This window comes from Butyrivibrio sp. AE2032 (genome assembly GCF_000702965.1).
Map to the genome: position 1 here is coordinate 461,371 of NZ_JNLF01000003.1, position 230,686 is coordinate 692,056.

Genomic DNA, 230,686 nt, shown 5'->3' on the forward strand with positions numbered 1-230,686 from the left:
ATTACAATAGAAGAGTTGTTGCTGGTCTTTTCAGAGTACTTTTTTCTGGCAGGTGGATATATGGTAAAAGAAATATCTCCTACATGAAAGGATGTAACCTCAGACACTTCTGTTTCCTGAAGGCCTGCATTTTTCAAAGCAATCAGGTAGTTAGTGATATCGTCTGATACCTTGCTGTGATAGGTGGTGTATACAGTTCCTACTTCAAAATTATCCAGGATGTGATCTGCTCCGCCTACATGATCCTTGTCGAAATGAGTTATGATCATCTCGTCAATTCGTGTGACGCCCTGTTCATTCAGAAAATTCAGAAGCCTGTCAGACTTACTGTCAAGACCAGTATCTATGATGGTCACGTGATCCTCAGTCATCAGAATAAAAGCATCCGCCGCTCCTGCTTTAAGGCAAGTGATGGTGAGCGTTGTTTCTGCATCATTGTTCTGGCCGCATCCGCTACATAAAGTTGAAATTAGCAGCAGCATAGCAAAGAAAAGCGCCTGTATTTTATGATGTTTACTTGTCTTTTTTGTAATAAGCATTCGTGATCCTCTTTTGACATATCCACAAAGGAAGCCTATAATCTTTTAAGTTATAAGAATACTATATATCAAAAACTTAAAAGCAACATTAAAGAAATGTGAAAGGATAATAACATGAAAGCCGCTAAGTCATTTGCCATAACACTCGCAGTCATTCTTGCCATAGGTGGAATCTTCCTTGTAGGCAAGAATTCAATAAAGAAGGATGTTGAAACAACAGTTGAAGCTACCGAAACTGCAAAGGTCACCAGGAAGTCTACTGCTAACCCTATCAAGAAGGCCATTGTCAGTGAAGCCCTTGATACATATGTTGAGCAGAAAGGCGGCGTAGTAAAAGAGGTTGTTGATTCCATGTCAGAAGAGGACAAGGATACAGTAACCGAGATCATCGCAGACAACGTCAGCATAGATTCTATATCAGATGTTCAGTCCTACATCTCTAGCGGAGACTCAGCAGGCCTTATGAAATATGCTCAGGAGAACCTCTCCGAGGAAGAGCAGGCGGAACTTCTGGAGATCATGGCCAAGTACGTAACTCCATAAGATAGCAAACCATAGTTTAAGGTTGAGTGAAGAGGCCCAATGCGAACAACGCAAGGGCCTCTTTTTTATGCGTTCTTAACTATGTTTCTTACCCAGACTCCGCTTCGTACAAGGCAGAAGCCGATGATGCATTTCAGCAGTTCGGAATAGGCCACGATCATAAAGATGTTCAGGGCCGGAAGATTCGTAAATCTGCTGAGGATATATGCTGTAGGAACTGAAATTGCCCAGGCAAAGCAGCTGTCAAATATGAAGGTGATAGCTGTCTTTCCGCCGGACCTCATGGTGAAGTAGGAAACATTCGCGTAAGAATTTATGGGCATTGCTGTTGCCACAACCAAAATGCAACTGGTTGCGAGATGCCTGATTTCAGGGGTTGTGTTGTAGATCTGCGGAATTATTGGTGCTGCCAAAGCCAAAAGAGATCCCATTACAAAGGTGCTCATGATGCTTAATGATGCCATTCTCCAGGCACATCTTCTGGCTGAAACCAGCCTGTCTGCCCCAAGTTCCTGCCCTACTATGATTCCCGTAGAGTTTCCAATGGACAAAAATACCTCGTTGAATATCTGGGATATAGTACCACTGATATTCATGGCTGCTATAACGTGAACGCCTCTTACTGAGTAGGCCTGAAGAAGGCTAGCCTGGGCAAGGCTCCACAAAAACTCGTTGCAAAGAAGGGGCAGACACTTGGACAGTATGGGCCATATCAGCGTTACAGGAATCTTAAAGTTGTGGTACAGCCCCTTAAAGAATCCATACTGTGAACCCGGCCTGTGGGCTCCGATAAGCACAATGGCGAATTCCACAAATCTTGAAATAACAGTTGCTATCGCAGCACCTCTGACCTCCAGTCGTGGGAAGAACCCTACACCGAAGATAAGAAGTACATTGAACACAAAGTTCACCACCATGGCGATCATACTGGCCACCATGGGAAGCGTTGTCTTTCCCGATTCTCTCATGGCGCTGGCATAAACCTGGGTCAGACTGAAAGGAATCAGTCCGATCATCATGATCCTGAGGTATGCTACAGCCAGTCCCATAATCTCCAGCCGGTCAGCCTGGGGCGTATCAGCAGTGATATACAAGGATATAAGGTTCGATCCGAAGTTAAAAAAGATAACTCCCGCGATCACCATGATCACAATGGCATCCAGCAGTTTAAACCTTATGGCGTAGCGCACTCCGTCCATGTCACCTTTTCCAAAGAACTGGGTGCTGAAGATTCCAGCTCCTGCCAGTGATCCCCAAATGCAAAGGTAAAAGACAAACAGAAGCTGATTCACTACTGCCACCGAGGACATGGAATTGGTTCCAAGCTGCCCCACCATGACATTATCTAATAGTCCCACCACGTTACTTAAGGTGTTCTGAATGATCATGGGAACAGCCACCATGGCTACTCTTCTGTAAAATGCTGCATCTCCAAAGACACACTCTTTTAACGTAAACTTATATTTAATTGCTTCTTCTCTGTTGCCCGTCTCAAATCTAGTCATATTTATTCCATACTTATCCTATATCTTAATTGAAATATTATCATTTATTATAAGCTCGTCAGCTGAAACGGCGCAAGGAAGGTGAAGGATCTCCACTCCTGCATTCTTTGCCTCGTGAAACGCTTTAGCGAACTCAGGGTCTGTTTCTTCGTTAGGCCTGACTTCATAGATGCCCTCTCCCTGGATCACGAAGGCAACTATGGTCTTATAGCCTTCCTTAAGAGCTCCCGTCAGTTCTCTCAGATGCTTTGCTCCACGCTCCGTTGGCGCATCAGGGAAGTATCCCACTCCGTCTCTGAACAAAGTACAGCCCTTGACCTCCATGAGAAACCTTTCATCGCCTTTCTCCATATAGAAATCAATCCGTGAATTTCCATACTTGTACTCTGGCTGAACCTTGTCATAGGTACCAAGCCCCAGAAGCCACTCCTTTACCACCGCATTTGGTGCCTGGGAATCTATGTTGATTATCCTTCCGTCCTTTTCTACTGCAATAAGATCGTAAGGTGTCTTCCTCTCCAGGTTTGCAGCTTTTTCCAGATACACTGTGCAGCCGGGGATCAAAAGTTCCCTGCATCTTCCGGTGTTCTTAACGTGGACCGTCAGTTCTTTTCCCTCGAGAAGCACCCTTGCAATGAATCTGTTGGGTCTTTCTATGAACTTTGCGTCGCAAACCTCGCTATACTTCAAATCATTTCCCTCATTCAAGAATATCTCTGGTCTTCTTTGTCAGCATGTTGAGAACTCTCTTTTTATCAAGGCTCCAAAGAGGCGCAACAAGTAGCCTCCGGGGCCCATCTCCTGTCATCCTGTGCACTACAGTCTCTTTTGGTAAAAGAGCTATCGCCTTCGCCACAAGATCGGTATACTCCTCCATTGTCATAACGTGGAAAGCTTCTTCGCCCCGCTCTTCGTAGTCCCTGCATATATCAGTACCTTTGATCACCTGGAGGTTCTGGATCTTGATGCCATCAAGAACAGGTGAAATATCCGACAAATAACAAATAGTATTTAGCATATCTTCAGGTGTCTCACCCGGAAGTCCAAAGATCACATGAATAACAACCGTTATTCCAATTTCTTTGAGTTTACGGTAACTTTCCTCGAAGGTCTGCAGCTTATATCCACGCCTGATCTGCCTGGCAGTAGCCTCATGGATCGTCTGAAGCCCCAGTTCCACCCAAACCGGTTTTATGGCCTGCAGCTCTTTTAACATTGAAAGGACTTCGGGGCCAAGACAGTCAGGCCTTGTTCCGATGGAAAGCGCCACTATGTCATCACGGCTTATAGCCCTTAGATACAGCTTTCGAAGCCTGTCCACGTCGCCATAGGTGTTTGTGTAGGACTGGAAGTAAGCTATGAATTTACGGGCATCCGTCTTCCTGCATACAAGCTCCTTTGCAGCATTAATCTGGGCATCTATGTCTGTGCCTATTGAAGCAAACTCCCCGGAGCCGCCCTCTGAGCAGAAGCTGCAACCACCGGTTATGACCTGGGTTCCAGGGACTTTCTCCCCAATGTAGTAATCATCTCTTTTGCTGTCATAACAAATACTCCCGTCTCTATTGGGGCATCCGCACCCGGAAGAGAGGGAGAGTCTGTAAACCTTTTCGCCGTATGTTTTCTTAAGATAGGTTGATAATTTAACCGGCATCTATGAAACCTTCAAATCTTCCAATGTCACGCTGGTCTAAAAGAGCTATGACCTTTATTCCCTCAGGCAGATACTCCGTGCTCTGAACCAGTCCGCGCTTTTGCAGTTCGCTTAAAGCTGCTGCCTCAGAATAAGGAAGGAGCATTTCGCACTCTGTGTGCCTTTCAGATATCTTTTCCTCAATGAGATCCACCAGTGCTTCCAGGCTGTCGTCCTCCTTGGCGCAGATGTAGATCCTGTCACCGGAAGCCCTTGGAACTTCTATGGCAAGACGCCCGCTTTCAAGCTGCTCGTTCCGCACCACGTCTGCCTTATTGAAGACGTATACGATTGGAATGTCCTCAACGCCTATCTCCGCGAAAGTGTCACGGGTCACGTCCATGTGCCAGCGGTACTCCTCATCAGAAAAGTCCACTACTTCAAGGATCAAATCCGCATACTTCACCTCTTCAATGGTGGACCTGAAGGCTTTTACCAGAGAATGGGGGAGCTGGCTTATGAAGCCGACGGTATCAGTTAAAAGAAATGGTCGCTTTCCTTTAGGTTCTATACTGCGGACAGAGGTATCCAGTGTTGCAAAGAGCATGTCCTTTTCCAGAACCTGCTTCTCCTCGTTGTCATCACCGTAGAGGCGCAGAAGGTTGTTCATAATGGTGGACTTTCCGGCATTGGTATAGCCTACTAGGGACACCTTGGGAACCCCTGAATTTAAGCGCCTTCCTCTCTGGGTACTGCGCTCCTTTTCAACGCCCTCCAGCTCTCTTCGAAGCTCCGCCATGCGATGCTCGATACGCCTTCTGTCCAGCTCAAGTTTCTTTTCACCGGCACCCTTGTTGGAGAGCCTTCCGCTGCCGCCGCCCTGCCTGGAAAGAGAAGTCTTCATATGGGCAAGACGAGGCAGCATGTACTGAAGCTGTGCATATTCCACCTGAAGCCTTGCCTCCCTGGTCTTAGCTCTTTTGGCAAAGATCTGCAGGATAAGACCGGTCCTGTCCATAACTTCTGTATCCAGGGCCTTTTCCAGGTTCCTGGCCTGCATTGGAGCCAGGGAATCGTTAAAGATGATCACGTTTGCATCTACCATATCAAGGGCTGATGCGATTTCCTCCACCTTTCCGCTGCCGATGTAGGTGCTCCTGTCTGGAGCCGGCAGGTTCTGAGTTGTGGTAAGCGCAACTTCAATATCAAGGGCCTGGGCCAGTTCCTTCAGCTCCACCATGGATCTGTCAAAATCAGACTGGGAGCTGCCTGTGTTAAGCCCCACCAGCACAGCCCTTGTAATGTAGTCTTCATTTTCGTTAGTTAAGTACATTAAATATCTCCGGTTATTTCTTTTAATTTACTTTGCGATTTCCTGCAAGGACCTCGCGATAGTCCTCCAGATTCTTCCGAAGAAGTGTGGGTATCTGCAGCTCGTATGGGCACTTGGAGAGGCAGGCTCCGCAGCCGATGCAGTCCTCAATTCTGTTCATCTCTGTCTGCCAGTATTCCCCTAACCAGCCCTCGCTTGGAGCACGTCTTAGCATCAGTGACATGCGGTTGCAATTGTTGATCTGAATGCCAACGGTACAGGGCATGCAATATCCGCAGCCACGGCAAAAATCGCCCATTAGCTCTTTTCTCTCAGCCTCAACAAATGCCTTAATCTCCTCATCGTAGGTCGGGGTCTCATCCATGAAAGCAAGCCATTCTTCAAGCTCAGACTCTCTTTGGATTCCCCAGATGGGAACTGCGCCGTCAAACTGGCTTACGTAAGCCATTGCCGCCTTAGCATTTGTGATAAGGCCGCCCGCAAGGCCCTTCATGCAGATAAAGCCAACGTTATTGGCATTTGCAAGCTTCACCAGCTCTGCCTCCTGATCAGAAGCCAGATAACTGAAGGGATACTGAACCGTCTCGTAAAGCCCTGACTCTATCAGCTCCCTGGCGATTCCCAGTTTATGCGCTGTTCCGCCGATGTGACGGATCTTGCCCTGTTCCTTTGCCTTAAGCATGCACTCGTACATGCCTGTGCCATCTCCCGGCTTCCAGCACTGTCCCATAAGGTGGAACTGGTAAATATCGATATAATCGGTCTTTAAGTTGTTCAGCGAAGTTTCCAGATGCTGCCAGAATTCCTCGGGAGTCTTGGCTCCAGTCTTAGTTGCGATTATTATCTCATCTCTTTTAACATAGCCATCCCCGAAAGCCGCACCAACCTTGACTTCGCTGTCAGTATAAGCCCTGGCGGTGTCAAAAAAGCGCATTCCGCCTTCGTAGGCCCTTCTTAGTATCTTAACTGCCTCATCCTGAGACACTCTCTGGATGGGCAGCGCGCCAAAGCCGTTCTGAGGGACGGTTATGCCCGTACGTCCAAGTGTAACATTCTTCATAAGCAATCTCCTTTTTTAGTTTCCCAGGTACTTCATGATATCTTCTATCGATAGCTCTTTTCCTGTCCTGGCCTTGTAGATCTCCTCGAATGACTTGCCCTGGTCTTCGGGATTCAGGTCAACGTCTCTTGCCTTTGTCTTAAAAGAGCTGTCGTCTGAAAGAAAAACATAGGCGATATTGTGCTGAATCCACTCGTATGCCATGTCCTCCGGAGTCCTGTAGGAAACCAGGTCACTGCCATGGATTGGGTGCTCCTCAATAAGAGCCTGACAGATAATGGTTATATCTGCCTCATTGGTTATCCTGTAGGAATTATAAATCTTCCAGTTATCAGAGGTGTAGAGCGCCTTAAAGGTCTCGCCATCGTACATGAAGGTATAGTTCTTGCCATTGCCGTCAACGTCAGTAAGGGCGATGTCTTCAGGGGAAGTCAGTAACCCAGCTTCGTCCGAAGTTTCTTTTGCCGAATCATCTGTAGTTGATTGGCCCATCAGCGCACTCCCCGCCTCTGCTGCGCTTATAGCCTCGCTAGCTGCGTTCTTGACGTCTTCATTCTTTTCTTTAAAATAATCTTCAGCTCCTAAAGTGTGCTCGCTGATGGTCTCTACAGACTTCGACAGCTCTTCCACCGCAGCAGACACATTTTCCTTCAGCTCGTCCTTGGTTTCTGTGATGGCCTCTTTCTGATCTTCAGACAGATTCAGCCGCCCACAGCCTGATAGCTGAGCTGTAAGGGTTAATATGCAAATTGATAGGATTGTAATTGTAGTCTTTTTCATAAATACTAATTCCGGTCATTTCTTCAGATATCTGCGTAGTCCGGTGCGCAGCCCTTCACATCTACCTTGCAGGAAAAGACATATCCATCGCACTCACCTGATAGTCCGTCACCGCTGCTTGTGATAAGAAGCGTATCCAGATTATCACCGTAAAAGCAGCAGGAGGTTGTGTGCTGTGCAGGCACGTTCACAACTGCTAACAGTTCTCCTGTCACGATGCTTCTTTTCTCAATCCTGCTGCCGCCCCAGACAGCCACCCACAGATTATCCTCGCTGTCGATGCACATTCCGTCCGGAACTCCGTCTTTTACCTCAAAGAGTACCTTCCTGCCTGAAATATCTCCCGTGCTCTCGTCAAAGTCATAGGCAAATATGGCATTATAGGGCGAATCAGAAAAGAAAAATCGACTCCTGTCGGCGCTCCAGGCCAATCCGTTGGATATCCTTGTGTTCTCCTGTATTACTTTAATGCCGTTCTTGTCCAGGCAAAACAAGTTTCCTGAAGGTTCGTGTCCATCCTGCCACACTGATGAGCCAAGGAAAAGGCGCCCTTTGGGATCCGCTTTTGCGTCATTGGAGCGCTGATGAGGCTCATAACAGTCAGTCATGTCGCGGATCTTCGATATTTCTTTTCCCTTATAAATAAAAAGCCCGTCGGTTCCGCAAACCACATATTCACCGGGATTCTTCCCAGGAACAGCTGCTCCGATCTGCTGTCCGAAGTCTGTACATTCAAGATCATCCGTCTGGGAAAAGACATATAGCTTACCGGCAATGATATCCACAAATGAGCACTTCCCGGTCCTTGGGTCATAAAATGGCGACTCCCCAAGAAGGTATTTGGTCTTAATAAGGGGTTCTGCAGTAAAGGTCTTCATAGCGCCTCCATTCTGTTTTTATGACAGTTCTGCGATGGGAGGACACAGAGCCGGAACATAGTGGCCGCCCTGTGGCTCGTCGCTCTCCTGGGTGTGATCATCGATGTACACGCCCTTTTCAAGGTTCCAGGTGCGATGGTATTTATTTCTTCAAAAATTCCACCAGGGCCTTGTTATACTCCGGGATATCCGGTGGACGCCTTGCGGATATGATGTTACCGTCCACAACCACAGCCTCGTCAAGCCAGGTAGCACCTGCGTTAGTCATGTCATCCTTTATTCCCGGAGTGCTGGTAACCTTTCTGCCCTTTAGGACGTCAGCAGATATCAGCACCCATCCAGCATGGCAGATCTCGCCAATTAGCTTGCCATCTTCGTTCATGCTCTTTACGATTTCAAGAACCTTTGGGAAACGCCTTAGCTTGTCCGGCGCCCAGCCACCCGGCACAAGAACGCCATCGTAGTCTTTTGGGTTCACCTCATCAAAGGTTTTGGTGGCCTCACAGTGAACGCCGTATTTGCCTCTGTAATCGCCCTTTTTCTCTGCTACCAGGTCAACCTGTATGCCCTCTTCCCGTAGGCGCATAACCGGACACCACAGCTCTAAATCTTCAAAATCATCGCTGACTAACTGAATTATCTTCATCGAAGTCCTCCTATATTAAATGAAGCAGCTCAACCGAGCTGCTCCATGTTCTTAAGCTTCTGCTGAAAACTGATCTTTACCTACGCTGCAGAGCGGACAAGCGAAATCCTCCGGAAGATCTTCCCACTTGGTTCCGGGAGCAATGCCGTTATCCGGATCCCCTGCTGCCTCATCATAAACATATCCACAAACATTACATACATACTTCATAGCCAGTTCTCCTTTCCTGGTGATTCTGGTTAATGGTTCCGCTGCCAATTAGTTGCTTCAATGGTACATGTATTACGAAGTCGAAGACTTCGGTGTACATACATAGATTGTATCAATTTATGGTGGTTTAATGCAAGACACGACGGCATAATTATGCGAAAAAGAAATTATGGCACTGGCATCGTTCTGCGTGACTCTGGTCGGTGATATTCGCCCGGGTTAACCAAGGCTGCATTTAATCGCCTGATTGCATCTGACGGATTACTCCGCGATGTCGGCGAATTCGAGTCTTACCACGCTCTGAAGATCAGCGGGTGATAGCTCCACCTGAAAGCCCACTTTCCCGGCACTTACAAATATCTTTTCCATCCCCTTAGCTGTCTCGTGCACAAAAGTTGGAAACTGCTTCTTCATCCCAACCGGTGAGCATCCCCCATGAACGTACCCCGTCAGCGGCAAAAGATCTTTCTGCTTTATCATCGCAATCGACTTCTCCCCTGCTGCCTTAGCTGCCTTCTTAAGATCCAGCTCCGCCTTCACAGGAATCACAAACACATAGTAGCCTCCGCTCTTCCCCTGCGTCACCAGGGTCTTGAACACCTTATCAGCATCCTCCCCCAGCACCTTTGCAATCTCCTCGCCGGTCATAGTGGCATCCGGCTCATAGGAATGACTTATATACGCTATTTTCTTGCTGTCTAAAACACGCATTACGTTGGTCTTGTCGTTGTTTTTCATGAATTAATTCCCTTCAACTTTTACGCCTTCAATAATACACTTGAAATTCGATTCATAACAGCGTGATATAATCTGGCACAAAACTCATTTCCAAAAAGGAGGCACACAATCGCTGAGAAAAGCGCTGCAAGTCCCACGCACACGCGACCATTGCTGATACTATCTGGGAAAGCTTTAATAAGCGCTCGAAATATACCTGAGTGGATAAGAAAGATAATAATACTGTTTTTTCCAATCGTTGAAATAATACATTTTTTGTCTGTTATGACCATAACCAGTCCTGCTATGCATACAAATCCTGTGACCAAGATAAGCAACCGTTCTCCGGCTGGCGCTATATCTGATGTTTTGTCGTATGGCAAAGACATATGCAACGCAGATATCTCAACTCCAAGTATTTGAATCAGTATCAAAGCTCCACACGCAAAAGCAAGAGCCAAAACAGCATATCCCTTATTAAGGCTCCTTACTTTTTCTATATATTGCTCAGGGATAAGAAAGCCTGCCAAGAAAAAAGGAAAGAAGCAGAACGTTCTTGAAAGGGACATAAACACTTCCATTCCTGTAAATCCTACATACAAAGAAATCAACACAGATAACCAGAATGCTCCCTTAAACATTGAAAATGGTTTTACCATTATCTTCCACATGAACAGGCTAAGTAAAAACCAAAGGGTCCACCTTGGATACAGGATTCCCGCAATACTACCACCAACACTCCCTCCAAAGTCAATCAGACCATATATGAAATTAAACAATAAATAGGGTATGAGGTAATTGCTTATGGTTTTCTTATAATAATTCTCAGAATCACACTTTTTTGAAAAGTATCCCGAAATAAAAACAAAAACAGGCATATGGAAAAGATATATAAAAAAATCCAAGTATCTAGTAACCAGGTCATCTTGCCATGAAGCGTACATTGCTTCAATGAAATGACAGAACAGTACCAGAAAGATCATTATGCCCTTTAAATTATCGAATCTATAATCTCTCAAAGAAAAAACCTCGTTTTCCTTTTACATTTAGGTACCATAAATACTCAGAAAGGATTTTTAATGCAAACAAATAATTTAATATCAGTTTCCCACATCACAGAAGATGCGGCAAGGAAAAAAGCTAACGGAAATGCTAAAATATATCTTATCAGGAGAAAAGCCGTCAACTTTGAATAACGACATTGAAGCCATTGTTACACAGGTAAAGAAAAAACCGGAGGTAACCATTAACTATATGAAACAGTGGGATAGAGAAGATCATATTCGTACTGATGTCAAACTTGAAGCTGGATTAGGATTTATTCTTTTCAGTCGTAGTCATAATATTCCTGATGAAGACATTCGCTCTCACCTCAAGGCTCAGATGCAATTATTGCCTTATGAAATCGATGATCTCTTCAAGCAGGCTGATGCTGAAAAAGAAGCTGTTCTGGCAGAACAATAACGTAATATAATACTGGCCACAAGCACATGCTTGTGGCCTTTAACTATCCCTTACTCCAGACAACCTTTGATCTTCTCGATAATTTCTTCATACTCTTCGTCGCTCAAAAACACCTTCTGAGGATTCATCTCAAAAACCCCGCCCCACTCGTACTGGTCCTTGTACTTGGGCACCAGATGCATATGCAGGTGACATCCGGTATCTCCATATGCTCCATAATTTACCTTATCCGGATTAAATGCCTTATGAATAGCCTTAGCAGCCCTGTTCACATCACCAAAGAACGCATTTCTCTCCTCATCGGAAATATCCACAATCTCGCTGACATGGTCCTTATACGCCACAATACATCTGCCCGGATGGCTCTGCTCCTTAAAAAGAATGAGCTGACTCACCTCAAGGTCACATATCTTGATTCCAAATTTTGCAAGAGGCTCTCCTCCTACACAGTATCCACAATTATTGTCCTTCATTTTAATCCTGTCTCCTATATTCCCTTTTATTTTTATGGTAAAAGAGCTATCTCTTTCCCGTTTATGTTTATCCTCTTCCACTAGCTCAAACCGCTCATCCGGCTGCTTGCACCTCGGGCAAACGTCAATATCTCTGATGCTCTTGCCCTCTTTTTCTTCATCAAATATGTACCCACAAACTCTGCATTTGTATACTGCCATTGCATCCTCCTTGATGTGCTTTTTTTGTATAAATTTCTATCGCCACTCACAAGGTCACTAAACAATATATCTCTTTGTATTAGCTTCATTACACATAAGATTCACTTGGTATAAAAAGTAATCTCTTGGCTTAATAAAACCACCCACCTTTGGTAACTGTCACCAATATCGCTACTTAGCCACACTGCCAACCTTAAACAATTTAAGCAATCTCTCCACAAGAATTATTCCCCCAAGAACTATTAAATACACAACTCCACTAATTATGATTTTAATTATCAAAGCCATAATATCATTATCAAAAGGTACTACATAATCATGTAGCATGATGAACATAATTACTCCCGATATAACATATGGAATAGAATTTTTAAAACAAATTCCAATTCTTGCCTCTTTATAAACACAACCAGCTTGAATAAGACAAACCACCATCTCTGCCACCAGTGTTCCAATAGCTGCACCAACAGATGCCAACCGCGGAATTAGTAATAGGTTTAAAATCAAGTTTATACCTGCTCCTGTAAACAAAGAAACAACATAAATCATGTCATATTTGCGAGGCAATAGATACTGTGTCCTTATAACATTTGCAAAAGCCAAAAAAATACAGCTTGGAAGAATAATATAAAATAATTCAATACACCTTTCAAATCCAGCCCCATAAAAGATTGGAACAAACTCTTTAGCTACAGTCATTATTCCAATGCACATTGATGATGAGGTAAACATTGCAAATGTAACAGACTTGGTAAAAATATTATCCATTTCCGTTTGCACAGTATCAGATGCTAGCATATTTGACATTCTTGGTAGCATTGTGGTTCCTAGCGCAGTAATAAGAGCAAGCGGAACAAGTATTATATTTTCGCAACAGTGATAATATCCCAATTCAACACTTGAAGCTAAAATTCCAAGCATAATCTTGTCCATAACTTTATAGATACTTATTGCAATGGTTGGCAAGAAAAGAATAATGTTTGGTTTAATATGACTTTTTATTTCATATATTGTTGGCTTAATGTAATTAACTCTTTTTATGACTAGTGGTATAACAACAATCTGACTGATTATGAATCCCATACTATAGATCAATGCATAAATCCATACATCAGTGATATCATTAACAAATGTAAATAAACATACCGTAGTAAAAAGCTTTACAACTACGTCACGAATGGCGGTTGTACGAAACTCTTCAAGCCCATACAAAAACCATGTAAGATCAATGGTCCCAGCTATAACAACCAACCAAAAGATCATCGCCAGCTTCCTTTCTGGCGCATAAAGCAATGCATAAAAAAAATAAGTAATGGAAACTATAATGCCAAGGAACAACTGAAACGCATAAATTGAACAAAAAATCCTCGATAGCTGGATCCTATCATCCTTTACATAAGCTATGGATCTATTTCCATAAGAATGCAGTCCAAGTCTAATAAAGACATAGAAATAATAAGCCACAGAGTATGCAAATGAATACTCTCCAAGGCCTTCAGCTTTTAATACACGCGAAAGATATGGAGTTGTTATAAGTGGAACAAATATGTTGATAAGTTGATAAAAAGCATTAAAAAAGAAATTTGATTTAATGCTTACTTTTTTTTCCATCCTATTCCCTTCTTAAATTAACTTTTTCATTTTTTTTGTCAAAACCATAACATCTTGCACCAACATAATTATTCCATATTGATTTACATCATTTCGGTAAAAAACTCATTATTTCCATTTTTATACTATTCTTGCACGTAAACCAAGTAATCTGGGGATAATATAATCTGATATAAGATTATCTCCTATATGCACTATATCTTTTGCATTACTTCTTTCATTCTTAATCACTGTTTTAAAGAGCTTTCCAGAACGTTTTGTCAATCCATATTCTGAAGATACATATATGTTAACACCCTCTATATCATAGCCAGCTTTACATAGCATTAACTCAATAACAGTCCTAGGCAAATACATATCTGAAATAATTATTACTTTTTTGCCACTTTCTCTACACCAATCAAATATCTTCTTAACAGATGAATTTGCTTCAACATTGTTGATTTCAGCATTTATCTCTTCATCGCTATTATAACCTGGTAAAAACTCGTAAATCTGATCAATCGTCACCTCTTCACATTGTTTTCTTTTCCGAGCTTTTCGTTCTGCTTCAATTCTACGCTGTCTAAAAGCAGGATCTTTGCTAACCAGATCATATACATCTTCTGGTTGAGAAACACCTCTCAATAGTAGCGTTCCAAAAACATCGAAGCTTACAATCCCAACATTATGAAAACTGACTAAATCTATATTTCTAGCAAACAATTTAGTCGTTCTTCTGATAATTATCCTTTTAAAAGAGCGTAAATCATCATTAGCCCTGGCACTTTTCAGTTTCTTAAAAATGTACATCAAAAATTTTATCAATCCCCTCTTCAAACATTTCAGGTTGCATATTTACCTTGCCCCTTAATCTATCAAAGTCATGAACGTGTTCTTCATACTCATTCAACATTTGTATAGCCTTCTCAACAATATTCCTAGTGTTTTTTAAAGTAGCATTCACTTTATACTCTTCATATATAGGATAATCAATAGAATTAGATGCAGCTCCTTTGTTGGATATTAGAATATTGCACCAAAGCGCAACTGCTTCTCTTGGCATACGCTCTGGACCAGGGAACATTCCCAAATCGATATACACTTTAGCAAATCTTAACGCATCTGCCACCTGCGTACTACTCATTTTGTTAAGCAAAACTATAATAATATCTTTTCTTTTTTTCTGTATAGCAGTTTTAACAGCCTTCACCAAAATAGGACTGCATTTTGCCCGATTAGCAGCTATTACAATACTGTTATTTTTCTCCAGAATCCTATCCTGCTGGATGTATGCATCATCTAAAGGGCCGCAAAGATAATACATATCTTCATCTGATACCCCAACCTTTCGAAGATACTCAGCAATATATTCACAATTGTACAAATGAAAAGCATCCAAAAAAAAACTATCATCTTCAACAATTTTGTCTTTATTTTTCAAGAATAAATATATGTATATTATGGGATATAATATTGTGGGAAGTTCCCATATTCTCATTTTTATCTTTGCACAATTAGATATATTCTTTTGAAGATAAAAATCCAACGAAAGCCAATACACCACCTTTCTTATTCGCTTATAGTCTTTAAGTATATTAGTCAGCACCTCTGGTACAATCATTATATTCTTATAATCGTCATCTATTTCATTGGCGATATCCAATGCTGACAAGGCATAAAGTGGTTCAGCTCCTTTCAAAATAGATGCTTCACTCATATATACCATGGAAACATTCGCTTTTCTTTTTTTTAATCCACATAATAACTGATGAAGCGTTTGTGGCCCTCCCGTTCTCACATGCAATGACAATATATATACATGGCACGATTCATCTATTGTTATCATCGCAAAAGTCCTTCCCAAGCATTAGTAACATATACTATTCATTCTGAATTACAGACAATTCATCTTGTTTATTTAGCAGAAAAAGCATGCTCATAAAAATGAAGCAGCACACTTTCCATTGCATACCTTCAAAAAAGAAAATCTCAACATAAAAAACCATCAATGATAGTGATGCCATACCTTTATACTTATCACATTTCCTAAAAATATAACCAATAGAAATTATCAGATTATATAAAAAAAGCAACACACCAATTATACCTGTTCCAAGCCAATAGGTAATAAACTGATTGTCAATAATTGCCCACGAATCGTTAAGTGAATGCTCTCTTGCAAATTGAAGTCCATAATAAGAACCTCTACCAAAAATCAAGCAAACATAATCCTTACTTAAATAATAGAGCGCTCTGACAATCATCAATAAACGATGTTTTCTTGACAGATCCTTACTATTTGAAACGATTACTGCACTCATTTTTCTATACACTTTAAAATACAGCTCACTAAATGGTTCTTTAAGTAAAAAAAACAATAATACTATAAAAACTAATGCCATAAAAAAGCCCAAAAATCTGCTAATATTTATTTTTTGAGTTAGCTGTTTTATGAATATTATGGCCAAAACTCCACTTAAAGTAAGCCAACCACTCTTTGCTCCTGCACCTATGATAGCGTATAGTGCAATAAACCAAACACATAAATTAAATATCTTGTTCTTTAATGGATAGTAATATAGCAATGAAAGAAAAAACAACAAAAAGAAACTATTTACAATTGGATGTGTAAAAACTGTATAACTACGAAATGCTTCTGTCCCATTTAGTGCCAAAGTTGATTTGGTCCAATGTTTCATTGTCGGAAAAAAAGCGTGTTTTGTATACGATTCCAAAGCTCCAATAATAGCTAACATCACACCAAAATTTCGTAGTAAAAGAATGAGAGTATCCCATGTAATATATGGTGCAAAGTAAAGCATCATAAAGAATACAATTATCTGATTAAGTAAGATGTAAACTGCTTCTGTTGCGTACACCGATCTAGATGAAATTGCAAAAAAAACAGTGTTTGCTACTTCATAAGCCAAAAACAATGCATATACGCGTATTCCCTTTTTCATTCTCAGAGGATTAACTAGTATGAACTCTTTCTTATGCACAAACATTGAATCAAGAAGAATAATACTCAAAGAAAGAAGGGGATATAGGATAGAAAGATCAAACATACCATCAATCACTATTAATATGAAGTAAGCAAAAAACAAGTAGTCGCATACTGCACTATGTTTTAATTCTACTAATTCACTAGTTTTCATTTGATACCCGATAAGTTAATCCATCAACTATTCCTGTAACAGCCTTCAAGATATGTGATAAACTATTTTTTTCATACAACGATTTTATTACAATCCCCAACTCATTAACGACAACCTCTTTTGAAGAAATAAGTCTAGGATGCTTTTTATATAATATTATTCTATTTCTTGCCATGTAGTACTTACGCCATGCAGGATGCTCCGTTACTACTATTTCACGATTTATAAATCGCTTCTTCTTTCCATTTAAACCATATTCATGAAGAAGGCCTTCATATGGAATTCTAACAATCCTATATTTATTTTCTATTAGAGAATAACAAATATCAGTATCCACATAATCAATAAAAAGGCTAGCATCATATCCTTCTGATTCTCCATAAGCCTCAACGTTCATAAAGCATCCCGATGTGATACAGTCTTTTACATCAACAATCTCATCCCGCCTATCATATTCTGTAGACCCATAACCTCTATCCCTAATCAGACAAGTCATCGCCCCTATTCCCGGAGCAATGTATTTCTTATATTCATATATCAGCCTTTCATCTGCAATAGAATCTTGGTCTAGAGTAATAACCCATTCATAGTCATTTGCTTGTGCATATTTCATTATTTCTGAAAGTGCAAATGCTATCCCCATATTACTATCCCCAAATATAATATGCAGTTTAATCTTTAGCTCATTGATGCGATTTTGCATCTCAATAGCATTTACTGAATTATTATCAAATATTATAATTCCATCCGTCGAATCCGACAGACTCATTATTCCTTCACAGATTCTTTCTACATTCGGATTATATGTAACTATTGCACCAAGCACTTTTATTTCACTTTCCATAGCAATCATCCTGGTATACATTATTTGAACTCATTAAGCTGTTTATTATATTTGTTTATAACCATGATCACGTGCTAGTCAACTTTCTTTCTATAATCACTTCTATAATCTATAACATCAACAACTATTCTTAAGATGTGATAATATGGAAGTCTTACCCGAAATATTTTTTTCAAAAAGAATATTTTATTGTAAAACGTAAGATCATGAAAAAAAGCATGTGGATGAAACAAATAGAAGGAAAAACCATTCTTGGGAACCATTGGTAAAATTTTTTCTTCATATACTCCAAAATCTCTATACCTATTAACAGTTGCCATAGTTGGTTTAACTGCATATTCCACGTACCCTTTTGTCACAACATCTGGAGATAGTAGTTTTCCACTCATAGCAGAATCATTATAGTATGCCGACACAAACATCAATGCTCCAGTTTGAATATTCTCAATAAATTCGATGTCACATTCTCTATATTCTAATGGAGAAAAAACTGGAAGCACCTCACCATTAGTGCTTTTAGTATATGATAGAAGACTCCCCTCTCCTCCCATAAACATCATTTCAAATAATTCATTTGTAAATCTAAACATGTAATCTAAGTTTCTATTGTTGTGTAAATCAAATAGATAACCTTCTTTTTTTATTCCAGGATACTTCTCTTTTTGGTTTACAACCCTAAGCCCCAAATAAAAACCATGTATGTCTGTATTCTTTTTGCATAGAGACAAAAAACTTTGAAGATAATATTGAATGGTTCCTTGCCATCCAACATCACAAACTGCAACTGAGCTGTCAAAAGATATCTGCTCTAAGTAACTTGATAGAAGCACATTCTGTTCATAGAAATAATGTCCACCTAACCTCATAATTATCCCATAGAGACGATTCTGCTTTTCTTTTTCATCAATATATACATTATCTGAAAGCCTGAGGTTACACTCCGCCAATTCTTTCTCGAATTGCTTTTTGTCAAGGCAACATACATTACATAGAGTTTCAAATGTTGGTGTCCTCAAAAACACAGAAATAATCGTTATTATTTCCGAATATGACATTGAGAAAGAAAGCAATGCGTTAGAAATAGCCCTTCTTGAAACATACATGTAGGTTGCATGGTCATCAATTCCATATGCCGTATTATATGCTTTTTGTATAAATCTTCCCTCTCTGGAAAAGAAAAAAATCTTTTTGTAATCAAAGCTCTTCAATCTGTAATTAAGCCATTTTAAAAAACCAACCAATATTGGACCTAGAATCTCATATCCTACTTCCTTGGCATAATAGCACAATTCATTAGTATCATTTATTCTGCTTTTATTATTTCTAAGAATCTCTTCTAACTCGCTGCACTCACCCTGAAAATAGTTTTTTTTCCAGTATTTAAGGTTCTTCGAAAAATCATTATGTTCCTTCATATTGGCTTACTCACATTCTCACTTCAATCCCCAATTTTTTTGAAACAAAAGAATAAAACATTACAAAAAGAGAAAAAACGTGTAATTTGTACAGATATGCACAACTCACCAATGCTGCTCCCTTTAAGCCGCCAATAATCACACCTCTTAGAGTAAGATACTTACACCTTCTCCAATTATTTACTTTTTTTTCCAAATAATCATATTCTTTTTTTTCTAAGCGTATTGCACTCTTAATATCATCCAAAGAAAGTCTGTACACACCACCAATGGAGCTTCTTATAAAAATCTGCGAAACAAATTGCTCTAATATTTTACTGTGACACTCTGCAAATTCTGACAACAGTAAAGCAAATTCTTTATGCATAGTATGATACTTTTCATAATTCATATTTCCGGTCAAAGAATCTTTTCTGACACAATAGTGATAATACGCATGGTTCGTGAATTTTAACGTATTGTACCTATTCAGAGCCTCAAAAAGATAACAGGTATCCTCTGATCTTCTCATTTTCTTAAATCTCACGGTGCTTATAGGTTCATATCTGAACAATTTTGAATAAAGACATGTGTTAATATAAGCCAGTTCGTCACAATCCTCTACGTTCGTAACTTTATCAGACTTCATTTTTACCATCTCAGTACATACATCTTTTGAAAGTTCCTCATTATATCTCACAAGGCCACTAATGCATATATCCAAATTATCATTTTCTGCATTACTATATAAATCTTCCAAATATTCATCATCCATCCAATCATCAGGATCCAAAAATGTAACATATTTTGTTCTATGGGTTTCCAAATAATCCAACCCAACATTTCGAGAAACTCCTGGGCCCAAATTACTGTTGTTCATAATTATAACAATTCTATCATTAAAAAAAGGTAAATATTGATTTACTATTCTTATCGAATCATCTGAAGAATTATCATCAATAAAAATAGCAATGAAATTTTGAATCGTCTGTTTACTTAAGCTAACCATGAACTTATCAATATATTTTTCAACGTTATATACAGGTATTATTATGCTGATATCATTATTATCAATTCCTAACATTTTAACCTTTCCGCTAAATCATATGGCATATAAAACTGTTTCCGAAGCACCTCTTGAATAATGCCTAACATACAATTTATACTGAGGATTTAATTTTTTTATATATATTGGAATATCTAACATGTCTTCATTACTATGGTAGATACATATTGCCAATTTGGGTTTATTTTTCTGAATTATCGTTTTGGCTCCCTCTAATGCACTTAACTCCTGTCCTTCAATATCCATCTTAATATAAGTAGCCTTTTGGCATTCTTCAATCGAATCCAGAGGAACGACCTCAATATGTTCACGTTCAAATTCTGAATTAAAGTCCACTTTAGATTTTAATCCATCTTGAATGAACGGAACCGCTTTTTTACAATTAGAGACTCCTTTTTTTACTAACCGAACTTTAGCATTCTTCTTGAAATACTTTTCAATAATGGCTGCATTACGACTTGAAGGCTCAAAAGCTACAATTGAATAATCCTTTATCCTTGCTTTTTTTGCTCTCATAATGAAAATCTGTATAGTATCCCCAATAAACGCTCCGCAGTCAATAAATAATTCCTGATTTTTTAAAACAATTAACTGCTCATCAAAGTACTGATTTTTCTCAGAATACAATCCAGAAGGAATCTTAGTATGATACGATCTATAATCAATACATGCTTTAAAGACTTTTTTGGATTTCTCATCCTCTAATAGTTTTAACACCCTTTTAACATCATCTTGTCTTTCCACAAAAAAAGCTCTATTTAATTCCAATGCTTTATGATTCACATTTCTTTCTGTATCTGAAAAAGATACCATTAGCCACTCTGTAACACCCATAGCTTCTAGCCACACGAGCGCCCTAAACAAAATCCAATGTTCCTGCATAAAACGGTATCCCCACTGCAATATTTTTTTCACTATACTTTTGCATGTCCTTCTATTTTGCTTCATAATTTTCACCTTTTGTACAGTATATTCATAAATTAATTATATTCTATATCTTGTTATTTGTCATAGAAAAAAGCGTAGATTTTGTGCTCAATCTACGCTTTCTTGTACTCATCTTTATGGTATTATCTAATCAACTTATACTTCAGCAAGTAATTCTTCCTGCACCTTTTTCACCTGCTCCAAAGGATACTTGCAGAAATCAGCTATCGCCTCAGGTGTTTTCCCATCCTTCAACATCTCAGTTATTTTTTCTTTGTCACGAGACTCTTTTCCCTTTTTGAAATTAGCTTTAGCAATAAGGTCTTTTGCATTTTTCTCTTGATATTCCATTGATAACATACTATTCACCTCCGCCAAATGTAATTTCAAAAAAGACTTGATTTCATAGGAATCAGGCATTCCCTGTATAGCCTGGGTAACAGAATCTTCCAGAGACATTGTTTTTTTGTGTTGCCTAATTGTTTCCACGAACCAGGAGTATTCCGAGAGTGGTTTGCATGCCTCCATTAGGTCTTTATTATGTCCAGCATTAATGTTGAGCATCCTGACTTTTACTTCTATGTCAGCCTTTTCGCAAAGTCTTTTATCAAAAGAATCGCTGAGGTTAAGAAGCACTTCATCCCGAATATCTTCTTCACCATTATAAAACACCACAAGCCTGGGCACCGGAAGTTCTATTAGTGTCTCACCATATTTATCCAGCTTATTATCAACAATATATCCTTCATAAAGCTGTGCAATATATTGCATCAGCCTAACTGGTATATTTGGATTATATGTGGACTGATGTTCAAACAGGTTCATGCATCCAGCAAATATAAAAGATGTATCATTTTTCATGCTGACATACAAAAAATTATCAAGGGTATTGAATTTGATTTCATCAGGTTTTCTATAATTTGAATGGTTAACCGCATTATATAATTGCAGTGTCCATTTCTGGTTTTCTTTTCTTCCAAAAATGAAGTTAAAAAGCCGGTCTTTGTTTTCTCGATTGATTGTTACTTTCCTTGTAGCCAATAGTTCTTTTCTCCTTTAATTATAGATTTTTCCAGCTAGGCAAGCAAGAAATACTCTATCAGGAAAATCTTAAGAACTACTATCGAAATTTCTTAAGAATAGCGTCGATATTTCTTAAGATATTATAAAGATAAAAACCGTGGTGACTCAACAAGCCACCACGGTAATCAATCGATTAAATCAATATGCTCCATCCTTACCAAATACTGCAGGGATGGTTTTTAATATAAGCTCAAGATCCTTGAGAATACTCATATCTTCAATGTACTGAAGATCCAGCTCAACCCATCTGTCCCATTTGATCTTAGCTCTGCCACAAACCTGCCAGTAGCAGGTAAGACCTGGCTTTACAATGGTACGCTGCCTCTCGTAGGCGTTGCACTCTTCCATCTGGGAAGTGAGGATTGGCCTTGGGCCAACAATGCTCATGTCGCCTTTGATGATGTTGAGAAGCTGAGGAAGCTCATCGATGGAATATCTTCTGATGAATCGTCCTACATGAGTGATTCTGGGGTCATTCTTGATCTTGAAGGCATGTCCAGTCTGCTCGTTTTGAGCCTGCATCCGCTCAAACTGAGCCTCCGCATTCTTGTACATGCTCCTGAACTTGTAGATCTTGAAGCTTTTCATGTCCTTACCCATTCTCTGCTGAGTAAAGAACACTGGTCCCCCATCTTCAAGCTCTATAGCGATAGCTGCTAAAAGAAATACCGGCGACAGAACTATAAGGGCGATGCTTGCTGCAACTACGTCGAAAGCTCTTTTCACCCATTTGTAAATGTTAGGCTTATGATCATAGATTTCCTGATAGTTCAGCTCAATGATCTTCTTGCCTGTTGTAACGTTGCTCAATGATTCCTGACGCAACACTGCGGTTTTTGCCATGTTATCATAACCCCCTCATAGGTTCTGACGTTAGGAGTACAATTCGATAAAGACACTCCTAGTATATACATCGGCATTTTCTGCAGTTATCTTAGAGAAATTATCAGATTTTCGTAAATTAATTCCAATAAATAACTGCTATTATTTATTATACCCTATATTTGGTGTTTTGTCATAGGAAAAAGCGCAGATTTTGTGTTAAAATCTACGCTTTTTTATAATAAATTTATAATTTAGCCCTTACAGTGTCCCAACACACACCTCCAGCTTCCCGTCATAGATATACACCGGGATTTCGTCCTCAAAGCTATAGATGTATACCATCATGGGTTCGCCCTCTATGTAGGTTGTGACTTTTTCTTTTTCCAGGTCGATGATCCAGTATTCACGGACTCCAGCGTCCATGTACTTGTGCATCTTCTTGCCATAGTCGCGGATTCGGGTGCTGGGGGATGTTACCTCTATTCCCCAGTCTGGAGGCCCCACAATTCCGTTGTCGTTTAGTCTTGAGTCATCGCAAAGAACCACAATGTCAGGTACCACTAGGGTATAATCATCTTCATCGAGATAGACATTGACGCCAACACTGAACACTTTACAATCTCCGCTGTTGCTTCGAATGAAATCGTCTATGATCCTTCCCAAATTCTGGACCACCATCTGATGTCTCATCTTAGGATATTCATTGATGATCAAATGACCGTCAATAAGTTCAATACGCCTATCTTCGCCAATCTCGTCAAGCATCTGTACAGTGACATTTCCCATGTGACTAAGGGCAAGGCTGCCATCGGTTTTCCCCATCTCCCCGGCAGCCCTAGCATCAGACTGTGCATAAGGCAACGGCGCATTGTCCAGCCCATGCTCCTTGCGATAGTTCTTTTCAAACTGAATCTGATCCACACTCTCGTTAGGATGCTCCTGTATATATTTCAGGATTGCATCGGCGTATGCCCTGACCCTTGAAAGCATCTCCTCATGGGACAGAACCTTATCTATCTTCTCAATTGTCATATATGAAGGCTTCTTGGTCTCGCCAGTCATGATCTTGCTGACAGTGCTCACAGGAAGTTCCGCAAGATAAGCCAGTTCTGCCGTGGTGAGTTTCAGAGCCTTCTTCCGTTCCTTCAATTCCTTAATGTCCATTCACGCCTCCAATCCCTCCCAATTCCATTGTAGGAGCATTAGAACCTGACGTCAATGATTTTTACCCGTATGCGGGTATTTTGCTTTCACTGCTCCAGCCTATTAAAGATCTTATAAAGCCCTGCCTTGTAGCAAAGAACCAGTGATCCAACAACACCGAGCAGTGCCTGGGCTATCTCGTAAGGGAGCTTGATCATTGCATACTCGAAGGTACTGTACACATAGATTTTGCCAAGGGTGTAGCCAACAACCATTATCACGCCGCCGATGAGAGTTGCCACAAGGGACACCCAGAAGCGCTGCTTAGAGTTCCTGACAATGCCCGAGTGAACGATTCCAGAGATTACAAGAGCCTGAAGGCCATGAGTCACCAGGGAAACGAACATTGGTGCCGGGTAAAAGAGCATGTCTCCAAGGAAAGAACCTACGCCGCCCACGATAAAGGCTGAGAGCGGATCCATCAAAAGAGCTGCTGTACAAATGATGGTATCGCACAGATACAGATGCCCTCCGGGAACCGGAATTCCGAAACTGGAAACAGCTATATTGATAGCCATGAAAAGAGCTGTCAGCGTTATCCACTTCACGTACCCCTTTGATTTAATAGACTCCGCTGTACTTCTGGTCAAAACTGATGTACTCATAACTTTACTCCTCCTACTTATCATTTGAATAATTATACAGATGATAGCTCTTTATTCCAGTATGGTCAACATATTTCACGATATATATTTCTTATCAGCGCCGATAAGTAGCGCATATTATCCCAAAAGAAAAAGACCCTCTCCCTAAGGAAAAAGTCTTTATAATCTTGCACATTCATACATTTCTATTTCATGTCCAAGAAGCTCCATTATCTTCAGCTCATCTACCGCGTCAAGTACTGCGTTGTGAACCTCGAAATATCTGGAGTTTCCTGTAAGCATCCGCATGATTGGCTCTACGCCGTAATCTCTTTTCAGGCGACCTGTCTTGCAGCACTCTGCGGAAGCAGGTATTGCGCTGTTGAACTGTTTGTAGGCCGCAAGGCGCATGATATCATACCATTCATAATCTGCAAGTTCCGGAAGGTGCCCCACGTCAAATTTGCCATTATACGCAAAAATTCTGGTCACCCCATAGCCATCAAGATATCTTCTGACTTCCTCCAAGACTCTGTCCCTCTCAGATTCAAAGGGTTTGTCCTGGCACTTATACATCACGCCGGAAAAGAAACCTCCCACGCGGCATTCAGGCTCGATAATATAGTAGCGCCTGTCAACGCACTTAAAGCTCTTTTCATCCGCAATCGCAACTCCTACCGACATGACCTCATCGTGCCAGTTGGTCTCAGTATCTATGACTGCAATCTTGCCGGAACTCTTTTCTGCCCCATTCTTTATCATATTCAAAAAATCAAGTGATCCATTCATACTCATAACTCATTCATTATAGCACAGCATCTCTTTTATGCATTCTCTTATTTCCCTGGAATTCAGGAAAAAGACAATCCACCAAACACGCAGAGAACAAAGACCCACGAAGGGAAAAAGAGTGCGCGAGAACCTTGCCGGATTCCCTGACCGGCAAAAAGGGCGCAAAAATACACCGAAAGGATATTCTCTGCATGTTTTAGTGTTTGGAAGACTCGCCGTTGCAAGAAAAGGTTTTGAGGAATTCCCGAACCTCAAATTACCTACAGCACATTGGAAGCGCTGCATGCATAAGCGATTGCCCGTAAGGGCAGAAGATTTAATTTCATTTCATATCTAACGAAAACAAAAATAGCACAAATAAAAACACCTGTAAATAGGGCAAGACCAATCTTAAGAATTTCTGCTGCTAATCTTAAGAAAGTCTTAAGAATTTAATGTTTTCTCGTAAGCGAAAAGACTGTGCAACGCACAAAGCGTCACACAGTCCTCATTTTTTAATTTGATCAGCTCATCATCCAGGATTACCTGGACGAATAAATCAGTTATCAAAATGTCCGTTAAGATCATCCATGTCATCCACATCGTGGATATCTCCGGCACCAAAACCGATATCCTGCATGTTTACAGTTCTGCGGCGAAGGCGCGCAGACTCAGAGGCCTGAAGGATGAAATCCTTTATCTCCTTACCGTGCTTAACGTTCTTCATAACGATAGTTCTGTCGGTAACATCAGAGGTGTAAAGAATTATCGTAGACAAACCAGCCAGTCTCTGCATGAAAGTACTTGTGACCTCAACATCACTGATCTTATACATGTAGCAGTCATTCTCTCTGACTGTAAAGAATCCTTTGATGATGGTAAAGTCATTGTCCCTTATCTCATACTTTGTAAAAGTCCAAGGCAGGCCGAAAAGGAGCCATCTGCTGCGCTCGCTGTATTTAAGGCCGCCCTTTGACTTTAAAGACTCTTCGTACTGTTCTTTATTTGCTACCCTTGACATATAAAAGCCTCCATTCCTGATTATTCGTTCTCGCAGGTTCTCTTACTTAAGGAATCCGATTGAACCAACAATTGGAAGATCCTTAGCCTTGCCCTGGAACACCTGAACAATGGCAATGATCTCAATAACTAAAATAATCGCAATAAGGATGCCTGAAACAACCCATCCAAGGAAAGGAATGATTGCCGGGATAAGTGCAAGAAGAGTAGCAATCTCCAGTCTGAGTGCGTTCTTAAAGTGGAACTTATAGAACGCTGAATCCTTAATATAGATACCTGCTACAAGACCAGCAAGCAAGCCAATGAGATAAGGAATAACAGCAAAAAGCTTGTTGTCTGCTATATCTCTTGGGTCAAACTCTGCTGTGTGATCTGATGGATCATACTTAGGATATGGCTGATACTGTGATGGAGCCTGTCCAAACTGCTGCTGTCCACCCTGGAATCCAGGCGCAGGCTGTGGAGCCGGCTGTGGTGTTGGCTGAGGAGCCTGAGCATTTGTATCCCCTGCAGGAGCTGCTGAAGGAGCGCCTGTCTCAACTTCTTTGTTTACAAGTGGGCTTCCACAATTATTGCAGAAAGCTGCATCATCCGAAACCTGAGTTCCGCAACTAGCACAAATTTTCATATAATTTACCTCCAACTCATCTAATTTTCATACTTTTACCATTTTACAATCATATATGTGCCATGTCAAAGAAGTATTTGTTGCAGACATTGCAAAAATTGTTATAGAATTATTTCCATGAAAAACAAACTAAGATCATCCTTCAACACAAGACAATACATGGTTTCTTCGGACTTTGAGGTCTTCTACTACTCCGACAGGAACTTCACAACTCTCCCGCCCCATTCCCATGATTACTACGAATGCTACCTGTTTCTTGAGGGCGACATTACCATGGAGATCCTTCCGGGAAAAGAAAAATCGGAGAAACATAAGATGTCTCCGGGAGACCTGATGCTGGTTCCCCCGGGGATTAAACACCACGCCATCATGGATAATCCAGACCTTAGCTACAGAAGGTTTGTGTTCTGGATAAGTCGTGAGTGTTGTGCATCACTCATGAGTGAATCTGTCGATTACATGTACCTGATACAGAAGGCAGAAGCATTTCACAAGTACATCTATCACCTGGCTCCAGCTCAGTTTCATTTGGTGGAGTCAAGGTTTTTGCGACTTCTTGAGGAAATATCCAGCGACCGGTACGGTTCTGCTGCCGCAAGACATCTGTGCCTTTGTGACCTGATCCTGACTATCAATCGAACCATATACGATGAAGAGCACAAGCACACCGGAAATGATGAGATATCTCTTTTCCAGAATATCTTATCCTACGTTGAGAACAATTTGGAAGAGCCACTGTCTCTGGAAGATATAGCCGGTAAGTTCTTTGTCAGCAAGTACTACGTATCCCACCTTTTCAAGGACACCCTGGGTATTTCGCTCCATCAGTACATAATAAAAAAGCGCCTTGCCGAATGCCGTGACTCCATAACAAATGGAGACAGCATCAGCAAGACGTTTGAAAGATTCGGTTTTAGAGATTACTCCAGCTTCTTCAAGGCTTTCCGAAAAGAGTACGGAATGTCGCCGAAGGAGTACCAGAGCCTGTATGGGAAGAGCAATTAAAGATTCTTTACCATCTCATCCCTGATCTCGTCATAGTGAGGACCAACGATTCCGAAGTCCTTCTCCTTGTATACCCAAAGAGCTCTTCCGATACCGTATTTCTCGAAAGCAGCGTGGATATCCTTGAGCCAGTTGATGGTTGAAGGATTTACAGGAGCCTGGTCGATAACACCGTACTCACCGCAGTACAAAGGAGCGTTGTTCTTTGTAGCAGCTTCTACTGCAGGCTCGAAAAGCTCTGCGAAGTACTCAGCGTTTGTCTCCTTAGCCTTCATCTTAAGAATAGCGCCTGCCCAGTCAGGATCAAGATCCTTGGACTTTTCAGAGTATTCTGCGGTAGTTGCAGGATATTCAACTGTAATGTCTTTTGGCATATTCTCCATCCACCATGCCCTCTGATGAGTAAAGATCATAGGCTCATAGCAGTGGAAGTTGTATACCACATGATCATCCTTAGGAGGATTAAGGAAAGGTACGCTTCTTACGTTGTTGTACCAAACACCGCCAACAACAACATATGAATCAGGAGCGTTCTTTCTGATTGTATCTATAGCCTTGTCAGCAATAGCATTCCACTCGTCCTTGATATCAGGAGAGATAACCTCGTTGAGAAGCTCGAAGGCAACGTCCTTCTGCCCTGCATATCTCTTGGAGATGCGATCCCACATGATGTAGAATCTCTCCTGAAGAGCCTCATTGTGGAAGAAGATCTCCTTATCTCCGTTAACCTCCAATGGATCAAAGGTATATCCAAATGTGTTATGCATATCTATCAGTATGTTGAGGCCAAACTCTCTGCACCAGCTGATGCAGTTGTCCACGTAGGTATAGCCCTCTTCAAGCATTGAGCCATCCTCGCCCTCAATAACGATGTAGTCGATTGGGAGACGAACATGGTCGCAGCCCCAGCCGGCAATTCTCTTGATATCTTCCTTGCCAATAAATGTATCGTAATGTTCCTTAGTCTTCTCGTCAGCCTGGGAAAGCCATCCTCCCAGATTCACGCCTTTCTGGTAACCTTCAAATTTCCTCATCGCTACACCCCTTTTTTATCAACTATATGATTGAGATACGGATTGTTCCGCTTCGCTGTTGCAATCCTCCAGACATAATCATACAACGAAAACGTTTAAGTTGCACTAACTTTTTTCATTACTCGTATATTATTTCGTTCCCATGATCCTTAAGCCATTTCCTGCGCTCCTTGTAATCGGGGAACACCTTTTCAACCTCTGCCCAGAACCTGTCGGAGTGGTTTAGCTCTTTTAAATGGCACAGCTCGTGAACCACCACGTAATCAATGATCTCATCGGGAGTCCTCATCAAAAGGCAGTTAAAATTCAGGTTTCCCTTAGCTGAACAGCTCCCCCACCGGCTCTTTTGCATCCTGATGGTGATGCGTCCATACTCCACACCCATGATACCTGCGTAATAACGAACCCTCTGGGGAATGATCCTCTTGGCCCTTGTGGTCAGAAGCCTTATTTCCTGCGGGGTCAACTCATTCTGTGGATGCTCCGCCCTCTCTTTTTGTAGCTTTTCCATCTTCTGAAGATGCTTGTGGATCCAATCGGACTTCTCGCCGATAACGCGGTTGATCTCGCTTACAGAAGCATAATATGGTGCCCTTACTATAACCTGGGCATCAGTTGTAATTTCAATTGATATGGTCCTCCGCTTGCTGCGGATAAGTTTAATGTCATTACTCATCTCAAAATCTCATCTATCGTGGACACAGTACTGAAACTGCCTGAGTGCGTGGAGATAATCTCTTTCATCATGGGCAGCTCGAAATAACTGATGTAGCAGATAAGAGTGTTGTTCTCTCCTGCAATGGCACCGCGTGAATCCATGATAGTACAGGTCTTGTTCAGCTTGTCCTTGATATCCTTGATGATTCCCTCAGGATCTTGGGTGATGATCGTAACCTGCTTGATTGCTTCAAAGTGATCGGTAAAGTGATCAACCACAGCCGTAGCAACTACATACACCAGAAGGCTTAAAAGAGCTGCTGTCTCATCGATGACCACAAATACAGTTATATACACACATGCATTAAAAGCCAGAAGAATCGGAGTCAGACTGTAGTTACGTCCCGTCTTGTCGGAGAGTCTTTTTACAACTATGTTGGCCAGAATTTCAGAACCGTCAATACATCCGCCATATCGAAGGATCAGCGCCAAGCCTGCGCCGAGGATAGCTCCGCCAAATGCCACAGCCAAAAAGTGCTCGGTACTCAGTTCAAAAGGAATCTCCTCAAAGAAATCCAGTCCAACCATGTAAACCACTGATCCAACAGCAGCTTTGACAGTGAATTGCTTTCCAAGGAAAATATGCCCTGCAATAATGAACGGCAGAAAAACAAGCAATACACAAAGCGGCAGATGAAAGCCCGTGAGTTTGCTTATGATGATAGCAACACCAGCCGTTCCATAGTCTATGGCATCATTTGGAAGCAATATGAGCGCAACAGAAAAACTCGCCATAATTGCTCCAAGTATTATCATTAAGTATGAAAACACCCCAGTTTTTTTCTTCATTTGTCCTTCTCCAAAGCCTGCTCTTTTATGTACTCCTCCAGTATCTCGGCTGCGTCTCCGATGATCTCTGCACAGGGACGCTTCTTATAGTATTCCCTGGTCCTCGCTTCCGGAACAGGAACATCATGGCGCACACTAAGTCCCAGCATTTCCCTGCAGACTATTGTCCCATGTTTTTCCTCAAATCTTCTGGCCAGCTCCTGGATCCGGGCATAGTGTTCAGCCTTAACGTCTCCTGTTTCAGGCCCATCATATCCATAAAGTAGTCCTGTTATCATGAACATCCCACTTACAGAGCCACATACTTCCCTCAGCCTTCCCATTCCACCACCAAAGGATGATGCCATCCTGGAAAGAGTCTTTTCATCAAGGTCCACCAGGTCCGCAAAAGCCAGTGTCAGGGCCTGCGAACAGTTATACCCTTTATAGAAATTATCCATTGCTGCTTCTCTTCTGGTCACGTCAATCTCCAATCATTTCTTTATCTTTTCAGCTCAGCCGCCAGATACAATGCTCCCTTAATTCCCTGTTCTCCCTTTAGGCCTGCAGGAACAATATAATTCTCTATGTCATCCAGCTCTTTCGCTGTGATATATCCGTTCATGTACTTAAGTGTCTTTTCTCTAATCATGGGAAAGAGTTTTTCCACATGCATTACTCCTCCGCCCAGTATGACCTTTCTCGGCGAATAACAGCATATATACATCATTATTGCCTTTGCAATATAGTCTGCTTCCAGCTCCCAGACATCTTCATTTTCAGTTAAAAGAGCTGCCGGCTTTCCGTAACGTGCTTCCAGAGCGGGTCCTGAAGCCAGTCCTTCGAAGCAGTCCTTGTGATATGGGCATGCACCTTCAAAGTGATCATCAGCTCTTTTCCCAATAATAACGTGCCCGGCTTCCGGATGCATCATTCCGTGAAGGAGCTTTCCGCCAAGGTAAACACCAACGCCGATTCCTGTTCCTACGGTGATGTAGATCATGTCAGAAAGGCCCTTGGCGCTTCCGTATACCACTTCTCCCAGGGCTGCCACGTTCACGTCAGTATCTACTGCAACAGGGATTCCGATTTCTTCAAAGGCTTCCTTCCAGGAAAAGTTGACCCAGGGAAGCTTTGGTGTCTTTCCGATCCTTCCATAATCAGGTGATGTTATATCTACGCACACAGGTCCGAATGCTCCGATACCTATGGCCTCAACGTTATCTCTTTTGAAAAACTCAACCACATGTGACATAGTCTCCTGGGGCGTGGTAGTAGGTATCTCCTTCTGTTCAAGGATATTACCCTTCTCATCCCCGATTGCCACAACCATCTTGGTTCCGCCAGCTTCAATTGCGCCAAACATTTTGCTGTCCACCCACCTTTCCTAATAAATGATACCATAAAAAAGAACCCCGGATAAGTTCCGGGGTCCAGGTAAGTGCTTACGCTTCTGAAGTTTTTGTGGCCAGGCTGACGATCACGTTGACAATAAGCGCGATCAGGAATGCCGGAAGAAGCTCGTAAATTGCAAATCCGCCGCCAAGCTTTGCAATACCAAATTTCCAGATGAATACTGCAGCTCCGCCTGCAATCATACCTGCAAGAGCTCCGTAAAGGTTTGAACGCTTCCAGAACAAAGACAGAAGGACAACCGGTCCAAAGGCCGCACCAAAGCCTGCCCATGCAAAGGATACAATCTGGAAAACAGATGAATCAGGATCCCTTGCAATGAAGATAGCAATTACTGAAATAATCAGAACTGTGATCTTTGCAACCTTTACCTGGTTCTCGTCATCAAGTTTCTTTTTGCCAAAGGCCTGGATAAGATCTGATGAAATGGCAGAAGCTGATGCAAGAAGCTGGGAATCAGCAGTAGACATGGTAGCTGCCAGGATTCCGGAAAGGATTACTCCGGCAATTATTGCAGGAATAATTCCGTATGTACTCATAAGATTAGTGATGTAAATGATGACTCTTTCTGCATTACCGCTTCCTTCAAGAACAGGGATAGCTCCGATATTGCTCATGGCAAGACCTATTACGCCGATAGTAAGAGCAACAAACATAGCAATAACAACCCATACACTGGCTACTCTTCTTGAGATCTTGATCTTCTCTTCATCTTCGATAGCCATGAAACGGACCAGGATATGTGGCATTCCGAAATATCCAAGTCCCCAGGCCAGCATGGAACAAGCAGTTAACGCTCCATAAGGGCTGGCAGTTTTTGTTACAGGATCGTGGATCTGGGTAATGCTGAAATAACCCGGAAGAGACTTTGCATTTTCAACCACGGCATCCCAGCCGCCTGCCTGAGTTATTCCAAAGAAAATTACGATTACCAGGGACAATGTCATGGCAATACTCTGAATCAGGTCTGTCATACATACTGCCTTAAAGCCTCCCATTGAGCAGTACAGCGCAATAATGAGGGCACTTACTATCATGGCAAAATGATAGTCAACTCCAAACAGTGTATTAAAAAGTTTTCCGCAAGCAGCAAAGCCTGATGCAACATAGGGGATAAAGAATATTACGATAATTACTGCAGAAATCAGTGTTATGATCTTTTTCTCATCCTTATATCTGGCTGAGAAGTATTCCGGTATTGTGATAGCTCCGAGCTGCTCAGTGCTCTTTCTGAGCCTCTTAGCCACAAACAACCAGTTAAGATATGTTCCGATTGCAAGACCGATGATGGTCCAGGTGGCATCTGCCATACCGGAAAGATAAGCAAGTCCCGGTATACCAAGAAGCAGCCAGCTGCTCATATCAGAAGCTTCTGCACTCATGGCGGCCACAAAGGGACCAAGCTTTCTTCCACCAAGGTAGAAATCACCGGCATCATCATTACCCTTGGAAAAGATAACGCCGATGAGGATCATCATGGCCAGATACAATACAATTACGACTCCAATAACAATCTGTGTTCCCATACTTTCCTCCCAACAAATATGAATATGTTTTTACTACGTTAACACAGCATAGCGATGAAGTCAACAAAAGATAAAAAAATCCCGGAAGCCTTTGGGGCCTCCGGAAACAGGCTTATCAAGATCTGTCACCCCAGCCCTACATCCAGCGCCATCATGAGTATGAATCCCAGGGCAAAAGAGATTGTTCCGATATTTGAGTGCTCACCCTCCGACATCTCAGGAATGAGTTCCTCTACTACCACATATATCATAGCTCCTGCAGCAAAACTCAAAAGATATGGCATCATCGGAATAAAAAAACCTGATGCAGCAATGACTAAAAGTGCACCTATAGGCTCAACAATTCCGGACAGGACACCATAAAGGAATGTCTTTCCTTTGGGAACGCCCTCACTCAGAAGCGGCATAGAAACGATTGCACCCTCAGGGAAGTTCTGTATTGCGATACCGATTGCCAGGGCAAGTGCTCCTGTAAAAGAGATTGCGCTGTTCCCGTAAAGCCAGCCTGCGCATACTATTCCTACCGCCATTCCTTCAGGAAGATTATGGAGAGTTACCGCCAGGACAAGCTTGGTTGTTCTCTTAAGCCCGCTCCTTGGACCTTCCTCATTTTTATCGAGATGCATGTGTGGTGTCACCATATCCATTACCAACAGAAAAAGCATACCTATTCCAAAACCGACCGATACAGGAAGAAATCCAAGTTTTCCCATATCTGCTGTCTGATCAAGCGCAGGAAGCAGAAGGCTGAAAAAAGATGCAGATACCATCACTCCTGATGCAAACCCTGTCAGGGCACGCTGCATTTTCTGGCTCATCTCTTGTTTAAACAAAAATACACTGGCCGCTCCCAGCGCTGTACCCAGGAACGGGATGATAATTATATTCCACATAGCCGACTTCTCCTTTCCTTTAGTCAAACAAGCCTCTTCTTAGGCAAATAACGTCCTAAGAAAACTCTCGTTGTCCATTATCATAATATACAATAAAAAGGAAGTTCATGTAAAACTGAACTCCCTAAGTCATGATAATATTAAAGATTTGCATTGACCAGTTTTAAAAACTTCTTATCATTCATTTGCTCATTAGTTACATAATCCCCATCACAGAACAGTGCATATGTGGTAATTGGTGTTGGAGCATTTTGAGCCTGATCTCTGGTCTCTATTCTGATTGCTCTAAACGGTATTCCAATGTCCTTTGCAGTCTCTTCCAAAACAGGCACATACTTGGCATTAAATGGGCACTGATTCGTGTAATAAAGCACGTATCCTTTTTCATCGATACGAGGATGCTTTGCACATTCCTTGAAGCATGGTGTTTCAACACTTTTTTCAAAGGACAGATACCACAGCTGGATTCCATTATCGGCTTCATCACAAACTTGAAAGCCTTTGAATGCTAGAAACTTTGGATCAGAAAGGAATGGCTTTTTCTTAGCAGCAGATAATATGCAAATTCCCTTCTTTCCCTTTTCCTTACTGTCCTTTATGCACTCATTAAGAAGATCACTTGAATATCCATGTCCCTTTAAGGAACCTGAAACCCACAGACAATCGATATACATATATTCCGGTGCATTTATTGGATTCCACGCATACTCTGCCGGGATATATTCAATAAAGCATTTACCGCGTTCGACACTCTTTAAGAAAACAAGCCCTTCATCAAATCTGTCAGCAAGCCAGGCTTTCTTGGATGATACCTGTATATCTTTATTGTTGGATATGGCACAGCAGATATGCTCCTCTTCCAGATTCTCTTTTGTAACCCTGATATACTCCATAGTCAGCTCTCCTTTCTAATAGGATGTCTTATAACCGTCTTAAGCTTCTCTGGCACCACTTTCCTTGCATCGCTAAGGTAAATCTCGTAGAATTCTTTGTACTCCTTCTTGTAATCGAATGCCATGTCTTTATTCCTCCGAAATGTCTTTTGACTCGTAAGGCTTATTCCATGAACCAATCTCAATCAGGTTGCCTTCAGGATCTGCTATATAACAGGTTCTCTGCCCCCAGGGTTCTAGTTCAGGTGCAAGGACTGATGTTGCACCGTTTTGTACAGCCTTATTATAAGCTTCATCCACTTCTTTAAATGTATCAACATACAGCGCTATTTCAAAATGTCCGTTGAGCCCTTTTATATACTCATACCGCCGGCTTGTCATCTTCTCAAAATCCTTCCTGCCGTAAAGCAGAAAAAGTGTTCCATCCTTTACAAGATAAACATTAGAAGTATTCTCTTCTTCCTTGATCTCAAATCCGAGAACATCCCTGTAAAAGCGAATCATCTTCCCCATGTCTTCTACAAGTAACCCAAAACCATCTAATCTCATGCTCTTTCCCCCATATAAAATCATCTCCGTAACCCCATGCATAGTAAGATGTTCATGTTTGTTCAGGACAACTCTTTCTCATAGCACAAAAATTCCTGATCATACATATAGCATTCACCTACAACATTGAAGCCAAATTTTGCATATGACCGGATTGCCGGTATATTATACTTGTTTACAAGAAAATGTATGCTCTGTTTCTGTAGAAGGATAGTCCTCATCCCATGCGCAAAACTCTCTTCCAACCTGCTCTTTGTATAAAGTCATTAACTGCTCTCTGTCACTGTCTGTAGCTAATACTATGTTATTGGACATTTTCTCAATCCCCTTGTTTTTGATAAAAACTGTAGTGGTATTTATTTCTGAAACCGAGTCTGGAATAAAAATCCATGTCTGATATTACAAAAGCTCTCTTAGCACCTAACCTCTTTGCCCTACTCAGCGCTTCATGAATTACAGCCTTAGCTATTCCTCTTCCCCTATAGCTTGGGATAGTACAGACAGGCTCTACATACACGTAGTCCGTCTTGGGGTTATAATCCTATATTCCCCTCAAAAAGGACTGCTCCGAATCCCATTTCTGTTGCTTTCTCAAGGCAGTGATCAAGCAGCTTCTTACCATAACCCTTGCGCTTAAGCTCCGGCGTGATTCCTATTGGTCCCATGGTAAGTACCGGGATCTCCCTGCCATCATCAGCTTCAATAACAGTTTTCATAAACATATTCTGACCGATAAGCATTCCGTCCTGTTCTGCGACAGAATGATCCCCCGGATCATTCTCCTGCACGCTTAGGTGCATGACAAAATCAAGCTCCGGAACAAATGCCGGATCGTCCCTCAGCACATGAATCACATAGTGCTCACTGCATCCGGGACGATACACGTTCCAAAATGACTCTCTTACAAGATTTTCAACATCTCTATAATCTTTCTGTTCTTCTAAGCGAATTATATAATTACTCATTGTTTTCATTCTCCTTTATAATGAAGTTCTGCCCGAACTACGTTCGTCAGAACTAGCTTACTCACTAGGCTCGTCAGTACCTCGCCAAGTGATTAACCTAACCAGATATATGCAATACGCCAGAAGCACTGCAAACTGGATAGTTCCAACTATTATGTTCAGTTTCATATCACCTTCATTCGTGATAAAACCGCAGAAATCATGAAATGCATGTAGCAAAATGCATAGCCAGATACTCTTTGTCCTGAGGATCACAAAAGCCATTACAACTCCGTAGGTAAATGCAAATGCCATCTGCAAAAGTGTTTCTGCAAGACCAGCCCCACCCATTACATTCAGCAGATGACTCATTCCAAAAAGAACTGATGAAATAATGACGGCCTTTGTCTCCTTTTCTTTCCACATATTGCAAATGATGCCCCTGAAGTATAGTTCCTCTGTCAGCCCTATCCCCAGTGTAAATATAAGATTAGGGATAAATAGTCCGCTGTCATCAGACATGATTCCACCGGCAAAAGCAGCCAGGGCCACAATTATAAGTGGAACGTAATACAAAAACCTTGTAGCCATACCACTCACGGGCTTCTGAAAGCCAAGCCCTCTAAGACTGTGATCCTTGACAAGAAAAAATGCAATTGCTACTAATGCACAGCTCCATATAATAGCCGCCTGTGCTGTAATAGCCTTAAGGCCCTCAAGCTGTCCCATGACCACCGCAGCCCCCTGGGCAAAGTAGAACAAAAGAACCGTAACTGTTGCTAAAACTGTATTCCTTACTAAATGCTTTGACATAATCCCTCCTGAAACACATGATTTATCTCATTTTGTAGATCACAATTCCCTTTCATCTACACGGATAAAGATTCTTCTCCCTCATCACTCACATTTCTTAATATAATAAATGAATTCATTATCCCGACTCACTTCCACATATCCCAGCTTGGTATAAAAGGCGTTTGTTCTGACATTCCAAATGGGTGTATCTAATGCAAATTCCTTTACATTTGAAAACATTGTCTCAATTTCCTGCATCATGTAGACTCCATAGCCTTTGCGATAATGCTCTGGGCTTACAAAGATCCTTCCGATGTTCAACTTGTCTTTTTCCAAAAATAGAATCGCACCGCCAACAATTAGTCCATCGTCCGTGAGCTTATACAAGTGATTTGATCTGGCCATCTTTGTGTGATAAGAAACAGACATATATCCAGGTGGCCCACCAGCTGACGGTGCTCCAACCTGAACATCGCTATCAAAGGCTCTTTTAGATATTCCATTAAGTGTCAAAGCATCAGAAGTGCTTGCTTTTACAAATTGTAGGCTCATATCTTTACCCTCTTCTTTTCATCATCAGATAGCAGTTAATCCCATTTTTATAAAAATCAGTTAGTTCTCCAACAGACTTATATCCCAGATTTTCATATAATTTCTTTGCCCTCGGGTTAAAATCATCTACAGTCAAAAAATATTTTGCTGAAGGAGAATCAGAAGCATTATCTTCAAAATACTTCATCAGCTGTCTACCGATACCATAACTCCTGTATTCTTCCTTTACAGCAACAATATGAAGATAAGGGCAGCATCCAAAAACACCATTTGTCATGTAGTAAATAAATCCTAAACATTTCTCATTTTCATCCAGTGCTACATATACGTTTTTTTGTTCCACTGCATATGTAAGCATATTAGTTGCCTTTTCATGATCGCTGAAATACGCTCTTCCTAAATCAGAGTTTTGCAAAATGTCTATGCAGCTATCAAGATATTTCATATCTGCAAGTTGAATATGTATATCCTTTTTCCACTTACGCTCTTCACACATGAAACTTTACCTCCGGCACCTTCGTCAAAATCGAAAACTATCTCTTATTTCTATACCCATCCATCCCGGATATCATCACATTCAGTGATATCTCAAAGCTCTCTTTCAATGATATTGGATTTCCAAAGGAATTATGAATCTGAAGCATAATAAAACCTTCAAGAAAAGCCCTGTATGTTCGAAGCAAGTGATTAGCGATCTCACGATCTATCCCTAAGCCATCTGTCTGCTTGAAGAAAAAAGAATATAATCCTTCTGTGGCAGAAAGCAGCGTGTCATCTGAGTATTTGTTATACCAGAGCATCGCTTCAAATACGCCAGGATTCTCCATTGCAAACTTATAGAACTTTTTTCCGTACTCAAATAGATTTGTTTTTTCATCTGAAGAATCAATTCCTCTGACAACATCTTCCGATACAGTTTGCCACCCATATATCATAAGACTTCTGTGCATATCTTCTATGGTCTTCATGTGGTTGTACAATGACGGCTTCTTGATTCCTAAATATTCTGACAGTGTAGTAACCGACAAGTAAGACAGCCCCTTTTCGTTGGCCAGTTCTGCAGCTTTTTCTACTATTTCTTCTTTAGACAATCCTGTTCTTGGCATAACATCTCCTAATCAAAAATAACTAACATTGTTAGTTAATATTATACTAACAATATTAGTTATTTCAAGTATAAAGTGCAATATAAATTATCTTGTCAAATTTGAAGTTGTCGAGCTCTTTCTCTTATAAAAGAGCCCTGCAAAGGGCTTTATTATTTATTGCGCCATTGATATTTATGTAAATCAACAACTCCATCTTTGACTTCGACGCCTTCAGAGAGCAGGATTTCTCCCTGCTTCCAGGCTCCGCCAAATGCATAGTTGCCGGCAAGTTCGCCTTTTGAGTTTACTACACGATGACAGGGAATTGTGCTGGGGTCAGGGTTTTTGTGAAGAGCATTTCCTACAGCTCTTGCCATCTTTCTATCCCCGGCTTCTTCTGCAACCTGCGCATAAGTTGCAACACATCCCTTTGGGATTCTGGCTACAGCATCATAAATCCTCTTAGTCGGAGAGTCTGCTATCAGGTCGTAGCTCTCGGCAATCATGAGCTTTATGTCTTTATCCGGGATACTTCCATCGAGGATGATTGTATTCCAATGCTCCTTATTCTGATGGTATCCGGGAATAACTGAGCTATAAGCCTTTCTCCAGAAAAAAGCCGTCTCGGGATCAACCTTCACATTGAGATTTATAAAGCCCTCTCGTTCATAAGTCCACAGGAATGCTTTTTTATTATACTTATATCGCACCAGCTGCCAGTTTGGGTCATGGAAAGGCGCTTCCTGATAAGTATCCGGAAAAGATAATCCGTATTTTAATGCTTCTTCTCTTGTTTTCATGAAATAATTCTAACACATTCAAATAGAATTACTCATAATTCACTGTTATTTTTCCCAACGTTATTTTATCCAGAACCTTATCATTAGTCTTTACTGTATGTTCCGGTAGAATCTTTTCTTGATAATACACGCCGTCCCAGTTTAGAAGCTTTTCTGGGTCTTCGGAATATCCTGTTAAATCACAGGTATTTACAAGAAATTTGGCATATTTTACTGCAAGAGCATGTTTTATCCGCATATTAGTGAGGATGCTTTCATCCAACCCTGTTCTTGCAAGCTGATTCCCGGTCATGCTGCTTAAGATCATCTTTGCTTCGACCATTGCTTGTTTTTCTTCCGCGCTACTTAATACAACTCCTTCAGAAAGAGCTCTTTTATAATAAATCTCATCTGATATACAAGTGTTAACCGCCACCTTCTTGGCGTAATCACAGACAAACTGAGAATCCATGCCGGCTGAAAAGTGGGTATTCCACCAGTGCTTTGGATTCTCAGGATCATACAAAAGAGCCTGGTTCTGCACAAACTCTTCTACTTCATATATGTAATATCCAAATTCTCTTAAGGTAATCTCGGTATCATCAACTGTGATCAAAGGCTCATCAAGATGATCTTCATAAACGAATCTGCTCAGTATTCTCCCGCAAATAGCAGCAACTATCAGGATGACGTTTGCAATTAAAATTATTATGATAGCTCTTTTAACTGATCTCTTCATAATCACTATCCATCCTGTGTAAACAGCTCTTGGAATTCCTTTCTTCCGGGAACCCACGCCTTTTCATAAATGTGAGTGAAATGATTTTTTACCGTCTGCTGAGAAATTCCGAGCATATAAGCAATTCTATGATTTGAAAACCCCGACACTTTAAGGTATCCGAGTTCAAGCTCTCTTTTCGTAAATCCGAATTTACGAGCTATATTAAGATACTGCTCCTTTGTAATTCCGGGATCATTCATCTTCCATGTCCATCTCTTCATTCATCTTACGCTCGGCATTTAACTTAAGCGGCAAAAGAAAAAACTCGATTATTACTGCATAAAAACCTGAAAGGAAGCAGACAGCAAGGCTTGGTCCAAACGTTTCCGGCTCAGATAAATGTCCCATAAGAATTATTGCTGAAGTTATGATGGCAAAAAGAGCTCCAAATACAGTAAGCTTCTGGGCAGCGCCTACGGCTTCTATAATATTTTTTAGTTCAAGAAGTCTGTAATCTTTTATCCCTACTGAGAATGAATTCAAAAAATCTTTCCACTCACCCATGATAATGAGCCCGGGAATCAGAATAAGTAAAACAAGAATCAGCGAAGGCACATCAAGAAACCATGCGACAGCAGAAAAACCAAAGCTGGTTCCGAGGGTACTGATAAGAAATACAACGATGAAAAGTACAAGCTCTCCAAATAAAACGGTACGGATATTCTTTTTCATAAGCATACTCCTTTTAAGCTTTATTTATTCGTTATAGGTGTTCCTATTATGACGTTATCATATGCACGAAAAGAAATATATAGTACCTTTTTGAATTTATTTAGTCCATCTCTTCCCTTGTAATATTCCTTGCTGATCAGAAGGTATGTTCCAGCCTTTCAACCTTTAAATGTGTTAAACCAAGCTCTTTCTTCAAACCCTTTTTTCTTGGGTATCAATTCTAATGTCTGCAGTAGTATTTGGCGGAACTACAATGTCATACTTGTACTTGCCATCTTCCTGAAGACTCCATGTGCATGACACAGTTCCATATATACTGTCATAACTAAATGATGCCCTTGTAAAATGTCCTCCGGGCTTTGGTGCTATACTAAAGTGATTATCTCCATCCACCTTAATGCCGCACATCTCAGAGAATATCCACTCGCATACAGCTCCCTTTGAATAATGGTTAAGGGACGCAATTCCGCCACCCAGTCCGTTGTCGGAAGTCGGTCCGTTCCAGTCTTCCCAGATAGTAGTTGCACCGATTTTAGGCATATAGAGCCATCCGGGAAGTTCTTCATTCTCAAGCAGCTTATATGCATAGCTGACATCAATCTGCTGAAGAACATACAGAATAAGAGGCGTTGATAAAAAGCCTGTTCCGACTCTCCAGCCATATTCATCAAGAGCTTTTATGAGCCTTTTTCTGGCATACTCTTTTTGAGTATCATTCAAAAGGTCAAAGTACAGGGGACGGACAAGGCGCGCCTGTCTGTTTGTATCAAGAGAAAAATCTTTGTTCTCTACAAGCTCCTGATAAGCCCTTTTGCAGCCTTCAGAATACTCCTGGTATTCCTTTGCATCCTGATCTTTTCCAAGAGCTGCGGCAATCTCGCTCATAAGCCCTAAAACATAACTTGTGTATGCTGTAGCTTCTTCAGGCTTGGATTTTGAAAAGTCTTTAAAAGACATCTTGTGAACATCTTCAGGTTCGGCCCATTCACCGTAATGCTGTCCGACATTGTAGAGATATCTGCTGTTTTCCTTTGATATCTTAACATTTTCAGACATAAGAGCTGAGCGTTTGCCCAGACGCCCTATGGCAAACCTTGCATACTTTTGCATGTTGTCATAGTACTTTTCTATAAAAGAAATATCACCATATTTCTTCCACAGTCTGTAAGGGATCATTATGCCTGCATCAGCCCAGCCTACAGAACCATCCATGGATTTCATGTAAAAGTCAGTTCCGCCCTCCGGTGCTATCTGTGTAAATGCACCATTCTTTCGCTGAAGGTCACAAAGATCATTTTCATACTTGTCAGCAAAGGGTGCATAGTTCACCATATAGCTTGCAGTATTCACAAAAATCTGCGCATCTCCTGACCATCCATGGCGCTCTCTTGTGGGACAGTCTGTAGGAAGATCGGCAGAATTGTTCTTAAGGGACCAAAGTGTATTCTCGACGAACTTATTAAGAAGTTCATTTGAGCTTTCAAAAGAAAAAGTGGTTTCAAAATCAGAATAGACAGCAATGGCTGTAATATCCTGTGGACGTATCTCCACATCACTTTCAACAAGGACATATTGGAATCCGAAAATCGCAAATCTGGTCTTATAGTAGTTATCTTTGTCCTTGCAGAAATACTCTATCTGCTGAAGTGGAGTTACAGAGTCCTTCTTAACGCACTGGATATTTGTCTGAGTAAATTCCCCGTTCTCATCAAGCTTTTCTCCGAATCTCATAAAGATTTTCTGCCCGGATTTAGCATTTACTTTAAACTCGATATATCCTGCTATATTCTGCCCAAAGTCAAAGACCTTTTTGCCGCTTGGTGTAATGATCAGTTTTGGATTTGTAAACCTCTCATGTTCTGTAAGCGCAAAGTTATCTGATGCAGTAGGTATCACGTTATGCTTTGTTATCTTTGTCTTTCCCCAGACTGCTTTACTGAAATCTTCTTTTGATGCATCATAGATTTCGCCATCCTTGTTGTCAGCAAATCTTATTGGCCCGTCATTAGTCCATTCGAAGTTTTCACCTGAGCAGATGACCTTTTTGCTGCCATCAGAAAAATACACCTCTATCTGAACCAGGAGTCTGGTCTCATTTCCATAAAAGTTCTTTATTCCCCAGGCTCCCACAGACCCTCTGTACCATCCGTCTGCCAGCATAAAGAAAAGGTCATTGTTCCCCTCTTTTACCTGGTCGGTGATATCTACTGTCTGATACTGAACTCTTTTTCTGTAATCTGTGTGTCCCGGAGCAAGGCAGAAGCTTCCAATCTTTTTTCCGTTCAGCTTTCCTTCGTAAAGACCGCAGGCAGACATGTAGGCTCTTGCCTTAATAACCTCTTTATCCGTTCCAACCGTAAAGCTTGTTCTGAAGCAGTCTACAGGGAATCTCATTTTTCTTTTTACAGAGTAGTTACCCGTTATCCATGAAGCCTTCCAGTCGCTTTCATCTATAAGCCCCAGCTCAAAAGTAGCTACATCGCTTGCTTCTCCCTTATTGCCATTTTCATCCCAAAGCTCAACGCTCCAGGTTACTCTCTGTCTGCTCTTTAAGGCTTTTCCGCCCCAGGGGATAAGATGCATCTTGGAGGAAGCTGTTTTCCCCGAGTCCCAGATGGCATTTCCATCATCATCTTTTGCTATGACCCTGTATGCTGTCTGCTTTTTGCCACCTTCGCAGACCCAGCTGAGTCTTGGCCTTGTGTAATCTATTCCGATAGGATTTGTTAAGTACTCTGTCTTTAGTCTGATTGCTTTCATAGCTTACCTTCGATCTGCGTAAAATTCATCGATAGTTCTGATCAGCCTACTTGCGTTGATCTCAAGCTGTTTCCTTGAAAGTGTTCCATCCTTAAGTGCCTTAAGGACTCTCTCATAGTCCTTTTTGGTTCCCGGCATGAACAGTTCTCCGCCTGCCTTTGCAACTTCATCTGAAAGAGCATTGCGGTATTTCGACTTAGAGCTGGTCATAATTGTCATTACCCAGTCTGTCATCACTATTCCCTTAAAGCCGAATTCACCCCTAAGAACATCCTCAATAAGTCCTTTGTGCTCGGAAGTATGTATGCCATTTAGCAAGTTGTAGCTGGTCATGACTGCCTTAGGCTGGGACTTCCTGATGCAGATATCAAAGCCCCGAAGGTATATCTCTCTCATAGCTCTTTCACTTACCTGAGAGTTATTGCAGTAGCGGTTAGTCTCTGCATTATTGGCAGCGTAGTGTTTTATTGTAGTACCGCATCCCTTGTGCTTTTGCACGCCTCTGGTGATGGCTGCTGCCACTTCACCTGACACTAGCGGATCTTCCGAATAGTATTCAAAGTTTCTTCCGCAGAGAATGCTTCTGTGAATGTTAAGAGCAGGTGCAAGCCAGAGATGTACTCCAAACTTCTCCATCTCTTCTCCCACAATATCTCCAAGTGCCTCTGCAAGTTCTGTATTAAAGCTCTGAGCGATAGCTGTGCCGATAGGAATCATAGTTGCCGAATGCTCTTTGATCACAGCATTCCTTGGGATCTTCTTTCCGCCAACGATCAGTTTAGCTATAAAAGCTGTTACGGGTCCCATCATCTCAAGCATGCTCTCCGGCATCATGCCTTTATTTCCAGCATCATACTGCTTTTCGCCCTCTTCGTAATACTTTAGTGAAATCCTGATTCCCGCAGGGCCATCAGCCATGATAAGAGGTCTGATACCTTTATTTACAAGCTGTGAAGTTGTTTCTCCCGCAGCGCCTGCAAGATGTGTCGCGGCATTACCGATAATGCTGAGCCCTTTTGCATTGGGATCAAAGTTTCCGATCTGCATGTAAGAAAGCTCTTCATCAGTCAGGTTCTTTATCCTGGAATCTACTGAAACCTCGTTGTCAAAAAAGACTTCTCTTTTCTCAAAGTCATCTGCAGTAAGTGTGAAGGTTACAATACCTTCAGGAATTGGCAAAGGCTCTGAATGCTCAGACTTTATGTCTGTAAAGTCAGGTTTTCCGAGACAGTTTCTGGTCTTTAAAGTTGTAACTGTTTCTTCCAAAATAGCAACTGCAGCAATTTTTGTATCCACCGAGCTGTTGCCTACACGGATTACATATCTGCCCTTCTCAAGAACATAACTTTCAGATTCCTCGTCATAGGAAGCAAAATCTGAAAGCCTGAAAGACATCTCCAGCCTGCATTCTGCGTTTCTTTCAAGAAGCGGCGTCTTGGCATAGCAAACCAACTGCTGGTATGGCTGATCCAGCTTATCTTCAGGGACTGAGAGATAGACCTGCACAACCTCTTTTCCTGAACAGCTTCCTGTATTCTTAACAAGCACCTCGCATGTTAAGGTATCCTTATTAGCCTTTACATCTGATACCTTAGTCTCAAATGTTGTATAAGACAGTCCAAATCCAAAGGGGAACAGAGCTGTCTTCTTAAAGGTATCAAAGTAGCGATAACCTACATAAATACCCTCTTTGTAGCGGTTATCGTTCCAGTCGCCAAAGGTTCCTTCCGCTGAATATTCTTTAATCTCCGCCCAGGTGGTTGAGAGCTTCCCTGAAGGATTCTGTTTTCCCAGAAGAATATCCGCAAGTACTGCCCCGCAATCAGTTCCAAGCTGGGATAAAAGAAGAATATCTTTTACCTCCATCACAGGTGAAAGATCTACTACACCTCCGACATTTAAAACAAGCATAAATCTATCGTATATTTTATTGAGAAGAAGAATGTCACGGATCTCAGACTTTGACAGCTTTACATCGCCCTCTAAAACCTCTCTGTCGCTTCCCTCTCCGGAATTTCTGCTGACAACATATATGGCTGTATCGCATACCTTAGTGATCTCAAGATTGTGGTCAGGCTCTTTCATGGTCTTTCCCATGGAATACATTATTGCGTTCTCATGCTTTGCCTTTGCCTGCGCCTTAAGATCCTTAATAAACTGCTTTTTGGCTTTCCTTCTTACCTCATCATAGGCATCAAGCCAGCTCTTTGAAGCGATAATGAATCCTGCCCGTTCAAGTCCCTGCTCTATTGTGAAAGTTTCTTTTGAATTAACCTCTCCCGAACCTGTACCGCCCTTTATCGTATAGCGAAGTCCGGCTCCGTAAGCAGCAATCTTACCGGGTTTATCTAAAGGGAACTGTCCGCTCTTTTTAAGAAGAACTGTGCACTCTGCTGCATTGCTAAGAACAAATGATAATTTGTCTGTATCTTTTCTCTCCATATTGGTCTCCTTGTAAATAAGGGGAACAGAAGCTGCTCCCCTCTTTTGACTTTATTACTTTCTCTTTGCTATCTCTTTCTGGATTTCCGGAAGTCTTTTTTCCAGGTCAAACCGCATGGCAAAAGCAAACAATATGATAAACAGAATAAGAGGAATATAGATGCTGAATGTATATATTGCCTGAATAACAGCAGGTGATACAGTAGTTGCAAGCCCGTCATAAGCTGCAAGTCCAAGGCACCATCCAATTATTGAAGCTCCGATACCTGAGCCGACTTTATTACCAAAACTGCATGCACTCTGAGCTGTAGCGACCATTCTTCTGCCATACTTAAATTCATTATAATCTATCGCCATGGCGGACATAACTCCCATAAGGCACATCATTGGAATGTTTGCGAAAGTTCCAAAGCATGAAAGAGTGGTGTTATAAACAAAATGAGTTGGGTTAAAGAGTCTTAATGCTGTGCCTATTGCTCCGATCAGGAATGAAACTCTGAGTGTCTTTGTAACTCCGAGTTTTTTAGACATCGGACCAACAGCTACAAAACCAAGGATAGTAGGTATCATGCCGATTGCACCCTGAATAGCAACCAGGTTATCGTCACCGTATATCCACTTGCAGTAATATGTCCCTGATGCGCCGCCAATACCATAAGAGATATTAGCGCAGAAATTCATGATCAGGATCATTACCCAGTACTTGTTTCCAAAAAGAGATTTCAGTGCTTCTCTGAAAGGTACCGGAGTCTCATCATCATGTATATCTTCAGCCTGGACTCCCTCACCGATCGCTGTTTCTTTTGCCTTCAGGTAACAGATGAACAGAGCAAGTGCAATAAACAGTCCGAAGATAGCTCCCATCTTGATCCATGCACTCTGATTACCGCCAAGGGCATTGGTAATAGGAATTACAGCTACTGCAATTATCATACCTGATACATATCCGGATGCAGCTCTCCAGATTCCCATATTTCCACGCTCTTCCTGGCTGTTGGTTCTGACAACAAGTATCGAAGAATACGGTATGCATATGGCTGCATAAATAACTGCTGACAGCAAAACATTAGTTATAAGAAGATATCCAAGCTGCATTGTCTCTCCCCAGCCCTTTGGAACAGTGAAAAGAGAAATAATAACAATCGCTGCAGGTATAGCCATCCTCAGTATCCATGGTCTGTACTTCTCTTTTCCGGGAGCTGTATGATCAACAATGTGCCCCATAAAAATATCTGTGAAAGCATCGATCATCTTACATATAAGAAGCATTGTTGCTATAGCGCCAGCAGCAATTCCCACTTTATCTGTGTAGAAGTAAGTAAGCTGGCCAACAAGTCCGGAAATAATGTTAAGTGAAAACTGTCCCAGACTATCCGCAAAATAATCACCGGTACGCATAACTTTCTGTACACCATATTTGTCTAACCCTAATGGTTTCTTTGACATAGTTTTTCCCTCCGTTTAACTTAAGTAGCTCTTATGTTGACATTATAAGATTGGAGGCAATATAATTATTGTAGTTATGTGAATATTATTGTAATTATGTTGCGATTATAATCGTGCGGTAAATAATATGAAGAATAATACTAAAGACGTTATAAGCACATTGCAGATTATCTATAATTCCACATTTATGCCGATCCACTTATTTGAGAATGGTAAGTGTATCTGCTCAATACCGGCTTCTGAGCTTCCTGAGGATTTTATAATTGCATACAGGAACAATCTCATCTCCAGCAACAGATCTTTGTATTATTATTCTACAAAAGAATTCTTACTTGTGGGAATGATAAAAAGAGATACAAATGATCTGGATATCATAATAGGGCCTGTATCTACTACAGCCCTGTCTGAAGCAGACATTGACTCGCTGATAGCAAGCTACTGCCTGCCTGTGGATTGCAAGAATCAGATATGGGATTTTTACGACAGGACTCCACGTTTTACCATGTCGCAGTTTCTGAATATAATGACCCTTCTCAATAAAGAATTAAATGGAACTATAATAGATCCTTTCATGTATTTTGGTCTTACTGATACGACAAAAAAACAGAGCGTTGGAAAACATCATTCCCACGCCCTGATTGAAAACAAAGAACACTCTCAGTTCCACGACACCTACTTTTTTGAACAACAGTATTATGGCTACATAGAAAGAGGAGACCTTGACGGTCTTCAGCAGTTCATTAAGCAAGTGCCCTCATTTACAGAGGGACGTACCTCAAACGATTCGCTGCGTCAGGCAAAAAACATTTTCATTTCGTCCACTGCAATAATAACCCGTCGTGCAATAGCCGGCGGCCTTGATATAGAAACAGCTTATCAGCTCTCTGACTCCTATATCCAGGAGGCTGAAAAAATGTCTGATCAGGCATCAATCCTGGCTCTCAACGCAACTGCTGCAATTGACTTTACAAGCCGCGTGGCGGAAGCCAGGATACCAAAAGGAATGCCCGAGGACATCTATCTGGCAATCCAGTTCATTGCAAATCATGTAAACCAGAATATCTCCGTAAAAGAGATAGCAAAACTCCTGAACATGGACAGAACTACACTGTCCAAGAAGTTTAAGAGAGCTCTTGGTTTTAATATCAGCTCTTACATCATGCGCCGAAAACTTGAAGAAGCTAAGAGTCTTCTCACCTACACGGATAAGACTATCAGTGAGATAAGCGAGTATCTGTGTTTCTCAACCCAGAGCTACTTTCAGAATGTTTTTAAGGCAAAATACAAAATGACACCGAAGGAATATCGGCAAAATCAGAAGAAGTGACTGCGCTCATAGCAGCTTATCTCTATCATCTCCATTGGTTGTTCATACCCGGGAACATCTACGACGAATCCTCCGCAATCCTTAGTTTTCCGTATCCATTCTTGCGATGTTCAGTGTCAATAAAAAGGAGTCCTTGGATAAAAAATCCAGGTAGTCTTTTTATTGCTACTTTATGCTATTGCTTTAGTTCTTTTGCCAATTAAACAATAGTATGTCACCATGAGCATCAGAAAAGCGCCTATCCATGCAGATACTTCAGAAATGGCAATTCCCTTAAATCCGTTCCTTCCTACCAAAAAGCCAAAGATCAGTCTCATAAAGACTTCGAGCCCGCCTGAGAGCATTGGTATAAAGGTATTGCCCAACCCCTGAACAGAGTATCTGTATACAAAAAGCCAGCCCAGGGCAAAAAAGCTTATTCCCATGATCGGCATGAAATCGGTACAATAACCGATTATCATGTTGTCAGTCAGCAGCATCCTTGCCAGGCTTCCGGGCACAAATATCATAAGGAGCGATATAGGCACATTCACAAGTGTAGAGAGCATCAGGCCCTGTCTTACTCCTGTGCATATCCTGTCATATTTGCCAGCGCCCTTATTTTGCCCCACAAAGGTCATCATGGAAAGACCTACGGACATTCCGAACTGCTCAAAGAGTGATGCAAATTTCATGCAGGCTGAATAGGCTGCCACATATGCGCTTCCCATAAGATTTACGAAGTACTGCAATACCATGGCCCCTGCAGCTGTGACCGAATTCATAAGTGCCACAGGAAGTCCTATTTTCATCAGTTCAACCAATATATTCTTTTCATCTGCTATTTCTGACGTGTCTTTTCCCAGACTCATAAAATCGATGGTTCTAAGCTTTTTAAGGCACAAAAGGTATGATACAAACTGAGAGACCACTGTTGCCACTGCTGCTCCGACAACTCCTGTGCCAAAGGCCATTATGAAAATAATATCAAGCATGATGTTCACGAGTGATGAACAGATCATAGCAGTGAGGGGCGTTCTGGAATCTCCCATTGACTGGAGAATTGTAATCTCAAGGTTATTCATAACCGTCACTACAATTCCCAATAAGATCACAGCAAAATATCTATACGAATCGTCAAAGATATCTTCAGGAGTGTTCAAGAACGTCAGCATCTTATTGAGCAAAGAAACGCATACAACAGTAAAGGCTATTCCAAACGTGATACTGAGCTTCTTGGCTGCTCTGATGTATGCATTCAGCATAGCCATATCGTTTTTTCCAAAGCTCTGGGCAAAGGTTATGCCAAATCCTCTGGTCATCCCCACAACAAATCCAAGTATAAGGAAGTTAAGTGTCCCGGTTGCCCCAACAGCAGCCAGCGCCTGATCCGAGATTCCCTTGCCAACTATAATGCTATCCACAAGACTATATAGTTGTTGGAAAAGATTTCCCCATAATAAGGGCAAAAAGAACAGTATGATCTGTTTCATACTGTTTCCTGAGGTCATATTTTGTGTGGTCTGTTCTGTATTTGTCATGGCCGCTCTCTTTAGTCTTTCTCTTGTAGTTTCTATGCCCTTATTCTTGTATTGATCATAAACTTTTCCGGTCTTATCTTCAACTGTGCTTCCACATCCGCCAAGACCTATCACCATAAGTGCTGTAAGAAGCAGACTTAGAATTCTCATTTTTTCTTCACTATCATTTCCTACGTCAAAAACCGCCTAACATTCTCGTCTTCACTGATTTTCACCTCAACCCTTTTCAAAATCAGGTTTCCAGCCTGCGAACTGTTTAAGCTGCTCTTCTGTCCTGTGATAATATCTCTCATTCTTATCAAGCTCCGCAATCTTAGCCATCTCTTCGTCCGTCAGCTTAAAATCGAGAATGTTGAGATTATCTTTGATATGATCTTTCGTTTTACTGCCGGGGATCACCACAAATCCCATCTGTGTATGCCAGCGAAGAATGATCTGTGCCGGAGTCTTTCCGTACTTCTTTCCAAGTTTGGCAAATACCGGTTCATTTATAAGGCTCTTATCCCCGTGACCCAAGGGATACCAGCTCATAAGCTTGATGTCATACTTATCGAGATTTTTTCTTAGTTCCTTCTGGGTAAAATATGGATGAGCCTCTACCTGGATAAACTGGGGTGCAATCTTCCACTTCGTTTCAAGCTCCTCGATATACTTTCCTTCAAAATTTGAGATACCGATGCTCTTTGCCTTGCCTTCCTTATAAGCCTTCTCAAGCTGTCTGTATCCTTCAAGCCAGTTGCCTGCTGGCTGATGGATATAAAGAAGGTCTACGTAGTCAACCCCAAGGCGCTCCAAAGTTTCATCCACAGCATTCGGATTCTCATATTCACTGGGCCAGAGCTTTGTGGAGAGAAAGATTTCTTCCCTCTTTACTCCGCTGTCCTTCATACCTCTTCCTACTGCCCGTTCGTTTACATATGCATTGGCAGTATCAATGAGACGATATCCCATCTTAAGCGCTTCGGATTTATCGTTCTATCAATTGCTCTGCAAGTTTCTTTCATTGTGCTTCTCCTGTTATCTCTTTGGCAAGTTCCAGAATTTCAAAGGCATATTTTTCCTTACCCTTTTTAAGGAGCTTCTTGTATAAAGGATAGTTGATGCCGCTGATTGCAGCACCTACTATTCCAAGAAGCACCCCAATGACCATGAAAATTTCTCCTGTTCCAAAGACGCTAAGTCCAAAGCACATCCCTGCGCCAAAGATCAAAGTCCCAATAATTCCAAGCGTCATGGCTGATATAAATGCCGGAAGCTTTGCTCTTTCATCAAGCTTTTTAAGCTGCCTTACTTTATTGGTTTCCTTTGGCATGTAATCCTTTGCAACGCTTTCTGCATAAACCTTATCTAAATCGTTCATCGTATTTTTCTCCTTTTCTTCAATGTTTTTTATGCGATCTTTCCTGTTTCTTTTAGCCATCTGATCTCGTCACGTATAGTCTCTCTATATGACCTTGTGGTATAACCCAGATCCTTACTTGCTTTACTTGAATCAAATCGGTTGTTTCTTGCAAGGTTGTAAACGGAGAATGTTGTCATAAGAGGCTTTTCTCCAGTCTTCTTAGCCTTTTTCTCAAGTACCCCGGCAATCAGGTTTGCTACTGATATTGGTAAAAAGAACTTCATCTGCTTGCAACCGCTCTCCTCTGAAACAAGCTTTGTAAAATCCTTAAAACTAACAGGCTCATTTCCAAGGATGTAGCACTCTCCGCTTTTGCCCTTATCAGCTGCCCCAATGAGTCCGTCAGCCAGATCTCTTACATCACACAGATTAAAGCTTCCATCGATTCCTGCAGGCATCTCGCCATTGATGATGTCAACTAAAGTCTTGGTGGTCTCGCCCATTGCAAAATCCTCAGGTCCAAGGATTCCTGACGGGTGTACCACACAGGCGTTAAGGCCTTCCTTTGCAGCTTTGAGCACCACGTTTGTTGCCATAGCCTTTGACAATGAGTAGCAGCCTTTGATTCTCTCAGGATCAAGAGGAATAGATCCTTCGCACTCTCTTATGGTTCCTTTTTCTTCCTCAGGTATTGCTCCTGTTGATGAGCAATAGACAAGCTTTGATACTTTGTGCTCTTTGCACATCTCTATGATGTTTTCTGTTCCACCGACATTTACATCCATGACTTTCTGACTGTAATCAGGATTTACTGTTACGATGCTCGCTATATGAAGCACAATTACTTCCGTATCTTCAGGTGTCTCAAAGAATCTTTCCAGGTCATCTTTGTTACAGAGATCGCCGTATGCTATTTCAACTTCCTCAGGAAGATATTTTGCTGACTTGTCGCCTTCAAGGACAAACGCCCTTACTTTTTCATTTCTTTCTACAAGCTTTCTGCAGACTGTACTTCCAAGAAATCCTGCTGCTCCTGTTACCAGATACATCTTATTTGTTTTGCTCATTTATCTTTTCCTTTCTTATTCTCAATTTGTTTTTTTGCTCTTTGCTTTGAGCTTGAAGTCATTATAGGAAAATGAGCACACAAAAAGAACAACACTTTTTGCAAAATGTGTTGATTTCAGGAGTACAGGTCCCGACACGTTTTGTAAAAAGTGTTGATTTGTAAATTCGATATAGTGTTTTTACTGCGTTATGGCTTGATGATACACTTCTGTATGACGCTTATGATCTCATCTTTTGACTCGGTGCATCCACCTCGTACCCACTCAGTGACAACTCCGATAATGCCCTTAAGATAAAAGACCATGATAAGTGGCTGTTCTTTTTGGGGAACTCCAAACCTTGTAAGAATGGGGCCGAATATTGTTTTAAACCAGGTTTCATAGGTCTTTTCTGCGCCCATCATCTCGTTCTTTTCATACATCAGATAAAAGAGCTTGCGGTTCTCTTCCACAAAATCCAGATATGGCATCAGATACTTGGGTGTTACAAGGAACAACTCATCCTCATTTTTTTCGTCAATATCAAGTGCTCCAGGCCCCTCAGCACCAAAGCGTCCGAAGAAATCTTTATATACAGCTTCCACCGTTTCATGCAGAAGATCATTTACATTATCATAGTGAAGATAAAAGGTGGATCTGTTAACGCCAGCGGTTTCACATATCTCCTTAACAGAAATAAGCTCAAAATCTTTACTGTCAAGAAGTGTCAGTAACGCTGTATGCATTTTTTCCGCTGACTTAAAATACTTGCTCTCATTCTTGTTCATAGCAAAACACTCCTAACACCTGTAGGCTCATACTAAAATGATATCACAATCCTGGAAGTTAAAGGTCTGATCTTAACGCATCCCTGACTGCGTCTCAAATACTTCTCCTATATCACCATCAATGCATATACTTCTATCTGCAATTTCCTCCGGGCAATAGCTTTCGCCATAATTTAAGCAGGCATATACCGCTTTTTCATTTGCCAGCGTCATCTGCCAGAACGGATACTTTATTATTACGGGCGTATTAGCTCCAACTCCAAGTTCAAGATAAAGAACATGAAGATTCTCATGTCTGCGAATAAAATCAGAATATGCTGCAGATGCCCTATGCCATCCTTCATCTTCGACAAAAGAATCATCAGCTCTCAAATTCATAGTCATATCAGTGCCGTCATCAGGACACTTTGGAATCAGCTCAGAAGGAATTTCCATTAGTAGCTTACCATCAACCGGTACCTGGAATACTCCCTGATCATCTCTTACAAAACCTTGTGCTTCCATAGCTTTCATTACCCACTCTTCATTATCAAAGGTTTTCTGAATAGCAGGATTCACGCTCTGAAACAAACCATAATCACCCTGAGTATAGAACAGTCTTTTCTTGTCAAAACCTGCTCTTTGAAACTGGTGATCTACATTTGTTGTGATAACAAAATAATCCTTATCGAAAACCATCTTAAGAAGATCCCTATACACCGGCTTTGGAGCATCAATATATCTATTAAAATAAATATGTCTCGCCCACCAGGCCCAGCGTATTTCTTCGCTCGGAAACGGATAGAAACCACCTGAATACATATCTCTTATTCCAAATCTTTTGGCAAAGTCATAGAAGTATTTTTCAAAACGCTTGCCGCTATATGTTAAGCCAGCAGATGTTGATAGTCCCGCTCCTGCTCCAATGACAATTGCGTCTGCTTCCTTGATTTCATGCAAAAGCCTTTTTATTTGCTCTTCTTTGCTTCCCTTACCATAGGACATGCTTCTAGTAAAGTATCTCACAGCATTCATTCCTTTCTCTATAGTTTCCTGATAACCATTAGGCATATCATCATATAAGTTTTTCATAAATGGCCTTATCCTCATCTTTGAAAACATTGAATATCACTCTTTCTACCTTACCAGGATTTTCACGAAGCCATTCTGACACAGTCTTAACGGCAATCTCAGCTGCTTTTTTGTTAGGAAAATGAAATACTCCTGTTGAAATACAGCAAAAAGCAACGCTCTTCAAGCTATTTTCAGCACACATATCCAGAGTGTTTTTATAGCAATCCGCCAGATCTTTTTCCAATTCCGGAGTAAGCCCGTACTGCGACGCGAAGCTAGTCCCCTGGGAAACAATTGGTCCTACTATATGAATAACTTTCTTTGCCGGAAGATTATACGCATCAGTGAGCATTGGAACGGCAGTAGGCTGTTCATAGTCTCGTCCATATCTGATCCTAAGTTCATTCATCTGCTTGTTGCACTCGGCTCTCAACTGCACTCCAGCAAAAGTATGGATGCAGTTATCTATACAGGTGTGCATTGGAACAAAGCAGCCCAGCATCTGCGAATTTGCAGCATTCACAATAGCGTCCACCGAAAGTCTCGTAATATCACCCTGCCAGATGGATAGTCCGTCCCTGATAACCGGGATGTCAGACAAATTCACCACACCCTTTTCAGCCGCTCTTTCAGTCAGATATTCATCCTGTACTTTCATGACCTCAGAAGATAATTCTTTTGGCATTCGGATATTCATAAGTGACCTTAAGATTCGTCTTTTATCTTCCGTACTATTTGGAGTCTTTAAATCCTTATATTCAGCAGAATCTGCCTTGAATCCTTCTACGAGATAATCAAGGCGTTCTTCCTGTGTTGTATTCTTTGACATATTCCACATCTTTCTAAAAAAGACTCTGAAGTAAACACCTCAGAGTCTCATTGTTAAGCTTTACTTGTCACCTCAGCAGGAATATACACCATATTGTAATACTTCTAATCTGGTTGCTGACCATCATGCGCCTTCCATGCGCATTCAGTGATTTCCATATCTGTAAAAGCGGCCAAAAAAGATGACTCCTCGGCGCTGCATGCATAGATGCCGAAACGGATTTCCTTTGGAGCATTGAACATATGACATATCCTCATCTGTTTAAAATCTATTCCATCAAAAGAATTTTCTACACAGAAATCATCTTCCCTGCGACTTAGACGAAACCATACAGACTTTATTGCGGCGTCAACATCTGTAGATGCCCAATCAGAGTAGCCATTATTTGTGACAACACTTCCTAATCTCTGAATCTTTTCATTTTCATATTCCATAGCAGCCTTAAGCCAATTGTCACTATCCAAGTACATGATTACCCCACTCTGATCATAGCGTACCTTGGAATCAAACTCTGTCCGTACCACAAACGAGAAGAATTGGTCTATTGTTTCCATTTGCAAGACAGGGGCATTGTCATTTCTGAAGTGATAATAGGTCCTCTGCCATAGATCAGTATGAGGTTCGGTCATGATTTCAACCTTATCCTTTGTGACCCGACATGATTTCGGTTTTCTAATCCATTCCATTGAACTTGCGTCAATCTTCATCACTTTCTCCTTCTGTCCTTTCAAATACAAACTAGAATTTGTCATCGTCCATAAAACTGATATTATTTGGAAAAACTGCATTATGCGGACATTTTACGGAAATTTTCAAAAAAGCCCGTTTTATTCAGTGCTAATGGTTATAGTAACATCTCCATTGGAAAGAAGATCAGTCATATCTTCCTTATTCTTATCAGATATATGTCCAAGTCTTGTATATGACCAGCTATTAGAACCATAGAACACTACCATCTGATTTCCGGAGTATAGTACAACGTCACCTGAACTCGTTGTTGTCTGCTTATCATCTCTCGGCAGACTCTGTCCAATTGAGCCCACCTGTTCAAAACCGCCATACATTGACATCTGAATTGTAACATCACCGTCTTCAGCCATATTCCTCAGTGCCTCTACAGCCTGATTATTTTCCCAGTCTACATTTACTTCAATATCACCAATTTTCATTATCATAGTGGTTTCTCCAATGTCTGTTTCATCAAAAGAAGTATTATTCTCAGCAGCCTGATTATCAACTTCTTCTGTGCGGTATGTTTCTGAGTCTTCTGATAAAGTAGTTTCTTCTGTACTCTCTGCTTCAATGTCTTCAGATTCAGAAATGATTGCACTCGAATCATGATTTTCATCAACTGTTTCCGCATTACCTGAACAGGCACTAACACAAACCATCATGAGCACACCGAGTGCCATCTTAATCAATCTCTTTTTCATAGAAAATTCTCTTTATTTTAAAGCCTTTCCAAAATCATAAGCTTCACTTAATTCCTCGGCTTTACTTGAAGCTTCACCCATATCAGCTATTCCTCCACAGAATAAGGAACCGGAGAATTCTGCCTTTTCAAAACAGTCAACCCATCCCTGAAGTCCGCTTTCAGCTTTTTTAGGCACAAACTCTTCATCCTCAGCTGCGACTGAGAGCATATATACATTTCTAAATTTATAATCTGAAGGATATAGAGGATTAAGTCTGTCCAAAAGAGTCTTCATCTGTCCGCTCATCTCGTAGTAATAGATTGGTGTTGCAAAAACCAGGGTATCTGCATTCTTTACTTTTTCTGCAATTTCAACAGCATCATCCTTAATGACACATTTCTGAGTATTCTGGCAGGCCAGACATCCTATACAAAAGCCTATGCTCTTCCCTTTAAGACTTATATGTTCCACATCATGACCTGAAGCTTTTGCTCCCTCTATAAGCTTTTCCGTAAGTATGTCGGAATTACTCTTTGCACGAAGGCTTGTAGAAATTACTAACACTTTACTCATATCATCCCATCCTTTATTTCTTCTCTATCGGTTTAACATTCTCTATCTTCTTGATAAATTTTGCAGGAACGCCTCCTACAATAGTGTTTTCCTCAACATCCTTTGTCACAACAGCTCCGGCTGCAATTACAGCACCATCACCAATTGTCACACCTCTTGTAATTATAGCTCCTGCTCCAATCCAAACTCTGTTTCCTATATGTATAGAAGCACACAGAAGGTGCCTGTCATAAGGATTCAAATCATGATCCAGAGTAGCAAGGACGACCCTGTGCCCAATCAGGGTGTTATCACCAATGTATATGCCGCCCTGATCCTGGAAGTTACAGCCGGAATTGATGAATACATTTTTTCCAATGTGGATATTTCTTCCAAAATCGGTATAAAAAGGTGGAAACAGTCTGAAGCTCTCATCCACTTCCCCACCTGTCAGCTCTGACATAATCCGGACAATTTCTTCCGGTGTATGGTACCTGGTATTTAACTCCATGGTCTGCTTTATGGCCGCCTGGCTCTGCCTCATGGAACACTCATGCATCTCCTCTGTCATATCCTCTATTCTGTCCGAATTAAGATATTCTAATATTTCTTCAACCGTTATCATTACTTTAAATTCTCCTTAAAGAAGCTCTCCAGCTTGTCATAAGGAATAAAATCCTTATCTCCGCCATCATATAGATCGGTATGTACGGCATCGGGAATGATCATAAGCTCTTTATTTTCAGCATATTTGCTTTCCTTTGTCATTGCCTCAAAAGCGTCTTTCGAGAAGTAACAGGAATGAGCCTTCTCACCGTGAATCAGAAGAACGGCACTTCTGATCTCGTTTGAATATTTCAGGATGGGCTGGTTTATGAAAGACTCACATCCAATAACATTCCATCCACCGTTGGAATTAAGACTTCTCTTGTGATAACCTCTGTCAGTCTTGTAGTAGTCATAATAGTCTTTTACAAAGAAAGGTGCATCCGAAGGCACTGGATCTACTACTCCACCGCCAAGCTTATAATCACCCGTTTTCAGATCCTCCAGTCTCTGAGCACACATAGCTTTCTTCTTCTCATAACGTGCCTCTTCACTGTCCTCACTGTCAAAGTAACCTTTTGCGTTCACCCTGGTCATATCATACATGGTGGATGCCACGGTTGCCTTTATTCTCGTATCAAGTGCCGCCGTGTTGATCGCCATTCCGCCCCAGCCGCAGATACCTATGATTCCTATCCTGTCAGGATCAACTCTGTCATTCAGGGAAAGAAAGTCAACCGCCGCCATGAAATCTTCGGTATTGATATCCGGGGAAGCCATATATCTTACGTTCCCGCCACTTTCTCCAGTAAAAGAGGGATCAAATGCTATTGTCAAAAATCCTCTCTCTGCCATGGTCTGCGCATACAATCCACTGCACTGCTCCTTAACCGCACCAAATGGACCGCATACTGCGATTGCGGGAAGCCTGCCCTCTTTATCTTTTGGCACATACATATCTGCTGCAAGTGTGATGCCGTAGCGATTCACAAAAGTCACTTTACTGTGATCTGCCTTATCGCTCTTAGGGAATGTTTTGTCCCATTCAGTTACCAGCTTCAGTTCTTCCTTTTTGATCATGATTGCATCCTCCAATCTCTTAATTAATGTTTATCCGCTTCTTTTTGCGCCTGCCTGATCAGATAGTCTATCCGATCAACCTTCCTCTGGCTGTCGTGCATCTCCTCCACCAGATCACATCGACATTTTCGAAGATGCTTTACAAGTCCGTCCATATCTCCGGCTTCATAAAGTGCTTTTGCTCTCCTTGTTCCTTCCGAAGAGCATCCACTGTCTGTAAGATTTTCTATCAAAGCTTTTTCTTCCATCTGTCCTACCTCGTATCCTCATTATATTTACTTGACGGATTCTTCGCTAATGAATAAAATGAATATCATGATATTCCAAAATGGAATGTCATGTAGCAATGAGCAGTGCATATGAATTTATAATTAGTGCGTTGGGAGTTTGCTCGCATAAGCACTAAATTATAAATCCATATATTCGGCGAATGCCGAAGAACGAAAAAATGCGAAGCATTTTTGAGTGCACTGCGAACTGGAGGATTCTATGGAGATCAAAAGCCTGCGATACTTCCTTGCCGTCGCAAGGGAAGAGAATATGACAAAGGCTGCGGACATGCTTCATGTCACACAGCCTACGCTTTCAAAAACATTAAAATCACTTGAAGATGAATTGGGAAAGAAGTTGTTCACACGCCACAGCTTTAGCATATCCCTGACTGATGAGGGGATGCTTCTTCGCGACCGTGCGGAAGATCTCATCGCCATGGCCGACCGTATAGAACAGGAATTCATCACCCTTGACGATATCACCGGCGGGGATATCTATTTTGGACTGGCAGAAAGCTTTCAGATACGGCATCTTGCAAAAGAAATCCACAAGTTAAAGAACCGATATCCCGGTTTTACCTACCATATCACCAGTGGAGATACCGAGCAGGTGACGGAAAAACTTGATAAAGGCCTGCTTGATTTTGCGGTATTATGTGAAAAGCCAAACTCTGCAAAATACGATTACTTGAAATTTCCGGAAGCCGATGTCTGGGGAGCTGTCATGCCTGCTGATCACCCTCTCGCCAAGAAGAAGTCCGTTAGAGTAAAGGATCTTATCGGTAGGCCATTATTCTGCTCTGAACAAAGCTGGAACAACGAAATTCCTCAATGGGCAAAGGATAATTTTGACAAGCTTCATCTTGAGGGCTCTTTCCGTCTGTCCTATAACGGTTCCATGTTTGCAAAGGAAGGGCTTGGGATCCTGCTAACCTTTGAGCATCTGATCGACTGCTCCAAAGAGAGCGGGCTTGTTTTTCGTCCCCTTTCACCTAAACAGACATCCGAGTTGTATCTGATTTGGAATAAATATCCTTCTTTTACTCCCATAGCTGAAAAATTCCTTACACAGATCAAAACATCGTTCCACAAACACAGCACTTAGGACGAGTTGCTGTTTACCTGCTGCGTACGGTAGAAAGCTCAGGGCTACTGTATGCTGCTGGTGGCAACATAGAGATTAACTTAAAGTTAATCCCTTTTCGCATATTCTTTGTTCTTATCATTACTTGTTTGTTAGAAAAGCTGTTATTTCTTCTTGGGTTGGCATTACAGAAAGTGCACCTTTTCTGGTTGTTATAATAGATGCCGCAGCGTTTGCAAACGACAGGCATTCAAATAATCCGTCTTTTGTCAGATTATCAAGTCCGTTTCTGTGGATGTAATCTATGGCACAGGCACAGAAGGTATCGCCTGCTCCTGTAGTCTCTATAGTAGCAGGATTTCTGTACCCGTCTTTTTTGATCACCATATCTTTGTAAAGAGCTATACTTCCTTCAGGTCCAAGTGTGGCAAACACGATTGGAATACCAAAGTCTCTCTTTATTTTCCTTGCTCCTGCCTCTATATCCTTAAGGCCTGTAAAAAGCTCAATCTCATTATCTGAAATTTTCAGGATATCACAGTTTTCAAAGCCATATTTCATAGCATCTATTGCATCGTCTACGTTCTTCCATAAAGGTTCTCTGTAATTTGGATCAAAAGATATGACTGCTCCGCTCTCTTTAGCTATTGTAACAGCTCTGACAGTTGCCTCTTTTGCAGGTTCGTCTGTCATTGACAGTGTTCCAAGATGAAATACATCTGCATTCCTGATAAGATCAGCATTCTTCTCAACATCCTCTGCTGTCAGCATCATGTCTGCTCCGGGCTTTCTGTAAAAAGAAAAATCTCTGTCTCCATTTGGAAGCTTGTTTACAAATGCAAGGGTAGTATTTACCTCCTCGTCAAAGACAAGTCCGGTAGAGTCTATACCCTGCTTTTCAATTCTCTCTTTTAACATTCTCCCAAAAAAGTCGTTTCCAACCTTGCCGATAAAAGCTGTGCTGTTGCCTAAATTCTGAAGCATTGACAGCACATTACAGGGTGCTCCGCCTGGATTAGCCTCAAATAAAGGATTTCCCTGGTTGCTGTCTCCGCTTCCTGTAAAATCAATAAGCAACTCTCCCAGCGCAACTACATCTTTTTTCATAAGTTATTTCCTCTCAAGCTCATACATAGTAACATCCATAAGAAGTTCTCCAACTGCCTTAAAACTGATACCTTCAGCTCTGACATCTGTAAGGATTACCATAGACATTACCTGCTGTCCATTATTGATGAAGAGCTCCATGCTGTATCTGTCAAGAACAAGTCTAAATGAAATCTCACCCTTATTTCCTGTAACCTTACATCTTCTCTGATGAACAACGGCTCTTCTGCTTCCTGAATGCTTTCTGTCTATCTTAACAATATTGTCAACAGGATCATATTCAATCGTTGAATAAGCCTTGCCATTATCAGCAAAACGAATTTCAAATTTTTTATATGAAAGTTCTGCCTGTGTAGATCTGACTCTTACTGTCATATCTACGCATCTGCCCTCAATACTTGAAAGTGAAGCACTATCAGAAATAAGTACATTCTGTCTGCTGATTCTTTTGCCGTAATAATTCTCTATCTCTCTGGCAGGCCACTGAATAAGTCTGTTATCCTTAATAGTTACTTCCCTTGGAATACTCATCTGGCCAAACCATGGGAAGTCATCGCGCCTGATTCCGCATGTATCCCAGTTCTGCATCCAGCCGATCATGACTCTTCGTCCATCAGGAGTCTTGATTGTCTGTGGCGCATAAAAATCAATACCATAGTCAACAGCCTGACAATTCTCCTCACAGAAATCTCCGTTTTCATCAAGATTTCCTATCACACACAAGGTGCCGTTTCCGTTGTGGAACTCAAGCTCTTCAGGGAGCATATCCTGAGGGCTTGTGAGAAGGACCTGTTTGCCATCGTGGTTAAAGTAATCAGGGCACTCCCACATTACACCGAATCTGTGGTTGTTCTTGATAACAGTCTTATCATAGGACCAGTTAATACCGTCATCACTTACAAACTGTAATATCTGTCCATCGATATCCTCAGTTTTATTGCCAACTACTATGTAATATTTGCCATTTTCACGCCATACCTTAGGGTCTCTGAAGTCATATTTGCCGGCGCCCTCAGGTAGCATAGTGCTGTCAATTACAGGATTATTGGCATACTTCTCATAATCCCTGCCATCTCCAAAAGCTACACACTGGGTCTGAATCTCTCTGATGTTGCCATCTTCATCTTCCTTTTTTTGAACGCCTGTGTACACCAGGAGCTGTCTGCCATCTTCCATTTCAATGGCACTACCTGAAAAGCAACCGTTCTTGTCATATTCCATATCAGGAGCTATAGCAGCAGGATAATATTCCCATGTGATCAGATCCTTACTAACCGCATGTCCCCAGTGCATAGGTCCCCATACTGTCTCATATGGATAATACTGGTAAAAGAGATGGTATTCACCCTTATAAAGGCTAAAACCGTTAGGATCATTCATCCATCCACATCTTGGTGTCAGATGAAAAAGAGGCCTCATTTCAGGGGCGATCATCTTTTCCTTTTTCTCTTCATATTCACGTGCCTTGTTTAACTTATTACTCATTTCTATCCTCACTTACCGTAAATCATTACATTTTCTGCCAAAGCATCTGTAAGCTCAAATCTTTTCATTATTTAAAAAAGGGAGGAGAAAATCTCCTCCCTGCCTTTCCGGTCATATGAATTACTTATAGAACTCATCAAGATACTTCTGGTAGATAGAGAGATACTCATCAAGACCATATGCATTAACCTGCTTGAGATACTCATCCCACTCAGCATCTGTAAGACCGTTCATAACGAAGTTACTTCTGCTGGAGTTGATATAGCTGATAAGATCTGTCTGGATAGTTGTAAGAGCCTCTGTATCATCAGCTGTCATAAATACGTTAGGATATACATACTTGCAGTTCATATCGTTTGTATAGTACTCCTTGATCCAGTCAAGACGATACTGCGCATCATCAGGGCATGTAACATATACGCCGTAGTACTCATCAAGGATTGCAAGAGGACCACCAACACACTCAGCCTCACGAACTTCTACAGGAGAAGCATCGCCAAGAGGTGCATGCTTGAGCATCTTGTCGCCGTTTGCATTTGTTGAAAGCTCGAAGATATCAAACTCATCATCCTCGCCATATGTTCCCCAGTTGTTCTGTGGTGACTGGAATGGATCATACATCTTATCAAGCCAAGCGCATACGAATGCAGGGTTCTCACACTTAGAAGTTACAACGCATCTGCCACGGTCAAAACCTGATGTGAAAGAGCTATTCATAGGAGTTACATTCTTAACATCAGCCTTAAGAGCTGCAAGTGGAACGAAATCTTCAAGGTTATCAATGTTAGCAACGTCCCATGTAAAGCAAACACCATATCTGTGTGACTTACCCTTAGCTACATAAGTTGACCAGTCCTGTGTGAAGCACTCAGGATCGATAAGTCCCTCTTCATAGAGTTTATGAAGCCACTGCATACCTGACTTGAAACCTTCCTGTGTTGCTGTGCAGATAACCTTCTTGTCATCTGTAACTGCAATGTGCTGTCCGATATCATTGTCACCGTAACCTTCGCCAAAACCGTTAATAAGAAGGCTTGGATCCTGATCGTTCATGATGCATGACATAGGAATGATGTCACCCTCAATACCAAACTCAGCCTGAAGCTCTGAAGCATGCTCCTTGAATGCCTTAAGTACTTCTTCGAATTCATCAACTGTTGTAGGTGTCTGAAGTCCGAGGAAATCAAGCCATTTCTTGTTGATGTAAGTGAAGTTATTACCTACTGTCTGGATAGCTGTCTTGTTAGAACCAAGCTGCTCAATCCATGGAAGTGCCCAGATGTGTCCCTCGGAGTCCTCACACATTGTGCGGTACTCTGGATACTTATCAAATACTGCCTTAAGGTTAGGCATATTGTTGTCAATGTACTCTTCTACAGGAAGGATAACTCCCTGATCAGCATATCTGATAAGGTCTGAGTTACTAAAGCTTGCATTAAATACAAAATCTGTAAGTGTGTTCTTGTTAGCCATGTTGAGCTTGATCTTGTCGCCCCACTGATCATTTGAAATAGCTGTCCAGTCAACATGTACGTTTGTCTCTTCCTCAAGTCTCTTGAAGATTGTTCTGTTGTTAGGTTCTGACTCAGTTCCTGACGGATAGCTGATTGTACCTGTGATAGTAACCTTGTTTTCCAGCGGAAAGCTGATATCATCCGCTGAAACTGATGCTGCCCCACTGCCTGAAGCGCCTTTTCCGCAACCTGTCAGAACACTGGCTGACATTGCAAGAACAAGTGCTGCTGAAAATAACTTTGTTGTCTTCTTTTTCATTTTCCCTCTCCTTATAAAAATTCTTTATTATCTCCTGTTGCCAGGGGAAGTTCTGATTGTTTAAGCCTCTCAGCCTTTAACTGAACCAACCATGATTCCTGAATCAAAATACTTCTGGAAGAATGGATACATTACTATAAGCGGTAAGCTTGAAATAATGATGGTTGCATATTTAAGAAGTTCTGCAAGCTGTGCTCTCTGAGCTGTACTCTGCATATCTGCTATCATTCCCGGATCTGGTTCATTCTGGATAAGGATAGCCCTAAGCACCAGCTGAAGAGGCTGCTTATCTGCTGAATTCAGATAGATCATTGCATCAAAGTAGCTGTTCCACATTCCTACAAACTGCCACAATATCAGCACTGCTATAAGTGGTGTGCACACAGGAAGAAGTATTCTGAAGAAGAACACCAATTCATTAGCTCCGTCCACATCAGCAGCTTCTCTAAGTTCGCTTGGAACACCTTTGTAGTAAGTTCTTGCGATGATCATGTTCCATACGCTAAATGATCCCGGAAGAATTACAGCCCACATGGTATCAAGAAGTCCCATGTTACTGATAAGAAGGTATGTAGGAATCAGTCCGCCGCCAAAGAACATTGTGATAATAAAGATTGCGTTAAAAAACTTCTTGCCTTTAAAATCATCTCTTGACATTGGATACGCACACAAAAGTGTTATAAATACTGAAATAACCGCAAATAATACGGAATAAATAATAGCATTTCTAAAGCCAATCCATATCTGAGGATTGGTCATTACTCTCTCATAAGCTGTAAGAGTCCATTTGCTGAAATCAAATACAATTCCCTTATTCTGAAGTGTTATAGGATCCATGAAGGAGGCTACAATAATGTAAACTACAGGACCTATGATAGCCATTACAAAGGCCGCAAGCAGAATATAACCAATCAGAAGAAAGGTCTTATCTCCAATGGAAGCTCTGGCAAATTCACTTTTTTTAAGTTTGACTGTCTGTTGCATTTCGCTCCCCCTTATAGTCCCTGACCGTCGTTAAGCTTCTCAACAACCTTATTAACCACTATGAGAAGAATTACATTTACGATCGTATTAAATAATCCAACCGCTGTTGAATAACTGTAATCACCATTCAAAAGACCTTTTTTGTAAACATAAGTAGCTATGATCTCAGATGAAGCAAGGTTCATATCTGACTGAAGTGCATAGGCCTTTTCAAAGCCGATACTCATAATGTTTCCTGCCTGAAGGATGAACTGGATAACTACCATATCCTTGATAGCCGGCCACTCTACTGCCTTGATCTGTTGCCAGATATTGGCTCCATCAATCTGTGCTGCCTCTTTGAGTTCCTTGCTGGCATTTGAAAGAGCTGCTGTGTACATGATTGATGCCCAGCCGGCGCCCTGCCAGATACCACTTATGATGTAGATTGGTCTGAATGCTGCAGGGATTGTCAAAAAGTTGATGTTCGTTCCCAAAAGCATATTGAGTGGTCCTGTAACCGATAAAAGAATCCTGACCATACCACAGAGGACTATGACAGATATGAAGTTAGGCATATACAAAACAAGCTGTATCTTCTGTTTGATCTTGCTACTGGCAATCCTGTTAAGTAGAAGCGCCAGTATTATCGGCATTGGAAATCCCCATAACAGACCAAAAATACTAAGTTTAAGTGTATTTGCAAGATATTGCATAAAATCGGGTGATGATAAGAACTGTTCGAAATACTTAAGTCCTACCCATTCACTCCCCAATATTCCTTTAAATGGGTTGTATTTCTGGAAAGCAATCAGAATACCTCCCATTGGAATGTACCTGAACACTATTGTCAGTAACAGTGCTGGTCCCAGAAAGAACACATATAGTTGCCAATGCTGTTTAACATATACCAGGGTGTTATGCATCGAATTATCTTTTACCTTTGTGTTCATGTAGCCCCTCCCAAGTTTTACATTTGCATAATTCTCATTTGCATATGTAAAATATAGCACCCATATTTTCAGCTGTCAACATAATTATTTTACATTTGCACAATTAATATTTACATTTGACACTTTAATTTTTACATTTTATAATGATATAGGTGTCAAAAAGTCATAAATACCTACTATCTGGGGCACACCCATCTTTTGACACATTCATCTTTTATTTAGAAAGTGGAGACTACATTATGCCATCAAAAGTCACCTTACAGGATATAGCAGATGCTCTTGGAGTATCCAGAAATACCGTATCCAAGGCTATAAATAACACCGGAGTTTTAGCTGAAGCTACCAGACAGAAAGTTTTAGAGAAGGCTATCGAAATGGGATACAAGCAGTTTTCTTATGCCAATTCCATTTCAGACATTACAAATCCTTTCAGTTCCCAGCCCAAGGCTTCAGGAGAGATTGCTCTCTTTTCAGGCGGTTTCCTTAATAATTCTCACTTTGCTTCTACCATGCTGGATAAATTTCAATATGAAATTTCTCTGCTTGGCTATAGCCTGACAATGCACCGGGTTGATCATCAGAATATAGAGTCAAGAACTCTTCCTCTCTCATACAGACCGGATAACACCAAGGCTATTGTATGCATCGAAATGTTTGATCACTCCTATTGTGAAATGTTGTGCAGCCTAGGATTACCTGTTCTCATGATAGATGCTCCCGTTGCAAGCTACTGGAGACCACTAAACGCAGATGTTCTGCTCATGGATAATTTTTCCAATATATATACAGTCGTTAATGACATGAGCAAAAAGGGAATTGCCAAGATAGGATTTGTAGGCCAGGTCACACATTGCCGTTCTTTCTACGAGCGATTCATAGCCTTTAGGGAGGCAATGTATATCAATAATCTGAACATTGACGAAAAATATTGTCTTACAGAGGTTCATCCTCACGGATTAGAATATAGAGAATACTTATTCGAAGCTCTTACAAAGATTCAAGAAATGCCCGAACTCTTTATTTGTGCCAACGATTTTGTAGCTCTCGATCTGATATCCGGCCTCAAGAGAATGGGAATAGAATGTCCACGTGATATCAAGATATTCGGTTTTGATGATTCCCCCGAGTCCAAGATCATGTCTCCTTCTCTCTCAACCAGCCACATACACAGCCAGATAATCGGTTATTCAGCTGCCAACCTTGTAATCTCAAGGATTGAGCAGCCTGATCTCAATTACAGGATAACCTATACAGAGACTGATCTTATTTACAGAGAATCAACACAGATGTAATAAAATGTAAAATAGAATGTCGCTCGCGACATTCTCGCGCCGAGCACGGTTGACAAGGTCAACATAATTCCAATCGCTCTGCGTTTCACCGAGGCTGAATACAATTATAGATAAAAGAAAAACCCCAGAAGCGCTGAGTACAACGGGCACCTCGATTCCGCCATGCCGACAGACTCGGAACCGCTTCGCTTGTTCCTCGTTGTCGCGGCATTCGCCGTATGCTTGCAAAAAAAGACATCCCAGCTTGGATGCAAACATCCATCTGGAATGTCTTTTTTACAAGCGCATGGCTCATTGCTACGCGCATTATCTCTTTGAGAACTTTTTCAATGTCCTAAGTGCTGTGTTTGTGGCATTTCTAGGACGAGTTGCTGTTTACCTGCTGCGTACGGTAGAAAGCTCAGGGCTACTGTATGCGGCTGGTGGCAACTTTAATAACCACGATCAAAAATAATACTCTGATTTTACTTTCTGCTCATTAAATCTTTATCTGTTGTAAGATTATCTTCCGATATATCTTTCTTAGCGGAGCACACGGGACTTAAACCAAAGGTTCACAATGTACCCACAGCTCTAATTAATCCGTTATTTCTCCTCCAGCCTCTCTAAGATCAAACAATGAAACGATCTTAAACTCTTTCTTTTCAGTATCCACATCCCTAAACCAGATGCTTCCACTATTGATACATGCGCCCTGCCAGTTCGCCCATAGATCTGATATGTCCCATGATGCAAGTGCGGTCATCTCTTCCTCATTAAATGCTTTTTTAAGAATAGGTATGCTTATCGTTATTCATTTTACTAAAATGTTTATGCCACCGGTAGGATTTCCTCACATATTGCACGGATCTCTTCACTGAAAACAGTATCTTTGGGCCAGATGAAGGTAAAATCATGTTTTACCCTAAAGTCGTCAAGGGGAATTGTTTTCAGATATCCGGACTGCAGTCCTGATGCAACCGCTGCTTTATATAAAAAGGTGATGCCACAATCTTTTTCAATAAGGCTTATTATGGTATGCATGTTCTCCACCTGGGTAAAATTCCTAAAATCACTTGTGGAGTAATTGTTCAGGGCAAGAGCTCTTTCCAATATATTGCGCGTTCCTGAACCGGGTTCTCTTATAAGAATTCGCTCTGGAAAGAGATCTTTTATCACGCGTGGCTTCTGATTGAAAGAGTGCTTTGCCGAACAGACAGGAACGAACTCTTCTTTGCTAAAAAGCAGCGTTTCATAATCATTTTCAGGGAAATATCCTTCTACAAGTGCAAAATCTATAACACCGTCGGAGAGTTTTTTAAGAAGCTCCGATGTGTTGCCAAATGTAATCTTAAGATTAGTATCCGGGTGATTTTTTATGTAATCACTGATCGGATCAGCAATTATGTATTCTCCTATGGTCATGGTGACACCAAAAGAGATGTCTTTTAAGCCATGGTTATTCTTTGAAAGTATTTCTTTGAGACTTTCATCATCATTTTTTATCTGATTCATTTTTTTATACAGGAGTTTTCCGTTATCAGTTAGAAAAAGTTTTTTTCCATCCTGAGTAAACAGCTTTGTCCCGTATTCATTTTCAAGATGATGTATGTGCTGAGAAACAGCGGGCTGAGTAATATTCAGCTCCTTAGCCGCCTTGGTGAAATTGAGGTGCCTGCAAACACATAGAAAGGTATCTATCCTGAAATCCAGCATGATCAGTTCTCCATAACGATAAGAAATATTTATGGTTACATAATAATATATAATTTTATCTTTTTCAAGAGATAGAATAGAATAAGACCTGCAAAATAACAGATTAGAAAGTGAGAGAGGTCTTGAGATGGATTTTTTGAAAAAGAATTATATGGGAATATTTGTATGCTTTGTTATTGCGGTTCCTTCATGGCTCCTGGGAAAGCGATTCCCTGTCGTTGGCGGAGCGGTGATTGCGATCATTCTGGGTATGATAATAGCCCTGTTCTGGAATGATAAGGGAAAGGCATCGGATGGAATAAAGTTTACATCAAAGATGATCCTGCAGGCGGCTGTTGTCCTCCTTGGATTTGGTATGAATCTTTCGGTCGTTCTTCAGACCGGAAAACAGTCACTTCCTATAATTATCTGCACGATTTCAACATCGCTTATCCTATCATGGATTCTTCATAAGGTAATGAATATCAAAGGAAACACAGCTACTCTTATCGGAGTTGGCTCGTCAATATGCGGCGGCTCAGCGATAGCAGCTACGGCTCCTGTCATTGATGCAGATGATGATGAAGTGGCACAGGCAATTTCCGTGATATTTTTCTTTAACGTGTTGGCTGCACTTCTTTTTCCGTCCCTGGGAAAACTTATAGGTTTTGATATCTCAACTGGAGAAGCATTTGGTATATTTGCGGGAACTGCTGTTAATGATACATCTTCTGTCACCGCAGCTGCATCAACCTGGGATAGTATGTGGAACCTGGGGAGTCAGACTCTTGATAAGGCAGTTACGGTCAAGCTTACAAGAACACTGGCTATCATACCTATTACACTGGTACTTGCGTATCTGAGGGCAAGGGAAGCAAAAAAGGATGGAAGTTCGACAAATGGCTTTAGCTTTAGAAGAGCATTTCCGATGTTCATAGTCTTCTTTGTGATTGCTTCAATTATCACAACTATTTGCTTGAGAGCAGGTGTCCCTTCTTATGTTTTTAAGCCACTTAAGGAACTTAGCAAGTTCTTTATAATAATGGCCATGGCTGCTATTGGCTTGAACAGTAACATAATCAAACTAATTAAATCAGGTGGGAAGCCGATTTTGCTTGGCGGCTGTTGCTGGATCGGAATAACAGTTGTCTGCCTTTTGATGCAGCATGTAATGGGAATATGGTAAAGACCTGAGTCTGAATAAAGTTCCACATTACGGTTCTCCCTTACAGCACTTGCCGGTGGTTTCATTACAGAGAGTTTTTATAAAACCACAGAATTCCTTCATGATGTCCGTGTTTATTGAATAGTAGTGCCACTTACCTTCTTTCCTGTCTTTAACCAAGCCCGAATCCACAAGTATCTTCATGTGATGAGAGAGAGTCGGCTGTGTAATATCAAACTTTTCAAGAAGCTTACATCCGCATTTCTCCTGATCAGAAAGCATCTTAACTATTTCCATTCTGTTGGGATCTCCAAGAGCCTTACATATCAGCACTTCGTCTAATTTGGTCATAATCTCCTTATATAGATGTTTATCTATGTGTTGATAAAGCATATACATAGATATTCGTCAATGTATTATTTCAAAAAGGAGACAGAGCTTTTAAAACTCTGTCTCCTCCGTGGCAATTTATCTTCCAATATAACGCTCCACTTTCTAGGGACTTTGAGCGGAAAACTGAAAGTTAATCTATTCAGAAATACTTAAATTTTTTCTTTGTAGCAACTGTTTATAATTATACCTATATCTACCATCCTGTTCAATATTATGTGCATAAAACAAGGGCGTTTTCACGCCCCTGCCTATTGCACTATCAGTTATTCATCTCTCAGGTCTTAGATTATTCCTATTAAGATTTGGACTTTGCTGCTCCTTCCTCTGATCAACTATCGTCTGGCTTTCTCTTAGCTTTTGCAAAATGCTTGTTTTAGCCTTTTCAGCTACCTCAGGCTTCTTGGTCTTATCCCACCATTCCTTGAATGTTCTGAAGGCTTTTGAGACTAGTTTTCCCAGTGTGGTCTTAGGATTTTCGAGTGTTGCGTATCTCATGAATTCCTTTTTCATTTCTGTATTTACCACTGAGTCCACATATTGGTTAACTGTGCTTTCAATGTCCTCCTTCATTTCTTTAGCCGTTCCGTCCAGAGCTTCAATCTGTGTCTCCTTCTCCTGGCACTTATCTTCCAGCTTTTCATATTCTTGCTGCTTTAGCCTTAAGTAGAATTCTTTTGAGAAGTCGCTATTCCTTCCTTTTTCCTTTGGCTTTAAGGTTTCATCTCCAAAGATCTCCGGGTGGTCTATCATCTGATGCTCTACAAAATCGTGCATTAGATCTTGTATTTTTTCTAGTCTCTCCTGATCAAACACTTTTGTTTTTGCCACCTGTTTGCTTAGTCCTCGTTTGTATCCTGTTGCTACCGGAACTCCTACTACGTGCATATGAGGTGAATCCTCATCCAAGTGTGTTACCGCCGATGCGATCTTGAATTCCGGAACTATCTCTTTTACATATTCAAGCTGATCTCTCAAGAGTGGCTTCATTGCATTCCACTGCTCTCTCGTCTTATCTGCCCAGAATTCCTTATCCCCTACTTGGAGAATTACCTCCGTAGCCACATCATTCTTTTTACTTTCGGATACATACTCCAGATAGTCAGGAATCTGTCTGTCACTTCTTTTACCTTTGTTGTATTCCGCAAGTGCCTCAGAGAATTCCCTTTCATAAATCTCTTTTACATCATCGAGAACATTTACTTCACTCCCGACTTCCACTTCGATCATTTCTTCATTATACTCTTCGCTTTGAAATAATCGAAGATTGTGTTTGCTCACCGAAACCACATCTCGCGTTTTAGTGAGCGAATGCTTCTTACATGAAATGTGAAATGTCACTGTTATCATAAACAAACTCCTTTCGTAATATTTTTTTGCCGCCGGCAGGCCCCTCGGAGAGCCCCCGGATAATGATGTGTAATGTCATTATCCATAGGGGGTTACCCATAACGACACGTTATGGGGAAGCTCGCTCCGCTCGCCTGCCAAGCCATTCATTCCTTGGCTGATTATTACCGGAGCGTGTCACGCTCCCGTTCAATCCATCAAGGGAAATCACCATCTAAAATCCCTGTGCATTCCCACCATATCGAGGTAGTCCTGACGAGCTTTTTTCTTCTCCTCTTCTGTGGGTGCTGTCTTGAACTTTGAATAGATTTCATGCCTCACTAGTTTTTCCATCTTGTCTTCAAGTTCTTTTTTGATCAGATCAGTATCTTCATCAAACTCAAAGACCAGTAATCGTACCAGCCTTATAAATAATTCCTGTGATATCTGTACGTTTTTCATTCGTCCCTTTCTTCTAGTCCGCAACAATGCAGTGTCTTTATCTTTTTACAACCTTGCAATCTTAAGAGTGTAACTTCAGATACCTTACATTGTTGCGGTCTTGATTATCATTCGTTCTCTTTCAATATCCAGTACCAGGTATTGTTGATTCTCCTGGCTTTTATCCCAAGTTCATTTTTGGCTATCTCCAGAGTTCTTTTTGATATATCCTCTTCTTTAGCCAGTTCTACTGCCTCGTTACTTGGGATCATATTATGGTCTTCAGCCAATTCTCTCAGAAGAGCTATCGCCTTTTCCTGCTTATTCGCTTTCGGTGCAATTCCTCCGAGAACTTCGTCTGCGGTTATTTCATAATCTCCAATCCACTCGAATCCCTTTTCTGATAATCTGAAGGCCTTTGAATGTCCAAATGCTGCTAAGTTGTTCTTTATTTGGACTATTGCCCTTAGTTCCGGTTCTCCTTCTATCCTTCCTACCAGCAGGACACTTCTTGCTACTGCGTAGAAGTCAATTGATCCCATCCCTCTATAGGCTGCCTTGTTTCCGGAAGCCTTGTTCATGTGTCCGATTAGGATGATTGCACATTTGTACTTCTCCGCCAGAGCTCCCAGCTTCTTAGTCATATCTCTTGCTTCGTTAGCTCTATTCATATCCATTCCGCCTCCGAGATATGCCTGTAGTGGATCCAGAATCAAGAGTTTTGCTCCAGTCCTTATGATTGCCTGTTCAACTCTCTCATCTACCATTGATAGCGATTTATCACTCTCATCTATCACATGGATTTTGGAGCAGTCAGCCACGGCACCTTCAAGTCTTGGCTTTACTGTATCAGCCAGTCCGTCTTCTGCTGTCTGATATATGATGTTTATTGGTTCCTCACTCTGCAGACCTGTATCTAACGAAATTCCTTTTGATAACTTCGCTGCTGCATTTAGTACAAAAGTTGTTTTTCCATCTCCGGGATCTCCCTGAATGATGGTAAGCTTTCCATATGGTATAAACGGATACCATAGCCAGGAAACTTCTTCAGCTTCTACATCTGACATCTGGATAAGCTTTAATTCTGGTTTGCTTGTTTCCATTTTGATTCCTCCAATCTTACTTTTTTGTTGAACTTGGCCGGAACCCTTGCTATACTTTATTTAATCGAATTTACAAAAGCTCCGGCTTTTCATTCACTCTCTTGTTACCAGCAAGAGAGTTTTTTCATTTTAGACTGCTTCTGGACTAAAGTATCCAATCTCTTCCCATACCTTTCTGTCTGGACAATAGTAGTTGTATTCACTGGAATTCTCTTTCTTCATGGCATATCCAAATTTGAATATCCCCTGCTGGATTCCAATTCTTACGAACTGTGCATCCTTGTGCATTGCCTCGGCAACCTCAGTTATAGGAACATTTCTACCGGTAAATCTTGGTAGTTCTACATATAACTTTTTGTCTTCCATACTTTTCACCTCCCTTCTTTCAAGATACGAATTATCAGTTCGTATTTTGATAATACGTCTTAGTAATTCATTTGTCAACACAAAATATGTATTTGTAATTCGTATTACGTTCTTGCAATTCGTATTACTACATGTTACAATTCACACAAGGAGGTCAGTATGATGAATAATAGATCTGATATTGGAAATAGAATTAAGCAGGCCCGCAAAGCTCAGCACCTCAGTCAGACTGAACTGGCTAACAGGCTAGGCAAAACTATGCGTACCGTACAGAAATATGAAAGCGGTGAAATAGAACCTTCAATAGGTATACTGAATGAGATCGCAAATATTCTTAATATCTCCCCAGCAGAACTAATTGGATATCAGAAGAAGAACATCACTTTAGATACTCTCTCAGATGTCCTCTATGTTCTAAACGAATTAAATAAAAAAGCAGGTCTTCACTTCAATATAGACGTAAATCGCCCACCAAAAACTGAAGAGTGGAGCTGTAGCCTTAAATTCATGGGAAACGATGAGATAGCAGAAAACAACGCAGATCTCTGCCTTTTTCTGGAAAGATACGCAGATGAACGAGAAAGCCTTGAACAAGGCCTATCAAATGAAGATAGATTTAATCACTGGTTTGAAACAGAACTTGCATACTACGCAAATGTAGCATTGCCCGATAAGAAAGGTGATTAAGGGACTATCCCCTTTTTCATAAATTACCTGAGCATCAAAGGAGGTCGATAATACTTGAAATTACCAAACGGATATGGAAGTGTTATGAAAATGTCCGGGAAACGCAGAAAGCCCTATATGGTAAGAGTAACCACCGGATGGACCATTGATCCGGAAAAAGGTACCAAAAAGCAGACGTACAATGTCATAGGATATGCTGAAACCAAGCAGGAAGGATTGCAAATGCTATCAGATTATCATCAGAATCCATTTGATACAAAAGCAGCCAAAATGACATTCACAGACGTATATAATGCCTGGTCTGAAGCAAAGTATCCTACCATCTCTAAATCCAATGTGCATGGGTATACAGCCTCATATAACGTATGTGGCACCCTTTACAACAAAACTTTTAGAGATATAAGGCTGGCAGAGCTTCAGAATGTCATTGATACCTGCGGAAAAAATTATCCTACACTTCGTAAGATCAAAGTCCTTTTCAATCAGCTTTACGATTACGCTCTTAAGAACGATATCTGTAACAAGGACTATTCCGAATTTGTAGATATCCTCAAGTATAAGGATAAAAATCCAAACAAGGTTGAGAGAGATATCTTTTCAAAAGCTGAGATTGACAGGTTATGGGAACTCAAGGATGATCCGTTCTACCAGACAGTACTGATGCTGATTTACAACGGCTGTAGAATATCTGAACTACTGGATTTGGAAAAGAAAAATGTTCATCTTGAAGAACAGTATTTCGATGTGATACTAAGTAAGACTGAAAATGGTATCAGAAAGGTTCCTATAGCAGATAAGGTTCTACCATTCTACAAAGCCTGGTATGAATCCTCTGACTGTGAATACCTTCTTCACACAGATGACAACAAAAAATTCACCTACAGGAACTATAAAGACAGCTACTGGACACCACTAATAGAAAACCTTGGTATGGAGCACAATCCTCATGATACTAGGCACACCTGCATATCAATGCTGGCGGAAGCTCATGTGGATCCTACAATGATCAAGAAAATCGTAGGACACTCCGGAGCAATGTCTCTGACAGAGAAAGTGTACACACACCTTGATATCCAGTCTCTGGTAGAAGCAATAAATAAAATCTAAGACTTGATAATTTTGCTGTCTACCTGCTGTTTACTCGCTGTTTACGGTACAAAATTTTCTGCGTTTCACCACAACTGAATACAATTATAGATAAAAGAAAAACCCCAGAAACACTGAGTTTCTGAGGTTTGTAAATTCTTTTTGAATCTCGAAAGATTATCTCTTTGAGAACTGAGGAGCTCTACGAGCCTTCTTGAGACCGTATTTCTTTCTCTCCTTCATACGAGGATCTCTTGTAAGGTATCCAGCCTTCTTAAGTACAGGTCTGTACTCATCTGAGTCTGCCTGAAGAAGTGCTCTTGAAATGCCGTGTCTGATTGCACCAGCCTGACCTGTTGTGCCGCCACCTCTTACAGTTACAACTACGTCGAACTTGTCTGATGTCTCTGTAGCAACGAGAGGCTGACGAACGATAACCTTAAGAGTCTCAAGACCAAAATACTCATCGATAGGTCTCTTGTTGATTGTGATATTTCCATTTCCGGAAACAAGGTATACTCTAGCGATTGACTTTTTTCTTCTACCTGTTCCGTAGTAATTAGCTGACTTTGCCATTGTATGTTCTCCTTTCGATTACCCGATTAAAATGTTAACTCTTCAGGCTTCTGAGCTGCGTGTGGGTGCTCAGCACCAGCGTATACGTGAAGCTTGCCATACATCTCTCTTCCAAGAGATCCCTTAGGAAGCATTCCCTTTACAGCGTGCTCAATAACTCTCTCAGGGTGATCCTGGAGCATCTGGCGAAGTGTGAACTCCTTGTGATGTCCAACATACTCTGTGTGGTGCCAATACATCTTCTGATCAAGCTTCTTGCCAGTTACTTTGATCTTCTCTGCATTGATAACGATTACATAATCACCTGTGTCGATGTTAGGTGTGTAGATTGGCTTGTTCTTTCCTCTAAGTACGTTTGCTACGTTAGAAGCAAGACGTCCAAGTGTCATATCAGTAGCATCAACTACATACCACTTCTTCTCTACTGTAGTTGCACTAGGCATAAAAGTATTCATTGTGTTTCCTCCATAGATTAGAGCAATTACTTAATTTGTTACTTTCCATGGAACCCTTCACCTGATTCCACAGTATATGAACATACTGAAGCTTACCGGGACATCAATATGTCACTTGCATTGTCATGCGGGCATAGTTATAGAATAAACTTTGTCACGCGAAAGATATTATATGACGATTTACCAACTTTTGTCAACAGATATTTACATTTTCCAAAGGTTTTTCACCGGGTCCGGGAATCCCCTCAAGGAACTTGTATTCCATCAGGAAAAGACCCTGTGGAGGCGCTGTAGGTCCTGCTGCCGACCTGTCTTTTGCATCCAGCATCTTCACTATGTCAGAAGGCTCGCCCTTTCCCCTTCCGATCTGTAAAAGAGTTCCTGCAATGATCCTGACCATATTATATAAAAAGCCATTTCCGGTCACTGAGATAACCACCTCATCTCCACGCCTTTCGACTCTCACATTCTTAATGGTCCTGACATGAGAAAGAGCCTGGGATTCAGTGTTGCAAAAGCTGGTGAAATCGTGCTCTCCCACCAGATAATTTCCTGCCTCCTGCATTCTTTCAACATCTAACTCCATATTGAAATGGTAGGTGTAAAGGCGCTTAACCGGCACTTCCATTTTGGAATTCAGTACCCTGTATTCATAGGTCTTTTCCGTATCGCAGTGCCTTGGATGAAACCACAGCGCCACCTCTTTAGACTCTACCACCCTAATATCCTCAGGAAGTATATGATTCAGAGCGTAAGAAAACCTGTCTCCTGGAATGGTGGATCCCGTATCAAAAACAGCTATGTTTCCGTAAGCATGGACTCCGGAATCAGTCCTGCTGGCACCTATGACCTGAACTTCTTCTCCGGTAAGCCCGTGAATAGCCCTGTTAAGCATCTCTTCAATTGTATTGTGGGTGCTGGTCTGAAGCGCCCAGCCGTTATAGGCAGTTCCGTCATAGGACACCACCAACATTATCCTGCGTTTATTAGGCATCTCTTTTCCCATATTACCTGAACAGAATTCTTCCAAACACTATAACCAGAGCCACAAACAGCACAATGACCAGATATCCGATAGCATCCCTTTTCTTGTAGATAAGGGGCTTCATCTTGGTCCTGCCCTCGCCTCCGCGGTAGCATCTGGCCTCCATAGCCATGGCCAGATCGTTGGCCCTTCTGAAGGCTGAAATAAACAGTGGCACTAAAAGAGGTATAAGACTCTTTGCCCTTTGTATAAGAGAACCACTCTCGAAATCCGCTCCCCTGGCCATCTGGGCCTTCATGATCTTGTCCGTCTCTTCCATGAGGATAGGTATAAACCTCAGGGCAATGGACATCATCATTGATATCTCGTGAACCGGAACCCTTATCTTCTTAAGAGGGTTCAGAAGGTTCTCCAGTCCGTCAGTCAGGTTGTTGGGAGTGGTAGTCAAGGTCATCAGAGAGGAGCCTGTAATAAGGAACACCAGCCTGATTCCCATCATCGCAGCCAGCTTGATTCCTTCCTTAGTTATCTGAAACTTCCAAAAGCTAAATATAGCCTCTCCCGGCGTCAAAAACAGATTGAACACCATAGTTATAAGGAGCAGGAAAAAGATTGCCTTCATGCCCCTGAAAATGAATTTTGGAGGCACATTAGACAGCTTTATGCAGATAACAAGGAAAAGCCCTGCAATAGCGTATCCTATGAAGTTATTCACCAAAAACAGGGAAATAATAAAGGAGAAGGTCCCCACGATCTTAACCCTCGGGTCAAGACGATGGATCACTGACTCTGTCCTATAATATTGTCCCAGTGTAATATCTCTTAGCATTTACCAAACGCCTTCAGTATCTCTTTTTTTGCTTCCTCCAATGTGGTAATGCCTGTGTCCACATCAAAGCCTGCTTCACGCAGTTCCTGCATGCAATATGTCACCTGGGGAGCAGCAAGTCCTATCTCCTCAAGCTCTTTTACATGGGAAAAGACATCTCGAGGCTCCGCATCAAAAGCTACGCGCCCCTTGTTCATTACAATTATCCTCTCAACATAATCCGCCACGTCTTCCATGCTGTGGCTTACCAGGATTATGGTGATGTTCATCTTTTTATGAAGATCAGATATCAGATTAAGGATATCCTCTCTTCCCTTCGGATCAAGACCTGCTGTGGGCTCGTCCAGGATCAACACCCGGGGCTTCATGGCAAGAACGCCTGCTATGGCAACACGTCTCTTTTGCCCTCCCGAAAGGTCAAAGGGTGACTGATAAAAGTAGGTGGCATCAAATCCAACCTGCTCCAGAGCTTCAAAAGCTCTAAGCTCCACTTCCTTCTGGGGAAGTCCAAGGTTCTTTGGCCCAAAGCATACATCCTTAAAGCAATCTGTCTCAAAGAGCTGATGCTCCGGGTACTGGAAAACCAGTCCCACGTTGGATCTGAGCTTCTTCTTATCGTAGCCCTGCTCGTTTATGTCCTCATTATCAAAAAAGACATTTCCGCTGCTGGGTTTTATCAGACCGTTCATATGCTGTATCAGCGTTGACTTACCTGAACCTGTATGTCCGATAAGGCCGATAAACTGACCATCAGGAATCTTAAGGTTTACATCGATAAGGGCCGGATGTGCCATGGCCGTGTCTTCATCGTATATGTAATTCAAATGATTAATGATTATCGACATGCTTTCAGAGCCTCCACCAGCTCTTTTCTCGTAAGTATGGGCTCAGGAATTGGAAGTCCGCTTTTCCTAAGCTCATGGGCAAGAAGTGTCACCTGAGGAACCCCCAGCTTAAGCTCTTTGAGCTTATCCACCTGGGCAAAGATCTCCCTTGGAGTTCCCTCCATAACAACCTTTCCCTTATCCATAACAAAGACTTTATCAGCATCCACCACCTCTTCCATGTAGTGGGTGATAAGGATTATAGTGATGTTCTCAACCTGATTAAGGGCTCTGGCAGCTCTTATTACCTCTCTGCGGCCATTGGGGTCAAGCATGGCTGTAGGCTCGTCCATAATGATGCATTTGGGGTGCATAGCGATTACTCCGGCTATGGATACCCTCTGCTTCTGTCCGCCTGACAGGTGATTAGGAGATGACTTTCTGAACTGGTCCATTCTGACAGCCTTAAGGCTTTCATCTACTCTCTCCCAGATCTCTTCAGTGGGAACCCCCATATTCTCAGGGCCAAAGCCTACGTCCTCTTCAACAACCTGGCCAATGATCTGGTTGTCAGGGTTCTGGAAGATCATTCCGGCTTCCTGTCTAACATCCCAGAGATGCTCGTCATCCTCAGTGAGCATTCCATCCACATAAACTTCTCCCTCAGTAGGATAAAGAAGTGCATTGAAGTGCTTGGCAAGAGTGGACTTTCCAGAGCCGTTATGACCCAAAATAGCAATAAACTGCCCCGGCTCCACGTTGAGGTTCACGTTGTCAACAGCTCTGGTTATGCCCTCAACATTGCCCTCTTCGTCGCGCCTTATATATTCAAATACAAGTTTATCTGTACGAATCATCTTCTTCATATATTTCTCCAAAAATGCCTGTTTCAAATGCATTCCGGCACTTGCCTATTTTACTAAATCCAGGGCAATATTACAACTGTGCAGGTCTCTAAAATGTGGTAGAATTTAGATGTTGGTCAGCATTACTGGTCATCGATTTTTTGATATATCGGAGACGCATCATGAACAAAAAACTACTTAAGGACTTAGCACTGCTGGCAGGCGTGATCATCATAGCAGCTGCCGGCGCAAGATATTTAGGTGGAGGAGAGACTTTGACAGATTATGCCATTAAGAATCCGGAAAAAGCTGGGGTTGCCAGTTCCCAAGTTATAGAAAGAGAATCAGCCACAGATGTAACTTCAAATATCTCTGATGCAGTAACAAGCGGCTCTCAGGATACCAGTTCAACCTCAGAAAAAGAAACATCAGCCAAAACAGACGATTCTTTCAGTACTGCATCTGGGACAGGAACCGCTGCAAGTTCCTCAGAAACCACTTCATCATCAAGCGATTCAGCAAGTGCAGCTTCAGTCGCAAGCGCCGGCTCCTCAGCTCAAAGTGAGAGCGCAGGTAACGACATCTCCCCTGACCGCGTGACCTATAAAGAGGGCTTCTATTATGAGCCCATCTCAAATGAGATTTTCAGCCGAATCTCCGGCATTTCATATCCGGTTGACTGCACTGTCCCTATTGATGAACTTCGCTATGTTGGTCTTTTATATGTGGATTTTAATGGAAACACCCAGAACGGCGAACTTATCTGCAATAAAGATCTGGCCCAGGATATGGTAGAGGTCTTCTACGAGCTGTATATCAATGAATATCAGCTTGAAAGCGTCAAGCTGGTGGACGAATTTGGAGGAGATGACACAGCCTCAATGCTGGCAAATAACACTTCATGTTTTAACTATAGAGTTGTTGAAGGAACCACAAGGCTTTCCAACCATGCATTAGGCAGGGCAATAGATATCAATCCTTTCTACAACCCTTACATCACTTACAACAAAGATGGCTCTGTTAACATATCCCCTGAGGGAAGCGAGGCCTACGCCGACAGAACAGCCCAGTTCCCTTATAAGATAGATGAAAATGATCTGGCCTACAAGCTCTTTAAGGAGCACGGCTTTAAGTGGGGCGGCAATTGGAATTCGGTTAAAGACTATCAACACTTTGAGCGTTAGCTACAAGCCATGCGCGAGAATATAATAGGCAATGTGTTGGGAGCTTGCTCACATAAGCATTGAATATTTTATTCTCGGATACGGCGACAGCCGTACAACGAGGAATTTTGGCTCTTTAAAATTCCGAGTGGAGCGCTTGGCGGATTGAAGCGCATAAAAGGGATATGGCCCATGCCATATCCCTTTTATAGTGCGCATCAAACGAGCTCAAGTACAACCATCATAGCTGCATCGCCTTTTCTCTGACCGATCTTGACGATTCTTGTGTAACCGCCCTTACGATCTGCGTACTTAGGTCCGTACTCATCGAAAAGCTTTGCTACAAGGTCAACTTCCTTTGTGTTTCTCTTTCTTCCTGCGTTCTCTGTAGGAACCTCAGTTACAGGGTAAAGAGTCTTAAGAAGCTGTCTTCTTGCGTGCATTCTTGAAGGAAGGTCCTTCTTGATCTCCTTCTTAACAGTTGTATACTTTGTAACCTTCTTGCCATCTACAACTTCTTTTACTCTCTTGCCATCTTTGTCCTTCTCAGGAACCTTAGCCTCAACAGTAACTGTCTCGAAGTTGTCCTTCTCCTTAGCTGCAAGAGTGATCATAGGCTCTACGATCTTCTTGATTTCCTTAGCTCTTGCCTCTGTAGTAATGATCTTACCATTGTAAAGAAGTGCTGTTACCTGGTTACGAAGAAGTGCTCTCCTAGGTTTTGTTGCTTTTCCAAGCTTTCTGTACATTGCCATTTTAAATTACTTCCTTTCTCATCTGCAGGATTCCCCTGCGGTTTGACATAAGAAGATGCGCGTCGGACTTACTCTTCAAATGCAGTTGATAAATATTATGAGAATCCGCCTCAGTACTCATCGGTTTTACCTTCGGCGGATATTCATGTTAATTGATTATTCGCCATCCTGTCTAAGGGAAAGTCCAAGCTCGTCAAGCTTTGCAAGAACCTCCTCAAGGGACTTACGTCCAAGATTACGAACCTTCATCATATCGTCAGAAGTCTTGTTTGCAAGCTCCTGAACGGTATTGATACCTGCTCTCTTAAGGCAGTTGAATGAACGAACTGAAAGTTCAAGTTCATCAATTGACATCTCGAGAACCTTGCCCTTCTCATCATCTTCCTTCTCTACCATAACCTCAGCGGTCTTAGCATTCTCAGAAAGATCAATGAACAGGCTCAGGTGCTCAGAAAGAACCTTAGCTGCAAGGCTTACAGCCTCATCAGGACCAAGTGTTCCATCTGTGTGAACGTCAAGTGTCAGCTTATCAAAGTCTGTTACCTGACCTACACGAGTATTCTCTACAGTTACATTTACTCTCTCTACTGGAGTGTAGATAGAATCAATAGCGATCACACCGATAGGAAGATCACCAGATTTGTTCTTGTCAGAGCTTACATAACCTCTTCCCTTTGTGATGGTGAGCTCCATGTAGAGCTTAGCATCCTTTCCGGAAAGAGTAGCGATAACCTGATCAGGATTCATGATCTCAATATCCTGGTCAACCTGAATATCAGATGCCTTTACAACACCCTCGCCATTGAACTCGATATAAGCTGTCTTAGGCTCGTTTGTATCAGAAGAATTTCTGATTGAAAGGTTCTTGATATTCATGATGATCTCAGTTACATCTTCCTTTACTCCAGGAATAGAACTGAACTCATGAAGTACGCCTTCGATTTTGACCTGACTTACTGCTGCTCCAGGTAATGATGAGAGCATAATCCTACGAAGGGAATTGCCCAGTGTAATACCGTAACCTCTCTCAAGAGGCTCAACTACGAATTTACCATATTTCTTATCATCTGAGATTTCAGCAACTTCAATATTTGGTCTTTCAAAATCAAACACTGATATACCCTCCTTATGTGGTTAGTCAACAAGTTTCTATATAAATTTGATTATGAATCGCTTCGCAATTCACATACATTCGGAATCCGCACTATCGTGCTACTTCCTCATATATGTTTCATCTTCAAGGTCATAAATCGATATGCACAAGTGCAACGATTTATGACTTTGAATCCTATAATCACTTAGAATACAACTCGACGATAAGCATTTCGTCTACTGGAACGTCGATAACCTCTCTTGAAGGAAGCTCCTTGATTGTACCCTGGAGGTTCTCCTTGTTAACATCAAGCCACTCAGGAACGAGTCTGCCTGCTGTAATCTCTGCGATATCCTTGAATCTCTGGATATTCTTTGCAGATTCCTTAACTTCGATAACGTCACCAGCCTTGATGAGGTATGAAGGGATGTTGATTACCTTGCCATTTACAGTGATGAACTTATGAAGAACAACCTGTCTAGCCTCTCTTCTTGTTCTAGCGAATCCCATTCTGAATACTACGTTGTCAAGTCTTGTCTCAAGAATTGTCATAAGGTTTGAACCTGTCTGACCCTTCATTCTATCAGCCCTGTCATAGTAGTTTCTGAAAGGCTTCTCAAGTACACCATAGATGAACTTAGCCTTCTGCTTCTCACGAAGCTGAAGTCCGTACTCACTCATCTTCTTACCAGCTCTTGCTGATGTTCTCTTAGACTTCTTGTCATATCCAAGGAATGTTGGATCAAGATCAAGAGATCTGCATCTTTTTAAAACGGGAACTCTGTTTACTGCCATTTTTTGGCTCCTTTCTTTTACTCAGATGATTTCTTCATCTGATGTTGTTTACAATGCTGTTTGCACCTTCGTCCAACGAGTTATTTTTTTGCAAAAAATATATCGCTGCAACAGGGTTATGATTATACCCTACGACGCTTAGGTGGTCTGCATCCATTATGAGGTACAGGTGTTACGTCTGTGATAGATGTAACTGTAAGACCGCTTGCAGCAAGAGCTCTGATTGCAGCTTCTCTTCCTGATCCTGGTCCCTTTACGAATACATCAACAGTCTTAAGGCCATGAATAAGTGCAGCCTTAGTTGCTGTCTCTGCAGCTACCTGTGCAGCATAAGGAGTAGATTTCCTTGAACCCTTAAAGCCCAGACCACCGGCACTTGCCCAGCTAAGAGCGTTTCCTGCAGCATCTGTCAATGTAACGATTGTGTTATTGAAAGATGACTGGATGTGTGCCTGTCCGTGTTCAACGTTTTTCTTGACACGTTTCTTAGCAGCTGATTTCTTTGCTGCTGATGATTTCTGATTTGCCATTTTAAACTAACCTACTTTCTTCCTATAAATCTGTTTGTTTGTTACTATTATGAACCAGCCATGCCTTAGTTCATATTCAAGCGCTTTTAGAAAAATTATTTCTTCTTGTTAGCGATTGTTCTCTTTGGTCCTTTTCTTGTTCTTGCATTTGTCTTAGTTCTCTGACCACGGCAAGGAAGTCCTCTCCTGTGACGGATACCTCTGTAACATCCGATCTCTGTGAGTCTCTTGATGTTCATGGCAACTTCTCTTCTAAGGTCACCCTCTACTTCGTAGTCATTACCGATGATCTCGGCAATTCTCTTTACTTCTTCGTCTGTAAGATCACGAACACGTGTGTCCGGATTTACTTTTGCTTCTTCAAGAATCTTGTTTGAGCTTGTTCTACCGATACCGTAGATGTATGTCAAACCGATCTCGACTCTCTTATCTCTAGGTAAATCTACACCTGCAATACGAGCCATTCTAATTCCTCCATATAAATCATAAAAAATAATAATTGTGTGCTGCACTTATAGCAGCAGTTACTTATTTGATTGGGGCTTATTTCAATGCCCAACCGGACAGAAACGGGTCCGATCTTTCCAATACGTTATAGATCAGCATGTCGCATCTTTCGACGCGAAACCTATATTGGTATCAAAAAGTAATCCGAATAGCTCGAATTAACCCTGTCTCTGTTTGTGCTTAGGGTTGTCACAGATAACTCTGATAACGCCCTTTCTCTTGATAACCTTGCACTTTTCGCACATAGGCTTAACAGAAGACCTAACTTTCATTGTTACTCCTTTCTTACGCATGGATAAATGCCTGAAAAAGGGCATACTATGCCCTTTTCACAAAAAGACCGACTTATAATATAACACAAACGAAATCAACGTGCAACACTTTTTAACAAAAAATCGCACATTTTTCAAAAGAATTATTATCCATGCTCTTTTCTATGATTGGTGTAATGCACATAATCAATCATAGTCCCAGTTCCAATGGGCAGATCAGCCGTTGCTCTTATAAGCTGAGTGTGGGGCGGATCATGTACCAGCTTCTTCACAAGCCTCTCTGAATTCTTAGTCACAATGGGGCAGGCAATCTTGCAATCCTCGCCATACTTCCCCAGCGCCACATGGAAGGAGTGTTTCAAAAGAACTATTGTAGCAACAGGGTCTCTTGAATACAAAAGACTTATCACAAGCTCATCATCATCATGTTCTACCAGGATGACGCCTTCAGCATCATCACCTATCTGGTATATAAAGCTAAGCTCCTGGTCATACTTATCCCATCTTACGGGGTGCGCAATCGGAATCGCCTCGTGGGCCTCAATGGCATTTTCAATCACTTTATTCTTAAGCGTACCATCAGCTTTAGATAATGGAACACAGTTATGAACCCTCTTGTTGTCATCCTCTTCCGCAACCTTGTCCACATCCTTCAAAGAAAACCTGTATACTCCTCCGGTTTCCTCTGACAGAACAAACTCCTCCTGAGGAAAATAGCTTTCCATGGGAGAGCCCTTGCGGAACACGCCGTACACTCCCGCATATCCGCCATGTACCCTGGCCTTGTTTACTATCCTGCGGACCATGTCAGCTCCATAATCCTCCAGCTCATATTCCTTTGTGGTGGCTGCCCAGACTATCTCAATATATCCCAATGTCTCGCGATACAATACAATTCCCACCACATCTGATTCCCCAAGATTGTCATCCATCACCACTATTCCGGAAAGCTTTCCCTCCTTAAGCGGAGCCATGTAACAATCAGGTATCAGAGCCTTAAACAGATCAATATCTTTTTCTGAAAAAGAGTAGTCTCTATACATATACGTTTCTCCCTAAATCATCAAACAACTGCCATTTAGCATTCTCAAACTTACAGACTTGCAGGCTTTTCACGATACCAGTTCTCAGGATTATGCATGACATCCCATGAATATTGCATTTTTGTTACTGTTTCCACTTTTCCAGTCTTATCCGGTATTATTTTAAGGAGTTCTCTCATAATACCTTCTCTCCAATTTAAGAAATCGATAAGGCCATCTATTTTTTTAAGATCTGACATAAGTGCAGCCTTTCTTTCTTCGTATTCTTTATATGTAGGAGAAAGTTTGGTCATAGTAACTATAGCAAGAGTCGTTACCTTCCTAAGCTGCTCTGCCTTTATTCTGAGAATTGCCATTCCATCAATGTCGTCGGCATAATTATCCGGCTCCTGCGGGTCCGTAGGAAGTCTCCAGAAATTAGCATTTTTCCTTGATGCCAAGATCTTACTTCCTGGTTCTTTTCCAGTATATGATTTTAGCTGGTCATAGGTTCTGCTGATGACTGGAAGCAGCATGTCAAGGCCCCTCTTGCCTTCCGCAGGATCAGTATCAGCTTTTTTCACAGACTGTAAAATATTTGAGTAATACCCCAAAACCATATCCCTGGAAGCGTCATCAGCAAACATCACGTGATTCGGATTCTTAGTGTCTTCCATAGGTATATCCATGCTGACAAAATCTGCAATAAGCTGCTTATCATCATCCAAAGCATCTGCTCCGCGAATGTTTTTGATTGGCTCCGTAGTCTTATCTGCTATTTTTTTCTGATAGTCCTTTCGCTCTTTGTCTATAAATGATACTGCAGTGACGAGATGAGATCTTTGACGTTTTATTACAGCCAGGATCTCAGGATCAACCTCATTTTCCCTTATATCATGCTGTTCCTTGGCACTTCTTGTAACTGCATCCATCTCCTTAGCGAGAGCTTTCCTTGTCTTAAACTCTTGTCCTATATCACCTTCTACCAGCTCAACTTCATCTGAAAAACTAACTTTCTTTTTCTTATGAGCATCTGCCTTGAGATCCTGCAAATAATTATGAGCGCCTTTAGTAAGGTTCCTCACTTCAACTATAGAAGGCACCTCTATTCTAAGATTATTCTTCGTCAGCATTGACTTAAGTTCGGCCACCATTGCTGCAATTCTTTCCTCTTCCAATTTAGGATCTGCAAGCCTTTTATCCAATGCATCCATTGCTTTCAGCAAGGGTTCCCCCTCCCATTTATTCAGATATGGAGCCGTTTCTCTTAAATCATGGATTGCCTGATTTATAAACGCAAGTGCCGCCTGCTTGAACTGAGCGCTTATAGCATCAAGCATTTCATCCAGCTTCGTCTCTACATCGCTTACCGGACTAGGGCCCTGTGGATTTACCACCATCCTCATGACATTCTGTAACTTAGTCAGATAATCACTCCTTAAGATTTCATCCATGGAATGATCCGCTAGAGGTGCATTGATCTTCTGAGCCAGGGTCTGGAGGGTTCTTTCAACATCCTCTGTGCTTCCTGTCTCAGGCGTTAAGCATTGAAGGATCTTATCTGCAGTCTCAGTAACAGTATCAGAGATTATATTCAAAATCTGTACTATGGAATCCTGCTGGTCCATAAGTTCCTTATGACGATCTCTAAGAGTTTTAGAGGGATGTTCACGGAGCTGTCTCTGAACCTGGAAAAGCTCGTGATTAATGGCTGTCAGCTGGCTTACATACGCAGAATGAGCCGTTCCTTTTAAAAGATCCTTTTCAATTACTTCTCTGCGCTCTTCCGGGGTACTGAATCTTCTTGACTCATAATAATCCATCCTGACGTACTTTCTTTCCATTTTAGAAAGTCCCTCAAGTGCTGCTTCCTTACTGATATATTTCCTTGTAGCCTCCTGGCGCGCCTGATTGATGGGAGCCATCCATCTTCGCCAGGTTTTCTTTTCATCCTCTGTCCAGGACTCTTCCTCACCTTCGACCGGTATATCTAAAATGTCAACCTTCTGTTCCTTTGGTTTCTCTTCTTCCTCTCCTTCCGCATCTCCCGCGTCTCCCTGAGGCTTTTCCTCCTGAGATTTTTTTACCACGGCTTTTTCTTCATCGTCTTCTTCTACTTTTTCTTTTGCAGGCTCTTCCTTTTGGCCCTTGTCATCCAAAGGCGCGCCACCCTGACCAGCTTTGGCCTTAGTCACAAATATACTTGTATCCTGAACGCTCACTAATGGTGGATACTCATTTTTCTCAAAGAAGCCCTCCACAAAAGTAGTATCCTTGGACCACTCTTCCATGGTGGAATTATATCCCTTATCCATAAGCTGTTTTCTGTAATCCACGAAACTAAGGGCTCTGTTAAGGTACATCCACTTACGGATGAGATTCTGTCGAAGATTCTCTTCACCTGTTTCCTTTGCAACTGTGTCCAATACTTCTTTTCTTTTAAGCATTGTGCTTATAAGATTTCGAAGCTGTCTTGCCTTCCCTTCAAAGGTAGGCATTCCTGCTGTGTTGTCAAATACCTGGTAATGATTCTTGGCAGTAAATATGTTTCTTGTAGCTCCAATATTCATAAAGGCATCAATATCATCGAAAGCCTCTTTTACCATTGGAAGCATACTAACTATAGCCTCCTTCGAAGCCTCTGCATCAGCATTCTTGTCGCCGATAATAGCCATATTGTGCACATGTGCCCTAATTTCATCTGCTATCTGATCGGGTGTTTTCTGTTGTGAGTCTGAAACAAACTTCCCATCCTGATCTCTCGTTCCAACGAAGCGCAAAGAATCATACATGAATCTTGTTTGTTCATCATACACTTTTTCTATAGTAGGAAGGGGCTGTGTCAGCATCATCATGTCTCTACATATAGTTGAAAGCTTTCTTTTTGCCGCTGGACTCTTTGCATTTTCCTTCTTATACAAGGCCAGGATGACTTCATAAGAATTTGCTAAAACCGCTGACTCTTCGTAGTAGCCCTGTTTCTCATAACCAGTAGCGAGATCACTTTCCTCCCAATCCTTCCATTGTTTGTCAAAGAGGTCCAGCGCTCCCTTTTTCCTTTTCTTATCAGTGATTCCTGATGCAATGTCCATTGCTCCGGTCTGGAATCCCATGGCACTACACATGTTGCTATCACGAAGTCTTTCTCCAGGGTTATACCAGTGTTCCTCCAATACATCCACGCCAAAGTGTTCTTTTATGAATGGAGCATATGTAATAGTCTTATCATTTTTTTCTCCCTTTTCGAGGGTCCTATGCCTCAAAAAATTAATACACAAATAGCACGCTTTAGCCTGAAACGTCCACGCACTAAGTTCATTCTCCAGAGACTGGATATAAGTATATAGGCTAGCTGAAGACTTTTGCTTTTGGACCAAAAAGCCCTCTTTTTCACTTTTATTCAGCTGCATGATCGGCGCGTTTCTTCTGTCGACCTCTGCTTTCTCCACAGCCTTCAAAGCCGCAATATGCCTGCGCAGATACTCACCTTTTTCCATGCAAAGATTGTATTCGGTCATAGCCCTAAGCACTGTTTTCTTATCCGCAGGTTGACATTCAACATCTTTAAACGAGTCCTTATCATAAAGTCCGCCAATACCGTCCAATTGCGGAGTTTTGCCTTCATCCTTTTTAACCTCTGTCTTGAATTCAGCAGAGTTCATGATGATCTTGGCCTGCTCACGGCCTATGATCCGCACACTTTCACGTTTATAGAAAAGATACTTCTCCTCTGCCAGGGCAATATGACTCTTATAATTTCCAAATATCTTTCCCTTGGAAGCTCTGGTCTTAATAAGATCCTCGATGACTGCCAGATATTGCCTTTGATACTCGCGCTCTCCCAGGGCATAGCTATCAGTCATATCGATGGCTTCAGAGAGCATTTGTTTTAAATCCTCTGCCTCATCCATAAGATCAGCTGTATCAACACCAGAAAACTGCTCATTCCTCTGTATTGCAGCCTTCTCCTGATCTGATTCCTTCTCGTCGTAGCACTTTTCTTTTTCCCTGAAATTATTCTCTCTCTCTAAATCTTCTTCGGAGATTGCCCACATCCCGGTTTTTGAGGCACGCTCACGCATAGCGGAATCCATAGCAAGGTCTGGACTTAACCTGCTTAACCTGGACCTGGACTGACTCTGCTGCTTATCTAATTCCTCCGGCACAAAAAGAGACTGTGATGCAAAAAGCCTCTTCCGTTCTCTGGATTCGTTATAGCCCTCGGCCATATATCTCATCATCTGTCCCATTGGAAGCACAGAATCAGGCACTTTCCCCAACTCTTTTTTAAAGCTTTCAAATACATCATCTGCCATGGATTTTTCCTCCTTCTTTCTCACTGCCACACACAACAACATAAAAAGATCCGGAGTTTTTCTGCTAATAACCCCGGATCAGTAATATCTCTTTTCGCATGTAGTTATCACAGGAAACTATCTTTGATGAAACGTGCTTTCCCGCCCTCCTTGGCCTTATATAATGCTCCATCTGCTTTCTTATAAAGCTCTTCAAAATTGTGCCCCTGAGTATCCTCCGCAATTCCGATACTGCAGGTTATTCCCTTATCTCCATCGATGTCAGTGGTCTTAAGCTCATGGATAACGCTTCTGCACCTTCTCTCTGCAAAGCCGTCAGGCATATCTCCAAGAACCAGCACCATGAACTCATCTCCGCCAACCCTTCCGATAATGTCATCCGGATGGAAGTAACCTCTTAGTATCTCGGAAAAGAGCTTTAGGACCTTATCTCCAGTCTGATGACCGAATTTGTCATTTACGTCCTTAAAGTCATCCAGGTCAAAGATGAACATAGTGCACTTAGCCCCAATTACCCTGCTTTCCAGGTAACTGGTGCACTTTTCCTCAAAAGAAATCTTGTTTAAAAGACCTGTTAAAAGATCTGTCTGGCTCTTTTTCACCAGCTGCTCGCTGTCTTCATGCCTTGAAAGAGCCATTGAGATAACAGCTGAATAACAGAAAATAGAAGCAATTATGGACAGTACGCTTGTAACTACATCATTCACAAATATATCGGATGCCTTAACATGGTAATCATATACAAGAAATACGGCTGCCATCGCCACTTTGTAGATTACCATTATCCACATATAATCCATGTACAACGTTGATAACATTAACATTGCCACAGGGAAAAATACTGCTCTTGATTGCCTGAAGGTATTTGCGTCTGAAATGGAAAAAGTAAGAATCAATACAGAATAGAAAAATAGGGCATACAGCCTGATCTTCCAAAATTCGTATGTAAGTTTAGGTGTAAGGAAATTATTTAGAACAATAAGAAAAATAAGAATAGCTATAGCAGGAAGATAAACATAAAAAGGAGTATTTCCATTACCAAAGGCTAGTGCCACAGCTACAAAAATAATGCTCACAATAGCAAAAAAAGTCAGCAAACCACTGATAACACCGGCGTTATCGTGGGCCAACTTTTTCTTGTTAGTATCAATATAGTAGTTATTATCATCATAACTTTCGTAGAGTTTCTCTATCATAGTATCCTCAGATGTTTTTAACTACAAAACAATTGACATACTACCGCTATGATTACATTTTACCACAATTTCGACAAAAATTACTTGTCTCTCCAAATAATTCTTCCCTTTGTAAGATCATAAGGTGAAAGCTCTAAAGTAACCTTATCTCCAGGCAGAATTCTGATGAAGTTCTGTCTGAGCTTACCACTTATATGTGCAAGAACAACATGTCCGTTCTCAAGCTCAACCTGGAACATGGTGTTGGGAAGCTTCTCAATTACCTTGCCTTCAATTTCAATTACATCAGCCTTTGACATCTTTATCCTCCTTAAATCCAATCTGTCAAACTATGGTCAATATCTCAGGTTCACCATCCGTGATGGCTATTGTGTTTTCGTAATGGGCTGCCAGCGATCCATCTACAGTGACCACTGTCCATTCATCATCCAGCCAGCCTACGTAGCGCTCTCCCATGGTTATCATGGGTTCTACGCATATAGTCATGTTCTTTCTTAACTTGGGTCCCGGCAAAAACTTCTTAAAGTTTGGAACCAATGGTTCCTCATGAAGGCTTGTGCCGATCCCATGGCCAGTCAGTTCTCTGACTATGCCATAACCATGAGGCGTAATATAGTCGTCTATGGCTCTTGAGATCTCATGAAGTCTGTGCCCAGCCTTTGCTTTCTTGATTCCTTCAAAAAAACTTTCTCTGGTCACGTCAATGAGCTTTTGAGCCTCATCGGATATCTTTCCTACTCCCCAGGTCCTTGCCGCATCTGAATGATAGCCTTTATATATAAGTCCTGTGTCAAAGGTGACAATGTCACCTTCAACAAGGATCCTGTCTGCACTGGGTATTCCGTGGACAACCTCATCATTTACTGATATGCACACAGAAGCGGGAAATCCCTCGTAATTCTTACAGTTAGGTATCCCGCCAAGCTCACGGATTGTTATCTCTCCGATCTGATCAAGCTCGAGAGTAGAAATTCCAGGTCTTAGAGCAGCATGCAGTTCATCATGAACCTTTGCCAAAAGATGCCCCGACTGTCGCATAAGTTCGATTTCTTCGTCAGTCTTGATTATTATAGCCATATCTTTTCTTATGCATTTAAGATGTTTACAATATCAGTGAATACTTCCTGCATATCTTTTGTACCATCGACATTCTTAAGGATATCCTTCTTGCCGTAGTACTCGATAAGAGGCTGAGTCTGCTCATGATAAACTTTAAGTCTGTTCTGTACTGTCTCAGGCTTATCGTCATCACGCTGAACAAGCTCGCTGCCACATGTATCGCAGATTCCTTCCTTCTTAGGTGGAATATGCTCAATATGATAGGTAGCACCACACTTAAGGCATGCTCTTCTTCCTGACATTCTGCGAACGATGTTCTCATCAGGAACATCTACGTTGATTGCGAAATCAACCTTGTCGCCAAGCTTTGTAAGCTCTTTGTCAAGAACATCAGCCTGTGGAATGGTACGTGGGAATCCATCAAGAACATAACCGTTCTTGCAATCATCATTAGCTACTCTGTCAAGAAGGATCTCAACTGTGAGCTCATCTGGAACAAGCTGTCCCTTATCCATGAACTCTTTTGCCTTCTTGCCAAGCTCAGTTCCGTTCTTGATGTTTGCTCTGAAAATATCTCCTGTGGAGATGTGCGGAATGTTAAACTTCTCCGCGATCATCTTAGCCTGTGTTCCTTTTCCTGCACCAGGTGCACCTAACATAATAATTTTCATACTTTAATTCGCCCTTCTCCAAAAATAATATAAGAGGTTTCAAGATCTGCGCTATGCAGACCCTTACACCTCTTATTATTGTATCACAGCTTTAGTCTTCCAGGAAACCTTTGTAATTACGTACAAGCATCTGAGATTCAATCTGCTTGATTGTCTCAAGGATAACACTTACAACGATGATAAGACTGGTACCACCAAAGGATACGCTTGCTCCAAATACACCATTGAAGAAAATAGGCAATACACCGATTATTGTGAGACCACATGCTCCAATAAAGATGATGTAGTTAAGAATGCCTGTAAGATAATCACTTGTGGGCTTTCCAGGTCTGATACCAGGGATGAATCCACCCTGCTTCTTCATATTATCTGCAATCTCAATAGGATTGAAGGTAATTGACGTATAGAAATACGCGAAGAATATCAGTAATAAGATATAAACAACAAGTCCCAGTGAATAGTTCCAGTGATTAGGGTTACACCAGTTACTCTGGTTCAAATAAGCAATGAATTTTCCCCATGCTCCTGCTCCCTGATATCCAGCCAGCTGGCTGATGATGATAGGGAACTGGAAAAGAGACATTGCAAAGATGATAGGCATAACGCCTGCAGTATTGACCTTAAGAGGGATCTCTGAACGGTTTCCACCGTATGTCTTTCTTCCCTGGATCTTCTTTGCGTACTGTACAGGAATCCTGCGCTCAGCGCCATTAAGAAGAACAACCAATACTACCATCGCAACTATTACTGCAATAATAACAACTGCTGAAACAACTCCCCTAGCAATAGGCTTTCCGAACACAAACTGCTTGAAAAGCGAGCTGATGTCTGACGGCATTCTTGAAAGAATGTTTATAGTCAGAACTATTGATATACCGTTTCCAACCCCGTTCTCGGTGATTCTCTCACCAACCCACATCAGGAATGCACTACCAGCTGTAAGAGCTGCAACAATCTGTACTACAAGGAATATGGAATGCTCTGTGAGGAATCCTGAATTCCTGTAGAATCCGATTGCCATTGCAACGGACTCGATAAGCGCCAAAGCAACTGTTATATATCTTGTCAGTGCTGTAAGCTTCTTCCTGCCATCTTCGCCGTCTTTCTGCCACTCCTCAAACTTAGGAATAGCAATAGTAAGAAGCTGAATGATGATGGAAGATGTAATGTATGGTGTGATATTGAGTGCCAGAATTGACATGTTCTCAAATGATCCACCAGTGAATCGATCCATAAAGCCAAAGGCATCACTCTCTGTAAGTCCGCTGAACCACTGCTTGAATACTGCTGTGTTCATTCCTGGAACAGGAATAGCAGATCCAAGTCTGATAACGCAAAGCATTAAGAAAGTAAACAGAATCTTAGTTCTGATATCCTTGACTTTTAATGCATTCATAAGGGATTTAAACATTAGATTACCTCTGCTGTTCCACCAAGTGCCTCGATCTTTTCCTTAGCAACTGCACTGAAAGCATTTGCCTTAACCGTAAGCTTCTTAGTAATTTCGCCGTTTCCAAGAATCTTTACTCCATCAAGCTCTTTCTTGATAAGTCCCTGATCCTTAAGTGCCTGAACATCAACAACTGCTCCATCCTCAAATACGTCAAGGGCGCTTACGTTGATTCCTACGATATTCTTGTGATTGATATTCTTGAAGCCTCTCTTAGGAAGTCTTCTGAACAGAGGCATCTGACCACCTTCGAAACCAGGTCTTGGAGCTCCTGAACGAGCCTTCTGTCCCTTGTGTCCCTTACCAGCAGTCTTGCCATTTCCTGAACCATGACCACGGCCTCTTCTAAAATTATCGCTCTGAACAGACCCTTCAGCAGGTCTTAAGTTTGATAATTCCATGATATTCCTCCTTATTATTGCCGGAACTTGATGCGCTATACGCAGCTATTAGCCACTCGCGTCATCGTAATGCAGTTCCGGATACGTTTTAATGTTATTAGATTTCCTCAACCTTAACCAGGTGTCTGATCTGCTGGATCTGACCTCTTGTTGCAGAGTTGTCAGGCAGCTCAACACTGCTGTTAAGCTTCTTAAATCCCATTGATTTTACTGTTGCTACCTGCTTAGGTACAGCGCCAATTGTGGACTTAACCAATGTGATCTTAAGTTTCTTCTCGCTTGCCATTGATTTTTCCTCCTATTATGCGGTAACTTCTGCTACTGACTTACCGCGCTTTGCTGCTACCTCTTCAGGTGTCTTCAACTGAGCAAGTCCATTGATTGTAGCATAAACAACGTTCTGCTTGTTGTTTGAACCAAGTGACTTTGTTCTGATGTTTCTGATACCTGCAAGCTCACATACAGAACGAGCAGGACCACCAGCGATGATACCAGTTCCTTCAGGTGATCTCTTAAGAAGAACCTCGGCTGAACCGAACTTTCCTACGAAATCATGTGTGATACTGTTGTTCTCATCAAGAGGAACAGTAATAAGGTTCTTAGTAGCATCCTCTTTACCCTTACGGATAGCATCTGGGATTTCAGTTGACTTACCCAGACCAACACCAACGTGTCCATTGTTGTCACCAACAACTACAAGGGCTGTGAACTTCATGTTACGTCCACCTTTAACAACCTTTGTAACACGCTTGATGGTTACAACTTTATCTGTTAATTCCAGCTGACTTGCATCAACGATATTACGCTTCATTTGTGATAATCTCCCTTCTTAGAATTCAAGGCCAGCTTCTCTGGCAGCATCTGCGAGAGCCTTTACCTTACCGTGATAGATGTATCCGCCTCTGTCAAAAACAACGGCTTTGATACCCTTTTCTAATGCTCTCTTTGCTACAACATCACCGATCTTTGATGCTGCTTCAATGTCATCAGTATTCTTAAGCTCAGCCTTGATATCCTTCTCAAGAGTTGAAGCAGATACAAGTGTCTTGCCATTTACATCATCAATAACCTGTGCGTAAACGTGGTTATTGCTTCTGAACACTGCGAGCCTTGGTCTCTCAGCTGTACCGCTGAAACGATTACGGATTCTCATGTGCTTCTTAGCACGAACTTTTGATCTTGATTCCTTACTAACCATTTTGCACTCTCCTTATCTCAATTATTTCTTACCGGTCTTACCAACTTTACGTCTGATAACTTCATCAGCATACTTGATACCCTTGCCCTTATATGGCTCTGGAGCTCTCTTTTCTCTGATGATTGCAGCGTGCTGGCCAACCGCCTCTTTGTCAATTCCCTTAACTGTGATTGTCTGTCCCTCTACAACTGTCTCAACTCCTTCAGGATCAACAAGCTCTACAGGGTGTGAATAACCAAGTGTCAGAGAGAGTGTCTTACCATTCTTTGCAGCTCTGTAACCTACACCGTTTACCTCAAGTTTCTTCTCGAAACCATCTGTTACACCAACAACCATGTTGTTGAGAAGGCTTCTTGAAAGACCATGTAATGCTCTTGTCTTCTTCTGGTCATCAGGTCTCTTAACCTCGATCTGACCATTCTCCTGCTCAAAAGAAATCTCTGCAGGGAAAACTCTTGTAAGGGTTCCCTTAGGTCCCTTTACAGTCACCTTATTATTTTCTGCAACTTCTACTGTTACACCAGCAGGAACTGCGATTGGCATTTTTCCAATTCGTGACATGCCCGTACCTCCAATTTACCAAATGAATGCAAGAACTTCGCCGCCAACCTGGAGCTCTCTTGCCTTTTTATCAGTTACAACGCCCTGGTTTGTAGAAATGATTGCAATACCAAGACCGCCTAATACTCTAGGAAGCTCATCCTTGCCTGCGTATACACGAAGACCAGGCTTTGAGATTCTCTTAAGACCAGTGATAACCTTATCGTTTCTGTCAGCACCGTACTTAAGTGTGATGTGAAGGTTCTTGAAAGAACCATCTTCAACAACGTCAAGCTTCTTAATATAGCCCTCTTCAAGAAGGATGTTTGCGATTGCAAGCTTCATCTTTGAAGAAGGAACATCAACAGTGTCATGCTTTGCAGTGTTTGCGTTACGAATTCTTGTAAGCATATCTGCAATAGGATCATTCATTGCCATTTTATATTTGCCTCCTTAATTATTTTTGCTTCGCCTTACTACTCCCCAAATTGAGCAGAGACACGAAGCCGCAATGTGTGATTAAAACAGTTAAAAAATTTATCCTGTGACCCCCATCCCAGGGTCACAAAGAAATTACCAAGATGCCTTACGAACACCAGGGATCTCGCCCTTATATGCAAGCTCACGGAAGCAAATTCTGCAGATTCCGTACTTTCTAAGATAAGCATGAGGACGACCGCAGATCTTACAACGGTTATAAGCACGTGTAGAGAACTTTGGTTTCATCTGCTGTTTCAACTTCATGGATAATTTAGCCATTGTGTCTATTTCCCTCCTTAATTACTTTGCAAAAGGCATATTGAACAGTGTGAGAAGCTCACGAGCCTCTTCATCTGTCTTAGCTGTTGTAGTGAAAATGATGTCCATACCTCTTGTCTTATCAATCTTGTCGTACTCGATCTCAGGGAAGATAAGCTGCTCCTTGATACCAAGAGCGTAGTTTCCTCTTCCGTCGAAAGAGTTAGGATTGATTCCTCTGAAGTCACGTACACGAGGAAGAGCCAGGTTTACGAGACGATCAAGGAAATCGTACATCTTATCACCACGGAGTGTAACCTTACATCCGATAGGCATACCCTCTCTTAACTTGAAGTTAGCGATTGACTTCTTAGCCTTTGTGATAACAGGCTTCTGACCAGAAATAATAGTCATATCGTTTGCAGCGTTCTCAAGAAGCTTAGCATTCTCCTTTGCTTCTCCAACACCCATATTGATAACGATCTTGTCGAGCTTTGGAACTTCCATTACATTCTTGTAACCGAACTTCTTTGTCATAGCATCAACGATCTCATTCTTGTATAAATCCTTATATCTACTCAACGTCTTTACCTCCTTTCCTTAATCAGTCGATAACCTCGCCAGTCTTCTTAGCGACGCGGTTCTTCTTAACTACCTTACCATTCTCATCCTTCTCAACCTTGAAGCCGATCTTGGTAGGCTTTCCTTTGTGAAGATAAACAACGTTTGAGATGTCGAGAGCAGCTTCTCTCTCAACGATTCCGCCGTTAGGATTCTTTGCTGATGGCTTCTCGTGTATTGTAGCCTTGTTAAGACCCTCTACAACAACCTTACCATTCTTTGCATCAACAGAAAGAACCTTGCCTTCCTTATTGAGCTCTTTACCAGCGATAACTCTTACTGTATCGCCCTTCTTGATCTTACTTGTTGACATCTAGGCGCCTCCTTATAATACTTCAGGAGCAAGAGAAAGGATCTTCATGAATTTCTTCTCACGAAGCTCTCTAGCTACTGGTCCAAAAATACGTGTTCCCTTAGGCGTACCATCTTCATTGATAACAACAGCAGCGTTCTCATCAAATCTGATGTAGGAACCGTCCTTACGACGTGTCTCTTTTACAGTACGAACGACAACAGCCTTTACAACATCACCCTTCTTTACAACTCCACCGGGTGTTGCCTCTTTTACAGATGCAACGATTGTGTCGCCGATTCTCGCATATCTTCTTGTAGATCCACCCATAACACGGATTGTCAGGAGCTCTTTAGCGCCTGTGTTATCAGCGACCCTAAGTCTACTTTCCTGCTGAATCATGATATTTCTCCTTCTTTCGAATTACTTTGCACGTTCAATAATGGATACAAGTCTCCATCTCTTATCCTTGGAGATTGGCTTTGTCTCCATGACCTTAACTGTGTCACCAATGCGGCACTCGTTGTTCTCGTCATGAGCCTTAAGCTTATATGTTCTCTTCACGATCTTCTTGTAAAGAGGATGCTTAACATGGTCCTCAATGGAAACTGTGATGGTCTTATCCATCTTATCGCTTGTTACTTTTCCAACACGCGTTTTTCTTAAATTTCTTTCCACGATCTATTTCTCCTTTTTTAATCGAAGCTTGCTTTGGCTTAGTTAGCTGCCTTAGCATTCTGTGTGATTACAGTCTGGATTCTTGCAATATTTCTTCTTACTTCTTTGATTCTTGCTGTATTATCCAGCTGGTTTGTAGCGTTCTGGAATTTCAAGTTGAAAAGTTCCTTCTTTGCTGAAACAAGCTCTGTCTGAAGCTCTTCAGCTGATTTAGCCATAAGCTCTGTTACATACTTATTTGTCTTCATTTAGATACACCGCCTTCCAAATCAGCCTTTGAAACGATCTTGCACTTGCAAGGAAGCTTGTGTGTCGCAAGACGAAGAGCTTCTCTCGCATCGGCCTCGGCAACTCCACCGATTTCGAACATTACACGACCAGGCTTAACAACAGCTACCCATCTGTCAGTTGCACCCTTACCGGAACCCATACGTGTTCCAAGAGGCTTTAATGTGATAGGCTTGTCAGGGAAAATCTTGATCCAAACCTGACCACCACGCTTGATGAAACGTGTCATAGCTACACGGGCTGCCTCAATCTGGTTTGAATTGATCCAGCAAGGCTCAAGCGCAACAATTCCGTACTCACCATAAGTGATTGTATTACCACGAGTAATTTTATGAGCCATTGAACCGCGGAACTGCTTGCGGTGCTTAACTCTCTTTGGCATTAACATTATTTATCGCTCCCTTCCTTATCTGAATTCTCACCGGCCTTGGTTGGAAGAACCTCACCCTTGTAGATCCATACCTTTACACCAACCTTACCGTAGGTTGTATCTGCTTCAGCAAAACCATAATCGATATCTGCTCTAAGTGTCTGAAGAGGAATTGTTCCCTCGCTGTAGAACTCTGAACGAGCGATATCAGCACCGCCGAGACGGCCAGAGCAGCATGCCTTGATACCAAGTGCATCTGTCTTCATTGTTCTGCTCATGCATGACTTCATTGCTCTTCTGAATGATACACGGTTCTCAAGCTGCTGAGCGATGTTCTCTGCAACAAGCTGTGCATCCTTATCAGGCTTCTTGATCTCTTTGATATCAACAAGAACCTTCTTATCTGTGAGCTTTGAAAGCTCCTTCTTTGTTACCTCAATCTCAGCACCGCCCTTACCGATTACTACACCGGGCTTAGCTGTGTATACGATAACCTTAACTCTGTCTGATGCTCTCTCGATCTCGATCTTAGAAACACCAGCAGCATATAACTTCTTCTTCAGAAATTTTCTGATATTGTAATCTTCTACCAGATTGTTAGCGAAATCTGTTGACTCAGCATACCACTTTGAATCCCAGTCAGCGATAACACCAACTCTAAGGCCATGAGGATTAACTTTCTGTCCCATTACTTGGTTCTCCTTTCAATTATCTCTCGTCCAATACAACAGTCAGATGACTCATTCTCTTGTTGATTCTGTAAGCTCTGCCCTGTGCTCTAGGCTGAATTCTCTTCATGATAGGGCCGTTGCTTGCTGTGCACTCAGCAACATAGAGATTTGATCTGTTCATACCTTTGTTGTTCTCAGCATTTGCTACAGCGCTGTTAAGAAGCTTGTAGATTACGCTTGATGCATATCTTGGATTGTACTGAAGGATTGCAAGTGCAGTCTCAACATCCTTTCCTCTGATAGCGTCCATTACGAAGCATGCCTTCTGAACTGGTATTCTAGCGTAAGATAACTTAGCAAAAGGTCTTGTTTCTCTATTGTCACGATTTCTGTTTCTCTTTATTTGTGATCTATGCTTAATTTCCTTTTCCACGTAAGTAGACCTCCTTTCATTGAATCAATTAGTTTATGCTGCTCTTTCTCTCAACGGGAGAATTTCCAGCATGTCCTTTGAAGGTTCTTGTAGGAACAAACTCACCGAGCTTGTGTCCAACCATATCTTCAGTAACATATACAGGAATATGCTTTCTTCCGTCATGAACAGCGATTGTGTGTCCAACAAAAGACGGGAAAATTGTAGAACGACGTGACCAGGTCTTTACTATCTGCTTCTGGCCCTCTGCGTTCATAGCATCTATCTTCTTTAACAGGCTTGCGTCTGCAAAAGGTCCCTTTTTAAGTGATCTAGACATTTTATTCCTCCTTATTTGATGGCTTTACCGTTTCTTCTTCTTACAATCAGCTTGTTAGAAGCCTTCTTAGCCTTACGTGTCTTGTAACCAAGAGCAGGCTTACCCCAAGGTGTGCTAGGACCAGAACGTCCGATAGGAGCTCTTCCTTCTCCACCACCGTGTGGATGGTCGTTAGGGTTCATAACAGACCCACGAACTGTAGGACGTACACCCATGTGACGGATACGACCGGCTTTACCATAGTTGATAAGGTTGTGATCACCATTTCCTACAACACCGATTGTTGCTCTGCACTCGATAGGAACCATTCTCATCTCGCCTGAAGGAAGACGAAGTGTTGCATACTTACCTTCTTTAGCCATGAGCTGAGCTGCGTTACCAGCTGAACGAACCATCTGGCCACCCTTTCCAGGATAGAGCTCGACGTTGTGTACGTTTTCACCGACAGGGATCTGTGAAAGTGGGAGGCAGTTACCAACACGGATTTCTGCGTTAGCACCGTTCATAACTGTCATTCCATCTGTTAATCCGTTAGGTGCAAGGATGTAAGCCTTTGTGCCATCCTCGTACTGGATAAGTGCGATATTTGCTGATCTGTTAGGATCATACTCAATTCCGATAACCTTTGCAGGCATATCGTCCTTGTTTCTCTTGAAATCGATAATTCTGTACTTAACTCTTCCACCGCATCCACGATGTCTTACTGTGATCTTACCCTGATTGTTACGACCAGCTTTGCTGTTCTTAGAAACAACAAGTGACTTCTCAGGAGTTGACTTTGTGATCTCTGAAAAATCAGATCCAGTCATGTTTCTTCTGGATGGGGTATATGGGCCGTATTTCTTAATTCCCATGATTCATTTCTCCTTTTAAATTTATCACGTGACTAGTGATACTCACTTGAATCCCGGACTCTTATATTAAGGATTCGCACGTATAGTTATTAGTTATAAATTAGAGTCCCTGGAAGATCTCGATGTCCTTGCTGTCCTCTGTGAGCTGAACAATTGCCTTCTTAGTCTTTGCTGTGAAGCCGATTGTCATTCCACGTCTTTTTCTCTTACCGTCAGCGTTGAGGGTGTTTACCTTAGCAACCTTTGTTCCCTCGAACATCTTCTCTACAGCTTCCTTGATCTGTGTCTTGTTAGCCTCAGGATTAACAAGGAAAGTGTACTTCTTATCAGCCATTGCGTTCATGCTCTTCTCTGTAAGAACAGGCTTAAGGATTACGTCATAATACTGTAATGCTGCCATTAGCAATACACCTCCTCTATCTTAGCAACTGCGTCCTTTGTAAGAACCAGTGTTCTAGCGTTTACGATATCATAAACATTAAGTGTGTTTGTAAGTGTTGTGTTAGCCTCTGCAAGGTTTCTAGCTGAAAGTACTACGTTCTGATCGTTGTCAGCAAGTACTACAAGAGCCTTACGTGTAGCCTTGAGGTTGTTCATAACCTCTGCGAATCTCTTTGTCTTGATCTCATCAAACTTGAGCTCGTCAACAACGATAAGGTTGCCTGCCTGAGCCTTGTCTGTAAGTGCAGACTTAAGAGCTGCTCTCTTCTCCTTCTTGTTCATCTTGAAAGAGTAATCTCTTGGAACTGGAGCGAATACAACTCCGCCGCCCTTCCACTGAGGAGCTCTGATAGATCCCTGTCTAGCATGACCTGTTCCCTTCTGTCTCCAAGGCTTTCTTCCGCCTCCGGAAACTTCAGAACGTGTCTTTGCTTTCTGTGTACCCTGACGGTTGTCAGCAAGCTGCTGAAGAACTGCCATGTGTACGAGATGTTCATTTACTTCAACTCCGAAGATAGCATCGCTTAAGTCGAGCTTGCCAACTTCTTTGCCTTCCATATTGTAAACAGATACATTAGCCATCTGTATGGTCCTCCTTTCGCGTTCTATTAGTTCTCAACCTTTACGGTTTCCTTGATAGCAACAAGTCCCTTCTTAGGTCCAGGAATAGCGCCCTTTACAAGAATAAGATTCTTGTCTGCATCTACTCTAACAACCTCAAGATTCTGAACTGTTACTTTTACGCTGCCCATGTGACCAGGCATTCCCTTGCCCTTGAATACGCGGCTAGGATCTGAACTGGAACCATTAGAACCCTGATGACGGTGGAACTTGGAACCGTGTGCCATAGGTCCTCTGTGCTGACCATTCTTCTTAATAGCACCCTGGAAGCCTTTTCCCTTTGAAACAGCTGTTGCATCAATCTTGTCGCCTTCAGCGAAGATATCAGCCTTGATCTCAGCGCCAAGTGCATACTCTGCAGCATTCTCGAACTTGAACTCTCTTACATATCTCTTGCAAGAAACTCCAGCCTTCTTGAAATGTCCCTGCTCAGCCTTTGTAGCGCCATGACGATGGTAGATTGTCTTGTTTCCGTTCTTGTCCTTGTTAACAACCTTTTCCTTCTTGTCAACAAATCCAACCTGAACAGCGCTGTAACCATCGTTCTCAACTGTCTTGATCTGTGTTACTACGCATGGTCCTGCCTGAAGAACAGTTACAGGAACCAGTGAACCATCTTCTTTGAAGATCTGGGTCATTCCGACCTTAGTAGCTAAAATAGCTTTCTTCATGTGTTTTTTACCTCCTTATTACGTCTACAGCGGATGCTTACTTCATTCGCAATGTCGCTTTAATTGCCTTCGCAACGTTTTGGCAATTCTCCAGTTTCACGGCATCATGCGTCTCGCATCATACTAGTAGAGGTGAATTGATTGTTTCTATTTATGATCAAGCGATACGGGTTTATATCACTTCATCTTTATGTTTATAGCCACACCTGCAGGCATCTCGAGTCTCTGAAGAGCCTCAACTGTCTTTGATGTAGGTGTGATGATATCGATCAGTCTCTTGTGAGTTCTCTGCTCGAACTGCTCTCTGGAATCCTTATACTTGTGAACCGCTCTAAGAATTGTTACAACTTCCTTTTTAGTAGGAAGAGGTACTGGTCCACTAACCTGAGATCCGTTCTTCTTGACTGTCTCGATGATCTTCTTGGCAGATGCATCAACAAGCTGATGATCATAAGCCTTAAGTGTAATTCTCATTACCTGATTTGCCATAAAAAAAGTCGCCTCCTTTTCGCACTTTTTGAATTAAGTACGACAAGCGGTGACTGTACACTCTCCCGTGTGTGTCCCGACCCTCATCACAAAGTAAGGCTCTGGAACTCTTAACACGTCGTTTCTGCCTTGGGTTAGTCGGCAGACTTCAATTTACTGTACAGTGACTTGTCGTCAGTTTGGTTGGCCATTATTCCGGCCTCTAGACATTCGCTCCACGGAAAACCTGCTTAACTGGATAAAGCAGCAACCTCACGCTTCATAGCTATCATGTCACAGCGTTTGTTAGTATAAAACATATTTTGTGCATTTGCAACAACTTTTTGAAAATTAATCAGTTTTATCCCAAAATCAGCGTTTTACAACTATTTTTCTTGATGTATTTTAATCTCTTATGGTTTTCTATTACCATTTTCCCGTCAATATATTACAATACATGGTGCATTTTTACCAAAAGACCTTTTTGATATTACCACATTACTATGGTTATAACCATTTAATTACTGTAAACTATTATTAAATTACTATATATAAGAGGATTAACTATGTGGATTGCAGACAATTGGAAAGACTATGAAGTCATAGATACATCAGCCGGAGAAAAGCTTGAGCGCTGGGGAGACTACTTCCTGGTTCGCCCGGACCCTCAGGTAATATGGAACACTGATAAGAATCACTTCGGCTGGAAGAAACCCAACGGCCATTACCACCGCAGCAACAAGGGCGGCGGCGAATGGGAATTCAACAAGCTTCCTGAGGAATGGTCCATCACCTACAGGGATCTCACCTTTAATCTGAAGCCCTTTAGCTTCAAGCACACAGGTCTTTTCCCTGAACAGGCAACTAACTGGGATTGGTTTTCTTCTATAATAAAGGAAGCAGATCGTCCGGTTAAGGTCCTTAACCTTTTTGCCTACACAGGAGGAGCTACAGTATCAGCTGCAAAGGCCGGTGCCAGTGTCACACACGTTGATGCCTCCAAGGGTATGGTTACCTGGGCAAAAGAAAATGCTGCCACATCAGGACTTACGGATGCTCCTATCAGGTATCTTGTGGACGACTGTGTTAAGTTTGTAGAAAGAGAAATCCGCAGAGGAAACAAATACGACGGAATAATAATGGATCCTCCTTCCTACGGAAGAGGACCCAAAGGAGAAATCTGGAAAATAGAAGAAAGTGTATTCCCATTTATCAAGCTCACATCACAGCTCCTTTCGGATACACCTCTTTTCTTCCTTATAAATTCATATACAACAGGTCTTCAGCCTGCAGTTCTTTCATATATGCTCCACACTGTTCTTGACCCTATCCATAAAGGAAAGGTAGAGGCCGAGGAGATAGGACTTCCGGTTAAGAGCAACGGTCTTATTCTTCCCTGCGGAGCAAGCGGTCGTTGGACATCGATTAACTAATATCTTTCATTATATAAAGAAAGGATGTACCCCATATCGGGATACATCCTTTTTAGTTTCAGCATCATTCATCTGTTGCATCAATCTTTTCCCTGATCTGCTGCATTCTCATATCAATCTGATTTATGAGATCTGCACTGAACTTCAGGTCCTCACTAATAACCTCGGCATTTTCAATATCTTTTTTGTACTTCATCTTATGCTCTAAACTTGCCCAGAAGTCCATTGCGATAGTTCTGAACTGTACCTCAACCTTCATGTATTCCTTCTCTTTTGTAAGGAAAATAGGAATCTCAATGATCAGGTGAAGGCTTCTGTAACCACTGTTCTTAGGCTTTCTGATATAGTCCTTTTTCTGAAGGACCTTAATATCATCCTGCTTAGCCAGACAGTCTGCCAACATATAGATGTCATCAACAAAGGAGCAAATAACCCTGATACCTGCTATATCTGAAAGATTCTCGTTGATATTATCAACGGTAAAATCCACGCCCTTACTAAGAAGTTTGTTGTAGATACTAACAGGAGTCTTAATTCTCATCTTGATGGCTTCAATAGGATTTCTCTTATTGCTAAGAGCAAGTTCCTTATTAAGTACATCAAGCTTGGTCCGTACCTGAGATAACGCACAGTCATATTTCATCATGAGGAGTTGGAACTCCTCGCTCTGCTCTCTCTTTTTTAGGAGTCGTTCAACGTCCCCCTGGGTTAATTCTTCCGGATTGTAGCCTCCGTTTGCTCCGCCTGGTATAGAGGTAAAGTTCATGCCGCTGTAGTCCTGGTGCTCTACTGCCATAAACTCACTTCCTTTCTGTATTTCCTCGAATACATTATACCTCTTTTCTCCAAAAGTTATGTGAACAGAATATTAAGTTTTTGTAATGGAAACAAATTTTTTTCGCGTTATGATTTGACATGAAAAATCCGCATGACATCTGTGTGCCACACGGATTTTTCTCCTCATAAAAAAACCACAATCCCCTCTATTTGACAAATCAATCTTTGTCACTTTGCTTCAGCCAATCTATCAGGCAGATCAGCAAGCGAAACCACACTATATTCCAGCTCGGTTCTCGGTCCGGCAAGAAGCTTGAACTTTGTGAGAACACGTCTGTATACTGTCTTGCAGCTCTCCTTGTTGGTTCCTACCAAAAGAAGCAGGAACTGGGATGCTGAATACTTACAATAGGTATCTCCCTGTCTCAAGGTCAAAGAGATTGCCTCCTGAAGAAGCTTAGCTCTTGTCTCAAGCTTGGCAGCGTTGGTAATTCTTTTACCTTCGTAGTCCACAATGTTAAGAAGCATCATGTAAACTGACTGTCCGCTTCTTTGCATATTGCGACTTAAGATATGATACGCATCGATGAAGCTTGGGAAAGAACAATCATATGCGCCATGATCGTCTCCGGCAACTGCGTCACGGTGTTCAAGAATTCCATCTCTGATCTGAAGGATCTTGCCAGGAGTATTCGTGATCTGACGACTCATCTTGTCATAACACTCCAGCAGATCATTGCTGGGAGTAACTCCAAGTTCATCAGTATAATATCTTACTGTCTCGTCATAAACCGCGTAGGCATCCTTGTAGGATTCCATTCCGATGAGGGCATTTATCTCACCGATCTGCCATTCATCATCGGGATAAAGCTCTGCTGCTTTCTTGTACACGCGGTACATGGCATCAAAATCTTTTCTCTTTTCATAGTATGTACCAAGTGCAACTACCGCCTCGGCATACATCTTCTGGAGCTTAACGCTTTTTACTATGAGCCATTCGGATGTGGCAAGTTCCGGCAGTATCTCTGCACGATACTCATCAAAGGCAGCCTTGTAATACTTTACGCTTTCAACTTCTTCCTCTGTCTCCCTGGCCTTCTCAACATTCTCAGTAAATCTCAGAACATCTGAATCGATTATCACTTGATCATCGGTAAAGAAAACGCCATCCTTATTGACAATGTAATCAAGATCAGGAAGGCCTGACTTCTTTAACTGCTTGTGCATCTGATAGATAAGATTGTTAAAGCTGTTGCTTAAGTTAGACTGTTCTTCTCTATCATAAAGGATACTGGTAAGTTGATCCTTCTGTATTCCAGAACTTCCGCTTAACCAAACCATCTCAAGAAGCTGGATGTATTTTGCAGTCTTGTTTTTGCCGATGGATATATTTTTTCCTTCGTACGTAATGGCAAGTCCACCAAACATATTCACTTGAATAGTAGCTTTAGTACCCAGTCCCATAACGTCTACCTCAATTGTTTACTGCTTCCTTAGCATTTCCAACATAATTGCAGACACTATAGCTATCGCATGTACCACTTTTGCAATCAGCCCTGAAATTAGACCACTTACAGCACCAGCATTCCCTCATGGGAACAAGTGCACCATCGTCCGGTTCGAAATGATCGCAACAGTAGCTTTCCTGAACCACCAAAAGCCCCATTTCATCATACTTATGACTACTCATTCCAAGCCCCCTGATAATCATTGAAATTAGTTTTCTTCCTGAGTATAGTATAGCCAAAAAAGAATTTCATTTTCTATGATTGTCGAAAAGTGTCTTTTTTTTGTCGTAGAATGCATTTTATATGATTTTTAATCCATTTTTATAGACAGCTCGCAGACTAAGATCCTCTTTATTTAAAAGAACTATATCCGCAACGTTACCTTTTTTGATAACGCCATACCTGTCATCAACCCCTATACGCCTTGCAGGATTTATAGTTGCTGCCGCCACAGCATTTTCCAGAGTGATTCCCATTTCAAGAACAGCATATCGCATGCAGTCCATCAGATCAAACACCGAGCCGGCGATATTTCCTTCCTGGGCCAACGTGCATCTGTTTCCCGTCTTCACTATCTGCTTCCCTCCAAGAGTATACTCTCCGTCAGGCATTCCTGTACAGCGAAGACTGTCGCTTATGAGTATCATCCTGTCGGCGCCCATCACTTTAAAAGCAGTACGTACTGCAACCGGATGCACATGAATTCCGTCACAGATTATTTCAGCCGTGACGTGATCCGAATCAAACACAGCTCCTACAACTCCCGGATCTTTGTGACCATATCCGCTCATTGCATTATATAAGTGTACTGCGTGATCTGCACCGGAATCGATAGCTCTTTTCGCTGTGACGTAGTCTGCCCCTGTGTGAGCAAGAGATACTGTCACCTTATCTTTAACAGCTTTGATGTATCGCTCAAAGTCAGGGTTATCCTCCGGAGCAAGTCCTATTATCTTCAAAAGACCTTTCGATGCGTTGTAAAACTCATCCACCAGCTCGACTGAACATTTCTTTATATGAGTCTCGTTCTGAGCTCCTATTTTAGTTCTGCCTATAAAAGGACCTTCCATATTGAAGCCAACAACATCTGCAGCCTTAGGATGTTCTCCCTCAGCAAACCTGGCACCAAGCGAAAGGATGTCTTTCAGCGCTCCCACCGGTAAAGTCAGCGTTGCTGGACAGATTGCTGTAACGCCCTTCCCAGCCTCGTACAGCGCAATGTTTTCAAAGGCCTCCATAGTGCCATCACAAATGTCATATCCAAGAGCTCCATGAAAATGGATGTCCACAAGCCCCGGAATTGCATAACAATCAAAGGCATCCACTTCCTGCCCGAAGTCAGATGCCTCCTCTGTAAATTGTCCTTCATTAATATAGATGTCTCTCTTTATAAACTTCCTGTCTTCTCCGAAGACCAAAGCCCCTGAAATCTTCATATCTTTATTATTTCATTTGATTATTGGATATCTGTTTCCTTTGGAGTTCTTTCAAACCAATTGAATTTCTTTCCCACTACCATGAGAACTGCAAGGTATACACCATTCATGGCTACTGCCAGTATTACGTCCTTGAGTTGGCCACCGTTGGTGGATATTGTCTTAAAGCCAAATCCATTCATGATAAAGAGTGTCATGTTATTTACTATATGCGCAGCGCAGGATGCTTCAAGTCCCTTTGTATAATATACCATATAGCCCATTATAAAGCCTGATAGTAATACTTCAATTACTCCATATACTCCATAGGGATGTCCCATGGCAAAGAGTATTGTCTGAAGAACAATAGCCAGAATAGGTATTTTCACCCAGCTTCCAATTCCCTGGAGAATAACTCCTCTGAACATAAACTCCTCACCGCAGCACTGCAAGGGGCCTAGTATAATGCAGGCAATAAAGCCAAGAATTGTAAACTCAACAGGGCCTCTTTCTTTGACACTCATCAAAACATCAATAAATACCGGAATACCAACTATTATTAGCGCAGGTACCATGACTTTTCCAAAGATCTTAAAGTTGAATCCGCCGCAGGATGAAGCCACTGTATGAAAAGGTCTGACCTTTACAATTTTGGTTGCAATTGCCACACCTAGCAACAAACCGGCTACACCTCCCAGGGAAACAATCGATCCAGGCAGCGAATATACATCCATACCATCATAGGATTGTCTCAAAGTATCTAAGATCTGCACGGGATTTCCGCCGCTGATCGTAACAATAACCATAGCAAGGACTGTACAGAGTATAGTTACCAGTATCCACACAGCTCCGGCAATGATAGCCTCCAGGATTGGCTTAAACCATTTGTATCTCTCAAATTTCCGCAAGTAAGTAATATAATCCATAATATCCCCCTCTAATATTATTGTATCATTCTCTAAAAGTAATGTTACCTGTTGCAGGATCCATTCCATCCACAATAGCTAGAGATTCAAGTCTGTAACCCAAATTTCTGATTATCTGACCTCCCGGCTGAAAGCCTTTTTCAATAGCTATACCAATTCCGGATACAGTGGCATTAGCATTATTTATTATGGAGATCAGTCCCTGCAATGCACATCCGTTTGCCAGGAAATCATCAATAATAAGAACCTTATCATTCTCATTAAGGTACTTTTTTGATACGATCACATGATTCTTATTTTTGTGAGTAAAAGATTCTACTTCAGCAGTATACATTTCGCCATCAAGATTGATACTTTGTGACTTCTTGGCAAATACAACAGGAACATTAAAGTGTCTTGCTGCTACGCAGGCAATACCTATACCTGATGCTTCAATGGTCAGAATCTTGTTTATCTGAGTGCCTTCAAATCTTTTGGCCCATTCCGCTCCCATCTTATCAAAGAGCTCAACATCTAACTGATGGTTCAAAAAACTGTCCACCTTTAGTATATTACCTTCCTTAACAATACCATCCTTTATAATTTTCTCTTCAAGAAAATTCATCTTTCCACCTTCTTTGCTCTATAATCCAGATTAAAAAGTCCTTTATCTTTCTTCACGGAAATAATTTGTTCCAAGGCTCTTTGGGGGTTGATTCTCACGTTTGTTCCTCATGCTGGTAAAAACAAGAACCACAAGTGTAACAATATAAGGAATCATCTTATACAGCTCTTTGTATTCAGTGTGTGTCCCCGAAGGAAGATACAGATACAGAATGTAAAGGCCTCCAAAAAGTATTGAAGATAAAATACCAATATCAGGCTTCCATATCGTAAAGATAACAAGAGCTATAGCAAGCCATCCCCTGTCGCCAAAAGCATCATTTGACCATACACCACATGCATAATCCATTACATAGTATAATCCGCCAAGTCCTGCTATCATGCATCCAAGGCATGTTGAAATATATTTATACTTTGTTACATTGATACCTGCAGCATCTGCCGCTGCCGGATCCTCGCCCACAGCGCGAAGGTGAAGACCTACTCTTGTCTTTTTAAGTACAAACGCTGCAATTAAAGCAATTATAATTGCTACATATGCAAGAAAACCGTATGAGAGGAATACCTTGCCAAACCAACCTTCTTTCGAAGCGAAAGGCAGAGTTTTGCTAAAATAAGCAGACGTGGCTGATAGTGAAATTGATGGAACATCAGCACCTGCAAGCTTTATCAGAGATCCTCCGAAGAAATTACCAAAACCTATACCAAATGTAGTCATGGCAAGGCCTGTAACATTCTGATTGGCTCTCAAACTGACAGTCAAAAAGCAGTATAACAATCCCATCAATAAAGAACCTGTAAGCGCACAGATAAGTGGTATAAATACTGCAAGAAAACCATTGATATCTCCTGACGGTACTGACTGTTCATAGAAAAACGATCCTATAACACCGCTTATGGCGCCTACATACATAACCCCTGGAATTCCGAGATTCAGATTTCCTGATTTTTCTGTAATTGTTTCACCTGTACTTCCAAGCAATAGAGGAACGCCCTGCTGCACGGCTCTTGGTATAAATGCTACCAGACTAAACATTATGCGTCCTCCTTTCCTAAATCCTTACGTACAATGATTTTATACCTGATAAAAAACTCACATCCAATTATAAAAAACAGGATGATTCCAGTCAGAATATCCGCAAAGCTCTGATTAAGCTCAAACACAGTGGATATTTCACTGGCTCCTCTATCCATGAAGATGATCAAAAGACTGGTGAAGATCATTGCAACCGGATTAAACTTTGCAAGCCATGAAACCATAACGCCAGTAAAGCCCTGACCATCAGTTATGGTTGTGGTTATCGTGTGATTAATTCCTCCCACCAAAAGAAGACCTGCCAAACCACAAATTGCACCAGACAATAGCATAGTTCTAATTATGACCTTCTCAACATTAATTCCTACATATCTGGCAGTATTCTGACTTTCACCAACAACTTCTATTTCATATCCATGTTTGGTGTATTTCAGATAAATGTACATCCCAATAGTGACAATAAAAGCGGCAATAATGCTTAAAAGGTATTTATTGCCAACATTTGGAAGCCAACCTATATTTGAATTCTGGTTAATGATACCAATCTTGCCAGAGCCTTTAGGAACCTCCCAGACTATAGTAAAATACGCCACCAGCTGAGTAGCAATATAATTCATCATCAGCGTTGAAAGTGTTTCGTTGGTGTTCCATTTTGCTTTGAAGAGCGCTGGAATTACTCCCCAGATTGCTCCTGCAAGTATAGATGAAATTACCATAAGAATAATTATGACTGCGTTTGGAAGCTTGTCTGCTAATGTGATCATACATGTCGCAGCTGCAAGACCTCCCATCAGAACCTGTCCTTCGCCGCCAATATTCCAAAACTGCATCTTAAATGCAGGCGTAAGTGCCAGAGAAATAATAAGAAGAATAGCTACATATTGGAGTGTAATCCAGTTTTTTCTCTGGGTGCCGAATGCGCCTTTAAAAATAGTCACAAATATGGATATAGGATTGTCACCTGTGCATATCATGGTAATTATTGCGCATACTGCCAAAGCAGCCAGAATAGCAATTAACCTTATAATCCAAGCTTCTTTATTGCTTATTTCTGCTCTTTTTACAATGTGAAAACGAGGCTCTTTTACTTTCTGTTCCATTCTTAAGCCTCTCCTTTCTGTGTCATCATTGAACCCAAGGTATACTTATCGGTATTCCTGCCATCTACGATTCCCGTAACTTTACCGCCACAAAGGACAAGAATCCTGTCGCAAAGCTCAACAAGAACATCCAGATCCTCACCCACAAAAACAACCGCTGCTCCGCGTTCTTTTTGCTGATTGATAAGGTCATATATCTGATAGGAGGAATTAATATCAAGCCCTCTTACTGCATATGCGGTAAGCAAAACCTTAGGTCTTGAGGCTATTTCTCTTCCAACAAGGACCTTTTGAACATTGCCCCCTGAAAGTCTTCGTACCGGAGTGTCTACACTTGGAGTTGATACCTCCAATTTTTCAACAATCTTTTCTGCAAGTTCTCTAGGCTCTTTCTTTTCTGTGAAAAACCTTGACTTGCCGTTTCTATATGATCTAAGCATCATATTGTCCGCAAGATTCATATTTCCAACAAGTCCCATACCGAGTCTGTCTTCAGGAACAAAAGACAGCTTTACGCCAAGATCAGAGATTTCCCTGGGTGACTTTCCAAGAAGTTCCTCCGTTCTGCCATCCTGGTGGATATATGTGATTTTGCCATCTTTAACAATTTCGAGGCCAGCAATTGCTCTGAGCAGTTCCTTTTGTCCACAGCCTGATATTCCAGCAATACCTAATATTTCTCCCGTATTAGCAGTAAAAGATACATCATCAAGCTTAACTACTCCTTCTTCATCCACTACTGTAAGATTTTCTACAATAATACGTGGTTTTGGATTAACAGGTTCGGGTCTGTTGATATTAAGAAAAACTGAATGCCCCACCATCATATCAGTCATTTTCTGAGCATCGGTTTTGCTGGTCTTCATATCACTGACAAATTCACCATGGCGCAGGACCGCAACCCTGTCAGATATACTCTGTACCTCGTTTAGCTTGTGAGTAATTATAACTATGGATTTTCCATCTTTTTTCATATTTCGCACAACATTAAAAAGTTTCTCGGTTTCCTGAGGTGTCAGTACCGCTGTAGGTTCATCCAATATTAAAATATCTGCCCCCCGGTAAAGTACCTTAACAATCTCTACCGTCTGCTTTTCGGAAACTGACATGTCATATATCTTCTTGTGTATATCAATCTCGAATCCGTATTTGTCGCAGATTTTTTTGATATTTTCTTCAGCCTCTTTTATCTTAAGCTTTCCTTCAAGTCCAAGAATTATATTCTCTGTCGCATTGAATACATCTATAAGCTTAAAATGCTGATGGACCATTCCTATTCCCAGGTCAAAAGCATCCTTGGGAGAACGGATTACAGCTTCCTTGCCGTTTATGATAATCTTACCGGCATCGGGATAATAGATTCCTGCCAGCATATTCATAAGAGTTGTTTTACCGCTTCCATTCTCACCAAGAAGAGATAATATCTCCCCCTTATAAACATCGAGAGTGACATTGCTATTTGCAGTTACATTACCGAAAGACTTTGTAATGCCACGAAGTGATATGGCTATTTCTTTGTTATCCACAGTTATCACCTTTCATAATGACTTAATAGACTAAAAAATGGGAAATCTTTGATGCAGCACAGAAATCCTGTGCTCCCAAAGATTTCCCTAAATTACATGAGATTAAAGATTAGTACGCAGTATCAAGAAGTGAAATTCCATCAATCTGTAAATCAAAGTATGGAGCTGAGCGGAATTCAGGACTGGATTCTGCAAAATAGCCATCTGTAATAACTTCTGTATCAGCTGTATAATCAGCATCTGTATCAACATCAGCCATGTAAGATGTAAGTGTCTCACCGTTTACAGTAAATGTAGTTGTATCAAATACATGCAGTTTACCTGCCTTCATAGCTGCTTCAGCTTCAGCTATCGCTTCTGCTGTACCTTCTGCAGCTGCACCACCAAGATCTGTAAGAACAACAGAACCTGTCTCAAGTGTTCCAACCCAATCAGTTGAAATCTCTTTTCCATTTGCAACAGCGTCAATAATATAAGCGAAATATGGAGCCCAGTCAATTCTTGAAGAAACTATAAATGTGTTAGGGCATGCAGAAGCTGTGCTTCCGTTGTAAGATACGTCAGGTACACCTGCCTTCTCACAGGCTGTAGGAGCTCCCATTGAATCAGCATGCTGTGAAAGAAGAACACAACCATCTTCAATAAGCTTGTTAGCACCTTCCTTTTCAGCTGTTTCATCGTACCAAGAACCTGTAAAGGTTACTTCCATTGTAGCTGATGGACATACAGAACGTGCACCAAGGAAGAATGATGTGTAACCAGAAATAACTTCGGCATATGTGTATGCACCAACATAACCAATCTTAGCCTGATCTTCTGTGATTTTTCCGCTTTTGATCATTTCGTTAAGCTTCATTCCAGCAGTAATACCAGCAAGATAGCGTCCCTCATATATTGTTGCAAAAGCGTTATGATAATTTGAAAGTCCCTCTGTATGTGCCTTTGTTCCCGTAGCGTGGCAGAACTGAACATTAGGATATTCCTTAGCTGCCTCGATCATGTAATCTTCATGACCAAATGAATCAGCAAATACGATATCGCAGCCTGCATCTGCAAGTTCACATGCTGCCTCATAGCACTCCTGGCCCTCAGGAATATTTGTTTTTAACATGTATTCAACACCAGCAGCTTCACAAGCCTGTGTAGCACCATTGATAAAGTTCAGATCGTATGTTGAGTTCTCATCATGTAAAAAGATAAAACCAACCTTTACGTTTGATGAAGCTGTCTGTGAAGACTTTGCTGATTCTGCTTCAGATGAACCAGAGCAAGCTGATAATGCCATTACCATTGTGGCAGCAAGGAAAACTAACAGTACTTTTTTTAATTTTTTCATTTCATCCTCCTTTTTAAATCGAATACTGATCAAAAGAAAAGGCGTAGAAACAATGTTTCTACGCCTACAAGATTTGATATCATTAACAATTAATCACATATAAAAATTGCTAAATATACACCAAACACTCGATAGTCCGGTTATTTACGGCAACCGGGTAGAAACATCAAATCCATATCATTTGACCTATATCGATTAAATACCCGCCTATAGTAGCAAAAATACATCAAGATTACAAGTATTTTTTAATAAAAGGATTAATTTTCTTCAATTTTACTAGCACAAGCATTCGCTAAGCGAACCTCGATTCCGCTGCGCTTCATCTCGGTCACGGCATTCGCTGAATGTCTAAATGCAAAAAAACAGCCCATATCGTGCAAGCACGATGGGCTGTTTTATTTGCATTTAATCGCTTAGCTCATAGCTAACGTGAACATTACTCAACGATTGTAGCAACCTTACCTGATCCAACTGTACGTCCACCCTCACGGATAGCGAACTTAAGACCCTGCTCCATAGCGATTGGGTGAATAAGCTCGATAGACATTGTTACGTGGTCACCAGGCATGCACATCTCAACACCATCAGGGAGGTTGCAGACACCTGTAACGTCAGTTGTTCTGAAGTAGAACTGAGGTCTGTAGTTTGTGAAGAAAGGTGTATGACGGCCACCCTCATCCTTTGTAAGTACGTATACCTCAGCAGTGAACTTTGTGTGGCATGTTACTGTGCCAGGCTTTGTGATAACCTGACCTCTCTGGATACCATCACGGTCAACACCACGAAGAAGAAGTCCTACGTTGTCACCAGCCTCGCAATAGTCCATAGTCTTTCTGAACATCTCGATACCAGTACATACAGACTTAGAAGTCTCTTCCTTGATACCAACGATTTCGATTTCGTCGTTGAGGTTAAGGTGACCTCTCTCTACTCTACCAGTAGCAACTGTTCCACGACCTGTGATTGTGAATACGTCCTCAACAGGCATAAGGAAAGGCTTATCTGTCTCACGAGTAGGTTCAGGGATGTAAGAATCAACTGTGTCCATGAGCTCCATAACCTTGTCGCCCCACTCAGACTTAGGATCCTCAAGAGCCTTAAGAGCTGAACCACGAATGATAGGTGTGTCATCTCCAGGGAACTCATACTCAGTAAGAAGGTCTCTGATCTCCATCTCAACGAGGTCGAGAAGCTCAGGATCATCAACCATATCGCACTTGTTCATGAATACGATGATGTAAGGAACACCAACCTGACGAGCAAGAAGAACGTGCTCCTTAGTCTGTGCCATAACACCGTCAGTAGCAGCAACAACGAGGATAGAACCATCCATCTGAGCTGCACCTGTGATCATGTTCTTAACGTAGTCAGCGTGACCTGGGCAGTCTACGTGAGCGTAGTGTCTGTTAGCTGTCTCGTACTCGATGTGAGCAGAGTTAATTGTGATTCCACGCTCTTTCTCTTCTGGAGCCTTATCGATCTGATCGAATGCTACAGCAGGTGAAAATCCTCTGTCAGCAAGAACAGTTGTGATAGCAGCTGTAAGAGTTGTCTTACCATGGTCAACGTGTCCGATTGTACCAATGTTAACGTGTGGTTTGCTTCTGTCAAACTTAGCTTTTGCCATTTCTAAATATCCTCCTTAGTGAAATGTTAATAAACATTTTCATACATAATTTAACCGACTATATCGATTATATTAAAAGTTAGCCGTGAAATCAAGCTTAAACTTAGATTTCACGGGACTTTCTTTTAAATTAAACGCTCTAGATGATTAGTTTCCCTTGTTTGAAAGGACTTTCTCCTGAACGTTCTTAGGAACTGGAGCATACTTCTCGAAGAACATTGAGTAGTTTCCACGTCCCTGAGTTCTTGAACGAAGGTCTGTTGCGTATCCGAACATCTCCGCAAGAGGCACATGTGCTCTTACGATCTTTCCGCCGCCGAGATCATCCATACCCTCAACCTGTCCACGACGAGAGTTAACGTCACCGATAACATCTCCCATGTACTCCTCAGGCATAGTAACCTCAACCTTCATGATAGGCTCAAGAAGAACAGGTGCTCCCTTCTGCATAGCATCCTTGAATGCCATAGATCCAGCAATATGGAATGCCATCTCAGATGAGTCTACCTCGTGGTATGATCCGTCGTATACTGTAGCGTGTACACCAACAACAGGATATCCACCAAGTGTTCCGGCCTTCATAGCCTCTTCGATACCTTCGCTGATTGGCTGGATGAATTCCTTAGGAATAGCACCACCAACAACTTCGCTATCAAACTGGTAAAGGTTGTCGCCGTTTGCATCCATAGGCTCAAAACGAACCTTACAATGTCCGTACTGACCACGTCCACCGGACTGCTTAGCGTACTTAGACTCAACATCAACTGCCTTTGTAAGAGCCTCTCTGTAAGCAACCTGAGGTGCACCAACGTTAGCCTCAACCTTGTACTCTCTAAGAAGTCTGTCAACGATGATATCAAGGTGAAGCTCACCCATACCAGCGATGATTGTCTGACCTGTCTCAGGGTTTGTATGTGCTCTGAATGTAGGATCTTCTTCAGCAAGCTTCATAAGAGCCTCATCAAGCTTCTGCTGACCAGCCTTAGTCTTAGGCTCGATAGCAAGCTCGATAACAGGATCTGGGAACTCCATAGACTCAAGAATAACAGGATTCTTCTCGTCACAGAGTGTATCACCAGTTACTGTGTTCTTAAGACCAACAGCTGCTGCGATATCTCCTGAATAAACCTTATCAAGATCTGAACGCTTATTAGCGTGCATCTGAAGGATACGTCCAAGACGCTCCTTTGAATCCTTAGTACTGTTAAGTACGTAAGAACCTGAATTTGCAGTTCCACGATATACACGGAAGAATGCAAGCTTTCCAACGAATGGATCGCTGACAATCTTGAATGCAAGAGCTGCAAATGGGCCATCGTCTGTTGACTCAACCTCAAGCTCGTTACCATCCATATCTGTACCCTTACATGCAGGGATATCGATAGGTGAAGGCATGAACTCGATAACAGCATCGATGAGCTTCTGGATTCCTCTGTTCTTGTGAGCTGAACCACAGCAAACAGGGAATGCCTTACACTCGCAAGTTGCCTTACGAAGTGCTGCCTTAAGATCAGCAACTGAAGGCTCCTCACCCTCAAGGTACTGCATCATAAGGTCTTCATCGAGATCGCAGATCTTCTCAACAAGCTCTGAGTGATAAAGCTCTGCATCATCCTTAAGGTCAGCAGGGATCTCACCAATTGTAACATCCTCACCCTTATCATCGTTGTAGATGTAAGCCTGCATCTCGAAAAGATCGATAATTCCCTGGAACTGATCCTCAGCTCCGATAGGGATCTCAATCATAATAGCATTTTTCTTAAGTCTATTACGGATCTGCTCTACAGCGCCGTAATAGTTAGCGCCGATGATATCCATCTTGTTGATGAATGCCATACGAGGAACGTTAAATCCATCAGCCTGTCTCCAAACGTTCTCAGACTGAGGCTCAACGCCTTCCTTAGCACTAAATACACCAACTGCACCATCAAGTACGCGAAGTGAACGCTCAACCTCAACAGTGAAGTCTACGTGACCAGGAGTATCAATGATATTGATACGGTGCTCTAAAGCGCCTGGCTTTGTCTTACCATTTTCCTGAAGTGTCCAATGGCAAGTTGTAGCTGCAGATGTGATTGTGATACCACGCTCCTGCTCCTGTTCCATCCAGTCCATGGTAGCAGTTCCTTCGTAGGTCTCACCAATCTTATAGTTTACACCGGTATAGTAAAGAATACGCTCTGTAAGAGTAGTCTTACCAGCATCAATGTGTGCCATGATACCGATGTTCCTGGTTCTCTCCAATGGGTATTGTCTATCAGCCAAAGGTTCTTCCTCCTAAATAATTTAAACCAACGTCTATTCACAAAAGATACTAAATCAAAATTAGAATCTGTAGTGTGAGAACGCCTTGTTTGCTTCTGCCATCTTGTGCATATCTTCTTTTCTCTTTACAGCTGCACCAGTGTTATTGTATGCATCCATAATCTCTGAAGCGAGTCTGTCAACCATTGTCTTCTCGCCACGAGCTCTTGAGAAATTAACAAGCCAGCGAAGTGCAAGAGCCTGACGTCTATCTGGTCTAACCTCAATAGGAACCTGGTATGTAGCACCACCGATACGTCTAGCCTTTACCTCGAGAGCAGGCATGATGTTATTCATAGCTCCCTCGAAAACTTCAAGAGCAGGCTTTCCAGCCTTCTCCTCTACCTGTGCGAATGCACCATATACGATCTTCTGTGCAACACCCTTCTTGCCATCAAGCATAACTGTGTTGACAAGCTTTGTTACAACCTTGTTATCGTATAAAGGATCCGCTAATACGTCACGTTTTACAATATGTCCTTTACGCGGCACGGTTCTTCCCTCCTTTAGAATTGCAATGATAGTAATAAATCACTGCTTACTACAATCATCGGTACTCACTAATTTAGTGTACGTGCGGTTTTCTTACTACTTTATATATAGAATAGAACACCAACACTTTAAAAAATTAGATCAAATTGTTTCTTACTTCTGCTTAGGTCTCTTAGCGCCATACTTAGAGCGAGCCTGTTTTCTGTCAGCAACACCTGCTGTATCAAGAGTACCTCTGATGATGTGGTATCTTGTACCAGGCAGATCCTTAACTCTTCCACCACGGATGAGAACTACGCTATGCTCCTGAAGGTTGTGTCCCTCACCAGGAATGTAGCTGGTTACCTCAATACCGTTAGAAAGACGTACTCTGGCGATTTTTCTCAGAGCAGAGTTAGGCTTCTTAGGTGTAGCTGTCTTAACAGCTGTGCAGACACCACGCTTCTGAGGAGAAGCTGTTGCTGTTGCCTTCTTGTGAAGAGAGTTAAAGCCCTTCTGAAGAGCAGGAGCAGTAGACTTCTTAACAGATGTCTGACGACCCTTTCTAACTAACTGGTTAAATGTTGGCATTCTTTTTACCTCCTATTTTGATATATGCATAAGACAAAGGGGCATAGTTTCACCCCTTTGTCAATACACGCAATTATGAATTATAAATACATTCATTTTTGTTGTCAACAAAAATTTTTATATACGAAAATTATTCCTCTTCGTCTACTTCGATGTCCTCATCATCACCCGCAAAGTCATCAACATCGACAAGCTTTTCATCATCGAAGTCTCTTCTCTTCTTCTTGAGAATGAGCTTCTCAGGATCCTTGAAGTTGGCATCTGTATTAAGAGCTGTAGATCTATATCTCTTCATACCTGTACCAGCAGGGATCAGCTTACCAATGATAACGTTCTCTTTAAGTCCGATAAGAGGATCAACTTTACCCTTGATTGCTGCATCAGTAAGAACCTTTGTTGTCTCCTGGAAGGAAGCAGCTGAAAGGAATGAGTTTGTAGCAAGAGCTGCCTTGGTAATACCAAGAATAACCTGCTTTCCTTCTGCTGGCTTCTTGCCCTCAGAGATAAGAGCTTCGTTGCTGTCCTCGAAATCAAGAACATCTACAAGAGTTCCAGGAAGGTAATCTGTATCTCCACTCTCGTCAATTCTTACCTTCTTAAGCATCTGACGAACGATAACTTCGATATGCTTATCGCAGATATCAACACCCTGAAGTCGGTAAACTCTCTGAACCTCTCTTAAGAGATAATCCTGAACTGAACGGATTCCCTTGATCTTAAGAAGATCATGAGGATTTACTGAACCTTCTGTAAGTTCGTCACCGGCCTCGATGGTTGTGTCATCAAGAACCTTTATACGAGAACCGTAAGGAATGAGGTAAGCCTTTGACTCACCGGTCTCATCGTTAGTAACGATAACCTCACGCTTCTTCTTTGTATCTCTGATCTCAACGTGTCCGTCAAGCTCTGAGATAATAGCAAGTCCCTTAGGCTTTCTTGCCTCGAAAAGCTCCTCTACACGAGGAAGACCCTGTGTGATATCTCCACCGGCAACACCACCAGTATGGAAGGTTCTCATTGTAAGCTGTGTACCAGGCTCACCGATTGACTGAGCGGCGATGATACCAACTGCCTCACCTACCTGAACTGCTTCACCGGTAGCCATGTTAGCACCGTAGCACTTAGCGCAGATACCGTTGTGTGAACGGCAGGTAAGGATTGTTCTGATCTTAACAGCCTCAACTGGGCCACCCTTACTGTTAACTCCTACTGAAAGGATCTTAGCTGCACGGGATGGTGTGATCATGTGATTCTTCTTAACGATCACGTTTCCATCTTTATCTTTAATAGTATCGCAGGCATATCTTCCTGTGATTCTATCCTTAAGAGGCTCGATTGTCTCTTTTCCATCCATGAATGCCTTAACAGTCATTCCAGGAATAACTTCCTTACCCTCACAGCAGTCAACTTCTCTGATGATAAGTTCCTGTGATACGTCAACCATTCGACGTGTAAGGTATCCTGAGTCAGCAGTACGAAGCGCTGTATCGGAAAGTCCTTTACGAGCACCGTGAGCTGACATGAAGTACTCCAGAACATCAAGACCTTCACGGAAGTTAGACTTGATAGGAAGCTCGATGGTACGACCTGTTGTATCGGCCATCAGTCCACGCATACCAGCCAGCTGCTTGATCTGCTGGTTACTACCACGGGCTCCGGAGTCAGCCATCATATAGATGTTGTTGTACTTATCAAGACCTGCAAGCAGCTCCTCAGTGAGCTTTTTATCGGTCTCCATCCAGGTATCAACAACTTCGCTGTAACGCTCTTCGTCTGTGATAAGACCACGACGATAGTTAGCTGCGATAGTATCAACTGTAGCCTGTGCTTCATCAAGCATCTGCTGCTTCTGCTCAGGCACTGTCATATCAGCGATAGAAACTGTCATGGCAGCACGAGTTGAATAGTGATAACCTGTAGCCTTGATATTATCAAGTACCTCTGCTGTAGCAAAAGTACCATGTGTATTGATCATAGCTGTAACGATCTGCTTGAGCTGTTTCTTACCAACCATGAAGTCAACCTCAAGGTCTAAGAACTTCTCTGGATCGCTTCTGTCTACATATCCAAGATCCTGAGGAATAATCTCATTGAACAGGAATCTTCCAAGTGTAGACTCTACAAGACCAACTACAAGCTCGCCATCGGCGTTCTTCTTCTCCATTCTGATCTTGATTCTTGTCTGGAGAGTAATGTAGTTGTTCTCATATGCAAGAATTGCCTCATCAACGCTCTTGAAGCACTTGCCTTCACCGAGAGCACCAGGTCTCTCCTGTGTCAGATAGTAGATACCAAGAACCATATCCTGTGTAGGAACGTTAACAGGGCCACCATCTGAAGGCTTCAGCAGGTTGTTAGGTGAGAGCATAAGGAATCTGCACTCAGCCTGAGCCTCAACTGACAGAGGAAGGTGAACAGCCATCTGGTCGCCGTCAAAGTCGGCGTTGAAAGGTGTACATGCAAGAGGATGAAGCTTAATAGCCTTACCTTCAACAAGAATTGGCTCAAATGCCTGAATACCAAGTCTGTGAAGTGTGGGAGCACGGTTAAGCATTACAGGATGCTCCTTGATAACGTCCTCGAGCACATCCCATACCTGCTCATCAAGACGCTCTACCAGCTTCTTTGCATTTTTAATGTTCTGTGAGATTCCTCTGGAAACAAGCTCCTTCATAACGAAAGGCTTGAAAAGCTCGATAGCCATCTCCTTTGGAAGTCCACACTGATAAATCTTAAGTTCAGGACCAACGACGATAACTGAACGTCCGGAATAGTCTACACGCTTTCCGAGAAGGTTCTGACGGAAACGTCCTGACTTACCCTTAAGCATGTCAGAAAGAGACTTAAGTGCTCTGTTACCAGGTCCGGTAACAGGTCTTCCTCTTCTTCCGTTATCGATAAGAGCATCAACAGCCTCCTGAAGCATTCTCTTCTCGTTTCTTACGATGATGTCAGGAGCTCCAAGGTCAAGGAGTCTCTTAAGTCTGTTATTTCTGTTGATGATCCTTCTGTAAAGATCGTTAAGATCTGATGTAGCAAAACGTCCACCATCAAGCTGAACCATAGGACGAAGATCTGGTGGAATTACAGGGATGCAATCCATGATCATCCATGCAGGATCATTTCCTGACTCTCTGAAGGCTTCAACAACCTCAAGTCTCTTAATGATTCTTGCTCTCTTCTGTCCGCTTGATGTATCAAGTCCTTCCTTCAGCTCCTGATACTCAGCCTCAAGATCGATGGCCTGAAGGAGCTCCTTGATGGACTCAGCACCCATTCCTGCGCGGAATCTTGTACCAAACTCTTCCCTTGCATCCTGGTACTCTTTCTCAGAAAGAACCTGCTTGTACTCAAGTGTTGTCTCACCTGGATCAAGTACGATGTATGATGCAAAGTAAAGTACTTTCTCAAGAACACGAGGAGAAAGGTCAAGTATAAGACCCATTCTGCTAGGTATTCCCTTGAAATACCAGATATGTGATACAGGAGCTGCAAGCTCGATGTAACCCATTCTCTCACGACGTACGCTGCTCTTTGTGATCTCAACACCACATCTGTCGCAGACAACGCCCTTATATCTAATCTTCTTATACTTACCGCAGTGACATTCCCAGTCCTTTGTAGGTCCGAAGATTCTCTCACAGAACAGACCGTCCTTCTCAGGCTTAAGTGTTCTGTAGTTGATTGTCTCAGGCTTTGTTACCTCACCTCTGTTCTCCTCGTCTACCTTGTGAGCCCAGCTTCTGATCTTCTCTGGTGAAGCAAGTCCGATTTTTATTGAATCAAATGTCATTGGCTGGTAAACCTGCTGCTGAGTAGGTCTGCCGCTTGAAGCTTCATTTATTGCTTTATTCATAGTTGAATCAGACATTCGTAACCTCTTTTCTATATGTAGTCGTTAATTATCGGTTTACAAGTATCACTCGTCAAAAGACTCTTCTGCGTCTTCGAACGCTTCATCAGAATCAAAATCATCCACCTGCTCATCTACCAGCTCGCCGCTCTCGTCGAAGCTCTGCTGTGTAAATCCGTTAGCCTCAAATGACTCCTGCTTGTAATCACGTCCTGATGTATCGCCTTCAATCTCATAACGATAATCAGAATCTGTATAATCAACGCTCTCCATAATCTCTACTTCAGTGTTGTCCTCACGAAGAACCTTGATATCAAGACCAAGTGACTGGAGCTCTTTCAAAAGAACCTTGAATGACTCTGGAACACCAGGCTCAGGGATGTTATCACCCTTAATGATTGCTTCGTATGTCTTAACACGACCGATTACGTCGTCAGACTTAACTGTAAGGATTTCCTGAAGGGTATATGCTGCGCCGTAAGCCTCCAGCGCCCAAACCTCCATCTCACCGAAACGCTGTCCACCGAACTGAGCTTTACCACCCAGAGGCTGCTGTGTAACAAGTGAGTAAGGACCAGTTGAACGAGCATGGATCTTATCGTCAACCAGGTGATGGAGCTTAAGGTAATGCATGTGTCCGATTGTTGTAGGTGAGTCGAACTTCTGACCTGTTCTACCATCTCTGAGCTGAACCTTACCATCAGACTGGATTGGAACTCCCTTCCAAAGCTCTCTGTGGTCTCTGTTCTCTGACAGATATTCCATGATCTCAGGATGAACGAGGTCTTTATACTTAGCCTCAAACTCTTCCCATGTGCTGTTTACGTAATCATTTGCAAGCTCCAGTGTATCCTGGATATCAATCTCGTTTGCACCGTCGAAGATAGGTGTTGCAATATTAAATCCAAGAGCCTTAGCTGCAAGTGAAAGGTGGATCTCCAGGACCTGTCCGATATTCATACGGGAAGGAACGCCCAGAGGATTAAGCACGATATCAAGAGGTCTGCCGTTAGGAAGATATGGCATATCTTCTATAGGAAGTACTCTTGAAACGACACCCTTATTACCATGACGACCAGCCATCTTATCACCAACAGAGATCTTTCTCTTCTGAGCGATATAGATGCGAACTGCCTGGTTAACTCCAGGTGAAAGCTCATCGCCATTCTCTCTTGTAAATACTTTGGCATCAACAACGATACCATACTCACCGTGAGGAACCTTAAGAGATGTATCTCTTACTTCTCTTGCCTTCTCACCGAAGATTGCCCTCAAGAGTCTTTCCTCAGCTGTAAGCTCGGTCTCTCCCTTAGGAGTAACCTTACCAACAAGTATGTCACCGGCACGAACCTCAGCACCGATACGGATGATTCCGCGATCATCAAGGTCCTTAAGAGCATCATCACCTACACCAGGAACATCACGTGTGATCTCTTCTGGTCCAAGCTTTGTCTCACGGGCCTCAGCCTCATACTCTTCAATATGTACAGATGTAAATACATCGTCACGAACAAGTCTCTCTGAAAGAAGAACAGCATCCTCGTAGTTGTAACCTTCCCAGGTCATGAAACCGATAAGAGGGTTCTTACCAAGTCCAAGCTCTCCCTGTGATGTTGAAGGACCATCTGCGATAACCTGACCTGCCTCAACGTGGTCGCCCTTAAATACGATAGGTCTCTGGTTGTAGCAGTTACTCTGGTTAGATCTCTGGAACTTGATCAGATGGAACTCTTCCTTCTCACCATCGTCATATGTCATCTGGATAAGCTTGCTGTCTACAAAGTCAACAGTTCCGGCCTTTCTTGCAACAACACAGACACCAGAGTCAACAGCTGCCTTACGCTCCATACCTGTTCCAACCGCAGGAGCCTCAGTAGTTAAAAGAGGTACCGCCTGACGCTGCATGTTTGATCCCATCAGCGCACGGTTAGCATCGTCATTCTCAAGGAATGGGATAAGTGCTGTAGCAACTGAGAATACCATACGAGGAGATACGTCCATGTACTCGAACATTGTCTTAGGATACTCAGATGTCTCATCCTTATATCTTCCGGATACAGTCTTTCTCTTGAAGTGACCTTCCTCATCAAGAGGAGTGTTAGCCTGAGCTACGTGGTAGTTATCTTCCTCGTCAGCTGTAAGATACTCAACCTCATCTGTTACCCTTGGATTCTCAGGGTCAGTCATGTCAACCTTACGATATGGAGCCTCAATGAATCCATAATCATTAACCCTTGCATAGCTTGCAAGAGAGTTAATAAGACCGATGTTAGGACCTTCAGGTGTCTCGATAGGACACATACGGCCATAGTGTGTATAGTGAACGTCTCGAACCTCGAATCCGGCTCTGTCTCTTGAAAGACCGCCAGGACCAAGTGCTGAAAGACGTCTCTTGTGAGTCAGCTCACCAAGAGGGTTGTTCTGATCCATGAACTGAGAAAGCTGTGATGAACCAAAGAACTCCTTAACAGCTGCCTGTACAGGCTTGATGTTGATAAGAGTCTGAGGTGAAACCTCCTCTGTGTCATGAGTAGTCATTCTCTCACGAACAACTCTCTCAAGTCTTGAAAGACCGATACGATACTGATTCTGAAGGAGCTCACCTACGCAACGGATACGTCTGTTACCAAGGTGATCGATATCATCATCGTTACCGATTCCATACTCAAGATGAATATTATAGTTAATAGAAGCAATGATATCTTCCTTAGTGATGTGCTTAGGAATAAGCTCATGCACACGCTTCTTAAGAGTCTCAGCAAGACCCTCAGGATCATTCTTAGCTGTGTACTCCTCGAGGATTTCCTTAAGAACAGGATAATAAACGTTCTCGTTGATTCCCAGCTCTTCAGGATCACACTCAATAAAGTGTGTGATATCAACCATCATGTTAGAAAGAACCTTAACGTTACGCTCTTCCTCCTGAAGGATTACGTAAGGAATAGCTGCGTTCTGGATCTCTGTTGCAAGGGCACGATCTACCTTTGTACCTGCAGCTGCGATCATCTCGCCTGTTGTCTCATCAACAACATCCTCTGCAAGAACATGGCCCTTGATACGGTTCTTGAAATGAAGCTTCTTATTGAATTTATATCTACCAACCTTAGCAAGATCATATCTTCTTGGGTCGAAGAACATAGCAGTGATAAGGCTCTCTGCGCTTTCTACGCTGAGAGGCTCACCAGGACGGATCTTTCTGTACAGCTCAAGAAGACCACTCTGGTAATCAGTTGATGAATCCTTTGAAAAGCTTCCCTGGATCTTAGGCTCATCACCGAACAGTTCAAGGATCTCTTCATTAGTTCCAATACCAAGTGCTCTGATAAGAACTGTAACAGGAACCTTTCTGGTTCTGTCCACTCTTGCATAGAATACATCATTAGGATCGGTCTCGTACTCGAGCCAAGCACCTCTGTTAGGAATAACAGTACATGCCATAAGCTCCTTACCGATCTTATCGTATGTAATATCATAGTAGATACCGGGTGAACGTACCAGCTGGCTGACGATTACACGCTCAGCGCCGTTGATAACGAATGTGCCAGTTGCTGTCATAAGAGGAAGATCGCCCATGAATATCTCATGCTCGGTGATCTCATCCTTCTCCTTATTATGGAGACGAACTTTTACCTTCAGAGGAGCAGCAAATGTAGCATCTCTCTCTTTACACTTCTCAATAGTGTTCTTGTTTTTGTCAATCTCATCTTCGCAAAGCTTGAAATCAACAAATTCAAGACTGAGCTTGCCACTGTAGTCCTCAATAGGAGAGATATCGTCGAAGACTTCCTTCAAGCCTTCGTCAAGAAACCACTGATAGGAGTTCTTCTGAACTTCGATCAGGTTTGGCATCTCCAGGACTTCCTTCTGGCGCTGGAAGCTCATACGTATATTCTTACCAGTGCCGGTAGGATGTAATCTGTTTTTTTCCATTGACATTCACCCCGTTCTTTAGTGTTTTTTATAGTCGTGAAACAGGGGTCTTAAAAAAGTGCATAAAAAGACCCACTGCACCACAATAGTGCATTTTCCATTGTATCCCAAGATTTTTTGTGTGTCAAGAACAATTTAAAATAATTTTACAAACAAGCGATATACGGATTGCTCCGCAAAAAGCGCTCTCGCAATCCTACGCATATTCGGAATCTGCACTGGACAAACAGACTCGAAATTGCTTCGCAATTCCTCGTTTGACGCTTCGCGCCAAATATCAGAATAAAAAAGAGCCAGAACAGCAAGTCAACTTGCTGTCTGACCCTTTTGTTATTCTGCTGCTTGTCTTTGAAGTAACAAAATTACTTAAGAGTAACCTTAGCGCCCTCAGCCTCAACCTTAGCCTTGATATCATCAGCCTCAGCCTTTGAAGCGTTCTCCTTGATCATCTTAGGAGCTCCGTCTACGAGATCCTTTGCTTCCTTAAGTCCAAGACCTGTGATCTCACGAACAACCTTGATAACCTTAACCTTGTTAGGACCAACCTCTGTAAGCTCTACGTTGAACTCAGTCTTCTCCTCACCAGCTGCTGCTGCGCCAGCACCTGCTGCTGCAACTACAACGCCTGCTGCTGCAGATACGCCAAACTCTTCCTCGCAAGCCTTTACAAGATCGTTAAGCTCAAGAACTGTAAGCTCTTTGATAGCATCGATAAATTCTGCTGTTGTTAACTTTGCCATTTTATATTCCTCCATATAGTTTAGAATTTGTTTTCTTTTAAATAATTACTGTTAACCTACTGCCCAGAGTAAATTACTCTGCTGCAGGTGCTTCTGCTGTCTCAGCAGGAGCTTCTTCTGTAGCTGCAGGAGCTGCCTCCTCTGCTGCAGGAGCTGGTGCTGCCTCTCCGCCTTTCTCTGCGATCTGATTGATAACGCGAGCGAAGTTTGCAACAGGTGACTGCATAGAACCAAGCAGTCTGGAAAGAAGAACTTCCTTTGAAGGGATAGTTGCGATCTCTGACATAGCAGTAGCATCGTAGAACTTACCCTCGATAACACCACCCTTAATCTCAAGAGCCTTTGCCTTCTTAGCAAACTCATAAAGTACACGAGCTGGTGCTGCAGGATCTGTTGTTGAAACAGCCATTGCTGAAGGTCCGTTTAAAAGATCCTTAAGCTGCTCAAAGTCAGTTCCCTGGAATGCGAAGTTCATCATTGTGTTCTTGTACACCTTGTATGTTACGCCTTCTTCACGAAGCTTCTTACGAAGTTCTGTATCCTGCGCAACAGTAAGTCCGCGGTGATCTACAAGTACGAGTGCCTGCGCGTCTTTGATCTTCTCAGAAATCTCTTCAACTACAGGCTTCTTCAATTCAACCTTTGCCATCTTTTTACCTCCTTATAGAATTAACCGCCAAAGACAGGATTTCGCTTGCGAAATCCTCGCGCGAGACGCGGTTGCTTTAGCAACATATACATTACGCGTCGATGCGCATATGATTTTTATATCAGTCATGATATAAAAATACCCCTCGAAGACATCGAGAGGCATAAAAGTCTACTTAAAAACTTTCCTCGGCAGGCGCTTCACATTATGTCCAACCGGACACCTGCTGTCTTCGGCACAGCTGTCTTTTCGACAGCCTCATATAAATTATCACATAAATAATTATATGTCAACAGTTTTTTATCTTTATCTTGGACTAATATATCCGTTACCATCTATATTGATACCCGGAGACATAGAAGCCATGGAATTAAGAGCCCTTGTGTACTCTGCTCCGGTAGCTTCATAAACGCTGCAGCCACTCTGAATCGCCGGAACATATTGGATGTTTACTCCACCATCCTTGTGAAGGGTAGTGATTATCATGCAGGTATCCAAAGTCTTAGAATTAAAAATGTAATTCCCAAGACTATAAACAACAGGAACTCCGTCAACATAGTCAATCTTCTGAAGGACATGGGGATGTGCACCTATGATCAGATTCGCTCCCGCCTCTACGATTTCTTTTGACTGATCTCTCTGAAGATAATCAATCTCCGAAGTGCTTTCCGTTCCCCAGTGGATGAATACTATAACATATGCATTCTTCTCTCTGGCCTCACGGATCTTCTCAAGAAGAAGCGCGTCATTCATGCATCGGAATACTCCCGGGCTGTCCTCAGTAGCTGCTTTGGTATCAGGATTATCATTTCTCTCAATCTGCGTAGCGCAGATGATCGCAATCTTCATTCCATTACTTGTAATGTAATAAACCGGATGAGAAGCTTCTTCGATATTATTTCCAGCGCCCACATAATCAACACCAACATTATTAAGAGCAGAGAAAGTATCAAGCAGAGCCTGTCTTCCAAAGTCATAGGCATGGTTGTTTGCCAGTCCCACAACGTCAACTCCCATGGTGTTAAGTATGGAAGCTGTCTCAGGTCTTGCTCTGAAGGTATAGGTCTTGCCCTCTGTAGGGGATCCGCCATTGGAATAAGGGAACTCGTTGTTGACCATCATTATATCAACGCCCCTCATTTTTTCCAAAAGGCTCTGACCAATTACACCCTCTGCTGTGTTTCCTGCTCTTTTGAAAGCATCGCCAACTGCATATCCATCATCAAAAAGAATATCTCCCGCAAATCCAATGGTCACAGTCTCTTCATCTGCAGTTCCGATGATATGAGTGTAGTCCTCATCCCCTTCAAAAATAACAGCCGCCCTGTGAGCAGATTCTTCATCTGTAATGGCTGCGTTGGTAGCTCTTGAAGCCTCGGGGATAGCCTCCCATTTATTAGCGAAAAGACCTTGCTGATAACTCTCATTGCTGTGCTTGAAATTACCAAACACCAGAAGTACAGGGATTCCCACTGCAAGGACTATAAAAAAGGTCAATAAGAAAGCCACTGTCTGTGGCTTCGAGAAAAACTTCTTTATATTCACCTTATCTGTCCAGTGTTCCTGGTCATAATATCCTTTTCCCATGGCTATAGTATACCACAACATATAGTGTCATTCCAATAAACAGACACAATAAAAAGCGGATTGCCCAAAAGCAATCCGCCATTTTCACATTTCTTATGCAAGTTGCGTAAATCAATACTTGTTTGATACAACCTTTACGCCAGGGCCCATTGTTGTAGCAAGAGTGATGCTCTTGAGGTACTGACCCTTAACAGATGAAGGCTTAGCCTTCTGGATAGCTTCCATCAGAGCGTTGAAGTTCTGTGTAAGCTGCTCCTCTGTGAAAGATGCCTTTCCAACTGGAACGTGGATGATGTTAGCCTTGTCAAGTCTGTACTCAATCTTACCAGCCTTGATATCAGCGATAGCCTTAGCTACATCCATAGTAACTGTACCAGCCTTAGGGTTAGGCATGAGACCCTTAGGTCCAAGAACCTTACCAAGACGTCCTACAACGCCCATCATATCAGGTGTTGCAACTACAACGTCAAAATCAAGCCATCCTTCATTCTGGATCTTAGGAATAAGCTCCTCGCCACCAACGTGGTCTGCACCAGCTGCCTGAGCCTCGTCAAGCTTTGTTCCCTTTGCGAAAACAAGAACCTTTACTTCCTTACCTGTTCCGTTAGGAAGAACAACAGCTCCTCTGATCTGCTGATCAGCGTGACGTCCGTCACAACCAGTTCTGATGTGAGCTTCTACTGTCTCATCAAACTTTGCAGTAGCTGACTTCTTAACAAGAGAAATAGCTTCTGCAGCTTCGTACTGCTGAGTCTTATCGATAAGCTTAGCAGCTTCTACATATTTCTTTCCGTGTTTCATCTCTCATCCTCCATCAGTCTTCTACTACGATTCCCATGCTACGTGCTGTACCAGCGATCATGCTCATAGCACCCTCGATGTCAACAGCGTTAAGGTCAGGCATCTTAGTCTCTGCAATCTTTCTAACATCTTCCTTAGAAATGGTTGCAACCTTAGTCTTGTTAGGAACTCCTGAACCCTTCTGAATCTTTGCTGCCTTCTTAAGAAGAACTGCAGCTGGTGGAGTCTTTGTGATGAATGTGAAACTTCTGTCTGCATAAACTGTGATAACAACAGGGATGATAACGTCACCCTTATCTGCTGTCTGAGCGTTGAACTGCTTTGTGAATTCAACGATGTTTACACCATGCTGACCAAGTGCTGGTCCAACTGGTGGTGCTGGTGTTGCTTTACCAGCCTGGATCTGTAACTTAATGTATCCTTCGACTTTCTTTGCCATAATGGCACCTCCTGAAAATATGTGGTCGGACGCAATGACCGAAAGCGGCACTCCCAGCGGTTCGGTTCTGCAGCCTCGACAAAACCTCGGCTGGAACCTATCGCAGGGGCAATACCGACATCATGCACAAAACGCATGCTGGGTCTTGCTCCCACTCAGTGGATTGTAACTATATATTCAAACGCTCATGCGCCTAAATACCATAACCTTATGAATCAATTCTTCTGACTTCTGCGAAGCTGATCTCAACAGGAGTCTCACGGCCAAACAGGTCAACATTGATTGTAGCTGTCTGCTTACCGAAGTCCATTCTCTGAACAACGCCTGCTGTATCCTTCCAAACGCCGGCAATAACTGCAATCTCATCGCCAACACCGAAGTCAACAGAAATATTGCTCTTGGTATTGATTCCGAGATTCTTGATCTCAGCATCTGTAAGAGGAACGGGCTTTGATCCGGGTCCTACGAAGCCTGTAACACCACGTGTGTTACGAACTACGTACCATGTCTCATCGTTCATATCCATGTTCACAAGAACATATCCTGGGAACATCTTTCTCTGAACATTCTTACGAGCGCCATTCTTAACCTCTACAACATCCTGAAGAGGAACTCTTACCTCAAGGATCTGATTCTGAAGATGTCTGTTCTCAATGGCTTTCTCAAGATTAGCCTTAACCTTGTTCTCATATCCGGAATATGTATGAACAACGTACCAATGTGCGTTCTCGTTCTCGATATTACCTTCTGCAGCTACAGTCTCCTCATTTGAAGGAGCCTCAGCACCTGATAATACCTCATCAGATACTACTTCGGCAGAATTCTCAGCAACCTGCTCGAGATTCTTTTCCATTTCTTCTGACATATTATCTCCTTTTAATTAGAAAATGGATGTGAGTTTATTCATTCCAAATCCAAAAGCATAATCAAGTACGGCGATCAGTACGCAGCAGATGATTGAAACGACAACTACAGCAGTTGTCTGCTTTGTAACATCATCCTTTGTTGGCCATATGATCTTTCCGAACTCAGCCTTTACACCTGTAAAGAAACTTTTGATCTTTTCCATGTCTGTACTCCCTCTTAAGGATGAAAATTACTTTGTTTCCTTATGTAAAGTATGCTTCTTGCAGAAAGGGCAATACTTCTTCATCTCAACACGATCAGGATGTGTCTTCTTATCCTTTGTTGTGTCATAGTTACGGTTCTTGCAATCTGTGCATGCTAATGTAATTCTTGTACGCATTATTCTACCTCCGCGTTTTTTACGTAAATTCCCATAAATAAGGGCAAAAAAAATAGACATAAATCTTGTCGCTTGTCTAATATATCATAGACGTTTATCCGCGTCAACATATTTTTTCGGCTTATTTGTAGACAATTTCCCTCTGCACAAAAAAGCTCAACAGGAAAAGAGCTGCATCCACAGGAATCTTCACTGCAAACTCAGGCGCCATAGGCAAAAGAGCATGGAAAAAGCTTACCAGTCCTCCCGAAAGAAGCATGATACAAACAGCAAGAATTATGTACTTGATGGCAGCACTACCCTTGCTTCCCTTTCCTTTAAATACCACCTTGTAGTTGATTGAAAAATTATAGATCGCCGAAATGACCCGTGCCAGGATTGTAGCCAGCATAATATAACCGATCACCGGATTTGTATTCCTAAGCAATGAACAAAACAGCCCAAACAAAACTATGTCCACCACACTCGATGAAAGTGAAGAGAACAAAAACTTGAAGAATATCGCATAGATCCTGATGGAATCCTTAATGGGATTAAAATGGCTTGACCTGTTTTCTTCCAAATAAATAGTTTTAATAGGTACTTCTTTTATCCGTATTCCAAGTTCCTTGGCATCCATGAGCATGTTGGTCTCAAACTCAAACCTCTCGCCCTTTTCTGTCAAAAGAAATTTCATAAACTCGGAAGATATTCCCCGAAGCCCTGTCTGGGTATCACTGATAGCAATGCCGGTCAAAAACTTCATGACCACACTGGTGACCTTATTTCCAAAAACGGACCTGGCAGGAATTCCGGACTCATCAAAATCCCTGACACCAAGTACCAGCGCATCCCCTTCCGTAGCAAGGGCATCCATGCACTTCTTGATATCATCCACTTGGTGCTGTCCGTCAGAATCCGCTGTCACAACACCACAAAGATCTGCGTATTCGTTCAGGCAGAAATTAAAAGCAGTCTTCAGCGCTCTGCCCTTCCCCATGTTCACAGCATGGTTTAAAACTAGCGCTCCCTTCTCCTTAACAGCAGAAAAGATCCCATCGTACTCCTTTCCGGAGCCGTCATTAACCACCACAATAGGAGAAAGCGAAGCCTCTACCAGCTCATCCACAAGTGTTATTAACTTTTCATCTGGCTCATATGCCGGCACGATCACCGGTATGATCTTACTCATCAGTAAATTATTCCTTCTGTCTTATATACTTTTCCGGGTTCAAATCCGTCGTCCGAAAGAACCTCAGAGAACAGCTCTTTGGAAATCCCCTCGCCATCCTCTACATAAATATATGAAGCGTGACTATCCTTTATCTTCTGAATAATAGTGTCCTTATTATCCAGCTCAGTAAGAAATTCATTATACACCAGCGCCACCGGAGATGCACTCTTACTTATGTAAGCATTGTGTACCCAATAATAGCTGTGCCCATCCCTGAATACCAGGATGCGCTTGCCCCAGTACTGGCTGTCGTCCACAGCCTTAAGCAGCTGCCTTCCTCCATCGCCCACCATGTCATCATAGTAGGTCTGATCGTCAACCAGCGTGCCACGGTATCCATAGAGATATTTCCAGATACCGGTATAATCCGCAGTTATGAATATAAGGAAAAGACAGATCGCCAGTCCTCTAAGTATCTCCTTACGCCCCTTGGCCTGGAGTCTTCCGAAAAGAATCCCCATCAAAAGGTAAGTACTTCCGATAGAAAAAGGCGCACAGTACCTTGCAATGGATACAGCCATGGCATAGGCATCAAGATACTGCTCCTCAGTCTGAAAGATTGAGATATGGGCCAGGAACACAATTCCATAAGTAAGGATCCCTGTGAACAGGGTGAAAAGAGCTATCTTCTTAACTTCATGCTTCCCCAGAATATTTCTGTAGTACAAAAGAGCTATTGCTACAAATATCAGTACCACCACAGCCCCGGTAGAAAGATCCAGGGTCAGGTTGTGGTCACCATGCATGGACTGCTGCCAGAATCCCTCAAAGAAAAACCTCATCTTATCAAATGAATTCTCGGGAGCCCTGTATTTACCGAAGGTGGCCATCTTTATGCCCTCTCCTGTAAGCTTTGCCACTCTCCTGTTGACGAAGCAAAATAAAAACCAGCTTCCGACAGTTGCTGCGCCTCCAAGGACCGACAGCCAGATGTACTTTTCTCTCTGAGCCACCACCAGATAAAAGATAAGCGCAAAGAGAGCCCACTCAGCAGCAACATTTTTCGTCAAAAGAAGCACTGACACAAAAAGGCCAATTCTCACATAATAGAATACCTTCCCATGGGCACTCTGATCATATATGGCAAGAAGAAGCGCTCCATATATGATGGCCATCGTAATATCAGAAGGTGTTCCATAATAGATGATCCCATTAAACACTCCGGGAAGAAGCATCACTGCTCCAAAGGACAGCACACAAGCAAGCAGTCTTCCCCACTTTTCAAGACCGCTTCTATCTATGGTGCCCTGAATTTTTGCAAGGAGTGGCAAAAGAAATACTCCGTTTATCCAAAAGTACCCGGCAAACTGAAGGCCTTCCTTGTACTGTATAGGGCTTACCTGTAAAAACAGCCACTTAGCCAGGGATGTTACAGGAGGATAATCTCCAAATTCAGGGGAAGCATTTCCATACTTTCCTGGAAATCCATTAAGAAAATACAGCTGCCTGGCATCAGATGCCCAGAAATTAATGTCATCCCACCAGGTTATAATGTGGTCAGAAACAGCAAAGGTTACGCCGACAACCGTCAGTACAAACAGAACCACCATAGGGTTTAACAGTTCTTTTCCTATTGCCAAAAGCTCTTTTCCAAAAGCGGAGCCCCGGCCTGAAGAAAGCGCTGTCCGGATCAGTACTGCAGCTATTACTATAGCAGCCAAAGGCCCTGTAAGCTCAAGCCCCCTAAAAAAGGCCAGCAGATACATGGATAGCAAAAACCCAGCCGATGAAAGGGCAATAATATCAAGGATATTCTTTTTATATACATAGGCGATCCTTGCAGATAGTACAAGTAACGCCGCCATTATCACAAAAAACACTTTTTTCACCTCTCATAACATAATAATAAAAGTCACTTAAACCTGCAACAAATCTTAAATATCTATTAAAATGTATTAACAAAGTCGTTTTATGATTGACATTTGCTTATTATCTAGTATTATGTAAGTAACTAAACGTGGCTAGATATGCCCTCGTGCGATTGATACCAAAGGATTGGTAGAGCAAAGGACTCGTACGTACATCAAGGAAGAAAGGAGGGGCATTATGGCAGGCATTTCTCTAAATGGTGCTTATAACCATTTCATACAGGACTACGTGTCTAAAGATGTTACACAGGCCGACGCTCATCGTAAAGAAGAGCTTAGGGATGTGTATAAATCGATTGCAAAAATCAACAAGAAGTCCCCTCTTTATCTACTTACAGATGACGATACATCGCGAAACGATGCTATAGATATAAAAGAAAAGGCAAGACAGCTTCAGGGTTCTATCCGGAGGCTCAGTGATCATGAAGATAAATCTTCTTTGAATCACACCTCTGCTTTCACTACCGATGATGATAAGGTTGTTGCTTCTTATATCGGCAAGACTCCTGATCAGGACATCGGCAATGCACAGTTCGACATTGAAGTCACGCAGCTGGCCAGCAGTCAGGTCAACAAAGGCGCATTCCTTCCTAAGGATGCTGCCGGACTTTCCGCTGACAACTACGCCTTTGATGTAAGAATAAACGGTCAGGAATTCGAGTTCCAGTTCAGTGTCTATGGCACGGATAAGAACAAAGATGTTCAGGACAAACTTGAAAAACTAATAAACAAAGCAAATATAGGGCTACACGCCGAAGTAGTAGAAGACGGCGACAGATCTGCTCTGGAGATATCTTCCACTCACACAGGTCTTCGTCCCGGACAGGTGAGCCAGTTCGAGATATTTGAATCCTCAAGTGGATTGGCCGGAGGTGCTATCAAATACCTTGGTATCGATCATGTTGCTGCCCCCGCCACCAACGCACACTTCTCACTTAATGGAGAAGACCGCGTAGCAGTATCCAATCACTTTACAGTAGGTGGCAAGTTTGATATCACCCTTAAGGAGACCACCATAGCTGCATCACCTATACATGTTGGAGTCAAGAAGGACAACGAAGCGCTTCTTAAGCACGTCACTTCCCTTATCGACAACTACAACAACTTTATCACAGACGCAGCAGGAAAGACCGACGATAAGTTCAAAGGCTCCAAGCTAAGGTCCGAGATAATAGGAATCGCGCAGCAAAACCTTTCCGACTGTGAAGACCTGGGAATAAAACTTGAAGGAAACGGAACCTTATCAATAGATGATGAGATGCTTCGGCAGGCTGTATCCGCCGGCAACAGTATGGCGGCACTTGAACCGGTGAACAAGTTCGCAGATGCTCTTATTGATAAGACAAAAGACATATCGGTAGACCCTATGAAATACATAGACAGGCCGGTTGTTAATTACAAGAACCCTGACAGCCGCGATTACTCATCGCCTTACATCACCAGTGAGTACTCCGGCATGATGTTTAATAACTATTGTTGAGCAAAAGCGCCTCGTGCGCTTAAGTCCCTCTGCTGCAGAAGAGGTGACTTGAAATAATATAGGAAGCCCTCATGCATCATATGCATGGGGGCTTCATCCGTTTTATTCATAATTGCATTCAATTATATTTTTGCACTCATATCCAGCGCTTCTCTGATGATCTGATCCATATTGTAGTACTTGTACTGTCCCAGTCTTCCACCGAAGATGATCTCCGGGAAATCCTTCGCCAGATCTTTATAGCTCTGATAGAGCTGATTATTCTTTTCATCATTCATAGGATAGTAAGGCTCGTCGCCCTTCTTCCAGTCGGCAGGATACTCTCTTGTGATGATGGTTCCCTTGCCCTGACCAAACTCGAAGTGCTTATGCTCGATTATCCTTGTGTAAGGGATCTGTCTCTCTGTGTAGTTGACTACCGCATTGCCCTGGAAGTTATCTGTATCAGGAAGGTCCTCAGTCTCAAATCTAAGTGATCTGTATTCCAAAGTTCCAAGCTTGTAGCCAAAGAACTCATCGATCATTCCGGTAAATACCAGGTTGTCAAAGCTGTCACCCTCAACTGATTCAAATGGTCTTACAGGAAGGTTGTCCTGAAGCTTCACAAAATCGTAGTAGTTAACGCCGGTCTTCACAGTTACATTTTCAAGAAGCTTTTCCACCAGAGCTGTGTAGCCACCAACAGGAATTCCCTGGAAGCGGTCATTGAAATAGTTGTTATCAAATATGAATCTCATGGGAAGTCTCTTGATTATGAAGGCTGGAAGCTCCTTGCAATCCCTTCCCCACTGCTTCTCAGTATAGCCCTTTACCAGCTTTTCATATATATCCCTGCCGGCAAGGCTAAGAGCCTGTTCCTCAAGATTATCCGGTGAAAAGACATCTGTACCCTTTTCACTGTTTATCCTCTCGATCTCCTTATCTGCCTGCTCTTTGATAATAGCCCTGGCTTCATCAGGAGTCTTTATCCCCCACATTTTGCTGAAGGTATTCATGTTGAAAGGAAGATTGTAGAGCTCATCCCCATAAACTGCCACAGGGCTGTTGATGTAGTTATTAAACTCTGCAAATCTGTTAACGTACTCCCACACTTCCTTATCTGAGGTATGGAAGATATGTGCACCATACTTGTGAACGTTGATACCCATTCTGTTCTCGGTGTAAATGTTACCACCGATGTGATCTCTTTTATCTATTACAAGGACGCTTTTTCCTTTAGCTGCTGCCTCGTGGGCAAATACTGCTCCGAAAAGTCCTGCTCCGACTATTAAGTAATCGTACTTCATGGTTTCCCCCTTACTTTTGGCAAAATAAAAACTCTGTGGTGTATTATACCACAGAGTCTTTGCAATTTTAATAAAAAGCGGAAGTTCTGCTCTCGTGCCAAGGCACTCGCCAGAACAAAGTAGTACACCAGGCTCGAAAGGACCTCGCCAGGTGATTACTTTTAATCAGCCTGGTACTTATCAAGCTGTGAGAAGTCACCCATCATATCAAGGATCTTCTTACGACCAACCTTGTTGAGCTTTACGTACTGCTGCATTACACGATTCTCTACGATCTTCTTGCCAAGGTCTGTACCCTGCTCAAGTGTTGAGAAATCTACTGGGTTAAGATTAAGACGATCACACATTTTGATTACTGTTCCGTAAGCCATTCCCTCAATTCCCCTATCTAATGCTGTAACAAGTGTGCTGTATGGAATAGACATATCTATTGCAAACTGTCTAACACTTTTATACTGTGAAAGAATTTCTCTCTTTAAAATTTCGGCCTTTGTCATGTCCTTTACCTCCTATCTTATTATTTCTTTTTGAAATCTCTTTCCTTTTGCATTACATAGAATAACACATAGACGATTTTTCGTCATTCACTTTTTAGGGGAATTTTCGAATAAAATTTAAGGCAGATTGCCCACGGTTTTTTGGCATTTTAACGAAAATACACCTTATAACAAGAATTTGCGAAAGTGTTCACACTTTTTTCACAATTCATTGTTACAATGAAGGACTTTATTACGTCAATACTCGGAGAGCTCATTAATACTGATAAAATCGAATTTTTGGAATGTAAACGAAAAAACAAACAGCACAAAAGCGCTGTTTGTTCGCATATTTCCATATGTTTATGTGTGTTATTTAGTAATCGCACCCCGTCTAAGCTAATAACCGCCCCCAACTTCGCCGATTCTATTGGTCAAAAATGCCAAAACCTCATTGTAGATATCTTTCGGAATACTATAAACTTTATGCACATTTCCATCACAAATGATATCTATTGAGCCCATTTTCTTCTTTACAGAGACAACATCTTTATAACTTGTCACCACTTTTTTATGCCTTGTGGAAGGAGTAAATTCACAGCGTTCAGCATATATACGAAGAATGCCCTCATCCAGGCCACTGGTAACCTTAACCTCATACTCCGGATCGTCCTCTCCAAGCATGATATCAAAGGTTCTTTTGCCATCTTCAGACACCATGACAGGTGCTGTAAGGTCTCTATGAGCCAGAGTCTGAGCATCTATACCGTCCTGCGAGTCCTCAACCACATTTATGTTAGTCTCTATAAGACCCGAAAGTGTGTTGTAGTAAACCTTGATCACATAGCTTGAGGTTATCAACAGATTAATGGTCTTATTCCTGATCTTATGCTTGAACTTGATAGTATGGAATCCCGCATCAAGAGCAATGCAGATACTTTCTGAAGGTTTCACTTCATAAAACGACCTGTCGTCCACAAAGACCATCATAACATCCCGTTCGCCCTGTCTCTGACCGGCGCACTGTATCTCCATAAGATACTTTTTGCCTTCCTCAAAAAGTTTTTCTCCACAAAGAGGGCAAAAGTTCATTCTAAGGCTCAATTTTTCAGGCAATGGTTTGCCACACTTGGGACAATTCATCAATTATCCTCCTGATCAGCATTATCTATATGCACTCCGCCAGGAACCATGCATTCTGCAATCCTGCCTTTGCTGACATAGGCAGTTTCCGCAAGAACCACGTCAAAGGAATGTTTCTTCCATGGGAGTCTTACTGTATTTTGCTCGCCCCACACCACGTCATCCACAATCCGGGATGCCAACCCTGCTTCAAAAGAGCTATTGCAGACTCCCACGATATATACATCGGGGCAGATGCTCTTGATATAAGCAGCTGTTGCGCCAAATCCGCAGGTAAAATCTATGACCCGAAGGCTCTCCTTCTTTTCCTGTGAAAGAGCTATTACCCTATCAGCCGCTTCAAACCAGGGAAGGGAAAATCCCCAGATATCAAATCCCCATTTCTCCTTGAACTTCTCGCGGCTATCTTCCATGACGCTATTGCCATTCCCAAAGCCGCTTCCGCCATTGTGATATATGAGGCTGTTCCTGCAAAGATACTGATCAAATCCGGCTTTTGCAAGCCTTATTCCCAGATCATCATCCTCGAAATAGGCCGGTGAGAAAAGCTCGTCAAATACCTGGCCGTCTATAGTCACCCTGTTTAGCGCCATCCTGGAAACAAGAAGCGCAAAACCTGTGAGTCTGAAACACTTTACATAGGCATTTCTTTGTGGGATGCACTTCTTTTCTGCATATTTTCTAAAGATCTCTACTGCTTTCCGGTACCCCAGCGCCCTATGCCATGGCACTTCATCAGCTTCGTCAAAGTCCGGAAGTATCTCTTTTACATCCACCTGCTGAAGAGATGCAGAATTGGAAAGAGCGCCTGTAGCGCCAACATTCCTGTTGTCATAAAGCCCCATCCTCAAAAAGAAAAGAGAATTAGGCATAAGCACTGCGTCATTATTCAAAAAGAATATATCGTTATCCGGATCACACTGCCTTGCTCCTATATTGCAGCCTGCAGCAAATCCAAGATTTTCTTCATTTTCTATGAGTTTAAAGGGGTATTTTGCAGATTCTGCCTTTTCCCTTAGAAACTCCTTTACACCTTCCTCAGTGGAAGCATTGTCTACCACTACAACTTCTATGGAGCCCTTTGGCTGGGTGTTTTCAACGGAACCGATACAATCCTTCATGATCTCAAGATCATTGTAGGAAAGAATCATAATGCTGACATTCCTGACTTCTAACGCAGGGTCAGCCTTTACCTGCCTTAAGGTTTCCTCTATGACCTGTCCGTCCTCCCCCTCATGGCAATAGAAAAGGGCCATTTCCAGGCATAGATAAGCCTTGTTGATATTGATGTCCAGGAATTGCAAGCCCAGCAAGTAAAAGAGCTCGTAGTTGCCCGGATCATAGGAAATCCCCCGGGAGATGGCATCAAACTCTGCCACCGGATCCTCCAGAGTCTCCCACAGCGTCGCCTCAAGTACGCACAGTCTTGCAGCATCCATAGGAGGTATCTCATCAATGTGCAAAAATTCCTCCTGAAATTCGTACAGAGCCTCTTTATAATCGCCTTGGGTGATCAGATCTGTGAGTTTTTCAAACATGGTCGTCCGTTCGCTAGATTTAAGGAAGGTGTATATGATATACGGATTGCTCCACTGCGTTCTCGCAATCCTTCAAACATTCGGAATCCGCATTGACATGCTCCTTCCTCATGTTTGTTCGGTCTCCAAAGTCATATGAGATTCCACACAAGCGTGAATCTCATATGACCTTGGATCCCTATATCATTCATTTTATCACATTTAAGCACCTACATGAATGGTTGCAGCGGACTCTTCGAAAAATTCTTCGCAGTCATCGTCCTCAGCACGCTGATAAGTCACAGTGAAGGTCCTGTACCTGGACAGGAGCATATATACCGTCTGGTGCACCACTTCCTCGTCAGAAGCCTGGTAAGTTCCAACAATCTTATAGCCCGGATACCCGTCAACAGTGATGCGGTTAAAAGAGCTGACGGTGTAACCCACGTCCTCTCCATAGGCGCTGTTATAGGCTGCGGCTATGGTTTCCTGATAAATGTCTTTTGTCAGATTCTGGGTCTCATCCTGAGGAGGGATAATTCCCTGCTCCTTCTGCTCAGCCTTCTGCCTGTTAGTCAGAGCCACATCCGCGCCGTTGTCATAGCTGCTGTACATGATGGAGGAAGACTCCATAGGGTGATTCTTGTTTATGAAAAGACCTTTCTCCTCCCCTGGAATAAACTCCGGAGGAATCACAAAACTGCAAAAAGTAGCTTCCTTAAGGTCTGTGGCAGCATAGGTGGGCGTGACAAAAGAGCCCATAAAGGCCACAAATACCACTACTGCCATGGCAAGTCTTATTCCAATCCTGATCGCTGTTTTACAACGTTCCATCCCAGTTCTCCTATAAGCTCAGTTTGAACACATCAAACCAATATCTCTCCATCAGGTAACTGCCCTGATTCTCGTTCTTTATACCAAGGTTGTCTTCCCACTCCTTAACCAACACGTCTCTGCTGTTAAAACTTCCCAGGAAAAGAACCTTCTTGCCACCCTCAAGGTAATTGGCAATATCAATGGGGTCATCTATGGACAAAAGCCCCGGTACTGTCTCCTCGATCAAAGGCTCAGCCTTCTCCTGATAAAGGTAGATCTTGTAATCCCCTTCACCCTTGTTGAGGTAGTAAGACAAAAGCCCCTGAACATGATTGAAATTACTGATAATAATTGTATCAGAATCAAGTTCCTCAAACAACGCAAGGGTCTTATCCATGTTGACCTTCCTGTACTGTTCGTTGCCGATGAAGGTCTTGAAATCAACAGCTCCAACCACTGCCATCAACACCAGCAAAAGAGCTGCTGCCAGCATTCCAGCTTTTGCTTTGCCCAGCACCGCTCCTGTCTCAAGCTCCTTAGCCACCATAATTGAAACTGCAAGCCAGAAACAACCATAGGCAGGAAGCATGTACCTGTTTACGAATACAGGCCTTATAAGCCATGAAGCCAAAAGTCCTGCGAAGATGAGAAGTGGCAGAATCATGAAGGCATACAAGGTAAACACATCAAATGTTCGTGAATCAAGGTCTGCTGCCTCAGTGGAATTAGCCGCTACTGTTCTGTAGGACTTGAAGGCGCGCATAACCGTTCTTGCAAACATGAACGCTATCAGGATAAACAGCGCCACAGCGATCACAGTTGCCAGCGCTTCGTTTGTAAAGTATCCCTTAAAGAGGTACTTAGCGCAGCTTCCAAGACTGCGAAGACCCACAGGCTGAATCCAGTAATTGGCCTTAACAGCGCTTACCTGCTTAAGAACAACAGATATCCATGGCACGTAGGATGCAGCAGTAAGGTTTATCAGTCCTATAGCCAGAGCAAGTGCCTTGACGTTTACTGACTTCAAGTTTTCGCTCTTCATATTTTTTACAAAGTACACGATCATCCAGATCAGCATGATACCAAGGATGATCCCCACGGAAAAAGCTCCGTAGTAATGGGAATAAGCTGCTGCCGAAGAGTAAAGCCAGAGCGCCAATGCATCTGCCACGTCCCAGCCAGCCTCATTCCCGGCCATCTCGCTCCTTATAAGAGACATAGCATGCAAAAGAGCTGCTGTCACAAACAATATAGTCCAGCTGTACATCCTGATCTCAGTAGTGTACTCAGGAAGCTGTGGCATTGAAATTATAGCAAAGGAAAAAAGGCCTGATGCAAGAAGCCCATAGTGCTTTCTCACCGTTGTCAGGCTGTAGATCATAAGAATAAAGAACGGCAGGATTGATACCAGCTTTGCCAGGATCTCTGGAGCCAGCTGCCCGGGAGCGCCTCCCACAATGCCAAGGCCCTGTCCCATCAAAAGAAACATCCTCACTATCATGTAATAAAGGGGAGGATGAACATCTCTTGCAGTAAGAGAGATCAGCTCAGCAACAGGCCTTGCGGCAAACTCCATGGAAAAAAGCTCGTCGTACCAAATGTCTGTCGAAAAGGACAATATAACAGATTGGATTAGAAGAAAGAGGGCAGCAAAGTAAAATGCTGCCCCCACTATCTTATGCCTCATATGTATCAATGAGCTCAAGTGAGTGCTCACTGTTCATCTTTACGCACATCTTTACAAGCTCCTCTAAAGGAACGTTCTGGATCTGCTTGTTGGAGCCACGGACGTTGATGGAAACTGTTCCCTCAGCTGCCTCCTTGTCTCCGATAACAAGAATGTATGGATCCTTGTAGTTCTTGAACTTCTTGATCTTCTCCTTCATGTTGTTGTCGGAGTAATCAGCCTCTACGCGGATGCCGGCATCCATAAGGGCCTTCTCAACCTTCTTAGCATACTCGTTGTGCTCAACTCTGATAGGAACGATACCTACCTGATATGGGCTGAGCCAGAATGGGAATACGCCCTTGAAGTTCTCGATAATGATACCAATAAATCTCTCCAAGGATCCGTAGATAGCTCTGTGAATAACCACAGGCATCTGCATTGATCCGTCCTGAGCCTGGTATGTAAGTCCAAAGTTATGAGGAAGCTGGAAGTCAAGCTGTACAGTTCCGCACTGCCACTCTCTTCCAAGAGCGTCCTTGATCTGAAGGTCGATCTTAGGTCCGTAGAAAGCACCGTCTCCCTCGTTGATCTCGTATCCGCCCTCGCCGTACTTCTCATCAAGGATCTCCTTGAGAGCAGCCTCAGCTCTGTTCCAAACCTCGATGTCACCCATGAAGTCCTCAGGTCTCGTTGAGAACTCAGCTCTGTAGGTTACACCAAATGTGGAGTAGATCTCATCAGCGATTGCGATTACATCTGCGATCTCTTCCTTGATCTGTGACTCCATTACGAATGTATGGTCATCATCCTGACGGAACTCCTGTACACGGAACAGACCGTTCATCTGTCCTGACTTCTCCTTACGGTGAAGTACATCGTACTCGCTGTATCTGATAGGAAGCTCCTTGTAGGAGTGATTTGTTCTCTTATAGGTCATCATGGCGTTAGGACAGTTCATAGGCTTTGCTGCCATTGTGTCCTCAAGCTCACGATTGTAGATTACTGAACCAGCCTGGATCTTAACGTTTGTAGGCTCTTCTGTGTTGTCGTTGATGTTCTCAAGTACTCCCGGGATCTCAGCGTCAGCCTTAAGCCATCCTGAAATACCTGGAACCATGAACATGTTGTTTACATAGTGAGCCCAGTGACCACTGATAAGCCAGAGCTTCTTGTTGTTAACAAGAGGAGCTGCGATCTCAGTGTAGCCGTGTCTCTCCTGAACCTCTCTTGAGTACTTAAGGAGAGCCTGGTACATCTTCCATCCTCTTGGAAGCCAGTAAGGCATTCCTGGAGCTGTCTCATCAAACATGAAAAGATCAAGCTGTGGTCCGATCTTCTTGTGATCTCTCTCCATTGCTTCCTGGATCATCTTGATGTGCTGCTTGAGCTCATCCTTTGTCTGGAAAGCATATACATAAATTCTTGAGAGCTGGTCTCTCTTCTCGTCGCCTCTCCAGTAAGCGCCTGATACGCTCTTAAGCTGGTAGGAAACATTCATAAGTTCCTGTGAGTTCTCTACGTGAGGTCCTCTGCAAAGGTCTACAAAGTCCTCTCCTGTATAGTAAATAGTAAGAGTTTCATCCTCTGGAAGATCATTGATAAGCTCTGTCTTGAACTTCTGATCCTTGAAGATCTCTAAGGCCTCAGCCCTTGAAACTTCCTTCCTTGTCCAATCCTCTCTTCTCTTGATGATCTCACGCATCTTATCCTCGATGGTCTTGAAATCATCCTGAGTGATAGCCTTTGGAAGTACGAAATCGTAGTAGCAACCGTCGTCAATCTGAGGTCCGATAGCATACTGAACTTCTTTTCCGTACAGCTCGATCACAGCCTTTGCAAGGATGTGTGCCAGTGAATGTCTGTAAACTTCTTTAAACTCTTCTTTTGTCATTTCTTTTCCTTTCCTGCAATACCTACCGGGTAATGCTTTTTCTTTAATTTTTTTATATTTTTTCTCCCGTAAGCTTACACCAACCAAGTGCTCTGCTCACGGGTAAAGCCGCCTTTTATGCTCTGCCGTGACACTTCTTGTACTTCTTGCCGCTTCCGCATGGGCATGGATCGTTAGGATATACCTTGTTCTCTTTTCTGATGGTGTGAGAAGCCTTCTCCTCTTTGTAGAGAGCCTTTCTCTTATCCTCATCAAAGATAGCCTCCCACTCAGGAAGGTTGTAAAGCCAGTCAGCACCGGCATTTACCATGTTCTTGTAAAGAAGCTCCTTCTCGAATCCAAGGTTAACCTGTGTATCCTCTTCCATCTCTTCGATAGGGTTCTGCTCTTTCAAGCTATCATTGATTCCATCAAGGAAACCAACCATAGTCATAAGGTCTACACCATATTTCTCTGCAAGCTCTTTTACTGTTCCCTTAACTACTTCGTCAGGGTTCTTTAAAAGCTCTGCGTAAATGTCTTTTTCCTTCTGAAAATAATCAGTCCAAAGTCTCTGCAGATCGCCCTTGTTAGCAGTCTCAGAGTATGCCATATTGCGCCATTTTTCTAATAATGCCATAGTTTTTACTCCTGTTTTTCTACAAAAAAATTGAATGTATGCAGTTAATACACATACATTCAATATATTTTAATATATCCTCTTCAATATGTAAACCATTGAAAAATACGTCACAGAGCGCGGATCCTATCAAGAGCTTCGACGCTGTTTTCGTAGCTTCCAAAGGCTGTCAGACGGAAGTAGTGCTCGCCGCTTGGTCCAAAGCCTGAGCCTGGGGTTCCCACAACGTTTGCCTTTGTAAGAAGGTGATCAAAGAATTCCCAGCTGGTCATGTTATCAGGGGTGCGGAGCCATACGTATGGGGAGTTCACACCGCCGAAAGCCTGATATCCTGCGTCCTTAAGACCATTCAGGATGTAGCTGGCATTCTTCATGTAGGTGCCTACCATCTCTTTTATCTGGGCCTTGCCTGCCTCGCTGTAGCAAGCCTCTCCGGCTCTCTGAACAATGTATGGAGCGCCGTTGTACTTGGTTCCGTGTCTTCTTGCCCAAAGTCTGTGAAGCTCCACCTCTTCGCCGTCCTGCTTAACCTTAAGGTCGTGAGGAATTATGGTTGCTCCAAGGCGAAGGCCTGTGAATCCTGCATTCTTGGAAAAAGACCTAAGTTCGATAGCGCAGGTTCTTGCACCCTCGCACTCAAAAACGGAGTGAGGAACATTGTCCTCTGAAATATATGCCTCATAAGCAGCATCAAAGATGATCACTGCTCCAACCTTGTTGGCGTAATCAACCCAGACCTGAAGCTGGTCCTTTGTGATAGCTGAGCCTGTAGGGTTATTAGGGAAGCACAGATAGATGATATCCGGAGTCTCACTGGGAAGCTCAGGCGCAAAGCCGTTCTCAGCAGTGCATGGCATGTAGATCACGTTGCTCCACATTCCTGTCTCAGCATCATAATCACCGCATCTTCCGGCCATTACGTTGGAATCCACATAAACGGGGTAAACAGGGTCGCAGACAGCAAGCTTGGTGTTCTTGGTGAATATCTCCTGGATGTTGGCGGAATCGCTCTTTGCACCGTCTGAAATGAATATCTCATCATCTGCAATATCGCAGCCTCTTGCTCTGAAGTCGTTCTCAGCCATAGCGTGGCGAAGGAACTCGTATCCAAGGTCCGGGGCATATCCTCTGAAGGTTGCTGGATCAGCCTGTTCATCAACTGCCTTGTGAAGGGCCTCGATAACTGCAGGACAAAGAGGCAGTGTAACATCTCCGATTCCAAGTCTTATGATCTTCTTGTCAGGGTTTTCTGCCTGAAAAGCACTTACCTTCTTGGCAATGGTGCTGAACAGGTAGCTACCCGGTAGTTTCAGATAATCTTCATTGGCTCTGTACATAATTATTCCTCCCGTGTTTTGGAATGATTCTACACTAATTTTGTATCATTGTATACAGCTTTGCACAATTTAATAGACAATAGTATCGAAAACATTTATCATGTAATCAAATAATTATGCACACGCCCGGCAGCCCCACATAAAGGAGAAAAAAATCCATGGCACTTTCATTTAATAAGATTGACAAGCTTCCAAGAAGAATCGTAATGTCCCTGTTTGGCGTAATAATCTGTGCCATAAGCGTAGGAATATTCAAGATCGCTGCCCTTGGGGTAGATCCCTTCCAGTCCTTTATGGCAGGTCTCGACGCCCTGATCCCCATCGACTTCGGGACGCTTTACATGATCACCAATGCTGTACTTCTGCTGTTTTCCCTTATCTTTGACAGACACTATATTGGAATAGCGACTTTTATCAACCTGTTCCTTTTGGGCTATATCACTGAATTCAGTTACAAATTTTTTCAGACCATAATCGTGAATCCCTCTATCCCGGTCCGGGTTTTGTGCCTGGTTATCGGAGTTGTGATCATCTGCTTCGGCTCAGCCTTCTACATGACTGCTGACCTGGGTGTATCCACCTACGACGCCGTTGCCCTGATCATAGTGGGCACCTGGAAAAAAGGCAAGTTCCAGTATGTCAGGATCATCACTGATCTGGTCTGCGTAATCCTCGGCGTTATACTGTTTTTGACAGCCGGTGGCACCATATCACAGATCCCAACAATTGCCGGTATTGGAACCATCATAACTGCCTTTTTCATGGGGCCCCTGATTGAGTTTTACAATGTTCACATTGCAAGACCGTTCTTGAACAAATAAGTTTTTTCGGGAGGAAATAGTATGAATATCAAATTCACCAAGATGCATGGCTGTGGCAATGACTACGTTTATGTTGACGGAGGAAAAGAACTTGTTCCCCAGGAAAAGAAATCTAAGCTGTCCCAGAAGGTTTCTGACAGGCATTTCGGTATCGGCTCCGACGGGCTTATCTTCATAAATCCCGTAGATGATCCTTCCATAGATTTTGAAATGGAGATGTACAACGCAGACGGATCCAGATCCGAGATGTGCGGAAACGGCATAAGATGTGTTGCCAAGTACGTCTACGACCACAGACTTACAGATAAAAAGAAGCTGACCATCGTCAGCGCCGGAAAAAAGAAATATATTGATCTGACAGTTGGGGCTGATAACCTGGTTGAGAGCGTGAAGGTTGATATGGGAGCTCCGATTCTTAGTGCTCCGGAGATTCCTGTTACAGAATCCTCAAAAGAGCTACCGGCTTCAGCTGGAAATATTGTTGCTCTTTCAGGAATTCCTTCAGATGCCTGCGTAGATGTGCCTATCACTGCTGACGGCAGAGACTGGAAGATGACCTGCGTATCCATGGGAAATCCCCACGCAGTAGTTTTCCTGCCTGATGACATGGATCTTGCCACCTTCGATATAGAGAAGATCGGTCCACAGTTTGAGAACCACAAGTTCTTCCCAAACCGTGTTAACACAGAGTTCGTAAAGATTGACGATAAGAACAACGTCCACATGAGAGTATGGGAGCGTGGAACCGGCGAAACTCTCGCCTGCGGAACCGGCTGCTGCGCCACAACCGTAGCCTGCATCTTAAACGGTCACACAGCAGAAACGGTGAACGTCCATGTCCTTGGCGGAATCGTAACCTGCTCCTGGGACGGCGACGCCACCTCCCCCGTCATCATGGAAGGTCCCGCCACCACCGTCTTCGAAGGTTCCATCGACATCTGACCAGCCACGGACAGCCACCGTCCCCATGGCTCACTTGCCGGATTCCCGCGCGACGATGTAGATGCGCTCGCTGTCGTCGGTGGGATCTTCGTGGGTGTCGGCGTCGATGGCTGTAATGAACTCCAGGCCTGCTGCCTGAACGAAGCCTTTCATCTCTTCAAGTGTGTAGCCACGCTGGAAGTGGGTCTCCACTGACCTTCTGAAGATCTCATCCTCCTCGTCGCACCTTGCAAAGATGGTCAGGTCGTACTCGTTGATGTGGTCCTCCTCGTGGTAGTAGTTATCCCAGATGAAACTGCAATCATCTCTGTTTTCAGCAATGGTTGTATCACCGATCACATCGCGATACTTGTGAAGGGTGTTAAAGTCGAAAACGAATATCCCCTTAGGGAAAAGGAAATTATTTACCAACTTGAAGGTATCGATTACCTCCTGTTCCTCCAGCACATAGTTTATGCTGTCGCAGACACTGACAATTGTTCCTGCGGTACAGTAAAGATCCAGCTCTCTCATGTCCTGCTCCAGGTACATGATGTCCAGCCCTGCTTCATAGCTCTTTTTCCTGGCAAGATCAAGCATCTCTGGAGAAAGATCTATTCCCATTATGTCGTAGCCCTTTCTCTTCAGAACCTGGGTAAAACTTCCCGTTCCACATCCCAGCTCCACCACAAGATTACGCTCCTGTTCAAGGGCATCCTCGGAGTCTTCCGCTATCTCTTTTCCCTGATCCGAATTCGCCGGTTTTGACACGCCATATTTATCTATAATTCCAGCAACAAAATTACCCCATACATCGTATGGGGTTTCGTCCATAAAGGTGTCATATACTGCTGCAAAATCTGTATATGCTTCCATAATTCACTCCTAAAAAACGGCCAATAGAATGTGCAACGTCTCTCCAGGCTCTAAGCATTCCGACAAGCCAACCTGGGAGGCTGTCTTGTCTCCATAGAGCTTGACAATCGTTCCTTATGCACATTCCATTGGCCTTTACTTCAACTGAATAATAGTTTTTCACGTAGAATTATCAACCAAATAATCCTGCAATCAACATGATGATCTTTGTACCTGAACCCATGATGATTCCTGCAAGGACAACACCACAAATGATTGCTTTAACGCTTCTCTTGAAATCCATATCCAAAATAGAAGCTGCAAGTGTTCCTGTCCAAGCTCCTGTTCCGGGAAGTGGAATTCCTACAAAAAGGAACAATGCCCAGTAAAGACCTTTACCAGCCTTTTCCTTAAGCTTTTCTCCACCCTTATGTCCCTTTTCAAGACAAAATGTAAAAAAGCCTCCGATAACAGGCTTGTCCTTTCCCCATTCAAGAACCTTCCTGGCAAAGAAGAAAATAATAGGCACCGGAATCATGTTGCCGATGATAGCTATTATATAACTTGGCAATACAGGAAGGCCATTTGCAATCGCATATGGAACTGCACCTCTAAGCTCTATAAGTGGAACCATTGAAATCAAAAATACTATAATATATTTCTTTAACATACTAACTCCTGTCCATCAAAAATCATTAAAAGTACAATCAAGTGATAAATATACACATATTTTTCCGATTTGTCTAATGTTTTTTGAAAGATCAGTAGTTGCCACTGTAAAAAGAACTTTTGAATCAGGCCAGGATTTCTTTTAATGCTTCCAGGAGCTTATCCATCTCTTCGTCAGTTCCGATGGTGATCCTCAGGTGATCCGCAATCCTGTGGGCGTCCCAACGCCTTACGATAATGCCACGCTCCCTGAGCTTGTCAAATATCTCTTTTCCGGGAACGGTCTTGTGTCTTGCGAAAATAAAGTTAGCCTGAGAGTCAGTGAACTCGAAGCCGAGCTTAGCAAATTCGGGCTTCACACGCTCTCTTGTTGCTATGATCTTTGAACAAACCTCCTTGAAATAAGCATCGTCTTCCACCGCTGCAGCGCCTACTTCCAGAGATGGCCTGTTCATCGTGTAGGAGTTAAAAGAGAATTTGGCGTCCTGAAGGTAACCGATGAGCTTCTTGGACCCAAAGGCATAGCCGATACGCAGGCCAGCCATGGACCTTGATTTGGAGAAGGTCTGAACAACCAAAAGATTGTCGTACTTCTCGATCAAAGGCAGCGCACTCTTTCCACCAAAATCAATGTAGGCCTCATCCACGATAACTACCACATCAGGATTGTGCTTCACCACATCCTCGATCATATCCAGGTCTTCAAGAATTCCTGTAGGTGCGTTGGGATTAGGGAAGATCACTCCGCCGTTTTTCCCATAGTAGTCCTCTTTGCGGATCTTGAAATCCCCATCCAGCGGAACCCTCTTATATGGAATCCTGTAAAGGTCAGCCCAGACATCATAAAAGGAATAAGTGACATCAGGGAACAGGATCTCCTTGCGGGAATTAAAGAAGGTCATGAAGGCCATGGAAATAACGTCATCAGAGCCAACACCCACAAAGATCTGATCCTTGGGCACCCCATAGTATTTTGAAAGTGCCGTTGTAAGAGTGCTTGCCTCAGGATCAGGGTACAGCCTGAAATCATCATAGTCCATGTTCCGCAGTTTTTCCTGAACTCCTGGCGCTGGCGGATAGGGGCACTCGTTTGTATTAAGCTTTATTATATTCTTGATCTTTGGCTGCTCCCCCGGTACGTAGGGCACAACCTTCCTGACATTATCTTCCCAGCTCATATTTTCTCTCCATTATTAAACATCCGTTGTAACGCTTTACTATTATACAGTACTAAATTACAAAAGATAATTCAAGAATATTATAGCGACATTAAGTTGTCAGAATATTTAGTCTTTTGCCCGGGCCATTATGTGGCAATTTGCCTTAGCCGATATATCTTTTGACAGCTTGGATGTCACATGCGGATCTTCATGGATGAGTTACTTCACCCGGTGAAGGTCCATTTTTGTTGCACTGAATCCGCAATAGAATGGATGCTTCACCACACCCATAAGGAGGTACCATGAAAATTGCACAAAGCAACGTGAACCTGGTTTCCAGCAGCAGGTATTATGAGGAAAATACCCTGTCTGTGCAAAGCGGAACCATCACCAGGGCGTCTTTCCTTGACAGTCTTCAGAATCAGGAAAAGAAAATGGACTCCCTGGAGCTGACTGAGGCAGATACGGAAGGTACTGCCCTGGAAAGCGAAAACTACTCCTCACTGAAGCCCTCAAAGACTGATTATCTAAGTAGCTATGAGTCCACCCTAGAGGACCAGATCTCACAGATCAGGAATGTGCTCCTCGAAAGGATCCTTCGGCTCCTTCAGCTCTTTGGCGGCGACAACCAGAACAGGGGCTACAAGAACACCCTGTCAAACACAGCAAACATGCTGTCTGCAAACTCCTTCGTAAAGGTCACCACTGTGACCATGACCCACATCCAGGAGGAGGAAACCACCTTTAACGGCACAGGCACAGCTCTGACTGAAGATGGAAGGGCCATTGATTTTGGAGTGAACTTCTCCATGTCCAAGCGCCTCACCCAATATGCAGGAATGAGTATTGCCAGCGCCGTAAGTCTCATTGATCCTCTTGTGATCAACGTAAGCTCTGACGTGACCCACATCAGCGACCAGTCCTTCTCCTTTGATCTGGACTGCGACGGAAAGGAAGAAAAGGTTTCAAACCTTGGCTCCGGCTCCGGATTCCTTGCCTATGACAAAAATGGTGACGGAAAGATTAACGATGGTTCTGAACTTTTCGGAACCAGAAGTGGGAATGGATTTATGGATCTTGCTGCCTACGACAAAGACAGCAACGGTTGGATCGATGAAAATGATGAGATCTATGACCACCTGAGAATCTGGGTCAGAAATGAAGATGGAACAGACAGTCTCCTTGGCCTTAAGGAGTCCGATGTTGGTGCGATCTATCTTGGCAGCGCAGAAACCCGGATATCCCACCACAACTCCGACTTCATGATGTCAGCAATGACACGGGCCTCAGGCCTCTTCCTTCGTGAAAGCGGAGGCGTCGGCACCGTCCAACAAGTGGACCTGGCTGCATTGTAACCACAACGTAAAAAGAGGCCGGTTTGTCCGGCCTCTTTCATGCTATAAACAGGAATTCCTACGGTATAGTTATTGGCTAATGCCCGCCACCCTTGCCCGAACCTGTTGGAAACGTTTGAAGTCTATCGCCGACGGTGAAGATGATGGGAACAGCTTAAGGACATCACCGTCGCTCTACGCATTGTAACGTTTCCACCAGAACCCGGCAAAGGCAAGCCCCTAAAGGGTGGCTGGTTTATTGCCTCGGATTCAGAATCCAGGAACAGCTAGGTGCTCTGCCTCTATTACGCTTTCGGTAAGAGTAGCAGTTGATTTTGGTCGTTTTTTCTATTATTTCGAACACCTAGAATTTTGCTTACGTCTGAATTTTGTTTTTTGGAATTATGGACGTAGTGATTATCAGTTAGTTGATAAAAACCGGCCATTCCTTACGTCTGTTATTGAGTTTTTCTAATATGAGACGTAGCGATATCGATATTACGTTGATAAATAGGGAAATACTACGTCTTTATATAGGTTTTTCTGTTTTCGGACGTAGCGTTTGCGATATTGCGTGAAGTTTTTGCATGGGAGGTGCTTAGCATGGCTAGGCAGGCAATAGAACCGTCACCTGACTGGAGGGGCAAGGCAGTAGATTGAACAAAAAATAATGCCTTCCCCGGTTACAGACCTTTATGCATGGATTCTGGTGGCTGTACAAGGATGCCCCTGCTCCTCAAGGGGCACTCGCGCAAGTCCTTGACAGGCGCCTGATCCAGGCTACAATGTATTTCCCGGGGGAAGGCGTATTTCTTTTATTCTTTTATGTCACGCTCGCGGGTTCCGTCTACTTCGCCGGAAAGGAAGTGTCTTCTGCAGACAGATACGTAGGACTCGTTGCCACCCATCATGATCTGCTCGCCGTCTCTTACAATCTTGCCATTGCAGACCCTTGCATTAAAGTGGGCTCTACGTCCGCACCAGCAGACTGTTGGAACCTCTTCGATATAGTTTGCGATCTCCATAAGGCGCTTAGAACCTGTAAAGAGATGGCTTGTAAAATCTGTTCTAAGGCCATAGCAGATAACCGGAAGATCATAGCGATCCACCACCTCTGCCAAAAGATCAACCTGTTCCTCTGTAAGGAACTGTGCTTCGTCCACCAGGACACAGTCAAGCTTCTTCCATGCATCTGACTTCTTGGTAAACCATTCATTTACCACTTCATCAAGGAAATCCTCAACGAAGGTACATTCAGCCTCGAGGCCCATTCTTGATTTGACGGTCTTTTCTCCGTCCCTGTCCTCGATGCCGGGCTTAAGAAGAATACAGTTCTGTCCCTTCTCAAGATAATTGTAGCGCACCATCAGTGCATTTGCGGTCTTGGAACTCCCCATAGCTCCATACCTGAAATACAGCTTTCCCATACTTCCCCCTCTAAATTATTATATTATTTCTGCTTTGCAACAGCGTCTGCCTGTACACCAAAGATCTTTCCCTGGATAGGCTTAAGCGCTGAAATAAGGATCTGTCCGAAGATTACGCAGGTAATGATCTCGCCTGCACCTACAGTAAGAGCAAAGAAGAAAAAGCTTCCCTCAATGCCGTAAGCATATTTTAAAACAAATGGAATGATGATCGCATTTGCAAGTACCGGTGGAATAGAAACAAGGAATCTGTTCTTTCTAAGAAGATAAGAACCTACTGCTCCAACAAGTGTAGCCAGTGTTCCAAAGATAACATCAGGCATTGCTGATCCGGTAACGATGTTAGCGATAAGACATCCAAGAGTTACTCCGGGAACTGCCGCATTTGTGAAGTAGGGCAGAATTGTAAGACACTCTGAAAATCTTACCTGAATTGCGCCGCTAGCCAGGTCAAAGCCTGCTGCGATTGCTGTGAGCACAACGTAAAGTGCTGCGATGACTGCCGCGTGAACAATGTAAAGAGTTCTGTTGCTTGTTTTGTTCATAGTTGGTTGCCTCCAAAAATAATTAATTAAAAAGTTACCACTGCAACCATGCGGTAATGTCACCTCCCAGATAATCACAGTTTTTTGTTCAAGGTAGTATAAACAGATTGCTGCCCATTTGTAAAGAGTAAATTATTCCTCGCCCTTTAAAAGCACCAGCTTGTTGTATGGAATCTCGATTCCTGCTTCTTTAAATCTCTTCATGACCTCCACAAGGCACTCGGAGCATGCCTTTGGGTTGTCCTTAAAATCCTTTGTCTCCACCAGAGCCTGAAGGGTCACTCCGCTGTCATCACAGCTCTTGCATAAAACCGTAGGTCTTGGTCCATAATGTTTAGGATGAGACTCGATTGCTGTAGCCATAACCTCCATGGCCTTATCCATGTCTGTTCCATAGGCCACAGAAACCCTGATAGGATAGGAAAAAGACTCCTCCTGAGTATAGTTCACTATAGTGTTGGACCCAACGATGGAATTAGGAATATAGATGATCTCATTCTGATAGGTCTTGATCACAGTATGTCTTAAGGTGATATCTTCCACAAATCCAGGCTCATAGGCATCAATCTTTATTCTGTCGCCGATATCAAAGGGCCTTGAATGGGATGCAGAAAGAGCTATTCCGGAAAAGACATTTGCAAGAGTAGACTGGGCTGCAAGACCTAATACCACAGCTGCGATTCCTGAAGAAGCAACCGCCGTCTCCCAGGTCTTCGAAAAAGCAGGAATCCCACTTAAAGCTGTAAGGGCTGCAACCGCCCAAATAAAAGCAAGAATAAGGCCTTTAAGAAAGATGAGATGAATCTTCCCTCTTAAAAGCTCCTTACTAAGAACCTTATTAAGAACTAAATTAAGAAAATAAGCCACGATAAATGGCAGCACATACTTCAAAAATATATCAACAAATTCTTTCATAAAAATACTACCTCGTTCAAAAATCATAAACAAAGGTAGTATATCACAATTGCAGGGCTTTGGCGAAGGAGAAGTTACTCCTCCTCGTCCTCATCATCCCCCATATCCTCGAAAGCAATTATAGAATCAACTATATCCTCAAAGTCCTCCTGGAGTTCCTCAAGGCTATCACCTTCATAAGTGTAAATCCTTCCGTCAATTTCCACTTCTCCAGTGTAGTAATCGGCTTTCTTATCATAATTCACTGTTCCAACATAACCTTCATACTCTAGTTTATCTAGCATTCTAAATTCTCCTAACTTATCTTTCTTCACAACCAGGCGCTTCGAAATGTTTTTTTCCTGTAAATACATTTCGAAGCGCCCCCGTTATCCAGTAACTTAAATATTTATCAGATTTTCGCCGCCGATTCCCCTTGCACAAGCTCCCCGTGGAATACGATGTGCCTGTGATCGGACTCCTTGTCGATGATGTCGAAGAGGAGATCCGTTGCCTTTTTGGCGATCTCTCCTGCAGGCTGCTTAAGGGTTGTAAGCCTTGGTACACTGTACTGGGCAATCTCCTGTCCGTCGTAACCTGCCACGCTTACATCCTCAGGAACCCTGATCCCTGCATCTGCAAAAGCACGAAGTGCACCAACAGCCAGTACATCTGAAATGCAGTAGAGCGCCGTAAACTTCTCCCCGGACTCGATCAGAGCCTTGGCTGTGTCATAACCATTCTGCAAAGTGTAGATCTTTTTATCAACAGGTCTTATTAGCTTCTCATTGACCTTAATACCGTGCTTTTTGAGAGCCTCCAGATATCCTGTAAGTCTCAGCCTTACTACAGAAGGAGTATCGCTTCTCTCAGTCATGATGGCAATGTTCCTATGGCCAAGGCTTATAAGATGCTCAACCATCTTAAAGCTCTCCTTGGCATCATCCACAGAAACCGTGGAGTACTCGTTCCTGTTAAGGTCATCGGAAATATCCGAACCAACAGTGGTGAAAACCACCGGAACCCTCAGCTGCTTGATCTTGTCAGCAGAGTGCCTTGCACTTCCGCCAAGGAAGATGATACCGCGAAGTCTCTTTTCCTTCTCAAGCTCCAGCGCCACATCGACCTCGTCCTCGTAGGCCTCAACATGACGTATCACAAGGGCATACTTCCTCTCCTCAACCTCCTGCTCAACAACCTCGATCATTGGAGCAAAGAAGGAGTTTGTGATACCCCTCACCAGAACCGCAATGCACTTGGCATCGGTCCTCTTTAAGTTCCTGGCACTGTTATTAGGAATGTAGCCTGTCTCCTTAATAACATCCATGATTCTCTTTTTGGTCTCCGGATTGATATCCGAATGATTGTTGATAGCCCTGGATACGGTGCTGACTCCAACGCCGCATCTTCTGGCTATTTCAACTATTGTAATCTCTGACATTTATATCGCCGTCCAATCGCCAATATTCTATTAACGAAGCCTTCTGTAGATCCTTGCAAAGTCGTGCATCTTAGCGCAAAGCTCCTTGGAGAGAGCATCCTTCTTCATTCTCCAAACCCAGTTTCCGCCAAGGGTTGAAGGAGTGTTGATCCTTGCGTAGCCCGGAAGCTCCAGATAATCCTGCATAGGAATTATAACAGTATCTGAAACGCTGGCAAAGCTTGCCCTGATAGTTGCCCATACAGCATCCTTTGCGTTCTTGATACCCAGGTATTCCTTGGCAAATTTCTTATCTGCACGAGGAAGCTGATCAAACCAGCTTCTGGTAGTATCGTTGTCGTGTGTTCCTGTATAAACGATGCAGTTCTTGGTGTAGTTGTGAGGAAGGTAGTCGCTCTCCTCCCTTGAATCAAAGGCAAACTGCAAAATCTTCATGCCGGGATATCCGGTCCTCTGAACCAGCTTGATTACTGAAGGTGTCAGGAATCCAAGGTCCTCAGCAATAACCTTCATATCGCCAAGCTCTTTTTTCATGGTCTGGAAAAGATCTATTCCAGGGCCCTTACGCCACTCACCCTTCTCAGCAGTAGGATTGCCGTAAGGGATCGCATAGTACTCGTCAAAGCCTCTGAAGTGATCGATCCTGATAACATCATAAAGCTTGTAGCAGTGAGCGATTCTCTTCATCCACCACTTGTAGCCAGTCTTCTTGTGATAATCCCACTTGTAAAGAGGATTTCCCCAAAGCTGTCCTGTAGCGGAGAAAGCATCAGGAGGGCATCCAGCCACATCGATCGGAACATTCTTCTTATCCAGCTGGAAGAGCTCAGGATTAGCCCATGTATCAGCGCTGTCAAAGGCAACGTAGATCGGGATATCACCGATGATCTCGATACCCTTTTCGTTTGCATAGCCCTTAAGTGCTGCCCACTGCTTTGAAAAGAGATACTGAAGGAAGCTGTAAAAATCGATCTCCTGGGCATACTTCTCTTTTGCAGCCTTCATAGCAGGAGCCTTACGAAGACGAACGCCTTCCTCCCAGGTATTCCAGCTTCTTCCGCCATTTGCATTCTTGAGAGCCATGAAAAGAGAATAATCTGCGAGCCAGTCATTGTCCTTGCTCTTCTTAAATGCCTCAAATTCCTTCTTCAGAGTCTTGGCATCCTTAGCCTTATCAATATTTTCAAAGGCTTTCTTAAGCAGCACAAATCTAGACTTATACATCTTTTCATAGTCGATGTACTCCTCAGTGCCGCCAAAATCGCACTTATCAGCCTGAGCCTTAGTAATAAGCCCCTCATCAATAAGTGTCTTTATATCAATAAAATATGGATTTCCTGCGAAAGTAGAAAAGGACTGATATGGCGAATCGCCGTAGCTGGTAGGTCCCAAAGGAAGTATCTGCCAGTAGGACTGTCCGGCCTCCTTAAGGAAGTCCACGAAGTCATAAGCCTCCTTTGAAAAAGTTCCTATTCCGTACTCTGAAGACAGAGAAAAGATCGGAAGAAGAACTCCACATTTTCTGCTGGATTTGCTATCTTTTTTTGCCATATTTGACCTCTCCTTTTTCCAAAAGCTTTATACAAAGCATAAATAAGCTACGGAAATCATTCCGTTCCCGGTAACGTTTCCGCAGCTCTACTTTATCATAAATAAAAGTTAATTTCAATTATTTCCAAAACCGTTGTCTTTGATGCCCCAGATCAGGTTTCTCCACTGTTCAAGCTGATCTGTTGTCATGAATCCGTTTGATGTTCCCATGTATCCGATCTTGTAGGAAGCAAACAAAAGGGCATTCTTGATAGCATTTACGCTGTCGCCGGTTTCCATGTAATAGTGAAGGAAACATGCAAAAAGCGCATTACCGGCACCAATGGTATTAACAACCTCATTGGTCTTAACAGTCTTATAATGTACCCTGAGATCCTTGGACTTATCAAAGAGGATAAGACCCTCGCTGCCCTGACCAAGGATAATGATCTCTGTTCCGTAGGTTCCTGACATACGGTCTATGAATGAGTATGGATCCTCGGAAAGAGTATCATCACTAAAGTAAAGAACCTTAGCCGGCTCAAGGAAGTCGGTGTTATATTTTTCCTTTTCAGGCTTATAGCTTCTGATGTTTACAGCAATGGGCTTGTGATGCTCAGCTGCTGCCTTGGCAAAAGGTCTGCAGAAATTGGCATTTGCCAGCACCATCATATCGCAGCTCTCAGCAATAGGAGCAACCATGGACATATCATAAACATTCTCACGAAGATCCTTAAGATCCTCGAAGATCTGCTGTTTACGCTCCTTGTCGTACAGAACCACCTCAGTGGGAGTCTCTTTCATCTGAGGGATAATGTACTCTGTAGAAAGAGTGATCTTCCTATCGGGAGGATTTATCATTCCCAGATCCTGATTCCTGCCAACTATGGACATGAAGCAAACCTCATCACCCAGCCACTTAAGAGCCAGGGACTCGTTGTAGGCGTCGCCTCCCATGGCCGTGAAGATGGAATCATTCACGCTGGTGATCGGCGCATAGTTCACCGGGATCTTGTCCACTCTGACGATTGTCTCAATCTGTGTTACACCTGCTACTAAGAATCTGCTCATATCGAACCTCCTTAATGTAATCCTGTAACAGTCAAATTTCTGATAATATCCACATACTCTATTGCTTCTTCCAGGAAGAGGTCTGACCTGAAGCCTTCCGCCAAAACCTCCTTAAGAATAAGTCCATCAATGGTAAAGTCCAGGATGTGACCGATCTTCTCATAGTCTGTTCCCGGAGCAAATACAGTGATATCCGCTCTCTCCCGAAGGGCATTCATGATCCTTTTGTACTTTTCCCTTCTCTCACTTATCTCTCCAAGGGCCTCTCTTTCCGTCTCCTCATCAGCCTTACTCAGGAAAAGAAATATGTACGGGTATTGAGACATTGCATTGGCCTTGGCTGTAACGATCTGCTTGTACAGCTCAAAATAGTCATTCTCATCCTTCTCAACATACTGGGTAAGTTCCAGGGCCACAAACCTTGTGGCATAGTCATACAGGAATGAATACAGCCCTATCTTACTTTCAAAGTAGTGAAAAAGAAGGCCCTTGCTTATGCCTGCTCCCTTAACTATCTCGTCTGTGCTTGCATGACGATATCCGTACTGGGAAAAGACCTTTAGGGCGGAATTTATCATTTTGTCCTGTTTTTCTTTTTTTAGCTCAAAAAATCTCTCGTTCATTAATATTCCCCAATTCCCCACAATTGACTATAACAGTCTACAATAAGTGTACCATTTGCCTCAGGTCACATCAAACGATTTTTCGTTCTTTTATCAAATTTTAATACTCAGGACTTTTACAAATTGAGAATTTGTATTACAATCAATATGACTGTACAACATTAGGAGGGGGCTGACATGTCCAAAAAACACACTTTTGGTAAATTTGTTCTTTTCTGTACCGCAGTTGGAGCAGCTGCAGCAGGTGCGTATTACTATCTGAGCAAGAGAGAGGAAGAGATCGCTGACAGCTTTGATGACGACGATTTCGATGACTTCGACGATTTTGATGATGACGACGAGGCATCTGCAGAATCCAAATTCGGTTCACGCAAATACGTTGATATCACTTCTTCATCAAACGAAGAAGAGCCTCTTGACGAGGATGACTCCGAGGAACCTGAAGATTCAGAAGAGTTCTTCGACGACGAAGATAAATAAATAACAACTAATAAAGGCTGTCGCATCACTGCGACAGCCCTTTTTTGTTCTTATTCTTCTCCGTATTTCTCAGCCATCATCTCTTTAAGGAATCTTGCCTTATCCTTGATACGGCTGTTGGCGGTTCTGGAAACTAAAAGCTCTGAGATCATCTTAGATGCCACTTCTCTTTCATCTGTCTCAACAGCCAAAGCTGCGATCAGATAATCAAGAGTAGTTGAGTCCATTCCAGCAATAGGAAATTCCTCAGTCTGTCTTGCCATGATAAATCCATTCAGGGCATTTTTCAAAAGCTCTTTTTCCTGAGCATCGTTCTCAGCCTTCTTAGCATCATAGCCTTCAGCCTCAGGATCAAGACGCTGGGTCTCACCTCTTACAACCCAGGCTGTCTTCAGGCAAATGTAAGCCTTCTCACTGTTCTTTGCCTTTTTTACCACTGCATTGGCAAGAGCCAGCTGATAGAGCCTCTTGGCATAGTCATAGCTGTAGGTCGGATCATCACAGGGCTCGTGTTTATAGTTCATACAGATCTTGATACGTATGTCATCGATCTGGTACTTGTTAAGTGTAGTGAAGTACCTGCTCAGGGCAGCATAACCACAGGATGGACAAGCAATTACGTCATACTTGTTCTGGTCAAGCTCATCATAATCAGGGCGAAGGTCGATGTCTACATTCTTCATCCTTACCTTACCCGTTCTTACGGTCTTAGCATCAAAATCCGATTCACAGACCGGACACTTGTATTTCTTGTCAAAAAGAAAATCCTCTTCGTTGACAAGCTGAAGCTTCCTTGTGGGTTCTTCCTTCTTAGCCTGAACCTGCTTCTTTCTTGGGTCCTCAAAAAGCTGTTCTCCTCCAAGATTTCCAAGTCCTAATTTCTCAAATCCAGAAAAAATGCCCATGCCCGTACCTCTCCTTAGAATTATTTTTTAGGTAGTACAAATGAACTCTTAAGTGAAACTATTCTGTTAAATATTGGAGCTCCCGGCTGTGAGTCCTTGCTGTCAACGCTAAAGAAGCCATTTCTTACGAATTGGAACTTATCGTAAGGCTGTGCATTCTTAAGCTCGGGCTCAAGTACCGCATCCTTTATAACCTTGATGGAATTAGGGTTAAGGTTAAGTGAACCGTCCTCGTTGTATACGCCCTTCTCCTCATCAATAATGTTCTCGTAAAGACGAACTTCAGCTCTAAAAGCCTCACTGGCCTCAACCCAGTGGATTGTTCCCTTTACCTTTCTTCCATCAGGACTGTCTCCGCCCTTAGTCTCAGGATCATAGGTGCAGTGAATCTCAGTAACAACACCGTTCTCATCCTTTACGAAACTGTTGCAGGTTACAAAGTAAGCATTCATAAGTCTTACTTCGTTGCCGGGGAACAGTCTGAAGTACTTCTTAGGAGGCTCCTCCATGAAGTCCTCACGCTCGATGTAAAGCTCTTTTCCGAAGGGGATCTTTCTGGTTCCCATCTCAGGAACCTCTTTGTTGTTCTCGATCTCAAGATACTCGATCTCTCCCTCAGGATAGTTATCAATAACAAGCTTAACAGGATCAAGGATGGCAAGCATTCTCTTTGCCTTCAGCTTAAGATCCTCTCTGATGCAATACTCAAGCATTGCATACTCTGCAGTTGCCTGTGCCTTACTGATACCGCACATATCTACAAACATCTTGATGGACTCAGGTGTAAAGCCTCTTCTGCGAAGAGATGCAATGGTTACAAGTCTAGGATCATCCCATCCGTCAACGATTCCATCCTCTACAAGACGCTTGATATATCTTTTACCTGTAACCACGTTGTTGAGATACATCTTTGCAAACTCGATCTGACGTGGTGGGTTCTGGTATTCGCACTCAGTCTTAACCCAGTCATAAAGTGGTCTGTGGTCCTCAAATTCAAGGGTGCAAAGGGAATGTGTGATACCCTCGATAGCATCCTCGATAGGATGAGCAAAGTCGTACATAGGATAAATGCACCACTTGTCTCCGCATCTTGCATGGCTCATGTGCGCAACACGGTAGATGATAGGATCTCTCATGTTGATGTTAGGTGATGCCATGTCGATCTTTGCACGGAGAGTCATTGCTCCGTCCTCAATCTTACCGGACTTCATTTCTTCAAAGAGACGAAGGTTTTCCTCAACGCTTCTGTCTCTGTTAGGGTCGTTCTTACCGGGCTCTGTGAGAGTTCCTCTGTACTCTCTCATCTCATCAGCTGTCAGCTCAGATACATAAGCCTTGCCCTTCTTGATGAGCTTTACTGCATCCTCATACATCTGGTCGAAATAGTCAGATGCATAAAAGAGTCTGTCTTCATAATCAGCGCCAAGCCACTTAACATCCTCGATGATGGCGTCCATGAACTCGGACTTTTCCTTGGTAGGATTGGTATCATCGAATCTCATGTTGAACTTGCCGTTGTACTCCTTGGCCATACCATAGTTAAGAAGTATGCTCTTGGCATGACCTATATGCAGAAATCCGTTGGGCTCAGGAGGAAAACGAGTGCATACATGATCGTATACTCCCTCCTTGAGATCCTTATCGATCTCTCTCTCGATAAAGTGTCTTGAGGTAGCGCCTTCTCCCTCAGGATTTGCATTTACATTTGTTAATTCTTCTGCCATTTCTCTTTTCTTTCCTTAGCTATTAGTAATATACGGATTGCTTCGCGTATACGCTTTCGCAATCCTACAGTCATTAATGCCAAATGCTTAACAAGCAAGCTTGTACGCATTTTACATTATGCCCCTATATCACTACAGTATATCACATCGGACCTTTTACTTATAGACATATTTTTCCTCGAAGGCAGCACGCCTTACAGGCTTGTCAAAATAGTAGCCCTGGATGTACTTTACGCCCATACCCTTAAGAGCATCCAGCTGTTCCTTGGTCTCGATACCCTCTACGCAGACCTCTGCGCCGATGGTCTTTCCCATGTCCACAATTGACCTTACGAAAGCCTGTGAATATTCGTCCTCCGAAATGTCTTTTACAAAGTCCTTGTCTATCTTGATGATATCAAATGGAAGGGCACGGATACTGCTAAGAGCAGAGTAGCCTGTTCCAAAATCATCCAGTGCAAGCCTTACGCCCAGTGCCTTTATATCCAAAAGAGTCTGCTTCGTCCTTGCCAGATCGTTGATGGCAAGTCGCTCTGTAAGCTCAAGTACCAGGTTTGAAGGTTTAATGTGATTCTCTTCAATGCAGCTCTTTATTATATCCACAATGTCTGTCTGCATGATCTGTACCACCGACAGATTTACGCCTACGACAAACTCACCCTTGCCTTCTTCGTTCCAGGCTCTGCAGCACTCGCAGGCCTTACGGAGCACGTGATTGCCGATAGGATTGATAAGTCCCAGATACTCAGCAAGGGGAACAAACTCATCAGGATTAAGGAAGCCCAGAGCATTGCTGTTCCAGCGAACAAGAGCCTCTGCTCCGATGTGTCTGACCTTCTTGCCTCTTCCGCTATGGAAATCACTGACGATGGGCTGGAAGAATACTTCGAATTCATCACAATGCTTGCCTATGGCATCATACATATTCTTCTCAAGATCCAGCCTGTGGATCGAGGAAGAATCAATATTGTCAGAGTACTCAGCGATCCTGTTTTTACCGGATTTCTTCGCCTCGTACATGGCAACGTCGGACTTTCTGATAAGCTCGGATACGTTGTCACCGTGATCCGGGAATCTGACAACACCCATACTCATGGTGCAGTAATAATCGCTGTCCTTAAGGTACCAAGGCGTTGCGAAGGCGTCCTTGATCTCCTCCAATATCTTGTTCATCCTGTAATAGCTCTCAGGAGGAACTATGATAACGAACTCATCACCGCCCATACGATAGCATGAGCCCTGGATGCCCTCTATCCTTGAGATAGCTTTTGAAATATCCTGCAATAGCACGTCGCCGTACTGATGGCCAAGGCTGTCGTTGATGTGCTTGAAGTCATCCAGATCCAGGTACATCAAAGCGCCGTGTCCACCATTTTGTGTAGACTCGTCCACGTACCTTGCCAGATCCTTTTCGCAGCACATTCTGTTGAAAAGACCTGTCAGGAAATCTGTATAAGCCTGCTGCTCTATTCTCTTCTGATAGAGCTTCTTCTCAGTAACATCATATATAGCGCACAGGGAAACAGGGCGTCCGTCCACCCACTTGATCCTGGTGTAGTAAACGTCATACCACTTTTCTCTGTCCTTGTGATGGACCTCATAATTTCCGCTGTAGCTTCTAGAAGGTATATTGTTTTCGAAAAGCTCTGCCAGCTTATTCTCAGTAAGTTCCTTGGAAAAGTTCTTTTTAAAGCTCCTGTTGGCAAAAAGAAGCACTCCTGTGCCTGTATCCCTTACGTAGATTGAACTTCCCACGTTATCAAGAACTGCCTCAAGGGATGCAAAAGAGCTTGCCAGTGAGTTGGTCTGCAGTCTCTTTGTGATGATACTCTGCATGATCCTGATGGCGTCGTTTATGAACTTGATGTCGTCGATGGACCAGATCCTGGCCTCTCTGTTCTCTGTAAAGCAGGCATAAAACATGGCTGAACCATTGATAATGACCGGCATAGAAACAAGGGCTCTTATACCTAAGTTTTCAATCTGCTCCCTCTCCCCGGCATTCATCTGGGTGTCGCTGGAGATGACTACTGCCTTCTGATTTCCCATGAACCAGCATACTTCCTGGTCTGTTGTCTCTGAATAGAGCTTTCCCACGCCCGGAAGTGCCCACTGAACGACAATATCCATAAGGGTATTGTGATGGATCCTGCAGGTAAAGGCATTGCTTATCTGGAGATAGGTACAGAGCTTTGAAAGCACCTCTACCATGATCTCTTCTATTGGCTCATCGCTATCAAGCAGTGATACGATCTCTGTCATGGTCTCTGCTCTGTGGAAAGAGGTGGTCATCTCTATTTCCTGGAGCTTTGAGGCCTCACTTTTGGCAATAGCTTTAGACCTTGATGTCTCAACCTTTATGAGAACATTCAAAGTCTCCCTCAGAAGATCCAGAGTCTTATAGAATTTATCCTCTGATATCAGATATTGGAAATTGTCGATTGGTGGGAAGTGGAAAAAGCTTGAATCATACCGGGCATCAGTGAAGATTCCGCAGACGATCCATACTGCTGCTATCTGAGTGCCGTCTGAAACAGCAATGGCAGCAAGTCTTAGATTGGGGATCTCTGTTATCTCAACAGCCTGATCCTCAAGTTCGCTTTCTGAAACACGCTTATAGATATTGTGGATCCTTATAGGCGTGACATATTTCTTTATTATCTCTATTTCATGGGCATTTCCGGAGAACTCAGTGATGGGAACTCCGTTTGCGTCAAGACAAAGAGAATACACCCCGGCCATCTCACAGAATCTGTCCTGCCAGGACTGCATCTCTTCCTTGTTCTTAAGCGCAATATTACCAAGGGCTCCACTCTGTTCTGATGCAGAGCCCGTGGTCATTTGCATTTTTTCAGCATTGTTGATTATGTCAGGCAACTATATTTTCCCCCTCAAGAGGAATCTACAAAGAAGCTCAGTGGTCATCAACGCTATAGTTAGGAGCTTCCTTTGTGATCTGGATATCATGAGGATGGGACTCACGAAGGGCTGCGGGAGACATCTTGATAAATCTTCCGCTCTCCTTCAGTTCCTCTATGGATGCACATCCGCAATAGCCCATTCCTGAACGCAGACCACCCATAAGCTGGAATACAGTATCCTCTACTGTTCCCTTATAGGCAACACGTCCTTCTACACCTTCCGGAACAAGCTTCTTGGCATCCTCCTGGAAGTAACGGTCCTTAGAACCGTTCTCCATAGCGGAGATAGATCCCATTCCACGGTAAACTTTATATTTTCTGCCCTGGTAGAGTTCGAACTCACCGGGAGCTTCATCACATCCTGCGAACATGGAACCCATCATAACGATGTTAGCTCCTGCTGCGATTGCCTTTGTAATATCACCTGAGTACTTGATACCACCATCAGCGATGATAGGTACACCGTACTTCTTAGCCATCTCATAGCAGTCCATAACTGCTGTAACCTGTGGGACACCAATACCTGCAACGACACGTGTTGTGCAGATGGAACCAGGTCCGATACCAACCTTAACAGCATCAGCTCCTGCCTCAATAAGATCCTTTGTAGCAGCTGCTGTTGCGCAGTTTCCTGCGATAACCTGAAGGTCTGGGAATTTCTCTTTTATCATGCGAAGGCACTTAAGTACGTTCTCGGAATGACCATGGGCAGAGTCAAGAACAACAACGTCTACCTTTGCATCTACAAGAGCTGCTACTCTGTCCAGGCAGTTAGCTGAGATACCAACACCTGCTCCGCACAGAAGTCGTCCCTGATCATCCTTAGCTGAAAGAGGGTACTTAATGGTCTTTTCAATATCCTTGATGGTGATAAGTCCAACAAGATTGTAATCGTCATCTACTATAGGAAGCTTCTCCTTCTTGGACTTTCCAAGAATGCTCTTAGCCTCCTCTAAAGTGATCCCTTCCTTTGCAGTAATGAGGTTTTCACTGGTCATAACCTCTTTTATCTTCTTGGAGAAGTCTTTTTCAAACTTAAGGTCACGGTTGGTGATGATTCCAACCAGCTTTCTGCCCTCTGTGATAGGCACACCGGAAATCCTGAACTTAGCCATAAGTGAATCAGCATCTGCCAGTGTGTGATCTGGTGAAAGAGAAAATGGATCTGTGATAACGCCGTTCTCTGATCTCTTAACCTTATCTACCTCTTCAGCCTGGGCCTCGATAGACATGTTTTTGTGTATGATTCCGATTCCGCCCTGTCTTGCCATGGCAATTGCCATTCTGTGCTCGGTTACGGTATCCATACCGGCGCTCATAAGCGGAATGTTGAGCTTGATCTTCTTTGTCAGGTAAGTAGAAACGTCAACCTGATTAGGTATAACCTGTGAATATGCAGGCACTAAAAGCACATCGTCAAAAGTAATTCCTTCGCCAATAATCTGTCCCATGATATGACTCCCTTTTTAATCTGTGAAAACTTTTCTAGGTGCTACGCTCTTTACTGCTGCTACAAACTCAGCAGTAGGTTCGAAAATGATCCTCTCTTTTCCATCATATATAAATGTATATGTTGGATCAGGTTGTCTGCTCTTGTCCCTTGCGGAAAAATCCATAGTCTTCAGGGTCTTGTTCTTAAACTCGTCCAGATGGTGAGAGTTTGTGGGAGCCAGAGCCTCAATGTGGTCAACCTCAAACTTTCCTACATTCTTGCGCTTTGACTTGTTAAGTATCTTGTCAACTGTGATCTCCCTCTCGCAGTACTGATACTCAAATTCAATATTCGCATTTAAAGTAAGGAAATAATAAACTACTCCTGCAGCAACGCACAGGATAAGACCCGCAATCCCGAGAACTGTCAAGATTGAGGAAAGAAAGAAAATGACTGCCAGCACTAATGAAAGATAGCTAAAGAACTTAACCAGAGGTGAGCCCTTGCTGGCCACAAGGCATTCAACATAATTGTTTTCTAACGCCATTACGGTAAACTCCTCCTGTTTAATTTTATTGACTATCTTATATTGCTTCCTCTAATCTTTCAAGGTCTTTTTTATACTTTATTTAGATTTTTCGGTTGACACTAAAAATTGGCTTTTATATCATTACTTAAGTACGCAAAACGCCTATTACCATTATATATGGTTTAACGCAAAAATAATATTATATTTTTGTTAACACAATCGGGAGGCAGTAAAAGAAACATGTCTGTAAATGAAGAAATAAGAGAGCAGCGAAAGAAACTTAAGGGTCAGGGCTTCAAGGCCCACTGGGATTATTTTTGGGAATATTACAAGATACACACAATCGTGGCACTGATCGTGATGATCTTCATTGTCACCTTCACCAGAGATATACTGAACAACAAGCCCTACGCTCTATATTCAATGCTGATAAACGCAGCAGGCCTGGAAACCCAGGAAAAAATACAGAACGGCTATGCAGAATATGCAGGGATAGATACCACACAGGAAGCCATTCTTGCAGACACCTCTGCAGGTTTCTCTCTTGCCAACATGGACAACTCAACAGTCGCAACCAGTGAGAAGCTCATGGCTGTCATGGCATCAAAAGAGCTTGATGTGGTAGTTGCAGATACTAACACCTTCGGGCACTACGCTTCACTTGAGACCTATATGGATCTTCGCGATGTCTACAGTGCAGATGAGATTGCTTCCTGGGATTCTCAGGGACTGATCTTCTACGTGGATCAGGGCTACATCGATTACCTGACTTCAAGCACCTACACAGACTACCTCACCAACGGTCAGTACGATAAGTCCAACAAGTATGCAGTTATGGCCGCCAAGTACAACGAGACCTTCGAGTATCCCGTCCAGGACAAGTCCGAAATGGACAATCCGGTCCCTGTAGGAATCATATTGAAGAACTCCAAGATCCTTACTGACTGCGGAGCGTATCCTAATGAAGCTCCAATCGTCGGAATCATCATAAACACTGAGCGAATCGATAACGCAAAAAAATTCCTGGCTTACCTTATGCAGTAAGTCAGGAATTTTTTCGTCATGTGGACGGCTGTCCTGGCCGGTCTGGCGCACTTGCCCCGGGCCTTTGGCAAATATATGTGCAAGGAGCGATTCTTCAGCTCTATGGAGAGAAGACAGGCTCCAAGCTTGGCTTCTCGGAATGCTCAGAGCTCTGAGCGACGGTACATATATTTGCCAAAGGCCCGGGGCAAGCGCGCCAGACCGGCCAAGACAGCCGTCCCATGGCTATTCTTTATACTTGTGTAGTTACAAAGATATCGTAAATAGCGCTGATAGCTTTCTCAAAATCACGGTTCTCCACACCAATGATAATATTGAGCTCGGAGGAACCCTGGTCGATCATTCTTACGTTTACGCTGGCATGTGCAAGGGCTGAGAAGATTCTTCCCGCTGTACCACGGGTGGACTTCATGCCACGGCCCACAACTGCAATAAGTGCCAGATCTGACTCAATCTCCAGCATGTCCGGATGTGCCAGCTTGTGGATCTCAGATACTACGGACTGCTCCTTCTGAATGAACTCATCCTCTGAAACAAATACGGTCATGGTATCAATACCTGAAGGTACGTGCTCGATGGAAATGTTCTGATCTTCGAAGGCCTGAAGTACTTTACGCACAAAGCCTACCTCGGAGTTCATCATATCCTTAAGTACGTTCACGCAGCAGAAGCCTTTTTTACCGGCAATTCCTGTGATGACATACTTAGATTTCTTTGCTGTTGACTCAACGATCCAGGTTCCAGGATCCTCGGGCTTATTGGTGTTACGGATATTGATCGGAATACCCTCTTTTCTTACAGGGAAGATAGCATCCTCATGAAGAACAGAAGCGCCCATGTAAGCCAGCTCTCGAAGCTCTGTATAAGTAATGGTCTCGATGTACGGTGGCTTGTCAATGATCCTTGGGTCAGCTACAAGGAAGCCGGAAACATCTGTCCAGTTCTCGTAAACATCTGCCCTGATAGCTCTTGAAACAATTGATCCAGTTATATCGGAACCACCTCTTGAGAAGGTCTTGATGCTTCCGTCGGGATATGCACCATAGAATCCCGGGATAACAGCTGTAGGAGTCTTCTCAAGCTTTTTAGCCATGAGCTTGTTGGTCTTCTCGCTGTCGAACTCACCGTTCTTATCAAAAGCTACTACAGTAGCTGCATCGATGAACTCATAGCCAAGATAGGCTGCCATTATGATTCCGTTAAGATACTCACCACGGCTTGCAGCGTAATCTTTACCTGCCTTGCTCTTAAAGTTCTTTTCAATGGTCTTGAACTCTGATGTAAGATCAAGTTTAAGCTTAAGGCCCTTTATGATCTCGTCGTACCTTGCCATGATATCTGACAGGTTCTTGCTAAAATCCTTACCTGCCTCAGCCAGTGCATAGGTCTTGTAGAGCATATCTGTGACCTTTGTGTCCTTGGAATTTCTCTTTCCGGGAGCTGAAGGAACCACGTAGACCCTTTCAGGATCTGACTTGATGATCTCTCCAACCTTCTTAAACTGCTCGGCACTTGCCAGTGAGCTGCCACCAAATTTAACTACCTTTCTCATTGCTGCCAATTCTCCTCAATAGATTTTATCTTTATCCAAAAGCTCTTTTACCTGGGCAAAAGAACTATCGGCGTTTAGTACAGTCTGATATATCCCTTTACGCTGTCCATCTTCCAGACCTTCTCCTCGAAGTCCTTCTCAGACAGGTTGTTTGTAACAAAGGCAAATTCGCCGTGTACGCCCTCTGCTGTAACTTCCTCGATGTTGCTTCCAAAGATCTCTAAAGCCTGCTCTTTAAGGTCCTCAGGCACTCTTACGAAGAACATCCTTACTGCGTTGTCCTTAGGTGAAAGGACTGCCTTCTCAGCCTTCATGTTTACATCGATATGCTTGCCCTTGTGCTTGATGATGTCGATCACATCGGCAACTACAGCACTTGCTGTGGCGTTCTTTCCTGCACCTCTTCCGTAAAACATAACGTCACCAACCATATTTCCGTGAACATTGATGGCATTGAAGACGCCGTTTACGTTGGCAAGAGGATTCTCCAATGGAATAAGGAAAGGAGCAACTATAGAAAAGAAACCGTTCTGATTTCTCTTGCACATTCCAAGGAGCTTGATTGCCATGTTCATGTTTCTGGCGTACTCAAAATCATCTATGTTGATCTTAGAGATACCTTCTGTATAGATATCCTCGTAATTCACATGCATTCCGCTCATAAGGCTGGAAAGAATGGCGATCTTACGGCAGGCATCGTAGCCTTCCACGTCTGCCTCAGGGTTCTTCTCAGCATAACCCTTTTCCTGAGCAGCCTTGAGAACTGTTTCGTAGCCTGCACCCTCTTTATCCATCTTGGTGAGGATGTAGTTGGTTGTTCCATTTAAGATTCCCGTAATGGAGTCGATCTTCTCATGCTTCATGGAATCATTTATTGTACGAAGAAGAGGGATTCCGCCGCCAACGCTGGCTTCAAACAGATAGCTTGCTCCGTTCTTTTTCGCAAGCTCCACAAGCTCAGGTCCGTGAGCTGCTACCAGCTCTTTATTAGAGGTGCAGACACTCTTTCCTCTCTCCAGCGCACTCTTTTCAAAAGAAAAAGCAGGCTCGATTCCACCCATTGTCTCACAGATCACATCGATCTCAGGGTCATCAAGAATAATGTTGATGTCATGGACAACCTGTGTCTCATGCTTGTCCCCTGGGAAATCGCGAAGATCCAGGATGTACTTAAGCTCTATCTTCTCTCCTGCGCTCTCTGCAACCTCTGCTGCATTGGTATCAAGTACCTCTACAACTCCGCTTCCTACTGTTCCGTATCCCAATACTGCTACTTTTGCCATTTCTGCCTCCAAAATAATATATTCACGTCAGCGTTGCACTTCGTCCTGTAATATGAACCTTGTGAACGCCCTCTGTCTTCTCCATTATGGAGATCATCTCCATAATATCCCTTGTCTCCGGTAAAACCTGAATTGTGATTGAAATGGATGCAACTCCATTAAGGGGAATTGACTGATGTATCGTAAGAATATTAGCGCCGAAATCCGCTATGAGATTCAGCACATATGACAACAGCCCCACCTCGTCATTCATCTGGAATGTGAGGGTCAATGTAGTTCCCTGAAGGCTGTCATGAAATTCATATATATCTTCCTTATATTTGTAAAAAGAGCTACGGCTTATCCCAAGGATTGATGCTGCTTCATTTACGGTCTTGACCTTTCCTGATTCCAGGAGCTTTTTGGCCTCCACCACCTTTAGAAGAACATCAGGTACAGCCTGCTTTCTGATTACATAATATCCTGTATCCTGTTGCATTGTACTCTTCCTGTTTGTGTTTTCGTGCTACGGATTATTGTCCTGGGAAATGTTTTTGTCTCGCGGACATTTGTATGCACAAGAAGGATTTTAACACTTTGAAGTTATAAAGACAAGCATAATTCTCTATAAATATTCATTTTTTATGCATTTTTCTTTGTACATTATGCCAAAGCCCCGTTTTATTCCACTTTACGTAGACAGACTTATGGTTTACAGTATTATTAGGAAAAGAAATTACTACTGAATCTACGAGGTTTCCCACAATGAAATCCAGAAAAGTTTTAATGACAGTTCTTTCAACATGCATAATTACAGCCGGAGTTGTTGTTTCTCCATTTTCTTCTGCTACTGTTGTTCATGCTGAAAATACACAAACACTTGCAGCTTCCGCAGTAGCTACAAACTCTGCTGATACCGCAACGCCTGAGGTAGCGACTACTACAGAGGCAGGAACCACAGAAACAGCTTCCGAGGGCAGCGAATCACAGGAGTCCCAGGAAGTTCAGCTCACACCTGAGCAACAGGCTGCAAAAGATCGCAAGGATGCCATGGAGGCCCTTCGAAATGATCCCAATCACGTCCACACCTTCAGATGGATAGCTCAGATGAACGAGAGCGAATCTGCTGAAGGCACCATGAACTACATGTGTCCTGAGTGTGGAAAGATATGGTACAACCGTCCAATACCGGCTTATACAGCCTTTTCCGGAGATGTGGCCCACAGAATAGAAACCGCTCCACAGGATGGCACCGTAAGAGTTATTACTTCTCTCTTCTATAGCTTTAATTCCGATGTAATGACTACCCTTTCAGAAAGGCCCGACGTATCCCTCTATGTAAGCTTCTTAGACCAGGAATACAAAGGCAACCGGGTAAGCTTCTTAATCCCTCCAGGACAGGATTACCTCTCCATGATTGACGAGAACGGCTACACAGGCTTTTTGTACCTCGGCGGTAAATATGGCCTCACAATTGAGGTTCCTGAGGAAAAACCTGCTGAGACAGCCCAGGACGCATCACAGGAAACCACAACTGAAACCACAAACGAATAATGCAACAGACGATGGGACTCATCCCACCGTCTTTTTTCTTGCAAGCGAAAAGCCATGGCATCGGGGAATGCCATGGCTTTTCAAAACGCTTATAAAAGGAAAGAGTAAAATAGGAGGATATCGTAAATAAGATTATCCCTTAACCGCACCTGCTGATACACCACCTACGATGTACTTAGACAGGATGAGGTAAATAACGATAACTGGGAAAATAGATGCAGCAATCATTATGTAAATCTGTCCCATATCGAATCTGAGCCAGTCAGCTCCACGCAGCTGAGCGATGAGAACTGGCAGTGTCTTCTTTGTATCAGTGTGAAGGATCAGGGCTGGTGTGAAGTAGTTATTCCAGCTTCCTACAAAAGCGAAGATCATCTGAACACTGATAGCCGGTCTTATAAGCGGCATGATAATTGTATTGAAGGTTCTAAACTCCCCGGAACCATCGATTCTTGCAGCTTCAACCAGTGAAAGTGGAAGGTTACTCTCCATGTACTGCTTCAGATAGAAGTATGTTACAGGTGAAGCAATAGCAGGAATGATAAGTGGAACAATTGAGTCATCCATTCCAAGTCTTACGATCAAACGCAGGAATCCAAGAGCTGTAACCTGTCCGGGAATCATCATGATTGCCAGGATAAAGGTAGCAATGGCTGCACGGCCTTTGAATCTGTAAGTGTTAATAGCATAAGCTGTCATAGCTGAGAAATATGAGCAAAGGCAAGCTGTACAAACTGAAACTATAATACTGTTGACGAAACCTCTGGCAATAGGAATAGTACCTGTTATCAGACTGTTCCAGTTATCTAAAAGGTGAGTGCTTGGAAGAAGTGTAAATCCAAGTGTCATCTCTGAGTGTGATCTTGTTGAGTTGATCAACAGAATGTAAAACCAAATAAGGCAAAGGAAACTAAAGAATATAAGAACAATGTAAGCGATTGTTCTTCTTACCCCAATAGGCACGCCATGGGGCTTCATAGCTGTATCGTTATTCATCCCTTTTCCTCCTCTCTCAATTCTTTTCCTTAGTGCTGTTCATTCTGAATACGATCAGACTAAGGATACCTGTTACTACAAACATGAATACTGACAAAGCACCACCACGTCCTACGTCCTTACTTGTAAGGTAACGGTTCAGGAGCATGATAACTGTGGTAAGTGAATCTGTAGGATTACCTCTACCATTTGTCAGGATTTGAGGAACATCGAACATCTGCAGACCACCGATAAGTGATGTGATCAGCACATATACGAAGATGGGACGAAGAATAGGCATTGTAATTTTGAAGAATACCTGTGAAGCTGTGGCTCCGTCAACCTGAGCAGCTTCATAAAGTGATGAGTCGATACCAAGCATACCGGCCATCAGAAGGATTGTTGTATTACCAAACCACATCAGGAAGTTCATCAGCATAACAAGAATTCTTGAAGCTGATACGAACTGGAAGAACTTATAAGGTTCGCTGATCATTCCAAGGCTCATAAGGATCTGGTTGATAGGGCCGCTGTCTGAGAACAATGCGAAGAACAGCATTGAGAAAGCTGACGCCATGATAAGGTTTGGCATGTAGATTACTGTCTTGAAGAATCTCTGACCCTTAAGTCTAAGACTGGGATCTGAGAACCAGTAAGCCAGCAAAAGAGCTATTGTGATCTGAGGAATAAATCCACCAACCCACATGATAAGTGTGTTGATAAGATACTTCCATATTTCAGGTGTTCCAAGAAGATTTACATAGTTCTGAACACCAACAAAGTTCGGGCCAATCTGCTTAAGACCTGAACGATAATTTTCAAAGAAACTGTTATAAATTGTTGAGCAAAGTGGAATAAAACTGAAAATTACATAAGTAACAAAGAAAGGAATTAAGAAGATATATCCCCATCTGTTAAATTTGACAACATTGTTGCTGCCCTTGGACTTCTGATTGCCCATACTCACTACCTCCGGAAAACTTACTCTCTATCCTCTTGCGTTTTTTGAATAATTGCCTGCCGGCATAAAACCGGCAGGCAATGAATTGATTCCTTAATACAATTTACAAGAAATGATTATCTTGTAAGCTCAGGATATCTCTGAAGTGCAAGTGTGTAGAACTGCTCAAGAGCCTCATCATATGTAGCATAGTTGCCATTGATGTAGTCGCCCATAGCTGTCTGGAAGTCACCAAGAAGACCCTGATCATAAGCTGTAAGGTTAGCCATATCGATGTTGTCAGCACCAGCGCAGAACATCTTAAGAGGGTTCTGTCCGCCAAGAACTTTATTTGAGTAAGATGTATCAGCTGCAAGGCCTTCCATAACAGGTCTGTTGTTAACGAAGTCATTGTCCTTAAGAACGATGTCCTTCATAACTTCAGGATCGCATGTCATCTTTCTCATGATATCAGCAACGAGGTTAGGGTTATCTGTTCCAGCTGCTGCACAGATCCATGTGCCGCCCCAGTAGAAGCCCTGAGGTCCCTCTGTAGCTGCCCAGCCACCTGCGTTAGCTACTGAACCATCAACGTCAGCTGCCATACAGAAGTCGATCAGCCAAGCTGGTCCAAAGTAAGCGAATACCTTTCCTTCAGGATAGAATCCCTTGTTCCAGTCCTCACCCCACTGGCCCCATGTGTTGCAGTAGCCAGCGTCTGCAAGCTTCTTAGAATCTTCAACCCACTTCTTGAGGTTGTCATCAACCTGGATCTGAGTTCCGTTAACCCAAGGAAGCTTAGCGTTGTTCTGATATACACGGAATGTATCAGCTGTTGAAGAAATTACATCGTAACCAGCCTTGTCAAGCTCACCAGCTGACTCGAAGAACTTATCCCAATCAGAGAACTTAGCCTGGATGTCTGCAGGCTCGTCAGTACCGAATACTTCCTTAGCGATTTCTCTGTTGTAGATCATAACACCAGGGCAGCCCTGCCATGATGTTCCCTTAAGAACGCCGTTAGAATCTGTTACAACAGCCTGTGTGTATGAGTACTGATCCTTGAGATCCTCATCTGTGATTCCAAGATCCTTAATAGGCATTGTGTAATCAGTATCTGTGTACTTAACAGCATAGTCAGCCTCAACGAGGAAAAGGTCAACCTTATCATCGTCTGCTGCGCTCTCCTGTGCAAGAAGGAGCTCATCAAGTCTGTTCTGATAAGCATTCTCCTCGTTAGGAGTGATCAGCCAGTTAACTGTTACATCACCGATCTTACCAGTTGTTCCATCAACTACCTCGTATCCAGGATAGTGATCTGTAAGACGTGACTTGAACTCTTCGTTCCAAGCTGAAATGTTGAGAACCTTACCTGTGTCCTCTGCAGGAGCTGCTGCTGTCTCTTCAGCTGCAGGAGCTTCTGTTGCTGCAGGCTCAGCTGCAGGTGCTTCTGTTGCTGCAGGTGCCTCAGTTGCTGTTGTGTCAGCAGGTGTGCTAGCTGCGCCGCCACAAGCTGAAAGCAGACCAGCTACCATTGTTGTTGAAAGTAATAATCCAAGTACTTTCTTCTTCATAACTACTTTTTTACCTCCCTTTTCTCTAAAAGAATTTTGAAGTGTTATTTATTTAAAACAGCTTTGCCGTTTTAAACCTTAGCTATCGGTTCCTCTACAGGAATCTTTCCTACGGACTCACCTTTTTCAAGTGTTCCTTCTATTATTATTTGTTCAATAAGTGTTCCCTTTGGATTATTGATGAGATCTATCAGCTTACTTGCTGCTGTTCTTCCTATCTTATCTGTATCCTGGACGATGGTTGTCATCCTGGGGCTTATTCTTCTTGCAAGCTCTATTCCGTCGTATCCTGCTATGGAGATGTCCTCCGGAACTCTAAGTCCCCTTGACCTTATGGCATTCATTCCGCCAAAAGCTGCAAAGTCATCTGAATAAAGAATAACTGTCGGTGGATCAGGAAGATCCAAAAGCTTAAGTGTTGCCTCAAAGGCTTTATCTGTATTTCTGTAAGGGCTTGGTACCATGTAACTGTCCGGGATGCTTACATCCAGATCCTGGAGTGTGTTGTAGAAGCTTGTAAGTCTGCTCTGTGTTACGGCTGTGTTCTCCATACCGTATACATAAGCTATCTTCCTGTGTCCCTGTTCATATACATAAGTAACAAGTTCTCTTATGCCCTTAATATTGTCTGATACTATTGCGATCCTGTTATAGAAGGAATGGTCTATTGTGACCACCGGGATGTTACTTTTAATAAGTTCATCCACCTCAGGATCCGAAAACTCTACGCAGGCAATCACCACTCCATCAAAGCCTCTGTATATGGCGTGGGACAGATATGACATGTTGTTGTTTCTTGTTCTGTCACCATTTATAAAAGTGATGTCAAAGCCTTCCTTTTCTGCTGCCTTCTTAAAACTGTCCAATACATGTGAGAAGTAATCGTGGGTAAGACCACTGTTCGCCTCATCTACGAAAAGGACACCAATATTGTTGGACCTGTTCGTCTTCAGCGCTTGAGCTGCTGCGTTGGGATGATACCCAAGTTTGTCTGCAACCTCTTTGATCCTCTCTTTAGTTTCTTTACTGATATCGCTATGATCATTCAGTGCTTTTGAAACTGTCGCAATTGAGACCCCACAGGCTTTCGATATGTCTTTTAAAGATACAATTCGTCTAGCCATTTCCTTGTTTTTCTCACTTAATCGTTTTCGTAGTTTTAATATACAACGAAATTACTCTAAAATCAAGTTTAGTTTTTTCGTTTTTGTGCAATTTTGTTATTTTTGGTAGTCTTTAACAATTTTGTTATCAGCATTTCATACATTTTTCCAATTTTGTACATAGTTTATTCACAATTGGTTAAAACGTTTTCGAAACATTCAGTTTCCAGGCTCGATTTCAGAAGGCTTACGCGCGTAAGTTAATTTTAAGCAGTAATTGTAGGGGTTTACAAAAAAATAAAAAGATAAATTTATTATTGAAATCGGAACAGATTACATATATAATATGCCTAGATTTTACCGAAAACGTTTAAGTTTCACATTATAAATGGAGGGTTTTATATGAAGTACGGTTTTTTCGACGACAACGCTCTTGAGTACGTGATAACCACACCAAAGACTCCACTTCCCTGGATAAACTATCTGGGCAACAAAGAGTTCTTTTCACTGATCTCAAACACCTGTGGCGGTTACACATTCTACAAGGACGCTAAGCTGCTGAGACTTACAAGGTATCGTTACAACAACGTTCCTTATGATAACAATGGTAAATACTTCTTTATTAAAGATGGCGATACAATCTGGAATCCGGGATGGCAGCCTGTAAAGACAGCTCTCGACAGCTATGAGTGCCGTCACGGACTTGGCTACAGCACCTTCACATCAACCAAGAACGATGTTGAGGCAAAGGTTCTTACATTTGTTCCTATGGAAGATAACTGTGAGATATCAAAGGTTACTCTTACTAATAAGAAGAGCAACGCTGCAACACTTACTCTTTTCTCATATGTAGAGTGGTGTCTGTGGAACGCTGATGATGATATGAAGAACTTCCAGAGAAACCTTTCAACCGGTGAGGTTGAGGTTACAGGAAACGGTTCTGTTATCTATCACAAGACTGAGTACAGAGAGCGTCGTAATCACTACGCCATCTACGGTGTAAACACAGCTGTTGACGGATTTGATACAAGCCGTGATGCTTTCCTTGGTGCTTACAACGGACCTGACAGCCCTGATGCTGTTGCTGCAGGAAAATGCACAAACTCAATGGCAAGCGGATGGTCACCAATCGCTGCTCACCAGATCAACGTAACACTTAACCCTGGCGAGTCAAAGACCTTCATCTTCACTCTTGGTTATATCGAGAATCCTGAGGATCAGAAGTGGGAAGCTCCTTCAGTAGTTAATAAGAAACCTGCTGAGGCAATGCTTGCTAAATATAATAATGAAGCTTCTGTAGATGCTGCTCTTGATGAGCTTAAGAAATACTGGAGCGAACTTCTTTCCAAGTACCATGTATCATCTTCAAACGACAAGGTTGATCGCATGGTAAATATCTGGAACCAGTATCAGTGCATGGTTACATTCAACATGTCCAGATCTGCTTCCTACTACGAGTCAGGAATTGGCCGTGGAATGGGCTTCAGAGATTCCTGCCAGGATCTTCTTGGATTCGTTCACCTTATTCCGGACAGAGCAAGACAGCGTATCATCGATATCGCTTCAACACAGTTTCAGGATGGATCAGCTTATCATCAGTACCAGCCACTTACCAAGAAGGGTAACTCCGACATCGGTTCTGGCTTCAATGATGATCCACTTTGGCTTATTGCAGGAACCAGCGCATACATCAGAGAGACAGGTGATCTTTCTATATTAAAAGAGATGGTTCCTTTCGATAATGATATGAGTGTAGCCAAGACACTCATGGATCACCTTAAGTGCTCCTTCAACTTCACTGCTACACACAAGGGGCCACACGGTCTTCCACTTATCGGACGTGCAGACTGGAATGACTGTCTGAACCTTAACTGCTTCTCAGAGCATCCAGGTGAGTCTTTCCAGACCTTCGGACCTTCAGAGGGACCTGTTGCTGAGTCAGTATTCATCGCAGGAATGTTCGTTAAGTACGGTGAAGAATACGCACAGCTTGCAGAGCTCCTTGGTGACACAGCTGAGGCTGAGCGCGCAAGAGCTGAGGTCAAGAAAGTTTACGAAGCAACTACAACAGCCGGCTGGGACGGCGAGTGGTTCGTTCGTGCTTATGATGCTAATTCCAACAAGGTTGGTTCTAAGGAATGTGAAGAAGGTCAGATCTACATCGAGCCTCAGGGCTTCTGCGTACTTGCAGGAATCGGTGTTGAGGAAGGTCTTGCTGAGAAGGCACTTAAGAGTGTTGAGGAGAAGTTGGATACCAAGTACGGTATCATGATCCTTCAGCCTGCTTACACAAAGTATCACCTTGAACTTGGTGAGGTTAGCTCATATCCACCAGGATACAAGGAGAACGCTGGTATCTTCTGCCACAACAATCCTTGGGTTTCAATCGCTGAGACAGTTCTCGGACACGGAAACAGAGCCTTCGATATCTACAAGAAGACCTGCCCTGCTTACGTTGAGGAGTTCAGTGAGATCCACGCTACAGAGCCTTATGTTTACTCACAGATGGTTGCAGGAAGAGATGCTAAGTTCCACGGTCAGGGCAAGAACAGCTGGCTTACAGGAACAGCAGCTTGGACCTTTGTAAATATCTCCCAGTACATCCTGGGCGTATATCCTACACACAACGGTCTTTCAATCAATCCTTGCGTACCTGAGGACTTTGGTGATTTCACTCTCACAAGAAAGTACCGCGGAGCAACCTACAACATTTCAGTTAAGCAGAACGGCGCTCAGAAGGGCATCAAGAAGCTTACTGTAAACGGAAAAGAGATCTCCGGAAACATCATCCCTTACGAGGAAGGTGTAAAGGAATACACAGTAGTTGCTGAGATGGGCTGATTAACTCCATAATAGAGCAAAACATATCGGAGTCATGGATTCGTTCCATGGCTCCGTTTTTGCAATAAGTTGCGCAAAACCTATTGACTATGCTATAATTAACCGTTAGAGTCGGAGGTATATATGAGCACAGATAAAAAGCCCAGAAAACACAGACATAAAAGGCATTATACCTTTATGGTCATATCCGGTGATTCAGACGGAAGTACCAAAAGCCTGCACCTTAATCATTTCAAGACACAGGCGCTGGCCTACACAGCTTTTGTAATCGGTTTAGTACTTATTTGCTACATTATTTACTCAGCGATCACCATCAGCAATCTCCGCATCATTGATCAGAAACAGAAGACACAGATTGATGAACTCACTGCAGAGAACAGCACTATAGAGGCATCCAACGATGAGCTGGAGAATCAGGTTCAGCAGCTCAAGGCAGCCCTTAACGTAAGGATTGAGGATGAACAGATTTCTGCCGAGGAGGCTGAGACACTGGCTATCCCTTCAGGATTCCCTCTTGCAGGAAACGCTTCAATGGCACCTGCGGTTGATGATCCAAACGAGACCACAGTTACTAAGCTTACGGATGAAAATAAAGATACTGCCACCGGAAATCCTATCCTTCTGCTGGAGTCTTCAGAAGGAAACAGCGTAATTGCAGCAGGATCCGGAACTGTACTTACAGTTACCACAGATGCTAAATTCGGCAACATGGTCTCAATTGACCACGGTAACGGCTACATTTCAATTTACAGGAATGCAGGAGATCCTCTTGTTACAGAAGGTTCTCAGATTGATAAAGGTGACATAATCTTTGTCATCAACGACAAAAACACAACACTGGGATTCCAGATCCAGCAGGATGAACAGTACATTGATCCCGAAGATCTTATTGAGATCAATGGGTGATCACTCACAAACGGAGGTTACTAAATATGTTTGGAAGCAGAAAAGACAACTCTGTAGATCCCGCTCTTGAGCAGGTGGGAACCATTATTGGTCCGGGTGCCGTTCTTGACGGTCCTCTCACCACCAAGGATTCCACAAGGATCGACGGAACAGTCAAGGGAAATGTCACAATCAGTGGCGCTCTCATTGTAGGAGGCGAAGGAAAGATCACAGGTACTGTATCTGCTGTTAATGCCTACATTGCAGGAGAGGTTACAGGAAACATTTCCGCTCCAGCCGGTAAGGTTGAGATCAGTGACACAGGTAAGGTTATCGGCGATGTTACCTGTAAGGGCATCATCATCGATGAGAATGCCGTATTCCAGGGCAAGTGCGATATGGTAGGCGTTGAAAAGAGCTCTGCTGAGATTGCCAAGGAAAGAGCTGCATCTGATAAGGAAGGCAGTTCCGAGAACAAGGAAGGCGAATCCAAGGATAATGAGTCCAAGGATGGTGAGTCCAAGGATAATGAGTCCAAGGATGGTGAGTCCAAGGATGGTGAGTCCAAGGAAAACACTGAAGAGAAAAAGTGATACCAAAAGTAAGAGCCCGGCGCTTCAATGCGTCAGGCTCTTTGCTTTTGTCGGTCAAACTATTAAAGGATCTTGCAGATCATTCCTGCATTCTTGTGAATACCAGCTCGTAACCATCATCGCCATAGTTGAGAGATCTGTTAACTCTACTGATGGTTGCTGTGGAAGCTCCGGTCTTCTCTGCTATCTCAAGATAAGTTTTCTTATCCCTGAGCATTGAAGCCACTTCAAATCTCTGTGAAAGAGAAAGAAGCTCATTCACGGTGCACAGATCCTCGAAGAAACTGTAGCACTCCTCTTTATTCTGCAGGCAGAGTATTGCATCAAATAAATGATCAACAGCATCTGTTCTGATCTTCTTGTTCATTAAAATAAACCTCCAATTATGTCAAAAAATTGCTTTCACACTTAAATATTTTATCACGCTAAACTTTTAAAGTAAAGTAGCTAATTTTCTGTTATAATGGAAGCGGTTAAAACCAGAAAGGATTAAGATATGAAATTAAGACCATGTATCGATATCCATAACGGAAAAGTTAAGCAGATAGTGGGTTCCAGCCTCAAGGACGAAGGTAGCAGCGCCAGTGAGAACTTCGTTGCTGAAGCCGGGGCAGATTTCTATGCCAGGATGTACCGGGAGCTTGGGCTTTCAGGGGGACATATTATCCTTCTTAATCCCGTAGACAGCCCCTACTATGAGCTCACCAAGAAGCAGGGTCTTGCTGCCCTCTCAGCTACTCCAGGACTTTTACAGATAGGCGGTGGAATCACAGCGGATAATGCAGTTGAGTTTATTGATGCCGGAGCATCCCATGTCATAGTCACCTCCTATGTGTTCAAGAATGGCCGTATCAATCACACCAATCTTAAAAAGCTTGTTAAAGCGGTAGGAAAAGAAAAGCTGGTCCTTGATCTGTCCTGCAAAAAGGATGGGGATGATTACTATATAGTCACTGACAGATGGCAGAAAATGTCCACTGTCATGTTAAACGGCGAAACACTTGAGGAGCTGTCAGATTCCTGCGACGAATTCCTTATTCACGCAGCCGACGTTGAAGGCAAGCAAAACGGCATAGAAGAATCCGTAGCCAAGCTCCTTGGAAACTGGGCTAAAAAGCCAATAACCTACGCCGGTGGAGTTCACAGCCTGTCAGACATAAAAGCCCTCAAAAAGCTGGGAAAAGGGAAGGTAGATGTTACCGTAGGAAGTGCCCTTAAGATCTTTGGTGGCACCCTGGAACTAGACGAGATCATTGCTGCATGCAAATAAAATAATTCATTCGCGCAAAAGAGCCATCTGACATAAGTCAGATGGCTCTGATGATTAATCATTGTTACAATCTTGCAAATTCAAAAATATCTATTTTTAAATAAGGCACTTTGTAGTCTGATTAATTAGCTTTAGTTACGAGAATTAAAGCTTGTTTACGTTTACGGCCTGAGGTCCCTTCTCACCCTGGATTACATCGTACTCAACTGAAGCGCCCTCTTCGAGAGACTTGAAACCTTCCATGTTGAGTCCTGAATAATGTACGAATACATCATTTCCAGCCTCGTCAGAAATGAAGCCGTAACCCTTCTGGTTGTTGAACCACTTAACAGTACCTTTGTTCATCGTAATACCTCCACAAAAATAAAAAAATAATCGTTACGTTGTCTATGACAACATATTTACGATAGCACAATATGGTGCAAAAGTAAAGCAATTTCAAGAAAGAACGTCAGCCATATCGTACATTCCCGGGCCTTTTCCAGCGAGGAATTTTGCAGCCTCAATAGCACCCTTTCCAAAGATGGCTCTGGAGTATGCTCTGTGGGAGATTGTAACCACTTCATCGTGGCCTGCGAAGATCACATCATGGTCTCCAACGATAGTCCCGCCACGAACAGCTGAGATACCGATTTCCTTAACAGGTCTCTTCTCTCTTCTTGTACTTCTGTCATATACGTAATCATAGGAATTCTCTAAGGACTCATTTATGCTGTCTGCAAGGGCAATTGCTGTTCCTGAAGGAGAATCCAGTTTCTGATTGTGGTGCTTTTCCACGATCTCAATATCAAAGCCTGCAGCTGCAAATAAAGGAGAAACCTCTTTTAACACCTTCATGAGAGCGTTGATACCGACAGACATGTTGGCTGATTTAAGAACTGCTACCTTAGCAGATGCCTCTTTTACCATATCAAGCTGCTCCGGTGAAAGGCCTGTAGAGCAGAGAACCACAGGGATATTCTTGGATGTGCAGTGCTCCAAAAGCCCCGGAACTGCAGATGCATTAGAAAAGTCCACGATAACATCTGCCTCTACATTGCACTCTGAAAGGCTCTTAAATACAGGGAAATCGTAAGTGCTCTCGCCGAAAGCATCAACTCCTGCCACAACTTCAATAGAATCATCTTCCTTAACAAGGTCAACAATTACGTGGCCCATACGGCCGTTGCAGCCGTGCATGATCATTTTTGTCATTAGCATTTTCCTCCAATTATAAAATTAGTACGGGCCATTACAGCAGCCCGTACTTTTTCATCTCATTCTTAAGAATTTCCTGGTTATTTGGTTCAAGTTCTGTAAGAGGAAGACGAAGCGGACCAGGCTGGAAGCCGATCAACTTAAGCGCTGTCTTCACAGGGATAGGATTAACCTCTGAGAAAAGAGCTTTTACAAGAGGATAAGCCTTAAACTGAAGCTCCCTGGCTGTCTCATAGTCGCCCTCAAGGCACTTTGCGCAGATCTCATGAGTCTGCTGTGGTGCTACGTTTGAAAGAACTGAGATAACTCCGATCCCGCCTACTGACATGATAGGCACGATCTGATCATCATCTCCTGAGTAAAGATCAATGCTGCCCTCTGCAAGGGACATCATCTTGATTGTCTGGGAAATATTGCCTGTGGCATCCTTGATACCAACGATATTGTCGAAATCCTTAGCAAGCTTAACTGCTGTCTCAGGAAGAATATTGCAGCCCGTTCTGCTTGGTACGTTATAAAGGATAATTGGAATATCAATCTCTTTTGCTACTGCACCAAAGTGTGCATAAAGACCACCCTGTGTAGCCTTATTATAATAAGGAGTAACCAAAAGAACTGCATCTGCGCCGTACTCCTGCGCTTTCTTGGATAGTTCGATAGCTGTCTGTGTGCAGTTAGAGCCGGTTCCTGCCACAACAGGAATCCTTCCTGCAACCTTATCAATACAGAACTTCACAACATCCATGTGCTCTTCCTCGCTCATGGTAGCTGCCTCTCCGGTAGTTCCGCAAACTATAATAGCATCAGTTCCGTTCTTAATCTGGAACTCGATCATCTTCTCAAATTCCGGATAATTTACTTCCCCGTTATCTTTAAATGGAGTTACGATAGCAACACCTGCACCCTTAAAAATAGCCATATCGGTCTCCTTCCCAAATTTGCTTTAAATAGTACACCAGCGCTAAATACTCTGTCAATATAATAACACTTTTTTATTATTTTTATGTTGAACTGTAAAAAAACGCGTGTTATACTCATTAGGCTAAAAACGAAGGATGAAATTTGTGTACTTTAATTAAGAGGAAAAAGATTTATGAAACAAACCAGAAATGATGTAAGAAACGTAGCAATCATCGCACACGTAGACCACGGTAAGACCACTCTTGTAGATGGACTTCTTAAGCAGAGCGGAGTTTTCAGAGATGGCGCTGATGTGGTAGAGCGTGTCATGGACTCAGGCGATATCGAGCGTGAGCGTGGAATTACAATCATGTCAAAGAATACCGCTATTACTTATAAAGATATAAAGATCAACATCATCGACACTCCCGGCCATGCTGATTTCGGTGGCGAGGTTGAGCGAGTTCTTAAGATGGTTAACGGCGTTATCCTTGTAGTTGACGCCTTTGAGGGACCAATGCCACAGACCAAGTTCGTTCTTGGAAAGGCTATGGACCTTGGACTTCCAGTTATCGTATGTGTAAACAAGATCGACAGGCCTGAGGCTAGACCAAACGAAGTTATTGATGAAGTTCTTGAGCTTCTTATGGATCTTGGCGCTGATGACAAGCAGCTTGACTGCCCATTCGTATTTGCATCAGCTAAGGCAGGAACCTCTTCTCTTTCACCTGATGAGCAGGGTCCTGATATGAAGCCTCTTCTTGATACAATTATCAACTATATCCCAGCACCTGTTGGAGATCCTGATTCCAGCACACAGGTACTTATCAGCACAATCGACTACAACGAGTACGTTGGACGTATCGGTGTAGGTAAGGTAGACAACGGCGTAGTAAAGGTCAACCAGGAGGTTGTAGTAGTAAACCACCACGAGCCAGAGCGCCGCATAAAGACTAAGATTTCTAAGCTCTACGAGTACGACGGACTTGGAAGAGTTGAGGTTCAGGAGGCTAAGATTGGTTCTATCGTAGCAATCTCTGGTATCGAGGATCTTAAGATCGGTGATACTCTTTGCTCAGTGGATAATCAGGTAGCTATTCCTTTCCAGAAGATCTCAGAGCCTACTATTTCAATGAACTTCATTGTTAACGACTCTCCTCTTGCAGGTCAGGAAGGTAAGTACGTAACATCCCGTCACCTTAGAGACAGACTATACAAGGAGCTTAACACCGACGTTTCACTCCGAGTTGAGGATACAGATACAACAGAGACCTTCAAGGTTTCAGGACGTGGTGAGCTTCACCTTTCAGTTCTTATCGAGACCATGCGTCGTGAAGGCTTCGAGTTCGCTGTAAGTAAGGCAGAGGTTATCTACCACACAGACGAGCAGGGCCACAAGCTTGAGCCTATGGAGAAATGTTACATCGATGTTCCAGACGAGTTCTCAGGAAGCGTTATCCAGAAGCTTGGTGAGAGAAAGGGCGAACTTGTTAACATGGGTGCCGGAAACGGTGGCTACACAAGAATTGAGTTCAATATTCCTTCCCGTGGACTTATCGGATATCGTGGTGAGTTCATGACAGATACAAAGGGTAACGGAATCATCAATACAATTTTCGACGGATATGCTCCTTACAAGGGTGACATGAACTACCGTAAGACAGGTTCAGTCATCGCCTTCGAGTCTGGAGAAGCTACAGCATACGGTCTCTTCAATGCACAGGATCGTGGTCAGCTCTTTATCAAGACCGGCGACAAGGTATATTCAGGAATGGTAATCGGAACCAGCGGAAAGAGCGAAGACGTTGAGGTTAATGTCTGCAAGACCAAGCACCTCACCAACACAAGAACATCTTCCTCAGATGAAGCTCTCCGTCTTGTACCTCCTCGTATCATGTCCCTTGAGCAGTGCATCGAGTTCATCGACAATGACGAGCTTTTAGAGGTAACACCTACAAGCCTTCGTATCAGAAAGAGGATTCTTGATCCTACTCTGAGAAAGAGAGCAAACTTCAAGAAGTAAGACAATATTCAAGGCTGTCGCAGAAAAAAAACTGTGGCAGCCTTTATGTATAGAGCGAAAGTCTTTCAACATATAGCTTATCGACCACGTCATAATCAGTACCCGCCTTAAAGATTGTAACCATCCCCAGCTATCTATCAATGGACTTTCGCGGCATAAATCCTCGCCCCCTCACTTCCATATCACAATGCATCTCAGTATTGCCCCCGGGCGCTCCGGTTTATTCCACGGTTCCATTGACAGCTATCTGAGGATAGTTATTCGGTCACTAAGCGGGTATTGATTAAGGGGCACCTGTCTTATCAAGGGCCTAGCCCACAGTAAATGGCTTTCCAGCGCCTTGATTTCTGGACCAGGGACCTTGCAATGTTCAATTTACGGCTTTTTCATGATTTTTTGTTTTTTAGCCGTAAGGGTAGCCTTATCATTACGGCTAATTTTTCGTTTTTGATTATTTAGCGGTATAAATCTACTATTTTCATGGAATTATGGCAGAATCGTTACGGCTTTATTTTAGATATTGCTATTTTAGCCGTAATTTGATTTAAAAATCGCCTGATAGAGAGCATTTCCTACGGCTTTTCTATAGAAAATGAGAAAAAAGCCGTACTCCAAATTTATATCGACAGCTTTTTTGAGAAAAACGTAAATAAAGCCGTAATTTCTCACCACAAAAAGCTCATACAGACAAAAATTGTATAAAATGTATAAGTGAAAGTCATGTATCTTGGCATGATGGTTTGCTCTTGCCGTGCCGTCAAGGAAGTTCATGGAACATAATAACCGCCTCCCCCTTACAGACCCTTATGCGTGGATACTGGTGGCTGTACCAAAAAGGCTGCCTTCCTTCACGGACTGCAGCCTTGCATTTACTTATAATATGTAATACCCTTTGTCACCTTCGATGAAGGTTATCTGGCCTTCGGTTTTCTGGGTGAGACCGGATTTGATGCGCTCCACATCAGCGTCCCGGACGCAGATATCGAACTGAACATCGGCTTCGTAGCGGGAATCGGCGATGCTGATGTCGTTCTGGCCAAGATAGTACTGGACGTTGTTGATCATGTTGTAGCCTACGACGGCGGTAAGTTTCTGGGCGTAGACCATTTCTCCTACTTCACAGGCAGCAAGGCCGGCCTGGGCAGCCTGGGTATAGGCGCGGACGAGGCCTCCGGTGCCAAGGAGAACACCACCGAAGTAACGGGTTACAATGATCAGGACATTGGTGATGCCCGAGCCATTTATGACTTCCAGGATGGGCTTTCCAGCAGTGCCTGAAGGTTCACCGTTATCACTGCACTTAGTGATCTCGCTGTTGGCGCCTATTACATAAGCGTAGCAGTTGTGCCTGGCATCCCAGTACTTCTTTGATATTTCTGCTATCTTCTCTTCAGCTTCAGATGCATTTTCCACCCGGAATACATTTCCTATGAACCGGGACTTCTTCTCAACGATTTCTCCGCTTCCATTTTTAGTTATAACCTTATAGGATTCGCTCATACTCATACAGCAAGTATAGCATATCCCTGCAAATTTTACGCATCTGTCTCTGTATGATATAATAGATTGGTTTAATATGTAATAATTCAAATCAACATGCGAGGTTTCTATATGAATTATGGAAAAAGAGGTATCGTACAGCAGGCAAGAGCCCTGAACTCCGGTACCAATAAATGGGGAAAGAAGATAAGTCTCTTCGGCTTCTATATTCTTCTTGCAATGATAATAGGAATTGTCATCATTGGAACCAGCGCCGGAATCGGTGTATTTAATGGTATCAAGGATGGCGCTCCTGACATTGGAAATATTGATGTAACCCCAACGGGCTTTTCAACATTTGTATATGACACAGACGGCAATCAGATTGCCAAGCTGGTATCCACAGATTCAAACCGAATCCCGGTTACCATGGATATGATCCCCAAGGATCTTGCAAATGCCTTTGTTGCCATCGAGGATGAGAGATTCTACGAGCACAATGGTATTGATATTCAGGGTATCATCCGTGCCGGTGTCGTTGGTATCACAACCAGAGACTTCTCACAGGGTGCCAGTACCATTACCCAGCAGCTCCTTAAGAACAACGTATTCTCCGGATGGACAGATGAGACCTTCATCCAGAGTGTGAAGCGTAAGATCCAGGAGCAGTATCTGGCAGTTCAGCTCGAAAAGAAAATGTCCAAAGAGGATATTCTTCTTAACTATATGAACACCATCAACCTTGGCCAGAACACCCTGGGAGTACAGGCTGCTTCCCTTCGTTACTTCAACAAGTCAGTCAGCGACCTGACCCTTTCCGAGTGTGCTGTAATAGCTGCCATCACCCAGAACCCCAGCAGGTTCAACCCTATCACTCATCCGGAAAAGAACTCTGAGCGTAGGGCAAAGGTTCTCGGAAACATGTTAAAGCACGAATACATCAGCCAGGTAGAATACGATAAGGCCATGGCAGATGATGTTTACTCAAGAATCCAGAACGTCAACCAGGAGACAGGTGGAGATTCAACCATCAACTCCTACTTCGTTGACGCCCTTACCAATGATGTCCTTGATGACCTTATTGCAGCAGGCTATAACGAGACTCAGGCCTACACACTGCTCTACAGTGGCGGTCTTAAGATCTACTCAACCCAGAACCCACAGATCCAGGCAATCTGCGACTCTGTATTCCAGGATGAGAGCAACTACCCTGAGGGAACCAAGTACCTCTTAAGCTATGAGCTTTCAGTTAAGGCAGCCGACGGAACAGTAACAAACCACTCAAGCGAAATGTTCCAAAGCTACTTCAAGCAGCAAAAGAGCTCCTTCAACATGCTTTACGACTCCCATGAGTCCGCAGAAGCAGCTATCGAAGAATACAAATCAGTTGTAATGGCAGAAGGTGATTCTGTCCTTGGAGAAAAGATAAATCTCACTCCTCAGCCACAGGTTTCTATCACCGTTGAGGAACAGGCTACAGGCTACATTGTTGCCATGGTAGGCGGACGTGGTCAGAAGACAGCCAGCAGAACCCTTAACCGTGCAACAGACACCTACCGTCAGCCGGGTTCAACCTTTAAGGTACTTTCAACCTATGCTCCCGGTATTGACAGCGCAGGCCTTACACTTGCAACAGTATTTAACGATGCGCCTTTCGCATATTCCAACGGAACACTGGTAAGGAACTGGTGGGGCTCATCCTACAGAGGACTTAATACTGTAAGAGCAGCCATAAGAGATTCCATGAACGTTATCGCCGTTGAGGCTCTGACACTTATCACTCCTCAGCTGGGCTTTGATTATCTTAAGAACTTTGGATTTACAACCCTTGCAGAAAACGTCACCATCAACGGACAGGTTTACTCCGACATCCAGCAGTCAACTGCTCTTGGAGGACTTACCTATGGTGTAAAGAACCTTGAGCTTAATGCAGCTTATGCAGCAATTGCCAACGGCGGTGTCTACACAAAGCCTAAGCTCTACACAAAGGTTGTAGATCATGACGGAAATGTAGTCCTTGATAACACTGAGCCTGAATCAAGAAGGATCATCAAAGAGACAACAGCATTCCTCCTTACCAGCGCAATGCAGGACGTTGTAACAAGCGGAACCGGTGGTTCAGTTAACTTCGGAACAACAGCCATTGCAGGTAAGACAGGTACAACCTCAGATTACAACGACGTTTGGTTTGCTGGTTACACCAACTACTACACAGCAACAACCTGGACCGGTTACGACAACAATGCCAAAATGACCGCTTCAGCTGAAAAGAACCTTTCAAAGACCATGTGGCGTAAGGTCATGGAGCAGATCCATAAGGATCTCCCATACTCATCTTTCTCCATGCCAAGCGGAATCGTCACAGCCACAGTATGTTCAAGATCAGGCAAACAGCCTATTGCAGGCCTTTGCGACGGAACCCTTCACTCAGAGTACTTCGAGGAAGGAACAGTTCCAACAGACAGCTGTGATGTTCACTATCAGGGTACAATGTGTGCACTGGACGGAGTTCCAGCTACAGAGAACTGCCCATTTAAGACAGCAGGCGTATTTGAACTTACTCCTGAAGTTCCGGCAGCCCTCCAGTCAGGCTTTGTAGACTACACGCCTACAAACTCTGCATACACCACAACCACTGATGAGAATGGCAATACAGTCACAGTCCTTAATCAGTGTCACCACACTCCTGAGTTCATGATGCAGGAAGGCATTGAGGGAATAATTGCCGGGGAGCAGGAACAGCTCAATCAGGCAGCCGCCGCAGCCGCAGCAGCTGCAGCCGCTGCAGGAGAAGGCCAGGCAGCTCCGGCTGAACAACCGGCTGAAGCAGCAGTCGTAAATGAAGTATCTGCAGATGTTGCAGCAGGAAACTAAATGGAAAAGAACAATATTACTACAGGCCCCATCTGGAAAGGAATGCTCTCATACTTCTGGGCGCTCCTTCTAGGGGCCTTTTTCCAACAATTTTATAACACAATAGATGCCGTCATCGTAGGACGTGCAGTAGGCAGCGACGGACTTGGAGCCGTAGGCGGATCTGCTGCCATGATAGTAAACCTCTTTGTAGGTTTCTTCATGGGGCTTTCTTCAGGCGCCACCGTTGTCATTTCCCAGTTCTACGGCGCAGACAGGAAAGAAGAAGTCCAAAAGGCAGTCCACACCTCCATCGCCCTTGCCCTGGCAGGAGGACTGTTATTTAGCATTGTAGGCTTCATTTTATCCCCTGTACTGATCCATGCCATGGGAACCCCCATGGAGCAGTCAGAAGCCGCTATTATCTACCTGAAGATTTTCTTCCTTGGTATGATCCCCAACATGGTATACAACATGGGTTCCGGAATCCTGAGAGCAGTAGGCGATTCCAGAAGACCACTTATAGTACTTATCATAAGCAGCTTTGCCAACATCTTCCTGGACGTACTTTTCGTTATCGTTATGGGTCTTGGAGACATGGGCGTAGTTCAGGGTGTAGCAGGCGTAGCAATTGCAACAGTTCTGTGCCAGGCTCTTAGTGCAGGGATCATCATTTGGATGCTTATGCGCAGCACCGGCTCCTATAAGCTCTCCCTTAAGAGCATCCGCTTCCACGCAGATATGCTTAAGAGGATCGTCAGCATTGGACTTCCAGCAGGCTTTCAGTCAACCATGTACACCCTTTCCAACGTACTTATACAGGCAGCCATCAACTCCTTTGGAAACGATGCAGCCTCAGCTTGGGCAGCCTATGGAAAGATCGACGTGCTGTTCTGGATGACCATGAATTCTCTTGGCACCGTAAACACCACCTTCGTGGGCCAGAACTTCGGCGCAGGAAAATATGACAGAGTAAGAAACAGCGCAAGACAGAGCTTCGCCATTGCAGCTGCCATCACTATACCCTTAAGTATTGTTTTGTATTTTTACGGGGAATTTCTTCTCAGAATCTTTGTAAAAGACGGGGAAAATGTTATCCGGATCGGTGTCGATATGATAAAGTTCCTGGCGCCATTCTATGTAACCTACATTGGCGTAGAGATCTTTTCAGGAGCACTTCGAGGCATGGGAGATGCCCTTATTCCGATGCTCATCACCATGAGCGGTATCTGCGTCCTGAGAGTAGCCTGGATACTTATTGCCTTCCCAATGAACAGGACCCTGGAAATGGTGGAGACCAGCTATCCCATTACCTGGATCACCACTTCCCTCCTGTTCCTGGTTTATTATTTTATCTACACAAAGAAAAAGAAAATAAGATAGGACCTATCACCCTAACGGAATACCAATTTTTTCTGTATCAGTCCTCAATTGTCAGGATACTGAGAAATCCTGTCATCTTAAAGATATCAATGATTTCCTTAGCCACGTGCTTTAAGGTCATTTTACCATCCTTGTCATCCATCTCCTGCTGGGCAACCAGGATAGCACGAAGCCCGGCACTTGTCAGATACTCCAGCTGAGCCATATCAATGTTGATCTCTGTAACATCAGCCACCGATTCCATAATGGCATCCTGAAGCTGCGGGGCAGATTTGGTATCAAGAATTCCGCCCAGGGCAATATTCATCGTAGTTCCTGAAATCTCTTTTTTAATGTCAGCCATTGTCTTCTCCTCGCTCTTTGTTCATTCCTCAGTCTCCATCATCCGAGGTATCAGTTCTTCGATGTGTTCTATTGCATCAGCCCACTCATCACTGGTGATATCATCATCCGGTGCAACAAGAGTGGATCTTACCAGCACGGATGGCTTGTTATCAGGCAGATACTTTGCAGTAAAGTCAGCTGCATATTCCCTCTTTACAGGGATAATAACCTGCTGATCATTTTTTATCCTACCGGATACCTCTTCAAGAGCTGTAAGGATAAGCTCCATGGTGATCCCGTCTGTATCTCCATGGACCATCTCAATGTAGATCTCATCGCGATAGTTTTTATATACCAGAAGAACACCTGCCACGGCGCCCTTTTTCTTAGCAACAAAGGACAGTTTTCTATCATATCTGTTTTTATCCACCAGAGGAATTCCGTTATCATATACTCCAGGTTCCTCTTTGATGTAGCGGGAGGTGATCTCCTTAAACTCCTCAGGAGTCATCGTATCTATAGGAAGAATCTCTGTGTTAAGGTCACCCTCAGGATCGATGTCCACAATCTTCATAAGACTCTTAACATCCGTAATAAGCTCCTCATCCGGTACAATATCTCCCACGAAATACCAGCGCTCTAAAACTCTGGAAAGGGGCGACATCATATCAATCTCCTTCCCATCATCATCAATGCCTGTAACAATCAGATCTTCAAGCCTCATGTCAAAAGAAATACCACTGACGGGAGTATCCTTGATCATATAGAACATCTCTGCCATAAGTGCATCAAGAGCATTGGCATCCTCATGGTCTTTATCACTCCGGAGCCAGTCTATGTTCACGATTATTTCCCCATCCATATCCCTTAAGGTAAAAGACATTACCCCGGCCACTTCCAGCGGATAATCCTCAGCACCACCGTTTCCCTCCGGCAGCATTACCTGGTATGCTGCAATGATGTATCTGTCGGGATTTCCAGACAGTTCCAAAAGTTCCGTAGGAATAAGATGTCTTACCTTTGGAAACATCTTCTCTGTCACCAGGGACACATATGGGAAATAGCCATCAAAGAGCTTCTCATACTGGTCCACTGCTCTTCTCCACTCTATGATTCTGTCCCTTCCTACTGAAAGCATAGGATGTACCATACCGATATAGGCATAGTACATTCTGAAATACTCCATATAGCTGCGGAATGTAAGCCAGGGCGAGGCCTTTGTGGCTTCATCAAGACTGGCAAGCTCCTGTCTTTTTTCTTCCATGACCTCATCCAGTATATAGCTGCTCTTAATAGCCTCTGTGGGGTCCAGAGCAAAGGTCTCACTGATAGTTTTCTGTACAGGGTCTGATTCCATAAAACTCTGGGTAAAAGCATTTATATCCATAAAGCGTCCTCATCCTCTCTATAATTTGTTTACCATCTGTCAGAAGCATTACACATTGGATATACTATTAAAATCAACAGTCTCAGTTCCCGCTTTCCACTTAATTGCCGAATAACCAACGTTATCAAATGCGGTACTTCCGGAAAAGAAACTATGCCATCTGGAATTCTTTCCAATATATTGTTGAGCACTCAAATGTTCTATTGCAAGCTTCGTGTCATTATATTCTATTCCCGGTTGCAAAGTTTTAAGCTTTTCTTCCAACTTTTTAATATCACTTTTTGCGATATCTGCTATGGTCTTGGTAGCGTAAAGGTTGTACCACGTACCAGGAAGATGGGGATGAGGCAGTGTAAACGCTCCATAGGCCCCAAACTCAGCATTCCGCATAAAAATAGATGCTGCCGACTTCACAATACTGCCTACCAGCCAGAAGGGGAGCGAGGCAGCAAATGCAGCGGTATTAACGACATTTCTTACAGTCATTCCCCAAAGGAAGGTCTTTCCATAATTTAATACCCGATTGAATCCGCCAGTTGCCTTTTGAATAGCACTCCTTTCGCCGCCACCGACTACTTTAGAGGTATTCCTTTTAATCACCTCTATTCTGGCCCGGGCTGCCCGCTTACGGTTTTCGGCCTCTTTCTGGACTTTTATGACATCAGCCTTACGCTCTTTTCCTCTCTGGGTCCAGGGCCAGGGATGAGTCAGACGATACTTGCGGCAGGTGGAGATAATCTCATCCATCTTTTTTATTATATCCTCAAGTCTTCCTTCACTAGTTTGGGTCTCCATCTGTTCAGCATTAATCTGGGTATCGGTAAAATCATACTGTTCATCTAAATAATATAATCCATCGTCATCTTTTTCATCTGTTGCCCACTTTTCTGCACGGATATTTGCATTTCCATTAATGATTCTTTTTAGCTTGGTCATATAGTGGCCATCGCTACTTTCTATGTCCTGATAGCTATTATCCAGGGCAACGTGAAGCTCCCTTGGCTTCTCATGTATAGCAGACTGGGACTGCAAAAGATCTGTTGCATCATCCTTCCCATCAGGAAGATTACCCTTAGGGATAGCTTTCTTAAGGGATTTATGAGAAGAAAGAGTCAGATCCATTTCGTCAAAAGAGTCATTTATACTCTTATTACTTAACAGGTCCTTCTGACTGGTTATCTCCTCGGTCTTAAACCCTTTTTGCTTTTCATCCATAGAGGTTTTAAAGATAGTCATATAAGTCTCCTTTCTTACGAGCTTATCCGATGGTAACTAGCCGTATTTCTTATGCCTCTTCCCTGCTTCCTGAATATACGGGTATTCCAAAACTCCGTGGCAAGAGTTTTTCCGAAAGCATCAGTGATGCCTGGTTGTGACGATCCAGAAGGATCTTAGTGTCCGGTGAATATTTTTCTTCCATGCTGATGACAAACAGGCGCATCATACCAAGAAGATTTTGCTGTGCATTCTTATCCATTCCCACCATGAGCTGCATGGAAAGCATTCCTGAAGGAAGCTTATGGAACAGGAAAAATCCTGAAATCGTATCATCAGTCTTAGCAAAGCAGGAAACATCCGCTTCGAACCAGTTCATAGAGAGATAGGAAAGGTCCTCACATATTCCCTTCTTCCCTATTTCAACGCATTTGGACAGTCCCTTACGGAACTGGCGAAGAGGAAGTTGGTTCAACACTCTTATATTCCCGGGAACTTTTCTGCTGGCCATGAATGGAAGGGCCGAAAGCTCGGACAGGTTTACAATGATATGGTCTCCTTCCGTAAGCCTCACCTTAAACCCTGCGTCCTTAAGGGCTTTCTTCTCGTTCTGGCTATCCTCCACCGGTATCACTACTTTGGAGCGCACAACCCTTGCATTGCTGACAGCATCCTTATATGAAGAAAACAAAAGCTCAGTTGCCTCAGGATCCAGGATCTTCAGCCACTCTATGACGCTCTCAGTGTCAGCCTTATCCTCCATATTCATATATTCCCACACGATACCTGCCAGGAATTCTTCCTCTGAATCTGACATCACCGCAATGCCATGGTAAAACTCCCTCCCCAGGTTTTCAGCCATGTCCTGTCCCATGTAGGTGGCGAATTGTTCCACGTTTTCTCCGTTAATATCAATGATCACCATATGTTTTACCCTCTCAGCAGGATTGTAAGCATATCATCAATCCTGCTCCTGACCTATTCGTTTTGTAATAGTAAGGATGTTACTGCCATCCATGTTTTCGTAGTGAATATCATCAACGGTGTTTCGGACCATGAACACCCCAAGACCGCCGACTTTTCTTTTCCCAGCAGGAAGATTGATGTCAGGAACCACCTCTTCCATGGGGTTATAGGGTCGTCCCTGATCAGTGAAGGTCATGGAAATACAGTCACTTCCCGGTTCATGGTTAAAAGAAATTATCACATCTCCGGCTTCTTCCTCGTAGGCATAGTTCGTAATATTTGAGAAGATCTCATCGACAACCATGTGCATCTTGAGAACATCCTGCCGACACACGCCTTCTATGTCCGCAAGTTCTCCCCCAATGAAGTCAAACACTTCATCTATATTCTGTGCATCAGCTTTAACACATATTTTTCTGGTATTAGTACACATGGGCATACCTATCGATATTCTATACTTCGTATCAATTTATTATATAATAGAGCTCCCTTTTGTGGGTTGGCTTGCTTGTTATTTAATAAAGTAGTTATCGTTTTTTTATAATTATTTTATTCCAGGGAAAGCATAAACATATCCATCACCCGAGATTTCCGGCAAGCAATATATGATATAATATTTAGTATATAGTTGTTTCATTAATTCGTATAAATGAGGTACAGATATGGCTGATTTCAAAGACCTTACTACCCAAGATGAATTTGATCCCTCCCTGGATACCGGGGATGGGCGTTTTCTGGATCCCAGCGGATTTCAGGAGCTTTCAGTGAGTGATATCCTGTCTGATGAGGAGGGAGCACCGGAAGGCGGAACCGTGACTCAGGCAGAGGGTCAGACTCCGGAACAGATGGCAGGCCAGAGCTCACGTCAGACTGTCCCTGTAACCACCACTACTGCGTCTGCTGCCTCATCTCTTGCTGCTGCCCATAGGGCTATTCTTGACAAGTATACAGAACTTCAGCAGTCCAAGGTAAAACATTGGGGCATAACCTTTAGCGATGGCGAACAGATGCAGGAATTAAAGAGCAATCTGGCAAGAGTGAGCCGCTACATGTATCTGCCTGTACCCACAAACAAGGAGCAATTTGCCACAAGGCTTGAGCAGCTTCGGGATTCTTATAATAGCTTGATAATCAGCTGTGAGGCCTACATCTCCTACATAGAAGGAAAGAAAAAGGGGCAGAGCCCTATGGGCCAAAGGCGTCTTGAGCTGACAAAAGACATCCTGGCTCAGAGCAAGAAAGAAATGGCCCTTTTTGGCATGCCTGAAAGGAATCTTTTTAATGATGCCAAGGGCGCAAAAAACTGGGACGAATTTCTATACACTGCCCGTGCTGAGCGCATCATGGAAGGTGACCTTTCTATCACGAAAATGGGAGCCGGCACATCAACGATTTATAGAAAAGAAGAAGAGGACGGAAGTACCAGATACATCAAGAAGGAAGAACGTCTTGATAAAAATGGTGATTTCCTCTCTTTCCTTGAACAGGCTGGTTCCGCAGGCATAGAAGGTGCCGATAAACTGATTCAGGGAATTCGTGATCGATATATGGAGTTCCAGGAAGAAAACGAAGCGGAATCTGAAGGAGAATCTGAAACAGCTAGTGGCGAAAGCAACCGGATTGCAGATATTTTTATTATCCTTAGCAATGCAGAAAGAATCCATGCCGATAGAAAGCCGGGTGAAAGCGATAAGGATTTCAATGCCCGTGAGAAAAAAGAAAAACAAGAATCGTTAAATGCCAGAATCGCTGATTATTTAGATGATGAACTGGCTCCAATAAAAGACCTTATCCTGCAAAACTATGACGCTTTTTTGAAAATACTATCCTTCGTCAACAAGAAGGTCAACGAGCATGAAGTTGCAACCGAAGGCGCAGGAATTGAAGCGGGTGAAGCCATCTCCAACAGAAATGTTTCCACCAGCAGACTGGCGGAGAAATATGGCATTGGTGATCTGGTTGCCAAGTCAGACACTATCCTTATGGAATCCGAAAACGGTGAGGTATCCAGAGCTAACTCCATGGAAGGCGTAGAAGGCCGTACTATGGGTGAACTGAAGGCATTTGCCGAGGCTGAAGGAATAAAACTTGTTCTTTCCGATGATGCCATCAGGCAGCTGTATCAGCTTCAGATATTTGATCTTATCTGTGGACAGGTGGACAGGCATCTGAATAATTACGTGCCTACCTATAGAATTGACAGTGAAAAGCAGTATACTATTACAGCTATCAAGGGAATTGACAATGACATGGCCTTTGGTTCAAAGATGAAAGATATCGAAGGAGCCATGCATCAAAGACCACTTATAGATGAAAACGATAGAGTCTCGATTCCGTACCTGCCAAGAGATTTTTATGACAGGATCATGGCCTTCACTCCTGAAATGGCCCGTTTCGACCAGATGGATATTCGTAGCAAGGCTGAACTAGGAGCCCTTGGCATAAGAATCTCACTTACCCAGGACAAGCTGCAACACCTTGTCTCAAGTGGCAAGATGCAGCTGCTGGATTCTGACGAGGACTGGGAACTTGTAAGGGATCAGATCGCCGATATGCAGAAAAAAGGCCAGTTAGGAGATAGCTACATCCCATTTGACCTTATCTGATCCATCAATCTCACCCTGCCAGGGTAAGGAGCCTGTTGGTGAAAGCCTCCGGGCTCTCTTCTTTTTGCCTGATAGCGTAGGAACTTTCAACTTTCATTGAGCTGTCGGTTTCCGAAGCCCTAAGCGTTGCAGCCTTTATTAAGAGGCGAATAGCCCCCTGGCTCTGTGGTCCAGCCATAACCAGGTACTCGTCTTTTCCCAAAGAGAAAATCTCAGCATCCATAGGCTTAATGCTGTTAAGGACAGGGATGAGCTTCCCTTCACTTCCCGGTGCTTTAAAACAGATACCTATACCATTGGGGTAACCACTCTTTTCCATGTACTCGTTCATGGATGAGAGGAACTCCCTGTTATATAGTCCGGTAACAGGATCCACATATTTATAGCGGTTTCTGACTGATATCCAGGTCAGCACCACTGCTATGGCAAGGCATAAATCCCTGACTTCATTCTGCATTAGTATCCTGTTAAAAGGAAGCAGTCCATACTGCATCAATATCTGGGTCAGATAAATAAAAAATCCCAGGATCACAGGAACAAGAAAGGCATCAAGCCTAAGGAATGACGGAGGCTTCCTGCCCTTGTGTGCTTTTAAGACAATCTGGATTGCATTTATCAAATAAAAGACCTGTAATGCTATGCAGATGTAGCCAAAAGCAGCAATAGCCTGAACAGTCTGAAATCCTTCATAGAAAAATCCCTCTGTTAATGCCATATAGACTACTATAAAGATCACGGAAATGATAACTGCGGGAATAAAACTCTTCTTAAATTTCTTTTGCACATGTTCGTAGCTATGGAAGATTGCATAGTCTACGTACAGATTCCAGCCAACAACGACCTGGAGTGCCACCATCTCTCGAGCGACATTTAATAAGGCTATAAATATCGCATGAAATAAAGCACCTTTTTCCCCCGGTTCTACATAAAAGGTCCAGTCCACCCAGGTGATGAACATATCAAAAAAAGCTGCGACTGCGATAAGCACAGCTATCTGGAATATTCTTTTGGATTCCACCGTATCCCGTCTTCGAAGGTGCCCGTCAGAAAAGATTAGGGCCAAAACGAAGACAATAGCCAGAGCCTTAGTAATTATAAACTTAAGTAATCCCATATCTATCATAGGATGATCTCCTTAGCCTCTGTTTCCGCGGGTAACAACTTCTCCGTTTTTCCCTGCAAAGAGCTTTGCCGAAAGGGCAGTTACATTCTTATCGTGACGACGGATCAGGACCATTGTATCTCCCGGATAATTTTCAACAGCTCTTTTAGCAGCAAATAGAACCATGTGAAGGACATCCTTTTGTCCCTCCGGTCCAGTAGCAACCATTAGTACCGGCATAAGCTTTTCTGAAGGCAAAGCATGTATAAGGAGCATTCCGGAAATCTTTCCATCGTGGACAGTACAGCAGGATACCTTCCCTTCAAACCAATCCTTTTCGATGTAGTTAAGATCCTCCAGCATTCCCTTTTTGCCATGGAAGGCGCAATTTATCATTCCCTGCATGAAATCAACTTCCATGACTCTGTCCAGTTCCACAACATAAGCCGGTAGCTTTTTTGCCTTCTCAGCCAGCATGGAAAGGTCTGAAACAGTAACAATAAGGTCTCGACCCTCCACGTTTTCAACATCAAACCCATCCCCCAAAAAGCTGGCGAACACATCATCTGACATTCCCTGGACCTCAAAGAAAGACCTGACCACATCTTCGTCTGAAGTCTGGTCATCAAACGCCTGCAAAAGAGCTTCTGTAGCCTCTTCACTATCTGAATTCACATAAAAGATCTCTGCGTTTGTATCCCCGTCCTCTTCCATGTTCTTATACTCCCAGACCATGGCACCCGAAGGAGAGAATCCGTCTTCAGAAGCCACAATGCCCCGATAGAATTCCCTTCCGATGTTCTCAGAAATATCCTGACCTATATATTCTTCGTAATCCTCTATGTTGTCAGCATCCAGTTCGATAATTTCCATGTTGTCCTCCAATGGAAGTCAGTTAAGTCTGGTCACATGAATTTATCATCATCATCATAATTACTTCCATGCTGAGCCATTTTTTTCTCGTCCACAAAAAGTTCATCATAAGTAGCTTCATGTTTCTTTTCCAGTGCCAATAACTGTTCGGTCAGAAGCTGATTTTCCAGCACCCAAGGGAATATTCTATAAAAGATTCTGGCAATGGGATTACGTTCTTTAATGGACTTCTCATATAATTCTTTAGTCGCCCTGTCAAATCTTTCATTCATCTTTCTGGCGTTTTCTTTAGCCCGCCTAGCTCTATACTTCTCACGTTTTTTATAAGCACTGTTAAGGGCTTCTTTGCTTACATATTGGTCCACCACTCTAAGATCGATATCGTTGCCCAAATCATGGTGCTTAAAGAATTCAAGCTTTATTACCAGCTGCTCCGCTTCATCATAGCTCATGGCAGGATAATGGTACTGCAGATTTTTGATGCGCACCTTTAAGACACCCTTATCCTGTCCTGTTCTGGTGTCAGCCACACGCTTATGAGCTGAATGAATCTCAGCACTATAGTAGTCTTCTTTTTTGATCATCTGATCATAAGACTTTTTGAAACGCTGCGAAGGTGTAATACCTGCCTCCTCGTCCCTCTTTTTGATCTCTCTTATCTTTGCTCTGGCATCCTCTCTTACCCGTTTTACTTCCTTAAGCCTCTCAGCAGCTTTGCCAAATTTGAACAGAGAAAACTTTCCGCTGGTATAAGCATTACATGCCTTTACAACTTCCTCTAATACTGCGACTTCGTTCCACTGCTTTTCTTCGCCCTGAAGTTCGTGATATCTGTTTATGGCATTTTTAACAGCTGCCATCTTAGCACTGTCACCACTTTCAATATCACAGTTCTTAGCCAGGGTGACATACTTATAGTTAGGCACTATATTCGGCTCATCAACAGTCTTAAGCTTCTTTTTATCCATCTCGCCAAAAGAGCTTTGAATAGATTCAGCCTTTTGATGGACCAGCTGAACCTGGCCTTCGTCAACGGTTTTGTTTTCCTCCATCACTAGGCTGGCTTCAGCGTTCATAGCCTTGTTCTGATCAAGGAACGCCTCGTCCATGACGTCCTGCTTTTCCTTATTCTGGAACATATCCTCCTGCTTCAGGATCTGCTCTTCACGCTGTTTATTCTTTTGTATATCATCATGAAAAAGTGCCATATTACACCTCATCTATATCCGAAGGTTCAAGTCTTTCAAGTGTTGCAGTAGCTATCAGGATACCTGTTTCGCAATCAATATCTTCTGTTGGCATTGGATCAGAAAGCCGTGCTTCTATCAGGGCTCTTCTAAGCTGGTTAGGGAAAAACTTGTCCAGAGCTTCTCCCTGTTCAATGGATTCCACCGGTACCATGATCAGTGTGTCATCGCCGTAAGCCTTTCTGGCACTGACTGCCAGGTGACTTATCAGCCCCTTGATCGAAGGGGCTCCGCCTTTCGTCCATCCAAGGTACTCTGTCTTCACAAGGCCACTGGGCATCCTGTGAACCAGTAAAAGGGCTCCATTTCCTTTATCCATGGTATAGCAGCTGAGCTTTTGATCATAGTAACTAAAGGGTCTTTTACCACACAGAATTTCCTTCAGTTCTCCATCAGTCTCAGTGAGCTTTTTAACAATTCTCTCAAGATCTTCCCGCTCCATACCTTCGATAGAGTGGACACCCTCTGCGAGATTGGCAACAGCTCTTTTCTCCTCATCTTTAGAAACCTTTACAACAAACTCCGGTGAAAGTCCGCTCTCAAATTCAAAATGCCAGTCACTGAACATGTTGTAGAAAGCCTGTGAATACTCATCCTCCTCCGGAAAATCAAAGGTTATGTACTTAATATCCTGTTCCATGCACCTTTCCAGGATATTTCCAAGAAGTATGGTAGCAACTCCCTGATGCCTGTAGTCACTGGCCACATAAAGCCACTCGATATTAAGCACCTGATCTTCTGAAAGTCGGTCCAGTCCGATGCTGTAGGCAAGAGCACCAACAGCATATACTGATTTCTCATTGAACCTGACAGCGCCGATAGCGTGTACTTTTCCAACCATGATATCTTCAGCGATATCCTGGGAGAAAAGAGGCATATATTTCCTGATGGCAGAATCCGTGATCCTGGAGGTAAGCACGCCTACCAGCTGCTCATATTCTTTTTCACAGTCACTTGCTGCCTTTAGAGCCTGCTTTCCCATTTCCGACCATGGATGAAAGATCCTTGCAACCCGATACTGAATCGAGATCTTTTTAAGGTAAAGTTCCTCAAACTTATCCCTCAATTCAAACTCACGAAGCTTCTGCCCTTCAGTCTCTTTTTTCAGCTGCTCTATGGCCTCTTCTACTTCATCCAGTTCCTCTGCTCTGTCTGCCAGTTCGTTAATATAGATATAGTTTAGGTTCATGTATGCTCTCCTGATCTGTACTTAGTCCTGGGTCTTTGGGTTCATAACAAGGCAAAGCATTGTAAGATCGTCATACTGAGGCGCTGCTCCGGCAAATACGTCTACTGCGCTTCTTACCTTCTTCATTACATCCTGAGGTGTATCTTCGCTCATGACTGTGGAAAGAACTGACTCCAGCTTATCCTCGCCAAACATCTTCTCTTCCATATTGTTAGCCTCCGGAACACCGTCGGTGTAGACAAACAGCGCATCTCCCGGATTGAGGGTGTAATACTCATCGGTAAAGGTCAGATCTTCCATGGCTCCAAGCATCATGCCATGCTCAGTCCTTATAAGACGGAAGGTTCCATCTCCGGAACGGATTCCTGGATTCTCATGGCCTGCATTTGCACAGATAAGCTCTCCTGTGGAAATCGTCAGGATACTGTGCCATACAGTTACGAACATGCAGCTGTCATTTCCTTCGCAGAGCCAGTTGTTTACATCCGCCAGGATCTCTGAAGGTTTTCCGCCTACCAGCGTCCTGTTCTTTAACATGGTCTTTGAAACTGCCATAAAGAGCGATGCCGGAACACCCTTTCCGGAAACATCCGCTATGGTCAAAGCCATGTGATCATCGTCTATCATGTAGCAGTCATAGAAGTCTCCACCTACCTCCTTTGCAGGAGTCATTGAAGCGCTCAGCCTGAAGTCCTCGCTTTCAGGGAAGGTATGCGGCAGCATGGACATCTGGATGTTCTGGGCCACGTTTAGCTCTGTCTCAACTCTTTCCTTTTCCGCTGCCAGATGCTCCATTTCCTTGGTATAGCGCTCCATCTCCTGGGCCATATCTGAGAACTGATCAGCAAATGCTCCGATCTCATTATGTGAACGGATCGCCGAAAGCTCTTTTACCAGTTTGTCTGTATCCTTGGACTCGGAATACTCTGAAACATACTTCTTAAGCTTGGCAAGGGGTCTTGGTACTATGTAGTACAGGAACAGCAAAAGCAGGATGAAAACCAGAATCATCATGGCAATAACACTGTTTCTTATGCTGTTTGTATAGTCCATGTCTGCATAGACCAGCTCTCCGGTGAAGATTCCGAAGTACTCCGCCTTGTCAGCCCCGGAATAAGGCAAAAAAGGAATATTCGTACCGAACATCATGGCATCACTTGGGGTGGTAAAAGCCCACTGCCAAACCTTTGCTCTGGTGGCATGCCTCGTATTATCTATGATCTTTTGAATTTCCGGAAGGTCCGCAGGCTTTCCAATAAGTGCTTCCTCATCCGGATAATTTGTCAGGATTGCCACAGGCTCTTCGTCATTTTCTCCAGTCATAGCGATGATAATGGCAAAGTCTTCATTCTCGCCCTGATAATATTTCATTACTTCGCTAAACTGGTTATAGGCGTATATGGCGAAATCCAGCTGTTCTTCAGAGGTAAGGCTCTCTGCCTCCTCGGGCAGGATATCCGCTCCGCGCTTTTTGGATAACTTATCCAGAATCTCATCTATGTCATCCACCTTTTTGATCATGTCATCCTCGGTGATCATAGACTCTGAATTTGCCTTCCAGTAATCCATGAGCCAGGTAAGGGATTTGTATTCATTCAGATTGTCCCCCAGTGAATCCATGTATTTCTCAAACATCTTCATATTGCTGTTTAAGGATGTGGAGAAGGCGGACATGGTGATCATATTTCCGACAGCAATGGTCATCAGTGTGAACAATATTATGATCACTACTCCGGTCTGGATGAGGATCTTCTGATTCCTACTGGATTTCTTTTTCTCTGTGTTCTCCATGAACATGGTTCCTTTCGGCTCATGCCTTATTCTGTATAGTTACATCCATCTTGTTATATGGAATCTCAATGCCGTTGGCCTTAAGGGCCTTGAACACTGAGGTATTGATCTCATCTTTAACTACTTCGCTCTTGTAGTGGGAAGGGAATCGAACTGTAGCTCCCATGATAAGGGCGCTGTCCTCTAAGGACAGGAAATATACGCATCTGCTGTTAGGGACACTCTCATCGTACTTGTCCTCATTAAGTGTCAGAGGGCACTCGCAAATGGTCTTGCGGATTATCTCTTTTGCCTTGTCAACGTCACAGTCATAGCTGACAGGGAACTTGAAGGTGGCGGATCTTGGAACCTCTCCGTAGCTGTAGCTTATAACTCTCATGGAGTTGGCGCTGCTGTTAGGGATTATTGCTTTGGTGGTATCCAGAAGACTTACCACCACGTGTCTTAAATTAAGGGACTCGATAATTCCCGTAGTCCCGTCCTCGAACTCAACTCTGGAGCCCACATCGAAGGGCTTGTAAATACTGAGCTGAAGGCCTGCAAACATGTTTTTTACGGCTTCCTGGGCAGCGAAACCAACAACTGCTGCCACTACTGCAGTACTACCAAGGAGCGATCTGGCGATATGCTCACCGCCAAGGGGTAGAACAACAAAGATAACAATAAGAGTAAAGGTAATGGTTCGTTCTATGAACTGAAGAGTAAGGCTCTTGCCGTGCTTCTTCTCCAGTCTTGTAATAACACCTTTCTTGATCCTAAGAAGAAGGAAGAATAACCCTATGTACAAGAGCAGCAGAACTACCATTGCAATAATTGTGATCAGGATCATTTTGTTCATCATTTGAGGTGAAAAATCCTTAAAAACATCATCTAATAATTGAGTTACTATGCTGTAGGGGTCAGTCATGATTCTTTCTCCTTCCTGATAAAGGATTCATCGTAAAATTTAAAAAGAAGGGAGCACAGAAAATACAATTACTCGATAATCTGCGCTCCCCTTTTTGCTGTTAATAAATTATTATCACTTCTTAATTGCCTGCATCATCTCAGCAATCTTGGAAGCAAACTGTGTAAGAGGCTGTGTCTGGAGGATAATGTGTCCAGGACCTGTTACTACTGTATTGAAGAGACCTTCGCCACCGAAGAGAATGTTTCCAACGCCCTTGATCATTACGATGTCGATAGAGCATGTCTCATCCATCATTACAAGGTATCCGGTATCAATTGTCATCTGCTCGCCTGCTGCAAGATCATACTCCACAGCACCACCGTCGATCTCAAGAAGAACAGAGCCGCTTCCGGAAAGTTTGTTCATGATGAAACCTTCACCACCGAAGAGACCTGAGCCGATCTTCTTCTGGAAGAAGATATCAAGGTCAATGCCTTCGTCCATAGCAAGGAATGAACCCTTCTGAACTACGATAGGTTTTCCCGAGATATCTATCTTACGGATCTCACCTGGTGAGCAAGCGCCAAGTGCAAGAGTTCCTGGGCTCTCAGCTACATAGCGGTTCAAGAAAAGAGACTCACCTGAAAATGCGCGTCCGAGCATCTTGCCAAGTCCGCCGCCTGTGTTGGTTTCCATCTTGATTCCACCATTCATCCAGGACATTGCGCCAGTTTCGCACATAAGTGCCTCGCCTGCTGCCAAATCGCAGATTGCTACCGGAAAGTTTCCACCTTTGATTTCACAATTCATTCAGTTACCTCCTTTTTAATCTTATAAAATTTATCCCGCACACCCTTTAGGCGCTACAGTCAGCTTGTCTCCTCCCCCCCATTTTCCTTAATTGATGAGAATAAATGAAGTTCTACGGAACGCGCTGAATATCCTCACAACTGCGGAATAAATAAGTCCAAGGCTATAGATAAGAAGTGCTGTGTGTGATTTTCTTATGAAGATCAGACACGCTATAGCAAGAAGGAAGTTGATGATACCATGGGTGAATTTAAGCTTCCATGGACCTTCCACTGCCTTCTTTGACTCCATGGCTCTTAGGATCTCTACCACACCTGAGAATGCATGGATACCTATCAGGTAAAGTAGAATGTAGATCTTAGGCACATTTGCAAGTGATCCCGTGATAAGGGCGAAATCAAGGATGATAACTCCCTGGATAAGGATCATCTTTCCACCGATCATGTGCTTTGCCATGGTGAAATAGAAAATGATATCCTTAATTCCCACTATGGCAAGACCTAATGAAAGGATAGCGACAATTATCATATAAGCTTCGTCTGACGGGAAGAAGATGAAAAACAGTGCTACTGCTATCATGCATAATCCGAACAGAACTTTTCTTACTCTTTGAAATCCACTCATATTTAACCCTCTTTTACCTGGCTATTCCGGCCAGTTTGTTGTTAGATCTGGCTATTTCGCTGATTACCATGCCCTTATGAGCCATTGCACCTCTGGTGAACTTACCGATAAAGGTTTCGTCCTTATTGGTGCTGTTTGTGTACTCATCAAAATACTTGTCTATCTTGTGGTCTTCAATTGTCTGCCCTGAAAGATCCTCACCAAAGGCCTTCCAGTCCTCGCTTGCGATGATCTGTCTCTTTTCAATAATGCCTTTTATCCTGTCCATGTATGGCTCAACTGCATTCATGTCGTACTCGTTCTTTTGGAAGGAACTGTACTCTCCGCGGATATACTTCATAGCCTGGATCATCTGAGTGAAGGCCTTCATGTAATCACTTGGATTGTCCTTGATCAGTTCCTCATAATCTCCCCAGGCCGGAAGATATTTATATCTTACAAAGCTGTAGTCCGGAAGGTGTCCGGCTCTGCCGTGGCCCAGGTTCATGATGGTATTCTCATTTGTCTGGTAAAGACTGTTTGTATAAATGCTGTTTTCCAGATCGTCCGGAGTTGAAGTCTTATGCACGAAGGTAATTGGTACCTCTCTGTAACCGTCTCCCTCCGGGAACAGCTCATAGAAAACATAGTTTGTATTGTTGATGACAAGGGAAGGTGTTCCGGCAAAATTGGAATGTGCCCAGGTGTCAGCAAGAACGTGCATAGCAATTCCAACTGACTGCAAGGGCTTATCCTTAGCCAGCTCCACAGTCTTAACAACCAGATCACCATTTGGTCCGCAGATCAGTCTGTACTTATCCAGATATTTCTTTCCACAATTAGGCTTTGTGGCATAGAGATCCTTTGGAAGGAAATGGAATGCTGACCAGATCCTGGTGATGTCCTGAAGTCCCACCATATCGGTTCTGGCATCCATAAGTTCCAGCTGCATCTGTGTTGTTGCCGCATCTGAAGGGCCCTTGATCTTGGCAAGAAGGGTTCTTGTACACAGGTCAACAAACTGTGCACTATAAGCCACATCAAGACTCTCCTCGTGGTTATAACCTGCCAAAAAAGCAGCGCAATATGTCGCATAGTAATGGAAATCTTCCTGCATACTCTAATCACTCCTGTGTCAGTTCAGCTCTAAGTGCTTTAACTTTCCTACTTGAAATTACAAGGGTCGCTAAAATGTAGATTGAGGTCAGATCCACTATGATAGAAGCAATAGTTGTTGATAAGACCTCTGCCTCTTTTATCTCATCTGCGTAAGACAAGGTGCCAAGAAGTGACAATACCAGCAGTATTACTGCCCATACAAAATATCCCTTTTTAAAAGGCTGTCCCTTGGCTTCTTTCATGGCATTCCTGCCAATATAAACGTGAAACAGAAAGATAAGAGCGGACAACAGGATAAAAATAGCAATAATAGCAATAAGGACCACCAAAGTTATTGCCTTTTCTTCTTCCGTTGCCTCCAGGTCAAACTGGAACATTTCTTTAGATTCCAACAACAACTGCATTATAACCTTCAGAACGTCCCATGCTCCCAGGATGATGATGCCCATTCCGCATACATTAAGGTTATCCTCATGTCGCCTCAAAAGAGCTTTTTCACTGTTCATAGACACTTTCCTTTCCTATGTCAGTCATCGTACTAGTTATGCAATAGTTTAAAATGTTGACTCTCCGGAAGCTTTTTCGCCATTAGGTCCGATGTACTCAGACTTTCCAAAGCCAAGGATAAGTGTGAAAATTGGGCTAAGGAAAAGAAGTCCAAGTGTGAAGCCGATTCCATGGCCAAAGGACTTTGAAAGCTTATGAGTATCGATAACGGCAATAACAATCATTACTACTGTGAAGATAAGACTAAGGATGGCAAGGAAGCCTCCATTTTCACCTGCAATGCTTGCAAGCACACCACCAACAACGCCTGCTCCGATCATGATCCAGAACATCATTGTATTCCAGGAAATCTTAAAGAGAATAAAGCTGTTAAGAAATGGAATAATTGACATCCAACCTGGCTGACCAGCCTTTGTAAAGATTTTCCAGTTGGCGATGATCATGATGATGTACCATGCAAGACTGATAACTCCATAAACTGCCAAACCTGCTAAGATAGCTCCTACTAATTCTTCCATGCTTAATTCCTCCTGATTAAATTGTTTGTTTTTTTGATAGATTCAAGAACATTTGCACCTATTAGTTTACCATATTTCGTTAATTCATTTATAAAAAATCCATAAACTGTGTATAAAAAGCGAGATTGAAATAATTATGCACCGCCCCCATTGACTTTTTTTCCACAATTAAAAAGGGCTTCGCATTTTCGCGAAGCCCTCGGCATTTATAATATGATTTATTAGTCTGTCATGTCTCATCTGAACTGGAATTGTCTTCCGAAGCTTCTGGTGAAGCATCTTCTGAATCGCCGGCTGGTGCTGGTTCTTCTACAGCAGGTTCAGGCATGATGGCAGGAGCTGGCTCTGCAGGTGGTGCAGGCTCTACAGCTGGTGCTGCTGGTTCTGCTACTGCGGCTGGAGCTGCCTCGTCTGTCTGAGCTGGAGCTGCAGGTGCTGCTGCCTCTGGTGCTGCTGCATCCTCTGATGGAGTAGCTTCGTCGGCGGGAGCTGCTGCCTCTTCTGCTGGTGCTGATTCAACAGCCTGAGCTACAGTCTGTTCGGGCTCTGTAGCAGGTTCTGGCTCTGCGAGTGCTACTGTCTGGTCTGCATCTGCGATCGCTGCATCCTCTACAGGCGCTGTAGTTTCTGCTGCCTCAGCTGCTGCGTTCTCTGCAGGTGCTGCGGTTTCTGCCGAATCCTCTGCTGGTGAGCTTTCTGCTTCGGGTGCTGACTCTTCAGAAGTCGCAACTAGGTATGGTTCATTGCCCACTTTGGCATTGGTTGAAGCTCCACCTGTTCCGGCTTGATCAAGCGGAACTTTCTGTGTTCTTCCACCAGATTTAAGAGCAATCTCAGGATCTACTGTTGAATAAACGAATGGCTGATCGCTTTCCTCAATGGTTGGATCGTGATAAATATTGAAATACTTCTGGTTTTCTTTTGCCCCTTCGGGTGCCTGTGCCTGGATAGGAGACTTGGCAGCTGTGTCAAGTGGCAATAAGATTGAACCGTTTGCAGTTGCAGTAGGATCTGTCTGTTTTAATGTGCTTGTTACTTCTCCAAGATAATTCAGGTAAGAAGTACAGAACGCAAGAGAATCCTCTGTCTCGCTAACTGTGCCGTTTGTTCCATCTTCGTTTCCACCTTTTACAAACTTCGCAGTGAAATCATTAGTACTACTGTACCTATTGCCAGATATGTCTTTTATTACATCATCAAGGGTTTCGCCCTCATGCAAACGTAACAATATCTTATCTAATCCGGTTCTTAAATCTGCGGAATTAAAGCTTGTATAATCCGATGGATCGGTATTTTTTACCTGTGCCTGAGACAGGAATGACAAATATACCGTTGCCAGATATCCCATAGTATAAGCACTTATACGATTGCCAGCATCATCTGAAGTGCCAATATCCGGCTTGTGTGTAGGACCGGTTCCTGCAGGGTAAACTTCGGAATAGTTTTTGTAAAAGGTCAAAACATCTTGATCAGTTGCCTGTAGTGTTCCGCTAGTGCCAGTGCTGTAACCATAGATCTTGCTGTACTGATCATATCTGAAAGTGTAAACATTCTCTACTGCTGAAGCAATACCCTCACAGAACCATCCGGGATAGTCATTATTTTCATCCGGCATTCTTACCACACCGGCTCTCGTATAATCGTCCATAAATGCGTGAAGCATCTCGTGAATTACTGTGTTTTCAAGATTTACACGCTCATTCTCATTAAATACATAAACTCCCGTCTCGGAATTTTGCGTAAAAAGAGTTTTAGCATTTACACCCATCATATAAACATATTTTTCAGTACCAGCAGGTATTCCAGCTACATATGCTATAGAGGTTCGAGAACTTGCCTGACTGTCAGGGAAGTCCGAAGTATAAACAAGAAGTCCAATTCTTTCACCGATGGCCTTGCCATTATTTGAAGAAACAAATGACGGGAATGATGTGGTCAACACAGAAACAACCTGTGGCAGAATAACATCAGAGACCAAATTATAAAGCATTTTCATGTTGTCATATCCAAGATGCTCTATTGCGCTCTTGGAGCAATACATGAGAACAGGATCCGTCACCTCAGGTTGGCTTTCAGATGAAGAACTTTCCCCGGAGCTGCTTTCAGATGTAGAACTACTTTCAGATACGGAACTGCTTTCGGTCGAAGCCGAAGCACTGTCATTTGCAGCAATATAGGAAGCATAGTCATAGGCCCCATTTATCTTTTGCTTATTTATCTGCTCCAGACTGTTACTGCTGGAAAGTACGTTCTGAAGATATGGTGTAACATCACTCATCGCAGATAATGTATCTGTGATCTTGGTAGTAGTGATGAATGTAATATTATTCGTAGGATCAGCAACAAGGAGCAGATTTGAAGAATCAAGCTGTCCATCCAGGAACTCCGGAAGCTTGATTGTGAAACCGCCAATAGCGCTGTCCTGTGCAATTGTAATATTTGCTGGAACAAAGAAAGCTAAAATAGGTATAAGCTTCTTTCCAGGAACATAGGTCTTTACAATAACGCCATTATCATCTATCCAGACTACAGGAATTTCCCAGAAAATTCCCTGGTCTGTCATAATGGTAGCCTTGGTATCAAGAGCACCACTTGATCCAGGCTGCTCCAGATTGATAACTCTTAAGTTTGTTACTGCCTTTCCGGAAGCAGCGCCAGCACTTCCCTGACCTGTCTTAACAGTAATAACAGGTGCTGCAGCAGAAGCTGAGATTGAGAAAATGCTCACACTCAAAAAAGCTACCGCCATAACAGTACTAATTGCCTTTGCTAGAAGTTTTCGCGTTCCTTGCATATAACACCCTCCTTACTTCTTCCTTGCTATACCCCTGCACTTCTTACTTAAAAATAATTCAAAGGAAGACTGTTCGATTAGTATACCATATAGCGATAACTTCTTTATAAACCTCCCATAAACTATAAATTAAAAAAACGGTAATGCATATTCAAATGCACTACCGCCCTGTTGGCATATTATTCTAATTCACATTCTTTATCCTGTCACACTCTTCGTTGCCTGGCTACTGTTATCGCGTCGGATTCCTGCTCAGATTTATTTTCATAATATGTTCTTTTATGCATTTTATGTCTTTTATGTATTTTATGTTCTTTTATGCATTTTATGTCTTTTATGTATTAAAATCTTCCTGTAATTCTGTGTCCATAAGCTTTTTCCAGGATGGGGAAAAGATATAATAGGCGATCATACACAGCATTCCAAAGCCGAAGGAAATAGGAAAACAAAACATCAGATGCCTTCCTCCGATAAACCTGGATATCAAATATGCCGATGGGATTCGTACTGCCCACAGCATCATGAGATTTATGAGGGTCGTATATCTTACTTTGCCTGTTCCGTTTACTATGCAGGATATTGAATTAAACACCGCATACATCCACTGACAAGACAGCATTATCACAACGTTTCTGCCAGCCAGTGCTAAGACGCCCGGGTCCTGGGAAAAGAGACTTAGGATAGGGAATCTCAGTAAAACAAAAATCAGCCCAAATCCCAGTGTAATGGCACCATTTGCAAAAGGGATGACGATCTGTCCCTGCTTAAGACGGTCAATCCTTCCGGCTCCGAAGTTCTGACCGGAATAGGTAGTGGCTGCAGAAGATATCCCAGTTATGGCCATGTTGGCAAGCCCCGTTACTCTTCCAGCTATTGACCAGCCTGCCATGAAAGCAGATCCCTGAGCGTTTATAAGCGTCTGCAGTGCCACATGTCCAAAGGAAAACAGAGAGTTGTTAAGACCGATGGGAAGACCGATAGTCAGGATCATCTTCATCTCGCCTTTGTCGATACCTCTTGGCAAAACAGTAAAACCAAGCCCCGGATATCTTCGCCTGATATAAACAATGCTTACTACCCATGCCAGAAACATGGCTATTCCTGTTGCCAGAGCAACTCCTGCAACTCCGAATTTAAAAGTCCCTACCAGAACAACATCCAGTATGATATTCACAACAGTAGAAACTATCAGAAAGTACAAAGAAGCTTTGCTGTCTCCAAGGCCTCTTAAGATACCGGCATTCATGTTATAACCGATATTCCCGATGGCACCACACAAAACTATCCTTGTGTAAAGAAGCGCATCCTGCCACACATCATCCGGTACATCCATAAACTTTAGAATGACTGGAGCCATAAACCACCCAATTACACTGACAGGAATCCCACACAGATATACAAAGGATATGGCAGTTTTGCAGGCTGTACCTACTCCCTTTTCATCATTAGCTCCTGTATGCTGCGAAATAAGTATGCTCACTCCTGTGCCAATTCCCAGGAAGATGCACAAAAGCACTTCCACAGGCTGAGAGCTTGTGCCAACTGCTGCCAGCGACGTGTAGTCGCAGTAATGTCCTATAACCAGCGTATCTACGGTGGTATAGAGATATTGAAGAATATTGCCAAGTACGATCGGCAGTGCAAACAACAGAATATTCTTCATTATCGGGCCTGTTGTCATATCTATCTTTTTTGCTTTGTTCATAATTCTAAACCTGCTTCAACCATAGCCCTGTGGAATCCGGCAATAGGTATCATGCTCTGTGCAAAGTTCTTAGTGCTGGTAGTCCCCACCAGAACTGCATCCTCCTCTTTTCTCTTACTTCCTGAATAATTAGGGGAATCCGACACTGCCTTCCTGAAGGTCTCCATCCCATATTCAAGATACTTTTGATCCTTAGTCAGATCATAGGCTATGGTCATGGCCTCCAGAAGAAGCGTGTTATTACCAAGCCTGTTAAGCGAAGGCAGCTCCTTGTAATAGAAGATACCCCATTCCTCCACATAGCAGTTTTCAATAAGATCATCAACAGCTCTGATAATAAGGTTCCTTTGTTCCTGGTCCGGAAACTCTCTGTAGTAGCGCATAAGAGAGCCGATGGCAACGGATATCATAAATCCGACCCTGATGATGGTATTATCTGTGTAGGGTGAAAGCCAGTGACCATACTGTTCTTCCCAGGTCTTAAAATCCCCCAGTATCTTGTCGCATTTCTTAAGCCACTTTTTATCACCGGTCTCAATATAAAGAGCTGTCAGTGTGCGCAACGCCCATCCGGTTTCTCTGGCACTGATCTCTCCTGCCTTAGCGTACATGGGCGTATCAAGGAGCCTGTTAACGTTGTCACCAATGCCAAGGGCTGTCTCTAAACCTCTCTCATCACCGGTCAGATGATAATAATCCAGAAGTCCCTCAACCCACTCATGGGAGCAGACCATTTTGCCGTCTATGACATGTCCCACAGTGTGCTCCCACTGTCCTCCCACGTAGATAGGATCTCTGTGGAAATGGCACACGTCAACATCCATCCAATGCCTTGCTGCAGCTATGTTATAATCCAAAAATCGCCTTATCCCGGTCCTTGCAAACATAATCGCACAGGCATGGGGATAATCATATTCGTTGTTACTCCATACAAGCTTTCCGCAGCCTCTTCCCTGGGCCGTGTAGTTGGCATCATAGCAGTCCCCGAAGTTCAGCATTCCATATGCCCTACAATGGCCGTCAGCCCGGGCAATAAGATTCTGTTCAACTTTATAGTCCGCCTTTTTGGAAAAGACATCCGGCCATACTCCAGCGCGCTGATGAACCTTAGGAAGGACATAAGGCCTGTAAGGCATCTGATAGACAATACTCCTATCATTTAAGCTGCTGATGCTCTCCTTTGCTTCGTGGAAATGAATAAGGAATCTCTGCTCCCTTGACATTCCGCTTTGAAGAACTATACTGTTTGCGCCTTCCGGCACCAGGAAAAGAGCTATTCCACTGCCATCAGCCTCTACCGCCTTTGGAAAGTTTTGCTGCGCCTGAAAGATCGTAGCGCAGATACCGGTATCTTCCCCTGTTACATCAGCAAAAAAGGTTCCATAGAAAGTTTCTGCAAAGTGCTCGTTAGCTTCTTTCATAAGCCATTCAGCATCTATGAGTCGTCTTGATGCTGCGCCATCTCCGCCAATATAGTAATCGGTCTTGTAATTAGAGGACGCTGTGATAGCCCTTACCCTGCCAAGGTCTTCTTTTTCTGCAAGCTTATCAGCCTCATCGCTGTTAGACACATGAAAGACTTGTCCATCGCCAGGTTCTCCATCTCTTTTAATACGGTACACAAGAGATTCAACCTCTAAAGGATCCTCCGTATCATTGATTATCCTGTAAGATACTTCTGCATAAGATTTGCCCGCCCAGAAGGTAAGTCCGGCCTCAAAGCTGTAACGCAGGTCACTGTCCTTATTTACGTGGACGCCCTTATTCCTTAAAATAACGCAAAGTGGTCCCTCTTCTACTATCTCCCAGCTTCCGGATCTGATCAGGTATTCGCCCCTGGTCTTTGCAGTTCTAAGCACAGGCCCCTCAAACATGCCTCCTTCGTAAGCTATGTTTCCAAAGGTTACATGATCCAGAAGTTTATCCGAGTTATCACTAAGCCCCAGTTTAAATTCCCTGTCTGTAACATCATCTTTTGTTGACAGTTCATATCCTGCGGAAGTTTTAGTGATCTTAACCGGACTATAGGACGTTACTTCCTTGCTTTCCGCATTCTCATCACTTCCCTGAATCTTGCAGATAAAGGTGCTCTTTTTATTTGCAGGAATATCCGCTATAAATCGTATAAAGACAAAGCGTATGGAGCCGTCTGGGTACCTTGAAGTAGCCTTTACCTGAACTGGCAGATATATCTCTTTTACCGGATCCCAAACAGAAAAGCAGGAAGTATCTGATACAAGCCCCCTCTCAATAGGAAACCCGATACTACAGTGCTCATTTTTCCTGTCGTAACGGTAAAGCTTGTCTATAAATATTTCTATTTCTGTACTCATACAAAATCCTCTCTAATAGGTGTAAGTGATACAATTATTGTATGTCGTCAAATTACGGATTTCCTTAATTTTCATGCGCTATGTGTGAGATTATCTTAGAAATTATGATATATTTAAATTGAATAGTTCAGTATGGAAAGCTTGGAAAGAAGAATGAGGAGGATCAGAAGATGCCCCTGGATATGCCCTCTGATGCACGAATAACGATTCAGAAAAGAAATCTTCCTGCGGATTTCATGATGCCACAGCTGGAAAAAGCTGACAGGCACTACAGTCTTGGCTATATCATCTCCGGAGACAGAAGATTCATCACCCCCTACGAGCGATATGATGTCCATGCAGGCGACATTACTGCCATGCCTCCGGGGTTATATCACCGTACCATCTCCATGAGCGATAAGCCCTACGTAAACTATCTTATAAAGATTTCCCCAGAGATTGCAGAGAGCTTCTGCCATGAAGTAGACGCAGATATCTGGAATTATGTATTTGACTTAAAGCGCTTCTCCTTTGACGAAACCACCCACCACAAAATAGAAACTCTCCTGGCAGACATGCTGGAAATATCAGAAAGCTCAGCCCCCTACTCCGAGACTCTCCTGAAAGGACTGTTCTACAGACTCCTGGTGCTGATAAAGGATGGCAATGCAACCACCGACAGAACCCCCTTCAAGAGCGAGCTTTCTGAGGATATCATGGAGGCCATGTATTATATTGAAAAGAACTATCCCGAATCCATCAAACTATCTGATGTTGCTGCCCGGGTTGGTTTTTCAGAAGGGCATTTTTCAAGGCTGTTCAGTTCACAGGTAGGCACCTCTTTTTCCAGCTATCTGATAAACATAAGGCTAAGACACGCCAAAGAACTCCTAATCAATACAGATCTCCCTGTATCCGATATTGCTCTTCAGACCGGTTTTGGAAGCGGCGACTATCTGTCTGCCTCATTCAGTAAATACGTAGGAGTATCTCCCTTAACCTTTAGATCCGGAAAATACAATATCTGATAGAGTAGGAGGCGGTGGCTAACCGCCGTCCTCTCACAACACCGTACGTACCGTTCGGTATACGGCGCTTTCAATAGTTGACGTGCACAGACTGATAGGCTGTGGCTAAATCATAGAAGCCACTGCTTATCAGTCTTTCTTTTGACATAGCTCGCTTCACCGCAGAAAGGTTGGAGCAGAACCAATGTCCTTTACGGCAATTCGCCGCCATGTGTGCATAGTACTCTGGTATACCCATCCGAATCAGATTTCTCTTCTTAGTCTTAGGCAATTTCCATTGTATCCATATGCACATGCGTATTCTGTGATAGAGCCATCCATTGATGTCATCTAAGTTGTTCTTCATGCTGGCAATCCCATAATAGTTAAGCCACCCTCTAGCATATGCCTTGATTTTCTCTAGGCTTGGCTTGATGGACTGTACAGACTTACGGGAAGATAAGTCTTTCAGCTTGGACTTAAACTTCTTCCATGACTTTGGATGAACTCGGACATATATGCCACTTCCGTTCCTTCCCAATGCAAAGCCAAGGAATTTAAAATTTCGGATTGCAAACACACTTACAGTACGGCTTTTCTCTCGGTTAACTGTAAGTTTTAGTTTCTCTTCAAGATATCTCGTACTACTTTCCAAGAGTCTTTCCGACGCCCGCTTGCTTTTGGCAAGGAGAACTATGTCATCCGCATATCTGATGCAGGGAACACCTCTCTTTAGAAACTCTTGGTCGAACTCATTGAGGTAGATGTTCGCAAGTAGTGGCGATAGGTTACCACCTTGGGGCGAACCTTCCTCTGTATCAATGACCACTCCGTCTTCCATAACTCCACTTTTCAGATAGCGCTTTATGAGCTGTACCACACGTTCGTCCTTCACATTCTTTCGGAGAAGATTTATAAGGATTTCGTGGTTCAGAGTATCGAAATACTTGGATAAATCAAGCACCACCGCAAATGTGTATCCTTGCTCTGCGTACTCTTTGACCTTTAGTATGGCTCCTTTTGCATCTCTGTTTGGACGGTAACCATAGCTTCCATCCGCAAACAGTGGTTCATAGATAGGCACTAACTGTTGGGTTATTGCCTGCTGGAGTGTACGGTCTATCACGGTAGGTATGCCAAGCTTACGCACACCACCATCTGGTTTTGGGATCTCAACTCGCCTGACCGGCGACGGAGTGTACTTTCCACGAAATATACGGTCGGTTAGCTCCTGTTGATGTTCCTTGAGATAAGGAAGTGCCTCTTCGATAGTCATGCCATCAATTCCTGCCGCTCCCTTGTTTGCCTTTACTCTCTTGTACGCTCTGTTAAAGTTGTCTTTATACAGTATCGCTTCTAAAAGTTTCGGCTGTGCACTGTCTCTTTCTTTCCATATCCGATTGAATGACCTACGCGCTTTCGCATACCCTTCATGTTCCGCATTATCTCTTTGCGAACAGCCATTGTTTTCAATGTTTTCTGCCATAAATGGTCATTCCTCCTTTCTCGGTCATACTCAAGACTCCTATTGATTCGGTCCTTCGCCTCTTGGCTACTATGACCTCTGCTGACTTCTGTGCGTTCAGCACCGCCTCGTTTCCTTGTACAGTGGTTACTCCTTTCAGAGCATTTCGCACAGACCTCCCTAGGTACCACACGTTTCTTCCTCTCCATCCGTCTGCCTCATCTATCATGCATGATTCCGTGTAGTTATCGGGCTTCGGCTTGATATGCAGTCTTACCCTCATGCATGACCTCTTATGAGATTTCTGTTCGTCAGACCAGAGATTTGCCCGTGAGTTAGTATGTTCCTCACATCCGGCTTCCTTCAGATTCCACCTCACGATGGACACCCTTGCCTTCGGCTATATCCTTCCCACTACCGGGCGGATTCGGGACTTTAACCCGTTAGAAACGTGCGCCGCTAGGCGCACATAAAAAAAAGGCTCTTCGTGAATCATCACGAAAAGCCTTTTCCAGTGCGGATAACAGGACTTGAACCTGCACGGTCGCCCACTGGAACCTAAATCCAGCGCGTCTGCCAATTCCGCCATATCCGCCTATGTGGCATCCCACACAATTATTAAAAAATAAGTCCCTACTCCAAACAGAATAAGGACGAAATGAGACACGGGGGATTCGAACCCCCGACAACTTGATTAAAAGTCAAGTGCTCTACCACCTGAGCTAGTATCCCATAAACATATTATAAAAACGGCTCAAATGTGTTACCTTTCAGCCGTGAACTGGGCTAGCCGGATTCGAACCGTCGTATGCAGCAGTCAAAGTGCTGTGCCTTACCGCTTGGCGATAGCCCATTGTTTCAACTACTGTAAAGCTGTGTTGCTTAGGGTGGCTAGAGGGACTCGAACCCTCGGTCTCCAGAACCACAATCTGGCGCGTTAACCAACTACGCTATAGCCACCATGTATTGGGATGCTCCACTAGGCTCGTAAAAAACCTCGCCAAGTGTTCTGCATAAAAAAGTGTGCCCGAAGGGATTCGAACCCCCGACCCACGGCTTAGAAGGCCGTTGCTCTATCCAGCTGAGCTACGGACACACGGTAAAAAATGAGTAGATGTATTCATTTTCTGCTTTGGGATGCTCCACTAAGCTCGATAAAACCTCGCTAAGTGGCCACCCATGGTTCGAACCAGATTCGTGAAATACCTCATCAGGTTCTCTACTCAAAGCGGGTGATGGGAATCGAACCCACGTATCCAGCTTGGAAGGCTGGTGTTCTACCATTGAACTACACCCGCAAATATTTTGTTGTCGGCTACGGTTTAACTAATCAGTCGGGGTGACAGGATTCGAACCTGCGACCCCCTGCTCCCAAAGCAGGTGCTCTAGCCAAGCTGAGCCACACCCCGAGACGTTTATAGGCTAAAGCCGTAACGCAAGAGATATTATATAATAGTTTTCAGAGTGTTGTCAACATGATTTTTAAACATTTTTAAAAACTTCTCAAACCCTCATAAATACTTGATTTCCCAGGTTATTTCACCTGAATCTTCAAGATTTAAAATAAGATAACTTGGTCTTCTTCCTTCCTGTCTTGGATAGGAAAGGCTTCCCGGATTAAATAGATAAATCCCATCGGAATTCCTGGCCACAGGCTTATGAGAATGCCCAAAAAAGATCAACTCTGCACCTCTGGCTATTCCCTCTGCCTTGATATTCTCCAGGTCCATTGACACCAGATAGTGATGTCCGTGGGTGGCAAAGCAGCTGTGCCCTGCTATTTCAAACTCCAACTCCCTCTTCAGATCAGAAAAGAAATCATTGTTACCTGCCACAAAATAAACAGGACAATCTGCAGCAAGCGCAAACCTTCCTTCCGAACCTTCAAAGTCCCCACAATGGATTATTCCATCCAGTGGCTCCTCCAGGTCAAGGACTCTATAAAAATTGTCATCATGCCCGTGGGTATCACTGACCACTAAAATCTTCTTCATTATCTCCCGACCACCATAACTTCTTTTTTCATATCACAACTTGGAAAGTTCTTCAGCCAGAAGCTTTTCCATCTCCCTAAGTGCCTTTCCCCTATGGCTTATGGCATTCTTCTCATCTCCTGATAGTTCAGCTGAAGTCTTGCCATACTCAGGCAAAAAGAAAATTGGATCATAGCCAAAACCATTACTTCCGGCGATCTCGTAGCCAATCCTTCCTTCCATTTTGCCAACTGTGTTAAGGCTCTTTCCCCCGGGAAGACATGCTGCGATGGCACATACGAATCTGGCGCTTCGCTCCTCATCCTTAGCATTAGCAAGGCGATCGATTATTATCTGATTCTTCTCGCTGTAGGGAGTGTCCTTCCCAAGATATCTTGCAGAATAGATTCCAGGCTCTCCTCCAAGGTAGTCCACCTCAAGGCCGGAATCGTCTGCCAGAACCACTGTGTTTCCCGCTTCCTCAGGTTCTTTTTCCTTAAGGATGTTGTAGATGGCATCAGCCTTTATTCTGGCGTTCTCAGAAAAGGTACTGCCATTTTCCTCCACGTCCACATCAACTCCCGCTTCCTTCATGGACAAAATCTCTGCATCAAGGCCTCCAAGGATCTGCCTGATCTCCCTCATTTTGTCCTTATTTCCCGTTGCAAAAACTATTCTCATTCCATCACCTCAAAAGTCTCTAAAATGCCGCTGTATACGCCCTGTGCCAGCCTCTCAATATCCTTCTCCCCAAAGTCGCCCTCTAAATTAATCCTGGTTGAAGGAATCTTTGACGTGCCAAGCACCTCGTTTTCCGGGCGTTCAGGTAATACTCCAAGTCCATCAGTTCCCGACTTAAGGGCACAATTTCTTAGCATTATATCTCCAAATCTGGCATTATCCATGCGCCTTACAAAGTACTTGTCATTGTAGTAAGCTGTAAGACCTCTTTTCCCCTGGGAATCTGTATCTTCAGCAGACAGCTCCACCAAAAGATCCGCCTGGGAATCCTTAATCAGGGAAAGTCTCTTTTCCCTATCAACAGGCTCCTGGGTCAGCCTGGTAAAGTATATCTTGATACCATTCTCCTGATCAGCGTCAGCTACGCCCTTTAGGAAAAGAGCTGTATCCAGTGGTGCATTTCCATCCTCCGGATCCACTACCACTATGTGATCATATTTCTCTGCGGGTCTTGAAAACTTCACCTCAATGGTACTGGACTCCGTCAAAGAGCTCTCATTTACATACAGCTGATCCGTCTGAAAATCCAGACACACACTTCCCGAATCGTTTAGGGAAACGCACACAGCCTTCTCCAAAATGTCCAGGTCTGTAACTATGGGATTGTCCTTATAAAAGCCCTCTTCCCTGCTATCTATATAAATACGAAGCTCGTGGTCAAGATACCCGTCCTCTAAGAGGATGTTGTCTGAACTGACACTGCCGGGCAATGGGATTATAAGTGTATTCTCTTTTCCCTGGGGCACATTCTTGTCGATCAAAAGTGTATAGGAGTTATCCGTAAGGCCTCTATCTAAAGGCGCTCCGGCTGCATCTGTGATTAGGATGTGCTTAGTAGCTGACCTGTGCAGCATCAAAGTTATAGAAACAAGAGCAAACACTGAGGCTCCAATGGCCACTTTTTTCATCTGTTCGTTAGTCATGTGTTTCTCTCGTTTCTCCTGGGCGGTTTAGGCCCCATAAACTGATAGAAATAGGTCTTGATCATACCGTTGTAGATCTTCCTGTTCTTATCAGCCTTTCTTCCTATATATTTCTCTGCCTGATCAAAGCCCGTGATAAGATACATGGACCAGTCATCCAGTGCCTTATATCTCTCTCCGATGGTGCGATAAAGCTGCGGAAGCTCCTTCTGGTCACCGATTCTCTCACCGTAAGGTGGATTGGTGATCAAAAAGCCATATTTCTTCCTGTGGCTAAGATCCGCTATATCTCTTGCCTGGAAGTGGATCATGTTCTCCACCCCGGCCTTTCTGGCGTTAATCCTGGCTATCTCGATCATCTCTGGGTCAAGGTCATAGCCCTGAATGTCTGTCTCTACGTCTGTTATGATCTCGTCCCTGGCCTCATCTCTCACATCCTGCCAGTTCTGGGGAGTGATGATGTGGGTCCAGCTCTCTGCCGTAAAGTGCCTTGTCATGCCCGGCGCAATATGTGCTGCCATCATGGCCGCCTCAATTGGAATAGTTCCACTTCCGCAGAAAGGATCGATAAGTATCCTGTCTGCATGCCATGGAGTCAGCATGATAAGTGCAGCAGCAAGATTCTCGGCTATAGGAGCCTTGGATTCCAGCTTTCTGTAACCTCTCTTGTGAAGGGAATCTCCTGTGGTATCAAGGGCCACAGTGACCTCATCCTTCATAAGGAATACTCTCACAGGGAAATCCTGTCCATCCTCCTTAAACCAGTCAGTGTGATAGCTGGTCTTCATCCTCTCCACCATGGCTTTCTTCATGATGGACTGAATATCTGATGGGGAAAAGAGCTTACTCTTCACACTACTTGCTTTCTTGACCCAGAACTTTCCATTCTCCGGAATGAATTCCTCCCATGGAAGGCTCTTGGTGCCCTGGAAAAGGTCCTCAAAGCTCTCAGCGTGGAAGCTTCCCACCTTGATAAGGATCCTTTCAGCAGTTCTAAGGCCAATATTGGCACGACAAACAGCGTCCGGATCACCAGCAAAGGTAACTCGTCCGTCTGCCACCTCGGTAATGTCGTAGCCGAGGTCTATTATTTCTTTTTTAAGTACTGCTTCCAGGCCAAAATGGCATGGAGCTATTAGTTCAAACTTCATCATACCCAAGATTGTACCACAGATTTATGCTATGGAAAAACCCGGATGATAATCATCCGGGTCGTTCCTTAATGTATTTACGAAAGGGAGCAACTAAAATAGTTGTCACATCACTTTATGATGTGCAAAAATGCAAGGAGCTTAGCCATAAGACCGGTCTTAACTGCGATTGCAGCTGCTGCAACCACTACTACTGTTCCTCCTGCAATAGGAGCTACAGGAACCTTTCTCTCTGGCTTATCGCTCTTTGGAGCCTGCTCATCAACGATGGTCTTATCTGAGCCATTGTCTACTGCAGCGTTCTCAGTTGCAGCGCTGTTATCCTGCTGAGCATTTTCCTGAGTTGCACTGCTGTCTGCCTGAGCAGCCTCGTTTGAAGAACCATTATCTGACTGTGTGCCTTCAGATGATCCGGTTCCATTATCTGATGAAGTACCATTCTCACGGGTTGCACCGGCTACTACAGGAGTATTTGTCTGACCGGTAACTGTTGTACCTGTCTGAGCCACTTCTCCGGTAGGAATTGTAGCACCTGTAGTGCTTGAGCTTGAAGCACTTGAAGCTGCTGATGTGCTCTCAGAGCTGCTGCCGGATTCGCTTCCTGTGCCGTCTGAGCTTTCTGAGCTACCGGATCCGCTTCCTGATCCGCTTCCTGAAGATGAACTTCCGGATGTGTTTTCTGATGTACTTCCTGAGGTGCTTCCTGATGTTGAAGAGCCAGAACCAGCTTCTCCAGATCCGCTGTTCTCTTCCTCAGACTCTTCATCATTCTTAGCATCATCTGCAGAGCCTGCGATATTTCTTTCATCTGTAACTGCTTCGTAGTCTCCGCCAATGTTAGCTGCTACTTCTGAAGCACTTAAACCAGCTGCAGACATAGCCTCTATGGCCTTGTCGGTGAGCTTCATGAAGTCTCCAAGATCAATTGATCCGTTGGAGGTTCTAAGGGAAGCTGCCACTGCGTAAGGATCTGATGAGTTAGCATACGGAGCATCAAGTGATACAAACCAGTCGCTTGTCACTGCAAGTCCTTCGCTATTTGTTGACTTTCCATCCTGCCAGAAGAAGTTCTTTTTGCCATAGATCTTGGACTTATCCTGTGTGCCCTTAGCCTTGATATTTTCATTTGTGCTTTCACCGGTTGTTCTGAAGGAGATAACTCCATCAACCAGATAATCAGTGTTAGCAGTATCGTTTGTATAAAGAGCTACGTTGTTGCTTCCGTTGTTGAAGGACATGCTGTTGTAAACCTGGATATCAGGACCAGAGTTAGAGTCGATACCCTTAGCCTTATTGCCCCAAGCAACAGAGTTGATGAGCTTGTGAGGACCATTGATGCTTGATCCACCCATCTTGAAGCCGTTACCGTTACCTTCTTCTTTTCCATCAACGCCATAACCGTTTGCGAATGCAACACAGTTTCTGATAGTAACCTGTCCGATGGATCCGGTCTCTACCTTAGCAAACAGATCCCATCCATCATCAGCGTTGTTGTATGCAATACATCCGTCAAATACTACGCCTTCACCAACTGTAAGCTTTGCAGCAAATCCGTCAGCATCCTCGTAACCTGCATCCGCATTGCTGTAGGATGTGCAGTTAAGGATAAGGTCATAGCTTGGCCATTCATCTCTGTCATCACTTCCAAGATATCTGCTTACCTGGATACCGGTGTTACCATTCTCATAAGTACGAACATCCTCAAGAGTGATATGGCTTCCTGATACCTGGATACCCTTAAGTGAATTGCCTGACTTTGTGCAGTCGATGCCATTTACATACCAATAATCACCTGC

232 protein-coding genes, 7 tRNA genes, 1 pseudogene, 1 riboswitch and 1 other annotated feature (2 of these 242 running past the window's edge) are annotated in these 230,686 nt (G+C 43.1%); of the genes and pseudogenes, 27 read left to right on the plus strand and 213 right to left on the minus strand.

All coding sequences use genetic code 11. From position 1 onward, the window contains the following. On the minus strand, positions 1–539 hold the 5' portion of the coding sequence (locus BO18_RS03690; protein ID WP_051688480.1) for a ComEC/Rec2 family competence protein. It extends 316 nt beyond the left edge of the window; only the first 539 of its 855 coding nucleotides appear in the window; its start codon is at positions 537–539; its stop codon lies beyond the left edge, outside the window. A 114-nt stretch (positions 540–653) separates the two neighbouring features. On the opposite strand from BO18_RS03690, the gene BO18_RS03695 reads away from it, so the two are divergent. Further along, positions 654–1,082: a hypothetical protein gene (locus BO18_RS03695; protein ID WP_034443688.1), complete on the plus strand. Its 429-nt coding sequence runs from the start codon at positions 654–656 to the stop codon at positions 1,080–1,082. 65 nt (positions 1,083–1,147) lie between these two features. Here BO18_RS03695 and BO18_RS03700 read toward each other — a convergent pair whose 3' ends face one another. The 11 genes from BO18_RS03700 to BO18_RS03750 form a co-directional block, all read right to left on the minus strand. Beyond that, a complete protein-coding gene (locus tag BO18_RS03700; RefSeq protein ID WP_051688481.1) occupies positions 1,148–2,587 on the minus strand; it encodes an MATE family efflux transporter in 1,440 nt (479 codons plus the stop codon). Between the two features lie 18 nt (positions 2,588–2,605). Continuing rightward, positions 2,606–3,277, minus strand: a complete 672-nt coding sequence (gene sfsA / locus BO18_RS03705; protein WP_034447001.1) for a DNA/RNA nuclease SfsA — start codon at positions 3,275–3,277, stop codon at positions 2,606–2,608. A gap of 10 nt (positions 3,278–3,287) precedes the next feature. Beyond that, a complete protein-coding gene (locus BO18_RS03710) occupies positions 3,288–4,241 on the minus strand; it encodes a TIGR01212 family radical SAM protein (protein WP_034443691.1) in 954 nt (317 codons plus the stop codon). Next, positions 4,231–5,553 (minus strand): GTPase HflX, encoded by a 1,323-nt coding sequence (gene hflX / locus BO18_RS03715; RefSeq protein ID WP_034443694.1) that lies wholly within the window; start codon positions 5,551–5,553, stop codon positions 4,231–4,233. The genes BO18_RS03710 and hflX overlap by 11 nt, the downstream gene beginning before the upstream one ends. Before the next feature lie 22 nt (positions 5,554–5,575). Beyond that, positions 5,576–6,613, minus strand: coding sequence for an aldo/keto reductase (locus BO18_RS03720; protein ID WP_034443696.1), 1,038 nt, complete (start codon positions 6,611–6,613; stop codon positions 5,576–5,578). A 15-nt stretch (positions 6,614–6,628) separates the two neighbouring features. Next, on the minus strand, positions 6,629–7,393 hold the full coding sequence (locus tag BO18_RS03725) for a hypothetical protein (RefSeq protein WP_034443699.1): 765 nt from the start codon (positions 7,391–7,393) through the stop codon (positions 6,629–6,631). Positions 7,394–7,416: 23 nt separating this feature from the next. Continuing rightward, the gene (locus BO18_RS03730) at positions 7,417–8,271 is read right to left on the minus strand and encodes an SMP-30/gluconolactonase/LRE family protein (RefSeq protein ID WP_051688482.1); all 855 of its coding nucleotides are present in this window, start codon (positions 8,269–8,271) and stop codon (positions 7,417–7,419) included. 142 nt (positions 8,272–8,413) lie between these two features. Beyond that, a complete protein-coding gene (locus BO18_RS03735) occupies positions 8,414–8,917 on the minus strand; it encodes a type 1 glutamine amidotransferase domain-containing protein (protein ID WP_034443702.1) in 504 nt (167 codons plus the stop codon). A 51-nt stretch (positions 8,918–8,968) separates the two neighbouring features. Beyond that, positions 8,969–9,127, minus strand: coding sequence for a rubredoxin (gene rd / locus BO18_RS03740; protein WP_034443705.1), 159 nt, complete (start codon positions 9,125–9,127; stop codon positions 8,969–8,971). 261 nt (positions 9,128–9,388) lie between these two features. Further along, positions 9,389–9,865 carry a Cys-tRNA(Pro) deacylase gene (gene ybaK / locus BO18_RS03745; protein ID WP_034443708.1) on the minus strand — a complete coding sequence of 159 codons (477 nt, stop codon included), beginning with the start codon at positions 9,863–9,865 and terminating at the stop codon, positions 9,389–9,391. A 20-nt stretch (positions 9,866–9,885) separates the two neighbouring features. Further along, positions 9,886–10,863: an acyltransferase family protein gene (locus tag BO18_RS03750; protein WP_034443710.1), complete on the minus strand. Its 978-nt coding sequence runs from the start codon at positions 10,861–10,863 to the stop codon at positions 9,886–9,888. A 169-nt stretch (positions 10,864–11,032) separates the two neighbouring features. On the opposite strand from BO18_RS03750, the gene BO18_RS03755 reads away from it, so the two are divergent. Beyond that, on the plus strand, positions 11,033–11,308 hold the full coding sequence (locus BO18_RS03755; RefSeq protein ID WP_185752342.1) for a hypothetical protein: 276 nt from the start codon (positions 11,033–11,035) through the stop codon (positions 11,306–11,308). Between the two features lie 50 nt (positions 11,309–11,358). On the opposite strand, the gene BO18_RS03760 is transcribed toward BO18_RS03755, so the two are convergent. The 16 genes from BO18_RS03760 to BO18_RS03835 form a co-directional block, all read right to left on the minus strand. Beyond that, positions 11,359–11,781 carry an HIT family protein gene (locus BO18_RS03760; protein ID WP_034447003.1) on the minus strand — a complete coding sequence of 141 codons (423 nt, stop codon included), beginning with the start codon at positions 11,779–11,781 and terminating at the stop codon, positions 11,359–11,361. Between the two features lie 372 nt (positions 11,782–12,153). Further along, on the minus strand, positions 12,154–13,593 hold the full coding sequence (locus BO18_RS03765) for an oligosaccharide flippase family protein (RefSeq protein ID WP_034443715.1): 1,440 nt from the start codon (positions 13,591–13,593) through the stop codon (positions 12,154–12,156). Positions 13,594–13,713: 120 nt separating this feature from the next. After that, a complete protein-coding gene (locus BO18_RS03770) occupies positions 13,714–14,298 on the minus strand; it encodes an HAD-IA family hydrolase (protein WP_185752343.1) in 585 nt (194 codons plus the stop codon). A gap of 73 nt (positions 14,299–14,371) precedes the next feature. Beyond that, a complete protein-coding gene (locus BO18_RS32395; protein WP_051688483.1) occupies positions 14,372–15,421 on the minus strand; it encodes a hypothetical protein in 1,050 nt (349 codons plus the stop codon). 34 nt (positions 15,422–15,455) lie between these two features. Beyond that, positions 15,456–16,733, minus strand: a complete 1,278-nt coding sequence (locus BO18_RS03780; protein ID WP_034443720.1) for an O-antigen ligase family protein — start codon at positions 16,731–16,733, stop codon at positions 15,456–15,458. Next, positions 16,723–17,577, minus strand: a complete 855-nt coding sequence (locus BO18_RS03785; RefSeq protein WP_185752344.1) for a glycosyltransferase — start codon at positions 17,575–17,577, stop codon at positions 16,723–16,725. The genes BO18_RS03780 and BO18_RS03785 overlap by 11 nt, the downstream gene beginning before the upstream one ends. Before the next feature lie 74 nt (positions 17,578–17,651). Next, positions 17,652–18,992: a hypothetical protein gene (locus BO18_RS03790; RefSeq protein WP_034443722.1), complete on the minus strand. Its 1,341-nt coding sequence runs from the start codon at positions 18,990–18,992 to the stop codon at positions 17,652–17,654. 10 nt (positions 18,993–19,002) lie between these two features. After that, positions 19,003–20,055 (minus strand): glycosyltransferase family 2 protein, encoded by a 1,053-nt coding sequence (locus BO18_RS32400; RefSeq protein ID WP_051688485.1) that lies wholly within the window; start codon positions 20,053–20,055, stop codon positions 19,003–19,005. A gap of 18 nt (positions 20,056–20,073) precedes the next feature. Further along, positions 20,074–20,985, minus strand: coding sequence for an FkbM family methyltransferase (locus tag BO18_RS03800; RefSeq protein WP_034443725.1), 912 nt, complete (start codon positions 20,983–20,985; stop codon positions 20,074–20,076). Between the two features lie 135 nt (positions 20,986–21,120). Continuing rightward, positions 21,121–22,005: an Rpn family recombination-promoting nuclease/putative transposase gene (locus BO18_RS03805; protein ID WP_051688486.1), complete on the minus strand. Its 885-nt coding sequence runs from the start codon at positions 22,003–22,005 to the stop codon at positions 21,121–21,123. Between the two features lie 180 nt (positions 22,006–22,185). Next, the gene (locus BO18_RS03810; RefSeq protein ID WP_051688487.1) at positions 22,186–22,890 is read right to left on the minus strand and encodes a sugar transferase; all 705 of its coding nucleotides are present in this window, start codon (positions 22,888–22,890) and stop codon (positions 22,186–22,188) included. A 240-nt stretch (positions 22,891–23,130) separates the two neighbouring features. Then, positions 23,131–24,036 (minus strand): Uma2 family endonuclease, encoded by a 906-nt coding sequence (locus tag BO18_RS32405; RefSeq protein ID WP_051688488.1) that lies wholly within the window; start codon positions 24,034–24,036, stop codon positions 23,131–23,133. 86 nt (positions 24,037–24,122) lie between these two features. Further along, positions 24,123–24,680 carry an ECF transporter S component gene (locus BO18_RS03820; protein WP_051688489.1) on the minus strand — a complete coding sequence of 186 codons (558 nt, stop codon included), beginning with the start codon at positions 24,678–24,680 and terminating at the stop codon, positions 24,123–24,125. A 159-nt stretch (positions 24,681–24,839) separates the two neighbouring features. After that, positions 24,840–25,448 carry a hypothetical protein gene (locus BO18_RS03825; protein ID WP_242856507.1) on the minus strand — a complete coding sequence of 203 codons (609 nt, stop codon included), beginning with the start codon at positions 25,446–25,448 and terminating at the stop codon, positions 24,840–24,842. 541 nt (positions 25,449–25,989) lie between these two features. Then, the gene (locus BO18_RS03830; RefSeq protein ID WP_034443728.1) at positions 25,990–26,451 is read right to left on the minus strand and encodes a PH domain-containing protein; all 462 of its coding nucleotides are present in this window, start codon (positions 26,449–26,451) and stop codon (positions 25,990–25,992) included. Between the two features lie 42 nt (positions 26,452–26,493). Further along, positions 26,494–27,078 (minus strand): zinc-ribbon domain-containing protein, encoded by a 585-nt coding sequence (locus BO18_RS03835; protein WP_034443731.1) that lies wholly within the window; start codon positions 27,076–27,078, stop codon positions 26,494–26,496. Positions 27,079–27,195: 117 nt separating this feature from the next. On the opposite strand from BO18_RS03835, the gene BO18_RS03840 reads away from it, so the two are divergent. Further along, positions 27,196–28,083 carry an AraC family transcriptional regulator gene (locus tag BO18_RS03840; RefSeq protein WP_034443732.1) on the plus strand — a complete coding sequence of 296 codons (888 nt, stop codon included), beginning with the start codon at positions 27,196–27,198 and terminating at the stop codon, positions 28,081–28,083. Here the strand turns inward: BO18_RS03840 and BO18_RS03845 are convergent. The 24 genes and pseudogenes from BO18_RS03845 to BO18_RS03945 form a co-directional block, all read right to left on the minus strand. After that, the gene (locus BO18_RS03845; RefSeq protein WP_034443735.1) at positions 28,080–29,117 is read right to left on the minus strand and encodes a glycoside hydrolase family 5 protein; all 1,038 of its coding nucleotides are present in this window, start codon (positions 29,115–29,117) and stop codon (positions 28,080–28,082) included. The genes BO18_RS03840 and BO18_RS03845 overlap by 4 nt on opposite strands. 118 nt (positions 29,118–29,235) lie before the next feature. Beyond that, complete coding sequence (locus BO18_RS03850; protein ID WP_034443738.1) at positions 29,236–29,793, minus strand: M48 family metallopeptidase; 558 nt, start codon at positions 29,791–29,793, stop codon at positions 29,236–29,238. Next, entirely contained in the window at positions 29,790–30,623 is an 834-nt protein-coding gene (locus tag BO18_RS03855) for a YitT family protein (protein WP_034443740.1), read from the minus strand. The genes BO18_RS03850 and BO18_RS03855 overlap by 4 nt, the downstream gene beginning before the upstream one ends. After that, entirely contained in the window at positions 30,620–31,084 is a 465-nt protein-coding gene (locus BO18_RS03860; RefSeq protein WP_330379393.1) for a C-GCAxxG-C-C family protein, read from the minus strand. The genes BO18_RS03855 and BO18_RS03860 overlap by 4 nt, the downstream gene beginning before the upstream one ends. Positions 31,085–31,104: 20 nt before the next feature. Next, positions 31,105–31,968, minus strand: a complete 864-nt coding sequence (locus BO18_RS03865; RefSeq protein ID WP_034443741.1) for an ROK family protein — start codon at positions 31,966–31,968, stop codon at positions 31,105–31,107. Positions 31,969–32,047: 79 nt separating this feature from the next. Further along, positions 32,048–33,541 carry a sodium/proline symporter gene (locus tag BO18_RS03870; RefSeq protein WP_034443743.1) on the minus strand — a complete coding sequence of 498 codons (1,494 nt, stop codon included), beginning with the start codon at positions 33,539–33,541 and terminating at the stop codon, positions 32,048–32,050. 125 nt (positions 33,542–33,666) lie between these two features. Beyond that, positions 33,667–34,434 carry a ZIP family metal transporter gene (locus tag BO18_RS03875; RefSeq protein ID WP_034443745.1) on the minus strand — a complete coding sequence of 256 codons (768 nt, stop codon included), beginning with the start codon at positions 34,432–34,434 and terminating at the stop codon, positions 33,667–33,669. Between the two features lie 140 nt (positions 34,435–34,574). Next, positions 34,575–35,327 (minus strand): N-acetyltransferase, encoded by a 753-nt coding sequence (locus tag BO18_RS03880; protein ID WP_034443746.1) that lies wholly within the window; start codon positions 35,325–35,327, stop codon positions 34,575–34,577. Positions 35,328–35,329: 2 nt separating this feature from the next. Next, positions 35,330–35,416: pseudogene (locus BO18_RS35475) on the minus strand (GyrI-like domain-containing protein); the annotation flags it as partial. Between the two features lie 40 nt (positions 35,417–35,456). Continuing rightward, positions 35,457–35,876 (minus strand): VOC family protein, encoded by a 420-nt coding sequence (locus tag BO18_RS03885; protein ID WP_034443748.1) that lies wholly within the window; start codon positions 35,874–35,876, stop codon positions 35,457–35,459. Positions 35,877–36,041: 165 nt separating this feature from the next. Further along, positions 36,042–36,191, minus strand: a complete 150-nt coding sequence (locus BO18_RS35480) for a hypothetical protein (protein ID WP_242856508.1) — start codon at positions 36,189–36,191, stop codon at positions 36,042–36,044. 4 nt (positions 36,192–36,195) lie between these two features. Next, entirely contained in the window at positions 36,196–36,393 is a 198-nt protein-coding gene (locus BO18_RS36595; protein WP_081860898.1) for a GNAT family N-acetyltransferase, read from the minus strand. A 16-nt stretch (positions 36,394–36,409) separates the two neighbouring features. After that, positions 36,410–36,841, minus strand: a complete 432-nt coding sequence (locus tag BO18_RS03890) for a GNAT family N-acetyltransferase (RefSeq protein ID WP_242856509.1) — start codon at positions 36,839–36,841, stop codon at positions 36,410–36,412. Between the two features lie 57 nt (positions 36,842–36,898). Then, on the minus strand, positions 36,899–37,633 hold the full coding sequence (locus BO18_RS03895) for a CPBP family intramembrane glutamic endopeptidase (protein WP_034443750.1): 735 nt from the start codon (positions 37,631–37,633) through the stop codon (positions 36,899–36,901). A gap of 84 nt (positions 37,634–37,717) precedes the next feature. After that, positions 37,718–38,167, minus strand: a complete 450-nt coding sequence (locus tag BO18_RS03900; protein ID WP_034443752.1) for a GNAT family N-acetyltransferase — start codon at positions 38,165–38,167, stop codon at positions 37,718–37,720. Between the two features lie 4 nt (positions 38,168–38,171). Further along, positions 38,172–38,663, minus strand: coding sequence for a GNAT family N-acetyltransferase (locus tag BO18_RS03905; protein WP_034443754.1), 492 nt, complete (start codon positions 38,661–38,663; stop codon positions 38,172–38,174). Positions 38,664–38,700: 37 nt separating this feature from the next. Next, positions 38,701–39,273: a TetR/AcrR family transcriptional regulator gene (locus tag BO18_RS03910; RefSeq protein WP_034443756.1), complete on the minus strand. Its 573-nt coding sequence runs from the start codon at positions 39,271–39,273 to the stop codon at positions 38,701–38,703. A 152-nt stretch (positions 39,274–39,425) separates the two neighbouring features. Further along, a complete protein-coding gene (locus BO18_RS03915) occupies positions 39,426–40,055 on the minus strand; it encodes a methylated-DNA--[protein]-cysteine S-methyltransferase (RefSeq protein ID WP_022778134.1) in 630 nt (209 codons plus the stop codon). Between the two features lie 28 nt (positions 40,056–40,083). Continuing rightward, positions 40,084–40,773: a hypothetical protein gene (locus tag BO18_RS03920; protein WP_034443760.1), complete on the minus strand. Its 690-nt coding sequence runs from the start codon at positions 40,771–40,773 to the stop codon at positions 40,084–40,086. Between the two features lie 5 nt (positions 40,774–40,778). Then, positions 40,779–41,036 carry a helix-turn-helix transcriptional regulator gene (locus tag BO18_RS03925; RefSeq protein WP_081860899.1) on the minus strand — a complete coding sequence of 86 codons (258 nt, stop codon included), beginning with the start codon at positions 41,034–41,036 and terminating at the stop codon, positions 40,779–40,781. After that, positions 41,008–41,487, minus strand: a complete 480-nt coding sequence (locus tag BO18_RS03930) for a hypothetical protein (RefSeq protein WP_026652444.1) — start codon at positions 41,485–41,487, stop codon at positions 41,008–41,010. Before BO18_RS03930 ends, BO18_RS03925 begins: the two co-directional genes overlap by 29 nt. Positions 41,488–41,679: 192 nt before the next feature. Then, entirely contained in the window at positions 41,680–44,247 is a 2,568-nt protein-coding gene (locus BO18_RS03935) for an alpha-L-rhamnosidase (protein WP_034443766.1), read from the minus strand. 3 nt (positions 44,248–44,250) lie between these two features. Then, a complete protein-coding gene (locus BO18_RS03940; protein ID WP_034443769.1) occupies positions 44,251–46,689 on the minus strand; it encodes a glycoside hydrolase family 3 protein in 2,439 nt (812 codons plus the stop codon). 54 nt (positions 46,690–46,743) lie between these two features. Beyond that, positions 46,744–48,135: an MFS transporter gene (locus tag BO18_RS03945; protein ID WP_034443772.1), complete on the minus strand. Its 1,392-nt coding sequence runs from the start codon at positions 48,133–48,135 to the stop codon at positions 46,744–46,746. Positions 48,136–48,262: 127 nt separating this feature from the next. Here BO18_RS03945 and BO18_RS32410 point away from each other — a divergent pair, with 127 nt between their 5' ends. Next, a complete protein-coding gene (locus tag BO18_RS32410) occupies positions 48,263–49,462 on the plus strand; it encodes a helix-turn-helix domain-containing protein (RefSeq protein ID WP_051688490.1) in 1,200 nt (399 codons plus the stop codon). 170 nt (positions 49,463–49,632) lie between these two features. On the opposite strand, the gene BO18_RS03955 is transcribed toward BO18_RS32410, so the two are convergent. From BO18_RS03955 to BO18_RS04015, 13 genes are all read right to left on the minus strand, one after another. After that, positions 49,633–51,132: an MATE family efflux transporter gene (locus tag BO18_RS03955; protein ID WP_081860900.1), complete on the minus strand. Its 1,500-nt coding sequence runs from the start codon at positions 51,130–51,132 to the stop codon at positions 49,633–49,635. Positions 51,133–51,198: 66 nt separating this feature from the next. Further along, complete coding sequence (locus BO18_RS03960; protein WP_242856510.1) at positions 51,199–51,933, minus strand: aldo/keto reductase; 735 nt, start codon at positions 51,931–51,933, stop codon at positions 51,199–51,201. Between the two features lie 49 nt (positions 51,934–51,982). Further along, the gene (locus BO18_RS03965) at positions 51,983–52,402 is read right to left on the minus strand and encodes an AtpZ/AtpI family protein (RefSeq protein ID WP_242856511.1); all 420 of its coding nucleotides are present in this window, start codon (positions 52,400–52,402) and stop codon (positions 51,983–51,985) included. Continuing rightward, entirely contained in the window at positions 52,372–53,391 is a 1,020-nt protein-coding gene (locus BO18_RS03970; protein WP_026525878.1) for an NAD-dependent epimerase/dehydratase family protein, read from the minus strand. Before BO18_RS03970 ends, BO18_RS03965 begins: the two co-directional genes overlap by 31 nt. 188 nt (positions 53,392–53,579) lie before the next feature. Beyond that, positions 53,580–54,158: a TetR/AcrR family transcriptional regulator gene (locus tag BO18_RS03975; protein ID WP_026511793.1), complete on the minus strand. Its 579-nt coding sequence runs from the start codon at positions 54,156–54,158 to the stop codon at positions 53,580–53,582. Positions 54,159–54,230: 72 nt separating this feature from the next. Next, positions 54,231–55,172 (minus strand): SIR2 family NAD-dependent protein deacylase, encoded by a 942-nt coding sequence (locus tag BO18_RS03980; protein WP_334291220.1) that lies wholly within the window; start codon positions 55,170–55,172, stop codon positions 54,231–54,233. 40 nt (positions 55,173–55,212) lie between these two features. Then, positions 55,213–56,040, minus strand: a complete 828-nt coding sequence (locus tag BO18_RS03985) for a protein-ADP-ribose hydrolase (RefSeq protein ID WP_034443780.1) — start codon at positions 56,038–56,040, stop codon at positions 55,213–55,215. Between the two features lie 104 nt (positions 56,041–56,144). After that, the gene (locus BO18_RS03990; RefSeq protein ID WP_034443784.1) at positions 56,145–56,747 is read right to left on the minus strand and encodes a DUF1349 domain-containing protein; all 603 of its coding nucleotides are present in this window, start codon (positions 56,745–56,747) and stop codon (positions 56,145–56,147) included. Positions 56,748–56,867: 120 nt separating this feature from the next. Continuing rightward, positions 56,868–57,473: a cyclophilin-like fold protein gene (locus BO18_RS35485; RefSeq protein WP_051688491.1), complete on the minus strand. Its 606-nt coding sequence runs from the start codon at positions 57,471–57,473 to the stop codon at positions 56,868–56,870. Positions 57,474–57,485: 12 nt separating this feature from the next. Beyond that, positions 57,486–58,028, minus strand: coding sequence for a flavodoxin family protein (locus BO18_RS04000; protein WP_034443787.1), 543 nt, complete (start codon positions 58,026–58,028; stop codon positions 57,486–57,488). 13 nt (positions 58,029–58,041) lie between these two features. Then, positions 58,042–58,629: a sugar O-acetyltransferase gene (locus tag BO18_RS36430; protein ID WP_442856564.1), complete on the minus strand. Its 588-nt coding sequence runs from the start codon at positions 58,627–58,629 to the stop codon at positions 58,042–58,044. A gap of 2 nt (positions 58,630–58,631) precedes the next feature. Then, on the minus strand, positions 58,632–59,633 hold the full coding sequence (locus BO18_RS04010; protein WP_034443791.1) for an alpha/beta hydrolase: 1,002 nt from the start codon (positions 59,631–59,633) through the stop codon (positions 58,632–58,634). Between the two features lie 23 nt (positions 59,634–59,656). After that, positions 59,657–59,881, minus strand: a complete 225-nt coding sequence (locus tag BO18_RS04015) for a hypothetical protein (protein WP_034443794.1) — start codon at positions 59,879–59,881, stop codon at positions 59,657–59,659. A 241-nt stretch (positions 59,882–60,122) separates the two neighbouring features. Here BO18_RS04015 and BO18_RS04020 point away from each other — a divergent pair, with 241 nt between their 5' ends. Continuing rightward, positions 60,123–61,010, plus strand: a complete 888-nt coding sequence (locus BO18_RS04020; RefSeq protein ID WP_034443795.1) for a LysR family transcriptional regulator — start codon at positions 60,123–60,125, stop codon at positions 61,008–61,010. Between the two features lie 120 nt (positions 61,011–61,130). On the opposite strand, the gene BO18_RS04025 is transcribed toward BO18_RS04020, so the two are convergent. The 5 genes from BO18_RS04025 to BO18_RS04045 all read right to left on the minus strand — a co-directional run bounded on the left by BO18_RS04025 (position 61,131) and on the right by BO18_RS04045 (position 67,270). Further along, positions 61,131–62,096: a carbohydrate kinase family protein gene (locus BO18_RS04025; protein WP_029324310.1), complete on the minus strand. Its 966-nt coding sequence runs from the start codon at positions 62,094–62,096 to the stop codon at positions 61,131–61,133. Positions 62,097–62,099: 3 nt separating this feature from the next. After that, entirely contained in the window at positions 62,100–63,581 is a 1,482-nt protein-coding gene (locus tag BO18_RS04030; protein WP_034443799.1) for a glycoside hydrolase family 32 protein, read from the minus strand. Between the two features lie 120 nt (positions 63,582–63,701). Next, on the minus strand, positions 63,702–65,354 hold the full coding sequence (locus BO18_RS04035; protein ID WP_034443802.1) for an ABC transporter substrate-binding protein: 1,653 nt from the start codon (positions 65,352–65,354) through the stop codon (positions 63,702–63,704). A 69-nt stretch (positions 65,355–65,423) separates the two neighbouring features. Then, positions 65,424–66,338 (minus strand): carbohydrate ABC transporter permease, encoded by a 915-nt coding sequence (locus tag BO18_RS04040; protein WP_034443805.1) that lies wholly within the window; start codon positions 66,336–66,338, stop codon positions 65,424–65,426. Between the two features lie 11 nt (positions 66,339–66,349). Next, positions 66,350–67,270, minus strand: coding sequence for an ABC transporter permease (locus tag BO18_RS04045; RefSeq protein WP_034443806.1), 921 nt, complete (start codon positions 67,268–67,270; stop codon positions 66,350–66,352). A gap of 239 nt (positions 67,271–67,509) precedes the next feature. On the opposite strand from BO18_RS04045, the gene BO18_RS04050 reads away from it, so the two are divergent. Continuing rightward, on the plus strand, positions 67,510–68,562 hold the full coding sequence (locus BO18_RS04050) for a LacI family DNA-binding transcriptional regulator (RefSeq protein ID WP_034443808.1): 1,053 nt from the start codon (positions 67,510–67,512) through the stop codon (positions 68,560–68,562). 577 nt (positions 68,563–69,139) lie between these two features. Here BO18_RS04050 and BO18_RS34720 read toward each other — a convergent pair. Both BO18_RS34720 and BO18_RS04055 read right to left on the minus strand, forming a co-directional pair. Continuing rightward, on the minus strand, positions 69,140–69,307 hold the full coding sequence (locus tag BO18_RS34720; protein ID WP_015550812.1) for a hypothetical protein: 168 nt from the start codon (positions 69,305–69,307) through the stop codon (positions 69,140–69,142). A 65-nt stretch (positions 69,308–69,372) separates the two neighbouring features. After that, positions 69,373–70,257, minus strand: a complete 885-nt coding sequence (locus BO18_RS04055) for a LysR family transcriptional regulator (RefSeq protein WP_026521214.1) — start codon at positions 70,255–70,257, stop codon at positions 69,373–69,375. A 127-nt stretch (positions 70,258–70,384) separates the two neighbouring features. Here BO18_RS04055 and BO18_RS04060 point away from each other — a divergent pair, with 127 nt between their 5' ends. Continuing rightward, positions 70,385–71,422 (plus strand): YeiH family protein, encoded by a 1,038-nt coding sequence (locus BO18_RS04060; protein WP_026521215.1) that lies wholly within the window; start codon positions 70,385–70,387, stop codon positions 71,420–71,422. A 27-nt stretch (positions 71,423–71,449) separates the two neighbouring features. Here the strand turns inward: BO18_RS04060 and BO18_RS04065 are convergent, their stop codons facing one another. From BO18_RS04065 to BO18_RS04085, 5 genes are all read right to left on the minus strand, one after another. Then, on the minus strand, positions 71,450–71,752 hold the full coding sequence (locus tag BO18_RS04065; RefSeq protein WP_026515576.1) for an ArsR/SmtB family transcription factor: 303 nt from the start codon (positions 71,750–71,752) through the stop codon (positions 71,450–71,452). Positions 71,753–72,061: 309 nt separating this feature from the next. Further along, positions 72,062–73,141, minus strand: coding sequence for a plasmid recombination protein (locus BO18_RS04070; protein WP_026521216.1), 1,080 nt, complete (start codon positions 73,139–73,141; stop codon positions 72,062–72,064). Between the two features lie 207 nt (positions 73,142–73,348). Further along, positions 73,349–73,582, minus strand: coding sequence for a hypothetical protein (locus BO18_RS04075; protein ID WP_026521217.1), 234 nt, complete (start codon positions 73,580–73,582; stop codon positions 73,349–73,351). Positions 73,583–73,689: 107 nt separating this feature from the next. Next, positions 73,690–74,664 (minus strand): AAA family ATPase, encoded by a 975-nt coding sequence (locus BO18_RS04080; RefSeq protein WP_034443814.1) that lies wholly within the window; start codon positions 74,662–74,664, stop codon positions 73,690–73,692. 129 nt (positions 74,665–74,793) lie between these two features. Then, positions 74,794–75,030 carry a hypothetical protein gene (locus BO18_RS04085; RefSeq protein WP_013280038.1) on the minus strand — a complete coding sequence of 79 codons (237 nt, stop codon included), beginning with the start codon at positions 75,028–75,030 and terminating at the stop codon, positions 74,794–74,796. Positions 75,031–75,189: 159 nt separating this feature from the next. Here BO18_RS04085 and BO18_RS04090 point away from each other — a divergent pair, with 159 nt between their 5' ends. Both BO18_RS04090 and BO18_RS04095 read left to right on the plus strand, forming a co-directional pair. Next, positions 75,190–75,717 carry a helix-turn-helix domain-containing protein gene (locus BO18_RS04090; protein WP_049973101.1) on the plus strand — a complete coding sequence of 176 codons (528 nt, stop codon included), beginning with the start codon at positions 75,190–75,192 and terminating at the stop codon, positions 75,715–75,717. 54 nt (positions 75,718–75,771) lie between these two features. Then, the gene (locus tag BO18_RS04095) at positions 75,772–76,824 is read left to right on the plus strand and encodes a tyrosine-type recombinase/integrase (RefSeq protein ID WP_024865247.1); all 1,053 of its coding nucleotides are present in this window, start codon (positions 75,772–75,774) and stop codon (positions 76,822–76,824) included. 156 nt (positions 76,825–76,980) lie between these two features. Here the strand turns inward: BO18_RS04095 and rpsI are convergent, their stop codons facing one another. The 6 genes from rpsI to BO18_RS04125 form a co-directional block, all read right to left on the minus strand. Continuing rightward, positions 76,981–77,379, minus strand: coding sequence for a 30S ribosomal protein S9 (gene rpsI / locus BO18_RS04100; protein WP_034443819.1), 399 nt, complete (start codon positions 77,377–77,379; stop codon positions 76,981–76,983). 26 nt (positions 77,380–77,405) lie between these two features. After that, on the minus strand, positions 77,406–77,834 hold the full coding sequence (rplM, locus tag BO18_RS04105; protein ID WP_034443820.1) for a 50S ribosomal protein L13: 429 nt from the start codon (positions 77,832–77,834) through the stop codon (positions 77,406–77,408). Between the two features lie 193 nt (positions 77,835–78,027). Further along, entirely contained in the window at positions 78,028–78,828 is an 801-nt protein-coding gene (gene truA / locus BO18_RS04110) for a tRNA pseudouridine(38-40) synthase TruA (RefSeq protein ID WP_051688740.1), read from the minus strand. A 13-nt stretch (positions 78,829–78,841) separates the two neighbouring features. Further along, positions 78,842–79,648 carry an energy-coupling factor transporter transmembrane component T family protein gene (locus BO18_RS04115; RefSeq protein ID WP_034443823.1) on the minus strand — a complete coding sequence of 269 codons (807 nt, stop codon included), beginning with the start codon at positions 79,646–79,648 and terminating at the stop codon, positions 78,842–78,844. Continuing rightward, positions 79,642–80,493, minus strand: coding sequence for an energy-coupling factor transporter ATPase (locus tag BO18_RS04120; protein WP_034443826.1), 852 nt, complete (start codon positions 80,491–80,493; stop codon positions 79,642–79,644). The genes BO18_RS04115 and BO18_RS04120 overlap by 7 nt, the downstream gene beginning before the upstream one ends. Beyond that, positions 80,484–81,329, minus strand: a complete 846-nt coding sequence (locus tag BO18_RS04125; RefSeq protein WP_442856565.1) for an energy-coupling factor transporter ATPase — start codon at positions 81,327–81,329, stop codon at positions 80,484–80,486. Before BO18_RS04125 ends, BO18_RS04120 begins: the two co-directional genes overlap by 10 nt. A 170-nt stretch (positions 81,330–81,499) precedes the next feature. On the opposite strand from BO18_RS04125, the gene BO18_RS04130 reads away from it, so the two are divergent. Then, the gene (locus tag BO18_RS04130) at positions 81,500–82,501 is read left to right on the plus strand and encodes a M15 family metallopeptidase (protein ID WP_034443832.1); all 1,002 of its coding nucleotides are present in this window, start codon (positions 81,500–81,502) and stop codon (positions 82,499–82,501) included. Positions 82,502–82,698: 197 nt separating this feature from the next. Here BO18_RS04130 and BO18_RS04135 read toward each other — a convergent pair whose 3' ends face one another. The 34 genes from BO18_RS04135 to rpsJ all read right to left on the minus strand — a co-directional run bounded on the left by BO18_RS04135 (position 82,699) and on the right by rpsJ (position 105,771). Next, positions 82,699–83,235, minus strand: coding sequence for a bL17 family ribosomal protein (locus BO18_RS04135; protein ID WP_034443834.1), 537 nt, complete (start codon positions 83,233–83,235; stop codon positions 82,699–82,701). Positions 83,236–83,391: 156 nt separating this feature from the next. Further along, positions 83,392–84,348: a DNA-directed RNA polymerase subunit alpha gene (locus tag BO18_RS04140; protein ID WP_034443837.1), complete on the minus strand. Its 957-nt coding sequence runs from the start codon at positions 84,346–84,348 to the stop codon at positions 83,392–83,394. Between the two features lie 181 nt (positions 84,349–84,529). Beyond that, complete coding sequence (gene rpsD, locus BO18_RS04145; protein ID WP_034443840.1) at positions 84,530–85,123, minus strand: 30S ribosomal protein S4; 594 nt, start codon at positions 85,121–85,123, stop codon at positions 84,530–84,532. 122 nt (positions 85,124–85,245) lie between these two features. Next, on the minus strand, positions 85,246–85,653 hold the full coding sequence (rpsK, locus tag BO18_RS04150) for a 30S ribosomal protein S11 (RefSeq protein WP_022764376.1): 408 nt from the start codon (positions 85,651–85,653) through the stop codon (positions 85,246–85,248). A gap of 95 nt (positions 85,654–85,748) precedes the next feature. Then, positions 85,749–86,117, minus strand: a complete 369-nt coding sequence (rpsM, locus tag BO18_RS04155) for a 30S ribosomal protein S13 (protein WP_034443844.1) — start codon at positions 86,115–86,117, stop codon at positions 85,749–85,751. Between the two features lie 201 nt (positions 86,118–86,318). Next, complete coding sequence (gene rpmJ / locus BO18_RS04160; protein ID WP_013280022.1) at positions 86,319–86,432, minus strand: 50S ribosomal protein L36; 114 nt, start codon at positions 86,430–86,432, stop codon at positions 86,319–86,321. 146 nt (positions 86,433–86,578) lie between these two features. Then, the gene (locus tag BO18_RS04165; RefSeq protein ID WP_034443847.1) at positions 86,579–87,475 is read right to left on the minus strand and encodes a hypothetical protein; all 897 of its coding nucleotides are present in this window, start codon (positions 87,473–87,475) and stop codon (positions 86,579–86,581) included. 50 nt (positions 87,476–87,525) lie between these two features. Further along, positions 87,526–91,770, minus strand: coding sequence for a hypothetical protein (locus tag BO18_RS04170; RefSeq protein ID WP_034443849.1), 4,245 nt, complete (start codon positions 91,768–91,770; stop codon positions 87,526–87,528). Positions 91,771–91,877: 107 nt separating this feature from the next. Beyond that, complete coding sequence (locus BO18_RS32420) at positions 91,878–92,966, minus strand: GGDEF domain-containing protein (protein WP_051688492.1); 1,089 nt, start codon at positions 92,964–92,966, stop codon at positions 91,878–91,880. An 80-nt stretch (positions 92,967–93,046) separates the two neighbouring features. Continuing rightward, positions 93,047–93,265: a translation initiation factor IF-1 gene (gene infA, locus BO18_RS04180; RefSeq protein ID WP_013280019.1), complete on the minus strand. Its 219-nt coding sequence runs from the start codon at positions 93,263–93,265 to the stop codon at positions 93,047–93,049. A 25-nt stretch (positions 93,266–93,290) separates the two neighbouring features. Continuing rightward, the gene (gene map, locus BO18_RS04185; protein ID WP_034443851.1) at positions 93,291–94,043 is read right to left on the minus strand and encodes a type I methionyl aminopeptidase; all 753 of its coding nucleotides are present in this window, start codon (positions 94,041–94,043) and stop codon (positions 93,291–93,293) included. Positions 94,044–94,051: 8 nt separating this feature from the next. Next, positions 94,052–94,696 (minus strand): adenylate kinase, encoded by a 645-nt coding sequence (locus BO18_RS04190; RefSeq protein ID WP_034443853.1) that lies wholly within the window; start codon positions 94,694–94,696, stop codon positions 94,052–94,054. Between the two features lie 91 nt (positions 94,697–94,787). After that, a complete protein-coding gene (gene secY / locus BO18_RS04195) occupies positions 94,788–96,107 on the minus strand; it encodes a preprotein translocase subunit SecY (protein WP_034443855.1) in 1,320 nt (439 codons plus the stop codon). Next, on the minus strand, positions 96,107–96,547 hold the full coding sequence (gene rplO / locus BO18_RS04200) for a 50S ribosomal protein L15 (RefSeq protein ID WP_034443857.1): 441 nt from the start codon (positions 96,545–96,547) through the stop codon (positions 96,107–96,109). The genes secY and rplO overlap by 1 nt, the downstream gene beginning before the upstream one ends. Positions 96,548–96,644: 97 nt before the next feature. After that, positions 96,645–96,833 carry a 50S ribosomal protein L30 gene (gene rpmD, locus BO18_RS04205; protein ID WP_022764368.1) on the minus strand — a complete coding sequence of 63 codons (189 nt, stop codon included), beginning with the start codon at positions 96,831–96,833 and terminating at the stop codon, positions 96,645–96,647. A 15-nt stretch (positions 96,834–96,848) separates the two neighbouring features. Beyond that, on the minus strand, positions 96,849–97,358 hold the full coding sequence (rpsE, locus tag BO18_RS04210) for a 30S ribosomal protein S5 (protein ID WP_026652520.1): 510 nt from the start codon (positions 97,356–97,358) through the stop codon (positions 96,849–96,851). 18 nt (positions 97,359–97,376) lie between these two features. After that, positions 97,377–97,745 (minus strand): 50S ribosomal protein L18, encoded by a 369-nt coding sequence (gene rplR / locus BO18_RS04215; protein WP_034443860.1) that lies wholly within the window; start codon positions 97,743–97,745, stop codon positions 97,377–97,379. A 21-nt stretch (positions 97,746–97,766) separates the two neighbouring features. After that, positions 97,767–98,306 (minus strand): 50S ribosomal protein L6, encoded by a 540-nt coding sequence (gene rplF / locus BO18_RS04220; protein ID WP_022764365.1) that lies wholly within the window; start codon positions 98,304–98,306, stop codon positions 97,767–97,769. 15 nt (positions 98,307–98,321) lie between these two features. Then, entirely contained in the window at positions 98,322–98,723 is a 402-nt protein-coding gene (gene rpsH / locus BO18_RS04225; RefSeq protein ID WP_034443862.1) for a 30S ribosomal protein S8, read from the minus strand. A 135-nt stretch (positions 98,724–98,858) separates the two neighbouring features. Then, positions 98,859–99,044 (minus strand): type Z 30S ribosomal protein S14, encoded by a 186-nt coding sequence (locus tag BO18_RS04230; protein WP_022764364.1) that lies wholly within the window; start codon positions 99,042–99,044, stop codon positions 98,859–98,861. Positions 99,045–99,065: 21 nt separating this feature from the next. Then, a complete protein-coding gene (rplE, locus tag BO18_RS04235; protein ID WP_022764363.1) occupies positions 99,066–99,605 on the minus strand; it encodes a 50S ribosomal protein L5 in 540 nt (179 codons plus the stop codon). 22 nt (positions 99,606–99,627) lie between these two features. Then, positions 99,628–99,957, minus strand: a complete 330-nt coding sequence (rplX, locus tag BO18_RS04240; protein ID WP_034443864.1) for a 50S ribosomal protein L24 — start codon at positions 99,955–99,957, stop codon at positions 99,628–99,630. A 12-nt stretch (positions 99,958–99,969) separates the two neighbouring features. Beyond that, the gene (gene rplN / locus BO18_RS04245) at positions 99,970–100,338 is read right to left on the minus strand and encodes a 50S ribosomal protein L14 (protein WP_022764361.1); all 369 of its coding nucleotides are present in this window, start codon (positions 100,336–100,338) and stop codon (positions 99,970–99,972) included. Positions 100,339–100,359: 21 nt separating this feature from the next. Continuing rightward, the gene (gene rpsQ / locus BO18_RS04250) at positions 100,360–100,614 is read right to left on the minus strand and encodes a 30S ribosomal protein S17 (protein WP_013280005.1); all 255 of its coding nucleotides are present in this window, start codon (positions 100,612–100,614) and stop codon (positions 100,360–100,362) included. 38 nt (positions 100,615–100,652) lie between these two features. Beyond that, positions 100,653–100,862, minus strand: a complete 210-nt coding sequence (gene rpmC / locus BO18_RS04255) for a 50S ribosomal protein L29 (protein WP_034443867.1) — start codon at positions 100,860–100,862, stop codon at positions 100,653–100,655. Beyond that, positions 100,859–101,290, minus strand: coding sequence for a 50S ribosomal protein L16 (gene rplP, locus BO18_RS04260; RefSeq protein ID WP_022769978.1), 432 nt, complete (start codon positions 101,288–101,290; stop codon positions 100,859–100,861). Before rplP ends, rpmC begins: the two co-directional genes overlap by 4 nt. Then, positions 101,290–101,961 carry a 30S ribosomal protein S3 gene (gene rpsC, locus BO18_RS04265; protein ID WP_034443873.1) on the minus strand — a complete coding sequence of 224 codons (672 nt, stop codon included), beginning with the start codon at positions 101,959–101,961 and terminating at the stop codon, positions 101,290–101,292. Before rpsC ends, rplP begins: the two co-directional genes overlap by 1 nt. A 19-nt stretch (positions 101,962–101,980) precedes the next feature. Then, the gene (gene rplV / locus BO18_RS04270) at positions 101,981–102,376 is read right to left on the minus strand and encodes a 50S ribosomal protein L22 (RefSeq protein ID WP_034443874.1); all 396 of its coding nucleotides are present in this window, start codon (positions 102,374–102,376) and stop codon (positions 101,981–101,983) included. Positions 102,377–102,404: 28 nt separating this feature from the next. Then, positions 102,405–102,695: a 30S ribosomal protein S19 gene (gene rpsS / locus BO18_RS04275; protein WP_034443877.1), complete on the minus strand. Its 291-nt coding sequence runs from the start codon at positions 102,693–102,695 to the stop codon at positions 102,405–102,407. Positions 102,696–102,706: 11 nt separating this feature from the next. Then, positions 102,707–103,549, minus strand: coding sequence for a 50S ribosomal protein L2 (gene rplB, locus BO18_RS04280; RefSeq protein WP_034443880.1), 843 nt, complete (start codon positions 103,547–103,549; stop codon positions 102,707–102,709). A 100-nt stretch (positions 103,550–103,649) separates the two neighbouring features. Next, positions 103,650–103,949, minus strand: a complete 300-nt coding sequence (gene rplW / locus BO18_RS04285; protein WP_034443883.1) for a 50S ribosomal protein L23 — start codon at positions 103,947–103,949, stop codon at positions 103,650–103,652. Then, a complete protein-coding gene (gene rplD / locus BO18_RS04290) occupies positions 103,949–104,572 on the minus strand; it encodes a 50S ribosomal protein L4 (RefSeq protein WP_034443885.1) in 624 nt (207 codons plus the stop codon). The genes rplW and rplD overlap by 1 nt, the downstream gene beginning before the upstream one ends. 26 nt (positions 104,573–104,598) lie before the next feature. Further along, positions 104,599–105,282, minus strand: coding sequence for a 50S ribosomal protein L3 (gene rplC / locus BO18_RS04295; RefSeq protein WP_034443887.1), 684 nt, complete (start codon positions 105,280–105,282; stop codon positions 104,599–104,601). Positions 105,283–105,459: 177 nt separating this feature from the next. Then, complete coding sequence (gene rpsJ / locus BO18_RS04300) at positions 105,460–105,771, minus strand: 30S ribosomal protein S10 (protein ID WP_034443890.1); 312 nt, start codon at positions 105,769–105,771, stop codon at positions 105,460–105,462. A 545-nt stretch (positions 105,772–106,316) separates the two neighbouring features. On the opposite strand from rpsJ, the gene BO18_RS04305 reads away from it, so the two are divergent. Then, positions 106,317–107,183 carry a class I SAM-dependent methyltransferase gene (locus tag BO18_RS04305; protein ID WP_034443894.1) on the plus strand — a complete coding sequence of 289 codons (867 nt, stop codon included), beginning with the start codon at positions 106,317–106,319 and terminating at the stop codon, positions 107,181–107,183. Between the two features lie 64 nt (positions 107,184–107,247). Here the strand turns inward: BO18_RS04305 and BO18_RS04310 are convergent, their stop codons facing one another. From BO18_RS04310 to BO18_RS04435, 26 genes are all read right to left on the minus strand, one after another. Continuing rightward, positions 107,248–107,979, minus strand: coding sequence for a GTP pyrophosphokinase (locus BO18_RS04310; RefSeq protein ID WP_081860901.1), 732 nt, complete (start codon positions 107,977–107,979; stop codon positions 107,248–107,250). A gap of 209 nt (positions 107,980–108,188) precedes the next feature. Beyond that, positions 108,189–109,424, minus strand: a complete 1,236-nt coding sequence (locus BO18_RS04315; RefSeq protein WP_051688493.1) for an AfsR/SARP family transcriptional regulator — start codon at positions 109,422–109,424, stop codon at positions 108,189–108,191. A 10-nt stretch (positions 109,425–109,434) separates the two neighbouring features. Then, complete coding sequence (locus tag BO18_RS04320; protein ID WP_034443896.1) at positions 109,435–109,650, minus strand: hypothetical protein; 216 nt, start codon at positions 109,648–109,650, stop codon at positions 109,435–109,437. A gap of 117 nt (positions 109,651–109,767) precedes the next feature. Beyond that, entirely contained in the window at positions 109,768–110,904 is a 1,137-nt protein-coding gene (gene nagA / locus BO18_RS04325) for an N-acetylglucosamine-6-phosphate deacetylase (RefSeq protein WP_034443898.1), read from the minus strand. A gap of 20 nt (positions 110,905–110,924) precedes the next feature. Then, a complete protein-coding gene (locus BO18_RS04330; RefSeq protein ID WP_034443900.1) occupies positions 110,925–111,809 on the minus strand; it encodes a CPBP family intramembrane glutamic endopeptidase in 885 nt (294 codons plus the stop codon). A 25-nt stretch (positions 111,810–111,834) separates the two neighbouring features. Further along, the gene (locus BO18_RS04335) at positions 111,835–112,413 is read right to left on the minus strand and encodes a xanthine phosphoribosyltransferase (RefSeq protein WP_034443902.1); all 579 of its coding nucleotides are present in this window, start codon (positions 112,411–112,413) and stop codon (positions 111,835–111,837) included. Positions 112,414–112,455: 42 nt separating this feature from the next. Then, positions 112,456–113,448 carry an ABC transporter permease gene (locus tag BO18_RS04340; RefSeq protein WP_034443904.1) on the minus strand — a complete coding sequence of 331 codons (993 nt, stop codon included), beginning with the start codon at positions 113,446–113,448 and terminating at the stop codon, positions 112,456–112,458. Next, positions 113,448–114,548: an ABC transporter permease gene (locus BO18_RS04345; RefSeq protein ID WP_034443905.1), complete on the minus strand. Its 1,101-nt coding sequence runs from the start codon at positions 114,546–114,548 to the stop codon at positions 113,448–113,450. The genes BO18_RS04340 and BO18_RS04345 overlap by 1 nt, the downstream gene beginning before the upstream one ends. 2 nt (positions 114,549–114,550) lie before the next feature. Then, positions 114,551–116,083: an ABC transporter ATP-binding protein gene (locus tag BO18_RS04350; protein ID WP_081860903.1), complete on the minus strand. Its 1,533-nt coding sequence runs from the start codon at positions 116,081–116,083 to the stop codon at positions 114,551–114,553. 100 nt (positions 116,084–116,183) lie between these two features. Beyond that, a complete protein-coding gene (locus BO18_RS04355) occupies positions 116,184–117,410 on the minus strand; it encodes a BMP family ABC transporter substrate-binding protein (RefSeq protein ID WP_034443909.1) in 1,227 nt (408 codons plus the stop codon). A gap of 112 nt (positions 117,411–117,522) precedes the next feature. Further along, positions 117,523–117,624, minus strand: a riboswitch (purine riboswitch). A gap of 222 nt (positions 117,625–117,846) precedes the next feature. Beyond that, positions 117,847–119,037: an elongation factor Tu gene (gene tuf / locus BO18_RS04360; RefSeq protein WP_034443912.1), complete on the minus strand. Its 1,191-nt coding sequence runs from the start codon at positions 119,035–119,037 to the stop codon at positions 117,847–117,849. A gap of 147 nt (positions 119,038–119,184) precedes the next feature. After that, the gene (gene fusA / locus BO18_RS04365; protein ID WP_034443915.1) at positions 119,185–121,302 is read right to left on the minus strand and encodes an elongation factor G; all 2,118 of its coding nucleotides are present in this window, start codon (positions 121,300–121,302) and stop codon (positions 119,185–119,187) included. 60 nt (positions 121,303–121,362) lie between these two features. Next, positions 121,363–121,833, minus strand: coding sequence for a 30S ribosomal protein S7 (rpsG, locus tag BO18_RS04370; RefSeq protein WP_013281752.1), 471 nt, complete (start codon positions 121,831–121,833; stop codon positions 121,363–121,365). Positions 121,834–121,986: 153 nt separating this feature from the next. Beyond that, the gene (gene rpsL, locus BO18_RS04375; RefSeq protein WP_022765120.1) at positions 121,987–122,403 is read right to left on the minus strand and encodes a 30S ribosomal protein S12; all 417 of its coding nucleotides are present in this window, start codon (positions 122,401–122,403) and stop codon (positions 121,987–121,989) included. A gap of 130 nt (positions 122,404–122,533) precedes the next feature. Then, positions 122,534–126,274 carry a DNA-directed RNA polymerase subunit beta' gene (gene rpoC, locus BO18_RS04380; protein ID WP_442856556.1) on the minus strand — a complete coding sequence of 1,247 codons (3,741 nt, stop codon included), beginning with the start codon at positions 126,272–126,274 and terminating at the stop codon, positions 122,534–122,536. Between the two features lie 48 nt (positions 126,275–126,322). Further along, positions 126,323–130,186, minus strand: a complete 3,864-nt coding sequence (gene rpoB / locus BO18_RS04385; protein WP_034443918.1) for a DNA-directed RNA polymerase subunit beta — start codon at positions 130,184–130,186, stop codon at positions 126,323–126,325. 362 nt (positions 130,187–130,548) lie between these two features. Continuing rightward, positions 130,549–130,926: a 50S ribosomal protein L7/L12 gene (gene rplL, locus BO18_RS04390; RefSeq protein WP_024865171.1), complete on the minus strand. Its 378-nt coding sequence runs from the start codon at positions 130,924–130,926 to the stop codon at positions 130,549–130,551. A gap of 73 nt (positions 130,927–130,999) precedes the next feature. Beyond that, entirely contained in the window at positions 131,000–131,575 is a 576-nt protein-coding gene (gene rplJ, locus BO18_RS04395; protein WP_034443921.1) for a 50S ribosomal protein L10, read from the minus strand. A gap of 124 nt (positions 131,576–131,699) precedes the next feature. Further along, positions 131,700–131,829: a sequence feature (ribosomal protein L10 leader region), on the minus strand. A 52-nt stretch (positions 131,830–131,881) separates the two neighbouring features. After that, entirely contained in the window at positions 131,882–133,183 is a 1,302-nt protein-coding gene (locus tag BO18_RS04400) for a CapA family protein (RefSeq protein WP_051688494.1), read from the minus strand. Positions 133,184–133,273: 90 nt separating this feature from the next. Then, complete coding sequence (gene rplA / locus BO18_RS04405; RefSeq protein WP_034443924.1) at positions 133,274–133,963, minus strand: 50S ribosomal protein L1; 690 nt, start codon at positions 133,961–133,963, stop codon at positions 133,274–133,276. A gap of 13 nt (positions 133,964–133,976) precedes the next feature. Further along, positions 133,977–134,402, minus strand: coding sequence for a 50S ribosomal protein L11 (gene rplK, locus BO18_RS04410; RefSeq protein ID WP_034443927.1), 426 nt, complete (start codon positions 134,400–134,402; stop codon positions 133,977–133,979). Between the two features lie 208 nt (positions 134,403–134,610). Beyond that, the gene (gene nusG, locus BO18_RS04415) at positions 134,611–135,141 is read right to left on the minus strand and encodes a transcription termination/antitermination protein NusG (RefSeq protein WP_034447028.1); all 531 of its coding nucleotides are present in this window, start codon (positions 135,139–135,141) and stop codon (positions 134,611–134,613) included. A gap of 141 nt (positions 135,142–135,282) precedes the next feature. Next, positions 135,283–135,471 (minus strand): preprotein translocase subunit SecE, encoded by a 189-nt coding sequence (secE, locus tag BO18_RS04420; RefSeq protein ID WP_034443930.1) that lies wholly within the window; start codon positions 135,469–135,471, stop codon positions 135,283–135,285. Positions 135,472–135,498: 27 nt separating this feature from the next. Next, a complete protein-coding gene (gene rpmG, locus BO18_RS04425; RefSeq protein ID WP_013281689.1) occupies positions 135,499–135,648 on the minus strand; it encodes a 50S ribosomal protein L33 in 150 nt (49 codons plus the stop codon). Positions 135,649–135,769: 121 nt separating this feature from the next. Then, positions 135,770–136,819 carry a bifunctional glycosyltransferase family 2/GtrA family protein gene (locus tag BO18_RS04430; protein ID WP_034443933.1) on the minus strand — a complete coding sequence of 350 codons (1,050 nt, stop codon included), beginning with the start codon at positions 136,817–136,819 and terminating at the stop codon, positions 135,770–135,772. After that, positions 136,819–138,681 carry a hypothetical protein gene (locus BO18_RS04435; protein WP_034443936.1) on the minus strand — a complete coding sequence of 621 codons (1,863 nt, stop codon included), beginning with the start codon at positions 138,679–138,681 and terminating at the stop codon, positions 136,819–136,821. Before BO18_RS04435 ends, BO18_RS04430 begins: the two co-directional genes overlap by 1 nt. A 226-nt stretch (positions 138,682–138,907) precedes the next feature. Between BO18_RS04435 and fliD the strand changes: the two genes are divergently transcribed. Next, positions 138,908–140,209 (plus strand): flagellar filament capping protein FliD, encoded by a 1,302-nt coding sequence (gene fliD / locus BO18_RS04440; RefSeq protein WP_034443938.1) that lies wholly within the window; start codon positions 138,908–138,910, stop codon positions 140,207–140,209. A 122-nt stretch (positions 140,210–140,331) separates the two neighbouring features. Here fliD and glf read toward each other — a convergent pair whose 3' ends face one another. The 9 genes from glf to BO18_RS04485 form a co-directional block, all read right to left on the minus strand. Then, positions 140,332–141,495 (minus strand): UDP-galactopyranose mutase, encoded by a 1,164-nt coding sequence (glf, locus tag BO18_RS04445; RefSeq protein ID WP_034443940.1) that lies wholly within the window; start codon positions 141,493–141,495, stop codon positions 140,332–140,334. Positions 141,496–141,656: 161 nt separating this feature from the next. Beyond that, the gene (locus tag BO18_RS04450; RefSeq protein ID WP_034443943.1) at positions 141,657–141,992 is read right to left on the minus strand and encodes a hypothetical protein; all 336 of its coding nucleotides are present in this window, start codon (positions 141,990–141,992) and stop codon (positions 141,657–141,659) included. Positions 141,993–142,370: 378 nt separating this feature from the next. Continuing rightward, a complete protein-coding gene (locus tag BO18_RS04455; protein WP_034443944.1) occupies positions 142,371–143,114 on the minus strand; it encodes a zinc ribbon domain-containing protein in 744 nt (247 codons plus the stop codon). After that, positions 143,114–144,652, minus strand: a complete 1,539-nt coding sequence (locus BO18_RS04460; protein WP_034443947.1) for a glycosyltransferase — start codon at positions 144,650–144,652, stop codon at positions 143,114–143,116. Before BO18_RS04460 ends, BO18_RS04455 begins: the two co-directional genes overlap by 1 nt. 201 nt (positions 144,653–144,853) lie before the next feature. After that, positions 144,854–145,465, minus strand: a complete 612-nt coding sequence (locus BO18_RS04465; protein ID WP_034443949.1) for a hypothetical protein — start codon at positions 145,463–145,465, stop codon at positions 144,854–144,856. 10 nt (positions 145,466–145,475) lie between these two features. Beyond that, positions 145,476–147,023 (minus strand): hypothetical protein, encoded by a 1,548-nt coding sequence (locus BO18_RS04470; RefSeq protein ID WP_185752345.1) that lies wholly within the window; start codon positions 147,021–147,023, stop codon positions 145,476–145,478. 100 nt (positions 147,024–147,123) lie between these two features. Continuing rightward, the gene (locus BO18_RS04475; RefSeq protein WP_034443952.1) at positions 147,124–149,007 is read right to left on the minus strand and encodes a threonine--tRNA ligase; all 1,884 of its coding nucleotides are present in this window, start codon (positions 149,005–149,007) and stop codon (positions 147,124–147,126) included. A 115-nt stretch (positions 149,008–149,122) separates the two neighbouring features. Then, positions 149,123–149,626, minus strand: coding sequence for an SEC-C metal-binding domain-containing protein (locus BO18_RS04480; protein WP_034443954.1), 504 nt, complete (start codon positions 149,624–149,626; stop codon positions 149,123–149,125). A gap of 110 nt (positions 149,627–149,736) precedes the next feature. Next, complete coding sequence (locus BO18_RS04485; RefSeq protein ID WP_034443956.1) at positions 149,737–150,963, minus strand: LL-diaminopimelate aminotransferase; 1,227 nt, start codon at positions 150,961–150,963, stop codon at positions 149,737–149,739. Positions 150,964–151,121: 158 nt separating this feature from the next. Here BO18_RS04485 and BO18_RS04490 point away from each other — a divergent pair, with 158 nt between their 5' ends. Continuing rightward, positions 151,122–151,784, plus strand: a complete 663-nt coding sequence (locus tag BO18_RS04490; RefSeq protein ID WP_034443958.1) for a YczE/YyaS/YitT family protein — start codon at positions 151,122–151,124, stop codon at positions 151,782–151,784. Positions 151,785–151,811: 27 nt separating this feature from the next. Beyond that, complete coding sequence (dapF, locus tag BO18_RS04495; RefSeq protein WP_034447029.1) at positions 151,812–152,726, plus strand: diaminopimelate epimerase; 915 nt, start codon at positions 151,812–151,814, stop codon at positions 152,724–152,726. 30 nt (positions 152,727–152,756) lie between these two features. Here the strand turns inward: dapF and BO18_RS04500 are convergent, their stop codons facing one another. From BO18_RS04500 to hisC, 3 genes are all read right to left on the minus strand, one after another. Beyond that, positions 152,757–153,581: a class I SAM-dependent DNA methyltransferase gene (locus BO18_RS04500; protein ID WP_034443960.1), complete on the minus strand. Its 825-nt coding sequence runs from the start codon at positions 153,579–153,581 to the stop codon at positions 152,757–152,759. Positions 153,582–153,753: 172 nt separating this feature from the next. Next, on the minus strand, positions 153,754–154,230 hold the full coding sequence (locus BO18_RS04505; RefSeq protein ID WP_034443961.1) for a COG2426 family protein: 477 nt from the start codon (positions 154,228–154,230) through the stop codon (positions 153,754–153,756). Positions 154,231–154,354: 124 nt separating this feature from the next. Next, entirely contained in the window at positions 154,355–155,407 is a 1,053-nt protein-coding gene (hisC, locus tag BO18_RS04510; protein WP_034443963.1) for a histidinol-phosphate transaminase, read from the minus strand. Between the two features lie 284 nt (positions 155,408–155,691). Between hisC and BO18_RS32425 the strand changes: the two genes are divergently transcribed. Next, on the plus strand, positions 155,692–156,744 hold the full coding sequence (locus BO18_RS32425; RefSeq protein ID WP_051688495.1) for a hypothetical protein: 1,053 nt from the start codon (positions 155,692–155,694) through the stop codon (positions 156,742–156,744). A 794-nt stretch (positions 156,745–157,538) separates the two neighbouring features. On the opposite strand, the gene BO18_RS04520 is transcribed toward BO18_RS32425, so the two are convergent. The 8 genes from BO18_RS04520 to BO18_RS04555 form a co-directional block, all read right to left on the minus strand. Next, positions 157,539–158,150 carry a thymidine kinase gene (locus BO18_RS04520; protein WP_034443966.1) on the minus strand — a complete coding sequence of 204 codons (612 nt, stop codon included), beginning with the start codon at positions 158,148–158,150 and terminating at the stop codon, positions 157,539–157,541. A gap of 23 nt (positions 158,151–158,173) precedes the next feature. Next, positions 158,174–158,695: a QueT transporter family protein gene (locus BO18_RS04525; protein ID WP_034443969.1), complete on the minus strand. Its 522-nt coding sequence runs from the start codon at positions 158,693–158,695 to the stop codon at positions 158,174–158,176. A gap of 132 nt (positions 158,696–158,827) precedes the next feature. Next, positions 158,828–159,610 carry a mechanosensitive ion channel family protein gene (locus tag BO18_RS04530; protein ID WP_034443971.1) on the minus strand — a complete coding sequence of 261 codons (783 nt, stop codon included), beginning with the start codon at positions 159,608–159,610 and terminating at the stop codon, positions 158,828–158,830. A gap of 74 nt (positions 159,611–159,684) precedes the next feature. Beyond that, a complete protein-coding gene (locus BO18_RS04535; protein WP_034443974.1) occupies positions 159,685–159,963 on the minus strand; it encodes a hypothetical protein in 279 nt (92 codons plus the stop codon). Positions 159,964–160,001: 38 nt separating this feature from the next. Further along, positions 160,002–161,030 (minus strand): LacI family DNA-binding transcriptional regulator, encoded by a 1,029-nt coding sequence (locus BO18_RS04540; protein WP_034443975.1) that lies wholly within the window; start codon positions 161,028–161,030, stop codon positions 160,002–160,004. Positions 161,031–161,060: 30 nt separating this feature from the next. Beyond that, positions 161,061–162,581, minus strand: a complete 1,521-nt coding sequence (malQ, locus tag BO18_RS04545) for a 4-alpha-glucanotransferase (RefSeq protein WP_034443979.1) — start codon at positions 162,579–162,581, stop codon at positions 161,061–161,063. A gap of 114 nt (positions 162,582–162,695) precedes the next feature. Continuing rightward, positions 162,696–163,631, minus strand: a complete 936-nt coding sequence (locus tag BO18_RS04550; RefSeq protein ID WP_034443981.1) for a carbohydrate kinase family protein — start codon at positions 163,629–163,631, stop codon at positions 162,696–162,698. A gap of 11 nt (positions 163,632–163,642) precedes the next feature. Then, the gene (locus BO18_RS04555) at positions 163,643–164,254 is read right to left on the minus strand and encodes a TetR/AcrR family transcriptional regulator (RefSeq protein ID WP_051688496.1); all 612 of its coding nucleotides are present in this window, start codon (positions 164,252–164,254) and stop codon (positions 163,643–163,645) included. A gap of 177 nt (positions 164,255–164,431) precedes the next feature. Between BO18_RS04555 and BO18_RS04560 the strand changes: the two genes are divergently transcribed. After that, on the plus strand, positions 164,432–164,734 hold the full coding sequence (locus BO18_RS04560; protein WP_034443983.1) for a hypothetical protein: 303 nt from the start codon (positions 164,432–164,434) through the stop codon (positions 164,732–164,734). A gap of 50 nt (positions 164,735–164,784) precedes the next feature. Here BO18_RS04560 and BO18_RS04565 read toward each other — a convergent pair whose 3' ends face one another. From BO18_RS04565 to BO18_RS04585, 5 genes are all read right to left on the minus strand, one after another. Next, on the minus strand, positions 164,785–165,639 hold the full coding sequence (locus BO18_RS04565; RefSeq protein ID WP_034443986.1) for a DUF2225 domain-containing protein: 855 nt from the start codon (positions 165,637–165,639) through the stop codon (positions 164,785–164,787). Positions 165,640–165,659: 20 nt separating this feature from the next. Beyond that, a complete protein-coding gene (locus tag BO18_RS04570) occupies positions 165,660–167,363 on the minus strand; it encodes a glutamine--tRNA ligase/YqeY domain fusion protein (RefSeq protein ID WP_051688497.1) in 1,704 nt (567 codons plus the stop codon). A gap of 156 nt (positions 167,364–167,519) precedes the next feature. Then, positions 167,520–170,240 (minus strand): bifunctional diguanylate cyclase/phosphodiesterase, encoded by a 2,721-nt coding sequence (locus tag BO18_RS04575; protein WP_242856512.1) that lies wholly within the window; start codon positions 170,238–170,240, stop codon positions 167,520–167,522. Positions 170,241–170,277: 37 nt separating this feature from the next. Continuing rightward, a complete protein-coding gene (gene guaB / locus BO18_RS04580; protein ID WP_034443988.1) occupies positions 170,278–171,735 on the minus strand; it encodes an IMP dehydrogenase in 1,458 nt (485 codons plus the stop codon). Between the two features lie 15 nt (positions 171,736–171,750). Next, positions 171,751–172,263 (minus strand): DUF6106 family protein, encoded by a 513-nt coding sequence (locus BO18_RS04585; protein WP_034443990.1) that lies wholly within the window; start codon positions 172,261–172,263, stop codon positions 171,751–171,753. Positions 172,264–172,485: 222 nt separating this feature from the next. Here BO18_RS04585 and BO18_RS04590 point away from each other — a divergent pair, with 222 nt between their 5' ends. Further along, complete coding sequence (locus BO18_RS04590) at positions 172,486–173,289, plus strand: hypothetical protein (RefSeq protein ID WP_034443992.1); 804 nt, start codon at positions 172,486–172,488, stop codon at positions 173,287–173,289. Between the two features lie 232 nt (positions 173,290–173,521). On the opposite strand, the gene BO18_RS04600 is transcribed toward BO18_RS04590, so the two are convergent. The 3 genes from BO18_RS04600 to BO18_RS04610 form a co-directional block, all read right to left on the minus strand. Then, a complete protein-coding gene (locus BO18_RS04600) occupies positions 173,522–174,841 on the minus strand; it encodes an aspartate kinase (protein ID WP_034443995.1) in 1,320 nt (439 codons plus the stop codon). A gap of 74 nt (positions 174,842–174,915) precedes the next feature. Beyond that, positions 174,916–176,124 (minus strand): homoserine dehydrogenase, encoded by a 1,209-nt coding sequence (locus BO18_RS04605; RefSeq protein ID WP_034443997.1) that lies wholly within the window; start codon positions 176,122–176,124, stop codon positions 174,916–174,918. 22 nt (positions 176,125–176,146) lie between these two features. Beyond that, a complete protein-coding gene (locus BO18_RS04610; RefSeq protein WP_034443999.1) occupies positions 176,147–176,602 on the minus strand; it encodes an ACT domain-containing protein in 456 nt (151 codons plus the stop codon). 266 nt (positions 176,603–176,868) lie between these two features. Between BO18_RS04610 and BO18_RS04615 the strand changes: the two genes are divergently transcribed. Then, positions 176,869–177,657: a hypothetical protein gene (locus BO18_RS04615; RefSeq protein ID WP_034444002.1), complete on the plus strand. Its 789-nt coding sequence runs from the start codon at positions 176,869–176,871 to the stop codon at positions 177,655–177,657. A 132-nt stretch (positions 177,658–177,789) separates the two neighbouring features. Here BO18_RS04615 and BO18_RS04620 read toward each other — a convergent pair whose 3' ends face one another. The 4 genes from BO18_RS04620 to BO18_RS04635 form a co-directional block, all read right to left on the minus strand. Next, entirely contained in the window at positions 177,790–178,653 is an 864-nt protein-coding gene (locus BO18_RS04620; protein WP_034444003.1) for a carbohydrate ABC transporter permease, read from the minus strand. A gap of 16 nt (positions 178,654–178,669) precedes the next feature. Further along, positions 178,670–179,593 carry a carbohydrate ABC transporter permease gene (locus BO18_RS04625; RefSeq protein WP_034444007.1) on the minus strand — a complete coding sequence of 308 codons (924 nt, stop codon included), beginning with the start codon at positions 179,591–179,593 and terminating at the stop codon, positions 178,670–178,672. Between the two features lie 116 nt (positions 179,594–179,709). Beyond that, entirely contained in the window at positions 179,710–181,146 is a 1,437-nt protein-coding gene (locus BO18_RS04630) for an ABC transporter substrate-binding protein (protein WP_034444010.1), read from the minus strand. 71 nt (positions 181,147–181,217) lie between these two features. After that, positions 181,218–182,270, minus strand: coding sequence for a LacI family DNA-binding transcriptional regulator (locus BO18_RS04635; RefSeq protein ID WP_242856513.1), 1,053 nt, complete (start codon positions 182,268–182,270; stop codon positions 181,218–181,220). A 381-nt stretch (positions 182,271–182,651) separates the two neighbouring features. On the opposite strand from BO18_RS04635, the gene BO18_RS04640 reads away from it, so the two are divergent. The 3 genes from BO18_RS04640 (at position 182,652) to BO18_RS04650 (ending at position 186,568) form a co-directional block, all read left to right on the plus strand. After that, positions 182,652–185,090, plus strand: a complete 2,439-nt coding sequence (locus tag BO18_RS04640; protein ID WP_034444013.1) for a GH36-type glycosyl hydrolase domain-containing protein — start codon at positions 182,652–182,654, stop codon at positions 185,088–185,090. 123 nt (positions 185,091–185,213) lie between these two features. After that, positions 185,214–185,996 (plus strand): murein hydrolase activator EnvC family protein, encoded by a 783-nt coding sequence (locus tag BO18_RS04645; RefSeq protein WP_034444015.1) that lies wholly within the window; start codon positions 185,214–185,216, stop codon positions 185,994–185,996. 26 nt (positions 185,997–186,022) lie between these two features. After that, complete coding sequence (locus tag BO18_RS04650) at positions 186,023–186,568, plus strand: bactofilin family protein (protein ID WP_034444017.1); 546 nt, start codon at positions 186,023–186,025, stop codon at positions 186,566–186,568. A 79-nt stretch (positions 186,569–186,647) separates the two neighbouring features. Here BO18_RS04650 and BO18_RS04655 read toward each other — a convergent pair whose 3' ends face one another. Then, a complete protein-coding gene (locus BO18_RS04655) occupies positions 186,648–186,935 on the minus strand; it encodes a YerC/YecD family TrpR-related protein (RefSeq protein WP_034444020.1) in 288 nt (95 codons plus the stop codon). A 129-nt stretch (positions 186,936–187,064) separates the two neighbouring features. Between BO18_RS04655 and hisA the strand changes: the two genes are divergently transcribed. Then, positions 187,065–187,838: a phosphoribosylformimino-5-aminoimidazole carboxamide ribotide isomerase gene (gene hisA, locus BO18_RS04660; RefSeq protein WP_034444023.1), complete on the plus strand. Its 774-nt coding sequence runs from the start codon at positions 187,065–187,067 to the stop codon at positions 187,836–187,838. A gap of 144 nt (positions 187,839–187,982) precedes the next feature. Here the strand turns inward: hisA and BO18_RS04665 are convergent, their stop codons facing one another. The 3 genes from BO18_RS04665 to dapA all read right to left on the minus strand — a co-directional run bounded on the left by BO18_RS04665 (position 187,983) and on the right by dapA (position 189,954). Further along, complete coding sequence (locus tag BO18_RS04665; protein WP_013281837.1) at positions 187,983–188,183, minus strand: cold-shock protein; 201 nt, start codon at positions 188,181–188,183, stop codon at positions 187,983–187,985. Between the two features lie 93 nt (positions 188,184–188,276). Further along, the gene (dapB, locus tag BO18_RS04670; RefSeq protein ID WP_034444026.1) at positions 188,277–189,032 is read right to left on the minus strand and encodes a 4-hydroxy-tetrahydrodipicolinate reductase; all 756 of its coding nucleotides are present in this window, start codon (positions 189,030–189,032) and stop codon (positions 188,277–188,279) included. A gap of 37 nt (positions 189,033–189,069) precedes the next feature. After that, positions 189,070–189,954: a 4-hydroxy-tetrahydrodipicolinate synthase gene (dapA, locus tag BO18_RS04675; RefSeq protein ID WP_034444028.1), complete on the minus strand. Its 885-nt coding sequence runs from the start codon at positions 189,952–189,954 to the stop codon at positions 189,070–189,072. A 174-nt stretch (positions 189,955–190,128) separates the two neighbouring features. On the opposite strand from dapA, the gene typA reads away from it, so the two are divergent. After that, positions 190,129–191,958 carry a translational GTPase TypA gene (gene typA, locus BO18_RS04680; RefSeq protein WP_034444032.1) on the plus strand — a complete coding sequence of 610 codons (1,830 nt, stop codon included), beginning with the start codon at positions 190,129–190,131 and terminating at the stop codon, positions 191,956–191,958. Between the two features lie 873 nt (positions 191,959–192,831). Here typA and BO18_RS04690 read toward each other — a convergent pair. Continuing rightward, entirely contained in the window at positions 192,832–193,458 is a 627-nt protein-coding gene (locus BO18_RS04690) for a YigZ family protein (protein ID WP_034444037.1), read from the minus strand. Positions 193,459–193,569: 111 nt separating this feature from the next. Here BO18_RS04690 and BO18_RS04695 point away from each other — a divergent pair, with 111 nt between their 5' ends. Then, positions 193,570–196,311, plus strand: a complete 2,742-nt coding sequence (locus BO18_RS04695) for a transglycosylase domain-containing protein (protein WP_034444039.1) — start codon at positions 193,570–193,572, stop codon at positions 196,309–196,311. Then, positions 196,312–197,673, plus strand: coding sequence for an MATE family efflux transporter (locus tag BO18_RS04700; RefSeq protein WP_034444041.1), 1,362 nt, complete (start codon positions 196,312–196,314; stop codon positions 197,671–197,673). 37 nt (positions 197,674–197,710) lie between these two features. On the opposite strand, the gene BO18_RS04705 is transcribed toward BO18_RS04700, so the two are convergent. The 5 genes from BO18_RS04705 to BO18_RS04725 are packed head-to-tail and all read right to left on the minus strand — an operon-like array spanning position 197,711 to position 201,998. Further along, positions 197,711–198,016 (minus strand): STAS domain-containing protein, encoded by a 306-nt coding sequence (locus tag BO18_RS04705; protein ID WP_034444042.1) that lies wholly within the window; start codon positions 198,014–198,016, stop codon positions 197,711–197,713. Positions 198,017–198,037: 21 nt separating this feature from the next. Further along, positions 198,038–199,384 carry a hypothetical protein gene (locus BO18_RS04710; RefSeq protein ID WP_034444044.1) on the minus strand — a complete coding sequence of 449 codons (1,347 nt, stop codon included), beginning with the start codon at positions 199,382–199,384 and terminating at the stop codon, positions 198,038–198,040. Between the two features lie 48 nt (positions 199,385–199,432). Continuing rightward, positions 199,433–200,620 (minus strand): hypothetical protein, encoded by a 1,188-nt coding sequence (locus tag BO18_RS04715; RefSeq protein ID WP_034444046.1) that lies wholly within the window; start codon positions 200,618–200,620, stop codon positions 199,433–199,435. Positions 200,621–200,669: 49 nt separating this feature from the next. Then, entirely contained in the window at positions 200,670–201,524 is an 855-nt protein-coding gene (locus BO18_RS04720) for a hypothetical protein (protein WP_034444048.1), read from the minus strand. A gap of 36 nt (positions 201,525–201,560) precedes the next feature. Next, positions 201,561–201,998, minus strand: coding sequence for an ATP-binding protein (locus tag BO18_RS04725; protein WP_034444050.1), 438 nt, complete (start codon positions 201,996–201,998; stop codon positions 201,561–201,563). A gap of 229 nt (positions 201,999–202,227) precedes the next feature. On the opposite strand from BO18_RS04725, the gene BO18_RS04730 reads away from it, so the two are divergent. Then, positions 202,228–204,171, plus strand: coding sequence for a hypothetical protein (locus BO18_RS04730; protein WP_034444052.1), 1,944 nt, complete (start codon positions 202,228–202,230; stop codon positions 204,169–204,171). Between the two features lie 10 nt (positions 204,172–204,181). Here the strand turns inward: BO18_RS04730 and BO18_RS04735 are convergent, their stop codons facing one another. From BO18_RS04735 to BO18_RS04800, 14 genes are all read right to left on the minus strand, one after another. Next, positions 204,182–205,294: a hypothetical protein gene (locus BO18_RS04735; RefSeq protein ID WP_034444054.1), complete on the minus strand. Its 1,113-nt coding sequence runs from the start codon at positions 205,292–205,294 to the stop codon at positions 204,182–204,184. A 12-nt stretch (positions 205,295–205,306) separates the two neighbouring features. Then, entirely contained in the window at positions 205,307–206,146 is an 840-nt protein-coding gene (locus BO18_RS04740; protein ID WP_034444058.1) for a hypothetical protein, read from the minus strand. 32 nt (positions 206,147–206,178) lie between these two features. Further along, positions 206,179–207,354 (minus strand): hypothetical protein, encoded by a 1,176-nt coding sequence (locus tag BO18_RS04745; RefSeq protein ID WP_034444061.1) that lies wholly within the window; start codon positions 207,352–207,354, stop codon positions 206,179–206,181. 1 nt (position 207,355) lies between these two features. Continuing rightward, positions 207,356–208,582, minus strand: a complete 1,227-nt coding sequence (locus tag BO18_RS04750) for a GNAT family N-acetyltransferase (protein ID WP_034444064.1) — start codon at positions 208,580–208,582, stop codon at positions 207,356–207,358. A gap of 21 nt (positions 208,583–208,603) precedes the next feature. Further along, positions 208,604–210,373 (minus strand): PP2C family protein-serine/threonine phosphatase, encoded by a 1,770-nt coding sequence (locus BO18_RS32430; RefSeq protein ID WP_051688498.1) that lies wholly within the window; start codon positions 210,371–210,373, stop codon positions 208,604–208,606. A gap of 19 nt (positions 210,374–210,392) precedes the next feature. Beyond that, entirely contained in the window at positions 210,393–211,280 is an 888-nt protein-coding gene (locus tag BO18_RS04760) for a mechanosensitive ion channel family protein (RefSeq protein WP_034444067.1), read from the minus strand. 114 nt (positions 211,281–211,394) lie between these two features. Beyond that, positions 211,395–212,072: a TIGR00266 family protein gene (locus BO18_RS04765; RefSeq protein WP_034444070.1), complete on the minus strand. Its 678-nt coding sequence runs from the start codon at positions 212,070–212,072 to the stop codon at positions 211,395–211,397. 87 nt (positions 212,073–212,159) lie between these two features. Beyond that, positions 212,160–212,696, minus strand: a complete 537-nt coding sequence (locus BO18_RS04770) for a DUF308 domain-containing protein (RefSeq protein WP_034444072.1) — start codon at positions 212,694–212,696, stop codon at positions 212,160–212,162. A gap of 13 nt (positions 212,697–212,709) precedes the next feature. Continuing rightward, positions 212,710–213,792: a DUF6765 family protein gene (locus BO18_RS04775; protein ID WP_034444074.1), complete on the minus strand. Its 1,083-nt coding sequence runs from the start codon at positions 213,790–213,792 to the stop codon at positions 212,710–212,712. A 7-nt stretch (positions 213,793–213,799) separates the two neighbouring features. Beyond that, positions 213,800–214,300 (minus strand): hypothetical protein, encoded by a 501-nt coding sequence (locus tag BO18_RS04780; RefSeq protein WP_034444076.1) that lies wholly within the window; start codon positions 214,298–214,300, stop codon positions 213,800–213,802. A 48-nt stretch (positions 214,301–214,348) separates the two neighbouring features. Next, a complete protein-coding gene (locus BO18_RS04785; protein WP_051688499.1) occupies positions 214,349–214,819 on the minus strand; it encodes a DUF5684 domain-containing protein in 471 nt (156 codons plus the stop codon). A 229-nt stretch (positions 214,820–215,048) separates the two neighbouring features. Beyond that, positions 215,049–217,613, minus strand: a complete 2,565-nt coding sequence (locus BO18_RS32435; protein WP_051688500.1) for a hypothetical protein — start codon at positions 217,611–217,613, stop codon at positions 215,049–215,051. A gap of 334 nt (positions 217,614–217,947) precedes the next feature. Beyond that, positions 217,948–219,318 carry an MATE family efflux transporter gene (locus BO18_RS04795; protein ID WP_034444078.1) on the minus strand — a complete coding sequence of 457 codons (1,371 nt, stop codon included), beginning with the start codon at positions 219,316–219,318 and terminating at the stop codon, positions 217,948–217,950. Then, the gene (locus tag BO18_RS04800) at positions 219,315–221,651 is read right to left on the minus strand and encodes a beta-L-arabinofuranosidase domain-containing protein (protein ID WP_066738207.1); all 2,337 of its coding nucleotides are present in this window, start codon (positions 221,649–221,651) and stop codon (positions 219,315–219,317) included. Before BO18_RS04800 ends, BO18_RS04795 begins: the two co-directional genes overlap by 4 nt. A 170-nt stretch (positions 221,652–221,821) precedes the next feature. Between BO18_RS04800 and BO18_RS32440 the strand changes: the two genes are divergently transcribed. Continuing rightward, entirely contained in the window at positions 221,822–222,658 is an 837-nt protein-coding gene (locus tag BO18_RS32440) for a helix-turn-helix transcriptional regulator (protein ID WP_051688501.1), read from the plus strand. A 70-nt stretch (positions 222,659–222,728) separates the two neighbouring features. On the opposite strand, the gene ltrA is transcribed toward BO18_RS32440, so the two are convergent. The 14 genes from ltrA to BO18_RS04875 all read right to left on the minus strand — a co-directional run. Next, entirely contained in the window at positions 222,729–224,123 is a 1,395-nt protein-coding gene (ltrA, locus tag BO18_RS04810) for a group II intron reverse transcriptase/maturase (RefSeq protein WP_034443583.1), read from the minus strand. Further along, the gene (locus tag BO18_RS35490; RefSeq protein WP_242856514.1) at positions 224,107–224,481 is read right to left on the minus strand and encodes a hypothetical protein; all 375 of its coding nucleotides are present in this window, start codon (positions 224,479–224,481) and stop codon (positions 224,107–224,109) included. Before BO18_RS35490 ends, ltrA begins: the two co-directional genes overlap by 17 nt. Positions 224,482–224,617: 136 nt before the next feature. Continuing rightward, a tRNA-Leu gene (locus BO18_RS04820) sits at positions 224,618–224,697 on the minus strand. Positions 224,698–224,761: 64 nt separating this feature from the next. Further along, positions 224,762–224,834, minus strand: a tRNA-Lys gene (locus BO18_RS04825). A 49-nt stretch (positions 224,835–224,883) separates the two neighbouring features. Continuing rightward, positions 224,884–224,955: transfer RNA gene (locus tag BO18_RS04830), tRNA-Gln, on the minus strand. A gap of 33 nt (positions 224,956–224,988) precedes the next feature. Continuing rightward, a tRNA-His gene (locus BO18_RS04835) sits at positions 224,989–225,062 on the minus strand. A gap of 62 nt (positions 225,063–225,124) precedes the next feature. Next, positions 225,125–225,198, minus strand: a tRNA-Arg gene (locus tag BO18_RS04840). A 131-nt stretch (positions 225,199–225,329) separates the two neighbouring features. Then, positions 225,330–225,400: transfer RNA gene (locus BO18_RS04845), tRNA-Gly, on the minus strand. 36 nt (positions 225,401–225,436) lie between these two features. Then, positions 225,437–225,511, minus strand: a tRNA-Pro gene (locus BO18_RS04850). A 102-nt stretch (positions 225,512–225,613) separates the two neighbouring features. Beyond that, positions 225,614–226,096 carry a metallophosphoesterase family protein gene (locus BO18_RS04855; protein WP_034444080.1) on the minus strand — a complete coding sequence of 161 codons (483 nt, stop codon included), beginning with the start codon at positions 226,094–226,096 and terminating at the stop codon, positions 225,614–225,616. Between the two features lie 33 nt (positions 226,097–226,129). Then, the gene (gene rdgB / locus BO18_RS04860) at positions 226,130–226,756 is read right to left on the minus strand and encodes an RdgB/HAM1 family non-canonical purine NTP pyrophosphatase (RefSeq protein WP_034444082.1); all 627 of its coding nucleotides are present in this window, start codon (positions 226,754–226,756) and stop codon (positions 226,130–226,132) included. Further along, entirely contained in the window at positions 226,753–227,739 is a 987-nt protein-coding gene (locus BO18_RS04865) for an N-acetylmuramoyl-L-alanine amidase (protein WP_034444084.1), read from the minus strand. The genes rdgB and BO18_RS04865 overlap by 4 nt, the downstream gene beginning before the upstream one ends. After that, a complete protein-coding gene (locus tag BO18_RS04870) occupies positions 227,736–228,893 on the minus strand; it encodes a THUMP domain-containing class I SAM-dependent RNA methyltransferase (protein ID WP_034447040.1) in 1,158 nt (385 codons plus the stop codon). The genes BO18_RS04865 and BO18_RS04870 overlap by 4 nt, the downstream gene beginning before the upstream one ends. A 107-nt stretch (positions 228,894–229,000) precedes the next feature. Continuing rightward, positions 229,001–230,686 carry the end of a pectinesterase family protein gene (locus BO18_RS04875; RefSeq protein WP_034444086.1) on the minus strand. It continues 6,582 nt past the right edge of the window, so the window shows 1,686 of its 8,268 coding nt (coding positions 6,583–8,268); its start codon lies off the right edge, out of view; its stop codon occupies positions 229,001–229,003.

Bases quoted from the DNA above. Each gene is read 5' to 3' on its own strand.
- BO18_RS03695 (WP_034443688.1), top strand. From the start codon at position 654: ATGAAAGCCGCTAAGTCATTTGCCATAACACTCGCAGTCATTCTTGCC.
- BO18_RS03700 (WP_051688481.1), bottom strand. From the start codon at position 2,587: ATGACTAGATTTGAGACGGGCAACAGAGAAGAAGCAATTAAATATAAG.
- BO18_RS03710 (WP_034443691.1), bottom strand. From the start codon at position 4,241: ATGCCGGTTAAATTATCAACCTATCTTAAGAAAACATACGGCGAAAAG.
- hflX (WP_034443694.1), bottom strand. From the start codon at position 5,553: ATGTACTTAACTAACGAAAATGAAGACTACATTACAAGGGCTGTGCTG.
- BO18_RS03720 (WP_034443696.1), bottom strand. From the start codon at position 6,613: ATGAAGAATGTTACACTTGGACGTACGGGCATAACCGTCCCTCAGAAC.
- BO18_RS03725 (WP_034443699.1), bottom strand. From the start codon at position 7,393: ATGAAAAAGACTACAATTACAATCCTATCAATTTGCATATTAACCCTT.
- BO18_RS03730 (WP_051688482.1), bottom strand. From the start codon at position 8,271: ATGAAGACCTTTACTGCAGAACCCCTTATTAAGACCAAATACCTTCTT.
- BO18_RS03735 (WP_034443702.1), bottom strand. From the start codon at position 8,917: ATGAAGATAATTCAGTTAGTCAGCGATGATTTTGAAGATTTAGAGCTG.
- rd (WP_034443705.1), bottom strand. From the start codon at position 9,127: ATGAAGTATGTATGTAATGTTTGTGGATATGTTTATGATGAGGCAGCA.
- ybaK (WP_034443708.1), bottom strand. From the start codon at position 9,865: ATGAAAAACAACGACAAGACCAACGTAATGCGTGTTTTAGACAGCAAG.
- BO18_RS03760 (WP_034447003.1), bottom strand. From the start codon at position 11,781: ATGAAGGACAATAATTGTGGATACTGTGTAGGAGGAGAGCCTCTTGCA.
- BO18_RS03765 (WP_034443715.1), bottom strand. From the start codon at position 13,593: ATGGAAAAAAAAGTAAGCATTAAATCAAATTTCTTTTTTAATGCTTTT.
- BO18_RS32395 (WP_051688483.1), bottom strand. From the start codon at position 15,421: ATGATAACAATAGATGAATCGTGCCATGTATATATATTGTCATTGCAT.
- BO18_RS03780 (WP_034443720.1), bottom strand. From the start codon at position 16,733: ATGAAAACTAGTGAATTAGTAGAATTAAAACATAGTGCAGTATGCGAC.
- BO18_RS03785 (WP_185752344.1), bottom strand. From the start codon at position 17,577: ATGGAAAGTGAAATAAAAGTGCTTGGTGCAATAGTTACATATAATCCG.
- BO18_RS03790 (WP_034443722.1), bottom strand. From the start codon at position 18,992: ATGAAGGAACATAATGATTTTTCGAAGAACCTTAAATACTGGAAAAAA.
- BO18_RS32400 (WP_051688485.1), bottom strand. From the start codon at position 20,055: ATGTTAGGAATTGATAATAATGATATCAGCATAATAATACCTGTATAT.
- BO18_RS03800 (WP_034443725.1), bottom strand. From the start codon at position 20,985: ATGAAGCAAAATAGAAGGACATGCAAAAGTATAGTGAAAAAAATATTG.
- BO18_RS03810 (WP_051688487.1), bottom strand. From the start codon at position 22,890: ATGGCAAAAACCGCAGTGTTGCGTCAGGAATCATTGAGCAACGTTACA.
- BO18_RS32405 (WP_051688488.1), bottom strand. From the start codon at position 24,036: ATGGACATTAAGGAATTGAAGGAACGGAAGAAGGCTCTGAAACTCACC.
- BO18_RS03820 (WP_051688489.1), bottom strand. From the start codon at position 24,680: ATGAGTACATCAGTTTTGACCAGAAGTACAGCGGAGTCTATTAAATCA.
- BO18_RS03825 (WP_242856507.1), bottom strand. From the start codon at position 25,448: ATGAATGGATCACTTGATTTTTTGAATATGATAAAGAATGGGGCAGAA.
- BO18_RS03830 (WP_034443728.1), bottom strand. From the start codon at position 26,451: ATGTCAAGGGTAGCAAATAAAGAACAGTACGAAGAGTCTTTAAAGTCA.
- BO18_RS03835 (WP_034443731.1), bottom strand. From the start codon at position 27,078: ATGAAAATTTGTGCTAGTTGCGGAACTCAGGTTTCGGATGATGCAGCT.
- BO18_RS03840 (WP_034443732.1), top strand. From the start codon at position 27,196: ATGAAAAACAAACTAAGATCATCCTTCAACACAAGACAATACATGGTT.
- BO18_RS03845 (WP_034443735.1), bottom strand. From the start codon at position 29,117: ATGAGGAAATTTGAAGGTTACCAGAAAGGCGTGAATCTGGGAGGATGG.
- BO18_RS03850 (WP_034443738.1), bottom strand. From the start codon at position 29,793: ATGAGTAATGACATTAAACTTATCCGCAGCAAGCGGAGGACCATATCA.
- BO18_RS03855 (WP_034443740.1), bottom strand. From the start codon at position 30,623: ATGAAGAAAAAAACTGGGGTGTTTTCATACTTAATGATAATACTTGGA.
- BO18_RS03865 (WP_034443741.1), bottom strand. From the start codon at position 31,968: ATGTTTGGCGCAATTGAAGCTGGCGGAACCAAGATGGTTGTGGCAATC.
- BO18_RS03870 (WP_034443743.1), bottom strand. From the start codon at position 33,541: ATGGGAACACAGATTGTTATTGGAGTCGTAATTGTATTGTATCTGGCC.
- BO18_RS03875 (WP_034443745.1), bottom strand. From the start codon at position 34,434: ATGTGGAATATAATTATCATCCCGTTCCTGGGTACAGCGCTGGGAGCG.
- BO18_RS03880 (WP_034443746.1), bottom strand. From the start codon at position 35,327: ATGGAGTATATCAGGGTTACAAAAGAGAATCTGGAAGAGGAGCATATC.
- BO18_RS03885 (WP_034443748.1), bottom strand. From the start codon at position 35,876: ATGAGATTAGATGGTTTTGGGTTACTTGTAGAAGACATGGGGAAGATG.
- BO18_RS35480 (WP_242856508.1), bottom strand. From the start codon at position 36,191: ATGTCCAATAACATAGTATTAGCTACAGACAGTGACAGAGAGCAGTTA.
- BO18_RS03890 (WP_242856509.1), bottom strand. From the start codon at position 36,841: ATGAGTAATTATATAATTCGCTTAGAAGAACAGAAAGATTATAGAGAT.
- BO18_RS03895 (WP_034443750.1), bottom strand. From the start codon at position 37,633: ATGTCAAAGCATTTAGTAAGGAATACAGTTTTAGCAACAGTTACGGTT.
- BO18_RS03900 (WP_034443752.1), bottom strand. From the start codon at position 38,167: ATGAGCCTACAATTTGTAAAAGCAAGCACTTCTGATGCTTTGACACTT.
- BO18_RS03905 (WP_034443754.1), bottom strand. From the start codon at position 38,663: ATGTGTGAAGAGCGTAAGTGGAAAAAGGATATACATATTCAACTTGCA.
- BO18_RS03910 (WP_034443756.1), bottom strand. From the start codon at position 39,273: ATGCCAAGAACAGGATTGTCTAAAGAAGAAATAGTAGAAAAAGCTGCA.
- BO18_RS03915 (WP_022778134.1), bottom strand. From the start codon at position 40,055: ATGAAAACAAGAGAAGAAGCATTAAAATACGGATTATCTTTTCCGGAT.
- BO18_RS03920 (WP_034443760.1), bottom strand. From the start codon at position 40,773: ATGAAGAGATCAGTTAAAAGAGCTATCATAATAATTTTAATTGCAAAC.
- BO18_RS03925 (WP_081860899.1), bottom strand. From the start codon at position 41,036: ATGAAGAGATGGACATGGAAGATGAATGATCCCGGAATTACAAAGGAG.
- BO18_RS03930 (WP_026652444.1), bottom strand. From the start codon at position 41,487: ATGAAAAAGAATATCCGTACCGTTTTATTTGGAGAGCTTGTACTTTTC.
- BO18_RS03935 (WP_034443766.1), bottom strand. From the start codon at position 44,247: ATGAAAGCAATCAGACTAAAGACAGAGTACTTAACAAATCCTATCGGA.
- BO18_RS03940 (WP_034443769.1), bottom strand. From the start codon at position 46,689: ATGGAGAGAAAAGATACAGACAAATTATCATTTGTTCTTAGCAATGCA.
- BO18_RS03945 (WP_034443772.1), bottom strand. From the start codon at position 48,135: ATGTCAAAGAAACCATTAGGGTTAGACAAATATGGTGTACAGAAAGTT.
- BO18_RS32410 (WP_051688490.1), top strand. From the start codon at position 48,263: ATGAAGAATAATACTAAAGACGTTATAAGCACATTGCAGATTATCTAT.
- BO18_RS03955 (WP_081860900.1), bottom strand. From the start codon at position 51,132: ATGAGAATTCTAAGTCTGCTTCTTACAGCACTTATGGTGATAGGTCTT.
- BO18_RS03960 (WP_242856510.1), bottom strand. From the start codon at position 51,933: ATGGGATATCGTCTCATTGATACTGCCAATGCATATGTAAACGAACGG.
- BO18_RS03965 (WP_242856511.1), bottom strand. From the start codon at position 52,402: ATGGCTAAAAGAAACAGGAAAGATCGCATAAAAAACATTGAAGAAAAG.
- BO18_RS03970 (WP_026525878.1), bottom strand. From the start codon at position 53,391: ATGAGCAAAACAAATAAGATGTATCTGGTAACAGGAGCAGCAGGATTT.
- BO18_RS03975 (WP_026511793.1), bottom strand. From the start codon at position 54,158: ATGAACAAGAATGAGAGCAAGTATTTTAAGTCAGCGGAAAAAATGCAT.
- BO18_RS03980 (WP_334291220.1), bottom strand. From the start codon at position 55,172: ATGAATGCTGTGAGATACTTTACTAGAAGCATGTCCTATGGTAAGGGA.
- BO18_RS03985 (WP_034443780.1), bottom strand. From the start codon at position 56,040: ATGTCAAAGAATACAACACAGGAAGAACGCCTTGATTATCTCGTAGAA.
- BO18_RS03990 (WP_034443784.1), bottom strand. From the start codon at position 56,747: ATGAAGATTGACGCAAGTTCAATGGAATGGATTAGAAAACCGAAATCA.
- BO18_RS35485 (WP_051688491.1), bottom strand. From the start codon at position 57,473: ATGAAAAAGAGATTGATTAAGATGGCACTCGGTGTGCTCATGATGGTT.
- BO18_RS04000 (WP_034443787.1), bottom strand. From the start codon at position 58,028: ATGAGTAAAGTGTTAGTAATTTCTACAAGCCTTCGTGCAAAGAGTAAT.
- BO18_RS04010 (WP_034443791.1), bottom strand. From the start codon at position 59,633: ATGATCAAAAAGGAAGAACTGAAGCTGGTAACTGAATGGGACAAAACA.
- BO18_RS04015 (WP_034443794.1), bottom strand. From the start codon at position 59,881: ATGGAAGAAAAAGCTTTGATAGAAAATCTTACAGACAGTGGATGCTCT.
- BO18_RS04020 (WP_034443795.1), top strand. From the start codon at position 60,123: ATGGAGATCAAAAGCCTGCGATACTTCCTTGCCGTCGCAAGGGAAGAG.
- BO18_RS04025 (WP_029324310.1), bottom strand. From the start codon at position 62,096: ATGAAAAAAGATGTAGTTGCGCTGGGAGAGTTGCTTATTGATTTTACA.
- BO18_RS04030 (WP_034443799.1), bottom strand. From the start codon at position 63,581: ATGAGTAATAAGTTAAACAAGGCACGTGAATATGAAGAGAAAAAGGAA.
- BO18_RS04035 (WP_034443802.1), bottom strand. From the start codon at position 65,354: ATGAAAAAGAAGACAACAAAGTTATTTTCAGCAGCACTTGTTCTTGCA.
- BO18_RS04040 (WP_034443805.1), bottom strand. From the start codon at position 66,338: ATGCAACAGACAGTCAAACTTAAAAAAAGTGAATTTGCCAGAGCTTCC.
- BO18_RS04045 (WP_034443806.1), bottom strand. From the start codon at position 67,270: ATGAACACAAAGGTAAAAGATAATTCGATGCATAACACCCTGGTATAT.
- BO18_RS04050 (WP_034443808.1), top strand. From the start codon at position 67,510: ATGCCATCAAAAGTCACCTTACAGGATATAGCAGATGCTCTTGGAGTA.
- BO18_RS34720 (WP_015550812.1), bottom strand. From the start codon at position 69,307: ATGACCGCACTTGCATCATGGGACATATCAGATCTATGGGCGAACTGG.
- BO18_RS04055 (WP_026521214.1), bottom strand. From the start codon at position 70,257: ATGCTGGATTTCAGGATAGATACCTTTCTATGTGTTTGCAGGCACCTC.
- BO18_RS04060 (WP_026521215.1), top strand. From the start codon at position 70,385: ATGGATTTTTTGAAAAAGAATTATATGGGAATATTTGTATGCTTTGTT.
- BO18_RS04065 (WP_026515576.1), bottom strand. From the start codon at position 71,752: ATGACCAAATTAGACGAAGTGCTGATATGTAAGGCTCTTGGAGATCCC.
- BO18_RS04070 (WP_026521216.1), bottom strand. From the start codon at position 73,141: ATGATAACAGTGACATTTCACATTTCATGTAAGAAGCATTCGCTCACT.
- BO18_RS04075 (WP_026521217.1), bottom strand. From the start codon at position 73,582: ATGAAAAACGTACAGATATCACAGGAATTATTTATAAGGCTGGTACGA.
- BO18_RS04080 (WP_034443814.1), bottom strand. From the start codon at position 74,664: ATGGAAACAAGCAAACCAGAATTAAAGCTTATCCAGATGTCAGATGTA.
- BO18_RS04085 (WP_013280038.1), bottom strand. From the start codon at position 75,030: ATGGAAGACAAAAAGTTATATGTAGAACTACCAAGATTTACCGGTAGA.
- BO18_RS04090 (WP_049973101.1), top strand. From the start codon at position 75,190: ATGATGAATAATAGATCTGATATTGGAAATAGAATTAAGCAGGCCCGC.
- rpsI (WP_034443819.1), bottom strand. From the start codon at position 77,379: ATGGCAAAGTCAGCTAATTACTACGGAACAGGTAGAAGAAAAAAGTCA.
- rplM (WP_034443820.1), bottom strand. From the start codon at position 77,834: ATGAATACTTTTATGCCTAGTGCAACTACAGTAGAGAAGAAGTGGTAT.
- truA (WP_051688740.1), bottom strand. From the start codon at position 78,828: ATGCCTAATAAACGCAGGATAATGTTGGTGGTGTCCTATGACGGAACT.
- BO18_RS04115 (WP_034443823.1), bottom strand. From the start codon at position 79,648: ATGCTAAGAGATATTACACTGGGACAATATTATAGGACAGAGTCAGTG.
- BO18_RS04120 (WP_034443826.1), bottom strand. From the start codon at position 80,493: ATGTCGATAATCATTAATCATTTGAATTACATATACGATGAAGACACG.
- BO18_RS04125 (WP_442856565.1), bottom strand. From the start codon at position 81,329: ATGATTCGTACAGATAAACTTGTATTTGAATATATAAGGCGCGACGAA.
- BO18_RS04130 (WP_034443832.1), top strand. From the start codon at position 81,500: ATGAACAAAAAACTACTTAAGGACTTAGCACTGCTGGCAGGCGTGATC.
- BO18_RS04135 (WP_034443834.1), bottom strand. From the start codon at position 83,235: ATGGCAATGTACAGAAAGCTTGGAAAAGCAACAAAACCTAGGAGAGCA.
- rpsD (WP_034443840.1), bottom strand. From the start codon at position 85,123: ATGGCAGTAAACAGAGTTCCCGTTTTAAAAAGATGCAGATCTCTTGAT.
- rpsK (WP_022764376.1), bottom strand. From the start codon at position 85,653: ATGGCAAATCAGAAATCATCAGCAGCAAAGAAATCAGCTGCTAAGAAA.
- rpsM (WP_034443844.1), bottom strand. From the start codon at position 86,117: ATGGCTCGTATTGCAGGTGTAGATTTACCTAGAGATAAGAGAGTCGAG.
- rpmJ (WP_013280022.1), bottom strand. From the start codon at position 86,432: ATGAAAGTTAGGTCTTCTGTTAAGCCTATGTGCGAAAAGTGCAAGGTT.
- BO18_RS04165 (WP_034443847.1), bottom strand. From the start codon at position 87,475: ATGTATAGAGACTACTCTTTTTCAGAAAAAGATATTGATCTGTTTAAG.
- BO18_RS04170 (WP_034443849.1), bottom strand. From the start codon at position 91,770: ATGGCAGATGATGTATTTGAAAGCTTTAAAAAAGAGTTGGGGAAAGTG.
- BO18_RS32420 (WP_051688492.1), bottom strand. From the start codon at position 92,966: ATGATAGAGAAACTCTACGAAAGTTATGATGATAATAACTACTATATT.
- infA (WP_013280019.1), bottom strand. From the start codon at position 93,265: ATGTCAAAGGCTGATGTAATTGAAATTGAAGGCAAGGTAATTGAGAAG.
- map (WP_034443851.1), bottom strand. From the start codon at position 94,043: ATGGCTATAATAATCAAGACTGACGAAGAAATCGAACTTATGCGACAG.
- BO18_RS04190 (WP_034443853.1), bottom strand. From the start codon at position 94,696: ATGAAAATTATTATGTTAGGTGCACCTGGTGCAGGAAAAGGAACACAG.
- secY (WP_034443855.1), bottom strand. From the start codon at position 96,107: ATGTTTAAATCCCTTATGAATGCATTAAAAGTCAAGGATATCAGAACT.
- rplO (WP_034443857.1), bottom strand. From the start codon at position 96,547: ATGGAATTATCAAACTTAAGACCTGCTGAAGGGTCTGTTCAGAGCGAT.
- rpmD (WP_022764368.1), bottom strand. From the start codon at position 96,833: ATGGCAAGCGAGAAGAAACTTAAGATCACATTGGTTAAGTCCACAATT.
- rpsE (WP_026652520.1), bottom strand. From the start codon at position 97,358: ATGAAGCGTAATATCGTTGATGCAAGTCAGCTGGAATTAACAGATAAA.
- rplR (WP_034443860.1), bottom strand. From the start codon at position 97,745: ATGGTTAGTAAGGAATCAAGATCAAAAGTTCGTGCTAAGAAGCACATG.
- rplF (WP_022764365.1), bottom strand. From the start codon at position 98,306: ATGTCACGAATTGGAAAAATGCCAATCGCAGTTCCTGCTGGTGTAACA.
- rpsH (WP_034443862.1), bottom strand. From the start codon at position 98,723: ATGGCAATGAATGATCCTATTGCAGATATGCTTACAAGAATTCGTAAC.
- BO18_RS04230 (WP_022764364.1), bottom strand. From the start codon at position 99,044: ATGGCTAAATTATCCATGAAGTTGAAACAGCAGATGAAACCAAAGTTC.
- rplX (WP_034443864.1), bottom strand. From the start codon at position 99,957: ATGTCAACAAGTAAGATCAAGAAGGGCGATACAGTAAGAGTTATCGCT.
- rplN (WP_022764361.1), bottom strand. From the start codon at position 100,338: ATGATTCAGCAGGAAAGTAGACTTAGGGTCGCTGATAACACAGGCGCT.
- rpmC (WP_034443867.1), bottom strand. From the start codon at position 100,862: ATGAAGACAAATAAGTATGTAACAGAGCTTATGGCTAAATCAGCTGAA.
- rplP (WP_022769978.1), bottom strand. From the start codon at position 101,290: ATGTTAATGCCAAAGAGAGTTAAGCACCGCAAGCAGTTCCGCGGTTCA.
- rpsC (WP_034443873.1), bottom strand. From the start codon at position 101,961: ATGGGACAGAAAGTTAATCCTCATGGCCTTAGAGTTGGTGTTATCGCT.
- rpsS (WP_034443877.1), bottom strand. From the start codon at position 102,695: ATGTCTAGATCACTTAAAAAGGGACCTTTTGCAGACGCAAGCCTGTTA.
- rplB (WP_034443880.1), bottom strand. From the start codon at position 103,549: ATGGGAATTAAGAAATACGGCCCATATACCCCATCCAGAAGAAACATG.
- rplW (WP_034443883.1), bottom strand. From the start codon at position 103,949: ATGGCAGCATTACAGTATTATGACGTAATCCTTAAGCCTGTTCTTACA.
- rplD (WP_034443885.1), bottom strand. From the start codon at position 104,572: ATGGCTAATGTATCTGTTTACAATATGGAAGGCAAAGAAGTTGGCAAG.
- rplC (WP_034443887.1), bottom strand. From the start codon at position 105,282: ATGAAGAAAGCTATTTTAGCTACTAAGGTCGGAATGACCCAGATCTTC.
- rpsJ (WP_034443890.1), bottom strand. From the start codon at position 105,771: ATGGCAAATCAGGTAATGAGAATTACACTTAAGGCTTATGATCATCAG.
- BO18_RS04305 (WP_034443894.1), top strand. From the start codon at position 106,317: ATGTGGATTGCAGACAATTGGAAAGACTATGAAGTCATAGATACATCA.
- BO18_RS04310 (WP_081860901.1), bottom strand. From the start codon at position 107,979: ATGGCAGTAGAGCACCAGGACTACAGCGGCATGAACTTTACCTCTATA.
- BO18_RS04315 (WP_051688493.1), bottom strand. From the start codon at position 109,424: ATGGGACTGGGTACTAAAGCTACTATTCAAGTGAATATGTTTGGTGGA.
- BO18_RS04320 (WP_034443896.1), bottom strand. From the start codon at position 109,650: ATGAGTAGTCATAAGTATGATGAAATGGGGCTTTTGGTGGTTCAGGAA.
- nagA (WP_034443898.1), bottom strand. From the start codon at position 110,904: ATGAAGATTTCAGGGGCTTTGGTCTTCGGAGAAGACAGGAAGTTTATA.
- BO18_RS04330 (WP_034443900.1), bottom strand. From the start codon at position 111,809: ATGGATTATATTACTTACTTGCGGAAATTTGAGAGATACAAATGGTTT.
- BO18_RS04335 (WP_034443902.1), bottom strand. From the start codon at position 112,413: ATGAATTTTCTTGAAGAGAAAATTATAAAGGATGGTATTGTTAAGGAA.
- BO18_RS04340 (WP_034443904.1), bottom strand. From the start codon at position 113,448: ATGTTTAGTCTGGTAGCATTTATACCAAGAGCCGTGCAGCAGGGCGTT.
- BO18_RS04345 (WP_034443905.1), bottom strand. From the start codon at position 114,548: ATGGAACAGAAAGTAAAAGAGCCTCGTTTTCACATTGTAAAAAGAGCA.
- BO18_RS04355 (WP_034443909.1), bottom strand. From the start codon at position 117,410: ATGAAAAAATTAAAAAAAGTACTGTTAGTTTTCCTTGCTGCCACAATG.
- tuf (WP_034443912.1), bottom strand. From the start codon at position 119,037: ATGGCAAAAGCTAAGTTTGACAGAAGCAAACCACACGTTAACATTGGT.
- rpsL (WP_022765120.1), bottom strand. From the start codon at position 122,403: ATGCCAACATTTAACCAGTTAGTTAGAAAGGGTCGTCAGACATCTGTT.
- rpoC (WP_442856556.1), bottom strand. From the start codon at position 126,274: ATGTCTGATTCAACTATGAATAAAGCAATAAATGAAGCTTCAAGCGGC.
- rpoB (WP_034443918.1), bottom strand. From the start codon at position 130,186: ATGGAAAAAAACAGATTACATCCTACCGGCACTGGTAAGAATATACGT.
- rplL (WP_024865171.1), bottom strand. From the start codon at position 130,926: ATGGCAAAGTTAACAACAGCAGAATTTATCGATGCTATCAAAGAGCTT.
- rplJ (WP_034443921.1), bottom strand. From the start codon at position 131,575: ATGGCAAAGGTTGAATTGAAGAAGCCTGTAGTTGAAGAGATTTCTGAG.
- BO18_RS04400 (WP_051688494.1), bottom strand. From the start codon at position 133,183: ATGTTGTGGTATACTATAGCCATGGGAAAAGGATATTATGACCAGGAA.
- rplA (WP_034443924.1), bottom strand. From the start codon at position 133,963: ATGAAACACGGAAAGAAATATGTAGAAGCTGCTAAGCTTATCGATAAG.
- rplK (WP_034443927.1), bottom strand. From the start codon at position 134,402: ATGGCAAAGAAAGTCGAAGGATACATTAAGTTACAGATCCAGGCTGGT.
- secE (WP_034443930.1), bottom strand. From the start codon at position 135,471: ATGGAAAAGATCAAAAGTTTCTTTACAGGTGTAAAGGCTGAGTTCGGA.
- rpmG (WP_013281689.1), bottom strand. From the start codon at position 135,648: ATGCGTACAAGAATTACATTAGCATGCACAGATTGCAAGAACCGTAAC.
- BO18_RS04430 (WP_034443933.1), bottom strand. From the start codon at position 136,819: ATGAGTAAGATCATACCGGTGATCGTGCCGGCATATGAGCCAGATGAA.
- fliD (WP_034443938.1), top strand. From the start codon at position 138,908: ATGGCAGGCATTTCTCTAAATGGTGCTTATAACCATTTCATACAGGAC.
- glf (WP_034443940.1), bottom strand. From the start codon at position 141,495: ATGAAGTACGATTACTTAATAGTCGGAGCAGGACTTTTCGGAGCAGTA.
- BO18_RS04450 (WP_034443943.1), bottom strand. From the start codon at position 141,992: ATGACAAAGGCCGAAATTTTAAAGAGAGAAATTCTTTCACAGTATAAA.
- BO18_RS04455 (WP_034443944.1), bottom strand. From the start codon at position 143,114: ATGAATTGTCCCAAGTGTGGCAAACCATTGCCTGAAAAATTGAGCCTT.
- BO18_RS04460 (WP_034443947.1), bottom strand. From the start codon at position 144,652: ATGTTTGAAAAACTCACAGATCTGATCACCCAAGGCGATTATAAAGAG.
- BO18_RS04465 (WP_034443949.1), bottom strand. From the start codon at position 145,465: ATGGAACGTTGTAAAACAGCGATCAGGATTGGAATAAGACTTGCCATG.
- BO18_RS04470 (WP_185752345.1), bottom strand. From the start codon at position 147,023: ATGGAGTTTGCCGCAAGGCCTGTTGCTGAGCTGATCTCTCTTACTGCA.
- BO18_RS04475 (WP_034443952.1), bottom strand. From the start codon at position 149,007: ATGACAAAAGAAGAGTTTAAAGAAGTTTACAGACATTCACTGGCACAC.
- BO18_RS04480 (WP_034443954.1), bottom strand. From the start codon at position 149,626: ATGGCATTATTAGAAAAATGGCGCAATATGGCATACTCTGAGACTGCT.
- BO18_RS04485 (WP_034443956.1), bottom strand. From the start codon at position 150,963: ATGTACAGAGCCAATGAAGATTATCTGAAACTACCGGGTAGCTACCTG.
- BO18_RS04490 (WP_034443958.1), top strand. From the start codon at position 151,122: ATGGCACTTTCATTTAATAAGATTGACAAGCTTCCAAGAAGAATCGTA.
- BO18_RS04500 (WP_034443960.1), bottom strand. From the start codon at position 153,581: ATGGAAGCATATACAGATTTTGCAGCAGTATATGACACCTTTATGGAC.
- BO18_RS04505 (WP_034443961.1), bottom strand. From the start codon at position 154,230: ATGTTAAAGAAATATATTATAGTATTTTTGATTTCAATGGTTCCACTT.
- hisC (WP_034443963.1), bottom strand. From the start codon at position 155,407: ATGAGCTGGGAAGATAATGTCAGGAAGGTTGTGCCCTACGTACCGGGG.
- BO18_RS32425 (WP_051688495.1), top strand. From the start codon at position 155,692: ATGAAAATTGCACAAAGCAACGTGAACCTGGTTTCCAGCAGCAGGTAT.
- BO18_RS04520 (WP_034443966.1), bottom strand. From the start codon at position 158,150: ATGGGAAAGCTGTATTTCAGGTATGGAGCTATGGGGAGTTCCAAGACC.
- BO18_RS04525 (WP_034443969.1), bottom strand. From the start codon at position 158,695: ATGAACAAAACAAGCAACAGAACTCTTTACATTGTTCACGCGGCAGTC.
- BO18_RS04530 (WP_034443971.1), bottom strand. From the start codon at position 159,610: ATGAAAGAATTTGTTGATATATTTTTGAAGTATGTGCTGCCATTTATC.
- BO18_RS04535 (WP_034443974.1), bottom strand. From the start codon at position 159,963: ATGTATTTACAGGAAAAAAACATTTCGAAGCGCCTGGTTGTGAAGAAA.
- BO18_RS04540 (WP_034443975.1), bottom strand. From the start codon at position 161,030: ATGTCAGAGATTACAATAGTTGAAATAGCCAGAAGATGCGGCGTTGGA.
- malQ (WP_034443979.1), bottom strand. From the start codon at position 162,581: ATGGCAAAAAAAGATAGCAAATCCAGCAGAAAATGTGGAGTTCTTCTT.
- BO18_RS04550 (WP_034443981.1), bottom strand. From the start codon at position 163,631: ATGAGCAGATTCTTAGTAGCAGGTGTAACACAGATTGAGACAATCGTC.
- BO18_RS04555 (WP_051688496.1), bottom strand. From the start codon at position 164,254: ATGAACGAGAGATTTTTTGAGCTAAAAAAAGAAAAACAGGACAAAATG.
- BO18_RS04560 (WP_034443983.1), top strand. From the start codon at position 164,432: ATGTCCAAAAAACACACTTTTGGTAAATTTGTTCTTTTCTGTACCGCA.
- BO18_RS04565 (WP_034443986.1), bottom strand. From the start codon at position 165,639: ATGGGCATTTTTTCTGGATTTGAGAAATTAGGACTTGGAAATCTTGGA.
- BO18_RS04570 (WP_051688497.1), bottom strand. From the start codon at position 167,363: ATGGCAGAAGAATTAACAAATGTAAATGCAAATCCTGAGGGAGAAGGC.
- guaB (WP_034443988.1), bottom strand. From the start codon at position 171,735: ATGGGACAGATTATTGGCGAAGGAATTACTTTTGACGATGTGCTTTTA.
- BO18_RS04585 (WP_034443990.1), bottom strand. From the start codon at position 172,263: ATGGCGTTAGAAAACAATTATGTTGAATGCCTTGTGGCCAGCAAGGGC.
- BO18_RS04590 (WP_034443992.1), top strand. From the start codon at position 172,486: ATGTCTGTAAATGAAGAAATAAGAGAGCAGCGAAAGAAACTTAAGGGT.
- BO18_RS04600 (WP_034443995.1), bottom strand. From the start codon at position 174,841: ATGAGAAAGGTAGTTAAATTTGGTGGCAGCTCACTGGCAAGTGCCGAG.
- BO18_RS04605 (WP_034443997.1), bottom strand. From the start codon at position 176,124: ATGGCAAAAGTAGCAGTATTGGGATACGGAACAGTAGGAAGCGGAGTT.
- BO18_RS04610 (WP_034443999.1), bottom strand. From the start codon at position 176,602: ATGCAACAGGATACAGGATATTATGTAATCAGAAAGCAGGCTGTACCT.
- BO18_RS04615 (WP_034444002.1), top strand. From the start codon at position 176,869: ATGAAATCCAGAAAAGTTTTAATGACAGTTCTTTCAACATGCATAATT.
- BO18_RS04620 (WP_034444003.1), bottom strand. From the start codon at position 178,653: ATGAATAACGATACAGCTATGAAGCCCCATGGCGTGCCTATTGGGGTA.
- BO18_RS04625 (WP_034444007.1), bottom strand. From the start codon at position 179,593: ATGGGCAATCAGAAGTCCAAGGGCAGCAACAATGTTGTCAAATTTAAC.
- BO18_RS04630 (WP_034444010.1), bottom strand. From the start codon at position 181,146: ATGAAGAAGAAAGTACTTGGATTATTACTTTCAACAACAATGGTAGCT.
- BO18_RS04635 (WP_242856513.1), bottom strand. From the start codon at position 182,270: ATGGCTAGACGAATTGTATCTTTAAAAGACATATCGAAAGCCTGTGGG.
- BO18_RS04640 (WP_034444013.1), top strand. From the start codon at position 182,652: ATGAAGTACGGTTTTTTCGACGACAACGCTCTTGAGTACGTGATAACC.
- BO18_RS04645 (WP_034444015.1), top strand. From the start codon at position 185,214: ATGAGCACAGATAAAAAGCCCAGAAAACACAGACATAAAAGGCATTAT.
- BO18_RS04650 (WP_034444017.1), top strand. From the start codon at position 186,023: ATGTTTGGAAGCAGAAAAGACAACTCTGTAGATCCCGCTCTTGAGCAG.
- BO18_RS04655 (WP_034444020.1), bottom strand. From the start codon at position 186,935: ATGAACAAGAAGATCAGAACAGATGCTGTTGATCATTTATTTGATGCA.
- hisA (WP_034444023.1), top strand. From the start codon at position 187,065: ATGAAATTAAGACCATGTATCGATATCCATAACGGAAAAGTTAAGCAG.
- BO18_RS04665 (WP_013281837.1), bottom strand. From the start codon at position 188,183: ATGAACAAAGGTACTGTTAAGTGGTTCAACAACCAGAAGGGTTACGGC.
- dapB (WP_034444026.1), bottom strand. From the start codon at position 189,032: ATGACAAAAATGATCATGCACGGCTGCAACGGCCGTATGGGCCACGTA.
- dapA (WP_034444028.1), bottom strand. From the start codon at position 189,954: ATGGCTATTTTTAAGGGTGCAGGTGTTGCTATCGTAACTCCATTTAAA.
- typA (WP_034444032.1), top strand. From the start codon at position 190,129: ATGAAACAAACCAGAAATGATGTAAGAAACGTAGCAATCATCGCACAC.
- BO18_RS04690 (WP_034444037.1), bottom strand. From the start codon at position 193,458: ATGAGCGAATCCTATAAGGTTATAACTAAAAATGGAAGCGGAGAAATC.
- BO18_RS04695 (WP_034444039.1), top strand. From the start codon at position 193,570: ATGAATTATGGAAAAAGAGGTATCGTACAGCAGGCAAGAGCCCTGAAC.
- BO18_RS04700 (WP_034444041.1), top strand. From the start codon at position 196,312: ATGGAAAAGAACAATATTACTACAGGCCCCATCTGGAAAGGAATGCTC.
- BO18_RS04705 (WP_034444042.1), bottom strand. From the start codon at position 198,016: ATGGCTGACATTAAAAAAGAGATTTCAGGAACTACGATGAATATTGCC.
- BO18_RS04710 (WP_034444044.1), bottom strand. From the start codon at position 199,384: ATGGATATAAATGCTTTTACCCAGAGTTTTATGGAATCAGACCCTGTA.
- BO18_RS04715 (WP_034444046.1), bottom strand. From the start codon at position 200,620: ATGACTATCTTTAAAACCTCTATGGATGAAAAGCAAAAAGGGTTTAAG.
- BO18_RS04720 (WP_034444048.1), bottom strand. From the start codon at position 201,524: ATGGTGATCATTGATATTAACGGAGAAAACGTGGAACAATTCGCCACC.
- BO18_RS04725 (WP_034444050.1), bottom strand. From the start codon at position 201,998: ATGTGTACTAATACCAGAAAAATATGTGTTAAAGCTGATGCACAGAAT.
- BO18_RS04730 (WP_034444052.1), top strand. From the start codon at position 202,228: ATGGCTGATTTCAAAGACCTTACTACCCAAGATGAATTTGATCCCTCC.
- BO18_RS04735 (WP_034444054.1), bottom strand. From the start codon at position 205,294: ATGATAGATATGGGATTACTTAAGTTTATAATTACTAAGGCTCTGGCT.
- BO18_RS04740 (WP_034444058.1), bottom strand. From the start codon at position 206,146: ATGGAAATTATCGAACTGGATGCTGACAACATAGAGGATTACGAAGAA.
- BO18_RS04745 (WP_034444061.1), bottom strand. From the start codon at position 207,354: ATGGCACTTTTTCATGATGATATACAAAAGAATAAACAGCGTGAAGAG.
- BO18_RS04750 (WP_034444064.1), bottom strand. From the start codon at position 208,582: ATGAACCTAAACTATATCTATATTAACGAACTGGCAGACAGAGCAGAG.
- BO18_RS32430 (WP_051688498.1), bottom strand. From the start codon at position 210,373: ATGGAGAACACAGAGAAAAAGAAATCCAGTAGGAATCAGAAGATCCTC.
- BO18_RS04760 (WP_034444067.1), bottom strand. From the start codon at position 211,280: ATGACTGACCCCTACAGCATAGTAACTCAATTATTAGATGATGTTTTT.
- BO18_RS04765 (WP_034444070.1), bottom strand. From the start codon at position 212,072: ATGAATTGTGAAATCAAAGGTGGAAACTTTCCGGTAGCAATCTGCGAT.
- BO18_RS04770 (WP_034444072.1), bottom strand. From the start codon at position 212,696: ATGAGTGGATTTCAAAGAGTAAGAAAAGTTCTGTTCGGATTATGCATG.
- BO18_RS04775 (WP_034444074.1), bottom strand. From the start codon at position 213,792: ATGCAGGAAGATTTCCATTACTATGCGACATATTGCGCTGCTTTTTTG.
- BO18_RS04780 (WP_034444076.1), bottom strand. From the start codon at position 214,300: ATGAACAGTGAAAAAGCTCTTTTGAGGCGACATGAGGATAACCTTAAT.
- BO18_RS04785 (WP_051688499.1), bottom strand. From the start codon at position 214,819: ATGGAAGAATTAGTAGGAGCTATCTTAGCAGGTTTGGCAGTTTATGGA.
- BO18_RS32435 (WP_051688500.1), bottom strand. From the start codon at position 217,613: ATGCAAGGAACGCGAAAACTTCTAGCAAAGGCAATTAGTACTGTTATG.
- BO18_RS04795 (WP_034444078.1), bottom strand. From the start codon at position 219,318: ATGAACAAAGCAAAAAAGATAGATATGACAACAGGCCCGATAATGAAG.
- BO18_RS04800 (WP_066738207.1), bottom strand. From the start codon at position 221,651: ATGAGTACAGAAATAGAAATATTTATAGACAAGCTTTACCGTTACGAC.
- BO18_RS32440 (WP_051688501.1), top strand. From the start codon at position 221,822: ATGCCCCTGGATATGCCCTCTGATGCACGAATAACGATTCAGAAAAGA.
- ltrA (WP_034443583.1), bottom strand. From the start codon at position 224,123: ATGGCAGAAAACATTGAAAACAATGGCTGTTCGCAAAGAGATAATGCG.
- BO18_RS04855 (WP_034444080.1), bottom strand. From the start codon at position 226,096: ATGAAGAAGATTTTAGTGGTCAGTGATACCCACGGGCATGATGACAAT.
- rdgB (WP_034444082.1), bottom strand. From the start codon at position 226,756: ATGAGAATAGTTTTTGCAACGGGAAATAAGGACAAAATGAGGGAGATC.
- BO18_RS04865 (WP_034444084.1), bottom strand. From the start codon at position 227,739: ATGACTAACGAACAGATGAAAAAAGTGGCCATTGGAGCCTCAGTGTTT.
- BO18_RS04870 (WP_034447040.1), bottom strand. From the start codon at position 228,893: ATGATGAAGTTTGAACTAATAGCTCCATGCCATTTTGGCCTGGAAGCA.